Origin of the sequence: Trinickia sp. EG282A (assembly GCF_040965455.1) — a bacterium.
In the GTDB taxonomy this organism is placed as follows: domain Bacteria; phylum Pseudomonadota; class Gammaproteobacteria; order Burkholderiales; family Burkholderiaceae; genus Trinickia; species Trinickia symbiotica.
Window position 1 is genome coordinate 512,795 of sequence record NZ_JBFRCC010000005.1, and the last position, 229,820, is coordinate 742,614.

The following is a 229,820-nucleotide window of genomic DNA, read 5'->3' on the forward strand; positions in this document are numbered from 1 at the left end:
TCTTGCCCGGCTGCTTCGAGGCTTGCCTGCCCCTCGTGGATGAATCGAGAACATATGGTTTAAATCCGCCTGCCCATGAAGCCCCTTTTTGCCGCCGCCCTGTCGATGGCCGCCCTTGCGTGGCCGGCCATCGGATCGTGCACGCCCATACCGCTCGACGATCCGCTCCAATGCAACGTATCGCCGCACGCCTTCATCGGCGGACTCATCAATCAGGGCGATGTCGAGCCGCAGCCCTTCCGCGTGGAAAGCAATTCGATCAACGCGTTCAACCCCGTGCGCGGCGCCGACCTGCGCGCGTTCGGCTTCCATGTCTTCGCGCTCGTCGCCTACGAGGAAGGCGATCCGCTTTTCCGCAAGGGGAGCGGCAAGCGCGTCTCCAGCTCCGCCTATGGGGCCGTGGTCTGGGGCTCAACTGAGAAAGTCAAGGCCGCCGTTTCCGCGGCGCATAGCCCGGCGATCGTGCACCATGCCGGACCGTTGATCACGGCGATCTTCTGCGACCGCGAGCCCTGAGGGTTTTCCCCTATTGTTGGCGTTTCTGCCTGATCGCTGCGGGCAGACCGGTCGCTCTTCGTGCGTTTCGGGGCCAGGGCTAGTTGGCAATCGGCAACGGCCGGAACCGTTTCGTGACGAACCACGATAGACGCCTCGATTCCCTCATGTAACCATCTTCGACACGGCTTGGCGCAGCCGCGATCGTATCCGCCGCTCGCCGTTCGCCGGTAGCGAGACTCGAGCGAGCAAGAAAAAGGAAATTCACCTCATCTGGATCCGAGGGGAAGCAAAATGAAAAAAGCGGCTGTTTCTCTGGTGCTGTCGACCGTATTCGCCGCGCCGGCGTTCGCTCAGAACAGCGTCGCGCTCTACGGTGTCATCGACGAGGGCTTCGATTACACGAATAACGTGCGGGGAAGCCATAACTATGAATTGCAAAGCGGCTTCGCGCAGGGGAGCCGGTGGGGGCTCAAGGGTGCCGAGGAACTGGGCGGCGGCCTGAAGGCGGTATTCCAATTGGAAAACGGCTTCAACGTCAGCAACGGCCGGCTCGCGCAAGGCGGGCTGATGTTCGGCCGGCAGGCGTATGTCGGACTTTCGAGCAATCGCTTCGGCACGCTGACGGTCGGCCGCCAATACGATTCCGTCGTCGATTTCCTCGCGCAGACCACGGCCAACGGGAGTTGGGCCGGCTTGATGTTTTCGCATCCTTTCGATAACGACAACACCGATAACACGTTTCGCGTCAACAACACCGTCAAATACATGAGTCCCGATTGGGCGGGCCTCCAATTCGGCGGCACTTACAGCTTCAGCAACAGCACCAGCTTTGCCAACAATCGCCAATACAGCATAGGCGGCCAGTATGCGGCCGGTGGGCTGCTCTTCGCGGCGGCCTTCCTCGAGGCGACCGATCCGTCGACCACGGCAGGCGGAGCGATCAACAACGGCGGCGATACGAACTTCGTCGCGAGCCGGCTGCGCATTTTCGGCGGCGGCGTCAATTACACGTTCGGGTCCGCGACGGCGGGGCTCGTCTATACCAACACGTTCGTCGCGGATCCGATCGCCAACGGTTATCTGAACCAGACGGTGACGACCGAGACCATCGCGCCGATCTCGGGGCCGCTCGCCGGCGCGACGGTCGGGTCGATCCGCTTCCAGAACTTCGAGGTCAACGGCAAATATCAGCTCACGCCGGCGCTCTTTATCGGCGCGCAGTATGTCTACACGCTCGAGAGCTACAACACGACATTCGGCGGCGTAAAGCCGACGATCCACTCTTTCGGTCTCATGCTCGACTACAACCTTTCCAAGCGAACCGACATCTATATCCAGGGCGCGCTCCAGAGGATCACCGGCGACTCGACGGGATCGAGTCTCGATCAGGCCTACGTGCCGGGCGCGGCGGACTTGTCGGGCAATTCGAAGCAGGTGATGGGGCGCGTCGGCATTCGGCATAAGTTCTGACGTTCTGACGAGCGTTTGCCGCTCGAGCGGCCGTCGTTGCGGCATTGCTGCCGACGGGAGCATGCGGCGCTGTCTTGCAGATTTTCGCTTGCGCCGACGATACGAAGCGGCGATGTGGCCTATAGTTTGCAACGGCCTAAGCCGAAATCGGTCACGGGCGCCATCGGCGTCTCGTGCCGGCCACTCGTCCAGAGGAGAACGAGACCATGACACCCACGCAAGTGCTTGCCACTCGCCTTATCGAGGCCCATCGATCGCATCGGTCGATCGGCGATCTTCAGGCGAACGACCTCAGGCCTGCGAGCATCGACGAAGCCTACGTCGTCCAGCAGATCGTCCTGGCCGAGCTCGGCGGCGCGGGCGGTTACAAGATCGGCGCGGGCTCGCCCGAGACGGAGCCGCAGTGCGCGCCGATCCCGGCCAAGAAGGTGGTCGGCGCCGCGGCGGGGATCCGCCGCGACGACTATAGCCGCATCGGCCTCGAGCTCGAGATCGCGTTCAGCTTTGCCGACGATATCGATCGCACGTTTGCGGACCGCGCCGAGGACGCGCTCGATGCGATCGATACGATGTCGGTCGTCGTGGAAGTCGTCGACAGTCGATTCGAAGCATGGCCGAAAGTCGATCCGTTATTGCAGCTCGCCGATCTTCAGAACAACGGTGCGCTCGTGATCGGCGATACGCGGCCCTACGATCGCAACTTCGATTTCAGCGCCCCACACGTGAGCTTCAAGTTCGGCGAGCATGAAATTTTCAGCGGCAGTGCGCGACATCCCGCCGGCGATCCGCGCCGGCTCGTCGCCTGGCTCGTTGCTCGCACGCTCCAAACCGGGCATTCGATTCCCGCTCGCACGATTCTGACGACCGGTTCTTATACGCCGCTCTACCTGGCGAAAGAGCCCGGGTGCGTGCGCGGGACGATCGAGGGCTTCGGAGGAATCGAGTTCACGATCGCGTGACGCGTAGGATGAGCCGCGACCCTCGGCGGCTTTTGCGCGCTTCTTTCGTGGCGGACGGCTCGGGCGGTTCTTAGCGCGAGCCGAGCCGTCTTTCCAGCAGTGGAATCAGCCGCTCATCGGGCGTCGCGCAGGCGGACAGCGCCGTGACGTCGGGATAGGCGATTCGCGCAATGGAAGTCAGCACCTGGCCCGGCGGCGCTTCGACGAGCACCGTTGCACCGAGCTCGATCGTGACGGTGAGCGCATCGAACCAGCGCACCGTATGGCGCATGTTCGTCGCCAAATCGTCGCGGATCGCTTCGGCCGTGCGCAAGGGGCGGGCGGTACGGTTGCCGACGTAGACGGCCCGCGGTGCTTGCAATGGAATATCGGCTGCATAGGCGAGCAATTCTTCCGAAGCATCGGCGAGCAACTCGCAATGCGACGGCACGCTGACGTCGAGACGTTTCGCCCGGTGCGCGCCAGCGGCGAGCGCACGTGTATTGAAAGCGTCGAGTGCCGCATCCGATCCGGTCACCACGATTTGGCGAGGGGCGTTCACGTTGGCGACATAGATTCGCAGTCCGGCTTCGGCTGCCTCAGCGTCGGCGAGCCGTTCCACTTCATGCTCGGTGAGGCCGTCGATCGCGGAAAGACCGTAGCCGGATGGATAGGCACGCTCCATCAATTCCGCGCGCTTGGCGACGAGGCGCAATGCGTCTGCGAAGGCGATCGCGCCGGCCGTGACCGCAGCGGCATAGGCGCCCACGGACAGGCCCGATGTCAACGCGATATCGAAACCAGCGGCTGCGATCCGGCGGGCAGTCGCCACGCCTGCCACCACGAGGCCGACTTGCACGGCTACGCTCGAGCGCAAGGCGTCCGGCGTATCGATAGTCAAAACGTCGAACGAAAGGGCATCCGACGCTTCGGCAAGCGTGGTCTGGACGATCGGATGCGGTGGCAATCGATGTAGAAAGCCGGCGGATTGCGCGCCTTGGCCAGGGAAGAGGCAAGCGAGCATCACGTCACCTCCGCCGGAACCGCCGGCTCGATGGACCACGGATCGGCAACGAGGCGCGGGCCGTCAGTAGTCCTCACCATCGTGCGCGGTTTGCGCAGGGCCCACTCGGCGAGCGCGACGCCGCCCGCGGGGGCGTCAAGCTGAACGTCGATGCGTAGGCCCGCCCGTGCCGCATGGGCCTGCAATTCGGTCGACAAGCGTTGCGCGTGGTCACGCGAAAGCGGGGCGGGGGCACGGATCAGCACGTCGAGATCGCTCGATGGCGTGATCGTGGGGATACCTGTCGCCAATTCGAAGGCCGCGCTGCCGGCCGGACCCCATTCGAAGGCCGCCAGGCATCCACTGTCGACCAGCGCGCGCAGCAGGACGAACGGCGGGAGTGACGCGCGCGCCGGCGGCGGGTCGGTTCGCACGAGGCATTCGGGCGTCAACGTCGCTTCGATATCGCGTTCGTTGGCATAGGCTGCGTAGCGCTGCGCGCGCGTGGTCCCGCGCAAACCCACCGCAACGATGCCCGGATCGGCATGCGCTCTGCGCACGACGGCGAACGGCGCATGCCTGAACGCATCGAGGACCCACGCCGGTGCGTCGGCGCTTCCGCCTCCAGGCAAGCGCCGCAGACGGAGCAGATCGTGCGGGCGATACCGCGCTTCGCTCAATCGGCGTTCCATTGCGCGGCTAGCCTGCGGCGGACTTCGATCGATGCCGCACGCGTTTTCTTCGCGCTCTCGGAGTCGAGTCGGTGAGAGAGATCGCGCCGGCCCTGGCGGGCGCTTGCCACGGCCTCGATCAATTCGCGGCGCACGAGCGCGATCTGCTCGTCGGTCGGCGAATCCGCATCGACACCTTCGATGAGTCGGTCGAGCAGCCCGAGCTTCCCGAACGCGGTGAGCGAGTACGACATCGGCGTGACCGTCTCGCCCAGTGCATCGAGCGACTCGACGGAGCGCCGCGTCACGCGTGCCGCCGCCTCCTTGCCCATCGCATGCACCATCGTGCCCGGCGCGTCGAGCGCCAGGATCCGGTTTGCTTGATAGCCGTGCGCCAGGAAGGCGCCCGACATCGCGGGACCGACGATCAGCGCGACGACAGGATGCCCGGCCTGGCGCGCGCTCGCATACGCATCCACTGCCGCCGCGCAGGCGAGATGAATGCCGAGCATCTCCTCGCGATAGCCGTATGCCTGGCTTTTCACATCGACGATCGCGATGATCGGACGCCGCTCGCCCGCGCTTGCGTCGTCTTCAATCGCTGCACGGACCGCCTGCGCCAGCAGCCAGCCTTGCTCGAGGCCGACGACATTATCGCGTGCACGTGCAAAGCGATTTCCGGGATCGGGTACGACGGCGATGAACCTGGCGGTGTCCGCGCCGAGCGGCGCATCGGCGTAGCGGACAGGCGCGCTGGCGCTTGCGGGCTTCAGCGCATCGCCCGCGAGCGCGCGCAGCCAGCGCTGGCCTCTTGTCAACGTTGTATCGTTCATCGATTGACTTCCTCAGGAATCCTCACGATCGCTTCCATAGTCGGCGCCCTGAGCGCCGGGCGCGGGGCTGAAGGCGGCACGCATGGAATCGGGCGTCACCGTTTGCGCGTCGATCCCGGCAAGGCGCGCGAGATAAGCCTCGACCTGCTCGCTGCGATGCTCGGCGGGCCTGCCGCGCGCGAATGCGACATGAACGGCGGTCGCAATGGCGCTCGCGTCGTCTTCCACGAGCATATCGGCGAATCCGGTGCCGACGCGCTGCGCGCCGCCGATGAGCTGCCAGACGCGGCGGCGATCGCTCGAATCGAGCTCCTCGATGCCGGCTTCCTGCTCGATGACCTCGGGTCCGTTCATGCCGAGGCGTGCCTGACGTGTCACGACGAGGCATGAGCAAAGCGCCGCCGTGAGCGACATGCCGCCGAAACACCCGACCATGCCCGAGATCACGCCCACCACCGGCACGTGTTTCCTCAACGCGACGATCGCCGATTGGATCTCGGCGATCACGGCGAGACCGAGATTCGCTTCCTGCAGTCGTACGCCGCCGGTTTCAAAGACGATGAGCGGGCGTACGAGCTTCCCGCTTTGGCAATCGGCAAGCGCGAGCTCGAGCGCCGCCGCGATCTTGCTGCCCGATACCTCCCCGATGCTGCCGCCTTGAAAGGCCGGCTCGATCGCGGCGACGACGGCCGGCTCATGGTCGATCGTGCCGCGCGCGATGACGACACCATCGTCGGCTTGGCAGACGATGCCCTGCAGCGGCAGCCACGGTGACGTGAGGCGATCGAACGGACCGACGAGCTCGCGAAACGAGCCTGCATCGAGCAGGGCCCGCGCTCGCTCGCGCGCCGTCATCTCGATGAAGCTTTCGCGCGCGGCGAACGGAGCGGGGGCGGCGACAAAAGACGCGGACGTCATTGATCTCCTCCCTTGTTCGTCGCGCCATCCGCTTGCGCGGCTTGTTGCGCTTCGACTGCCTCGGCGAGCCGCAATGCGACCACGCCGGGCGTCGCGCCGAAATCGTTGATCTCGATCTGCACGGCGCCGTCGTATCGCGTGAAGAAGCGGTCGAGCACGCTTTTCCAGATATGCCCGTAACCGTCGACGCTCGTGTGCACGATGACGTGTGCGGTCATCTTGTCGTTCGGCGTCAAAAGCACTTCGAGATCGCCCGAGCCGACCACGCCGACGTGCGCGCGAGCGTTGACGGCGCGTTGCGCCGAATAATCGAACGTCAGATGTTCCATCCGTTCTGGCTCCCGCCGGTGCCGTACCGCACCAGCTTGTCGATGAAAAGGGTTGCGGCGAGCAGGTCGGCCGCGCCGCCCGGTGAGGCGTTCAATGCGACGAGCGTCCTGTCGAGACGATAGAGCGCGGCCCGGCCCGGCAGACTCGCGCTGCCGCCTTTCGCGAGCACCTCGCGTGCGCCATGCCGCGCGGCATCGAGCGCGGGGGGGCCGGCTCGATGCAGCAAGCATGTGTCGTCGAGCGTCGTCATGATCGAGAGCAGCGCGTCGATACGCGCGGCGTTTTCGCCGTCGCCGCGCCGGCGCGTCGCTTGCAGCGTGGGCAAGCCCGCGCGCAGCACGTGCGGAAACCCATGCTGCGCTTCGCGACGGGCGCCGCCGGCCCCGTAGCGGGCACGCGCACGCGCGCCGTTGCTGTCGGTGGGGACGGCCGCAAAGTCGGGGAAGCAGGCGATTTGTGCCCCGAGCTCACAGATCGCGCGCGGTTGCCAAGTCTCACCGACATCGTGGCAGATCGTTGCGCCCGCAACGAGCAGTCCGATGATCCAGATCGCGCCGCGATGGGCGTTGCTGCCGTCCGTCGCACGCATCATGGCGACCTCGCCGGCTCTTCCGATTGCCGCGAGTTCCGTGCGCAGCATCGCCGACGGCGCCTGGCCACATGTCGCACGCGCGAGCGCCGCGAACGTCGGCTCGAGCGCATGGGCCGAACGCATCATGACGGCGAGATTCAGATCGCGATGCGCGCCACTCCCGCGACGATCGACGAGCGCCGGTTTCGGCGTCAGATGGGCCTCTTCGACGAGCGCGTCGACAGCGAAGCGCGCAAGCCGCGCGGCCATGCCGTCGGCTTCTTCCTGTGACGCCGCGCACGCGGCATGGATCGTCATGGGCGACATCGCTCACCAGCTCCTGAAACGCGCGGGCGGCGAGTAGAGTCCGCCCGACCACTCGACGAGATCGTCGATGCTGCGGGCGGCTAGCAGCGTGCGCTTGGCTTGTCCGCGCCGAATCCCCAGGTCTTCGGGGTAAGCGACGATGCCACGCCTGCGCAGCTCGGCGGTCCGCGCCGGCTCGGCGCGCAGACCGATCGGCGTGACGCCCGCCACGGCCGCGAGCGCCGCGCGGCGCTCCTCGACACCCTGCGCCTTGTGAAGATACGCAATGCCTTCCTCGGTGACGACGTGGCTGACGTCATCGCCGTAGATCATGACGGGCGCGATCGGCATCCCGCTTTTCGCGCCCACGCTGACGGCGTCGAGCTCGTCGACGAACGTTGGCTCGCCGCCTTTCTTGTACGTCTCAGCGAGCTGGACGACGAGCTTGCGTCCGCGCGCCACGCCAGAGCCCGCGGCGGCGGGCCCGCCTTCGGCCTTCAGCAGCTTGAGCCAGGCCTCGCTCGCATGGCGGCGCCCACGCGGATCGTGGCCCATGTTCGGCGCCCCGCCGAACCCGGCGAGACGCCCGCGCGTGACCGTGGACGAGTTCGCATCGGCATCGATCTGCAGCGTCGATCCGATGAAGAGATCGACGCCGTATTGCCCCGCGAGTTGGCAAAGCACGCGATTCGAGCGCAGGCTGCCGTCGCGACCCGTGAAGAAGACGTCGGGACGGGCCGCGATATACGCTTCCATGCCGACCTCGCTGCCGAAGCAGTGAACGCTTTCGACCCACCCCGATTCGATCGCGGGGATCAGCGTGGGATGCGGATTGAGCGTCCAGTTGCGGCAGATCTTTCCTTTGAGGCCGAGCTCGGCGCCGTAGGTTGGCAGGATCAGCTCGATTGCCGCGGTATCGAAGCCGATGCCGTGATTGAGCGACGTCACGCCATACGCTTCATAGATGCCGCGGATCGCCAGCATCGCCGTCAGGACCTGCAAATCGCCGATATGGCGTGGATCGCGCGTGAACAGCGGCTCGATCGCGAACGGACGATCGGCCTCGACGACGACATCGACCCATGAGCCGGGAATGTCGACGCGCGGCAGCTCATCGACTATTTCGTTCACCTGAACGATGACGATGCCATGCCGGAAGGCGGCCGCTTCGGCGATCGTGGGGGTGTCTTCCGTATTGGGACCGGTGTAGAGATTGCCGTGGCGGTCAGCCTTATCGGCGCAGAGCAGCGCTACGCGCGGCGCGAGATCGACGAACATCCGCGCGTAAAGCTCGACATACGTATGGATCGCGCCGACTTCAAGCTGGCCGTCCTCGAGCAGCTGCGCGACGCGTAGGCTTTGCGGCCCCGCGAACGCGAAATCGACTTTGTGCGCGATGCCACGCTCGAAAAGCGTCAGATGTTCCGGGCGGCTGATGCTCGAGATCAGCAGATGGATGCCGCTGACCTTCGTCGGATCAACTTGCGCGAGCGAGCGCGACAGAAAGTCGGCCTGCTTCTGGTTGTCGCCTTCGAGCGCCACGCGATCGCCGGGGCGGATCAGTGCCTCGAGTGCGTCGACGATTCTCGCTCGGGGCAGCACGCCGTCTTCGATCCACGGGGCCACGACGGCGAGACGCCGCGCTTTTTCGTCGCGCAGCGTCGTCCAACTGCGCGAGAAGGAAGTATCGGCTGGAGCATTCATCGATCGATCGGTTCTCGTATCGGGTTCAATGGGAGGCGGCTTCGTCCTAGACCGCGTTCATGTGCTTTGGCGCGGCGGTTTCTTTGCCCCACGCTTGCCGCCGTCTCGCTTCGAAGCAGCGGGCGCATCGACGTTGTTCTCGCTCAGCAGTTTATAGAGCAATTCGCCGGTGCTGAGCAGATGTTCCGCGACCAGCTTCTGGGCCGTCGCAACGTCGCGCCGGCGAACGGCCCGCATCAACGCGGCGTGTTCCCGGTCCGAGACCACCTTGTGCTCGGGCAACCCAAACTTGACGCGCAGAAACCGCTCGCCGCGCCGGTGCAGCGTCTCGATCAGCTCCAGCAATTGCGGCCGCTTCGCGGGCGCATAGAGACTCATATGAAACGCCTCGTTGCGCGAGACGTAAAGCGCGGAATCGGGTTCGAGGCGCGCGGCCTCGCACAGCTCCTGCGCCTCGCGCAACGTCGCTTCGTCATGAGCGGGGATCGCGCATGCGATGGCCAGGCTTTCGAGTGCGGCCCGGATCTCGTAGATCTCTCGCGCCTCATCGGGCAAGAGCGGGGCGACGGTCGCGCCCTTGTTCATCTCCACCTTGGCCCAGCCTTCGCTCTCGAGCTGCCGTAACGCTTCGCGCACGGGAATGGCACTGACCGCGAAGTGACGCGCGACCGCGTCCTGCCTCAGCGGTGCGCCGGGAGCCAGCGTGCCCTTGACGATCGCCTCGCGCAGCGCGTCCGCGACCATTTTCGAGGCGCTTACGCGCGGCGGCGCCGCGACAGCCGCAAGCGGCAGGCCCGCACTTGCAGCACCGTTCGAAGACTCGCCTAAGGGAAAACGATTCGTTGCGTCAGTCATGATGCTCGATATTATATACAAAATATTCGATCAGAAATCGGGCAAACCCTGGTGTCTTCCAGGTTCGAAGCCCGACCGGGCGAGGCGCGGCACCATCGCGCCGGCTCAGTTGACAGAAGTGGGGTCGTGTCCAACCGTATCTCCGGAGGAGTCAAATGGGTTCAAGCACAGACAATGCGCAAGAGGCGCAAGGCGCCCTGGGCGCACGAGCGGCGCGACGCCGAACGCCGCTCAATCGTTCCCAAATCGCGGGTTTTTGGGGGGCTTGGTCGGGATGGACGCTCGACGGGATGGATTCGTTCATCTACGCGCTCGTCCTGACGCCCGCGTTGACCGAGTTACTGCCGCGCTCGGGTTATGCGGCGACACCCGCGAACATCGGTCTGGCGGGTTCGATCCTGTTCGCATTGTTTCTCGTCGGCTGGGGCCTGTCGTTCATCTGGGGGCCGCTTGCCGACCGCTTCGGCCGGACCAAGGTACTCGCCGGCACCATCTTCACGTTCGCGATCTTCACGGGGCTCGCCGCCACCGCGAGCAACGTCTGGGAGCTCGGTATCTACCGGTTCATCGCCGGAGTCGGCATCGGTGGCGAGTGGGCGCTCGCGGGCACCTACGTGGCCGAGGCGTGGCCCGAGGATCGCCGCAAAATGGGCGCGGGCTACCTGCAGACGGGCTACTACGCGGGCTTCTTTCTGGCGGCGGCGCTCAATTACACCGTCGGCGTTCATTTCGGCTGGCGTGCCATGTTCCTGACGGGCGCCGTTCCCGTCGTCGTCGCCATTCTCGTTCTGCTGCGCGTGAAGGAGCCCGAAAAATGGCAGAAGGCCGAGGCGAAAGTCGTGCGCTCGCGTCCGCTGCGCGACATTCTCGGTCCGCACTATCGGCGCCGCACGTGGGTGGCGTGCGCGTTGTTGACGATCGCCATCGTCGGCCTGTGGGCCGGCGCAGTCTACGAGCCGTCAGCTGTCATTCAGCTTTCATTGAAGGCGGGCATGGACAAGAGCGCCGCGATCAAGACGGCATCGCTCGCCACGGGTCTGCTTTCGATCGGCACGATCCTCGGCTGCCTCGCGTTGCCGCCGATGGCGGAGCGCATAGGGCGCAAGAAAACGCTCGCCTTCTATTTCGCCGGCATGGCCGTCTCGATCGCGGGCAGCTTCGGATGGGCGTTCTACCTGCCCAACGGACTCGTGCCGTTCATCGCCTGGCTCTTCGCGCTCGGCTTTTTCGGCGGCAACTTCGCGCTCTTCAGCCTGTGGTTGCCGGAACAGTTCGAAACGCGCGTGCGCGCGACGGCGTTCGCGTTTTGCACGTCGTTCGGCCGTTTCATCGGGGCCGGCGTCAACTTCTTGCTCGGTGCGGCCGTTTTGCAGATGCACACGCTCGGGGTGCCCGTCGCATTGACGGCGATCGCGTTCGTGATCGGTCTTTTCATCGTGCCGCTCGCGCCCGAGACGCGCGGCGACGTGCTGCCGCAGTAGCGCAGCGGCGAGCCGGCCGCCGCTCAGCTCGCGGGATTTTCCTGGTCGGGCGGCGGCTTAGTGCCGCTCGGCGCGCCGATCACGGTGATCTGAAAGATCGGCGTGCCGGCCAGCGACTGCAGCGAGGGATCTTCAGGAATCCTCAGCAACAGCGGGAAGATGACCGAACCGCCGATGACCGAGCGGCGGCTGTTGTCGGCGGGCCGTAAGCCCCAGATGTCCTGGTAGACGAGCGGCACTGCGTGGCCGTCGCGCTCGGTCGGGCCCAGGTAGAGCATGACATGCCCGCCGATGTAGACGATCGTGCGCATCGGCTCGCCGTGCCGCATCAGGTAGTCGAGGCGGTCGGCCGGCTTCGCATCGGAGAGATCGGTGAAGAGGCCCGCGCTCATCTGCGTCGACGAGTGCCGCGGCAGCCACACGCCGAATGCGGCGAAGATGCTTTGCAGTTCCGACGAACAATCGTTATAGAAGTCCATGTTGCCCCATCCGTAGGGCCGGCCGATCAGCGCTTTCATCAGCATGGCCAGATGTCGCGGCGTTGCGGCGAGCGGCATCGGCGTGATTTGCGAGTCGGCGAGCCGCGCACGGCGGATCGTGGCGCGGCCGTCGGTATCTCGGGCGGGTACGAGGACCATTCGTGCGTCGGCCTGCGCGCCGGTGCCGGTCCCGGTCAGGGACGAGCGAGGGGCGAGGGGCAGCAGCGTTCCGGCCGGTGCGGCGAAACGGAACGTTCCCGCTTCGTCGCGCACGGGCGCCGATGCCGCGACGACGGCGCCCCACGACGCGCGGGCGCTTTGCGTCCAGGTATCGACGAAGGCATCGTCGACGGTGCCGACGCCTTGCGCGTGCACCCAGCCCTGGACGTCGGGCGTTTGCACGTAATCCCATGCGCCGTCCGACGTCACGCCCAGTATGTAGAGCGGCGTCCCGGGGCGAATGGCCGAAATCTGCAGATTGTCGAACGGGTAACCTTCGCCGGCGAGCTTGCGGGAATAGAACGAGGGATCCGTCGTCGGGAGCTCGCGCACGAGCAGATTGGCCGTTGCGATGGCACGCGCCGAAGGCCGGAAATGCGGCGCTCGTCCGAACTGCGCGACATCCATGTTCTGCTCGATCGCATCGATCCACTGCTTCGTGTGCGCGCGATAGTTTTGCCCATAGCCGATCAGGTTATCGAGCTTGCCCGCGTTGTCGTATCGTTCGATGCGGCGAAGCTGGAGATCGACGATGTTCTGGCCGTTCTGGCCATAGACGATCGTACGGATGAAAGCCGGGTTCCAGGGCGAAGGGTCGTCGGCTCGCATGCCGAAATAGCGTGCGTAGAGTGCGTCGAGTTGCTCGCGCTGGGTTTGCGCGCTGAGGAACGGCGTGTCGTAACCGGGCGCCGCGGGATCGATCCAGCGATCGACGTTTTGATCGTAGGCCGCCATCGGAAAGACGCCGACCGGATCGACATAAGCATGCGGCTGCGAAGCGGGCGGATTCGACGCACAAGCGGCGAGGGCAAGGCATAGCGCGACAATGGCCAAGCGAGGATTCAAAGCGCGGAATTTGCGGAGCATCGACGAGCAATCCGAGAGAGTATCAAAGCCGTAATCATGCGTTTGCGTCGCGCGGCATCGATACGCGCTCGAGCAGCGTCATCGGTCTCAGCCGACGCACGGTTTCCATCTGCCCGGCGTCGCGGACGAACAACGAGCCTGCGAAGCCCAGCGCGTTGATCGACACGCCGTCGGCGCATTCGGCCCGGCGCGGCACGACCAGCATCCATCGTGGCGTCAGCAGCAGATTGTAAGGGCTGGCTTGGCGCGCGGGCGCGCCAGGGCCGGACTTATCGATGAGCCCGAGGGCTTCCATGAGCCGTAAGTACAGGTCTAGGGCGGCAACCGGCGCGGGGGCGGGGGGGAGTGGCGCGAACGCATGCATGAACGGCAGGCCGTCGAGAGCGGTGACGTCGGCCCCCTTGGCGAGCGCGGCCGAGACGAGCGGTTCGATCGGCAGGGACGGGCTCTGGGCATCGGCTGCCAGCGGCAACGGCACGAGCTGCATATGCTTGTGTCGCTGACTGGCGCCGGCCGCCTCGCCGCCGTTGTAGAACCCGAGCGCCCCTGAGCTGGATGCCGGCGAGCCGGGCGGCCGCACGCCGGGCGGCTCGAACTGCGTAAGGCAAGCCAACCAGGCGGTGAAGTCGTCGATGTTGAGCAAAGCTTCCTGTTCCTCGAAAGCGCGCGTGACGATCAAAAGGTGATGATCGATGACGTTGAACTTATTGAGCAAAGCGACGTGCGTCGGCGTAATGTCAGCGACGAAAAGGTCCGGGTCGTACGGCAGAAATGGGTCGACCCGTGGCGAGGGCGAATTTGTCGCATGGTCGCCACGCTCGCGCGTTTTTCGGGCGAGGCTCGATACTTGGCGTACCAAGAAGCGCACCGCGCCATCGTCGAGTGCGATCGATGCCGTTTCGATCGGCCGAAGCGCGCCGCATTCGAGCGCGTGTGCGGTTCGGCGCACAATCGCCGACAAAAGCGTATTGGGCGTCAGCAGCGAAGACATAATCGAATCGTTCCGCGGTGTCTTTCAACGGCGATATTGTGGCGCAGAAGGCCGGGCCGTACTTCATATCATCGGTTCATGAATACGTTGATCCGGGCCGAGCAGCCCGGATTTGTTTTTGAAGCACGTGGGCATGGGCTTTGCACCAAATAGGTCCGAGTCTAATGGGGGACGGGGCGTCTTCGCGCAGGCGGGGCGATTCCACGGGTTACCGAGCAGATGACAATCGAACTCAATGAACCGTTGCATGTCATCGGGCGTCGCCGTGCGACGTTCCAGTCGCTTTATCCATGCGCGCTTGTTTACCTCGACCCCGGTGCCGGCGCGAGCCCGAACAGCCGAAGCAAGGATCCGTCCGCGTACGTGCGCCAGGCCGTTGGCCTGAACAAGTCGCTGCTCTACGCCGGGCTGCCGCGCCTGACCGTCTACACGAACGAAGTCGAGGCCGTTCGCCGCATGCTTGCCGATATGGCGGACGAGGACGCACGCCCCGTCGTGCAGGCACTCGAGATTGCGCACCGGGATCTGCCGAAAAGCACCCCATTCTATGCCGCCCATTTCAAGTTCGATTTGATGATTCAGGCGGCCAAGAGCCTGCCGAAAGATGCGCTTTTTCTGCTGCTCGATACGGACATGGTCGCCATGCATCCCCTCGACGCGGCACTCATCACGCGCTGTGCATGGCTCGGCGTCGGCGCCTTCGATATTTCCGATCAAGTCTTTCCCGCCTACGGCAGCGCGCGTGTCATTGCCGATCTTGAGAGGGTGGCTGGCCGTCCGCTCGGAAATCCGCGATGGTATGGCGGGGAATTTTTGCTATGTACCACTGAATTTCTTACCCGACTCATCGAGCGGGCTATGCCGTGCTTCACGCGCTACCTTGCGGAAATTCGCCATCTCCATCACCACGGCGATGAAGCGTTCATCTCCGCAGCGCTTTCTCTGCTCGAGCAGGAAGGTCAGGCGATCGTCGACGTCGGCGCTTATCAGGCAGTGGGCCGCCATTGGCCGGGCAACACGCATCGGAATCTTTACTGGTTCAGCCGATGTTCGTTCCTGCATTTGCCGGGCAGTAAGTCCGTCATCGAACGAGAGGCACGGCACCGGGATTTCTGTCCGCCGCGCGTGTGGCGCGTCGTCGCGGCGCAGCATCGAAAGGGGCAGCTGCGCTGGGCCCTCAAGATCATGTTCGACGATAGGTTGAAGCGGCGCCTGCGCGGGATTTTCTCGCGCTTTCGTCGGCAGAAAGTGGACGAAGGGCTCGAAGCGGCGGAACGCGATGCATCGGGTAATGCGTGAGGGCACCGCGCGTTATTCGCCGAAGAGGCTGTGGATGTCCTTTGCGTCGTCGGACTCAGAGACGTTATATTCGGCGCGGGCTGCTCGAAGCACTTCTTCGACGACGCGCTGGTAGCCGACAGCGTTGCCGAAGTGCTTCATTGTCCAGTTGCAGCCCGTCGCGTCGGGCTCCTGTTTTTGAGGGCGCGGCACCTGGATCTTCACGCCGTCTTCGACGATTTCATGCACGCGGTGGATGCGGCGGCTCACTTCCTCTTGCAGCCGCGACGCGTTGAGTGTTTTGCGGATCATGATGGTGTCCTTCCAAATGCGCGTTGGTACGCGTATTTTAGCTGCCTCCACCTGCCATGGTCGGTAGGAGAATCCGGTAGACATGAATCATCGCGGGCCCAAGCAAAACGGTGAGGAGCGCAGGGAAGATGCAAAAGGCAAGTGGCAAAAGCAGCTTGAGCGCGATTTTCGCCGCCTGCTCTTCTGCCCGCATGCGGCGCCGCGTGCGCAGGGTGTCGGAGAGCACTCGCAGAGAATCGGCAATGCTCGTGCCGAAGCGTTCTGCCTGAATCAACATTGTGGTGAACGAATCAATATCCTCGACGCCCGTTCGCAGTGAAAGGTTGCGCAATGCCTTTTCGCGCGAGAAACCGGAACGCTGCTCGAGCAGCAAAAGGTCGAACTCGTTCGCCACGACTTCGCTGCGGAGTTTGATTTCTTCTGCCACACGCATGATGCCGGCGTCGAGGCTTAGCCCGGCTTCGATGCAAACAGTCAGGAGGTCTAGTGCATCAGGAAAGTCTTCGAAAATCGTGCGCTGGCGCGATGTCACGCGGCGGCTCACCACGCCGTTTGGCAGATAGTAGCCGATTCCTCCGAGCCCGATTAGCGCGGCGGAGAGCCACAGCGGTTCTGTGGCGAGCGATGTGCGCAGGAGCCACGCCAGCGCGAAGAGTGGCAAGGCAAGCGCGAGCAGAGTTTTCGCGGCAAAATAGACTGCTGCCGCGTTGGGCGATCGCCAGCCTGCGTTCATCAGTTGCACTCGCAACGCCGAGTTCTCCCAGCCCTCTTTGGGAATCGACAGCTTCGCGATCGGTTGCGAGATCTGCGCGATTTTCTCGAGCCATGCAGCGCTTGCCGAGTCGGTTTCTGTCGGCGTTGCACTGCGGGCCATGCCACCTGCCTGCTCAACGCGCCGTCGCATGTCTCTGGGAGCGAACAATAGCATCGCTCCCAATACACCAGCGAACACGAAGGCAAAAATACCGACCATTAGCAGTACGTTCATGGCATTGGCCGAATCCATAGTGCGTCTCCTTCATGTCTAATACGGCTCCAGTGCGAATGCACTTCGGCGGTCATACCCGGATCCTGATGATCTTGCGCATCGAGATTACGCCGAGCAGCATCAATACAAGCATGACGCCGACCACTCTCGCGCCCAGCTCATCCGTCCAGAGCACCTCGAGGAACTGCGGGTTCAGGGCGAACATGGCGCCTGCAGTGATAAAAGGCAGCAGTCCAAGCACCCATGCCGACAACTTGCCTTCAGCTGACAAGACCCGGACTTTATCGAACAACTTGAAGCGCTCGCGAATGAGCAACGCAATACCGTCCAGCACTTCGGCGAGGTTGCCACCGGTCTCGCGCTGGATAAGCACTGCAATGACGAAGTAGCGTAAGTCGCGAATTGGCACGCGTTTCGCCAGATTCGTCAAGGCGTCGTTGAGCGGCACGCCATAGTTGATTTCGTCGAACATGATGCGGAATTCGCCGGCCATCGGCTCGGGGAACTCGGCGCTTACCATACCGACCGCACTAGGAAAAGAGTGGCCGGCGCGAAGCGCGCGACTGATCGTATCGGCCGCATCAGGCAGTTGACGTTCGAGCTTCAACAGCCGTTTGCTGCGCTTTCGGTTTACGTAGAGATAGGGCAGCGAGCCGGACGAAAGCGCGACGGTGACCGCAATTGCGAACGGCACCGGCGTAAATATGAAGACGGCAAGCACGATGACCGGAATCGCGCAACTTGTGAACACTAGCCGGGAGGCAGACCAGTTAAGACCGGATTGCTGAATCAACAGATCTAGCAAGTGGATGCGCGGCATGCGCATCAACAGCTTCTCGAGGGAGCTCGATTCGCGCAACATGCGGTCCTTGAGGATCGTCAGGCGCTCCCTTTGAAGCTGTCCGCCGGCGGACAAGGCGCGGATGCGCGATTCGATCCGCTTTGCGGCCGGACCATGCCGGCTGTTCCACCACAGGTAGCCACCTTCGATTGCGAGCACGATCGCGACGAAAAGCAAGATGATAAACGCATAGAAGATCGGGTCCATACAGGGTCTCCTTCAGTCCTCGGCGGTTCGCCGAAAGACGCGGTTGGAGGTCACGCGGCTTCGAATCGACGCGCGGGATCGAACATATCGTCGGGCAGCTTGATGCCGAAAGCCTGCAGGCGCTCGACGAATTTGGGCCGCACTCCAGTCGCGCAGAAGTAGCCTCGAACGCCGCCCGTCTGATCGACCCCTGTTCGCTTGAACGCAAACACCTCCTGCATGTTGATGATCTCGCCCTCCATCCCAGTGATCTCCTGAATGCTGACGATCTTGCGTTTGCCGTCGTTAAGCCGCGTTGCCTGGACGACGACCGAGATCGCGGATGCGATCTGCTGGCGCATTGTTTTGGGCGGTAGCGACATGCCGCCAAGGTTGATCATGTTTTCGAGCCGTGTCAGCGCATCGCGCGGCGTATTGGCGTGGATCGTTGCCAACGATCCCTCGTGGCCCGTATTCATCGCGGCCAGCATATCGAGCGCTTCCGCACCACGCACCTCGCCGAGTATGATGCGATCTGGTCGCATGCGCAGCGCATTGCGGACGAGCGTTCGTTGCGTGATCTCGCCGCGACCCTCGATGTTAGGCGGGCGCGTCTCGAGCCTAAGCACGTGGGGTTGGCGCAACTGCAACTCAGCCGCGTCTTCGATGGTGACTATCCGCTCGTCGCCTGGGATATAGCCTGAAAGAATGTTGAGCAGCGTCGTTTTCCCACTGCCGGTGCCGCCGGATATAAGGATGTTCACCTTGGCGCGCGCAAGCGCATCGAGCAGCTCGGCCATCGGCGGCGTAAACGTATGCAGCCGGATCAGGTCCGAGACCTGCAGTGGATTGACCGCAAAGCGCCGGATCGAAACGAGCGGGCCGTCGATCGCGGACGGCGGAATGATTGCGTTGACGCGCGAGCCGTCAGGCAGGCGCGCGTCGACCATCGGGCTTGATTCGTCGATGCGCCGTCCCACGCGAGACACGATCTTTTCGATGACCTTCATCAGATGCGCATCGTCGTAGAACGTCACGTCGGTCAGCTCGAGCTTGCCCTTACGTTCAACGTAAGTTTGCTTTGCCGTGTTGACGAGAATGTCAGAGACCGTCGGGTCGCGAAGGAGAACTTCAAGCGGACCGAAGCCGAACATCTCGTCGTACACGTCAATGACTAGTTGCTTTCTCTCACCGTCGTTGGCAGGCGCTTTATCTTCTTCGAGAATGTGCGCGATGAGCGCACCGATCTCCTGGCGGACTTGGTCGGACGGCATCCGGGAGAGGCGTTCCAGCTCGACATGATCCAGCACGGCCTGATGCACATCGCGCTTCAGCTTCTGATATGCGCCGAGCGCCATGCAGTTCGGTGAGACGGGGCCGCCGCCGCGCTCGCTGAGCGGTTGTTTGAACTGGCCGGATATCTGCTCACGCAGCGACATGATTATCTCCTTACCTACGCTTACATGGCTTTGAGCTTGGGTGCCGCGCTGCGGCCGAAGAGCCGCAGTTTGCCGGACTCACTGCGCATGCGACCACGAGCATGTGCCGGAGCCTCGGAGACGATGTTCGCCGCGAGTTGCTGGAGCGCGCGCGCCACCGGAGAGCTCCGCTTGATTTCGGATATCGGGACTCCCTCGTTCAATGCATCACTGACAACGTCGTCTTCAGGGAGCACTTGGTAGGGCGCCATGGCGAGGACTTCCTCGAGGGTTGCGCGCGCTCGCTCGCCGCGCCGGGTGTAGCGATTCAGCAGGAGCCGGACGCGGTCCGCCGGGTAACCGAGCGACGCGAGGATGTCCTGCAGGCGTCGGCCTGCGCGGACATGCGGCATACTCGCCTGCAGAACGACATGGATTTCATTGCTTCGGTCGAGCGCGAGCATCGAAAGCTGATTGATGGACTGGCCAAGATCGAAGACGACGAACTCGTAGCGCGGAATGGCGACGCCGACAATCCATTCGAGCCGCTCGATACTGATATCGGCCGCTCTCACGGGATCACCCGCGCCAGCGAGCACATGGAACGTGTCGCTAATGTGCATGACGCTCGCGTCAAGGAACGCGGAGTCCATGCGCTCGATGTGTGCGCATGCGGATGGCAGGGTCGAGGTGGGCTTTTCGTTGGTGACAAGAAATGCCGCATCACCGTAAAGTTGATTGAGATCGACAAGCAGGACGCGCTTTTTCCAACCGACGGAAATCGCGTGAGCGACGTTGGTCGCAATCAGGGTCGTTCCCGTGCCGCCTTTACACGACATGAACGACACGATCCGGCTTTTCTTGCCACCGCGCGCGGCCACTTTCCCTGCCGCGCGATCAAGCGCCTCAGCAAGCGAGCGCTGATCGAGCGGCCATGGGAGAGCGTCGCGAAAGCCCGCGCGCATTGCGGCGATCAACGTCTGCGGCGAAGCTTCGGCAGTCACGAGGATACATGTGAGGCGCTCATATCGGTGAGAGAGCTCGCTGACAACAGTCAGTTCCGCGTCGTCGAGTGATGACGCATCGACGATGAGGACATCGAACGATTCGAGACTGTCGCCGCGCTGCGCAAGCTGAGACGGGGCGCCCACGGTTCGCGTCGTCCGATAGCTTCCGCAATCACCGATGAGGCGTACAATTTGCGCAAGCCGCGATGCGTCTTTTGAAATACTTAGGATGTCGATCATGGTCGTTTGGCACCGCTGATGGATTATTGGCACACGGATCCGCCCGTCGAACTCGTCAGACTTTCACGCGGAAGGGCGGTCGAGAACGGCGGCAGCGCCATCGAGATCGGCACGAACGGAATGAGCGTATTGACGGTCAATCCCGTGTAGCCGACGGTTACGAAAGTGCAGTTCGAGGCGTCGCAGCCGCTAGGCGTGTAGGTGACCTGAATATTGCTGTCGGCAAGAAGCGGTAGCAGTCGCTCCATCTTGGTTTTGACGATGGCGGCTCCCACGTCGCAGACCGCTGCCACGCGTGCACCGAGCCGCGCTGCTTCCGTGGCGGTGTTCCAATAAAAAAGGACGCGTGAGAATTCCATGATGCCGATTAGCACGCTGACAAGGACCGCCACGGCGATTGCCATTTCGACGATCGCCGCGCCGCGCTGATTTCGACGACTTCTAACCCTGCGTTGGACGTTCATGACTGCCTCATTACGACCGATATGTCGCCAAACGTCAGTCCGAACAGTCTGAACCACGACTGAATAGGCGAATAGTTGTAGCCCGTGATCTTCACTTCCACAAAATTGACCACTCCCACGGGAGAAGAACTCGTCGAATCGTTGTTGGACTTGTCGTAGACGGGATAGCTTGAAATTTGGGTGCAGGCGACATTCGATGTGCTCAGGCCGGGTGCCACCGGCGTTAACGTTCCGGCGCATTTCGTCTGGGTCGAATCAAGTGTCGCACTTCCATAGGCTGCGAGACACTGCGCTGATTTGACGGATGAGCTGTAATTGCCGTCGTCCGGTGAATACTGCGACAAATAGCGTGCGGCAACACGGGCAGATTTAGTGAGCGTCTCATATTCATATAAAGCGCGACCGAGCTCCACCATGCCGCTAAAAAGCGTAATCAAAAGTGAAAGAACAATTGCGAGCTCGACGAGCGCGGCACCGCCCGCTCGCTTGACCATCCCAGTGACCCGGCAGCGCTTCATGGCTGGCTCCTATTGGATCAGTACAGGGACGAGCGGCGCGTTCGTCGTGGACGTCGTCCCCGGGACCCCGCCGGATCTACAAGGGCTGCCGGGATCGTCGGCGAGACCGCGATACTCGAGATGTACCGCGTTGCTGTTGCCGCCTTGCTGCAAAGGGTCAAGCATGAGGACGCAGGCCCAACGCGTAAGCGTCGCGTGTGAGGACGAGTTCATCGTAGTGCAGTTGACCATCGGCGCGGCCGCCAGCCGCCGGCTCGCCCCGCTTTGATAAACGGTGGAAGAAATCGCTGGAGTACCTTTGTTACCCTCGCTGGTGTTCAATCCGCTCGCGGCATCACCCTGATAACCATCATGATTCGCCATGGCAGTCTTATAATTGTCGACCCCAGCGACCGAGCTGGAGCCGTCGTACGCGTCGAAAGCCGGTTTCCAATTGCTCGACGTATACGCATATCCAGTGAAGTCCGGCGTGCCAAGGTTTTTGTTGTTATACACAATTCCGAAGCGGCTGTTATATGCCTTCCAGGCAGATGCAATGTTTCCGTTTTGGCCGATTTGTGTACCGGTGGCGGGTACACCGCATGCGGAACCGCTCAATTGAGCAGCGAGGCAGCTTGCGCCGTTGGTGCAATTCGGATCCAAGTTGGCCCACCCGAACATGCCCTGCGTGTAAGAATTGGCGCTGATAATGTTCGACGTCAGCCACGTGCCTTTTAGATAAGGGCTCGGGCCACCAGGATCGCATATGAAGACGGGCAGGGCGCATGTTGATTGCGAACTGCCATTCGTCGCTACGGCTCTTGCAGAAACGGAGGCGGGACCAACGTTTGTGCCAGGCAATATGTTGAGTACTTGAATCAACCAATTCGCAATGTTGGGTAGCGAATTCGTGCATTGCACATACTTGGCTTGGCTAGGCGTCATGCCCGTCCAGCTCGAGAACGGACCGCTTGACGTTGTGGCGTAAGTCACACTCGTATTGACGGTCATCGAGACAGGTGCGGACTGGAAGGACGCGAGGTTGATATGGCCTGCGGCGATACCAGCTGCTTCAGACACGGAAAGCGAAGTCACGCCGTCGAGATCGCGCGCAGCCGCGAGCGCGCAGGAGTCGGCGCTGTTTTGCAGCTCGCTCTTTGCGACATACAGCTTGCCGAGATCGAGCGCGAGCCCGACAAAAGCGATCAGCACGATCATCGACAGCGCGACGAGTACCAGCGTGGCGCCACCCTCGCGACAACGACGAGTTGTGCCGCGCATGCGTGGTTGGGTTTTGAGACGCATCATGACCTCCCGGCCGTACGACTGTCACTGTCCGCCGATGAAGAACTGGGTGACGGCCGGCGGTGGCGTTTCGAATGACTTGTTATACGCGTCCACGGCAGAGACGGCGGCCCTGCCATCGACGCCAGGTCTGGAGGGGTTGTGCTCACCCGCATTGGGATCGATGATTTGCGCCTGAGCGACGGCCCGGGCGGCCTCGCCAAAGTGCTTATCCCAGATGGGCGTGCTTGTCATACAGCCGCCGAGAATGCCGCTCGCGAGCGCAAATGCGATAGAGCGAAGCGCGAATGCAGCGCGATCGAGTTTCATGAAAGTTCTCCTTGCATCAGGTCACTGCTTCGCTTGCCCGTTCGCCGCACTTGAAACCGTGAGCGCGCGCGTCGCATCGGTCTGCTTTGCGATTCGCGCAGCGGCTGCCTCGATCCGCGCTATGCGTGTCGCCTGATCCTCGGTATTCGGCGGTGAAGGCACTCGTGGATTCGCATGCTGGGCGGCCGGCTTCGTCGGTTGCATCGGTCGCGGCAACTCGCGCGACGAAATCACGTCGGAACGGACTTCGCTCGTACGGGCCGGCTCACGAGGTACGAGGAGCGACTCTTCCGCTTTGGTCGGCGAAGCTGGCACTGGCGTGGGCGAGGGCACCGTCGTCTGCGAATCCATCTGAGCGGGCGACACCTTTGGCGAATCGTCGGGCGTACTGGTCGAACTGTTTGGCGCGTTGAGCGGAGGCACCGTCGGCTTGACGCGTTCCCCGCCTCTGCCTTCCATGTTGCCGGTTGCAAAAATGTCAGCGGAGTTCGGTTGCACGAAGCTGTCCGTCGGCAAGGGATAGTTGCTGTTCGGCAACGGCTTGACGAGATGCGGCGTTATAACAAAAACGAGTTCAGTGCGGTCCTGCTGGAAATTGGTGCTTCGCATCAGCGCGCCAATGACTGGCAACTCACCCAGACCGGGGAAGGCCTTCAAGGCGCCCGTAATGTTGTTGCTGATGAGTCCTCCGATCGCGAACGACTCGCCGTCGCTCATCTGCACGGTCGTCGATGCTCGACGCGTATTGATGAGTGGCAGAATCGCCGTGGTGCTGGACCCCGTTGCGCTGACGGTCACGCCGGTTGGCGAAAGTTCCGATACCTCAGGGGACACCTTCAGATTGATGCGCCCGTTTCCAAGCACAGTCGGCGTGAACTTCAGCCCCACGCCGAACTCCTCCTCCTGTAGCGTAATGGTGGTCCCGCCGTTGGAATTGCTCTGCGGGACGGGGATGAACACCCGGCCACCGGCGAGGAATGACGCTTCCTGACCGCTGACCGTGACGAGATTCGGCTCGGCAAGAATCTTTGTGAGCTGATCGGTTTTTTGCGCGTCAATGGCTGCCGACAACGGCAGGTGGTTGGACTTGCTCGCGGCAATGACGGATTGTCCCCCGGTTAGCAGCGTTGTCGCCAGCGCCGCAGTCCATGAGCCAAAACCGCCTTGAAGATTGAGCTGCGATCCGAGTTGATCGACGAGCGTCTTGGCGACTTCCGCAACCTTGACTTCCAGCATCACCTGCTGGGGCGAGTCGACTGCCATCATATTGATGACACTTGGTCCGGCCTGCTGGCTCGAGCCTGCGTAGGCGTGGGCGATTTCCATCGCCTGTTGGGCGGCGCTAGCGCTCGATACGCGGCCCGCGAGCACTAGGTTTCCGGCTGCGCCCGACACGCGAATACCACGCTCTTCGGGCATGAGCTGAGAGAGCGATTGTTGCAAGCCGTTTGTGTCGACGCCGACGATCACTTCGAGCATCTGGCATGCGCCGCTTCTGCCCTGAATGATCATATTGGTCGTGCCGACGGCCATGCCGACCACATAGAGCGTGCGCGGCGACACCAGCGTGGCCATCGCGACCGCGGGATTTCCGATCGTGCGGTTGCGGGTCGGCTCGGCAAGCTGCACGAGCGTCGACTTGCCTACTGGCACCACGACGTTTTGCGACTCGTTGATTTCGCCCATGCAGTTGGGCCCGCGCAGTTGCGGTGCGGAGGCCGCCGCATCGGCCGACACGGCTGCGGCCGTGGCGGGAGCGGGGGCAGCGGCAGCAGCAGGGGCCGCGGCGGTCGTCATCGCTCGCATCGGCTTCACAGACTTTGTCACATGCAGCACGGTACCGCCTTCCACCATTACTTGAGCAATGGCAGGCTGAGCAGCCGCGAGGCTCGCCCCAAGCACGGCGGCCGAAATTGCGCTGATATTGCAGCGCCGCCGCGTACGGCCCCGCAGCGCCTTCAGTTTCGTATTCATTTGGTGATGCCCCCCGGTTGTGATGCCTTCACTACATTTGCTTGTGATTCATAGTCGGGCTTGTACTACTGAGTTGGTATGGCGCGCGCCGATCTTCAAGCGCCTTCGCCGCCCGACCTTATAGCGCTAAAAACATTCGAGACTGCCTGCTACGCCTGACAACACGCCCACGCAATCGCGCTTTACCGGCGGCTTCCCCGCGGCGTAATGCACGCGCGCGGGCTTGGCCGGCGCCGGTGGCGGCGCCGGAGGCGCACCGAGCAGCGTGAGCTTCGTCGCGCCGGCCGTTTTTAGCTTGTCGCCGTCGATCTGGTTGCGGAGAACGAGAGAAAGCGTGCCGACGCTGCGGGCGAGATCAAGTTTCTCCGCCTGCTCCGGGCTGACCTGGAGCGTGACGGCGTTGACGACTTTCGGTTGCGTATCGTCGCGGCTCACTTGCTGAGCGACAGCGAGGACGAGGATCCGCTCGAGAACGATCTTTGAGATGCTTTGCTGATCGTTGCCGCCGGGTGCCTGCGTATTGACGATGACGTCGACGTAGTTGCCCGGAAGGGCGAAGCCTGCGACGCCGACGACATCGTTCACGCGCACTGTGATGGCCCGATCGCCCTTGTCGATGACGGCCGAGAGGCCGCCCTTCGTGCCGATGGGGGCAAGCTTAGATTCGAGTACGGGCTCGCCGCGCGCGAGGCTCGTTCTCACCACGCGCCCCTCAAGCGACTTGGTATCAGTGAACGAGCCCGGCGGCACACTGCCCGTCGGCCAATTCACCGTGCGAACGAGGTTCGTATTGAGCGGCTGGCCTAGATTGACGTCGTCGATTGCGACGGCGACAGGTGTTACTGCGCTCGACGAAGTGTGGATGAGCCATTTCGATGCGAACACGACAGCGGCAAGGCCGGCCACCATGGCCATCGCCAGCATGATGAGGGCTCGACTGTTCTTCATTTTAGTACTCCTAACTAGCTAATCCGGTACGCCGGTCGTCTTTGCGTCTAATGTATCGCCGCTAGTGAGCCGGCAGTGTGGCCGTCCGCTCACCCAACTGCGAACTTCTTGCTGTATCTGTTGGCATCGGAGAAGGCGGACAGGTGGCCGTCTGCTCCGATCCGCCGAAGTAACTGTTCCATGCTTCGCGCAATCCGTCGCCGGTCACTTCCCGGGCCGCTGCCCGATAGTCGGCCGATGCGCGGACAAGCTTCAGCAAATCTCGCGGATAGCAGGCGAGCAACGGCTTTCCGCTCGTCATATGCAGTTCGCGCAAGAGGTAATCGAATGCGTCCGTAGCGGTGGTGAGACCGAGGGACGCGCAGCAGTCGTCAAACACGCGCCGATAGTTGTCAAGCGTAAGCGGACCGAAGTGGAGCTTCGATCCTAGCCGGCGCAGGAACGCCTCGTCGCCGATCGCATCGGGGTCGAGATTGCTCGAGAAAACCGGCCATACGTCGAACGGCGCCTGGAAACGGGTGCCCGATTGCAGCGTGAACTGATCGACGCCGCGGTCGAGCGGCATGATCCAGCGATTTAGTAATTCGTGAGCGGCAATGCGCTGACGCCCGAGGTCGTCCACGATATAGAGGCCCATGTTGGCTTTCATGTGGGGGGGGGCCTGATAGAACCCGGCAGCCGCGTCGTAGCGCAGGTCGAGCCCTTCCAGCGTCAGCTCGCCACCCGAGAGGACGACGGGGCGGCGGCAAATGCGCCAACGTTTGTCGCCAGCGACTATGGCTGCCCCGGACGGCGCGTCCTCATGCAGCAGCGGGTCGTATATCTGAACGATTTCACCGCCGACATAGATCGCGTAGGGGATGGGCACATCGCCTTGCAGGAGAAGCCCGAGCCGCTCGGCAAGAAACGTCTTGCCGCTACCGGCCGGCCCATACAGCAGGAGCGGCCGGCCCGCATTGAGGGACGCCGCGGCCGCATCGAGCAGAGCGGGCTGGATAGCGATGCCGCGGAAGGCCGCATGAACGTCGGATTGCGTAATCCGTTGTTTGCTCACGGAATGCTCGCGGACAACCTCGACGTAGGCGTCGTAGGCAATAGGCGCTGGGCCGCAGTAGCTGCATCTCGCGAGCTCTTCGGATGCAACCGTGCGGCCCGCCTCGGTTAGCCGGAAATGCACATCGATATCGGTGGCGCCGCGATGCGTGATCTCAGCGAGATGCTCGTGCACCAGAAATGCGAGCAGATCTTCGAGCACGGCGACGGGGAGACGATGTCGTTGCGACAGGTCGCTGAAGCTCGAGCTGCCGTTTAGAAAGGTCGACTTGAGCACGAGGCGGCCGACGAATACAGCAGGCAGACCGGTATCAGCAATCGTGCGGGGTGCACGTAGCAACCTGCGCGATGCTTCGGAGAGACGCTCACGCGCTGCCGCTACTTGTGAGAGCTGCATGACTTGCGCACCGCTGCCGGTTTCGTTATTGCGTTCGCTCATCTTTCGTCTCCGTCTCGTCGTAGCGAACGGCCTCGATTGGCGCGGTCGTTGCGACGGGCTATCTCACCCAATTGCGGTACTGTTAGGCACTAGGCCGACGCCGACGCAAACAGGACCACTAACGTTCCGGCCGCGATCGCCACGCCGTAAGGGAGCGAGCCGACCGATGCAATGCCGCTGGCTTGCGATGGCATAGCGCTCATACGCCCCTTGCTGCGCACAATGCATTGCAAGTTCGCGATCAACTGTGCGGTGCGTCGCCGGAAGACCACAAAGGCGATCGACCAAATCCCACCTATGACGAAGGTCGCCAGCGCGATGTAGAGAATCATGACCGGACCAACCCATGCGCCGATTGTCAGGAGCAGCTTCACATCACCGGCGGACGTTCCTCGCACGAGGTACAACGGGATCAGCAGAGCGAATCCGGCCATTGCGCCTGAGAGCCACGCGCCGGCTCCAAGAACAAGTCCATGCAGCCAGGCTTGGACGATGAGGGAGACGATCAAGCTCAACCCAAGCACTCGGTTCGGAATGCGGCGCGACGTGATGTCAGTGCTCGCTGTAATGATCGTGAGCAGGGCGACGCAAAGCGGAATCGGTAGCGGCGGCAGTGTGGGGAATTCCATCTCGTGGCCTCGTATTTGTCAGGCCGCCTCAGTGAAGTGCGGCGACGATTTCATCTCGGATGTTTTGGTAAAGGCCCAACACAGCGTTGCCGAAAGTGGCAACGCCCGCGAGCGCGACGAGCGCAATCAGCGAAACCATAAAGGCGTACTCGACCATCGTCGCGCCATCGTCTTCTTTCCATACCTTCGACAGGATTACGCGTAGCGAAAGCATGTCAGCCTCCCCGTAATATCAAACTCGGGGCACCGCGAGAAAATTGGTGCCGGGTGCATCTTTTTTAAAACCGAGAGCCGCTCCCCGTGCCCGGGAAGACGGCTTCCCTGGCCCTCACAGTCAATCACAGGCTGCTCGCGATATCGCTGAAGACGTTATTCAAGTTCGTGCCAATGCTGGTAATTGCAACGATACAGACGATTGCGATGAGCGCGACCATCAACCCATACTCAACCATGGTTGCGCCTTGCTCTTCCCGCTGGAGCGCGTTTGCTCCCTCGATGACGCGCGGGCCATGTGTGAAGGCAAAGCGCTGCAAAGAACGAAATTTTCCTATCACGATCACTCCTTTGTACCCGCATTGATGGGCGATCTACGTCAAAAAGCGGATGCGGACGAAGCGACTGTCACATTCGTCCGCCCCCGGGCGTTAAAGGCTGCTCGCAATGTCGCTGAAAACGTTGTTGAGGCGTGTGCCGATGGTGGTAATCGTAGCGATACAGACGATCGCAATAAGAGCGACCATCAGCCCGTACTCAACCATCGTGGCGCCGTCTTCGTCGCGTACAAAACGTTGTGTTCCAGCGATGAACTTCTTCATTTCGGTTCTCCCTCAGGGTGATTAACAAGATTCCCTCGGCTTTAGGCGTCGGGTTTGCTACTGCAGCTGCTACAAAAGACTACGTTCGTCGGCGCTTAGACGGCGTCAATTCGTCGACAAGGGGGGACGCGCTGTAAGCCTCGCGCCGAATGGGAATGGGCAAGCGCACGAGCGATCTTGCCCCGATGCGCCATGTCGCCTGCGAAGCAGGGACGGTCGCAGCACGGCTCATCGTTCGGAATTTCCGCGGCTAGCCATCGTTTATGCGCGAGGGGCATGGCATCGCTACCGGCAACGCCGCCAGAGAAATGTCGTCTCGATGCACTGTTCGTCATGCCTAAGCCCCCCGGCTTGTGGTTGATTCCTTTGCGCGTCCGGTCGAGACCGGCGCCAAACAGTCAGCCAGCGATGTCACGTTCCGCCACCGTGGTCGTCCCGCCCCTGATGCAAGTCCCTGGCAAGTAGCCACGGCAGCCCTCCCTGGTGATGACAGCGTTCCCGAATCCGTCTGGGATGCCTTCTTCGAGGCGCTCCGCACTGCTGTCTCATCCATCTTTTACATTGCTGGCTTCCGCACCGCAGCGCAACGCAAACGGTATGCCAATGCCCCGCAACACATTGAGATTCAAGGCCGGGGCTTTTTACGCTGCGTTCGGTCGACCCTCTGTCTGTACGAGTTGTCGCAAACTTGCGACGCCGGGAGATCTGTATGGAAATGCGTTATTGCTTCGTCGAAACGCCAGCCGTCCTGCATTTGCTCTGTTTGCATCGAATAGGTGTCGAGCTGCCCATCCGGTCTGGGACGGCCGAGACGACAGGATCGGGGTCCCCAATCAGTCCGAACCGTTTCAATGTTGATACAGGCTCTGCGCTGCCGAAGTTTTCGGTCGTTGTCCAATGTGTTCGATGGCCCACTTATGAAATGATTTCACAGACAGTTCGATGGGCTAAGCGACTTGAAAACATATTGTTTTCTCCCAACAATGCACCATTCGTATTGCGCGTAGTTTTCTCTTCGATCGCATTCGCGAGCCACAGAAAGCGCGAGCGCATACGCCCACAGTGAGCGCAGTCGGAATTGACCAATAAAAGGCTTGGACCATGTATCTTTTGAGTCGGGGGGCAGGCGCAAGCGACGGTGACAGCTCTGCGCTCGATTGGCTAACAGCGCGGCGCCTGGTGTTCTGCAGCTACGCGGCTTTCATCTCGTACGTCGGATTCGTGGCGACATGGGCATGGGTAACGCACGGGTTCACCGGGACCGATGCTGGGCGACCAGGCTTGGATTTTTCGATCTTTTGGACCGCATCACATCTCATGCGCCATGAGTCACCGGCCCTGGTGTACGACCACCAAGCATTCGTGAAGGCGACGGTAACACTCTTTGGCGGCTTCGCGAACGAGTATGGTATGCCGTGGCTCTACCCTCCTGCTTTTCTGGTCGGCATCGCGCCTCTCTCGCTGCTGCCATTCCCAATCTCCTATATTGCATTTGTCAGCGGAAGCGTAGTCCTATTCGTAGTAGCGGCGCTCTCGGTGTCTCGACTCGGCAGAAGCGTTCAAGACCCGCGGCTTGCAGCGTTGTTCGTCGCGGCATTGCCATGCGTGTTCGTGACCGCGATCATCGGCCAGAATTCTCTGTTGACTGCGGCACTCGCTGCCTCTGCAGTGCGCTGGCTCGCCGCCAAGCCCGTGCTGGCGGGAATCTGCATTGGCCTACTGGCAATCAAGCCGCAGATGGCCATCGTATTCCCGTTCGTGCTCATTGCGGCTCAAGCCTGGAGAACTTTCGCCGCCGCGGCGCTAAGTGGACTTGCGTTCACAACGCTTGGCGCTCTGACCTGCGGCGCTCGATCGTTCCACGCTTTTCTCGTGAACGCGAGCGTCATGCGCAGCGCGACGCTCGAGCATGGGCAACATTTCTGGATGTCTTCGCCGTCGCCATTTTCTGCACTGCGCAGCGCCGGAATCCCGGTCACTCTTTCCTATGTGGTGCACGGCATGATCGCGATCGTTGCGATAGCGGCCGCCTGCCAAGTCTGGAGACGGTCGAGCGACATGCGGCTTCGTGCTTCGATGCTCGCTGCATCGACCTTGATTGTCAATCCATACGTGTGGCACTATGAATTGGCGTGGCTCGGTATTGCACTCGCTTGCGTCACGGCGTGCGGGATCAACGGTAGGTGGTATCTCGGCGAGCAGGGCATTTTGGTTGCCGGGTGGTTGCTTCCGGTCTACGAGCATTTCAATCGCGTAGCGAAATTGCCGCAGATCGGGCCAGCGGTGGTGCTGCTAACCATGTTGGTCATATTGCGGCGTGTGCGGATGGTTGCTGGGGTGAAGCTATGAGCTCACGCGGGCGAAGCGGCGTGCTGGAGGCACCAGCACCCGCGCAAAAACGGGGGCTGGGGAGTCGCCTCTCTGGGGCGATACATTGGCTCAACGACGATCGGCTGCGGTTCTACTCAGCGGGTACGCTGCTTTGCTATGTCCTGTGGTTAGCAATCTATTACTACAAGGCAGTCTGGCATCCCCACGAGTACATCAGTCCCCTCGCTATCGATTTCCTGCCATTCTGGAGCTCGTCGTATCTGGCTCTCCATGGTCATGCGATTGACGCTTACTCTCTTGGAATCCTGGAAAGAATTGAGAGCGGTGCGATATCGCATTCGGTCGGTATTTTGCCGTGGCTCTATCCACCCACCTTCCTTCTTTTTGTTTATCCTTTTGCGCTGCTCCCGTGGAAGCTAGCCGCGGTCGCCTTTCTCGGCAGCACGTATGTCTTGTTCGTCAGGATCGTCCACGTGATGATTCCCCGGCGCGAAGCTGTGCTTGTCGCCATGGCGTTCCCCGGCGCTGCTCTCGTGGTGGTCTCTGGGCAAAATGGCCTGTTGACAGCATCGTTCGCTGCGCTTGGTCTTCTTCTGCTCCCGAGGCGTCCACTGGTTGCGGGTATCTTTTTCGGTTTGCTTTCCATGAAGCCGCAACTTGCGGTGCTGTTTCCGCTCGCGTTGCTTTCCTCGCGCTCATGGCGAGCGCTCGCGTCATTTGCGCTGACAGCCGCGTCGATGCTTGCGGTATCTGTGATTGCTTTTGGAACGGATACGCTGGTGGCATTCCTCCATAACATGGGTACGATTACGGGCTATGTCGAGTCCGGGCAAGCGGCGCTGCCTCGTATTCCAACCGTGTTTTCGCTCGGGACGTTGGCGCATTTGCCCAAGACGGTGGCGTATGCCGGCCAAGCCGTGTCCGCCGTCCTGGCCGCTGCGGCGGTCTGTCATGCATGGGGAAGAGAGTCGCCATACGCATTGCGCGCGGCAACGCTTGTCTGCGCGTCCCTCATGGTCAGCCCTTACTTGTTTGACTATGACCTGGCATGGTATGGCGTCATCATCGCCTGGTATGTCAAGTACGCAGTGCAACATGGTTGGAAACGCGGCGAAAGAGAATGGCTCGTATTGCTCTGGCTCGCACCATTTGCCGGAATCTTCGCGGTGGATCGTATCCACATCCAGTTCATGCCGTTCGTCTCCGCGATTACAGTCTGGATGCTGGCGAGGCGCATCGCGACGGAAAGGCGCGATCCTGTGGGGCGCCAAGAAGATACCGTATCGGAAAAAAGGGCGCTAGGAGCCACTCCAGCAGGAGCGGGCGAATCGTGACGGAGCATGCGCAAGAATTCGTCATGCCCGGTGCCGCGCGCCGAGGCCAATGCGGCGGTCGCCGCGATGATAGTAACGGGGGAAATCATGTCCAGGGAAATCGACAGGCCGCTCGTGTCGCTCGTTATTCCTTTTTATAACGAGTCCGTCACTGTTGAACGTTTCTTCGAAAAAATGGAACCGGTGCTCGAGTCGATCGAATCGGTCATTTTCGAGCTCATCTGCGTCAATGACGGAAGCACTGACGGAACGCTCGATAAGCTGTTGATAGCCAGTGATAGGGACTCACGCGTACGTGTCATCGACTTTTCCCGCAACTTCGGCAAGGAGGCTGCGTTGACGGCCGGGCTCGACGAAGCATCCGGCGATGCTGTGATTCCGATCGACGCCGATCTTCAGGATCCCCCGAGCTTGATTGCCGTCATGATCGAACACTGGTTCGACGGCGCGGAGGTAGTCGCGGCCAAGCGGAGCAGCCGGGCCTGCGATACGTTTTTGAAGCGTACGACGGCAGGGCTTTACTATCGCATCCACAACGCACTTTCCGAGGTAAAGCTGCCCGAGAACGTCGGGGACTTTCGCTTGATGGACCGCGCAGTCGTCAATGCGTTGCGGAGCCTTCCCGAACGGAGGAGATTCATGAAAGGGCTCTTCGCGTGGGTCGGCTTTAAAACCGTCATCATCGAATATGAGCGAGAGCCTCGCAGCGCGGGGCACTCGAAATTCTCCGGGTGGCGGCTCTGGAACTTCGCGCTCGAAGGAATTACGAGCTTCAGTACCGTTCCGTTGCGCAGTTGGACATACATCGGCCTCGCTATTGCACTGCTGTCGTTCTTCTACGGGGCTTTTATCATCGGACGCACGCTGGTATTCGGCAATCCCGTTCCAGGATACGCGTCACTCCTTTCTATCATGCTCTTCCTCGGCGGCATTGAATTGATTGGTGTCGGTGTGGTCGGCGAGTACGTGGGCCGGATCTACGATGAGACAAAAGAGCGCCCTGTCTATGTCGTCCGCCGCCGATATCCGGTCGGGCGGAATGTCAATAACTTTGAAGCCGCGCACGCCCGCCGGCGGGCGTCGCATGTCTCTCGCATCGACGCTTCGCGCGGGACTTCGGCGTCACGCATCCGGGCAGTGGGTCGTTAGGGACGCACGGATCTGTGAATCGTGCGCGGCAGTATTTGGTTGCGTGGCCAGGTGGCGGTACAAGACCATTGTCATAAGTGAAATCAGCACCGCGGGTGTAAGTTGCCACGGAAAAAGATCCACCCAACGCGTAAAAGTCCCTTGGAGCGGCATTAGCGAAGCGGCAATCAACGCCATCCATTCGATCGGAGTTGGCTTCTTCGCCTTTGCATCGCGCATGATGAGCAGTGTTGGGATCACAAGCCAGGCCACCTCATAGAACATGACATATGGTGGAACCAGCATTGTGGCAATCACTAAAGCTGATGCCCGCAGTTCGAACCGCGCATGTCGAATCCAAAGATACGCCATCACCATGACAGCGGGAGCGGCAACCAACCCGTGAACCAAATACGATGTGGCGACAGACAGCCCGTTGAGTCTGCAGGCCGCAAATACTGTCAGGGTAGCGGTCCACACCCAGGTGCCTTGCTCGACGTAGGATCCGTTGAACTTTGACAAATGCGTGGCGAATTGAGTCCACGCGTGAATGCCGAACACTGCCGCGCTCGCGACAACGATTGAGAACGTCCAAACGGCAGACCATGCGAGCACCTTCCAATATCTGCCGCAGATCAATGCGAGCGGGAAAAGCAGGCCGAGCTGCGGCTTGACGATAAGACTGGCGATACAAGCGCCGGCCAATACGGCGTTGGACTGGAGGAGGGCGAGCGCGACGCCAGCGGCCGCTGCCGTGAACAGAGAGTTTTGGCCGGCCAGTAACGCGATCGACATGGCTGGGTTTGCACCCAGGAGGAGCAAATGCTTGCGGGCGAATCCGGGGGCGATGGTTGCCTGCATGACTACAAACGCGGATATGCCCAATACGCAAAACGATGCATAGGCAACAGGATAAGGTAGGAGACCAACCGGGGCGATCGCCAGCAAGAAGGTAGGGGGATAGGGCAGCTGAGAAACGGTTCCATGGAGAGCGAGTCGCGCCGCTAACCAGAACTCGTGAAAGTCCCATCCGGGCACCTGCATATTGGGCGCATGCAGTATAAAAGACCGGATGAACCACACAACTGGCAGGAACCACTGCGTGAGCAGGACGAGCCACACGCAGATGAATAAACATCCCGTTGTCTGTCGATGGCTGCCCGATTCCGAGGTGAGCTCCATTCGTCACTCCGCTCTTTCCAGGTTGCGAAGAATCCGTCGAGCGGCATCAGCCGATCGGCAGTCAATGCTATGAACTTCACCTCGAGCAATGTGTGTCCGTCCTCACGTTGAAGCTGAAATGGCCATCATCACAGCATGACTCGGCGATCAGGCCGTTCGATTTTGCGACAGATTGGACGGCGGAAAAGTGACGCGTGTATAGAGGTTTCGGGCGCTCGTCGCCTTGTGGAAAGCGGCTGCAAGCTGTCAGCAACTCGGCATAACCGCGCGCCGACGGGAAATTCCTGTCTCACAGTTGCGACACTCTTGTCGAATGTTGGCTTTGCTCGGATGAAAAAACCCCTATCTGCCTCCTGCATTCCTTTGCCAGCGGGATTGAAAGGGGTGATGGTGTGCAATTTGCTGATTTTTGGCTCGGCGGCACAGGGCGAAGCACCTGTCATTGATCGCTGCCGGTGATTTGCGGAAAAACCTCGTCGAAAGGTGGCGCATGAAAGCCGTAATTCTCGCGGGAGGCCTTGGGACACGCTTGATGGAAGAAACCACGGTGAAGCCGAAGCCGATGGTTGAAATCGGGGGAAAGCCAATCCTTTGGCACATCATGAAGATCTATGCCGCGCATGGCATTCGCGATTTCGTTGTCTGCGCCGGCTACAAGGGATACATGATCAAGGAGTATTTTGCCAACTACCGGCTCCACAACGCGGATGTGACCTTCGACATCGCCAATGGCCGCATGGAGGTTCATCATCAGACGGCGGAACCTTGGCGTGTCACGGTCGTCGATACGGGTGACGCGACGATGACGGGGGGGCGTCTAAAGCGAGTGCGTCGTTACCTGGGCAACGAAGATTTCTGCATGACCTATGGCGATGGGATTGGAGACATCGACGTCTCTGCGCTGATTCGGTTTCATCGGACCCATGGCCGCTACGCGACCGTCACTGCCGCCCAGCCGCCCGGACGTTTTGGGGCGATCAACGTCGAAGGTGACACGGTTGTTTCATTCAAGGAAAAACCGCTCGGCGACGGGAGTTGGGTAAATGCGGGTTTCTTCGTATTGAAACCGCTAGTGCTCGATTACATCGCTGGGGACCACGTTTTCTGGGAGCAGGAACCGATCGAGCGGATCTCGCAGGAAAGACAACTGCGTGTGCATTTTCATCGGGGCTTCTGGCAGCCGATGGACACGTTGCGGGACAAGACACAGCTCGAGGACCTCTGGAGTCGGGGCGCCGCACCGTGGAAAGGCTGGGCATCGTAATGGATGGGGGGGCGAATCGAATGACCGCTAACGCGAAGACGCAAAATGCAAGTCTGGAGGGGGTGCGCGGCGCGGCCGCTTTGCTGGTCGTCCTGTACCACGCAGGGGCGCGGGTGCCGTCTGCGATTGGGAACAGTTACCTCGCCGTCGATCTGTTTTTCGTCTTGAGCGGCTTCGTCATTTGCGGCGCATACGGCGCGCTGTCCAATAGTGCGGGCCTTCGAACTTTCGTCATTCGCCGATTCGGCCGTCTTTGGCCGGTCCATATCGCCGCGGCATTGCTATGGACGGCGACGGTCAATCTCTCGCATATCGTCGAGACCGGAACCAGTCTGGGCGTACCGTCGTTGAACCATACCGTTGCGATCTTAACATTCACGCAAGGCTTGAACCTGTTCCCCTATCTCATCGGAACTAAAGTTGCGTGGTCAGCAGGCGACGAATTCTATGTCTGCGTCGTCTTCGGTCTTCTATGTCTGACGCTGCACGGCAGGGCACGCGTTGCTGGCTTTGCCGCGCTGGCTGCGGCCGGTTACGTTATCGCGGTGTGGGCGTCGGTCGCCGGAGAAGATTGCCTGCACCGTGGTAGTTGCTTGTCACTCACATATAGCTATGGATGGGCGCGTGCGCTCGCCGGTTTTTTTCTCGGGGCGATAGTCGCAGAGTGCAAGGACATGCCGGCATTGCGCGGCGTAACGCGCCGCGTTCCGCAATGCCTAGCCGCTCTGGCCGTCTCGCTGCTCTTATCGCTCGCGGGGTACGCGTACTCGCTGGCGCTCGCTGCGCCGTTGGTGTTCACCGTTTTTGTCGCCTCGCTGCGGACCGACTGCGGGCCTGTCGCACGATTCTTTCACGAGCGCAGCTTTCAATATTTGGGAAAAATTTCTTACTCGCTGTATTTAGGGCATGCAGTCCTTGGGCCTTTTTACATCGTCGAAATGGATACGGCGGGGTTGGGACTGATCGGGAGGGGTGTATGCCTTGCGCTGTTTCTCGCCGCGTCGATTGCGCTAGCGCACCTGCTCAATCGCTTCGTTGAGGTACCGTTCCGCGAGCGGTTCAGGGCTTGGTCGGTGACTGACGTCGACCGCATGTCATACATACACCGTCCCAACTAATGTATTTTTGCATTGCTTAATAAATAGATGAAGTCGTTCATTGCTGGATCCCGGGGGGCAATATGAATTCGGTTTCAAGTGCATTTGGCGCGGGACGATCAATAGCTCGCGCTTTAGTCGAGCTGTTGCAATTGCTTGGCGCGGACGCGAACTTGGTCGCCGTAGTCGCCGCTGATCGGCGAAACAACACGCAACTTGAGCGTCTTCGCAGCCGTGTCGCTCTGCCGTGGAAAGGTTGAGCGCCATGACTTCGTCGAGCTTTTGGCATGGCCGCCGCGTATTCCTCAGCGGGCACACGGGATTCAAGGGATCCTGGCTTGCCTTATGGCTGAGCTATCTGGGCGCGCGTACGACAGGCTATGCGCTCCCTGCACCAACGGTACCGAATCTCTACGAGCTTGCTGCCGTCGGCGATCGTCTGACTTCAGTGCTCGGGGATATCAATGATCTAGACCACCTGAGCGCAGCGATGAAAGCGGCGGAGCCGGAGGTTGTATTTCATCTCGCGGCTCAGGCGCTCGTGCGGGAAGGCTATGCGCACCCGGCTGCAACGTTTGCGACAAATGTGATGGGAACGGTCAACGTCCTCGAGGCGGTGCGCCGCGTTCCATCTGTGAAGTCGGTGATCGTTGTCACGAGCGATAAGTGCTATCGGGATCAACCGTCGGAAGGTGGCTGTCGTGAAACTGATGCGCTGGGCGGCCAAGACCCGTACAGCGCGAGCAAGGCGGCTGCGGAGCTCGTTAGCCTCGCATACCGATCGTCGTTCTTCGAAGACAATGCACGGATTGTGACGGTCCGAGCTGGCAATGTCATCGGCGGCGGCGATTTTGCGCGCGATCGGCTGTTACCTGACATCGTTCGCGCAGTAGAGCATCGAGCAGAACTCGAAATCCGCTATCCGGATGCAATCAGGCCGTGGCAATTCGTTCTGGAGCCGTTGCGCGGGTATCTGGAGCTTGCCGAGCGCGCGTCGTCGAATGAAGCGGGGGTGGCGGGGGCTTGGAACTTCGGACCTGATGAAGCGGGCGCTCAGACAGTGAGGGAGGTCGTTCGTGGATTCGTCGATGCGTGCGCACCTTATCAACCGCCCGAGATCCATTTCGGTGCGAGCAGGCCGCAATACGACGAAGCGATGTTGTTAAAGCTCGATACCGCGAAGGCGCGGGCACAACTCGGATGGCGCCCGCTGGTTGATTTCAACGCCACGCTCGCTATGACTGCGGAGTGGTATCGCGCGTATTTCGAGCGATCGGACATGTGCGCAGTTTCGGAGCGTCAGCTGGAGCGCTACCTTGACAACGTGGGGCAGTGCGGCGCGCTTTCCGGAAGGGGGATCGCATGATCGAACAGATTCGGCTTCGACGCGAAATACTCACTTTGGTCGAACGATACGCCCAACTGAGCTGTGCGCCGGAACCTTTCGCGCCGGGATTGACCGGGATCCCGCCGTCCGGGAAGGTGATCGGCGCAGCTGAATTGAAGAATATGGTTGAAGCGTCGCTCGACGGCTGGCTGACGACGGGACGCTTCAATGACCGATTCGAGGCCGAGCTTGCTGTCGTGCTTGGCGTGCCGTACGTGTCGACCGTTAATTCCGGTTCGTCGGCGAATCTGCTGGCCTTCTCGGCGCTCACTTCCCCGCGACTTGGCGAACGAGCGATTCGACCAGGCGATGAAGTAATTGGTGTCGCCGCCGCATTTCCGACGACGATCAACCCGATTCTCCAATTCGGCGCGGTGCCTGTTTTTGTTGATATCGATATCCCGACTTACAACGTCGACCCGGCGCTTCTTGAAGCTGCGATTTCGCCCAAGACCAGGGCAATTATGCTCGCGCATACCCTTGGCAATCCATATAACCTCGAGATCGTGACAGCGATATGCCGCAAATACGGTTTGTGGCTGATCGAGGATTGTTGCGATGCGCTCGGCGCAACGTTCCAAGGGCAGCGGGTTGGGACGTTTGGCGACATCGGCACGTTGAGCTTCTACCCTGCACATCACATTACGATGGGCGAGGGAGGGGCCGTGTTCACGCGCAACGCCGAATTGAAGGCTATCGTCGACTCGTTTCGCGATTGGGGCCGTGACTGCTATTGTGCGCCGGGTGCTGACAACACCTGCGGAAAGCGCTTTTGCTGGAGGCTCGGCGATCTGCCAGCGGGTTACGATCATAAGTACACCTACGCGCATCTCGGCTACAACTTGAAGATCACCGATATGCAGGCGGCCTGCGCGCTGGCGCAGCTCGACCGGCTCGAAGGGTTCGTAGCCAGGCGCCGTAGGAACTATGCCTTCCTTCGGGAGCGGCTCTCGGCATGTGAATCGGTCTTGATCCTTCCCGAGCCGACGCCGGGCAGTGAGCCTTCCTGGTTTGGTTTCCCTCTGACGCTGCGCGATGACGCGCCCGTCAACCGCGCGGACCTGCTGTCTTATCTCACGCAGCAAAAGATCGGCACGCGTCTGCTATTTGCCGGCAACCTGATCAAGCAGCCATATATGGCGGGACGCACCTATCGTGTGGCGTCCGCGTTGAGCCGAACCGACATCGTGATGCATCGCACGTTCTGGATCGGCGTCTACCCGGGCCTTACCGAAGAAATGCTGGACTATGCTGCGCATGCAATCGAGCAGTTCCTGGGAATCGCATTTTAACCATACGGGGACTGGCCATGGCGAGGACACAATATACGAGCCTAATTGCTGAAGACCTCGCCCCATTGGTCGGAAGCAGCGAATCGCTCTGGGCAGAACTCGATGGCGCACACGTCTTGATCACCGGAGGGACGGGCTTCGTGGGCTGCTGGCTTCTCGAAGCCGTGCTTTGGGCGCGCTCGCACCATCAGGTAGACGTGCGCATCGATGTCCTCGCACGGCGCCCTGAGCGGCTATATATTGTCGCCCCACATATCGCCGCCGATCCATCTGTCCGCCTCGTACGCGGCGACATTCGCACCGGCGACCTGCCGTCGGGGGCGCAAGCCCACGCGATCAATGGAGATCGAAGCGGCCGCGTTGCAAGCGCGTACACGCATGTCATTCATGCAGCGACCGAGACGAATGTCGCGCTCGATAATCCACCACCATTCGATGTCTTCGATGCGAGCTTAACGGGGACCCGTCATGTCCTCGAGCTTTGCCGGCGTGACGCCGTTCGGCGTTTTTTGCTCGTGAGCTCGGGCGCAGTTTACGGGCGCAACCACTCGCTCGGGCGCCCAGTGAATGAAGATGATCCGATTGCAGGTGTGCGAGGCGATATCGCGGGAGCTTATGCACTAGGCAAGGCAACGGCGGAATTCCTCGGGATTTCGTTCGGGGCCGAATACGGTTTCGCCGCTGTCGCGGCGCGTTGCTTTTCCTTCGTCGGGCCGTACCTGCCCCTTGATTCGGGATTCGCCGTCGGCAACTTCATTCGCGATTCGCTCGAAGGTCGATCGATCGTAGTGAATGGGGATGGGACGCCTGTGCGCGCATATCTTTACGGCGCGGACATGGCGCTCTGGCTTTGGACCATGCTGCTGCGCGGCCAGCGCGGCGACATCTATAACGTCGGGTCGGACCGATCGCTTTCGATACGCGAACTGGCGATGCAAGTCGCACGCGTCGTAGCGGACGAACTTGCTTCACGCGAGAAACCTGTCATCGTGAGAGCGCGGCCGACGGGATATTCCGCGGAACTCTTCGTTCCTGACATCCGGCGCGCTCGAGAGCGGCTCGCACTTGAAGTACGCACCCCTCTCGATGAGGCTATCCGCCGAACAGCGCGCTGGGCGCTGGCAGCCTCCCGAAACGCGAGACAGCGCACTCGTGCGTATTCCGCGTTGGCGTGTCCGGCAGATCTTAAGTTGCGAGGCTAGTTCATGAAGGTTTCCGACTACGTCATCGAGTGTCTCGCCCGGCAGGGGGTACGTGCGGTGTTTACTGTAACCGGCGGCGGAATCATGCATCTCGTCGATTCGCTAGGCCGAAGCGATTCGGTGGACTATGTCTGCAACTATCATGAGCAGGCGTGCGCGATCGCCGCGGAATCGTATGCGCGCGCAACGGGTCGCCCGGGTGTCTGCCTCGTTACCACCGGGCCGGGCAGCACGAATGCTTTGTCCGCAATCGCGGGTGCATGGGTCGATTCAGTGCCGGTTGTCGTCATTTCCGGACAAGTCCGGCGAGATCTAATCGCCGACTACCGCACCATGCGGCAGATGGGCCCGCAAGAAATCAACATCATCGATATGGCCCGACCTGTGACGAAATACGCCGTGACGATTACCGATCCGGCTGCAATCGATGCAGAGTTGGAGCGCGCCTTCCACATCGCGACCAGTGGCCGTCCGGGGCCAGTCTGGCTCAATCTTCCTCTCGACGTTCAAGGAGCGCAAATCGATGTCCCATTGCCTTGCAAATTTGCGCGAGCACAGGGCGCCGCCCCCGCCGAAGAGCAAGTGGATCACATACTGCAGGTTCTCGGCCAAGCATCCCGGCCCGTGCTGGTACTTGGCAACGGCGTCCATTTGGCGGGCGCTGAATCCCAAGCGCGCAAGCTAGTGGACCGCCTGGGGATCCCGGTCCTCACGACGCTCGGCGGAATGGATCTCATCGAGGATGATCATCCGCTGTTCGTCGGCCGTTTCGGTCCGAGCGGGCAGCGCCACGCGAACTTCGTCGTCCAGACTTGCAGCTTCATGCTGACAATAGGGGCGAGCATGTCGGTCACGAACATCGGTTTCAACACGGAGTCGTTTTCGCCGCAGTCGGTGAAGGCGGTAGTCAATGCCGACATCGAGGAAATTCGCAAGATGCGCCCGGTCCCGGACCTCGCTATAGCCGCAGATGCCGGGAGCTTCATCGATGCGTTGCTTGTGGCGTGCCCTGATCCGCTCACCCGCTCGGATCCCGAGTGGCTGGCCGCCTGCCGCGAATGGAAGATGCGCTATCCGTTGGTTCCCGTCGAACATCGAGCGGATCGAGAATATGTGAGTAGCTACGTCTTCGTCGATCGTCTGTCGGATTATCTGGCTTCGGACGATCTGGTGGTGACCGGCAACGCGCTCGACGCTGTTTCCGTTATTCAGGCTTTCAAGGTCAAATTGGGCCAGCGCGTCTATACAAACATCAATTTCGGAGCGATGGGCTGGGACTTGCCTGCAGCCGTTGGCGCAGCGGTCGCTCGTCGGCGTTCCGGCGCGCCTACAAGGACGATTCTCGTTACCGGAGATGGCAGTTTCCAATTCAACGTGCAGGAGTTGATGACGATTGGGCTGCATCGCCTCGACGTCAAGATCTTCGTATTGAATAACGACGGCTACCAGTCGATCCGCCACACGCAAGGCAGCCATTTTGCGGGTTTTCTCGTTGGGTCCGACTCGAGCTCGGGTATTGGTAACCCGCGCTTCGAAAAGCTTGCCGAGGCGTACGGACTCGCCTATGCGCAAATCAGGACGCATGCGGACCTCGATGCAGGTATTGAGCAGTGCCTCGCAGTGACGGGGCCGGTAGTGTGCGAACTGAATGTCTCTCCGCTGCAGCCGCGTATTCCGCGCATGATGGCGCGGCGCGGCGAGGATGGGCGGATGGAATCAACAGGGCTCGAAGACATGTACCCTTTTCTGCCGAAGGAAGAGGTTGAATCCAATCTTCGGCGGTTTACAGAGGCTTCGGTCATGGCGGGAGAAAAATGAACGTCGCCATACTCGGCTCAACGGGGCTTCTCGGACAGGCGCTTATGCGGGCTGCGCAATGCCGTGGTGTCGATGCGATCGGACTGGCACGCCACGGCGCCAATGCCGTGGACGCGACGCAGCCAGCCGATTTGCGAAAGATGCTCGACGCCGTTCGTCCTGGACTCATCGTGAATGCGGCCGCGCAGGTGGCTCTTGCTGCCTGCGAACACAACCCAGAGGCTGCCTATCTCGTCAATGCTGGTTTGCCGGCGACCTTGACGGATTACTGCAACGCGAATGGCGTGCGGCTATGCCATATCTCCACCGACCACTATTTCACCGGTGACGGCGATCGATTGCATACAGAGGAGGACGAAGTGCGCATCCTCAACCAATACGCCAGAGGCAAATATGCCGGCGAAGTTTTCGCGCTTAGATGCGCGGGAAGCCTGGTCATCAGGACGAACATCGTCGGCTACCGTGGATGGGCGGGGCGCCCGACATTTGTCGAATGGGCGATCGCGGCACTGAGCTTGGGCGGCGACATCACATTGTTTCGAGACTTCTACACGTCGAGCATTAGCGCATCGCGATTGGCGGAAGTGCTGTTTGATCTGGTCGAGCGCGGCGCGACGGGGTTACTTAATGTCGCAGCACGCGAAGTGTCGAGCAAGGCGGACTTCATTGGTGCCCTTGCGCACGAACTCGCGTTGTCGCTCGATAACTGCCGCGTGGGCAGTGTGCGGACACTCAAAGGCGTCCGCCGTGCCGAGAGCCTTGGCCTTGACGTCACACGGGCCGAGCGCGTACTCGGGTATGAATTGCCCACGGCGTCATCTGTCATTCGATCCTTAGCAGAGGACCACCGGAGCCAATATCATGAAGTATGACAGTTCAGTCATTGTCAATCGAACAGAAATTGCGATCGACAAGCCCTCATATTTTGTGGCCGACATCGCGTCGAATCACGACGGGGATCTCGAGCGTGCTAAAGCCCTGATATGGCTCGCGAAACAGGCCGGTGCGGACGCCGTCAAATTTCAGCATTTCAAGGCCGAGAAAATCGTAAGCGATGTCGGATTCCGGAGCCTCGGTGGTCAGGCGAGTCACCAGGCTGCGTGGAACAAACCGGTGTTCGACATTTTTCGCGAGAACGAGTGCAATCGGGAGTGGAATGGCGAACTCGTGGCGACGGCTGCGGCCGCAGGCATCGCATTCATGACGACACCCTACGACGTCGAAGCAGTCGAGCAGCTTGATCCGCACCTGCCCGCGTACAAGATCGGGTCTGGTGACATAACGTGGACCGAGTTTATCGAATATGTTGCCTCCCGTGGCAAGCCTGTCTTTGTCGCGACCGGTGCCAGCGACATGGGAGACGTCGAACGCGCAGTCGGAGCGGTGTTAAAGCGCAACAGGCAACTCGTGTTAATGCAATGCAATACGAATTACACGGGCTCGCTCGACAACTTCCGTTATATCAATCTGCGAGTGTTGCAAAGCTATGCGACCAAATATCCGGGCATGATTCTTGGGCTATCCGATCACTCGCCGGGTCACGCAACCGTTCTTGGCGCCATCGCACTTGGCGCCAGGGTGATCGAAAAGCACTTCACTGATGACTGTTCGAGAGTCGGCCCCGACCATGGATTTTCGATGAACCCCACTACTTGGCGTGAAATGGTGGACCGGAGTCGCGAGCTCGAGGCATCGCTTGGTGACGGCATTAAGCGGATAGAAGCTAACGAACGAGAGACGGCCGTGCTCCAGCAGAGATGTCTGCGGCTGTTGCGCGACGCCGCAGCGGGCGAGGTATTGAGTGAGCGCGATCTCGAGGTATTGCGCCCGGCGCCGCTTGGCGCGCTGAAGCCGTATGAAACGGGCAGTGCGATCGGAGCGCGCCTAGCCGTTTCCCGAAAGCGCGGCGAGGCGCTGATGCTTTCCGATTTGGAGGCGCAATGATTCAAGGAAGACATACAGGGCTAAGAGCGATCGAGGAATCCGACTTGCTTCAGTTGCTGGCATGGCGCAATCAGCCCGATTTGCGTCGGTACTTTCGCGAGTATCGTGAGCTAAACAGTACGCAACAGCGGATGTGGTTCGACAAAAGCGTCAACTCGGATCCGCATACGCGAATGTTCGCGATCGTCGAATTGTCGACCTACCGTCTCCTTGGCGCGTGCGGTCTTTGCTACATCGATTGGGTCAATCGCACCGCCGATTTCTCGCTCTATATCGGCGAGGGCGGGCTCTATGTCGATGAGACTTTCGCCCCCGACGCAGCGCGCGTCATGATCGACTATGCATTCAGGGAACTCGGTCTACATCGCTTGTGGGCCGAGATCTATTCGTTTGATTCCAAGAAGAAATGGCTGTTCGAAGCACTGCAGTTTCACCTTGATGGAAGACACCGGGAGACTCACTGGACTGGGGGACGCTGGCACGATTCGTTGTTCTTCAGCCTCCTCAGTACCGATCCCCTTGCAAGCTGAATTCCTCCGTACCTTGATGCCCAATACGCTCGCCTAACCGACCACGGAGCGACACAATGAAAAACTCGTCTTACTTGAACAACAAGTCCGTCCTGGTGACCGGTGGCACCGGCACGTTTGGCCGCGCGTTCATCAAGCGTCTGTTTGAGCACTACGAACCACGGGAAGTCGTGGTTTTCAGCCGCGACGAATTCAAACAGTTCGAGATGGGGCAGACCTTCTCGCCGAGCCGTTACCCTGTGCGCTATTTCATCGGCGATATTCGCGACCGGGAGCGACTGCTGCGAGCGTTCAATGGTATCGACGTCGTAGTGCACGCAGCCGCACTCAAACAGGTGCCCGCTCTCGAAGCCAATCCGATGGAAGCGATAAAGACTAACATCATTGGCGCGCAGAACATCATCGAAGCGGCGCTTGATCGAAACGTCAAGCGAGTGATAGGCATCTCGACCGACAAGGCGGTGAGCCCGACGAACCTCTATGGCGCGACGAAGCTGGCGATGGAGAAACTGCTTGTCGCCGCGAACACGTATACGCGCTATCGGGACGTGAGATTCAACGTCGTTCGTTATGGGAACGTCAAGGGGAGTCGTGGGAGCGTCATTCCGTTCTGGTCCGACCTTGTCCGGCGGGGTGAAACGGCTCTTCCAATTACCGACCCGAGAATGACGCGTTTTCTTATCGATCTTGAGGAGGGTATCGATCTTGTGGTGCGCGCGGTGGATCAAGCCGAGCCCGGAGAGATACTGGTCCCCAAGATCCCGAGTATCAGGATGATCGATCTCCTCAAAGCGTTTCCCGGCTCCCCGCAGCCTCGAATTGTGGGGGTTCGACCCGGAGAAAAGGTGCACGAAGTGCTAATCAGCGAGGACGAAGGGCGGCACACTTACGATTTGGGCTCTCATTTCGTGATCTTGCCAGAGTTCGACGAGCGGCGCGCACAGCGACGCGCCGTGAAGATCGGACGCGCCATGCCGGAAGGCTTTACATACAGCAGCGAAAACAACGATACCTGGCTCGAACACGAAGAGCTCTCAGAAATGATTCATGATCTCGGCGACTTCGGAAACGCTGTCGCAACGGTGCCTCGCGCGGTGCAGACAAACCCAAGCCACCTTCATCAGGCAGTCTTGCGCGCGTCGCCAATCAAGGCAATGTCGAGATGATTGGTCGGAGACCGCTGCCGCAGAGCGCGGGCGGCAGCGGAGATATAGTCAGTCAGCAGCGCGATCGCGGACCTGCCGACGGACAATTTTCAACAGCCCATGAACTCGCTTGGGCACGCCGCTCGTCTCAGGTTCCGGTAAAGCGAGCTTCTCTGCTAGCGCTCTTTTTGTCGGTGACGGCGGACAGTTGTACGGCCAATCTTCCTCGATCGAAATTGATCCGCTCTTTCTCCACAACGATAGGCCGCCGGACCGTATGGGTCACGAGGAGCCCGACATACTCGCCGAGAAGCCCGAGCAATAGAAAGAGAATGCCGAGAAAGAAGAACAGCGCGACCGCGAGGGGCGCCACTCCCATTTGAAATTGATCCCAATCGACCAGCTTGCGTGCAAAGTAGTATAAACCGGTGAGGAAGCTCAGTGCACTCATCGCGACGCCCATCACGGTGGCGAGGCGCAGCGGCGCTTTTGAGTGACTCACGATGCCAAGCAGCGCATTGTCGAGATAGACGGGTAACGTTCCTTTCGAGAACCCGTGCTTGCGGACTGGCTTGTCAAACGGGATTTCCGCGCGTGCATAGCCGATCTCGCAGATGAGTCCGCGAAAATACGGGTAGGGGTCCTCGATATCGCGCAGAATGTCCACTACAGCCCTGTCGTAAAGGCCGAAGCCGGTGAAGTTCGGCACTTGCTCCACGTCTGAAATGCATGTGATGAGCGAGTAGTAACCCTTGCGGATCCAAGGCATTAGCCCGCGCTCTTCGTGCTTTTGCCTGACCGCGATCGCGATCCTGAAACCGTCTTCCCACTTGCGTATGAACTCGGGGATGAGCTCCGGCGGGTCTTCGAGGTCCGAGGCCATGCCAATGACCGCGTCGCCTGTTGCCTGAAGGAGCGCGTAGTAGGGAGAGCGGATATGTCCGAAGTTGCGGACGTTGACGATCGCCTTGAGACGCGGATCCCGCGCGGCGATGGCCCGGATTACGTCGATCGTTCCGTCGGTGGACGCATTGTCGATCAGCAGGATTTCGTAGTCATACTGGGGAAACTGAAGCATGGCAGCAGTGATGCGCCCATGCAGCTCGGCAATGTTGTCGCGCTCGTTATAGCATCCCGCGACGATGGTGATCAGCTTTTTGTCGTTCATTTTCCCCCCGTACCTTCTTGAAAGTGAACTGGTCATGGCCAATAAAGGAAACGGCCACGCTTATCGTCAGAACCAACATTTGAGCGAACCAGAAAGGGACGCCCAAGGCATCGACAAGAAGCCATAGGGCGACGGTAGCGACCAGCATCGTGCTGCCATAGACCGCGTAACAACGCAAATACTCGCGCAGCCATGGCTCGCGCGATTTGAACACGAACAGCCGATGCAAAAAAAACGCCTCGGTGATGCAAACTACGTTTGCGAGCAAACAGATGGCAAAGAGCTGTTGCTGCGTATGCAACGCGTAGTACAAGCCGACGTTCACGCAATAGCCGAACGCCGTGTTGACACCGCCCACCAGCAAATAGCGCAGGGTCTTGACGCGTGTCCGCAGGAATGCGCTCAGCAAGGCTGCCACGTTATTTCCCATGTCGTCGATTGCATTACGAGCGAGGATCTGAAGCTTGTATGTCGACCGGCACACGCACCATGTCTGAACGTCGTCCCGATGCATTGCTGATTATGCTTAAGCCCCGCGCCCGCTGACGGTGTTCGATCCAGAGCAGCCATGATCGAGATGGACGCGACAGTCGGTCGACGTTTTACCCTCAGCAGTTCGCTGCCGTCGCTTCATGCGAGCGGCAGCGAACGCGAAGGACCCTCCCCGTAGGTCATGCAGTTCGCCATTTCACCTTGGCCTCGATGGGCTCTTCTAATGGCTGTTGTATGTGTTACGGTCGCCGACTTCCGCCGGGCAAGCTTCGCAAGCCCTATGCCAATCGCTGTGGAAGCCTTCGGTTTCAAGGGAGTGGGTGGCGACAAGGCGGGTGTCGAGCCTCCGGATGTCCGAATTGTCGCAACGTTGCGACAAAACGGGGCGGCTGTCGGACGGTCATCGAGCATCCCTTTCTAGTGTTGGCGGCGCATCCGCCCGAGCAGGAAGCGACAGTTGCGCTGCCGCCGATGTCGCGGAATTGAGTCAGAAACGGGAGGGCTTTCGCGTCTACCTGCGATTAGACGTTTCAATGTTGATACGTTGACGTTTTGCGGCTGCGGGGCAGTCTGCATTTTCTCCCCGAGCTATTACCGGATTTTCGGTCATGCCAATCCGATCTTGATACCGTTATAGCTTTAATGAAATAACGCCGTGGACAAATTCATTGCCTTGTCAAACATCGGGAAGCGCCTTACGTGAGACCCCTTATCCCGGCGGCCGGGGGACGGGAAGACATTGCCTTTCATGCAATGTCTTCTGACACCTAATTGTGCGCTTTTTCCATAGGCGTCACAGCCAGCCGCGAACCACCTCGCCAGCCCAGCCGAGCCCTACCTTGCGGACTTTGCAACTTCGTGACCGCGACTGAAATCAGTATGTTGACCACCGCACGCCCATCGTTTCAAACTGCGCCCGTATCAGGATTTGGCCTAATGCGTTTATTTTCCTATGGCATTTCGTCAGATTGTCGTCTATGTTGCAATGCAAGGGGCTTCAATGCGCGATCGGCCCAGCACCTCCACGGGCGGTGTGCGGGACGAAAGCGCGCAATAAAAATCATTCCGAGGTAAAGAAGCAGGCACGACCGTCGTTCTGGTCCGGCATCCCATCGATGCCGGATGTTCAATTGTCGTGAACCGGGACATCCCGACCTATGCGAGGCGGGATGAAAATGGGGCTAGAGCCGCTCGAGACGGCCGGCCTCGGATTGGGTTTCGATCGATACGGGTAAGTATTAGTGCGATGTCTTATACCGCGATTGATCGAAATCAAAGTTTCGACCGATGCATGCCGTTTTAATACGTCTGAGGAACAACGGTTAGGCATCGATACGGGGGGCAACATGAACAACAAAGCGTCGAATCCGCTGCGCGCCGAGCGGACGGTTCTTTTTCTTTCGCTGAAGCCCGATGTGGTCGGCGAGGACGGACTCGTCTCGGCCGGCTGGCATGTCGTTCACGCCAGAACACCTCAGCAGGTCGACCGCATGCTCGAACGCGGTGTCATTCGCGTCGGCGTCGTCGCGATGCCGCTGGACTGCACCGAGCAGCAGTTGGCCGAGCTCGAAGCGTCTGTGTCCCATACGGACGCAACGTGGGTGGCACAAGTTCGTCACGGACAAGCCGAGCAACCCGCGATTCGGCGCTTCATCCTCGACTACTGTTTCGATTTCGTCACGATGCCCTGCGACGATCAGCGGCTCGCGATCGTGCTCGGCCATGCGCATGGCCTCTCGGTCCTGCGTGACAGCGTCGACGCGGGTCCGCCGATGCCGGGGTGCTGCAAGATGATCGGCAACAGTGAACCGATGCAGCGGCTCTATCGCGGGGTAGAGAAATGCTCCCGTAACGATGCGCCCGTCTTTATCGCCGGCGAATCGGGCACGGGCAAGGAATTGACCGCGCACGCGATCCACGATCGCTCGGCGCGCGCGGCCCAGCCCTTCGTCGCGATCAATTGCGCGGCAATTCCGCCTTCGTTGCTCCAGTCCGAGTTGTTCGGTCACGAGCGCGGCGCGTTTACCGGCGCCTTGCAACGAAAGATCGGGCGCATCGAGGCCGCCGCCGGAGGAACGCTCTTTCTCGACGAAATCGGCGATATGCCGCACGAGTGCCAGGCCGTCCTGTTGCGCTTTTTGCAGGAGGGGACGATCGAGCGCCTCGGCGGCAACGCCTCGACCAAGGTCGACGCGCGCATCATCTCGGCGACCCACGTCGATTTGCAGCAGGCCATCGAGGCGGGGCGTTTCCGGGCCGACCTCTATCATCGGCTTTGCGTGCTGCGCCTCGACGAGCCGCCATTGCGCCAGCGCGGCCACGATATCAAACTGCTCGCCTACCATGCGCTCACGCTGCATAAGCGCGACGGCCGGCGCAAGATTCGCGGCTTTTCGAGCGATGCGATTACGGCGATGTTCAACTACGCGTGGCCCGGCAATGTCCGCGAGCTTATCAACTGCGTGAGGCGTGCCGTCGTGATGGCGGAAGGACGCTTCATCACGGCCGATGATCTCGGTCTGCCCGATGCCGGGCCGAAGCCGGGGCGCACGCTCGCCGAAGTCCGTTGCGAAGCGGAGCGCGCGGCGGTACGCGAGGCGCTGGCGCGTCACGCGTACAGTCTTTCGAGTGCGGCCGCGGAGCTGGGCGTTTCGCGCGCCACGTTGTACCGCCTGCTCAATGCGATCGGGCTGCGCTCGGAGGCGCCGATGATGCGTCAGCTCGACGTGGTTGGCGGAAGCGACCACCGCGAATCGGACGATCCGGGCGAATCGAGGCCGCAGCAGGTCGCATAGGCTCGAGCCGAGCCTAAGAAAGAAGTATCGGCGCGAACCGCCCAAAGTCAGCTCGATTCGCTGCGTTTGCGCTGAGCGGTTCGCCTTTCTTCCAGAGTCGTTCGTTCGATTTGAGGCACGAGGATGTGCGCCGCGCTTGGAAATCCAGGGCGCAGCGCATATCCTGAGCATCGACACGCCGGCCCGCGGCGATCGTCACTGCCTGTCATGATCGACGAAAAAAGGAGGAAAGCATTCATGGCGCGTCCCATCGATTCCGGCATCATCTTCTTCGCCCGCCTTGCGCTTGCCGTGCTCTTTCTCTGGGGCGGTGTCATGAAGCTGCTGGCTTATTCCGGTTTCGTGGGGTATCTGCATTCAAAAGGCGTGCCGTTCCCCGAGATCGGTGCGGGGATCGCGACGGCAATTGAGCTGATCGGCGGCATTTTCCTCGTCGTCGGCTTCTTGATCCGACCGCTCGGCATCATCATGGCAGCCTATACGGTCATCACGGCCGTGCTCGGGCATGATTTCTGGAACGTGGTCGATGCGGCCGTTCAGCGCGACATGGTGATTCATTTCTGGAAAAACATCGGCATAGCAGGCGGTTTCCTTCTGCTCTGCGTGACGGGCGCCGGCGCGCTCAGCATCGACGCGGCGCGTACGCCGAAGCGGCGTCTGCTGTAGATACAGAAATCGCGCCGGACAAATCGAACGTTCGTCGGTATGAATCATCGTCTGCGCACGGAGCTTGCTTCTCTTACCGCTACGAACGCTTCGGCTTCATCACGGAGGGCGCAGCGATGATCGAGAATTTCGAGCAGACCATAAACGGCCGTCCGATGCGGTTTTGCGCGACGCTCGGCGAAGGGGAGTTGGCGCATCGCGTCATCATCAGCCGCGACGATTCGGCTGAGACGCTCGTGGTATTCGATTCGAGCGGATTGCTTGGCGCACTGAAAGCGGACATGGAGCCGCCCGACAAGCTTATCGCCAATGCAATTCGCAAGGCGTGCGAAGAAGGGCTCATCGAGCGTGCGCTCGACACGGGCACGATACAAAACGCCAAGCTGTGACGGCGGCTTCCTCGCGTGCGGGCGGTGTACGTTTTTTCTAACGCCGCCCGTTTTTTTTCGTGTAACGCTCATCTTCCTTGCGGCTCATGCGCGCCGTGGCGCGCCGGCGCGCCTGCGAGTTCCCGCCGCGCGTGCCCTTCCGGGTGGACGAGAATGCTTGCCAACATGCCTGCAATGAGCAACGCGGCGGAAATCGCGGCCGAGGCCTGTAGCCCGGTCACCACCGCTTGCGTGCCCGTGCCGCTCGCGAGGGCGCCGAACGCGGCAACGCCTACAGCGCCGCCCGCCTGACGCGCGGTATTTAGGACGGCCGACGCCGTGCCGGCGCGATGCGGTTCAACCGAGGCGAGGATGGCCGTCGTCATCGCGGGCACCGCGAGCCCCATGCCACCCGGAATCAACAGAAACGGCACGACGAGCGCCGCGTACGAACTGTCCGCTCGCGCTGTATGCAACAAGCCGTAGCCGAGAGCGCCGATCGCGGCGCCCAACATCATGGGGAAGCGCGGCCCGCGGCGCGCGACCACCCAGCCGCTCACGACATTGGAGACCAGGAAGCCCCCCGTCAGCGGAAGGAATGCGAGGCCCGCCGTGAGCGGCGTCTCGCCATGCGCACGTTGCAGGTAGAGGCTCAAGACGAACACGGTCCCGTAGTAGGCCAGGTTCACGCAAACGCCGAATACGACGGCCGCGCTGATCGTTGCGTCGCGCAGCAACGATAGCGGCACCATCGGCGCTTTGCTCCGCATTTCGATCACGACGAATACGATGCAGGCGAGCATCGCGGCCGCCAATGCGCCGACGATCCACGGACTTCCCCCGCCTAGAGGCTGTGACTCGATAACGGCGCCCGTGAACGCGGTCAATGCGACGATTGCGGCGCATTGACCCGGAACGTCGATGCCGACCGTCCCGCTCGTTCGACGGCGTGATGTCTCTTCTCGTTCATTCGGCACCCACGCAAACGTGGCCAGCAGACCCAGCGCGCAGATCGGCAGGTTGACGAGGAAGATGCTGCGCCAGCCGAATGCGGCGATCAACAGCCCGCCGAGGACGGGCCCCGCCGCAATCGAGACTGCGCCCGATGCGGTCCATAGCCCGACGGCGCGAGCGCGCAAGTGAGGGTGGTGGCCGCATGAGCGGTTCAGGAGCGCGAGCGAGTTCGGCAGCATCGCGGCCGCGGCGGCGCCTTGTACCGCGCGAGCGGCGACGAGCGCCGGCGCGTTCGGGGCGAGACCGCATGCGAGCGACGCCAATGCGAACAACGCGAGGCCCGCCGAGAAGAGTCGCCTGGCGCCGTAGCGATCGCCGAGCACGCCGGCCGAAAGCATCAGCACGGCGAACGCGAGCGTGTAGGCGTCGACGATCCATTGAAGACTTGCCACCGGCGCATGCAACTGGTTGCCGATGCTCGGCAAGGCGATGTTGACGATCGTCACGTCCAGTTGCGTGACGACGAATGCAATGCTGACCGTGGCGAGGATGCGCGCGTTCGTTGGTGTGAACCGCGCGGTTGCTTGGAGAGGTGTGAGCGTATTCATTGGACCCATGTTAGCGACGCGGCGTAAGGAATGGTTCGTCATCGAGTGAAACGTCGATGGATGGTCAGCGTCGCCGCGGGCCGTCGAATCCCGGCTGGTCCAGCGGAAGTTCGTTCTCGCTGGCATTGTGCGGCTGCGTACCGATGACCAGGGGCGCCTCTCCCTAGACTCGTTGTGGCTGCGCGTCGTCCTCGAACGGAGAAAACCAATGTCCCAAACCTCGGGCGGGGCAGCATTCAAAGAGTTCATCGCGATGCTGTTCGTTCTGACAGGCGTCGCGAGGGCGACTCGCGCCTTGCTGTGGCGGGACCGCGTGGCGATCCTCCTTTATCACGATCCCGACCCAGCGACGCTGGATGCGCATCTCGGTTATCTGCGCGAAATGTGCGATTTCGTGCCTCTCGAAAAGGCGCGCACGCCGGGGCAGGGGCGTCCACGCGCCGTGATCACGCTCGACGATGGTCACATCGGCAACGCGGATCTGCTGCCCGTGTTCATCAAGCATCGCGTGCGCCCAACGATCTTTCTTTGCAGCGGCATTGTCGGTCGCGCGCGCACGCACTGGTGGTTGCATCCGGGAGCGAAGAAAGCCGGCATCGAGCGCCTCAAGCATATGACGAATGCGGAGCGCCTTGCTGAACTCGATGCATACGGCTATCGCCAGGACGGCGACGATCGAGCGACAGGCCTTACCGTCGAGCAAATCGAAGCGATGCGTCCGTACGTGGACTTTCAGGCGCACACGCAATTCCATCCGGTGCTGACGCGTTGCAACGATGCCGAATGCGAGAACGAGATCGTCGCTTGCAAGCGCGAGATCGAGCAGCTGGTTGGGAACGCATGCTCACATTTTGCGTATCCGAACGGCAACTATGGGGAGCGGGAAGTCGAGTTGGTGAAAGCAGCAGGCTACACGAGCGCTCGAACATGCGACGTCGGCTGGAACGACGGTTCGACCGATCCGTTTCGGCTGCGCACCATCATCGTCGACGATCACGCGTCGGTGAGATGGTTCGCAGCGCAATTGACCGGCATCCCGCTCTCGTTTCGCTATTTGCGCCGCGGCGGGTGGGGAGGGCGCTTCCCGCAGTTTTGATCGTGCTCGATGTTCGCCGTCCGTCAGACAGCCGGCAACGCCGGCCGCGTTTCGATCGCCTTGCGAATCAACGATTCGACGGCCTTGCGCTCGTCACCGGCCAACGGCAGCCGCGGCGGACGCACGTGCTCGGTACCCAGGCCGACGATGGCTTCGGCGAGCTTGATGTTCTGCACGAGCTTGTGCGACACATCGAGTGCGAGCAACGGCGCGAACCATCGATAAATTTTCAGCGCCTCCGCGACGCGGCCTTGCTGAAGCAGGCGATAGATTGCCACCGTTTCCCGTGGAAACGCGCAGACGAGCCCGGCGACCCAGCCATGCGCGCCCATCAGCATCGCCTCCATGGCCAGATTATCGACGCCGCAGAGGATCGAATAGCGTTCGCCCACCGCGTTGATCAGATCGGTCACGCGCCGCACATCGCCGCATGATTCCTTGATCGCCACGATCTTTGGCTCGTCGGCGATCTCGGCGAACATCTCGGGCGTCATATCGACACCGTAGGCGAGGGGATTGTTGTAAATCATGAGCGGCAGGGGGCTCGCCTTCGCAACCATGCGGAAATGATTGAGCGTCTCGCGGCGATCCGACAAATAGCGAAGTCCCGGCAGGACCATGTAGCCGGCCGCGCCGTGCGCGGCGCCGCGCTCGGCCTGACGGCAGCCGTCGAGCGTGCTGTTTTCCGCAATCGTCAGCAGCACGGGGACGCGGCCGCGCGCGGCTTCCACAGCGATGTCGAGCACCTCGAGCTTTTCGTCGAGCGAAAGCGTCGAGGCTTCGCCGAGCGAACCGGAGACGATAATGCCGTCGACGCCCGCGTCGATCTGCGCCTCGATGTTCTTCTTCGTCCAAGCGCGGTCTATGCTGAAATCCTCGTGAAACTTCGTGGTGACCGCGGGCAGTACGCCCTTCCATGTAGTGGCCATTGCTCCTCTCCTTGAGCGAATCCGGTAGACGGGATGTTCGGCAGTGTATGCCCGAGGCACCGAGGCGTCTTGCGGCCTACGCGCATCGGCGATGACGATTTCGGCATAACCGGGAACCCGCATCGATGTGCCGAAATCGTCATTGGCGGCGCGCATCGGCGCCAAGACGGCAAGCCTCGCGCATTCCTACCATTGGCGCAGCAATCGTTCAGGCCGGGGTCCCGGCTCACCGGCCTTGCTGCCGGGGTTTCAAACCGAGGCTAGTTTTACGATGAAGACCATCCCTATTATCGACTCCCATACCGGCGGCGAACCCACGCGCCTCGTCGTGGCCGGCGGCCCCGACCTCGGCAGCGGCCCGCTTTCCGAGCGGCTCAAGCGGCTGCGCGAGCATCACGACGACTGGCGCGCCGGCGTCGTCATCGAGCCGAGAGGCTCAGACGTGATCGTCGGCGCACTGCTTTGCGAGCCGCATGATTCGAGCTGCTCCGCGGGCGTCATCTTTTTCAACAATGTGGGCTATCTCGGCATGTGCGGCCACGGCACGATCGGGCTCGTCGCATCGCTCGCCTATATGGGACGCATCGAGCCGGGGCGTCACCGGATCGAGACGCCCGTCGGCATCGTCGAAGCGACGCTTAACGAAGACGGAAGCGTATCCGTACGCAACGTGGCTGCGTATCGCTATCGTCGCGCCCTGACCGTCGATGTGCCGGGGTACGGGGCCGTCACGGGCGATGTCGCATGGGGCGGCAACTGGTTCTTCCTCGTGTCGGAGCACGGGCGCACGCTCGAGCCGGCCCACATCGGCGAACTGACCACGTTCACGCATGCGATCCGCGAGGCGCTCGAGGCGCAAAGCGTGACCGGAGCGGGCGGTGCGCTCATCGATCATATCGAGCTCTTCGCGCGAAGCCCGCGCGCCGGTATCGACAGTCGAAATTTCGTGCTGTGCCCCGGCAACGCCTACGACCGTTCGCCGTGCGGCACGGGCACGAGCGCGAAGCTCGCGTGCCTTGCCGCGGACGGGAGGCTCGCCCAGGGCGAGGTCTGGCGGCAAGAGAGCATCATCGGCAGCGTCTTCGAAGGGCGCTATGTCTCGCTCGACGATGCTGCCGCGAGCGAAACAGACGATCAATCCGATGCGGTCCGAGCGATCGACGCCGGATCAGGCGATACGCGGGCCATCGTGCCTACCATCACAGGCCGCGCGCACATCATGGCCGAGGGCAAACTCTGCTTCGAGGAGGACGATCCGTTCGCTTCAGGGATTCCCGTTGCGTGAACCGAATGAAAGCTGACGCACTCGTCGTAGGGGCGGGCATCGTCGGTGCCGCCTGTGCTGCCGAACTCGCCGCGCGCGGCATGAAGGTGGAGGTGTTCGAGGCCGGCGGCATCGGCTGCGGCGCCACCGCGGCGGGCATGGGGCACATCGTAGTCATGAACGATACACCGGCCGAGTTCGCGCTCGCGCGCCATTCGCGCGATCTTTGGCTGGCACTCGCTCCGCAACTGCGACGCGACGATGCGTTTCACCGCTGCGGCACGCTATGGGCCGCCGCTGACGAGGAGGAATGGCAGGCAGCGCGCGCGCTGCACGAGACGTTCGCTACGCACAGGCTGAGGGCGCATTTGCTCGATCAGGCGGCGCTGCACCAATGTGAGCCTCAACTCGCTCCGTCGCTCGTGGGCGGGCTGCTCGTCGAAGACGATGCGATCGTCTACGCTCCGCGCGCGGCCCAGTGGCTGCTCGCCGAATCGTCAGGACACCGAAACATCGCGTTGCGGACCGAAAGCGAAGTCGTGGCCGTCGACGCGCGCACCGTGACGCTCGCCAGCGGCGAGCGCGTCGGCGCGGACGTCGTCGTTGTCGCGAACGGCCTCGCCGCGACGCGGCTCATTCCCTCCTTGCCGCTGCGCGCGAAGAAGGGGCATCTCGTCATCACCGATCGCTACCCGGGATTCATTTCTCATCAACTGCTCGAGCTCGGCTACATTAAAAGCGCGCATCGATCGGGCGGAACATCGGTTGCGTTCAATGCGCAGGCGCGGCCGACAGGGCAGTTGTTGCTCGGCTCGTCGCGGCAATTCGATACCACCGATCCCGACGTCGAGGTGCCCGTGCTCGCCCAAATGCTCGCGCGTTGCGAGCAGTATCTGCCGGGGCTCGCGCGGCTCAACGCGTTGCGGGCGTGGACGGGCTTTCGCGCCGCGACGCCTGACGGCCTGCCGCTGATCGGCCCGGCGCCGCCGGGCTCGGGCGTGCCTGGCGTCTGGATGGCCACGGGGCACGAAGGGCTTGGCGTGACGACTTCGCTGGCAACGGCGAAACTGCTTGCGGCGCAACTCTTCTCGACCGATGCACCCATTGACGTCGCACCGTATCTGCCGGGCCGCTTTTGCGCAGCCGTGTCCGCGGGCTGACGCAGGTCGCCGCGCCCCTATAATCGAGGCACATTTCGATTTTCGCGTGCGACGCGCGAGCTCGCGCGACCCCGACGATGCTGCCGATGCTTTCCTTGCCCGATGTGCCCGCGGGCACGACCCTCTCTGACATGTTGCCGCTCTTTGAACAGCTCGAGCCTGTCTTCGATGCGCTGCCGGACGTCGTGTTCTTCGTCAAGGACGCGCAAACACGCTACGCGCTCGTCAATCGCACGCTCGCTTCACGCTGCGGCTGCAAGGAAAAGGACGCGCTCATCGGCAAGACGACGGAGGAGGTCTTTCCGAGCCGCTTCGGCAGCGTCTATATGGCACAGGACAAAGCCATCATCGATGGCAGCCCCGCGATACTGGATCAGCTCGAACTGCACCTGTATCCGGGACGCCAGCCAGGCTGGTGCCTGACGACGAAGGTTCCGCTGCGCAGTGCCGCGGGCGGGATCGTCGGCGTGGCCGGCATTTCGCGCGACCTGAAGGCGAGCGAGAAGACGCATCCCGCCTATTCGCGCCTGGCGGCGATCGTTCAACATATTCAGGAGAACTACAGAGAGCCGTTGAACATGGCGCAATTGGCGCGGAAGGCCGGCATGTCGGTGGCGCAGCTGGAGCGGTACTTTCACAAGGTCTTTCATCTGACGCCGCGTCAGGTATTGCTGAAGACGCGCCTGGACGCGGCGACGGCGCTGCTCGTCTCGAGCGATAAAGTGACGGACGTGGCCGCGCTCTGCGGCTATACCGATCACAGCGCGTTCACGCGGCAGTTCAAGGCGACAGTCGGCATCACGCCGAGCGAATATCGGACGTTGCTGCTCGGTCGGACTCGTTGACCGGGTCGAAGAACGTCGCAATGTGACGGTGCGTAAGCGCGAGTAACGCAATGTATCGAGCGGGAACGGCGCCCGCACCGTCTCGTCTCACGAATAGCGGCGCGTGGCCACGGCAACCGTCGGGCAAAAATGGGCGGCGATCGACTTGCAGCGGATTTCTAGCTTCTGGCCGATCGGCGCTGATGCTAGTTTGCAAGCCGCCTTGACGCATGTCGACCGGTGGCCGATATTGGGCCGCGTGATCGGATTTCGAGTATCGGTAGGAATGTCCACATTTGCAAATTTTACTGTGCGGTCTGCGCGACGCGCTGTTTTGGCGCCGACGCCTGCCTCGCCGACGCGGGGCGTAGGACCGCCGTCGGTTGCGTGGTAAGGGGACGACGATGCGCAACGAACCTCGTGAGGGCCCGCGATTTCCGGCAACGTGCTCACGTTGCGGCGGCCGGATCGACGAGCCCGTTTCTTTTTGCCCACATTGCGGCACTCATGCGCGGTTGGCGCTCGGTGGCGACGAGCCCGCTTCGCGCGAGGAGCCTTCGAAGAACGCAGGCGCCGATTTGCCACTCGGCGAGGCACTCTGGGCCTCGCGCCCGAGGCCGCTTTTCGCGGCCGATTTCGATTCGTCTTACCGCGACATGCATCCGCCCATGTCCGGAGGCGGCCGACATTGGGGATTGAAGGGCGGCACCGCGCTCACGCTTCTCGCATTCGTCGTTCTCTACGGTGGCGCTGTCTTGCTCCATCGTCATGACAATGCGTCGACGCAAACGCAGCAGACCACTCAACGGATGTCGGAAGGCAGCGTGCAAGCCGGCCAGGGCGGGGCTTCAGCGGAGGCGGCGGACCGTCGCGATGCGGAAGCTCGCCGTGCGCAGGCGGGCCCGGCCGTCGCCGCCGCCACCCCCGCTCCATCTCCAGGGACGAAATCCTCAGGGGCGCCGAAGACGGCGGCTAATTCCGCTGCGCCGGTTCCGCGGCCGGCGATCAATGCGCCGAGTGCACCGCAGCCTTCGCCACAGACGCTCGCCAAGCAGGCGGAGGTCGCACCCGCTCCGCAGCAGGCCGCTCCCTCTTCGCCTCAGGTCGCGGAGCAGGTGCCCGCGAAGCCTGCCGCGCCCGCTCCGTCGGTCGCTTCGATCGAGCCGAGCGCATCGGACCTGACAGGTTTTTCCACGACGCAACCCGGTCCGTCCTCCGAGCAGCAGTCCTCGCACCCGTCGGCGGCCGTCGCGCCAGTCGTCGTGCCGCCGTCCGCTCAGTCGGCTCAGTCGGCGGGACGGTCGAAGAGTGCGGCTCCGCGGCAAAGCCGCCAGACACTGGCCGCGGCGCGCGCGCCGTCGGCCGCATCGCCTTCCGCGAAGGACGAAGCGCACAGCGAACGGCGCCAGGCATCGGTTGCCCACTCCATCGCCGCCGCTCAGGAGAATCTCGCGAAGAACAATCTTTCGGGCGCACGTCGCGCGATTGCCGCCGCGCAGGCCGCGCAGCCCGACAACAGCGATGCGTTCATGTTGCAGCGCGACTTGGTTTCGCGTGAACAAGCGCGCGATGCGGCGCTGGTTGCCGCACGCACCTGCTTCGTCGAGCAACGATGGACTTGCGCGTGGCACAACGCGGGGAACGCGCTGTCGATCGATGCGAGCAGCGGCGAAGCGCGCGCGCTCGTGAATCGCGCCATGATCGAATCCAATGCGTCGGCACGGCCTGAACCCGCCCAGCCGGCAGTGCCGATGTTGGTCGAGCCCGGGCGACCGCCCGCGCCGGCGGCGGGCGCGCCGGTTCAGTCCGCGCAGACAAGGCCTGCCGCGCCTGCGACGACCGCGCAAATGCCGCCCATACTGGAAAGATCGTCGGCAGCGCCCACGACAGCCGGTCCGATCGCGCCTACGCAGACCCGACCCGCGAGCCCGGCGTCGACTCAGCCGGATGTGCCGATGCTGACGCAATAGTCACAGGTCTTTATCGTGCCGGCGGTGCGCTCCTGCAGCGCATTGCCGGCTCACCAGCTCGCTGCCGCCCGGCAAGAGGCGATCTTCCTTCCGTTAGCACTCCTGAAGAACAGCGCTGTCCGCTCGCCTTGTCGATCGCCATGGTGAGGCGCTGCTCCATCGTATTCCACCGCGTGTGCCCGTTCTCCACTTCCCGGCAATCGAAGATAATGGCTCGTTTCTAAAAATCGTACGGATCGTGAGCGATGGGTCGTAATCTGCCTTTGAACGCATTGCGCGCGTTCGAAGCCTCGGCGAGGCACCTCAGCTTCACGCGTGCGGCACGCGAGCTCAGCGTCACTCAGGCGGCGGTCAGTCAGCAGGTGCGCGTGCTCGAGGAGCGCCTCGGCGCCGTGCTCTTCAAGCGGCTGCCGCGCGGGCTCGGCATGACCGACGAGGGCCTCGCGCTGCTGCCCGTGCTGACCGACGCTTTCGACCGCATCGACGCGGTACTGAGACAATTCGAGGGCGGCCACTTCCATGAAGTGCTGACCGTCGGCGTCGTCGGCACGTTCGCCGTCGGATGGCTGATGCCGCGACTCAATCGATTCCGGGCCGACCATCCGTTCGTCGAGTTACGACTGCTGACTCATAACAACCTCGTCGATGTCGCCGCCGAAGGGTTCGATTGCGCGATCCGTTTCGGCGACGGCAAATGGCCCGGCATGCAGGCCGAGCGCCTCATCGAGGCGCCGCTCGGCGTGCTGTGCGCGCCCGACGTCGCGGCGCGGCTGTCCACGCCTCGCGACCTTGCCGATGAGACGTTGCTGCGCTCGTATCGCGCCGACGAATGGGTTCGTTGGTTCGAAGCGGCCGGCGTCGAGCCTCGAGCGATCCGGGGGCCCGTCTTCGACTCGTCCCGCCTGATGGTGGAAGCGGCCATGCAAGGGGCCGGCGTGGCGCTCGCGCCGGTGCGGATGTTCGAGCGCGAGTTGCGCTCGGGGCGCCTTGTCTGCGCATTCGACGTCGAAGTCGATACAGGAAGCTACTGGCTTACGTGGCTCAAGTCCAAGCGCGTAACGGCCGCGATGCAATCGTTCATGAACTGGATCGTCGCGCAGGCACAGCCCCTGGGCTGACCCCTCAGGCGAAACCGAGGCGCTTCGACAAATCCGCAACGAGAATGGCCAGTCGGGCGGGCTTCTCGTAGCATGAGACATCGAGCCGGCGAATGACATCGCTGATTTCGGATTCGCTCGCCTTGCCTGTGAGCAGCTCCCCGGTCAGCAGAAAGACAGGGGCGGCCGACTGACGCGAGCGGCGGACGGCTTCGATCGCCGCTGCCGCCGTTTCGTCGCCGAACAGCCAATCCGTGACCACGGCATCAAACGTTTGCGTGCGCAGCGCGTTTTCGAAATCCGAAAGACTTTCGTGCACGACCGGGCTGAAGCCGCTTTGCTCCAGATACGCGCGCAGCGCTTCCGCGGCGGTGCGATCGCTGTCCACCACGGCGACCACGGGCCGGCGATCCTGCGCGCGCTGCGGGTGGATTTCGATTTTGACGACTTCGCACGCATCGGCCGCAAGCGCGCCTTCGGCCCGCACGACTCGCCACTGGTCGCCGCGCGGGTAGGCGACGTACTCGGCATATCGGTGGGCGTTGACCGGATTGCCGATCCAAGCGATGCAGGGCCATTCCGCGGGACCGATGCATAGCAACGCCTCGCGTGCGCTTGCTTCGGCGACCCCAGGTTCGTCATGTGCCATCCCGACAAGCTGCGCCGCCGGCTCGTTGAACGCTTCGGCGACCTTGCGGATCTGCGCGAGCGTCCACGGGCTGCTGCCGCGCAGTTTGCGGTGCCCCTGGGAGAAGCTCAGCTCCAGTATCCGGCACAGCTCGGTCGTCTGTTGCCGCTTGGCGATGCCGCGCTTTGTCATCAGCGCGCGGACGCGTTCGGCGACGGCCAGTGAATCCATTGAGGTTGCATCGTTTGTCATGCTGCTGGGGACGTTTCGTCGTCCGAGAGCGATTATGGAATAACCCCCGCCGCGCCGCGGGAGGGCGGAGCGGCCGGCGAAACATACGAAGGAGCGCGGCGTATTTTAACCGCGCAACCAAGCTGCGCCGTTTTTCAATTGTGTATCCAGCCGTTAAGTTTGCAACTATCGACGACGCTGATCGCTATAACGAATCGACGCCCGCGCGGACGCCGGCGTTGTTGTCCCGAGTCAGTGCGTCACCGAGAGAAAGAGGTAGGCGGCGAACACGGACAGATGCACGGCCCCTTGCAGAATCGTCGTGCGGCCCGTCGCGAGCGTGAGCGTGCTGACGAGCAGCGTCAGCGCGAGCAGAACGGTTTCCATGCCGCCGATGCCGAGCGTGAGCGGGCGGCCCGCCGAGACGAATACCGCGGCGACGGTCGGGATCGTGAGCCCGATGCTGGCAAGCGCGGAGCCGAACGCCAGATTGAGGGCCGTTTGCAGCCGATTGGCGTGGGCCGCGCGCGCGGCGGCCATGCCTTCGGGCAAGAGGACCAGCGCCGCGATGACGATGCCGACGACCGCCTCAGGCGCGCCGGCGCCGACGACCATGCGCTCGACGGCGGGCGAGAGCTTCTTGGCCAGCAGGACGACGGCGATTAGACAAACCGGTAGTGCAATGCTGCTGACGAGCGTGGTGGTGAGGCCGGGGGGCGCCGCATGCGCCGACTCGTCGCCGTTGGCCTCGCCGGCGAGAAAGTAATCGCGGTGCCGCACGGTCTGGATGAAGACGAAGACGCCGTAAAGCACGAGCGACGATACGCCGGCGAAGGCGAGTTGCGACGGCGACAGGACGGGGCCCGGCACGGCGCTCAGATAGTTGGGCATGACGAGCGTCAGCACGGAAAGCGCCGCGAGCACGGAAAGCGCGGCGTTCGCGCCGCGCACGCGGAAATCCTGCTCGCCGTGGCGTAGGCCACCCAGCAGCAGACATAGCCCGACTATGCCGTTGCAGACGATCATGACCGCCGCGAAGACCGTATCGCGCGCAAGCCCCGACTTTTCGGGGCCGGCGGACAGCATCACCGAGACGATCAGCGCGACCTCGATGATGGTCACGGCCACGGCCAGCACGAGTGTCCCGAGCGGCTCCCCGACGCGGTGCGCAACGACCTCGGCGTGGTGCACGGAGGCAAAGACGGCCGCGGCGAGCGCGAGCGCGACCAAGACGAGGAATAGGCCATGCTCGCCCGCATACGGCGACGCAGCAAGGACGGCCCACGCGACGATCGGCGTGGCGAGCGTCCAACGGGGCAGCGGATGAGGCGGTTCTTGCATCGTTCTTGTCCTTCTTTCGGCAGGTCCGGGGCGCCGCTCGCCGGGGAGGCGGCGGGCGAATGCTTTCACGCGTGAAGTAAGATGCCAGACGCCCGCGCATCGAGGCAAACATTCTTCGCGATGAACATGAATGCCGAACCTTACCGTATCGTTCCGCTCGTGCGCGACGAACTGCCCGTGGACACCGTCGAGCTCGCCCGGTTCATGATCGGCAAGTGTCTCGTGCACGATTCGCCTCGCGGGCGCATGAGCGGCAGAATCGTCGAAACCGAAGCGTATCCCATCGGCGATTCCACGAGCTATGCCTTCCGCGGGCTGCGCCCTTACAATGAGCCGCTCTTTCGGGCGCGCGGGCATGCGTACGTGCGGCTAGTGTACGGTGTCTCATACACGATCAATATGTCGAGCGAAGAAGAGGGCGTCGGCGCGGCCGTCCTGTTTCGCGCCATCGAGCCGCTCGACGGGCTCGCCTTGATGCAGGCGCGGCGTCCCGGGGCCCGCGTTCTCGATCTTGCCCGCGGGCCGGGCCGTCTTTGCACGGCGTTCGATATTGGCCCACAGTGGGACGGTGTCGATCTATGCTGCGGCGCAGGCTTATGGATCGGTCGCCTGAACGATCGTTCGGACGCCCCCGGTGCTCCGGAGCGCCAACCGGTCGCCGCGACGAAGCGAATCGGGCTCTCGCGGGAAATGCATGCGCTACTGCGCTTTTATGAGCCCGGCAGTCCGTTCGTCAGTGGTCCTAAGCGATTGCTGACGGCTCCCCTAGCGGGGTGAGCGCATGCGCCGGTGTCGCGCTCACGCGGCTACGGCCACCGATTCGAACAGCGCGCGGCGCGTTTGCGCGCCGAGCATGATCGTGAGAGCCACCGCATGTTCGACGCCGACCCGCATCGGGGGACCGAAACGGTGCGTCTCGACGCCCGCTTTTCTGAGCATGCGTTCGATGGCGATCGTCGTGACCGTCACATAGCTCGTGATACCCATCTGGTCCGCAAACCGGACGACTTCGCGCATCGCCTCGAGTGCGAGCGCCGCGAAGCCGAAGCCGCGTTTTTCCGGTGATTCGATCGCAAACCGGCTCAACTCCCAGACATGCGGCGATCGAGGTGCCTGCCGGCCATGCAGCAGATCGGCAAACGTATCGCGCAGCATGTAAGGTGCGGTGGTGGGCATGAGGCGCCAGCACCCGCACAGCGCGTCGTGCTCATCGTGGACCAGCATGTAGTACGGCGAGAGCGCGTCGTACCCATCGATTTCCATGCCGGAGAGGATGGCTACCTCCCATCCCATTCGCTCGCCGAAAACGCGGGCTCGCAGGCGGTACATACAGGCCAGTACATCGACATCGAAATCTTTTTGAGTGCCGATCGCGATTTTCGCTTTCATCTCGTCCTCCATCGTGGTTGGGCTAGCCGATGCGCATAAACCATATGCAGCCTGCTTGCGATGCGAAACTGGCAAGCAAGATAGGTTCAAATGACCGGCGATAGTTGGGATGATTCGCGTACCGAGTACGGAACGAGGTGAAAACAAATGTCAATCATCGATGCTCGCTCTATCGAATCTACCGCTAACGGCCTCCCCGAGCCGCGCGAAGGAAATATCGACAATGCATTCGTTCAGGCTTATCGAAGGAAGATAAGAGAAAGCCAAAAAGTCTTTTGGGCGCGTTTCGGCGTCACGCAATCTCGCGGTAGCCGCTTCGAGCTCGGCGCCAATATTCCGAAGCCCGTGATGCTGCTGCTGAAGCTGTATTTCGCACACCGAATTACTGATGATGACATTTCGATCGCCTTGGGAAAACGCGCGCCGGCTCATCGGCCGGCATCGTTCAGTAGGGATCTATTAAACCCATTCGGGTCGCTTTGACGGCCGCGGCGCTTCTCGAGCTGACGCCGAACTTGGTGCGGATATTGGCCATATGGAAGTTCACGGTGGCTTCCGAGCAGCCGAAGATCTTGGCGATCTCCCAGGTCGATTTGCCTTGTGCCGTCCACTTCAGGCACTCGTACTCGCGCGGCGTCAATTTCGGTATCAACGTTTCGGCGTGACAGGAGAGGAAGCGCTGGCCGGTGTCGAAAGCCACGTCCCGAAGTAGAGCCAAAAAAGGCAAATGGCGCCGCACGCTCGATTCCAGCTCGCGGCGCGATTGATCGCCGCACGCGAAAGAAAGCATGCCGACTTCCTGTTTCGGCCCATGGATTGGCAGAGAGACGCCGGTCGCGAGGCCGTGCCGGCGCGCCTCTTCGTACATTTCCTTTTGCCGGGTTTCGGTAAAAGCCGCCGAAGACCAAATAAGCGGTGCGGTTTGCCTCAGGCAATGGATCACGGTTGGATCGATACGCACGAACGCTCGCTCGTCATAGGTCTCTCGCCAGGAGGAAGCGTGGTTGCTGTGCAGGTAGACGTCGGCATACCGCATGCCCGGACGAGGGATGACGGCGAAAAGAGTATGGTCGAAGCCACATCGGCGCGCCGTCAGGCATAGCGCGCGAAACCAGGACCTCTCGTCGGCTGCACGCCAAAGCGCCGACATCGGTTCGATAAAATTACGCGGCATAAGTCCTCGCAAGTCGGGATTGCCCGCCCGGGAGGACCGGGGCGATATTTTTTTCAAGGTTGTTTTCCGCAAGGTCTGTTGTTGGACTTTTATCGTTCGGAAATGGCCGCGAACGATGCCTCGGCTACGCGTTCCAATGATGCCATCTATGCCCGATGTCGTCTGTAGTCGAGGGCTATCAATTGCCTATCAAAACTGCCCAATTCGAGTAGACATTCGAAATTGCGACGGGCGGAATCGATTACAGATTCGCGCTACGATAATTGTTTTATCGGATTAAGAATAAGTCATCCGGATTTTTATAAGTCGAACCGATACCATTCGAGGTCACCGACTGAACGCGGCGGGGTGCAGTGCAAGAAGTCCCCGAAGGGGGATTCCCTTCAGGGGCTGAGGGCGGACTCCGAGAGAAGGGGCTTGGGGGCGTCGGTCGCCCCTAACGAGGTCAGGTATGTGCCCCCATGATGTAATGCTCGAGTTGCTGAATCGTGAATTGCTGGTCAGAGATGATTGTCTTCACGAGGTCGCCGATCGATACCATGCCGACGAGCCGGTCCTCGTCGATGACGGGTAAGTGGCGCATCCGATGGGCTGTCATCAGAGCCATGCATTCTTCGACCGTATCCGTCGGGCGCACGTAGCGAACATGGGCAGTCATGATGTCCCGCACGGGCGTCGTTTTGGACGAGCGTTCCATGAGCACGATCTTGCGGGCGTAATCGCGCTCGGTAATGATGCCGGCGATCTTGTTGTCGGGGCCTTCAGTGACGATGAGCGCGCCGATTTGATGCTCGGCCATCAGCTTGACGGCTTCGAACACTGAATCGTCCGCGTCGATGGTAACGACGGGACGGCCATGGTGCATTCGCGGTTCAGACTTCGTCGTGAGGATTTGTGCAACGCTCGGCATGTTTCGTCTCCTTTTTGTCATCTGACGACGGCCCGGATAGCTTGCGGCGCGAGCGAAGCGGTGCGGCGCCGATCCGTTGGATGGAGTATAGGTGGTCGAGCGGCGACGTGCCGTCGCGCAACCGGCGCCAACAAACGCTCAAAAGGGAGGCGCCCGCCGCGATGGGCCGTTTTGGCGCGCTCCAGGTGGGGATTGCTATTTTTGGTGGGCCTCCGCTCGGGGCAAGCGCCAGGGAATACGGGTACACTCCCGACTAGCGCCGGTATTTGGCGCGCGGAGATCGTCCTTTCAACTTGCGAGAGTCATGCCCACGTTTTCCCCATCGTCGTCGACGGACGGCGACCGCGCAGAAGAATGCGTCACGCTCGTCGCTACCGCGACCCTTCCTACCCGGTACGGCACGTTCAAGTCGTACGCGTTTCGCGTGAACTCCGGCGATGCCGAGCACCTTGCGCTCGTCATGGGCGATGTGAGCCACCAGAATTCGGTGTTGACCCGACTGCATTCCGAATGCCTGACCGGCGATGTGCTGGGGTCCTACCGCTGTGATTGCGGCGAACAGCTCGATCTCGCGCTGCGCTACATCGCGGCAGAGGGGCGCGGCGTGCTGCTCTATCTGCGCGGACACGAAGGGCGCGGCATCGGCCTCTCGAACAAAATTCGAGCCTATGCACTGCAGGAGCAAGGGCTCGATACCGTCGAAGCGAACCTCGAGCTTGGCCTGCCGGACGATGCGCGCGAGTACGATTCGGCCGCGGCGATTCTGCGAATACTGAAGGTCACGTCAGTCAAACTGATCAGTAACAACCCGAAGAAGTTCGACACGCTCGCGAAGCACGGAATCCCCGTCTGCGAACGCGTGGCCCTGGCGATTCCCGTGCGCGACGAGAACGAGCGCTATATTCGTACGAAACAAGCCAAGTTCGGGCATTACTTCGAGGAAAACGAGTAGTTTGGGGCTGGGCATCGAAAATGGTGGGCGGGCCGACGTGTAGCGTAACGTATCGCTACACAGATGATCAAGCCCCTCCGAGCTTGGCCACGTGGACTCTTCGCTCTCGCTTCAGTCCCTGTTTAACGGGGAATTCGGCGTAGGGCAGACGTGCGGGAAGGATATGACTCTAGCGCCGCGCAGACGGATCCCCGCCGGGACGGTCCGTCACTTTCCGCCGTGTTTCGCCCGCCATTTCTCCATATAGGCGATTTCATCGTGCTGCGCCTTGATGATGCTCCTAGCCAGCCGCTTCAAGCCAGGGTCCTTCCCGTACTTCACTTCGACCTCGGCCATATCAATTGCGCCTTGATGATGGGGAATCATGTGGGCGACAAAGTCTTTGTCAGTGTCGCCGGTGTACGCGGGCGCGCTCATTTCCTTCATCATTTTCTGGTCCGCTTCTTTGAAGGCCGAGGTCGATGGGGACGACCCGCTGTCGGCCGAGCTGGACATACTCATTCCCGGCATCGACGCGCCTTGCTGCGCGGTGGCAGGAAACGCCGCAATGGCCAGTGACAGACATGCGCAAACAGACACGGTGCGGCGGACAAGAAGCTTTTTCATTTGCAATCTCCTTTTGGGTTATTCGGAATGGCCATGATGCTGAGGGGACGCATGGTTATGCGAGCCCTGATGCCCATGTGCGCGATGGTCATGTTCGCCGCTTTTCATCATTTGCATCATCTCCCGACCACCGGTTCTGAAAAACAGGATGGTCAGCGCGATGAACGCGACGCCAAAGACAATGTTGAGAACGGTCGTGTAGTTGAAGGTGATGGCAGCGTCAACGACTGCCGTATGCCGTTCCTTCGGCACCCACCCCAGAAGCTGAAACAATGCTTCGACGACCAATGCAGCCACGACCATCGACAGATAGAAAGTCACGGCAAGGAAGGTTGTCATTCTGCCGCCGTAATACTTCCGGTAGATGTTGAGGATGGGAAGGATGATGAGGTCGCCAAAGATGAAGGAAGCGACACCGCCGAAGCTGATACCGCCATTCCACAATACCGCGGCGAGCGGCACATTTCCCACGGAACAGGTAAACGACGCAACCGCAATGAGCGGGCCTACAAACGCACCCCAAACCATCGCCGCCGTTGGATGACTGACGAGGAAGAATTTCTGCCAGAAGCTGTCGGGAACCCAGGCTCCGAGCGCGCCTGCGACGAGCAAACCGATCGCGATGTCGCGCCACAGCATTGCCCAGTTCATCACGTAGCTGTGGCTAATTGCTATCCACCCGTCCGTGGATAAAAGGCGTTGCTTCCAGGTCCCATGCTGTTCGGCCATCGACATGGCTGCATGGCCTTCCATACTGCCGGCGATACCCTTGTCCGCCTGCTCGATAGCTTTGCTCTTTAACGACTCACTGAGAAAGAAGCGGAAGATCAATACGAGAACGACAATCATGATTGGGCCGCCGATGAACTCAGCGGCGGCGAACTGCCAGGAAATCAGCACCCACATCAGTACGCCTAGTTCGAGCACCAGGTTCGTGGCCGCGAATTGGAACGCCATCGCGGAGGTAAAGTTGCCGCCCTTGCGCACGATGGAGCGGGCCATGGCAACCGCGGCATAAGAACAAGACGAGGACGCCGCACCAAGCAGGCTGGCAACGGTCAGCGAGCGAGGCGACGCGTCGGGTAGGAGCTTCGACATCTCCGACTTCGACACGATAACTTCAATTACTGCGGAGAATAGGAAGCCGAGACTCAGCCCCCAAAAAATCTGCCACAGCATCGTGAAGGCCATCCAGAGGGCATGGCCGACTGCGGTGACTATCTCCATCGCGACCTCCTTCCGCTAGAGTTCTATGCGAGCAGGGCGCGGCTATAGAAGTAAATACCGCGCGGCGATTGACTAAACTGTATGGTGTTGACCGGCTTCAGCGTTTTCATATCGAAACCGCCGACGTAGCGGGGCAGCACCCCTCATGCCCACCAGGAAATCGCGGCAACTTCGCAGACCCGAATATCCGCCGCATGACATGTCCGTTACATTAAATTCCGTTTTTCCGGCCCCTTGAAAGCCGAAGCGGTGACAGAGCATGGACCTTCACACGGTGGGAATGTCAATGGGGGACGACGTCGCTGGTGCGAACAGAAGTCTTAAGCCCCGTGCTAGACTCTCCACCCATGTCCTACTGGCGCAAAGTCTTTCTTGTCGTGCTGCTTGCACTGAGCCTTCCGGTTCAGTCGTTCGCGGCCGTCTCGATGATTTGCGCCACCCAGGATGCGCTCGGTGATGAAGCGACCGCTGACCATCTCCATCAATCTGAACCGGCGGACGGACATGCTGTTATTGCGGCGGACGATGGCCATCGGAGCCATCACCACAACGGTGGCCACCATGTTCACGCGTGTCTGACGTGTGCGTCATGCTGTGTCGGTGCCGCCCTACCGGTTGTGCCTTCTGTTTCCGCGTCGGCTGAGCAGATTCAATTCTCCGCGCCATTGCCTCCCGATGCCGGTGTCGTATTGTTCCTGACCGGCGGCATTGAACGGCCGCCCCGGTCCATTCTCGTCTAAACCGCGCACGCGCAGCCATTCGCTGCGACCAGCAAGTTTATCCAGCGCCCGTCACGGACGCCGGATGATTCACGACGAGAAAAACTCATGCGAACAATTTCTGCGGCGCTCCTCGGCGCGGGCGCAGCGTTGTCGTCGCTCGCGCACGCTACGACTGCAGTTTCCGACCCAACGGATGCAGCGGCATCGGCTCCGGTCGTTACCATTCACTCTGCCTTCGACGGCTACAAGCCGTGGCAGGACGGCGATGCGCCGAGCTGGCAGCAATTGAACCGTGCCGTTGCGCCAACCCGAAGCACGGCCGCCATCACGCACGGTCAGCAACCCGCTGCGGCAGCGGGGGAAAAAAGCAGCCACGAGCACGGAGGCGAATCGAAATGATTCGAAATATCGCCCCGGACCGCATTGCATGCATCGCCCTCGCGACGATACTTCTGGCCGGCTGCACGACATTCTCGAAGGACGGTGGGTTCAACACCGTATCGACGACTGCGTCCGAGCGGCTTGGGAAGAATGCCGTCTACGTCAAGACCGACGAGGACCGCGACGCTGTCTTCAAGCGTACCCAGGAACTCCTATCGAAGCCGCTCGGGATGGACGAGGCCGTCCAGGTTGCGTTGCTGAACAACCGAGGACTCCAGGCTTCATACGGCGAACTCGGCATTTCCGAAGCCGACGTCGTCCAGGCGGGGCGTCTGCCCAATCCTGGCTTCACGTTCAGCCGGACGCACTGGAGCGATGGCTTCGGCATCAGCCGGGCCTTTTCGATGGGCGTACTGGGCGTGCTCACGCTACCAGTAGCGACGCGCATCGAGAGCCAACGGTTTGACGAGACCAAGCTCGAGACGGCCAACGCGATGCTCGCCGTGGCCACTGATGCCCGCAAAGCCTACGTCAACGCTGTGGCTGCCGAGCAGGCAGCACTATACGCCGCTCAGGTCAAGGACTCGGCCGAAGCGGGTGCAGAGCTCGCGTTGCGCATGCGCCAAGCGGGCAGTTTCAGCAAGCTCGACTACGCGCGCGAGCAGGCCTTTTACGCGGAGTCGGTCGCGCAGTTGGCAAGGGCCCGGCAGCAATCAGTCATGGCCCGCGAAAAGCTCACACGCACGATGGGCCTATGGGGTTCACAAACCGAGTACAAGCTGCCAGAGCGCCTGCCTGACTTGCCAAAGGAGCGACCGCAACTGAACGATCTCGAAGGGTTTGCGATGCGGAGCCGCCTCGACATTCAGGCGGCGAAGCTGAAAACACAAAGCGTCGCGACATCTCTCGGGCTCAGCAAGGCGACCCGATTCATCAATGCGCTCGATGTCGGCTACCTCGACAACTTCGAGACCGACAAAGGACACGAGCACGGGTACGAAATCAGTATCGAGATTCCCATCTTCGACTGGGGCAGCGCAAAGATCGCACGCGCTGAGGCCATCTATATGCAGTCGGCGAACCGGCTCGCCCAGACAGCGATTGATGCGCGTTCTGAAGTACGCGAGTCGTATTCCGCCTATGTCACGAGCTACGACGTCGCGAAGCACTACCGCGACGAAGTCGTGCCAGTACGCAAAACCATCTCGGATGAAATGCTGCTGCGCTACAACGGCATGCTCGCAAGCGTGTTCGAACTGCTTGCCGATTCGCGCGACCAGGTTGCTGCCGTCAACGGATACATCGACGCGCTGAAGGACTACTGGCTCGCGGAGACGGACCTGCAGCAGTCCCTTGGCGGCCGCCTTCCGCCGCTCGCGATGGCACCGGCGCCGGGCGCACCGCAGAGCGACCCAGCGCCGACACCTGCAACGCCAACGCAACCGGCCTCGGTGCAGGACTTGCCGTCGTCTGGTCCCGCGACCCAACCGGCGTCGCCGATGAATTCAGAAGGTAAATGAACATGGTTTCACGTCGAAGTTTTCTCGGCGGCTCGGGAGCTGCGCTCCTCGGCGCAGCGTTGGTCAGCAAGGCTGGTGCGGCGTCGCTTCCAGAAGCGCCGACTATGCAAAAGACGGCTACGCAGCCACCGCTCGTCCCGCCCAACGGTCGACCCTATACGCCCGTGGCGACACTCAATGGCTGGACGCTACCGTGGCGGATGAAGAACGGCTGGAAGGAGTTTCATTTGATTGCCGAGCCGGTGGTGCGCGAAATGGCGCCCGGCATGAAGGCGAATCTTTGGGGATACAACGGCCAGGCGCCCGGCCCGACCATCGAAGCCGTCGAAGGCGACAAGGTCCGCATTTTCGTCACCAACAAATTGCCGGAACACACCACTGTTCACTGGCACGGGATGCTGGTGCCGTCCGGCATGGATGGTGTCGGCGGTCTCACGCAGCCGCACATTCCGCCTGGCAAGACGTTCGTCTATGAGTTTCAGCTCGAGCAGCACGGCACATTCATGTACCACCCGCATGCCGACGAAATGGTGCAGATGGCGATGGGCATGATGGGCACGTTCATCGTCCATCCGAAAGACCGCGGCGTCATGCCGGTGGACCGTGACTTCGTGTTCCTGATGTCCGCCTACGACATCGATCCCGGCACCTTCACGCCGCGCGTCAACGAGATGACGGACTTCAACATGTGGACATGGAATGCACGAGTCTTTCCGGGCATCGACCCGCTGCCCGTACGAGCAGGAGACCGGGTCCGCATCCGCTTCGGCAATCTCACGATGACCAATCATCCCATCCATTTGCATGGGTACAGCTTCGAAGTGGCGGGAACCGACGGCGGATGGATTGCGCCCTCCGCACGCTGGCCCGAGGTGACCGTCGACGTGGCAGTCGGCCAGATGCGCGCCATCGAGTTCACGGCAAACCGGGCTGGCGACTGGGCGTTTCATTGCCATAAGTCGCATCACACGATGAACGCGATGGGGCACCAGGTCCCCAACATGATCGGCGTGCCGCAGAAGGACCTCGCCAAGCGCATCAACAAGCTCGTCCCGGACTACATGGCAATGGGCAGCACGGGCGGTTCCATGGGAGAGATGGAAATGCCGTTGCCAGACAACACGCTGCCGATGATGACCGGTACCGGGCCATTCGGTGCGCTGGAAATGGGCGGCATGTTTAGCGTCGTGAAGGTGCGCGAGGGACTCGGCCGCAACGACTATCGCGACCCGGGCTGGTTCAAGCACCCGAAAGGGACCGTCGCCTTCGAGTACACCGGCGAACTGCCGGATAGCTGATTTCATGTAGGCCGAACGCGACTCGGGCCGGTATCCGCTTCCAGGGACAACCTAGCGTGCGTCAACTATTCGACGATGCTACTTGACCAGGTCGCTTCTCTGCAGTAACTTTACGATCGTAATTCAAAAATATGAACCGTGTACAGAAACTGCGAGGCAACCCATGTCCGAAATGGCCGCCGACGCAGCGCGACCTTGCATAGGGTAGGCCTTGCAGGCACTGTCAAACTGAACCGCGCAGACCATATGGCGTCTTGGAAGCCGCCGCACTTCACCGGCGTCGAGTATCGCGTGGAAGACGAGGTCGCCATCGTCACAATGAGCCATCCGCCGGTCAACGGTCTAGGGCTGCGGGTCCGATGCGGACTCGTCGCTGCATTTGAAGCGGCCCGTCGCGATGCGCGGGTTCGGGCGATCGTGCTCAATGGCGGCGGGCGCGGTTTTTCCGCGGGCGGGGATATTCGAGAATTCGGCACGCCCGCGGCGACGGCTTCGCCAGCGTTGTCGCTGCACGTTCACCCTGTAATCGAGGCGAGCGACAAGCCGGTGATTGCGGCAATCCACGGCTTTGCGATCGGCGGAGGTCTGGAAACCGCGTTGGTTTGCCACTATCGGGTTGTCGCGGGCGATTCGAAAATCGGCCTGCCGGAGTGCAAGCTCGGCGTCATTCCTTTGTCAGGCACGCAGCGCTTGCCGCGCGTGCTGGGGCTCGCACACTCGATCCAATTCATTCTTGATGGCCGGATCGTGCCAGCAAGAACTTTCAGAGACACAAAGTTATTTGACCGCGTTGTCGAAGCCGATGAACGCGAAGTATTATGTGTTGCGTTAGAACTGGCGCGAGAAAAGATGGGTACTACGTCGCTGCCGTTGATACGCCGCCTACCGTTTCCCCCTTGCGACTGGGTTCAGGTTGTCGCTGAAGCGCGCGCACGTCTTGCCAACAGCGATGCAATAGAAAGCGAGTGCCTGAATGCGATCGCTGCAGCGGCCGAGTCTTCCGATTTCGATTCAGGGATGGCGGCAGCCCGTGCAATCTATGATCGACTCGTTGCCTCCGATGAGGTGTCGAGGCAGCGGGATCACTTTTTCCTATCGCGCCAGATCCGTCCGAAATCATGCGAGTAATGCTCGTAACAGGCTCACCAGGGCGAGTGGCTGATCGAGCATCATGTGATGGCCCGCGCATGGCATGGTGATGGGGCCCTTTGCGGTGGGAATGGCTGCGACGATGTCGCGCGCGCGATCGGCGCTGACTACGCTGCTGCATTCGGCGTGAACGTAGCTGACCGGAACCTTGATGCGAGTCAGCAGGTCCGCTTCGCCTTCGACTGGTTGGACATTTCGCAACTTCGGATCGAAGCGCCATACCCAGCCGTCGTGGGTTTGACGAAGCGATGTCCGCGCGAGATGCTCTAGGAGCCACGGCTCGCAATCCTGGTCAGGGATGAGCCGAAAGCGGCTGACTGCGGTTTGCCAGTCCGGATAGGGGCGCGGCGGCGGGCGTCGTTCGACCATCGGCAATGTATCGCCGCGCAGCTTGAAATACGAGTCGAGCACGATCGCATGCGAGAGACGGTCGGGAAAGGTCGCGCATGCCTGGAGCAGACGCGATCCGCCGAAGCTGTGGCCCACCACGACGGATGGTCCGGCGCCGATCGCGTCGACCACGGCGGCGAGGTCGTGGACGAATACATCGGCGCTATATTCCTGCCTGTAGCCGCTATCACCCATGCCGCTGAAATCCAAAGCGAACACGCGAAAGCGATCGGTGAAGAACGGTGCGATAAAGTCCCACCAGTGCGCGTGTCCGAGAAAGCCGTGTGCAAAAACAAGTGGGGGCTTGCCTATGTCGGCGGCATTCCACGAGACGTAATGCACGGTGGCCCCGCTCGTTTCGGTAAAGTGCGATCGACGCGGCTCGAGTATCGCGCGATCGAACCAGGACGGGACACGAGCATTCATCTGGTTTCTTCCATAGGTGAGTCTGGCGCTGATATGGACGCTCGATTTGCCTTGATCCAGTCTGCCATCGGTGTCAGCTGTATACCAAGCTCTGCAAGCGAATCGATATCGACGCGATATCCGACCGCGTTGATCCATTCCTGCGCATTCACCCAGCCGGGAGAGAGGCCTTCGGCTAGCGCTTCGTCGGGGGAAACGCACGAGATTCTGATTTGTACCCCGAAGGCCAGGCTGAGGCGATGCGCGACTTCAAACATCGTGAGCTTTTCCGCAGCCAGAGGCACTGTCTCGCCATGCCAGCGTTGCGGATCACTTAGCGCGCTCGCGGCTAGCGCACCGACGTCGTCGGCGGCAATCCAATCGAGTCGCGTTTCGGCGCGCAAGGCGCTGAGCAGCACGCCCTCGTGCAAATGCGGAAACATCGCGCGGGATTTCGGCTCAGCAAGGTTGTCCATCATGAATGCTGGCTGCAAGACCGTCCACGATTCGAAGCCCGCCGAGCGAACAGCCTCTTCAACCTCCCATTTGTCGGTCCAGTATTTCCTGTTCCAACGCTTTTCATTCCAGCCCGGAAAGGTTTGGTGATTGCCGGATTGCGCGACGGAGGTATGAACGAACTGAGTGACGCCCGCGTTACGCGCTGCGTCGATGAGCGCAAAACCGTGGCGCCGTTCGCTGTCGCTGTGGTCGAAATCGGGAAGCAGTACGGAAAAGACAGAACCGGTGCCCTTCAGCGCTTCTTCGAGCGACTCGCGTTCGTCCAAATCTCCGCGCAGTGCCTTCGCACCTTTTTCGATGAGTGCCCGTGCTGCCGGCGAGTCTGGATCTCGCGTCAGGAAGCGCACTTGGCGCCCGGCGCGAAGCAAGTGGCGAGCGGTGGCTCCCCCTTGCGCGCCGGTTGCGCCGATGACGAGTACCGCGTCGGATGAATCGATCATGACTTATCCCTTCGCCGAGCGAAAGAAGTAGGCGACGCATGTCGTGGCTCGGTGGCTTATGCACTATGACTCTTGACTCGGATCCGGTGAGAGTCATCGCAGATGCGCGGCCTGGTGCTCGGAGAGCGTTCCAATATTAACACGATGTTCGAAAAAGTCGGGCGCGACACACAGCGGCTGGTCGCGCCGCCTTTCTGCTTTCTCATGCGGACATCAGCGATAACCCGAGGTTGCGATTGTCCGCCTTGCGGGGGTACAGTTAATATTAGAAGGCTAGGAAAATAGAAGTGATGTGCCGGTGAAGCAGTGCGAGCTCGATGGCGGCTGAAGTGCTGCACAGAAACAGGCCAAACTTCTTTCACAGAAATTAGAGATCTAATAGAATGGCAACGATCTAACCAGCGGGCGGCAGATGCCGCCGGGAGACGAAACATGTTGACGGTCCAAGAGAACGAGTTGCTGTGCCGGGTTGAAGGCGACGCCCCAATGGGGAAACTCATGCGGCGGCACTGGACCCCTGTCTGTCTGATCGAAGAGGTCAGCGAGCCGGACGGCGCGCCTGTCAAGGCGCGCGTCTTAGGTGAGGATCTGGTCGTATTCCGCGATACGGAACGGCGGGTAGGTGTCATGGACGAGTATTGTCCGCATCGGCGCGCGTCGCTGGTGTACGGCCGCAATGAAGATTGCGGACTTCGGTGCCTGTATCACGGCTGGAAGATGGACGTGGCCGGCAATGTCATTGAGATGGTCTCGGAACCGGCAGCGAGTACCATGAACCAAAAGGTCAAGCACAAGGCGTATCAGACAAAGGAGTGGGGCGGCATGATATGGGCCTATATGGGGCCTCAGGATGCGATTCCCGAGTTTGTTCCGCCGCCGTGGGCGCCGACCGCGGAAACGCGCGTCACGATCGCGAAAGCGCTGCTGCCGTGCAACTGGGCGCAAGTTCTCGAAGGCGCCATCGATTCCGCGCACAGCTCAAGTCTCCACTCGTCCGACTTCGTGCCGGCTCGTGTTGACGGCGCGGAAGCGACGGACAAGAACTGGTTGAGGCCATCTACCGACAAGGCGCCGCGCCTGCAAGTCGAGCGCACGAGCTACGGTTTTCGGTACGCTGCGATCCGACGGCCGATCTTCAATGCAAACACGCACGAGTACGTTCGTTCGACGGTATTCGTCGCGCCCGCAACGGTTCTGATCCCGCCCAACAATCTCTACAACGTGGCGAACGTGAACGTTCCGATGGATGACGAGAATACGGCGTTCTATTTCATCGCTTGGGGCGATCCTAAGACCACGCCCGAGACCGAAACCTGGCGCAAATTCCTCTGCCAGCAGGTGGGGGTGGACCTGGACGAGCGCTACCGTCCCCTGCGCAATCACGAGAACAGGTTTTGGCAGGACCGGGAGGCTATGAAGGCCGGAAACTTCACCGGCATCAAGGGCTTCCCTAATCAGGACATCGCCATGTGGGTGACGATGGGGCCGATCGCCAATCGCTCCGACGAGCGGCTCGGTGCGAGCGATCTCGCGATCGTCGAGTTTCGTAAGCGGATGCTCGAGGCACTGCGCGAGTTCGACAATGGCGCATCGGCAATTGGAACCGCCGAGCTGGCCGCGTCGCAGACAGTCTGTTCGTTCCAGGCAGTAATCCCGAAGGAAGTGGACTGGCGGGCGTACGAGGCGAGGTACGTCTGGGGAGATATGGACCAGCCGGCGCTCGAAACAAACTACCAGGTGACGCGTTAAATGTCCGCGGACGCAGAGGAACCGCGTCGGTTACGCATCGGTGTGGCCGGACTGGGGCGAGCATTTTCGTTGATGCTGCCAACGTTTCTGGCTGACCGACGGGTAGAGCTGATCGCCGCTTGCGACCCACGTGCGGAAGCCCGGCAGCAGTTCGCGAAGGACTTCTCGGCGTCGACGTATGCCGATGTCCGGGAGCTTGCCGCCGACCCGGACGTCGAGGCGATCTATATCGCCAGTCCGCACCAGTTTCACGCGGCGCATACGGAGATCGCGGCAGCGGGAGGGAAGCATGTTCTCGTCGAAAAGCCGATGGCCCTGACTCTCGCGGAATGCGACCGGATGATCGACGCCTGTCGCCAGGCAGGCGTTGCACTTATCGTGGGTCATTGCCACAGCTTTGACACCCCGTATCTTGAGACGCGAAGGCTTGTTGCGAGCGGGGAGTTCGGAGCAATCAAAATGATCCATGCTCTGAATTTTACCGACTACCTCTATCGTCCTCGCCGTCCCGAAGAACTATCGACGGCAGAAGGAGGCGGCGCGGTTTTCAGTCAGGCCGCGCATCAGGTGGACATCGTGCGGTTGTTGGTGGGTTCGCGGGCGAGGCGTCTCAGAGCGACAGTCGGGCGATGGGACGCAGAAAGGCCGACGGAGGGGGCGTATAGCGCCATCATCTGGTTCGAGTGCGGTGCGTTCGCCTCCCTCTCGTACAGCGGATACGGACATTTCGACTCCGACGAATGGATGGGCTGGATCGGTGAGATGGGCGCGGCGAAGAGTCCGGACGCGTATGGAAGCGCAAGACGGCGATTGGCGACGCTGCAGTCTCCTGAGCAAGAGGCGCGGCTCAAGGCTGAGGGAACCTACGGTGGTGCCTCCTACAAGCCGCCGTCCCCAGAACGTTTATCCCTCTGCCATCAGCATTTCGGTCCGATGATCGTGTCCTGCGAACGAGGGGACCTCCGGCCAATGGCCGACAGCATTCTCGTTTATGGCGATAGGTGTTCGGAACAACGACCTCTCGACTTGCCGTCGGTACCGCGAAGTGAAGTGATCGACGAGCTGTACGCCGCGGTCCTGGAGAAGGCGCCACCGATTCACGATGGCGAATGGGCCAGAGGGACGCTGGAGATATGTCTCGCGATGCTGAAGTCGAACGAACAAGAAAGGGACGTCGAACTGTAGGTCCGCCCGCCAGTCGCCTCTAAAGAGAGAAGGCCGCATCTGCGGCCTTCTCGCATTACAGACTATTCAGGATACCGCCAAAAGCCCAAGCCGATGGTTGAATCCACCGCCGATCCGCACGGCGTATTTCTGCGCCGACCTCAGGCAGGGCAGCGTCTTGCGCGTGCGCTCGGCTGTCAAGGGGCTTCTGGCTGGTCCGTGAATTTCACCGAGTCAGCCGTTCTCGTATTCTTCGCCACGCGAAGCAATGAGATTGCCAAACTCCCGTGTGGACGGGATCCGACGAGCAGGATCGTCCGACTCCGCTTCATCCCTCGCCATATTCTCTATGATGGTGAGCAACACCTTCCGGGCGATCTTGATCTCACTTTCTTTCAATCCTCTGACGCTTATCTCGTTCACCTCCTCCGCAAGCGGCACGAGCTTTTTCTTGAGGCTTTTGCCTTTGGGAGTGAGGTAGACATAGGTGTTCTTCCGGTTGTCGGGCGCCTGCCTGCGTTCGACATAGCCCAGCTTCTCCATTGCAGAGACAGCCGTGAACGTAGTCGGCGTCATCACGCCGGCCTCGACGCTCAGCTCTTTTTGCGTGAGACCGTCCTGCTCCCAGAGGATGCGGAGAAACGCCCAGTGTCCAAACGACACCTCATATTGGGCCAGGCGCATGTGCAAGCCTCGCACCATTGCTCGCGCTGCATCCTTGACCAAGTGTGCAAGCCGGTCATTCGGAACCGCTTCCCGCCAGTGGCGGAGCATCGCGTCGGACGTTGAATGTTCCTTCAAATTGCGTTGAGAAGCCATGGGCTTTGCCGTGTCGAGAATTGCATCGCTCACAATGTTATCGCGTTCTCGCGCCGCCTGGCATCAACACCGATTCGGCTATCCCGTCTTCACGCACGCGCGGCCTCGCGGTCGATCCTGAATACGCTTACCAGTTCTTCCAGCTCTTGAGACTGACTGCGCAGACTCTCCGCGGCGGCCGCAGCCTCCTCGACGAGCGCCGCGTTTTGCTGCGTCACCTGGTCCATCTGGGCGACAGCCTGATTGACCTGCTCGATGCCTGTCCCCTGCTCCAGTCCCGCCGAGGCGATTTCGGCGATGATGCGCGCGACCCGACGCACGCTGTCAACGACTTCTTCGATCGTTCCTTCCGCCTGTCCGACCTGCCGGCCGCCGACCTCGACCCGCAAGGCCGAATCCGTTATTAGGCTCTTGACGTCCTTCGCCGCGGTGGCGCTGCGCTGTGCAAGACTGCGCACTTCGGTCGCGACAACGGCGAACCCGCGGCCTTGCTCACCCGCGCGCGCTGCTTCGACCGCGGCGTTCAGGGCGAGGATGTTGGTCTGAAACGCGATGCTCTCGATGACGCCGATGATGTCTGCGACCTTGTTCGACGCTTCACTGATCGCGCTCATCGTGCCTGTCACCTGCGCCATCACATCGCCTCCTTTCGCTGCGATATCCGATGCGGCGGTCGCGAGCTCGTTGGCTTGCGATGCGCTGTCGCAGTTGCGTTTAACCGTCGTCGTAAGCTCCTCCATCGACGCGGCGGTTTGTTGCAGTGAGGCCGCCTGCTCCTCGGTGCGCGCAGACAAATCGAGGTTGCCAGCGGCGATTTGCCGCGAGGCGCTCGCGATTGCCTCGGTTCCGTTGCGCACGCGCCCAACGATGAGAGAGAGGTTGTCGCGCATAGCACCGATGGCGGCGAGCAGGCTCGTGTCGTCGCCCGGCTTGCGATGCACTTGCGTAGCCAGGTCGCCGGCCGCAATACGCTTCGATACTTGCACGGCATACGACGGCTCGCCACCGAGCTCGCCCAACAGGTGGCGCACGATGGCGAAGCCGAGTCCGGATACTATCGCCATCGTCGCTGCAGCCACAATCATGACCAACCACAGCACGCGGCGAACGATGACTGCCGCATCGTCGCTGCCTTGCTGCCCGAGTTGGACGTTGTAACCGCGGTGGTCCACCAGTGCAGCGTTGAGTTTGTCCGCCAAGGGCATCAATTGCGAGTGTGCGAGCGCGAAAGCGGCCGAGGCGTCCGACTTGGACAAATTGAGTGTCTTTTCGAGCAGCCCACCGTAGTTCGCGAGCAATTCGCGATCAGCGGCAAGCATCGCACGATCGCGATCGTCAGAGACCAACGGCTCATAGCGTTTCAGCGCTTCGACGATACGTTGGTGCTCAGCGCTGATGTTATTGGCGATCTCGTTCTTCTCGGCTGCATCCGTGCTCAGCAGATGTTGATATACGAGGACCCGTGTCGTGCTGAAGCCACCTTGTGCGTCGTCAAGGGCCACGAGGCTCGGGACGGTGTTAACGCTCGCGTAGGAAGCTGAATCGTAGACGCGTTGTATTTGGTGGAACGCGAGCCCCGATATAAGCGAGAGGCCAAGCGTGGCGCACGCGATCAGAACAGTCAGCCGCTTCCCGACACTCAATCGATAGAACCACATCATGCCAACCCTCCCCAGGTATCGTTTCAAAAAGCGGCTGGTAATCGGCCGGCTCGAAAGCGGACTGGCCTTGCCGATCTTTACGGCGCTTTTGCGGCGATCTTGAAGCCTGGGGTTTACGCGGCATTACATCGTGATTAGTACTACGGTTTCGATCGGTCAGAGCTTGAAGCTCTCAAGACTGGCTGGATGAAACAACTCTTTCGCCTCCAGCAGGCGCGCCGAGAGACCCTCGTCGAAGTGTTGCTTGAGGAACCGATTGAGGACGCCTTCGTTCGCCGCGAATCCGTATGACCAGAAATCCGAGCCCATCAGCTTGCGTGCGGCACGCAGATGATCTTCCACGAAGGGTAGGGTAACCTTCGTCGCCGAAGTGTCGTTCAGGCGGGAAAGCGCGATAGCCTTCGATTTTTCGAATGCCTTCACCGCGGCTCCGGGCAACCAAGGATGACGCTCGGCGAGTTCCTTGCGGATGCCCAACGTGTGCATGATGGGAAAAATCGATGTCCGACGGTACCATTCCGCGGCGCTCGCGTGAGGGTCTTCAAACAGGTACCTGATCTGCGGATGCCCTCGCTCAAAGCACGACGGCGCTCGAGGCCCGATGAGTGCGTCGATTTCGCCGGTTTCGAGCATGCCAGAGATTGTCTTTCCTTCCGGTGCGTTCTCGAGGTGCACTTCCGGCGGAAGCTTAAGGGCGATCTTTTCTACGCGCGTGGGGTCTTCGTAGCCTCCCCGAACCCAGGTGACGTCAGATGGTTTTACGCCATACTCTTCGTCGAGGAACAGGCGGACCCAGACGTTTGCCGTGAGCTGATATTCCGGAACGCCGATCCGCTTGCCCTTCAAATCTGCGGGACAGCTGATTCCGCGGTCGGCGCGGACGTAGATGGACGTGTGGCGAAAAGCGCGCGAGGGGAAGACTGGCACAGCGATATACGGCGAGATCCCCGCTGCGGTCTTGACAGAGTAGCTGCTCAGTGAGAGTTCGCAGACGTCGTAGTCCGCATGCCGGAACGCCCGGAAGAAAATTTCCTCCGGCTCCTGCAACATGAATACAGGGTCGACGCCATCGATTAGGACGTCACCATCGACGAGCGGGCGGATGCGGTCATAGTTCCCGACGGCAATGGAAAGCTGAAGCTTGCTCATTGATACTCCGGTATCGATTGCAAAATGTTTTGCGTGAAAGGGCGGTCATGCGGGCTTTTTGACGGGCACACCGAGCAGGACGGCGACGCCCCCGAGGAAAACAAGAACGGCGACGAGAACGAGGCCGACCGCGAAGCTCCCCGTGACACTTTTGATCCAACCCAAGACGATCGGACCGAAGAACGCGCCGATCTGCCCGAGGCTACTGATGACGCCGATGCCGCCTGCCGCGGCATCGCCGGTTAGATAGGTTGGCGGGATGGACCAGATGATCGCTGCGGCAGCAAAGTAGCTGATCGACACGAGACTGAGGCACACAATCGCCGCAGACCAGTTATGAGTCAGCAGGGTGAGCGTCGCGGCTCCAATGGCACCCGCGGTCGTCGATGCGACGAAGTGCCATCGGCGCTCGAGCATCAGGTCTGAGCTTCGCGCGATTATCAGCATGCCGACCGCGCCGACGATATAAGGCAATGCCGACAGCAGGCCGATGTGCAGTATGTTGCTGATGCCAGCTAGCTTGATGATCGTCGGTGTCCAGTAGTTCAGGATCGTGCCGCAAAGCGGCACGGTCGCCCAACCGGCGGCCATAACGTAGACCTTTGGGTCGCGAAGGGCAGCGAGCAGCCTGTTCGGCGCATCATTGGGCTTTGCGCGTCGGTCCGCCTCGATGTCATCGATGATGATTTGCTTCTGATCGTTAGTCAGCCAGTGTGCTTCCTCGGGACGGTCGGTAAGATAGAAGAACGCAACGACGCCAGCGATGACCGCGGGAAGGCCTTCGAGAAAGAACAGCCATTGCCAGTTTCGATAGCCCCAGACATCGGCGAAGTTCTGAAGGATGAAACCGGAAAGAGGGCCGCCGATAACGCCTGCAGCCGCAATGGCCAGCAGGAAGCGCGATGTGATTCGCGCCCGACGCACCGCGGGATACCAGTAAGTCAGGTAGAGGATGATGCCAGGCCAAAAACCGGCTTCCGCTGCACCCAGCAATGTGCGGGCAAGGTAAAACTGCCATGGGGCCGTCATGAATGCCATCGCGGTCGAGATGCTGCCCCACAGCAGCATGATGCGCGTGACAGTCCGGCGCGCACCGATGCGTTTGAGTAGCAGAGTGCTCGGCACTTCGAGCAGGATGTAACCGATGAAAAAAAGACTCACACCGAGTCCGTACGCTGCATCACTGAGACCCAGATCCTGCTTCAACTGTAGTTGGGCGAAACTGACGTTGACCCGATCGAGATAGTTGAGCACCCAACACAAGAAGAGAAAAGTCATCAACCGGAGGGTGACCTTCCTGTAAGTTCCCTCGACTTCCTGTGCATCCGCTATGGTGCGCCCGGACGAATGTCCATATCTCATCGCTGAATCTGTCATCTGCGTCTCCGGGTTTCCTTGCTTCATTGCGCGATATGCCCCGGCTGCGGGGCGATCGCTCTCACGCAGTCAGCATGGTAATTAGACATCTAATTGTAGAGGTTAGGGAAGCTGAGAGTTTTTGGCAACCAAGGGTTTGTACCGACGAACACCACCTGCACCCCGCGCCGAATCGCAGTACTATTAGATATCTAATGATGAGCGCGAGCACGATTGCCGCGAATGATTCCATGGAGACCGGTATGAGCACCTTCCAGGACGATGTCCTGTCAAGTTTGAAAATCGTGGGCAAGCAGCGAGTAGCGCGCGACATCTGGCGTTTCGAGCTGCGCAGTCCCGCCGGAGACGACCTGCCACCCTTTGAGGCGGGGGCCAACATCACCGTACAGGTACCAAGCGGCGCTCGGCGCCGCTACTCGCTCTGCAACAGTCCCGAGGAACGCCACCGTTACGTCATTGCGGTAAAGCGGGATGCCAACGGTCGCGGTGGTTCGATCAGTATGATCGACGATACGAGGGAGGGTGATCTGATCTTCGCATCGGCGCCGAGGAACGACTTTCCGCTCGATGCGCGGGCGCATGAGTTCATCTTGATCGCAGGGGGAATCGGTATTACGCCGATGCTCTCGATGATGCATCAATTGCGTTCGGAAGCGCTGCGCAAATTCCGATTGATATACGTCGCTCGGGATCCGGAGGCGACGGCGTTTCTTGACGATCTCTCGAGCGATGAGTGGCGACCGTACGTCAAGGTCCATCATGACTATGGCGACCCTTCTAAGTCGTTCGACTTCTGGTCGGTGTTCGAACGGCCGGGTAAAGCGCACGTGTATTGTTGCGGGCCGCGCCCCTTGATGGATGCGGTCAGGGATATGACGGGACACTGGTCGCCAGGAAGCATTCACTTCGAGAGCTTTGGTGTCGATGGCTCGGTTCTTAGAGAGAACAAACGATTTGTTGTCAGACTGGCAAGATCGGGCGGTAGCTACGAGATCCCGGCTGACAAGACCATTCTCGAGGTACTCCGTGCGGCAGGTATTCGGGTTGCCAGCTCATGCGAGAGCGGGACATGTGGTTCGTGTCGGACTGGGCTTTGCGGCGGTACGCCAGATCATCGTGACCTCGTATTGCTGGAAGAAGAGAAGAAAAGCCAGATCATGGTTTGCGTGTCGCGTGCGACGTCGGAGGAACTCCTGTTGGACCTCTGAAGTGGGTCGGCCCCTCGGGACGAGATGTGAGGATCCCCGCATGTTCGTGGTGGGGACGACAAGGGCAATAGAGGCAAGTTGCCATCCGCCGCCAATGGCGGCGTGATCATTTGGATGTGCGCCTACGTGCGGCCGACTGCTGATGACGCCAAGGCACGAGCCGGCCGATCGCCTAACGCGCTCGTCAAATCTGCTTGGGAATGATGATCGAACTCGGGCATTGCACGGTCGGCCCCGTATCGCTGATCGGCACGACCTGCCCGTTCGTTTTTATCTCGGTGCTCACGGTGCTGTGGTTACCGAGCTGCAGTTCGCCGTACCCAACCGTGAACTTGCTGCCGCCAGTAATGCTTGTGTTGATCATTTGGATGCCCTTATCGGCCGACGTCGGCTCACCCATCAGGTCGTTCGCGAGGCCTACGATCGCGCCTTGCGTCGTCGCCCCTGTTGCGATGACGTTGTTTATCGTCACGTTCGCAATGATGGGCGGCATTCCTCCGGTACCCGATGCATAAGCGTACGTGAACAGGAACGGCTGCACGACACTGCTCATGCATGTGTTCAAGTACTTCACGCCCGTGGTTGCGCCACTGTCCTTCGTGGTTTCATCGGTCTTGATCCGGTAGCCGTAATCTGTCTTGAAAAATTGCACCGTATCCACCGTGACCTGCGAAACGCCGGGCTTGGCGATCGTGTTGCCGGCTGCTTCCTGGCCGCCGATGGATATGCCGTGCCCGCCGCCGACCACGCAATGGTTGATATTGACGTTCGACGTCGCCACGCTGCCTGCATTGGACTTGATCGCGACGTCGTCGTCGCCGGTATCGAGCAGGCAGTTGCGGATATTTGCCGTCTGCGTGCCGATGATGTCGATCGCATCGGTGTTTGGCGCGAGATTTTGCCCGCTGCTGTTCTTGGCCGGATTAGCGTAAATCCACACGCCATCTATCGTCACGTTCGACGAGCCGGACTCGATGACGAGTTGTTCCTTTGGCGAATTGCGGATAATGAGCGCGTTGGTCGGATCATTCGTAGACGTGGGGAATGTCACGATCGATTGCGGCTGGCCCGCGTCGGTGAAGTTCGATCCGACCTTGATATTCGTCCCGGTGATCTTGATCAGCTTCGGTCGCGCGGTGTTGCTCTTGCCTACGGCGCTGGGCCAGTACGCCTGACCATCGCCGTCGATTGCGCCGGTGCCGGTGATCGTTAGATTGTCGACTTTGTCGCCAACCAGCATCGCGCTGTCGGAAGGCTGCGATGGGCTGCCCTTCAGCGTGAATCCTTTCTCGAGCTTCAGCACGAGATTGCTCGCGAGGTTGACAGTCGTGATGACGGCCGTCGAGATGCCGTTATTTGCGGTCAGGTCGACCAGACCAACACTTCCGTTCGCTCCCGCGCACTTGTTGATCGCTGCCTGAAGGTTTGCGGTATTCGTATCCGCCGACGAGGTCCATTGTGGAGTACTACAAGTCGCGGCATGCGCGCTCGGTAGTGAAAATGCACTGGCGAATAGCGCAAAGGAAACGACCGCGCTGAATGGGAATTTCGATTTCATGACATCTCCGTGAGTTGTTAATTAAGTTGCGAGTGCCAAAGCGCGAGTTTAGAGAGAACACGATCGCTCGCGGTTGTACGATATCATGCGACGACGGACGTGAAAGTAGGGTTTACTCTTGAAATAAGCAGGAACTCAGGGCGGAACCGAGGCCACCGAAGTAAGCGCATAATTGAGATAAGACGTCAGATGAAGAGGCGAGATGATTATCGGTGGCGAGTCGCACTCGCGGGCCGACGCTCGATAATGAGAAAAATGCCGTTCACCTTTCCGATTTCTATCGCCGATTAAAACTAAGTCTTGAAGCTAAGTGTTCATGCAAAATGGATTTAAAATTCCGAGCCATAGGGCAAGCGCGAGCGCGTCATCTGTTTGGCGACTGACACCTTTGTTCTAGGAGTCATTGTAGGTAGGGGGCGGTGACAGTTTCTGGCACCATTCAAGTGGCGCTTCTCTTAACGACATCGTCGGGCATCGTCTCAATCAGTCTGCGCGACGGGTCGAACGGGCAATTGCGCGACTAATCCTCCAGGCGTTTCGGCAGTTCGGTGGCGAGTACATCGATAGCCAGACGTGAGCGCAGAGGGAGGTACTGCGCGGCCGGCCAAACGGCGTAGCACTCTATGACGGCTGTGGGCCGATGTCCCCAGATCTCGACCAACTCGCCGCATCGCATCCGGTCGCGAATCAGCCAGTAGGGAAGCCAAGCCAGACCCATGCCGTCGGCGGCGGCATCGGCAATCGCCTCAAGATCGTCGAAACGCAATCGGGAAGTGGGCTGAAAATCGACAAGCGCATCTGTCGCGTCAGGAAGCAGCCAGATCAAACCGTGCTCGTTGCGCCAGTAGGGGAGCAGGTCGTGCTTCGCCAGGTCCGCCAGCGTGTGCGGTTCGCCCCTTGTTGCGAGATAGGCAGGCGACGCACAGAGAACCTTGCGCTGGTTGACCAGACGACGCGCGCGCAGCGTAGCGCCATTACCCGCCACGCCGTTGCGCACGGCCAAGTCGAATCCTTCAGCGATCACGTCGACCTGTCGATCGCTGAAGTTCAATTCCAGTTCGAGCTTGGGATGCTCGCGCGCGTACGCTCGAAGAACTGGGGCGACGCAATAACGACCGAACAGGGTGGGAAGCGTTACACGCAACTTTCCAATCACTTCGCGGCGCCCGTTTTCGAGCATGATTTCCGCAGCGCGCAACTCTTCGATCGCTCGAAGGCAGCGCTCGTAGTATTGCTGTCCGTCTTCGGTAAGGCACTGATTCCTGGTTGTGCGCTGAAACAACTGCACACCCAGCCGCTCCTCCAGACGCGCGATAGCCTTGCCAACCGCCGAGCGCGTCAGCGACAGCCGCTCACCGGCTCTGGCAAAGCCGCCGGCGTCGACGACCTCGACGAACAATTGCACCCCATCGAATCTGTCACGCACCGGTCTGCTCGTACGATTGTAGAAATTTAGGAAGCATATAGGAGAATTATTTCCGCCAACGTTTCTTCAAATTCTACTTTAAAGTAATCCACCGGCAACGAGATTCTCAGCGCGCTTGAGAAGCGCTGCCCATTCAACCAACTCCCGGGAAGCGCAAACCCTCAAGGCAAGGACAAAAGGTGTTGATTTCAATCGTGCATGACAGTGGCTACGGCCACACCGCGCGAGTGGCTAAGGCCGTCGCGGAAGGCGTTGGACAGGTCCACGGGGCCGAGGCGAAGTTGTTTGCGGTCGCCGATGGCGTCGATTGGCCAACGCTCGAAGCGAGCGACGCGATCATCTTCGGCTCGCCGACCTATAACGGCATGATCAGCGCCCGGCTCAAGCAGTTCTTCGAGGATTCCACGAAGGCTGCATGGACCGAGCTCAAGTGGCGTGACAAGATCGCCGCGGGGTTCACCAACTCCGGGGCGCAGCACGGCGACAAGCTGAATTCGCTGGTATCGATGGCCCTATTTGCCGCACAACACGGGATGATCTGGGTCGGCCTCGACCTCATGCCCGGCAACAACAGCAGCACGTCCAGCCCTGATGATTTGAACCGGCTGGGCAGCTGGCTGGGTGTCATGACCCATGCGAACGTGGATCAGGCACCCGATGTAGCACCTCCCGCAAGCGATCTGACGACAGCCCAGTACCTCGGTCGCCGCGTGGCGACGATAGTCGGCCGCTTCCAGCCCGCCTGAACCGATTCGCACCGCTTAAGGAAAACCAACGATGAAACTGCTCTGCCTCGATGTCCCCCAGCCGGGCGCCAGCCTCGAGAAATACCAGCCGCACATGCAGGAAGAAGTCCGCCATTCGTGGCAGATGTACAAAGGGGGCATCATCCGCGACATCTATTTTCGACAGGACCGCCCCGGTGTCGCCATCATCGCGGAAGCCGAGTCTGTCGAGGCCGCAAAGAGGGCGCTTGCCGAGTTCCCACTGGCCAAGGCAGGACTGATCGGCTGGGACGTCATCCCGCTTGGCCCCTTCACGAACTGGGAAGCGCTGTTCACTCCCGGCAATGCCTGAGCTTGGACTACGAATGTCTCACGTCCCGTCGTATCACCGCCTATGACATGAACGGGTCATCCATCCACTGTGGTCGCGCGACGCGCGACGAGGACCGCACTTCATGAATGCAAAGGGCTTCGCAGCTCATTCGGCGACCGATCCGCTCCAACATTTCGCCTTCGAGCGGCGCGCTCCTCGGTCCGACGATGTCGTGATCGATATCCTCTATTGCGGCGTCTGTCATACCGATCTGCACTTAGCGCGCAACCACGGCGGCTTCACCATCTATCCGATCGTGCCGGGTCACGAGATCGTCGGACGCGTGCGCGAAGTCGGCGAGAACGTGACTCGCTTCAAGGTGGGCGACATGGTCGGCGTCGGCTGCATGGTCGATTCCTGCCAGCACTGCCAACCTTGTCTGAAAGGATGGGAGCAAGACTGCGTGGAGGGTTCGACGTTCAGTTACAACAGCGTCGATCGGCAGGACGGCACTATCACGTATGGAGGCTACTCGGACGCCATCGTCGTGCGTGACAAGTTTGTGCTGTCTCTCCCCGACGGCTTGGATCCAGCAGCCGCGGCACCGCTCCTTTGCGCCGGTATCACGACATGGTCGCCGCTGGTTCATTGGAATGTCGGCGCGGGGAGCAAGGTCGCGGTCATCGGGCTCGGCGGGCTCGGTCACATGGCCTTGAAATTGGCCAGGGCGCTCGGTGCCGATGTCACGCTGTTCACGCGTTCGACGGGCAAGGAAGACGACGCGGTTCGCCTCGGTGCCGATCACGTCGTGCTGTCGAACGACCCCGAACAGATGAAGGCCGTTGCCGGCCGCTTCGACGTGATCATCGACACGGTCCCCTATGATCACGACGTCAATGACTACATGCCGACGCTCGCGGTGGAGGGCGTATTGGTGCTCGTGGGCTACATGGGGCCGCTCAGCACCCCTGTGAATGCCGGTTCTGTAGTGCGTGGCCGCAGGGCCATCTCCGGCTCATTCATCGGCGGCTTGCGCGAAACCCAGCAAATGCTCGATTTCTGCGGCGAGCATGGAATCGTCTCGGACGTCGAGATCATTCCTATCCAGAAGATCAATGAAGCCTATGAGCGTATGTTGAAAAGCGACGTGAAATATCGCTTCGTCATCGACATGGCTTCACTCAAAGCTTAAGGACCGTGCGCATGAACAGCACCCGCATCAAGCCAATTCTGTGCGTGGTAACCAGCCATCCGATCCGCGGCGATTCTGGCGAGCCGACCGGCTTTGCGATGGTCGAATTGACGCATCCTCTGGCCGTGTTCAAAGAAGCCGGCATCCCGGTAGAAATCGCTTCGATTCGTGGCGGCCACCCGCCAATCGATTTCTTCGATCTGTCGGACCCGGTCAATGATCGCTACTGGAAGAACAAGCGTTTCCGCGACGAGCTTGCCCATTCGCTGGTGCTCAGCGATCTCGATCCATCGCGCTATTCGGCCGTTTTCTTCGCCGGCGGCCACGGCACGATGTGGGACTTCGCCGATAGCCCGGCCGTGCAAAAAGTCATTCGCGAGATCTGGGAAGCCGGCGGCATCGTCTCGGCGGTCTGTCACGGACCGGCTGCGCTGGTGAACGCGACGCTGTCGGACGGCAGCTACCTTGTGGCCGGCAAGAAGCTTGCTTGTTTCACCGACGAGGAGGAAGCCGAGGTCAACTACACCAAGGTCGTGCCCTATCTGCTGGCAAGCACTTTAAAGCAGCGCGGTGCGCTGCACCGTCCTGCTGCTAACTGGAGCGAGAACGTCGTCGTCGATGGCCGTCTCGTGACCGGCCAGAATCCCCGCCTCGGCACACGGCGTTGGCCAGGCGGTTGTCAGCCAGCTCAACGTTGACCAGGCGACCTGAAGGCGGAGCTGATCATCGATCGCGCTGACGGCACGCGCTGCTGCGATGTGCACCACACCGCGCGACGAAACAGGAGATGCAGCATGATCAAGCGCAAACTCGGCCAAGGGCTGGAAGTGTCGGCCTTGTCTCTCGGGGCTATGGGCTACGGCAAGGCGCGGGAATTGCCTGACCGTGCGGAGATGATCGCTCTCATCCGCACCGCCGTCGAGCGCGGCATGGACTTCTTCGATACCGCGGAAGTCTATGGCCCCTGGACCAATGAAAAGATGGTCGGCGAAGCGCTCGCACCTGTGCGTAACAAGGTCAAGATCGCGACCAAGTTCGGTTGGGACATCGACCAGGACACGGGCGAACACCGGGGCGGAGTCAACAGCAAGCCGGCTCAGATCCGCCGCTCCATCGAGGGCAGCTTGCGCCGCCTGCGCACGGACCATATCGATCTGTATTATCAGCACCGGGTCGATCCCGAAGTGCCGATGGAAGACGTCGCCGGCACAGTGAAAGATTTGATAGCCGAGGGCAAGGTGCTGTGGTTCGGCATGTCGGAGGCGAGTGTCCAGTCGATTCGCCGCGCGCATGCGGTTCAGCCGCTTGCCGCGTTGCAGAGCGAGTATTCGCTGTGGACGCGCGAGCCAGAGGCGGAAGTCATCCCGACGCTCGAAGAGCTGGGCATCGGGCTGGTGCCGTACAGCCCGCTCGGCAAGGGTTTCCTGACGGGGAAGATCGACGTCAACACGACGTTCGAGAGCTCCGATATCCGTGCGCAGACGCCGCGGTTTGCCGAAGAGGCGCGCGCCGCGAACCAAAAGTTGGTGGATCTCATCCGGAGGATCGGGGAGAAACACGGCGCGACACCGGCGCAGATAGCGCTCTCCTGGCTGCTGGCACGAAAGCCGTGGATCGTGCCGCTGTTCGGCACGCGCAAGCTCGAACGCTTCGAGGAGAACATCGGTGCGCTGAACGTCAGGCTCGATCAGGACGACCTCGACGAGATCGAGCAGGCCAACATTGTCATCCAGGGCGCGCGCTACCCGGACGCCATGCTGCGCTTTTCCGGGCTGTAGGGTCAGCGCTATTTCCAACACCGGCAGCCAGGATGCGGCGACATTCGCGCATCCGATAGTCCGATCAAGCAGCGCGTTGAGCCACGGCAGGGTACAGGATCGATAGTTCGTCGACGCGTTTTGCCGAGCCAAACTGGCTTCGCATCCGTTCGAGAATCGATCGAGTTTCGTTGGCGATCATCAAGGGAGCGCCAATTCGGCTGCCGTACAAGCAGCCTTCCTGTAGATGTCCTGCGGCTTCGTCGATAGACGCTGTACCGGGGCGCTGTCCTTCGATCAGTTCGTGAAAGATGTTCCGTGACGCTGTACTCCAACCCGAACTGCTATACAGGACCTCAGCCATATCTTCCAGTCGGAGGCCATAATTTAAACCGGTTGCGATGCATTCGTAAGACACTGCGCGGCATTGCGAAGAAACAATGCTGACGATCATTGTCAGGAGTTCGTCCTGGTTTTTTTCTTCTGGAACTGCCACGGAAGTATTCGAGCTGGCAGTGATGGTCGTTGCGGCCATCGACGCGATGACGTTGACCATGTCCTCAAGACGCGCTCCCGGACCGTGCAAGTTAGCCCCTATCTGTAGAAGACCCTGCACGATGCTGGTTATCGGCATAGGACTGCTATGTTTCATGCCGAGCGACAGCGCCTGATAAACATCTTTCAACATCAGCGACAGCGCGAAATCAGTCGATGCCTTGCCTTGCATCAGCGCCGGCAGCATACGCTCGGTAATTTGACATTGCGCTTCGCTATGTGCGAGACGATCAGACATCTGCCCGAGCGTTAAGCCTGCTTTTCTACCGAAGGCCAAAACCTCGAGCGTGCCAAGCCGACAACCCGCGTTCATCGCGTTGTTGACGGTTTTCATGGCTTGGCCGTCCCCAACTCTAGACCCGCAGCGGAAGATCTTTTCGGTGATAGCCCGCAGGGCCTGCTCGGCCTTGGAGAGAACGTCATCGGGCCCCGACACCATGAGATTCGCGTTGCCGCTGGGAACGATTTGAGGACTTGCCGATACGGCTGCATCCATCATTAGCACACCAACTTGTGAGAGCGTGGTCGCAATTTCCCGGGTTTCATCCGGCACGCCGCTTGTCTGGTCAACGACAATTTTGCCAGGTGTCAGCCCTGCCGCGAGTCCGTCCGGAGCGAACACTACTTTCTTAACATCGGCGCTGCGCGGCAGGCATAGGAAGACAACGTCGGAACGTTTCGCGAGCTCCATGGCGGTTGGCGCCACGCTCGCTCCCTCATCGGCCAGTTTTCTTGCCGCCACCGCATTGATGTCCCATACCGTCAGTTGGTGGTCTTGTAGAAACCGGCGTGCAAGCTGTCCGCCAAGCGCTCCAAGCCCTATGTATCCTATGTTCATTGTCGCCTCACATGGTGGTTTGGTGGTATCTATCCGGTCGGGGTATCTTCGGCCGAGATCCCGCGATGGACGCTCGCGCGTCAGCAGTGTGATCGTAGCATGTGTGCCGATGCTAAATACGCGTTTCGGTTAGTGGAACTGACGAGTCATTGACCGATATGCAGATCGAACCGCGTTGCCGCATGGAAGTCGGCCCATTTCCTCGTATCTCGAGCCACATAGTCCTGGACTGATTGCGGCGTGCTGATGCCGGGCTCGTACCCGAGCTTGTGCATGTAGGCGACGGTCTCGGGCATGCGGGAGACAGCATTGATTGCGTCGTTGAGCTGTCGGGTGATGTCCACGGGAAGACCCTTAGGACCGACCAGCACGTAATAGGTATAGGGGTCGACGTTTTCCAAACCGGGGATTCTCGCCTCTCCAAGCGTTGGAACATTCGGCAAGGAATCGATACGTCTTTTTCCAGTGACGGCCAGGGCCCGCACCATCCCGCTCTGAATGGCGGGCAGCGCTCCCTGGACTGGCGTCATCCCGATCTGCACCGAGCCGGACAGCAGTGCCGTGACGATCTCGGCATCTGCTTTGAAGGGGATGTGTGTCATGCGGATCCCGGCGAGGTTCGAGAGATATTCCATCTGGATGTGGCTGGCTGAGCCGATGCCGGAGGATCCAAAGTTCAGCAATCCGGGGCGGGCCTTGCAGTACCTCACGAGATCAGCAATGTCAGAAACCGGCAGAGAGCGGCTCGCGACGATCACGCCCGGCGCTTCTCCCACCAGCCCAATGAACGAGAAGTCCTTCTGTGGGTCATAGGGGAGGTCGTTCTGCAGCGCAGGATACTGCGATGCCGCGCTGCCGGTGATGAGGAACAACGTATAACCGTCGGCGGAGGCGGCCTTGAGAGTTCGGATCGCAATCATCTGATATGCCCCGGGGCGGTTCTCAACATAAACGTTCGTTCGTAGGACGTCGCCGAGCTTCGACGCGTAATAGCGGGCAATCGTATCCGTGGCGCCGGCGGCATTAAAACCGACAAGTAGTCTGATAGGCCGGGACGGGTAGCTACTCTCTGCGCGAGCGGGCGCTGGGCATACCACGACTGCGCAGAGCCACATAAACGTTGCAAGTAGTGGCTTGATAACCGACACAATCGGGTTCCTCCGCACGTCATCCTCCGGTCTTGAATTGCCAACAAAGGCGTATGATTCGCACTGTACATCGACTATAATGGTACTCGTTCCAATAGATGGAACTGGACCACTGGGCGAGAGAATTCGTGGCTCCATAGAGAACCCGGCGTTCCGATTGGCTGATCCAAGGCTTGCGGTGCTGAGATAGGGGCGGACGTTCTCACGCGAATCGCAACCTCAAGGCGGAAGAATTGGAAATTCGACAGCTTCGGTATTTTGTGCAGGTCGTCCAGAGCGGCAGCATGGGACGAGCTGCCATTGAGCTCGATGTCGTCACTTCCGCTTTGAGCCAGCAGATCAGCCGTCTGGAAGGCGAGCTCTCCGTACGACTCTTGAAGCGCAGCAAGAATGGTGTGCAGCCGACCAACGCAGGGCTGGCCTTGTGGCACAAAGCGCAGTTGATTTTGCGAATGACCGACGATGCTGCCAAGGCAGCGCAATCGGGGCGTCTGTCGGGCGAGGCGTCGGTAGGGCTTGCGCCGAGCACTTCCGGAGTGCTCGCACTGCCGTTCCTACGGGAGATGAAGTCGAGGTATCCGGAGATCGCGGTTCGAATCATCGAAAGCCTGTCGGGAAACCTTGAATCGTTATTGTCATCGCGGCAAATCGACGTGGCGATCATCTTCGGGGCTGCGAAGACGAGGCGCGTGCAGGCCGCGCCATTGCTGGCGGAGCAGCTTTACTCGATATCGGCCCAAGCCTTGCCGATGCCAGCGGACCCTTGCGGCTATGACATTTCCGAGCTGGCCCAATTTCCTTTGATTCTTCCCAGCAGCCCTCACGGGTTGCGTTCGCTCGTTGATGCCGCTTTTGCAAGGGAGGGACGGGTCGCGAACGTGGAAACGGAGATAGATGGTCTCGGAACACTCATGCAAGCGGTCAGCAGCGGGATGGGAGTGACGATACAGCCGGCGGCTGCGCTTGAACGGTGTAAGGGATCGAAGTTGTACACCGTGCCGATACTCGCAGCAACGCTAAGCCGCACCAATCTCGTCGGATCGCTTGCGGATGACGAGCTGACCCCATCGGGTCTCGCCGCGCGTCTCGTGCTGAGGGAGGTCGCGTTGAAACTGATCGGGGAAGGAAGTTGGCTAGGCGTCACAGCCTTGACCTAGTCCAACGCCCATGAAAGAGAGGCCGAAAGCATGCGGGCAAACTTTTCGACCGAGCCGGGTGCAACAAGGAGCTCGCTATGCGCAGCGGGCAACAAATGCGGGAGGTGACCACATGAAAGAGACGATGCGCTCCGTTCAACGCATACTTGCAGTGTTCGAGAGCTTCACCGTTGACAGAACAAGCCTCAAGCTGCAGGAGATCGCCGATAACATAGCGCTTCCCAAGTCAACTGTGTTCCGGATCGTTCAAAGCCTCGAGAAAGCGGGATATCTGGTGCGGCTCGAGGATCAGCAGTACTGCCTGTCATTTCAATTTACGCGCTTGGCGGGCAACGTCCGGAGCACACTGGGCATTCGTGAGATATCCCGGCCGATCCTGCTGCAACTGGCCGATCAGACACGAGAAACGGCCTCGCTACACGCGCTCTCAGGCAGCTATCGGATCTGCATTGACGCGGTCGCGACGGTTTCCGCACCTCTCAGGATGGTCGCCCAGCCCGGAGAGCAGGTGCCGCTAATTGCTGGGGCTGCATCAAAGGTTTTGATGGCACATCTGCCGCCAGACAAGCTCTCGGCACTGATCGTTGACGTTGCGCGAGCGACAAAGCGATCGAGGGGCGAACTTGAGGACGAGTTGAAGCGGATTCGCAGCCAGGGGTTTGCCGTATCCCACGGGGAGCGTCTTCTCGGCATCTCAGCGATTTCGGCTCCGATTTACGATGCGGGCGATCAGGTCAGGTATTGCATTTCCGTGGGCGCGCCGACGATTCGCATGCGAGTCAACGAGGCGTGCGTCGTCACTAGCCTTCTCACGGCTGCGGCTGATATTTCGCGCCAGTTTGGCGCGGCAGCGATCGACTTGCAGGACGATACGCAATTCCTTACGAAAAGTACGGGTGTAACGACCCATCGCCTCGCCGGCTGAACTGGGTGAGCTGCGCGTCTATCAGTTTCGTTCAATGGAATCGATGCTGTTGATCGGAACGCGTGCTAAGATCGGCCCTGTTCTTCAATGGGCGGAGCGTGCACGAATCGAGGTTACCGAACCGTCGAAATGCGCTTCGGGGAGGTCTTGGCCAGGCACCGCTCGCTACGTGGAAAATCTGGTGACGGGAGGTAGGCGATGTCTGAACAAGCTTCAGTTGAATACAGCGTAATTGAGGGCGTAGCAGTCGTAACACTGAGCAATCCTCCGGTGAATGCTTTGGCACCTGGAATGCGTGAAGGCCTGATTGAGTCCCTTGATCGGGCCAACGCAGACATTGCGGTCAAGGGAATCGTGGTCACCGGAGCAGGTCGCAACTTCGTCGCAGGGGCCGATATCCGGCAGTTTGGGAAGGAACGGAAAGTTTCTTCGTCAGTGAGCACAGCGGTCCTTGATGCGAGCCGAAAGCCAGTCGTCGCGGTGATCCGCGGGTATGCATTGGGGGCCGGCCTCGAACATGCACTTGCATGCCACTACCGATTCGCCACCGCGGACGCAAAGCTTGGGCTCCCGGAGGTGAAAATCGGAATTATCCCGGCTGGAGGAGGGACGCAACGCCTCACCCGACTCGTGGGCCCGAAAGCTGCGATCGATATCATCACGAGCGGCCGGCATGTTTCTGCCAGAAATGCGTTAGAACTTGGCCTCATTGATCGTATCGTCCCCGACGATGGTGCGCTTGCGGAAGCTATCGATTTCGTGAAATCTCTGCCGGAAGGACAGGGCATCCGTCGGGTTCGCGACATGAACGGGCAGATCGAGTACGCGAAGGCCAACCCGGATGATTGGACAAGTGCTCGTGACGAAGCCGCATCGAAGGCGCGGTTCGTACAGGCGCCACACAGCGCGTTGGCGTGTATTGAAATGGCGGTGAATGGCTCATTCGAAGAGGGCCTTGCGCTCGAGCAGTCGCTATTTGCGGAACTCGAAAGCTCGGAGGAAGCGAAGGCGCTGCGGTATGCGTTCTTTGCCGAGCGAGAGGCTGCCAGGATCCCGGGCAAACCTGATCACTACAAGGGCGAAGCGGTTCGGAGCGCGGCGGTGATTGGCGCCGGAACAATGGGCGGAGGGATCGCCATCTGTTTCGCCGACGCCCGAATTCCCGTGAAGGTTCTCGAGGCGAGTCAGGAGGCCCTTGATCGTGGCATGCAGAAGATCCGGGACACCTACGCGGCCAAGGTGAGGCGCGGCAGTCTGACGCAAGGCGAGATGGACGAAAGCCTGGCGTACATCCAACCCGTGACCGACTATGAGCAGATCGGTGACGCCGATGTCGTGATCGAGGCGGTCTTCGAGCGCATCGACCTCAAAAAGGAAGTCTTCGAAAAGATCGATAGCGTCATGAAAGAAGGTGCGCTGTTGTTGACCAATTCCTCTGCTATCGATATCGACACGATGGCGAACGCGACGCGCCGGCCAGCCGATGTAGCCGGAGCTCACTTCTTTGCACCCGCGAATGTGATGAAGCTGTGCGAGGTCGTGCGGGGCACCCTTAGCTCCGTCGAGACTATCCTGCGTACTACAAAGCTCGGTCGCGACCTTAACAAGATCAGTGTGGTAGCAGGGTCCTGCGATGGCTTCGCCGCGAATCGCAGTCGTGCGCCACTCGTCACGGAAGCCATGTTGCTACTGGAAGAAGGCGCCCGGCCGGATCAGATTGATCGCGTCATGAAGGCTTTCGGCTATCCGATGGGTCCGTTTGCGGTCAGTGACCTTTCGGGTCTCGACGTCAGTTACGACACGCGGAAACGGCGCGCTGCCGCAGATCCGGCCTATCGCAAACTGCATGTCCCTGACCGGATGGTTGAACTCGGCCGCAAGGGGCAGAAAAACGGCGCCGGCTGGTACCGATACAACCCCGGAGACCGGAAGCCGATCGTCGACCCCGAGGTCGATGCGATCATTGCAGACGTCGCTCGGGAGCTCGGCGTGGAGCAACGCGAGTTCTCGGACGACGAGATTCTTCACCGCCTGCTTTTCGCTTCGGTCAACGAGGTCTGCAAGATCCTCGAGGATGGAAAAGCATACCGTGCCAGCGACGTCGACGTGATGTGGTTGTATGGGTTCGGATTCCCGCGTCACCGCGGCGGCCTGATGTATTGGGCGGATACCGTCGGGGCACGCAAGGTCGCCGCGCAGGTTGAGGCGTGGCACGAGCAGTTCGGCAAGCGGTGGAGGCCGGCCCGCCTGTTGCTGGAAGCTGCGGCGGCGGGATTCCCGTTGCGTGAGCTGCGAGCGCCGGGCGTCTGATGCTTACCCGCCAATGACCTTCGGTTCGTGAGCAGAGGATCGAAGGTCGTGTCGTTAGAAACAATCCCCGAAGACAGCTTACGTGTCTCCGGGGTCCGGCTTCATGCCTGATTGTTGCGTTAATCGTTGCGTTCCTCGCGCGGGTACTGCAGGACCAATGCCTCGAGTCCTTTTTCGCCGGAGCGGATGGTAAATTTTTCTTCATTCGGCTCGACGACAACCATGGACCAGAGGGGCAGTTCTTCGTCGTTATGCACGAGCGTACCGTTGCCGACAAACACGTAATAGCCAGCAGCGGCTCCAGGATTCGGGCCTTCGACGCTCTGGCCCGCTCCGAGTCGAACGATCTGCGCATGCATGCCGTCCGAGTCGTCCTTCAGAAGCGTCTCCCAAACGGGCTCGGCCCGTTCCTTCAGCACTGGCTCGATCGAGAAGCGCACGCGTTCCGAAGTCAGATGACGACGTTTGCTCGGCTTAAGCCGGTCACGGTATCCCTCCTTGTTCAGATACACCGGTTCCGAGTTGCCGGTGTACATCCGCATCGCGACGAATGACAGGCCTTGTGGACCCGCGACGATCGGGCCGTACGCGGTGTGGTGGTCCTTGAACTGCACCGTCAGCGGCTCGAGCGGCTGTTGCTTGTTCCCGAGCGTGCCGGAGCCCGCGATAAACAGCTGGAACATCGTCACACCATGAAAGTGCGGAACAACCGCCTCGTGCGGCTGCAGTTCTGACATGGTGGCCTGCGGTCCCTCGCCGGCGGCGCTCGAGCTGCGAGGGCCGAAAAACACCGTTCCCCAATGCTGGTTTCCGGTGCCCGGAGAAACCACGATGTCTCTCCTGGAAAGAGCGTCAGCGCCGCTTCGTGTGTAGATCATTGAAAGTCTCCTTGAAACTGCCATCCGTCCGCAGACCGCATCTGCGATGCCTATGCGTTCGCCGGCATCTGGCGAATCACGCGTGGATCGTAGCACGAGTTCTGAAGAACAGCATCGATTCCATTCAATGGAACGAGCAAGGCGAATGAAAAGCATAGGAGCGGTGTTGCCGGGCAGCCTTTCTTGGTTCCGAGGAATGAAACGAATTTCATTGTCGTTGACGTCTTCGGTTGTGAGGTCTACAGTCAGGCTCATCGAGTCACTCGTTGGCGTCGAGGGCCGCGAATGAATCGCCCTGTGCGATAGCAGACTATTTCAGGCAAAACCAGTTGGCAGACGGATCAGAAAATGAACGATTTCAAGCATTTGCTCGAGCCGCGGTCCATCGCGGTGGTCGGGGTTTCGGACGAAGCGGGCCGCCCCGGTTCGCAGGCTGTCCGGGCACTTATCAGCAACGGTTACAAGGGACAGATCTATCCGGTCAACCCGAAATACACGGAGTTCGACGGTCTAAAGTGCTACGGTGCTGTAAGCGACATCGACGCGCAGATAGACTTGGTCGTGATCGGTGTACCGGCTAAGGGTGTTATTCCGGTCCTCAAAGCGTGCGCAGAAAAGTCGGTCCCTTACGTCGTTGTTCTAAGCGGGGGCTTCCGCGAGAGTGGCCCCGAGGGTGTCAAGCGCGAGCGCGAAATGCTGGAAATCGCGAGAGCGGCTGGAATCCGCATCATCGGTCCGAACTGTCTGGGCTTTGCAAACATCCACTCACAAGTGTTCGCCGCGTTCGGAAGCATCACGCGGGAACCTAAGCTGAAGAAGGGGGGAGTGTCCCTCGTCACTCAGAGCGGGGGCTTTGGCTACAGTCTCGCGCTCGCATGTGCTGACGCGGACATCGGATTTCGGCATGTCATCGCCACCGGCAATGAGACGGACGTCGACACGGTGCAGCTAATCGACGCGTTGCTGGGCGATAACGAAACCGAGATCATCCTCGCGTACATCGAAGGTACGAAGGATGGCCGAGCGTTGCTCGATGTCGGCAAGCGCGCGCTCGCGGTCGGCAAGCCGATTCTTCTCTGGAAAGGTGGCGTCACAGAAGAGGGCGCGCGCGCAGCCGCTTCGCATACGGCAAGTATGACTGGCAGCTACGACTTCTATCGTGCGCTCTTCAAGCAGACCGGTATCGTCGAAATCAGGGAGATCCATGAGGCCGTCGACTTCCTGAAGGCTTTCGCTGCAAAGAAATATCCAGCCAACGGCGCAATGGCTGTCATGGGAGTATCGGGCGGCTCGGCCATCGTTTTTGCGGATGCAGGTGAACCGGAAGGGCTTCACCTCGCGAATCTTGCGGAACAAACGGAAAGGCTGCTCGCGGAGGTCGTGCCGAATATCGGGGCGGTGCACAACCCGATCGACCTGACAGCGGGCTATTTTTCCGCGAGCAACCGCGACAAACTCCGCACGGCGATCGAGGTGACACTTGCTGATCCAGGGGTGGATGCTCTATGCGTGAACCTGGCGACGACCGGTAGCGCTGGGAGCACCGCTGCTGCAGAAGTGATTGCTCATGTTGCAAAGGATTCGGCCAAGCCTGTCTGCGTATTCTCGTCCGCTCCTCGCGATCAGATTGCAGATGCCAGCAGACTGCTGGCTGCAGCGGCAGTGCCTCTCTTCCCGTCGCCGTCGCGCGCGGCCAAAGCGCTGGCAGTGCTGACCCGCTATGGCGCCGCACGACGCGAAGCTAAAACGTCTGAATATGGAGAATCAAGCGCTGCGCCGTCGTCGAAAGACGACCTGCGGGGCTGGGCCGGCAAACTGTCCGAAGCGCAATCCAAGGACATCCTTTCGCGAGCTGGTATCCCTGTCACTCGCGACGTGCTGTTGAACGATGCCGACGACAGCTTGCCGGAGCAGTTGTCATGGCCCGTCGTGGTGAAGATCGTGTCTCCCGATATCGCTCACAAAACCGAAATCGGCGGAGTCAAGGTCGGAGTTCGTGACCAGAAAGAACTCGAGTCGGCAATCGCCGAGGTTCGCGCGAACGCGCAGTTTCATGCTCCCGAAGCGCGAATCGAAGGCGTCATCGTGTCCCAGATGGTCAAGGACGGCTTCGAGCTCATCGCAGGTGTAGTGAACGACGAAGTATTCGGGCCAGTCGTGGTGGTCGGAGCGGGTGGGATTTACGCAGAGCTGATGCGTGACTCTTCCTGCCGCCTCGCGCCATTCGATGAAAATATCGCGCGGCAGATGCTCGACGAACTGCGGTGCCGCCCGATCCTGGATGGAGCGAGGGGCAAACCGGCGCTCGACGTCGATGCGACGTCCAAAGCGCTGGCAGCGCTTTCCCGGTTTGCATGGGAGCACCGGGATGCTGTGTCGGAGATAGACGTCAACCCGCTGTTCGTGCTGCCGCAAGGCGTGCTGGCGGCCGACGCGCTGATCGTGCCTATGCCATTCCCGGGCCATTGAAGGGGCAGTCATCGTGAACCTACCGGTAGATTCTTTCATGAGCGACGAAACCGTTCACGCTGAGCGCCACACGGTGACCTTCCAGCCGCTCGATCGCGCACTCGAAGTGCGCCGTGGAGAGAAGATTCTGGCGGCGGCGCTGGCGGCGAATTTTCCTCTGCCGTATAGCTGTCAAAGCGGCGTTTGCGGCTCCTGCAAGGCGAAAGTAATGGCTGGGGTGTGCGAGCATGGCGATGCACAGCTCGCCGGTCTTTCGACCTCGGAGGCGGAGCGGGGCTATGTACTGCTCTGTCAGGCAACGCCAGCATCCGATGTGACGGTCGAATGCCGCACGGTTCCCTCAGTCGAGGGTTATCCGGTCAGGAAGACCGCGTGCCGCGTCGCAGCGCTCGAGCGCCTCGCCGACGACGTCATGCGGATCCGGCTCAAGCTGCCAGCGAACGTGCAATTCAAGTTTCTTCCTGGCCAATACGTGGACCTCCTGATTCCCGGCGGAGTCAGGCGCAGTCTGTCGATAGCGAACTCGCCAGAAGATGAAGGCTTCATCGAACTGCATCTTCGTAACTATGGCGGACCGCTCAGTACCTTCGTATTCGGCAAGATGAAGGAGAACGACCTCCTTCGACTGGAGGGGCCGTTTGGCACGTTCTTCGTGCGCGACGATTCTGACAAGCCAATGATTCTTCTGGCAAGCGGCACCGGGTTCGCTCCCATCAAGTCCATCATCGAGCACGAACTGAAAAAGCAGAGCGGACGCCAGATGACCTTGTACTGGGGCGGCCGGCGACCGCATGACCTTTATTTCGATTCACTCGCGCGATCCTGGTCCCGCCATGGAATCAACTACGTTCCAGTCGTTTCCGATGCCCTATCGGAAGACGGGTGGGCAGGCCGCGCGGGATTCGTTCACGAAGCGGTGATGAAGGACTTTGCGGATCTCTCGTCGTATCAGGTCTACGCATGTGGGGCGCCGGTGGTCGTGCTCTCAGCCAAACGAGATTTTACCGAGCGATGCGCCTTGCCTGAACACGAGTTTTTCGCTGACATTTTCGTGTCGGGCGCAGCCCCGTCCGCCTGATCACGCAAAAACACATTAGGAGTTGGCATGTCGTTCGATGGGCTGCAAATCGGAAAACGGAATTCGCAATTGTGGATTGAGATCGATCGCGCCGAGAAGGCTAATGCCATGACGGTCGACATGATGGAAGCGATGACTTCGGCGATCGTCCACGTCGGTGCTGACGACAGCACGCAGGCGATCGTATTGACAGGGAAGGGCGAGAAGCTTTTCTGTGCGGGCGTGGACGTGCGCGAAAAGTCTCCTGATGGCGACGCTGCACGTCAGCGGGAGAGACGTTCTCGTGCGCTGGCGGCACTGCAGGATTCGGTGATGGTGACGCCGGTTCCAGTCGTCGTTGCGCTGAATGGGCTGGCTGTCGGCGCGGGCGCCATGCTCGCACTGATGGCCGATGGATGTGTCGCTGTTGAGGGGGCGGCGCTCTCTCTTCCGGAAATCGACATTGGGATTGCCACGTTTTCTGGCGCAAACATCCTCACCGTGCTCGGCGGTCGCGCGCTCGCGGCGGACCTCGTCCAGACGGGGCGACGGCTTCCCGCCGCGGACGCGCTCGATCGCGGCCTGATCAGCGCAGTGGTCGACAGAGAAGTACTGGAACAGGCGGCCACGACAATCGCAGAGACCCTGGGCTCCAAAAACCGCGCGGCCTTCGCCGACAACAAACGCTGGATCAATCGGGGCCTGCGTTCCGCGCTCGAGGAGGCGCGCGTGGAGCACGCGCGGCATCGGGGCAAGCTGCAGGAGGCTGGCAAGTGACCTGGCTGGCGAGAGGCAGAAGGTGATCACGAATCTATTCGGAGAGGGATGTGGCAGATCTTGAAATCAGCAGGGTAGGTCGAGTAGTGATTGCTACGCTGAATCGGCCGGAAAAAAAGAATGCGTTGAGCGAAGACATGCTCGAGTTGCTGCGCAATGAGCTGAAGCAAGCCAACGACAACGATGACGTGGGATGTTTCGTCCTGACAGGAGCAGGGGATGCCTTCTGCTCGGGTGGTGACCTTGGGCGTCGCGCGGCTGAAGGCAGTGATCCCACGCCGCTCGAGCGGAAACACAGGCTGCAACGCGTGACGCACAAGGTTGCGTTGGCGATAGAGGAATTCGAAAAGCCGTTGATCGCCGCAGTGAACGGTGCGGCGGTCGGCGCGGGCATGGATCTGTCGCTCATGTGTGACATCCGTTTCGCCGCGCGATCCGCTCGGTTCGCAGAAGCGTACATTCGCGTCGGACTGATCCCCGGTAACGGCGGCTGTTACTTCCTCCCGAGACTGGTGGGTCCCGCCAAAGCGCTGGAACTTTTGTGGACTGGCGACTTCGTCGACGCAGAAGAGGCGCACAAGCTTGGCATCGTCAACCGCGTGACGCCGGATGAAAGTCTCCAGGATGAAACTTTGGCATTCGCGGCCCGTCTGGCGGAGGGACCGCCGGTTCAGACACGCGACATCAAGCGGCTGATGTACCAGTCAATGCGCACTGATCTTCGGACGAGCCTTGAGACGACCTCCGCTCTGATGGCGGTAGTCCAGTCGACCACGGACTACCGGGAAGCCATCACGGCGTACAAGGAAAAGCGCAAAGCCGAATTCAAGGGACGATAGCGGCCCAACGGCGGCTCGCAGCATTGCCGGAAACGGACATCGACTTGACCAGGGCAGATCATGCAACACGTCGTGCGCTCATTGAGATGGAACATCGATAAGTGGTTCGGTCCCGCCTGCCGGGATCGAGTCATTGTGACGAGGGCCCAGAGTGCGAGGCTAGGCGTGAGGTGTGTCTGTGTTCGTGAAAAGGACTCGGAGAGAGAGGTGGCGCTGTTCTTGTTCCGGCATAGGGACGGCTCCTGGAGCGTTGCGCCCCCTTCCCAGCGTCGACCGTCATTCGCATACGGGATGCAGGCGACATGCAGTATCGACTGAACGCGCCATGAAATGCGGACGCACGAAGACCGCTGTCGGTCTTCAGAAATAGTGAACACGTATTGACTGAAAGCCGATAGCGATGACCTTAGCGCCGCCGTAGCATGGTGTGACAGACTAGGACAACCAATATGTTAGATGTTCTTGTGATTGGAGGAGGCAACGCCGCATTGTGCGCCGCAATCATGGCACGTGAAGCGGGTGCAAGCGTACTTCTGCTGGAAGCGGCTCCGCGGGAGTGGCGTGGTGGGAATTCGCAGCATACGCGCAACCTCCGCTGTATGCATGATGCACCCCAGGACGTCCTCGTCGACACCTATCCCGAAGAAGAGTTCTGGCAGGGCCTTCTGAAGGTAACCGGCGGCAATACGAACGAGGAACTGGCTCGTATCGCCATTCGCGCGTCGTCGACTTGCCGCGACTGGATGAGAAAGCACGGCGTGCATTTCCAGCCTCCGCTGTCGGGCGCCCTTCATGTAGCGCGTACCAACGCATTCTTCATGGGGGGCGGTAAGGCGCTCGTCAACGCCTACTATCGGAGCGCCGAAGCACTCGGCGTCGGCATCCGGTACAACGCCCCCGTCGATTCCATTGAACTCGATGGAACGCGCTTTGTTGCCGCAAGAGTGGGCAACGAGCGCATCGAAGCGAAGAGCTGTGTGCTTGCAGCCGGCGGTTTCGAATCGAATCGCGAATGGCTGCGCGAGGCGTGGGGGCAGGTGGACGGAGTCTGGGTGGCTGACAATTTTCTGATCCGCGGCACACGCTTCAATCAGGGCAGCTTGCTGAAGTTCATGATCGACGCGGGCGCGGATGCCATCGGTGATCCGTCCCAGTCGCATTGCGTGGCCATCGATGCTCGAGCGCCGCTCTACGATGGGGGAATCTGCACGCGCGTGGACTGCGTTTCGCTCGGTGTGGTGCTCAACCGTGAAGGCAAACGGTTTTACGACGAGGGCGAAGACTTCTGGCCCAAGCGGTACGCAATCTGGGGCCGCCTTGTCGCGCAGCAACCAGGTCAGATAGCGTATTCGATCATCGACTCCAAAGCGATCGGTCGCTTCATGCCTCCCGTATTTCCGGGTACCAAAGCCAATTCATTGCGCGAGCTGGCACTCGCGCTGGGTTTCAACGAGGACGAATTCCTGGAGACGATCCATACGTACAACAGAGCTTGCCAGCCCGGTACGTTCAATCATGCGGTGCTCGACGACTGCCATACGGTTGGACTGAACCCGCCTAAGACGCACTGGGCTCAGCCGTTGGACAGGCCTCCTTTCTACGCCTACGCATTGCGTCCGGGCATCACCTTCACTTATCTGGGGCTGAAGGTTAACTCGGAGGCCGCCGTTCATTTCGGTGGTGAGCCATCGCGAAACCTGTTCGTTGCGGGAGAGATGATGGCGGGAAACATTCTCGGCAAGGGCTATACCGCGGGCGTCGGTATGTCGATCGGTACAGCCTTTGGCCGGATCGCTGGCACTCAGGCCGCGGCAGCGGCGCAGCAATATAGGGAAGCTACCCATCATGCAGTCGCTTGAAGCATTGACCCGCGAGGCGGCGGCCCTCGCAGAAAACCAAGCGGTCGCCTGCACGGATATGACGCATGCGGAGAAGGAAGTCAGCCGCATCATGCAGATCTGTAATGCGTGCCGGTATTGCGAAGGATTCTGCGCGGTCTTTCCGGCAATGACGCGCCGGCTCGAATTCGGCAGGGCCGATGTGCACTTCCTCTCGAATCTGTGCCACAACTGTGGTGCATGTCTGCATGCGTGCCAGTACGCGCCACCGCACGAGTTCGCCGTCAACGTGCCGCAGGCGATGGCAAAGGTGCGCGTGAACACTTACACAGAGTATGCGTGGCCCGCCTCGTTCGGTGCACTGTATCGGAACAACGGTACGACGGTCGCTCTGGCACTGGCTGCAGGCCTCGCGCTGTTCCTCGCTCTTGCCGCGGTGGCAGGCAAACCGCAACCCGGCAGTGCGAATTTCTACAGCGTGTTTCCACACAATGTTCTCGTCCTCATCTTCGGGACGGTATTCGTTCTGGCGGGCATTGCGTTGTCGGCCGGTGTACGCAAATTCTGGAAAAACGAAAGTCCCGGTGCGGTGTCGATCGATGCGACTGCGGAAGCTGCGGTATCTGCGCTTACGCTCAGGTATCTTGGCGGCGGACACGGCGAAGGCTGCAACAACGACAGCGATAGCTATTCACTTTCCAGGCGACGGTTTCATCATCTGACGTTCTACGGTTTTATGCTGTGTTTTGCCTCGACTTGCGTCGCCACGCTCTATCACTATCTCTTCGCTCTCGAAGCGCCTTACAGTTGGACCAGTCTTCCCGTGTTTCTCGGATCCCTCGGCGGTATGTGCCTGGTCGTCGGCTGCAGCGGTCTGTTCGTCCTCAATCTCAAGCGACATCCACTTCATGGTGACTCGTCACAGAAGGGCATGGATCGCGGGTTTATCGCGCTACTCTGGTTGGCCGGTCTCTCGGGTCTGGCACTCCTGGGTGCCCGCGACACGCTCGCCATGCCTGTCTTGCTTGCCGTGCATCTGGGCGTCGTATTGGCTCTTTTCCTGACACTGCCCTACGGCAAGTTTGCGCACGGCATCTATCGGTCCGCGGCGTTGCTGAAGTGGGCCGTCGAGAAGCGCAAGCCGTCTTCGTTGATGGTCGAGGAGTGATTGCACATTAGAGCGAGCTGCCGTGAAGGCACCGTCCTTCGCGCGAGGCAGCCAAGCAGAGCGCCGCATCCGGCTGGGACTGAAAGTATTTCAAACATAAATCGTCGCCACCGGCATTGCAGTGATGTGATGGGAGCGTATCAACTCCCGTCGGAGCGAGAGGTAGGTGTTATCGACGTTCATAGGAGGAGACACCATGAACAGAACGCTGTTGCATAAGGACCTGATCGGCGGCGCATTGCTGATTGTCGTCGGAATCGCAGTACTCATGCATTCCGTTACGTACCACATCGGCACGCTGGTTCAGATGGGGCCGGGTTTCTTTCCATTCTTTCTGGGTCTCATTCTCGGCCTGGTCGGCTGCGGGATCGCCGTTCAAGGCTATCTCGCGGTGCGTGACGCGGCGAAGCCTGATACGGCCACTGGGCGTGGCGCGGCGAAGCCTGTCACGCCCCCGGCAAAAAAGAAGCTGCGGCCTGAGTGGAAGGCGTGGATTCTGATTTGCCTTGGGATGGTTGCGTTTGTCGTTCTGACAAAGTACCTGGGACTCGTTGCAGGTACGTTCGCAGTGGTCTTCATTTCGGCGCTCGGCGATCGGGACAACAACGTCAAATCGGCGGCTCTTCTGGCATTGGCGATGGTTGTAGTCGCCGTGGTCGTCTTCTGGTGGGCGCTGCAGATTCAGTTGCCGTTGTTCAAGTGGGGTGCCGTATGATTGCGCAAACGCTGCATGATCTCATCTATGGTTTTAGCATCGCAGCGATGCCGCAAAACCTGTTGTGGTCGTTTGTCGGTGTGCTGGTTGGCAATCTGATCGGCGTGCTTCCCGGCATGGGAGCACTTTCGGCGATCGCCATGCTGTTGCCGCTGACCTATTCGATGCACGCCGTCCCGGCGCTTCTGATGCTGGCCGGGATATTCTACGGATCGCAGTACGGAGGCGCACTCGGTGCGATTTTGCTGAACCTGCCGTCGCATCCGCCGCATGCCGTAACCTGCATCGACGGATACCCGATGACGAAACAGGGGCGTGGGGGAGCTGCGCTGGGCATCACAATGGTGTCGTCATTTTTCGCGGCATCGGTCGGCATCGTCGTGATGATTTTTCTGTCGCCCTGGCTCGTCAAGATCGCTTTCGATTTCGGTCCGACCGAGATCGTCTCCATCATGCTGCTCGGTCTGATCGCCGGGGCGACCATGTCCCGAGGGTCGCGCCTGAAAGGGATCGCGATGACCGTCTTCGGTCTGTTGCTAGGGATCGTCGGCACCGACGTCAACAGCGGTGTCGAGCGATTCACCTTTGGCTTCGCCGAACTGTCGGACAAAGTCGAACTCGTTGCGCTCTCAATGGGCCTTTTCGGCGTTGCCGATTTCCTGATCAACGTGAATCGGATCAGTTTCGTCGGAACGCAGACAAAGGTGCGTCTGCGCGATATGCGGCCTTCACGCGGCGAGCTGAAGCAGGCCTTCTGGCCGATGGTGCGGGGCACTTTCGTGGGGACCCTTTTCGGAGCCATGCCGGGAACCGGGCCGACTATCACCACTTTTCTTGCGTATGCGCTCGAAAAGAAGATTGCGAAGCGACCTGAGCGCTTCGGCCATGGCGCCATTGAAGGCGTGGCCAGTCCTGAGGCGTCCACCCATGCGAAAACCCAAGTCGACTTCATTCCAACCATGACGCTCGGTATCCCGGGAGATGCGGTCATGGCGCTGCTGCTGGGCGCTTTGCTGATTCAGGGATTTCAGCCCGGTCCTCAACTCATTACGCAGCATGCCGATCTCTTCTGGGGGCTGATTGCCAGCTTCTGGATTGGCAATGTACTCCTCGTGCTGCTGAACGTGCCTCTCATAGGAGTCTGGGTAAAGCTTTTGCAGGTGCCCTATCGCCTGATGTACCCCTCTGCGCTCTTCTTCATAGCGGTGGGTGTCTTCAGCACGAACAACAGTCTTTTCGAAGTCGGTGAAGTACTGGTGTTCGGGATCATCGGGGCGGTTCTTCTTGCACTGGATTTTCCTGTGGCGACCATTCTGCTTGGATACGTTCTGGGACCTATGGTCGAGGAGAATTTTCGGCGAGCACTTCTGCTGTCACGAGGCGACCTCGCAATCTTCGTGCAACGGCCGATCAGCGCAGCGTTCGTAACGATTTGCGCGTTGATGGTCATCGGGCAATGCTTTTTCGCCTGGCGTGAGCACCGGCGCAAGCATTCGTCGGCCGCGTCGCCAGGGGCTGCGGTGCCTCCCTTGTCTCACGCTCCGCTGACCGAGGAGTGATGTCGAAGTGCCGCCGCGAGGCGGCTGCCCCGTCGTGCCGGCAAGGTTCACCGCCGGTGCAGGGCGGGTGATTGGCGAGCCCCATGTCGCCGGCGCCGCTGTGCAGACACGGACACCGAGCGCCGTGACGCTGCATACGTCAAAGTAAGCCGGTTTTGACTGCAGCTGATGTACCATACGAGTGTCTTTGACCCTCGTACGGAACGTTGCAAATGATGCGCTCGGTTGAACGTATTCTGGCTGTTTTCGAAAGTTTTAGCGTTGAGCGGAGCAGCCTGTCTCTTCAGGAAATCTCCGAACGCATCGAATTACCGAAGTCCACTACCTTCCGTATAGTGCAGAGCCTCGAGCGAGCCGGATATCTGGTCCGACTGGAGGATCAGCAGTACTGCCTGTCGTTTCGCTTTACGCGGCTCGCCGGTCTCGTGCGAGGCACGCTGGGTATTCGAGAGATTGCCCGTCCATTCATGACGGAACTCGCCGAGACAACCAAGGAGACGGTGTCCCTCCACACGATCAACGGTCCCTACCGCGTGTGCATCGATTCAATATCCACGGTCACAGCGCCTCTGAGAGCAGTGGTGCAGGCGGGCGAGCAGATACCGTTGCAGGCGGGCTCCGGCTCAAAGGTCCTGATGGCTTATATGTCAAAGGCGGACCTGACGCCACTGCTGCCGGCCGCAACGAAAGCCACCAAGCAGACCAAGGCGGCATTTCTCGAAGAACTGCAGCGCGTTCGTGAAAACGGCTACGCCGTTTCGCACGGTGAACGACTGATGGGCATCTCGGCAATCTCGGCACCGATCATGGGAGTCGACGGCCAAGTCCACTATTGCCTGTCCGTTGGCGCCCCCACCGTACGGATGCAGATGCATGAGAAGAACTTCATTAAACTCGTAGTCGCGGCAGCTGCGAATATCTCGCGTCAGTTCGGCGGCAAAAATCAGTAGAGCTGGCAGGAGCGTATGGGGGTTCAGAAGAGCGATCCCACCATTCCTCCTTCAACCGGGATCGTCGCGCCGGTGACGAATCCGGCCTGTACCGACGCCAGAAAGGTGACCACACCCGCAAGTTCGCTTTGGGTGCCCATCCGGCCAAGAGGCGTTAACTTCTTGCGCGCCTCCGCCTGGGCAGGAGAGTAGGCAGCTGATCCGGCTCGATGCGGGGTCTCGATGAGGGCGGGCGCGACACAGTTGACCGTGACGCCGCTCGCGCCAACCTCATTCGCTAGGTGCTTCATATAAGCGGTCACACCGGCCCGAAAGACCGTCGACAGGCTATGGTGAGCCATGGGGGCTTTCACCGAAGCTGAAGTGATCGCGATCACACGGCCCCATCCGCGTGCGGTGATCAGCGGCACGGTCTGACTAACTACCTGCACTACACCCGCGAGCTGGTTCTGATAGGCCTCGTCCCAGCGCGCCATATCCACCTCTTCCGTCGTCTCACGAATCGGATTTGGCGGGCGGGGCGTGTTGAGTACCAGAATATCCAGTCCTCCAAATTCAGCTTTCACCAATTCGATCAGCGCAGTGACGTCATTGCCAACGCGCATGTCTCCTGCCTTTGCAACAGCCCGCACGCCATGCTGCTGAGTGATCTCGCCCGCGACCGCCTTCAGCTTGTCCTCTGAGCGCGCAAACAGCACCACGTTTGCACCCTCCGCTGCAAGCGAGTGTGCAATGTTTCGACCCATGCCGCCACTCGACGCGGTGACCAGAGCGGTCTTCCCTTTGATGCCCAAATCCATGATTAACGCCTTCACTCTGATGGTTGAACGCTTGGTGCGGCTCCGCACTACTGAGCGGTGACTACGACTTCATCTCCTTCGACGTCGAATTGATGAGGCATGTCTTCCGAGGCCCATTCCATGTAATCGACGACTTCCTTGAATCGCGGATCGCCCGCGCGAAGTACCTCAGGGCGATAGCGGCGGTCGAATTTGACGGGAAGGAATGAGACTTTTGCGACTCCCTGAGCGGAGACGTAGGCTTTTGCGAGCAGCGCGAGCGTGCAATCCTTGCCGTAAGGCATTAGCGGATATTGTGGATCAAGGTCCATGAAGTTGCGCACGGCGCCGTGTGCCCACGCGGGCTCATTTGTCCAGGCGGGTGCTGCAAACGACTTCGTCATGGCGAAGACACCCAGGCTGTAGAAGATGACCTTGCCCTTGTAGACCTCGATGGCCTTGGGGATATGCGGAGCATGTCCGACAACAAGATCGGCGCCGGCGTCGATCGCTGCATGAGCGACCTCAACCTGATAGTCGGACACGATTCGCGGCAGCCGTATTGCACCGGCGTGGTACGCAAGAATTACCACGTCTACCTGTTTGCGCAGCGCAGAGATGTCCTCGGTAAGGCTGGCAAGGTCCTGCGGGTTGGGAGAGGTCCATACCCGAACCGGCTGGTGCGGGCCACGGGGTTCGTACGCCGTCATGACACGGATGTTGACGACCCCGGGTTTTCCCTTGGCGGCCTCGGTTCCGGCAGTGGCGACCGACGTGTATCCGATGTAGCCGACGCGCACACCCGATTTTTCGATAATTGCCGGCTGGCGGGCCTCGTCCAGGTCCCGACCCGCACCGGTAACCTGCAGGCCGTTTTCGAGGAAGAGCTTGCGCGTGTCGAGCATGGCGTCCGGGCCCGCATCGAGACTGTGATTGTTTGCCATCGTTACTGCGTCGAACAGTCCGCTCGTGAAAAGCGTAGACATTTCGATTGGCTGGCAGACCTGCGGCGCATGGTCTGACTTCACACCACGATTGGAGTACGTTCGCATGCAGTTCACAAAGCGGAAATCGGCTTCTCGGAGCACAGGCGCTACGAGCTCTGTATAGCCTTCGATGGGAAAGCCTTGTTCAGGCCCATGCGTGGGGCCACAATCGCCACCGATCAGAATTGAAGCAAGCTTTGTCATTCCGTCTCCTTATGTTTTGCCGGCCGTTTTCGCTGAGCCCGGGGCGCTGTTGAAAGCCTAGCGCAACTAGCCATCCGGGGAAACCTGCAGAAAACGCGCAAAAAGTTTCGCCGTTACAAGTTCCGGTGATCGAAACGCGTCTTGGTCAAAGAAACCCATGATAGCATTTCACGACGCTGCGATGCATGCTAAAACCCGTTTATGAGTCTGGTTTCGCACGCGACGCGCTTCAATGTGGTTCACACAAGGAGACAGCGGTGACTGAGACTGAAGGATGGACTTCGCGTGCCCGCCTTGCCGGCAAAGTGGCGGTGGTGATAGGGGCAGGGCAGAGCCCGGGCGAAGGCCTGGGCAATGGACGAGCCGTGGCGATGCGTTTTGCGCGGGAAGGTGCGCGCGTGCTCGCTGTCGATAGGTCGATCGAATCAGCGCAAGAGACCGCGGGAATCATCAGAAGCGAGGGTTTCGAAGCTGATGCCATTGCCGCTGACGTCGCGCACGAGGATCAGCTCGCGAGTGCAATTTATGGCGCGCGGCAGAGGTGGGGGACTGTCGACATCTTGCACAACAATGTGGGCGTCAGCCTCGGCGGCGGTGATGCCGATCTCATGGACATCACAGAGGATCGCTTCGACAACATCTGCCGCATCAATCTGCGCGGCACGGTGTTCGCGTGCAAGCATGCAGTCGCCATCATGCGCGAGCAGCGTTCGGGGGTCGTTGTCAATGTTTCGTCGGCGGCCGGCCCAGGCAAGTATCCGTATGTGGCCTATAAGGCCACGAAAGCGGGCGTGATCGCGTTCACGGAGCAGCTCGCTTTGCAAAATGCGCCGCATGGCATCCGTGCGAACTGCATTCTGCCCGGGCTGATTGCAACCCCAATGGCGGTGGATACACGAGTTCGCGAGTGGAACCAGAGCCGCGAACAGGTCCTGGCTGAACGGAATGCAAAAGTGCCACTCGGCCGGCAAGGCACAGCGTGGGATGTAGCGAACGCTGCCCTGTATCTGGCATCCGACGAGGCGTCATTTGTTACGGGCGTCTCTTTGCTCGTCGACGGTGGTCGAATCCTGAACCGGATTTAGAGGCAGGCGGAAGCGGGACGCGATGCCTCCGCTTCATGCTGCCGTCAGCTAGCCGCGGCGATACCCATCCAGTACTGCAACTGCCCGTCCCGTGTCTCCACCGGATATTGACGGACGTATTCGAGCGATCCGTCGTCGCAGACGCGAAACACAGTCAGCGCTGCCGGGATGGTACGGATCGCGCCCTCGACTCTCGCGGCCAACGGCTTGATACTCGCCGTCACGAGCAACTGTCCCGTGGGATCGCAGGCGAAAGTCCGAACGTGGAAGCTTCTCGTGGAAGCGTGCTCGACGGGCGTTGGCTCGCCCGTCGACGAATTGATCCTGAAGACGGCGATGCTGTTCTCGCCGCCCGCGAAGACCTTCTCGCCGTTGACTTCCTCAACCCGGTCGGCTCGATTCGCAACGTAGACATAGCGGCCGGAGGGATGCACGTGGATAGGGCCGCCAAGTTGCCGCGCATCGACGCGATCAGTGGCTTCGAGCAGAGTGCAACGATAGGCCGGTCCACTCTCGATAACGCTGTCTGTAATGCGGAACATATAGAGTTGGTTCGTACGCTCGTCCGAGACATACATCCACGGCTGCGTCGGATGAAAATCGACGTGTCTCGGGCCGAAGCCGTAGCCTTGATTCGGTGCGATCACGTCGCCCGGCGAGAGGCCACCATCGCAAAGCGGGAACAGCCTCAACGCACCCGGATCTTCCTGCTTGTCCGGCCGGGCGTGATTGCCGCGATCGACTATCAACGCTGCCCGCGCCGACGGGAGAACCCGCACCTGATGGGGATAGGCGCCGCAGTCGAGCGCATCGCTTTGGGGGATTGGCTGGCCAATGGTGCCGTCCGTCAGAAGCGGATGAACGGTCAGACCGCTCCGAGGGAAGTTGTGCGCGCTCAAAAGGTACTGTCCTGTCGGATCGACGCAGGTGTGGACGGCCCGGCGATCGAGGGTTCGCGAGGGGCCGTGCGCTGTCAGCCTCCCATCGCGGTCAATGAGGTACGCGCTCACGTGATTGAAGTCGGACTGCACGCGCGGCCCGGCGGCGCTTGTCGTCACATAGAGATACGGGCCGTTCGGATGGGGCCAGGCATACTGGACTTTTGCCGCGGTCCGAATGCTTTCGCGCCGGGTCAGGGTTGCGGCGGCGACGTCGACATCGTACCGCGTCAGAATGTCGTCGACGGCACTGTAAAGCGAAATCCGACTCATGGGATGAGTGCTCCTCAGATTACCGACCAACGGGCGAAGCCGGTGTGAACATCGGGATCGCGACGCCACTCTCGGACCTTTTGAAAACCACACGAACGCGCTGGCCAATTGCGACAGTATCGAGATCGGTGTCCACAATGTTGGTCAGCATTTTGGGACCTTCATCCAGCGTCACGTAGGCGATGCAGTATGGCGCGCCAGGGCCTCGACGCATCACGCTGTAAGCGTAGATTTCCCCGGTGCCGGCAGCTTGCTTCCAAGACAGATCGGAGCTCCAGCAAAAAGGGCAAAGGGAGCGAGGATAGTGATGGGGCCGGCCGCAACTCGAGCAGAACTTGAGCAGCAACTGTCCTCGATCAGTAGCCTCGAAATATGGCTCATCACCCGGATTGATAGCGGGATCCTTGATTACGCGCTCTGCAACGGTAGAAGTCATGCAATTACTCCCTTTCAAGGATGACTGTTGCGCCGCCATGGCGAATTCCAATCGCACCGCCGATCCCGGTGGCGAGGGCAAGCGTGCAGTCTGGAACCTGTACCGAAGGATGTGCCTCGCCGCGCAACTGTCTGACCGCTTCGATGATTTTCGTCATCCCGCCGCGATTCGATGGATGGTTGTTGCATAGACCGCCGCCGTCGGTGTTGAACGGAAGCTTCCCATGACCGGAGATGAGGTTGCCGTCGGCGACGAACCGGCCACCTTCGCCCTTTGGGCAGAAACCGAGATCCTCGAGTTGCAGAATCACCGTTATCGTGAAGCTGTCGTAGATCGACGCATAGTGGATGTCCGTCGGCGTCACGCCGGCCTCTTCAAAGGCGCGCGGTCCGGTCCATGCGGCTGTGGTGTAGGTGAGGTCGATGTCCCCGCCTGTCAGGTGTTTTGCCGATTCCCCGCATCCCAGCACGCGTACGCGCGGACGCGAAAGCGACTTGGCGATCTCTGGTCTCGCCACTACGATTGCACCGCCGCCGTCGGTCACGACGCATGAATCGAGCCGGTGCAGTGGGTCCGCAATCATCGGCGAAGCCAGAACCTCCTCGACGGACACTACGGAGCGCAGCATTGCGTGCTCGTTGTATTGCGCGTGGTGAGACGCCGCGACCTTGACCCATGCGAGTTGCTCGTTCGTTGTTCCGAACTCGTGCATGTGGCGTTTTGCCGCCATTGCATAGAGGTTGAGCGGTACAGGGCTGTATGGAATCTCAAACGGAGCATCGGGAAGATTGGTGCCCCTGTTGCGCACCTGCGTACCAGCGCTTCCTTCCGAATTGGGCCGGCCCGCAAGGGTCACCAGCGCGACATTGCATTTGCCGGCCGCAATGGCTTGGGCGGCGTGCGCCACGTGGATCAAATACGAACAACCGCCCATGTCTGTGGAATCGATGTGGCGGAGCTTCGTCAGGTTCAGATAGTCCGACATCGACCAGGGGTTTGCGCCAGGTGCATCACCTGCGCAGAAAAAACCGTCGATGTCGTCACGTGTCAGGCCAGCGTCCTCGATCGCGCCCTTCGCGACTTCGGCGTGAAGCTGCGCGACCGAATGGTGGGGAGCCTTGCGCAACGGGTGTTCGTAGGCACCGACAATATAAGCCTTGCCTTTGATTGTCATACGGTACGTCTCCTGTCTCATTGGTGCATCGGCAGCGTCAAATCGCCGTATCACGCGAGCTGATCAATAACGGCATTTGTCGGCTTCTGGTTCCAGTGAATGGAATCGATGCTGTCAGCCAGAACCATGATACCATCACCTCATGCTTGGAGGCGCTTCTTCGACGGACGGAAAAAATCGTGGAAGGGCGCGCTGTCATGGAGGCGAAAATGAGTGAAGAGGTGAGAGAAGTGACCACGGACACAACTCCATCGGAGCCGCAAGCCGGATTCAGGATCTGGCAATGTGCATTGTGCGGCTTCATTTACGATGAGGCAGAGGGCTTGCCGTCGGAAGGTATTGCGCCCGGAACCCGTTGGGAAGATGTGCCGGACGATTGGGTCTGCCCCGAGTGCTCGGTCGGCAAAGCTGACTTCGACATGGTAGAAGTCTAGGCTTCCAGGGGCCGAGCCCCGCGTTTTGCGGCAGTTGCTGACCCGTTCGGCAAGCGACACCCCGGAGCGCAACGTTTGGCCAAGCCGCAGGCATCGAAGATGCACGCAGAACGGGGTTGAATGACGCCCCTTATAGGCCACTGAGGCTGGTGGCTGATCGTTTTTCTATAAAAAAAGGACTCAGCCGCGAAGGCGGTTGAAGGAGACATCCATGAACCCGTCAATGGACCCGCCCATCGAGAAGTGGGGCGAAGGCGTCGGAAACAGTTCGACCGCGACCGACCAGCAGATACAGCACACGTATCGCAAAGTTGCGTTGAGACTGGTGCCGTTCCTTTTTCTGTGCTGGGTCGTGAATTACCTCGACCGCGTCAATCTCGGCTTCGCCAAGATGTCGCTGTCTCAGGATCTTGCACTTTCGGATGCGGCCTATGGCCTGGGCGTCGGGCTCTTTTCGATCGGCTACGTCCTCTTCGAGGTGCCTAGCAACCTGATGCTGGAAAAGATCGGGGCGAGGCTGACCATGACGCGCATCATGGTCCTCTGGGGTGCCGTAACGTGTTCGATGATGTTCATACATAACACGACCCAGTTCTACCTTGCGCGCATTCTTCTTGGTGCTGCCGAAGCCGGATTCTACCCAGGGCTTCTTCTTTACCTGACCTACTGGTTCCCGTCCGCCCGGCGGGCACGCATTACTTCGCGCTTTCTGCTTTCGATCGCTGTCTCGGGAATCATCGGAGGCCCAATCGCGGGATGGATCCTACACAGTTTCCACGACGTAGCCGGTCTGCGCGACTGGCAGTGGCTTTTCATGCTCGAAGGACTGCCTGCGGTCCTGCTCGGCGTCATCGCATACTTCTATCTCGACGATAGGCCGAAGGACGCAAAGTGGCTGAGCGAGACCGAAAAGCAGATCCTGATCGACAACATCCAGGCAGATAGGAAGTTCAAGGGTTCGGCTGACCATCAGGGGCTGGTCGCGGTTCTCAGGGATCCCCGGGTCTATGTAGTCGTCCTTGCTTCTCTTGTAACGCCCATGCTCGGCATCGTGATGAATTACTGGATCCCCACGATCATCCACCGTGCAGGGGTACGAGATATTCTGCACGTGGCGATGCTTTCCGCCATACCGTCGATTTTCGGTGCGATCGGGATGATCCTGATCGCGCGTCATTCCGATAAGCACGTGGAACGACGCTGGCACTACTTCTTCTCTATTGCGATAGGAGCAGTTGGCCTTGTGGCGCTTCCTGAGGTGGGCAGCAATCCAGCGCTGACGATTGGATGCCTGTCGCTCCTCGGCATCGCCTACTACGCAGGCAGCACAATGTTCTGGACAATACCGCCGGCGTATTTCTCAGCCGGATCCGTTGCAGCCGGCATAGCGCTCATGAGCAGCCTCGGGCAGGCTGGGTCGCTGCTGACGCCAACCTGGCTTGGATGGCTCATGACGAATACGCACAGCATTGCAATTGGTCTGTACACCATTGCGGCAATCGCGCTCGCCGGAGGCGTGATCATCCTGGTCGGCGTGCCGCCGGCCGCGCTGCGTGAGCGTCAGGACACGTCCATTTGATCTTCATCCCGGCCCCGGGCATCAATCAACCACGGTAAGCATGTGCATGGACACGGCAGAATTGAAAGCTGAATTCGATATCAGTACGTCGATTGGGTTCATTGGACTTGGCGCAATGGGAGCACCCATGGCGCGCCACCTTGCTCGGCAGGGCTACAGGCTATTCGTCCACGACTTCAACCGGTCCGCGGTCGATTCCGTCGTGCAGTGTGGCGCGCAGGCCGTGCAATCGGCGAGGGAGGTGGCGGATCGATGCAGCATTGTGCTGCTGTGTCTGCCGTCTCTCCCAGCGATCCGGGATGTCGTATTCGGCGAGGCCGGCGTTGCCGGTGGTGCCGCCGTTCGCGTCGTGGTGGACTTCTCGACGACCGGAGCGGATTTCGCCCGGGAAACAGCAGAACGACTGAGTGCCCGCAATATTGCGCTGCTCGATTCACCCATTACTGGCAACGTCACGACTGCAGGTAACGGAAAATTGGGAATCATGTGTTCCGGGCCTCGGGCGGCATACGAAAACGTGGCTGCAGTCATGGCGACGCTCGCCAGTGCCATGGTGCTCTATCTCGGTGAGGAATCGGGCAAGGCGCAGACGCTGAAGTTGCTGAACAACCTGCTGTCCGCGACGGGAATGGCCTCAACATGCGAGGCGTTCATCCTGGGCGTCAAAGCCGGCCTTGCGCCGCGACGGATGCTCGAGATCATCAATTCCGGAGACGCGAGTTCGAGCGCCTCGCGGAACAAATTTGCGCGTTCAGTGCTGCCCCGTCGCTTCGATTTCGGGGCACGTATGGCGATCACGGCGAAGGACATCAGTCTTTCCGTCGAGGAAGCGCAGGGTCGCGGAGTTCCAATGTGGGTAGGACAAGCCGTTCAGCAGATCTGGAAATTCGCTTCCACGCAGGGAGGATACGATCGTGATGGCACCTCTCTCATCACTTACCTCGAACCGTGGGCTGGCATCGAAGTGTTCAGCCCCGATGAGGAGCCGTCGTGCCGCATTTCATTTCCTGAACCTGCTCACCGGCCGCTCGTGCTGATCTGCGCTGAAGCGGACATGCGCGTGCTGGCGGACAGGTTGGTCGCCTGCGGATACAGTGGCCGCGAGGACGAGGAAGCACGGCACAACATCCGGCTCCGACTGCCGTACGCCTCCCGGGTCACGGTGACGCTTTTGAGCGTGGCGGAGGACGAATCCGGCGAGTCGATTTCTGTCCGCATTGCAGAGGCAGCTCGTGCGGAGGCTGCAGTGGTCAACATGTGTCCGATGGCCAGGAAAAAAGCCATCGACATCAGGGCGCTGCTTGGCGCGGAGACAGGCTATTGCGACGCCTTGCACACCGGCACGCATCGCGACATTGCGGCAGGCGATGGCGTGATGATTGTCGGAGGAGAGGAGTCAGCCATTCAGGCCGCAGGTCACGCGCTTGTGAATCTGTGCCGTGACGCCTTTCGCATTGGGTCGACAGCCGGCGCTGCGCATCTGATGCTCGATATCCACACTTCGTTGTTCGCAACGCTTCTGGCTGTCACGAGCGAAGCATACGTTGCCGGCGTCAAAGCAGGACTGACACCCGAGCAGATGGCGAAGATCATGGGTATCGAGACCGGGCGCAATGCGGCAAGTTCGCGAATTCTGCCGCTCGAAGTGGCAACACGAAAATTCAACTACGGCTTCAGTCTCGGCGACACGTCGGCCCGGCTGACTGCTGCGACGAACGAGGCTCGGCAATTCGGCGTGACTACCTGGATCTTCGACAAGGTGCGAGGCCTATACGGTCTCGTGCAGGCGTGCACCGACGCCGCTCATGACGTCACAACGGTGGCGCAGCAGTACGAAGGGTGGGCTGGCGTCGAAGTGAGGAGTGCCGGATCGACCCATGCTTAGCCGGGTCAGTTGAGGTGCGCGCCAGACGTGGTCGCTTTGCCTCCCCGTATTCACTCGAAGTCAACGCAAAGGTCAGCTCAGTATGAACAGCAACGATGTAAGCAAGCCCGCCGGGACGACGCACGTTCCATTCAGAGGGACCACGCACCGCAAGATCGACGAACTGGCGATATGGACCGGCTTGCTGAGCGAAGAGGCGCTCGAACCGGCGCTTCCGATCATCGATCCTCATCACCATATCTGGGATGACGAGCGTGGACGGTACATGTCTTCGGAGTTGATGCAAGACATCTCGAGCGGTCACCGTGTAGAGGCGACGGTGTTCGTGCAGTTCAACACCGGGTACCGGAAAGATGGCCCGGCGTCGATGCAGCCAGTCGGCGAGGTCGAGTTCGCACGTTCGTTCGCGGACGATTGGGCAATGCGAAAGCCAAATGGGCCGCGACTATGCGAAGGAATTATTGGGCATGCCGATCTGACTCTCGGAGACGACGTGCAAGCCGTGCTCGATGCGATGGCAGAGGCTGGCGGCGAACGGCTCAAGGGCATCCGGCATGGCGCCACCTGGGACAGCGGCAGCGCCGGCTATGGGCGGACCTTCGCGAAGCCACATCTTCTTTCCGACCCGGCGTTCCGACGCGGATTCGCCAAGCTCTCTCCGATGGGCCTTACGTTTGATGCATGGCTTTTCTATCCTCAACTGCCTGACCTTGTTTCGCTTCTGCGCGACTTTCCCGAAGCATCGGTGGTCATGGATCATGCAGGAGGCCTCCTTGGCGTTGATCCGCACACCGATCGCACGGCGGTCTTTGACGCTTGGCGCGAGAATTTGCAGCAGGTCGCAAGGTGCCCGAACGTGTCGGCCAAGATTGGCGGGCTGGGCATGCTTTACACAGGATGGGATTTTCACCTTCGCGACACGCCGCCGTCATCCGAAGATCTCGCCGCGTGCTGGAGGCCGTACGTCGAAACTTGCATCGATCTGTTTGGCCCCGAACGATGCATGTTCGAAAGCAACTTCCCGGTCGACAAGCAGACATGCGGCTACGGCGTTCTCTGGAATGCGTTCAAGCGAATCACCGAGCGCTTCTCGCCGTCAGAGAAGCGTGCGCTTTACAGTGGCACGGCCGCGCGGGTCTACAGGCTGGAACAGCCCATTGGGTGACGCGTTGTAAGCGTCTAGTCTTCTGTATCAACTCCTCGTTTCAGACGCCGGAATTGGCCGTTGCGGTGCGGGCGAGGGCCAGCTCGAGCCCCGTCCCGTATCGTTTCCGGATCCCGCCGATAGGGCGATTCAGTCCTTTCCAGTCTTCCAGCTCCACCTGCCCAACGCGCAGAATCGCATCCGTTTAAACGTCTCTACGGTTTCATTCATCGAAACCAGTTTCTTTTATGTTGACGCTGATCCTGTGCCGGTCGTAAAGTGAACGCAACGGGTTGCGTCCGCAAGAAGAGTGGGTTGACAGCTGAGCACGCGAGTTGCCGAGCTCGGCAGGCGCACCGTGATAAAAGATCAACAGGAGACGGATTTGTCTTATCGTACTGAGACTGTCGCTCAGCGCTACGGTCAGTTCATCGCGAATGCGAGCCTGGAAAGCTTTCCGGGCGACGTCGTACAGCACGGGAAAATGCTGGTGGCCAGCACCTTTGCGAGCGCGGCTTTGGGATCGACGCTGCGATCGAGCAAGCTTATCCGCCAGCTCGAAAAAGAACGCGGCGGAATTCCTGTCAGTACTGTCTGGTTCGGTGGCTGGGATAAGTTGCCACCTGTAGCCGCGGCGCGCCTCAATGGACTCATGAGCGACGCGGCTGCGTCCGACGACAGCGATCTCCGAAACATCGTTCACAGTGGCACGCAAGCTTGCGCGTCCGCTATCGCCGTTGGTGAAGCGCGCAAGGCAAGCGGAACTGAGGTACTGGAAGCCGTCATCGTGGGCTATGAAATTGCGGGGAATATCAACACCGCGATGATTGGCGGCCTGCAACGCAAGGGCTTCCATGGTTGCGTCGTGGCGACTTTCGCTGCGGCCGCTGCTGCAGCGCGTCTTCTGAAACTCACTGCTGATCAGGCAGCACATGCACTGGTTCTCGCGGCAACGTCGTTAGGAGGATTGCACGCTGTCGCGGCAACGAGCCTCGCGCGCGAATACCACGCGGGCAATGCAGCGATGATGGGCGTGTCGGCAGCCGAAGCGGCTAAGCATGGGTACACAGCGGATCTGTCCGGATTCGAGATGCCGAGAGGCTTCTTCGACACGCTCGGCACGGGGTGTCACGGACAGGACGCGGTGGACCAGCTAGGAACAACGTGGAGCCTCAGGACAGAACTGGGCATCAAACTGGTACCCGGCGGCTCTCCATTCCATGCTGTTGCGGAAGCCGCGGCGATCGCGGCAAAAAAAGGTAATCTCGATGTGGCCGACATCAAGGAGATCGAATTCACACTGCCGGACTACCCGTTCCCTGGGCCTAAGCATCCGACGGATCTGATTGGGATCGCCCACAGCCCTTTCTACTTCGCGGCCGCGGGAGCAGCAGACCGCGAGTACGGGTGGCAGCATGCGCTTCCTGAAAAGATCGCAGATGCACGCATCCGGTCGCTATTCGACCGTGTGACGCGGCTCGATTATGACGTTCCGAACAAGACCGACTTCAAGAGCGGAGCGATCGTGCGGATAACAACGGTTGATGGCGCGGTTCACGAGGCTTGTGTGCTGGCGCCGAAGGGCGCGGCGGTCCGAGGGATTCACTGGGCCGAACTCAGGCAGAAGTATGAGGCGCTGATGCCATACGGTGGAGTGAGCGCAAAGCATGTGGCCGCGAGCTTCAGCCTGATACAGGACATGAACGTCCTGCCGTCCATCCATGATCTGATCGACACGATAAGAGCAGATATGCCGTCGTGAGAGGAGACATGCGCAGTATTGGCGCATATGAGTTAACCATCGCGCGAAAAGCCTTCTTTTTCTGGGGCGGCGCGAACCTGAAGCGAGGAGACGTAAGTGAAAACGTTGAACAGATTTGCAATCGGCATGCTCGTCGCGGCGACCTGCGCATATTCGAACATCGCGTCGTCGGCCGAATTCCCCTCCCGGACGATAAGGATCATTGTCCCTGTTTCGGCGGGAGGCTGGGGAGACGTGACGACCCGTGTCGTTGCGCAAAAGCTCGGCGATGTACTTGGCCAGTCGGTCCTCGTGGACAATCGGACTGGCGCCGGTGGGCTGGTCGGCATTCGATACACGAAGGAGCAGCCGGCGGACGGATACACGCTGATGTCTACTGGGAGCACTATTTCCATCCAGGAGGCGGTCAACAAGGAGCCTGGGTATGACGCGGTCAAAGACTTCACCCTGGTTGGAACCTTCGCACGCTCTCCCGCCCTCGTCATTGCGGGTGCAAAATCCACCTACAAGAGCTTGAGCGATCTTGTCGCCGATGCTAAAGCGCATCCTGGGCAAATCAGCTTTGGCTCGGCCGGGATCGGGACGACGACGCATATCGCTGCGGCGATGATGCTCAAGCAGGCCAATCTACAGATGCAGCATGTGCCGTACAAAGGCAACGGCGCTGCGATGCCGGATGTCATTGCAGGACGGGTGAGCTTCATGGTCGACGCTTATGGCAGCAGCGCCGCCGGCCTTCACGGAGGGCTTCTCAAGGCTCTAGCTGTCACTAGCGATTCGCGGCTTTCCGTGCTCCCAGATGTTCCGACCACCGCTCAACAAGGTCTGCCGGGCTTCACGTATTACTACTGGCTCGGACTTTTTGCGCCCGCAGGAACGCCCAAAGAAGTTGTCAAAAAGATAAACGACGCTCTGGAGAAAGTGCTCAGTGATCCGGCCTTGAAGGCAAAGCTGGAAGCGCAGGGCACCGAACCGTTCTACAAGACGACTGCGGATTCCACCGCGTTCCTGAAGAAGGATCTGACCGATAACCAGGAGATGATCAGGACCATGGGCGTTCCCAAGCAATAAACCCGCTAAAAGGTGAGGAGTGTGATGCGATCAATTGCCTGCGTTGGCAACCCATCTGAAAGGTGGCTGTCTTCGTTGCGAAAACTGGGAGCCGTGCTGTGGGTGAGCGCGGGCGAAGAAGAGAACGCGGAGTTCTTCAACCGCGGTTGCATGTGCGTCCTGATCGCGTCTGACGTCAGTGCTGCGGTTAGTAGACGCATCGTCACCGGGCTGACGCCAGGATCGAACGCTATTGTCGTTGCGCTCATTGATGAACATTCGCGCGAAGGGGACCTGGGCTACCAGACGGCAGGGCATGTAGCGTTCGTATCGGCCGCATTGTCGCTGGACGACGAGGCCGGAGGTCGAGTGTTTCTGTCGGGGGACGCTGCGGCAAGCGAAGGGGCCGCATCCATCTTCACGCGAATGTCCTTGCGCTCGGTGTATTGCGGTATTAGTACGGAACACGCCTGGCTGATTTCATTACTCCAGCACGCAATCTGCGGAATCAGCCGGATGGTGACCATAGAGGCTGTCGGGATGGCGTTGCGAGCGCGTTTGCCCGTTGACCTTGCAGCATCGGTGATAGGTCGCAGTAGTGGCCGCAGTAGGCAGGCAGAAAAGTTCTTCGATGAACTGCTTCAAAGGGAAGGCGGTGATATCCCTATGCCAGAGGCGGTCGCGAGAATGCTATGCAACCTGGTCGATGCGGCACTGCCGCTCGGTCTACCGCTTCCGCTCACTTCCTCTGCGACAAGCCTGCTAAGCCTGGAGCCGCCGCGCAGTGCCGACGACGAGCAGCCTGCCACCGATTCGCTGGGCAATTATGAGCGCCTGGTTGGATTGCGAAGAGACATGGTCGTCACCGGTGCCGCACATGAATATGCTCGAGGCGATGCGCCGCGTTCACCCGTTATAGGCTACGTTGGGCTGGGGGCCATGGGCAGCGCTCTGGCAACGCAGGCCCTACAGGTCGCTCGCGAACTTCATGTCTACGATCCCGATCCGGCGAAAGTCGAGTGCCTGACGCGAAAAGGCGCACGCGCCGCTGCGGACGTTGCTTCTCTCGCTGCAGTATGTGACCTCGTTTTCCTTTGCGTTCCGAGCTCGAAAGAGGTTGAACAGGTCCTGTTCGGCCCCGGCGGGATGTATGCGGCTTTGGCCCACGGAACGATCGTAATCGACCAGACAACGTGCGGCCCGGCCGAGACAGTTCGCTTTGGCGAGCGGCTCGCGGCCGCGGGAGTAGCAATGATCGACGCTCCGGTGACAGGTGGGCCGGAGGGAGCACGGAACGGCAGCCTCGTTACGATGTGCGGCGGAACGGGCACGGCGTTTTCGCGTGTACGGCCGGTACTCGAGGCGATGGGAGGGGAAGTCGTCTATTTCGGAGCCCCCGGCTCTGGTCAGGCAATCAAGCTTGTGAAAAATGCGCTCGCGGCTGGAAACCGGCTGATCGTCTACGAGATGCTGTCTCTTGCAGCAGCGTTTGGCATTCGGATTGACGCATTGCGCGCAGCGCTCTCAACGGGAGCGAGCGCCTCGGGAGCGCTGGACCGTGTCCTGAAATCCATTGAGACAGGTACTCCCACCGCTGATGCCAGTCTCAGAACTGTGGTGAAAGATCAACAGTTGATCGCTTCCATGGGGCGTCTGACGGGGGCTCCTCTCCCTCTGCTCAATATCGCAAGGACGGTGCTCGAGGCAGGATCGCGAATTTTAGGACCGCAGGCACAGGTCGATGAACTCGGCCGCCTTTATGGAATTGACTCTTTGAAGGAATCGAGAAATCATGAAAAAGCTTGACCGGTTTTACATCGACGGTAAATGGACGGTGCCTGTAGGCACGGAACGCTTCGAACTGATCAACCCCGCAACCGAAGAAGTGTACGGACACGTTACGCTCGGGAGCGCGGAAGATGTCGACACGGCAGTTATTGCAGCGCGGCGGGCATTCCCCTCGTTCTCGCAATCGAAGAAAGAATGGCGGATGGAACTCCTCAGCAGCATTGTCGAGTCACTGCTGAAGCGGGAGCCGGACCTGATGGACGCCGTAACCGAAGAGATGGGCGCTCCAAGCAATTTGAAAGGACAGACGGGCACTGCGGTTCAGGCGTTCCGTCAGGCGATCGTCACGCTGCGTGACTACTCGTTCGAGCATATGCTCGGCGACAACGTGATTCGCCGGGAGCCCATTGGTGTCTGCGGCCTCATCTCTGCTTGGAATTGGCCATTGCAGCTGATGTGTCAGAAGCTTGCATCGGCATTCGCCGCTGGTTGCACGGTCGTTGCAAAGCCAAGCGAATTTACTCCGCTCAGTGCTGTCGTGCTCGCAGACGCGCTCGACGCCGCGGGCGTGCCACCGGGAGTGTTCAATCTAGTGAACGGGAATGGACCGACTGTCGGCGAGGCGATCTCGCGTCACGCCGACATCGATATGGTCTCTTTTACCGGGTCAACACGTGCTGGCGTGATGGTGGCGCAGGCTGCGGCCGGCACGGTGAAGCGGGTGTGCCAGGAGCTGGGTGGAAAATCCGCCAACATCATTCTGCCTGACGCGGACCTTGCGGCGGCTGCGCGGTTCAATGTCTCGCGGGGCTTTTCGAACACGGGGCAGTCCTGCCATTCGCCAACGCGCATCCTTGTTTCGGAAAACCAGGCAGACAAACTGATCGCGCTGATCCGGGATGAAGCGGAATCGGTCAAGGTAGGCGACCCGCGGAACCCTGAAACCACTATTGGGCCTGTTGTCAATCGAGCGCAGTTCGAACGGGTTCAGCACTTCATCGAGCGTGGCATTGAAGAAGGCGCGAAAGTCGTCACCGGCGGCCCGGGCCGCCCCGAAGGCATCGATAGAGGGTTCTTCATTCGGCCCACAGTGTTCTCGGACGTCAGCCGTGACATGACGATTGCGCAGGAGGAGATCTTCGGTCCGGTACTATCCGTCATCACCTATCGTGATATCGATGACGCCGTCGACATCGCCAATGGAACCCGCTACGGCCTAGGCGGATATATCTTCTCCTCAAATGTGGAGAAGGCTCGCCAGGTCGCTGAGCGCATGCAGGCGGGCCGCATTTTCCTCAACGGCGCTCCATCGAATAATGTCGCGCCGATGGGCGGCTACAAACAGTCGGGTAATGGCCGGGAGATGGGAGTCTTCGGACTTGAAGAATATCTCGAGGTGAAGGCAATGATCGGCTTCGCGAACTCGGCAGCCTAAGGCACCCCGACTGCGCCGAGATACTGAATAGATCAGACCTCGGCGCGTCGGCAATTCATGACTTTTGAGGTGGCATCGTCGCTTTATGCCATCCAGAAAACGGGGCATGTCAGAGCGACGACTTAACCTGCTGATTTCGGGACGTCGACGCCTCGACTTTGCCCACCAGCGAGTGGTGCGGTTTGCTAGCCATGATAGCGATCAGACTGACTACGCCAATGAGCAGGGTGTAACCGAAAAACACGCGGATACCCCCGTTCTGGTAAGCGATCAACGCGGTTGCAATAATCGGCAGCGGGCCTCCGAAGATCGCACCAGACATCTGGTAGCCGGCCGAGATGCCCGTGTAGCGTACCGATGTCGGGAACATGTCGGAAAACAATGACGCCTGTGAACTGTGGCATGCGGCATGACCGATCCCAAGAACCCAGATATAACCGGCGACCATGCCTGCATACGAGCGTGCCTCCACTGCCAGGCAGAAGGGGATAGCACCTGCCAGAAGCGCAACGATGCCCCATACGAAGACCTTACGGCGACCGATCGCGTCGGCCAACATGCCGTAGATCGGGATCATCACCATTTCGACCGCAGCCCCGATCGAGACCGCAATGAGCATGTCGGCCTGCGCCATCTTGAGCTTCGATACCGCGTACGCGACCATCGCTACGGCACAGGTGTAGAAGAACGTATTCGGCGCTGCTTGCGCAAACAGGACGCCGAGCAGCTGACGCGGGTATTCGCGCAGTACGGTCATCACCGGAAGTTTTTCGATGTTGCCGGAGGCTTTCGCCTTCACAAATGCGGGAGACTCGGCCACCCGGTTACGGATGTAGATGCCTACCATCAGCATGGCGGCACTCAGAACGAACGGGACGCGCCAGCCCCACGCCATCAGCGCCTGCTTGTCGAGTGCCGTCATGGCAAGAAACGTGAGATTGCCGAGCAGCAAACCAAAAAACGCCGCGCTCTGCGGGACACTGCCGAATAGCCCGCGCCGCTTTTCGTCAGCATGCTCGACGACGGCTACGATCGCACCTCCGTATTCGGCACCGGCCGACAGGCCCTGTACGATCCGCAGAAGCACGAGCAGGACCGCGCCGATGTATCCGGCGCTATCGTATGTCGGCAACAGTCCGATCAGGGTGGTTGCCGCACCCATGATCACAAAGCTCCACAGGAGTGTTGTCTTGCGGCCTACCTTGTCGCCCAGGTGCCCGGCAATCACACCTCCGATTGGGCGGACCAGCCAGGCCGTCGCGAATGTCATGAAGCCGAACATCGCGCCCATTGTCGGATCGACAGCCGGGAAGAACAGTTTGTTCAGGAATAGGGCCGAAACTGTGCCGAAGATGAAAAAGTCATACCACTCGATCGTCGACCCGATGAAGGTGGATGCGATGATCAGGCGCTTTTGCCGCGTCGTTGCCGATGCTGGACTTGCCATCGTTTGTCTCCGTGAACTTGATATCTATTCTCGTGGTCGGGGTGGCTTCACCTCCCTCGACCACCTGAACGAATCTATTCCGGTTTTTTCGCAGGGTCAACGTTTCCAGAATGCGTTTCGGTCAATGGAACTTTCGTTGCGTCGAGTTTGATGTTCATAATGAGCAGCCAGGAGCAGCGCAAGAAGAAGCGATGCGCTCATATCCGGTTGAGACACTCATGAGGAACGGATTTTGAAGATTCTTGTTACTGGTGGTGCAGGCTTTCTCGGCGCATACATTTTCGAGGCCCTGACGCAAGCGGGAAGCGAGGTCTATGCGTATGACCGGGCGCAGGTTGCATCCGACCTCGCGTGGGTCGCCAAGGGTTTGCCCGACGCGCTGATTTCTGGCGAGATCGCAGACGCCGCCTCGCTGTTTTCCGCGTGCAAGAGCGTCAGGCCGGACGTCATTGTGCACGCGGCGGCGCGCGTGGGGTTTGAGCCGTCGCTCGAAGACCCATCCGGTTTCTACCAGACCAACGTGATGGGTTTCGTCAATGTGTGTGAAGTGGCGCGTGCGCTCGAGGTCCGGAAATTGGTTCTGATTTCAAGCAACACGGCATGTCATGCCGGAGTCGGGCCCGTGCAGAAAGAAGCCGATCCTGCGTTTTCGATAGTGCGCGCAAACCCCTCCGCTCACTACGGCACGTCGAAAATGATTGCCGAGGCAATCGGGATGTCTTACGGTCAATTTCACGGCATCGAGTTCCTCGCGCTTCGTGTTGCTGCCGTATACGGTTTCGGAATGCGAACACCGCTCTACATCAAACCGATGATCGAGAATGCAGTCGACGGCATCAGGACGACATTCTCGACGGGGGGACGAATGAAGCGCGATCTGACACATGTGCGGGACGTAGCTCGGGCAGTCGCGGCAGCGGTTCACTTCGACGGCACACAGCCCGGCCAGTCGCACGTCATCAATATTGCAGCAGGGAGCCTCGTGTCGCCGACGGAGATTGCACGCATTGTGCGGAGTAGGGTGCCTGGCGCCGAGATAGAGATCGGTGATGCCTTGACGCCGCTAGAGGAAGAAAACCTGAAGTCGCGCGTTCCGCTCGACATCAAGCTGGCCAAGGATTTATTGGGCTGGACACCGCAGTTCCAGATCGAACGCGGAATCGCTGAATACTTGCAGACCTACCGGAAATACCGGGAATCCTGACGCGCCGTTAAAGCCGGCTTTGCCGGCATGTCGCCGTCATCTGTCTGTTTGGCGAACTGCACTTCAGCACGAGACGGCGCCGGGGCTCACCGGCGCTGCGATGGTGACAGTTAGAACTTGTGGCGAATGCCGATGCGGATCGCCAACTGACGGTCCGACGTCGATGGCGTCAACTGGTTGATCGAGGCGACAGCCGTTTTGCCGGTGGAGTCTTTGCCATGCGCGTGCTGAAATGTTGCGACAGTGTAAAGATCCGTCCGCTTCGACAGAAAATAGTCAATGCCGGCCGACCCCTGATGATAGGTTGCTGAGCTTTGACCCGCGGCGCCGCTGTTGTGGGTGTAGTCGTACGCGACGCCGGCCACGAGAGCAGGGTTGATCTGGTACCTGAAGTTCACTTCTACGTTGTTGAAGGTCGCGGTTCCGGAGATGCCGCCAGTTGGTACGGGACCGCTGGTCCTGTCGCCGAGACTCATGAACTTGGTGTTCGAGTATGTCGCCCCCACTGTGGCAGCCCCGAACGTATAAGCGGCACCTGCACCGATCACCTGTAATGTATGAGCCGATGCGTATCCAGAGATGACCGGTGACGAACCCAGGTTGGATCCGGGCACGCCGCCAGTCGTGGCCGCCTGCGTACCTCCGCTCCCATAGAAGGAGGTGTTGGGATTGCGGACATTCAGGTATCCAATGCCCGCCAGAAGTGGGCCGTTGTCATAACTGGCGCCAAGAGACCAGATTTGATTGCGGCTGACGTTGCCCGCGACACCGCCGAGAGAGTAGGTACCCCCGAATGTGAGTCCGGCGATCGGTTGGCTCGTGTATTTGATTTCGTTGTTGACGCGGTACGTGTTGTTGAAGTTGTCGAGATCGGCTGGATGCGCGGCCATGTAGCCGCCCCATTGATCGCCGACTATAAACCGGCCCAGATTGTCGACGACCATGTCGTACTGACGGCCGAGCGTCAAAGTCCCATATGGGCTACCGAGGCCGACATACGCCTGGCGACCGAATAGCAGGCCGCCCTGGCCCATCTTGCCGTTATTAACGTCGAAGCCGCTTTCAAGTACAAAAAGGGCGCTCAGTCCACCGCCGAGGTCTTCACGTCCTTTGAGTCCCCACCGGCTCCCTTGCAGGACTCCGCTCGAAAGATTGTAAAGACGATGTCCATCTGCGTTGCTGTTGTAGTTGATACCTTCGTCAATGATCCCGTACAGGGTCACACTGTTCTGGGCATAGACGGACAAACTGGACATGCCAAGCGCGGCAAGCGCAAACAACTGCTTTCGCATCATCTGTCTCCAATGTCTTGTAGTAGGTGCATAAACGCGATGCCATTCCAGAATGGACATGCGCACGGTCTCACTGTCGCAGGCGTGGCAAGGTAGGGCGTCCACGACCACCGCTATCTAGCCGAACAGGAGCACGCGTTTCCGAATCTATCCACCGAGCGCGGGTGAGTCAATTAATCGGAATCAGTGCCGTACAATGGAACTAGAGCTCCATCCGAAGTGTGATCCTGAGCCGAGGAACGACGGCGCGTCACCCTTCGATAGCGTCTTCGTCCAGCCACGAGAGGGCACGACCGACCTCGCTTGCAACAAGGGTCACGCCGAGCCCTGCCATCAGCAGCGCGCGTAGCGCGTCTTTGGTCAGACCTTGTGCCATTGCGCGACGCGCGTGAATCTTGAAGGGGAACTCATGTCCCAAGACGGCAAACTGCATGGTGAGCACGACCTCACGAAGGCCGCCGTCGACAGCGGTGGACGCCGAAACCGCGACGCGCATCCTCTCGTAGTGGCGCATGGCTTCTGGATTCGCGTCCGCCAATCGCTGAGATGATGGGATTCGAGGTTTCGTCTTCATGAAAAGGATTCTGTAGGCAGCGTTCACCGACTTGCGGCGGCATGACGTATCGCTGACCGCTAGATACGGCGATGTGCTGCCTCGAGCAGGCGGGGATTTTCGCGCGGCGGGTTAACTGGTGTGAGGCGGCTTCCCTGACAAGGCGAGACCGAGACCAGCGGGCTTGAGTAGACTCAGGTTATGCGTGTTTCGGAATGCGATGCAAGCCAGTGAATCGAGTTTCATTGTATGGAACAAAAAAGGGACTTCAAGTGATGCAAACGAATCGAACCGACGTAGCGGATCTGATCTACTTTCTTGCTATCGCACGCCACAGGAGCTTCAGTCGCGCGGCGATCGAGCTGGGCGTCAGCGCTTCGGCGCTCAGTCATGCGTTAAAGGGGCTCGAGAACCGCCTCGGGGTTCGTCTCCTGAACCGTACGACTAAAAGCGTGACGTTGACGGCTGCCGGTGACGCGCTCGCGACATCGATCGGGCAGCCGTTTGAAGCGATCGATAACGCAGTCGAGATGTTGAATCGTTTCCGGGACGCGCCGGCGGGTCGCATCCGCATCAATGTTGCCGTCGAGGCAGCAACGCTGCTCGTGGCCCCCGTACTGCCCACGTTCGTCGAGCGGTTTCCCGGCGTGGAGCTCGACATCGTTGCGAACAATCGAATGGTCGACGTGACAGAAGGCGGGTTCGATGCAGGCATTCGCTACGGCGGTACTGTGCCGGAAGACATGATTGCCCAGCGGCTTTCCGCCGATATTCGTTGGGTCGTGGCAGGAGCGCCGAGTTATGTCGATCGATTCGGCGCCCCTATCCATCCCAACGACCTTCTGCATCATCGCTGCGTGAGCAATCGGCTTGGCGATGACCGGATATATCGCTGGGAGTTTGAACGGGCCGGTGAGAAGCTGTCTATAACAGTTCCATCGTCCATCATCGTCGATCATGCCGAGACGGGTCTCGTTGCGGTGCTGGGCGGGGCAGGGCTGATGTACTTTCCCGAACCACTGGTCGCGCCATACGTCAACGAAGGCCGGTGCGTATCGTTTTGTCGGACTGGGCCCCTTGCGAGCCCGGCTTCCATATTTATTATTCGGGCCGGCGCCAGGTACCTACGGGCCTTCGTCTCTTGATCGAGCTGGTGCGGGAGCTTCGACCGCTTGGCCTATGACGATGACAGCGGCAATCGGCTTCAGTGGGCTGTAAAGCCACCATCGACCGGCAAGCCGACGCCCACGACGAAGCTCGCCCCCGGACTGCATAGCCACAGCACTGCGGCGGCAACTTCATCGGCTCGTCCAAGGCGACCGATGGACTGTTCTTTCAGTATCACCTTCATTGCATCGGCCTGCCCCTGGAGCATGTCTTGCACCATGGGAGTATCGATGGTCCCGGGACAAACGGCGTTGATGCGTATGCCGCGGGACGCGTATTCGACGCCAGCGCTCTTCGTCATCCCGAGTACGGCATGCTTAGTTCCATGGTAGGCCGCGCGCTGGGGAAGTCCAACCAAGCCACCGAGCGAGGAGTTGTTGACGATCGCGCCCGATCCCTGGGCGCGCATCACGCGCAGTTCGTGCTTCATGCTTGCCCAAACGCCGAACTGGTTGACCGCCACCACGCGCTGAAAGTTTTCGACCGGTTCGTCCGCCGCATCGCTAGGGGGCACCTGGATGCCGGCGTTGTTGAATGCCATATCGAGCCGCCCGTACTCCGCTACAGCCCGATCAACGGCGGCAGCGATCTGGGCTTCGTCGGTGACGTCGCAGGCGACGCCTATCGCAATGCCGCCTTCGTCGACAATGTTTTGTGCTTCCCGGGAGGCGAGGTCCCCGTCACGATCGGCCAGGACCACGGAGGCCCCGCTTTGCGCAAATGCACGTGCTGTAGCGAGACCCATGCCCATCGCAGCCCCCGTGACGAAGGCCACTTGGCCTTTGAAGTTATAGATCGGATTCATGTTTCATTTCCCTGGTGGAACACGGTTGAAATCGATAGCGTTCGCTGTCAGTTGCGCGGCGGCGTAATAGTCGGTGGGTCATCGGGAAGCGGCGGAATGATTCCGTCGACTGGATGAGGGACATAAGGTGCCTCTAACGCCTTGACTTCACCGTCGGTCAAGGAAAAGTCGAGCGCCTCGATCGCCGTCGCAAGATGCTCAGGCTTGGTCGCCCCGATGATTGGCGCGGTTACTGCGGGTTTCGCCAGCAGCCAGGCGAGCGCAACATACGCTCGTGGTACGCCATGATCGTCGGCAATCCGCGCTACGACATCGACTACTTTCCGGTCCTGTGCCTCTGTGTTGAGATACATCTGTATGGCGAACGCATCGTTCTTCGTGCGATGGGTGCTTTCGCTCCAGTCGCGCGTCAGCCTGCCCCGGGCCATCGGCTCCATGGGATGACGCCTACTCCCTGGTCGATGCAAAGCGGCAGCATCTCGCGCTCCTCCTCACGATAGAGCAGGTTGTACTGAGGTTGCATGGAGACGAAACGCGTCCAGCCGTTGCGCTCGGCAACGTGCTGCATCTTGGCGAAACGCCATGCCTCCATAGACGAGGCGCCGAGGTAGCGCGCTTTTCCAGCTTTGACGATGTCATGAAGCGCCTCCATCGTCTCCTCGATCGGCGTGCCGTGGTCAAAGCGATGGATTTGATACAGATCGACGTAGTCCATGCCAAGTCGCTGCAGGCTGTCGTCGATCGACTGGAATAGCGCCTTGCGCGAAAGAAAGCCGGTATTGGGCGAATTTCTCCAAGGAAAGAATGCCTTCGTCGCGACTACGATCTCTTCACGTCGCGCCATGTCGTTAAGCGCACGCCCGGTAATTTCCTCAGAACTGCCGCCGGAATAGATGTTCGCCGTATCGAAGAAGTTGATTCCTGCTTCGAGTGCCTGACGAAAGAACGGCCGGGACGTTTGTTCATCCAGCGACCAGGGTTGGGGCAAACGGGCCGGTTCCCCGTAGCTCATGCAACCCAGACAAAGGCGTGAAACCTTGAGGCCGGTCCGGCCAAGATTGACGTATTGCATTTGCATCTCCGGATGATCGAGACTCTGGGCGACGACTATCCGCGTTCACGAAGTCGTGATGTTTGCCCAGAAAGGAAACAGGCCAAACGCACTTGTCGAGCAGGTAACGCGGAGCTCTCCTGTCAAATGAGATGCGCTTCTCGAGAGGGTTCAGCAGACGAATGAAGTCTCATTGCGATTGGCAGGGCACAAAGGGCGAGAATCGCACTAATTAGAAAGATGGGCCCCAGCCCCGTTACATGGGCGACGAGGCCGAGCAGAGGCGCAAAGACGCCGAGCGCGAGATCGATGAACGCAGTATAGATACCCATGGCCAAGCCTCTGGCGTTCGTTGGCGCCCTCGCTACAGCCTCCATGCCGAAGCCGGGATAGATGAGCGCATAGCCGAATCCCGCCAGCGCAGTCCCCGCGAAGGCGAGCCATGCGGCAGGTGCGGCCCAGACGAGCGCCATACCGAAGCTGTAGATCGTGACGAAGACGACGGCGGTGCGCGCGCCGCCTAGGCGATCGGGCAATGCGCCGAAAAAGACCCGTGCAACCATCAGCGCTGCGGCGAACGCGGTGAAGGAGAGCCACGCGGGCTGCCAACCGCGTTGAACGAACAGCAGGACGGAGAACGCGGTCATGATGCCGTAGCCAAGACCGGGAAATGCCATACCCAGCCCCGCCAGCCAGACGGCTTTCAGTACTTTCCCGACGATTTCTCCGTTTTCGGATCGGGTTCTGGCATCCGGAACCGGACTGATGAGAAGCATTGTCACGACTGCGCCGGCCGAGGTGGCGAGCCCGATCGAAGCAAAGCCAAATTTTTCGAACAGAAAACTGCCGAGCGGTGCACCAGCGGCCAGTGCCCCGAACATCGATGTTCCGATCCACGCGATCATTTTGCCGACTTTGCCCGGACCGGCGAGTGCGAGGCACCAGCTTTGCGAGCCAGTCATGATGAAACTCTCGGCGCCGCCGAGCAGCGCGCGACCCATGAACAAAATCGCGACGGACAGCGACGGGTTGCCGGAGAACATCAGGGACAACAGGTACAGAAGTCCGGCCAGCGCGGCCAACGCAAGGCCTGTGGAAACGGCGAACTTCGGCCCCCGCCGGTCTGCAATCGCGCCGGACCACAGTCGGGAGATCAGCGACGATGCGAATTGGGCGCCGGAGACCAAACCGACAGTGAATGTTCCGAAGCCAAGATTGCGATGGATGTGCAGCGGCAAAGCGGGCAGCGCGGCACCCGTGACCAGAAACACGGTGAAGACGCACGTCATCAGCGAGAGCAAAGAGCGGTCGGCCGCTGCCGAATGGTATTGCGGTGGGGTCAGGGGCATTTCCATCGAGCGGTGAGCTCGTCAGCGTCGAGCGGTTCAGCATCGTCTCAGCGCATCGTGCGCGCTAGTTAGCGTCGAATTTAGCGCGATGGTCCGGATTTGTTTAGCCGGCGTTGGGTTGACGGACCAATGAGCTCCATTCACAAAGCGGCGGCGACCGCGGTGGTGTCTTTGACGTCGACGCCTTAATTGACCGCTAACTGTTCAACGATAGATTGACGCTCACGCTCCGCTTCAGTCGTGCGCTCGCCGATGGCGGCGTCCGCGCTTCGCCGCGCTTGACCCATCCAAATGTGAAACATGAATATACCGATCATCGATGTGAGCCCGTTGCTGAGCAAAAAACCGGCCGGCTGGCGGCACGTCATGCAGCAGTTGCTGGACGCGCATACAGGCGTCGGCTTTTCGATTCTCGTCAATCACGGCGTCCCGACCGACGTCGTCGACGCACTGTTCGACGCGTCGCGAAGCTTTCACGCGTGGCCGCTCGAGCGCAAGATGGCGATGCGCTATCGCGCGACGCTGCGCGGCTATCTTCCGCTCAACACGTCTGTGCTCAAGGCGTCGACGCTGGGTGCCGCGAAGCGGCCGAATTGCAGTGATTCGTTCGTCGTTCTAGAGGACTTGCCGAAATCGTTGAGATCCGACTGGGAAAATTCAGCGATGGGCGGCACGCAACAGTGGCCGGAAATTGCCGGCTTCGAACAGGCCGCGCGACAGTACCGGCACGCGATGATCGGTCTGGGCGAGGCCATCCTGCCTTGCTTTGCCGTCATGCTGGGGTTGCCGCGCGACGGATTGCGCGACTACTTCCGCATGCCGAACCCGATTTTGCGCCTGCTTCACTATCCGGCGGTGCCGCGTCATGACCCCGACATTTTTGGTTCGGCTCCGCACACCGATTACGGATGCCTGACGTTCGTGGCACAGGATGACGTCGGCGGGCTCCAGGTTCAGTCGGACCGCGGGGAATGGTTCGACGTGCCCGTCGTTAAGAATTCACTCGTGCTCAACACCGGTCAGGTGATCGCACGGTGGAGCGGAGGTCGGATCAAGCCAACGCCGCATCGTGTGTTGACTCCCGCAGCGACCGACCGCTATTCGATCGCCTTCTTTTACGACTGCGGGCTCGAGACGCCGCTCGATCTCGATTCGGCGCCAATGTCGAATTCAACACCGACATACGGGCGGCACCTCGAAGCAATCTTGCGCAGCAACTACGCGTTCGTCGGCAATGAGCCGGCACGCGCGTTGCCGGACGAGGCGGGCCGATAGACGGCCGCCAAGTCGGCCGAAGCGCTTTCGTATCGGTAAGGCCGAAGACGATTGCCGCGCCCGCGACATCGAGCGATGAGCGGGCATCAGCGGCTTTCGCTGCTCGAAACAAAGCCGACGATCATGCGGACGAGCGCGTCTTCGACCTCCGCCGCCGGCGGTGCATCTTTACTGGCAGCCGATGTGCGCAGCACGCCAGCGATCGCATGAACCGTCACGAACGCGTCGGCGCGCGAGAGCCGGCGGCGGCCGTCGCCTGGGGCCGCGATGCCTTCGTCCGTCCACATCTTGATCAATTCGGCGAATAGCGGCATGAGGCGGCCGGCAGACTGCGTGGCCGACGCATGTTCAATCAGCAGGCGGTGCACGCGATTGCGTCCGCCATACGTCGAGTTTACGGCCCGCACGATGCGCCGTATTCGGTCGCCGGGCGACGCAGGCGCGTCCATGCGCAACGAAGCGACGACCTTCGCCGACATCGCGCTCAACTCGCGCGTCACCAGCGCATCCAGCAACGCATGTTTGCTGCCGAAATACTGGTACAGCGTGCCGATGCTCACGCCTGCCTTCGCGGCTACCGCGTTCGTGGTGAGCTTTTCCATGCCGCCACTTTCGAGCAGCTGAATCGCTGCTTCCAATATGAGTTCAACCTTGTGCTGTGAGCGCGCCTGCCGGGGATTTCTGCGATTACGTGTTTGATTTTCCATTGTTTTTTTCCGCCTGCCAGATGCGCGCGAACGCGAGTTTCCAAACGTGAGCTTCGCTCATATTATCTCTTCATCATGAACACGCACCGGCCGGATACGCAGCATAGGCGCATCGGCCGGGACACGGGAGCTAATGTGGGTACGACACAATCGATTCAGGGGGGCAACGACGACGCGCCGCGCGGCGAAGCGGGCGCGCGCCCCGATCAAAGGCTGTCTCGTAGGTATCGCTTCGGCGACGCCGACATGGATCTGTTTTTCATGTCCGCGCTGAGCTGGGGGCCGACAGGCGGGCTCGATATTGGTCAGGCGTTTCACGTCGCGTCGACGATTGTGGATGGCGACGCCGACAGCTGGGTGAGCGCGTTTGCCGCTTACGGCCATCTGCAAACCGCGCAAGCCGACGCATGGGCGCGGCGCGGCTGGCGTCGCGCTGCGGGCGAAGCGAGGTTGAAGGCGTTTGCCAGCTACCGTTCGGCATGGCAGTTCGCTGCTGCGGGCGGTGACACGTTCTCGCGATTGTATCGCCAGCATCAGACGGCGTTTGCGCAGGCAATGGGCGAGCTCGCGATTCCGACCACTTTTTTCAATGTGCCGTTCGGGGCGGGCGAGCTGCCCGGGTTATTCGTTTGCGCCGAAACGCCGGATGCGCCGGTGGTGCTCGTCATCGGCGGCGCGGACACGAGCCTCGAGGACTTGTTCCTGTCGGTCGGCCGCAGCATCCGGGAGCGCGGATACGCGGTAGCGATCGTCGATTTGCCCGGGCAGGGCAATACGGCCGCGAAAGGCCTGCATTGGCAGACGGAGCCGGAACACGCGATCCGTGCGGTCGTCGACCATCTTGTGCAGCAATTCGACGTGCAGCCGGGCCGCATCTTACTGCTGGGGCTAAGCCTCGGCGGCTATTTCGTGACGCGTGCGGCCGGCTACGAGAGTCGGTTCGCAGCAGTGATCGCGAGTACGCCGTTTCCCGAGCCGGGCGCCCTTTTCGGCGCCAGCGTCCGAGCCGCGCAGGACGGCAACGCGAGCGAGGGCGCGAGTTCGGCTGCATTGCGAAGCAGGCAGATGATGCTATGGAAGGCGGGTGCGGCTTCACCGCAGGGGTTCATCGAGCGCTGGCGCGCAGCGCGTGCCGACCCTGCCCGTGTGACGTTGCCGTTTCTATCGATTGTTGGTCTCGGCGATTCGCCGATGTTCATCGCGCAAGCACGGGACTGGCACGAGCGGATCGCATCGACGAAGAAGGACCTCGTCGAACTGGACGCGGCCACCGGCGCCGACGGTCACTGCCAGGTCAATGCCCGACTGAGGCTCGTGCAGGAAGTCTGCGGCTGGATCGACGAGCTGTTTCAGTCACGCGAGCCGGTGCAGGCGCAGGGCTCCGGAAGAAGGGAGTGATGCCGAAACCTGGCAGACGGATCGCGGTCAGTGCGTGCCGTGTCGGCCGCCCGGCCGACGCATGACCGGAACGTCGCTCACCTGACGCATCGCTCAGCATCGCCAATGCGATGGACGACCCGCGGCTTGTGGTGGTCGCCGAATCATCGGGCCGTGCTCGACGGGTCCATGCTCCCCCGACGGGGCAGAAACTTTCAATCGTTTTTTTCCCATGTGGCGAACCGACGCAGTCGGCTCGCCTCGTAAAGGCTATGAGAACACTCTTGATTGATAACGACATCGAACGCGGCGAAAGCCTGCGGCGTGCGCTGACCGGTCACGGTTTCAGCGTGGACTGGGTTCGCGATGCAGAGGCAGGAAAGCTCGCTTTCACCGGCGCCTATTACGCACTGGTCCTGATCGCAGTCGGCTTGCCGGGAATCGGCGGAATGGCGGTCTTAAAAACGATTCGCGGTCGCGGCAATACCGTTCCGGTGATGACGCTTGCCGGGCGTGAGGACGACGCATGTGTCCGCAGCCTGGACAACGGCGCGGACGATTGCCTTCACAGCACGCTCGAGATGGCGGAGGTCCTCGCGCGAATTCGCGCCGTATTGCGGCGGAGGGCAGGGCATGCGACTTCGCGAATCGGCAGCAAGACGCTGGGCCTCGATCTCGACACGCGGACGCTTTGCTTCATGGGTACGGCATCGCCGTTGTCGGTGCGTGAGTTCGCGCTCATGCACGCACTGCTGGAGAGGCCGGGATTGCTGCTGTCGCGGGCGCAGCTCGAGGATCGGATCTACGGTTGGGGCAAGGAAGTGGAAAGCAACGCGCTCGACGTGCTGATTCACCAGATTCGCAAACGATTCGGACGCTCGGTGATCGTCAACGTCAGAGGAGGCGGATGGATGTCGGGCGGAGAGAACGCGGGTTTGACGGGCGCGTCGGGGGGGCGCAATCGTGCGTCGGCGGGTAAGCGATCCGAGCGGGACGCGCGGCCGACGGCAGCGTTCCTTCATGCCATGCCGATATTCGGTCAATCACGGACCTCGACATGATGCTTCACGAATTCATCAAAACCGTTCTGCTGATCGTCGCCGCGCTCTTTCCCGTTATCAATCCTCCAGCCGCCGGGCTGATGGTATTGAGCATGGTCCCCGAGGCGACGTCCGAGGACAGCGAAGAACTGGCGCGGCGAATCGCTTTCAACAGCCTCGCGATCCTCGCGGTTTCGCTGTCGATCGGCGCGTACGTCCTGTCGTTCTTCGGCATATCGATGCCCGTATTACGCGTGGCGGCCGGAATCGTAATCGGCATGGCAGGGTGGAACCTGCTGCATAAGGAACGCGAGCTCTCCGGCGAGCAGGAGAAACATGCGCAGCGCGAGTCGCTGCGAGCCAAGGCGTTTTATCCGCTGACGCTTCCGCTTACTGTCGGGCCGGGTTCGATCGCGGTCGCGATCGCATTGGGCACCGGTTCTCCGCGGGAGGGGCTGGCTCCCGTCCACATCGTTGGCGTCGTCGTCGCGCTGGCCCTTTTGTGCGCAAGCATCTATGCGTGCGTACGCTGCTCCGCGTCGATCGAGAAACTGCTTGGCAAGACCGGAACGCAAGCAGCGATGCGACTCTTCGCGTTCGTGCTGTTTTGCATCGGTGTTCAAATTTTCTGGCTCGGCCTCGCGGAACTGCTCGCGTCATTGCGGTTCCGTTGAGCTGCACCGGACTCCCGCGTACGAGCCAGTATGCAGCTGATTCTCGCGTCGAGCGTGAATCGTAAAAGTGCAAGGATGCGGGGACGCGACGGTTTCATGGGCGAATCTGGGTGGAGTGCAGGCGCTGGCAGATGTGTTGGTCTGCCGTCATCGCAATGCGTTCCATTCCTCTCCGTATGAAGGGCCGGTGCCAACGACTTCATTGTCGAGCCGGAGAATGAGCGTCCCATGAGGGAAGGGCGACGAGCGGACACGTTCGCTTCGACGCTTCATTTGCCGGAGCCAATGACATCCGTTCGTGCGATAAAGGCGTCGATGGCAGCGGCGAGGTCGCGGGGATATTCATACATCATTGCGTGCCCTGCGGCGCGGACCACCAGCAGTTGTGAGCCGGCGATCGTATCGGCGAGCGTTTCGGCGTTGCGCTGGGGCAATACATGATCGTCTTCGCCCGCGAGCACCAGCGCCGGCAGCGACAGCCGCCGCAGCGACCTTGCCGCGTCGGTGTCGTTCGACCAGTTGCGCAGCAGCGCGGATTGGCCAGCGGTCACATTCGTGGAGATGTCGGGAACCTCATAGTCGGGCGGCACGAACATCGCATTGCGGAAGCATTGTTCGGCCACGGGCAGCGCGGACTTGGGGAAGAGCACGGCCATTACGTCGTCGAACGTCGTGCCCGGTTTTCCGGACAGCGTGGCGGCGACCTCGGGCACAATGCGTGCCGCGCTCGATGCCGGCGCGGGCGCAGCCATCAGCACGATTCGCTGCGCCGCGTGCGGATGCTCGATCGCAAACTGCGCGGCAATCGCACCGCCCATCGACCATCCGACGACCGTCACGTCCTTCAACCCGAGCGTATCGATCAGCGCGTTCAGATCGGACGCCATGTCGTGCACGGTGAAGCGACTGGCGCCGGGAATCGAACGCCCGATACCGCGATTGTCGAAGACGATCACTTCGTGATGCTGCGCGAGACTGCGAAGGAAAGCGCGATTCCATTCACCCATGGTCGCGCGAAATCCCGTTTGCAGCACGATCGGACTGCCGCTTCCGAAGCGGTAGTACGCGATGTCGCCGTTTGCCGTATGTGCAATCTGTTCGCGAAGCGAAGCGCGTGAGATCGGATCCCCGGCGACGGCCGCACAATCGTCAGGCGCAGGATAGTCGACCGTGCGCGCGGAAATCGGGGTGTTCAGCAGGCCGGCCATCAAGAGCGCGAGCGTGGCATGGCGCAGTGACGGAGTCCTTGCGTTGCGGAATGATCGTGCGCTGCCTGCGCCACGAATGTTGTGCGACATCACCAGCCTCCTGAGTCGTTGTTTCAGCGTTGTTGACATGGCGATCAGCCCATGCCACACGAGTTCGACGCGTGCTTCGGTACCGCGGACAGGGTGTATAGGGCCGCTTCAAGCGCGGACGGGAGAAACGAATCGGTGAAATTGTGATTGATCGCAACGACGATGGTCTTGGACATATTCGGGCTCGGCTGAATGGACTTGTCGATGGAGAAAATCCTAAGCGCCCAGAATGAGCGCTACATGAGTCGGCTGCGCGGCGCGGGTCTCAGCCCGATTAACAGGACCGGTGTTGTGCGATGCGCGAACGGTGTGCAGGACAATACGCAGGATGGCAAAAACCTCGGCACAAACCTGATCTGTGTATGCAACGGCCTGAAGGTCGGCTATGGTTTCAACAACTCCCACTACTACATCGACGGCGCGATGACGAGCCTGAAGGCGGTGCGGAAGGCTTCTTCAAGGAAATCGGGGAGCTGATCTCTGATTCTGCACCCGGGAAACCGTCGCCAGACGCGGTTAGCGCGTTGCAGCAGAAATACAAGCTGACTTACATCTAAGCATTCCAGAAATGCTTGTTTGGTCGGGCCAGTTCGGGACACTAGAGTGAAATACCCCCTGCTGGAGGTATTCTCCATGTCCAATGCGACGATTTCGCTGCTACAGCGATTGTTCAAGGGCCAAGCGCGCGTGCCCGAATATGCAAACATCAACCGTGGGGCTAGCGCTGAACGCCTCGCACAAGTCGAGGTTTGCGCGCGGCATGGCTATTTCAACATGACCTATACGCCGATCATGTTCCCATTCGTAGCGGAAGTGCAGTTCGATTGAACGCTGAAATTCCGGCAGATCGCCAAGTCTGGGGCCAAGCAGAACCTAGTAAGATTCGTTTTCGGAGGAAGCGATAGGGGGCCGCCGTGAGCCAGCTGGACTTGCGCACCATCTACCGGAACTACATCGATCGCCTGAACAAGCGGGATTGGGCCTCACTCGGCCAGTTCGTCGACGCCGACGTTAGTCACAACGGTCGACCGATCGGCCTCTCGGGCTACTGCAAAATGCTGGAACAGGACGTCCGCGATATACCCGACTTGCACTTCGACATCGAACTGCTGGTGATCGAGCCACCTGTTGTCGCGAGCCGTCTGCGGTTCGATTGCACACCTAGGCACACCTTCCTCGGATTGGACATCGGCGGCAAGCGGATCGCCTTCACGGAAAACGTGTTCTACGCGTTTCGTGGCGACAAAATCGTCAACGTATGGTCGGTCATCGACAAGAGTGCGATCGAAGCGCAATTGCGATCCGAGTCACCCGGTCGTTCCTGAGCGGCCGGAAGCCATCGGTTCGCGCTGCTCGCCGTTCAATTCTCACGGCACAGGCAGCGCCGCCTACCGTACCGCCGCGTGCCATAAATCCTTAACGATCGGCGTTAACAATGACGGTCGTTTTTGGCCGCCCAGGCTACAATCCGCGATGCACACGTGTGCAACGTCGTCGCGCCTATCGTGAGAGAGACCATGACTCTGCTTAACCGCCTGCGCGCGCTGTCCGCCGCCCTTGCTGTTTCCATTGCCGCGTCGCATGCCGTCGCCGCGGATCTCGTCATCGCCGGGCGCGACGACATTTACGGAAAGGGCATCGCCGAAGCCGTCGCCGGCTTCACGAAGCTGCATCCAGGCACCGAGATCGAGGTGCTGAAGCTGCCGAACGCGAATCTCTATCAGAAGCTCAAGCTGTCGATGCGCGAGGGCACCGGTGCATATGATCTCGTGATGATGGACGACATCTGGTCGCCCGAATTCATCGGTAATGGCTGGCTGAAGCCGCTGCCGGCGTCGCTCGCGGACCCGGATCTGATCCCATCCACGGTCGCGCTCGGACGCAACGCATCGGGCGAGCTGTTCGCGCTGCCGATCGTCGGCAACGTCGAGATGTTCGCGTACCGGAAGGACCTGCTCGCCAAATTCAACCTGCAGCCGCCGCGCAACTGGGACGACGTGGTAAAGATCGCGAGAACCGTCGGGGGCGCGGACAAGAGCGTGTCGGGCGTGGTCTTCCGCGGCACGAAGGGCAATCCGATCGTGACGGGCTTTTTGCCGATTCTCTGGGCGTACGGTGGCGACGTGCTCGACCGCTCGGGCAACGTGACGATCGATTCGCGCGAAGCGCAGGCGGCGCTCAAGACGTTCCTCGCGCTGAAGACGTCCGCGCCGCAGGATGTCGATGTCTACGGCGCGGCCGAGGTGCGCGACGCATTACAGCGCGGCGCCGCCGCGCAGGCAATCGAAGTTTGGCCGGCGTGGATTCCCGCGCTCGACGATCCGAAGCAATCGCGCGTGGCTGGCCAGATCGCGCTGCAGGCGCCGCCCGGGCAGACCGCCGGCCCCGCGCCGATGCTCGGCATCTGGCAAATGGCGATTCCGAAGGACGCGCCGCACGCAAAGCTTGCACAGGACTTCCTCGCGTACCTGAGCACGCGCGAGACGCAGACGCGCCTGGCCGCGCTCGGCATTCCGCCGACTCGCAAGAGTGTGTACGAGGATGCCGCGCTCGTGCGCCAGTATCGTTGGTATCCCGATCAGTTGAAGGCGCTCGAAGCGGGTCGTGCGCGGCCGCGCGTGAAGGACTGGCAGCAGATCGAGAGTATCCTTGGCGATCAATTGCAGCTCGCGCTGACCGGCCAAGCCGCACCGGACGACGCACTGCGGCAGGCGCAGCAAAAGATTACGCAAGCGATGGCCACGGCGGGCAAGTGACCGCCGCCGCACACTCGATGGGCCGCCACCGATGAAGGCCTTCGGTCGCGGCCTGCCGTTCGTCGCACTGCTCGGGCCATCGATCGTCCTGCTTGCCGTACTCGCGCTCTATCCGGTCGCGCAGGTCCTGATCGACTCGTTTTGCCGCGTCGATTACGCGGCGGGCCGGCGCGTTTTCGTCGGCCTTTCGAACTACCGCGCCGTGCTTGCCGACGATGCGTTCACGATCGGCTTCGGCAACACCCTGCGCTTCAGCATCGTGGCGTCGCTCGCCGAGGTTGCGCTCGGCGCCGGCCTCGCGCTACTGTTCGTGCGCGCCTTCCCGGGGCGTAAGCTCGCGCTGCCGCTCGCCATCCTGCCGATGATGCTGTCGACACTCGTCTGCTCGGCGATCTGGCGCAACTGGCTCAACTTTCACGGGTTCCTGAACGCGCTGCTCGCGATAGCGGGTCTTGCCGGCGTGCAGTGGCTCTCGGATCCCCATCTGGCGCTGTGGTCGCTGATGCTCGTCGACGTATGGCAATGGACGCCGATGGCGTTCCTGATCGTACTCGCCGGCTTGCAGTCGATTCCGGAGGAGCTTCACGAAGCCGCGCGCACGGATGGCGCAAGCGAATGGCAGTGCCTGCGCGACATTACGCTGCCACTCGCCGCGCCGCAGATCGGGCTCGCGCTGCTGCTGCGCTCGATCGATACGTTCAAGCTGTTCGACAAGGTCTATGCGTTGACGGGCGGCGGCCCCGGCAACGCGACGCAGACGCTGTCGACGTACATCTACGACACCGGGTTCCGCTTCTTCAACGTCGGGCCGGCGAGCGCCGCGTCGGTGCTGATGCTTGCGGCGTGCGCGGCGCTGGTCTCCGGATACGTATGGCAAACAGTCCGAAAACGGCGCAACTGACGCGCAACGGCGCGGCGGCCCAGCATCGCGCGCGGGCCGGCCGCGCCGTGCTCGGTCGGGCGACGATCTGGTTGCTCCGCGGCGCGGCGCTGGCCTTGCTGTTGCTGCCTTGCGTGTGGATGGCAGGCGCCGCGTTCATGCCGACGCTGGAGCGTCTCGATCATCCGCTGCGATTGTGGCCAGCCGCGCCGACATTCGAACATTTTGCGTCGGTGTGGGGAAGCGGCATCGGCGCGCAGGTGTTCAACTCGCTGCTGGTTGGCGCCGGCACGACGCTGCTCGCGCTGTCGCTCGCGTTTCCGGCCGCCTATGCGCTCGTGCGATTGCGTTTCCCCGCGCGTCTGGACGTGCTCTTTCTCATGTTCGTGCTTGCGTTGAAGTTAATGCCTCCGATCACGATCGCAGTGCCGCTGTTCACGCTCGCCAAGCGTCTGCACCTGCTCGATTCGTTGGTCGGCCTGATGCTCGGCTATCAGATCTACGCATTGCCGATGGCGATCTGGATGCTGCTCGCGTTCGTGCGCGAGGTGCCCCTCGAATACGAGGAAGCCGCATGCATCGACGGCGCCGGGCTGGCCCGGCGCCTCGCGCAGATCGTGCTGCCGCTCTGCGGGCCGGGGTTGATCGCGACCGCCGTCTTCGTGTTCATCGCAGCGTGGAACGAGTTCCTGTTGGCGCTTTTGTTCGTCTCCACGCCGAGTCGCTTCACGCTGCCGCTCGCGATCGCGGGCTACGTGACCGAGAACGGCATCGACTGGGGCGACCTGATGAGCGCGGGCTTGATCGCGTCGCTGCCGACGCTGGCAGTGGCTGGGTACGTGCAGCGCTATCTGCTGCGCGGCTTCGCGGGCGGACTCAAATGACGCGCGCGGGCCCGGCACCGGATTTCAGCCGCAACTGTGACGCAACACGCTTTCGACTGGCACGACGCGCACGCGCGATGCGCCGGCGGGTGTCTGCATCCGTTCCGTCAGCATCTCGACGGCCGCGTTCGCGAGCCCCTGCGTGTCCTGCCTGAGCGTCGTCAATCGGTAGGCGTCGTAGGCGGCGGCCGGAATGTCGTCGAAGCCGACGACACGCAGCTCGCCCGGCACGCGCAGCCCGAACCGCTCGCGCGCGATGTCGATCACGCCGAGCGCGAGCAGATCGGACGAGCAGAACACGCCGTCCGGGCGAGCGTTGCCGGCGAGCAATTGGCGGGCGGCCTCGACACCGCATTCGTAGGTGTCCACCTGCGTCTCGTGAACGCATACTGTCGCTGTCGCGCCGATGGCTTCGGCGAAGGCATCGCCGCGCGACTTCGCGCTGTAGCTCGTCTTGGACGGTCCGACGAACGCGAGCCGGCGCGCGCCGGCCTGCGTGAGCCTTCGCGCGGCGAACGCCGCGCCGACGGCGTTGTCGCTGATGACGACGTCCGCGCCCGGCAGGGTCGGCGCCCGGTTGATCATCACGACGGGAACGCGGTGGTCCAGGTATCGGCGCGCGACCGATAGAGGCGGCGAGGCCGACATCATGACGAGACCGGCAATCCGGTAGCTGAGCAGCATCTCGAGCGATTGCCTGACCTGGCGCGGATCCTCGGCGTTCGTTATGAGCGGCGTGAGCGCGTGGCGTCCGAGCGCGGCCATCAGATCCGACAGGAGTCGCGCCCGAAACGGATTCTCGAAGCCGGCGATGACGACGCCGACCATGCTGCTGCGCTGCATGGTCATGTCGCGCGCGATTCGGTTGACTTGATAGCCGAGCGTGCGCGCCGCTTCCATGACGCGTTCGCGCGTCTCGGGCGCGATGCTGGCCGTCGACGAGAACGCGCGCGATACCGCCGAGCGGGAGACGCCTGCTCGTTCGGCAACGTCGGACGCGGTTATCCAATTCTTTTTCTGTGCCTCAGTCATCGACTCATGATCCACCAACCAAACGATGCCGACGCGCGGCTCGCCGACCGGATGTCGGCGCTCGACGACGCGCGGCCGCTGCATACCCTCACGGTACCGGGCAGTCATGACGCTTATGCGTATCCCGTCGACGATTGTTTGGCCCATACGCAGCGGGCATCGCTCGGCGCGCAGCTCGCGCAGGGCGTGCGGATCCAGTTCGAACGGCCGGTGACGAAGCCGAAATTTCAGGGGAAGCTACTGGCTACGGTGGCGCCAACGATCCCATGCCGTCGCAATGCGTCGGCAACGAAACCCGATGCTTTCATTTCCTCGACGAACCGAGAGAGCACGACCGCCGCCGCCTCACCGCGGCTCTTGGGTGTACCCATTGCCTGTCGAATGACCATGAACCGCTCGTCGAGCAGACGAAGCCCGCCGGTCTCCCGTGCGTCGGCTTCGAGCTGCTGCTTGACGCCCGCGGCCACGTCCAAACCTTGTTCCAGGAACGTTTGTACGACCGCTGGCGACGTGGGCGCCCGCACGATTTGCGCCGCCTTCAGTTCGCGCGTGAGGAAAAGGTCATAAGCGCTTCCCTTGCCGACGGCGACCCTGATATCCGGTTGATCGACGTCCTGATTGGTTTTAATGGGGGAACCGTCGCGGACGAGATAGAAGCCTTCGATCAATACGTAGGGCGCCGTGAACGCAATCGTTTCGCCGCGCAGCGGATCAATTGCAAAGAATCCGAAATCGGCGTGCTCCTCGCTCACGGCTTGCACCGATTTGCCCGCCGCATCGAACACGACCAGTTCCAGCTCGACGCCCAGCCGTCTCGCGAACTCGCGCGCAAGGTCGACGGAGACGCCGAACGGCTCGCCCGTCTCAGCGTTCTTGTTTGCAAGAATCGGATTGCCGAGGTTGATCGAGGCGCGCAGCTTGCCCGTCGGCGTGAAAGCGGAGATAACTGATCGATCGATTTTCATGGGCATAGTGATTCGACTGCGATCGGCTCGCAGTCCTAAGGTTCAAGGAGCTCTCTGATTCGCGAGAGGGCGTCGAGCGTATGCAGCAAGTATTCTCGCATTCATGCTACGCTGATAACGCCAGTCGCCTGTTCGGCTTTATCGACGGCGCGGTGTAATTCCATTGGGAGTATGGCATTGAGCAGACCACTACTCGGCTGTATTGCCGATGATTTCACGGGTGGCACCGATCTGGCCAGCACGCTGGTGCGCGGCGGCATGCGCACCGTGCAGACGATCGGTGTCCCCGCGCCGGCAGAGGTACCCGATGCGGACGCGATCGTCATCGCATTGAAAACGCGAACAGTCGAACCGCAGGATGCGGTACGTGAGTCGCTCTCGGCGCTGGAGTGGCTCAGAAATGCCGGCTGCGAGCAGTTCTTCTTCAAGTATTGCTCTACTTTCGACTCGACGCCGAAGGGCAATATCGGCCCGGTCGCCGATGCGCTGGCCGATGCGCTCGGCGTCGACCTCACAGTTGCCTGTCCAGCGTTTCCAGAGAACGGCAGGACGATCTACAGGAGCCACCTCTTCGTTGGGGATGTGTTGCTCAGCGAATCAGGCATGCGGAACCACCCGCTCACCCCGATGACGGATTCCAACCTGGTGCGTGTATTGCAATCGCAAACCAGGCGCAACGTGGGGGCGGTCAAGCTCGATGCCGTTTCTCGTGGCCCTGATGCGATCGCGGCGGCGTTCGATTCGCTGCGCAGCGAAGGCGCGCGATATGCCATCGTCGATGCGGTAGCCGATCGCGATCTGATTAGCATCGGCGCCGCGTTGTCGGGCCATCGACTCGTGACGGGAGGATCGGGCATCGCCATGGGCCTGCCGGAGAATTTCCGGCGAGCCGGCAAATTGAAGGCGGCCGTATCGGCAGCGGCGGATCTTCCGAACGTCGTCGGGGCGGGCCTGATTCTCTCGGGAAGCTGCTCGGTGGCGACAAATGCCCAGGTGGAACACTGGAAGCGTTCACGCCCGGCATTTCGGCTCGACGCGCTGCAGCTTGCCGAGGGGGACAAGCAAATCGAAGACGCTGTCGCCTGGTGTGCCGAGCGGCTCTCCGGCGGGCCCGTGCTGATCTACGGAAGCGCGGCGCCCGACGTTGTAAGAGCCGCACAGGAGAAGCTCGGTGCGGATGTTGCCGGCGCGCTGATGGAACGCGCATTGGCCACGCTTGCGAGCGAGCTGGTTGTACGCCATGGCGTGCGCAAGCTGGTGGTTGCGGGTGGAGAGACATCAGGTTCCGTCGTCAAGGCGCTCGGCGTCCGCGCCTTGCGCATCGGCGCACCCATTGACCCGGGCGTGCCCTGGACGACAAGCAGCGGCAGTGAGCCGCTGGCGCTCGCGCTGAAGTCCGGCAATTTCGGCACTGTCGATTTCTTCGAAAAGGCGCTGTCGACAGCGCCTTGATGCAATGCCCGCCGAAGCGGCGTTGTTCCGCTTCGGTGTTTTTTGGGAGACGATGCGCAGTTCACGCGCGCGTTACCAACGGGCGCCAAATGTATCGCGCAGCTCGCCGATGGCGTCCGTCGACAGCGGCGTGGCAGAGCGCGCGAGCGACATCCACAGCAACGCCGTTTCCTCGAGCTCTTCCAAAGCGAACGATGCTGCCGAGACGGTCTTTTCCCAAACCACCGGACCGAGTCGTTCGAGCAACACCGCGCGCACTTTCGGCGCGAGTGCGGCGATCTGATCGGCAACCTCCGGTGCACCTGGCCGATGATATTTGATGAGCGGCACGTGACCGACCTTCATCACGTAGTACGGCGTGATCGGCGGGATGATGTCGTCGGTGCTCCAAACGCCGGACAACGTGAGCGCGACCAGATTCGTCGAGTGCGTGTGTACGACTCCGCGCGTTTCCGGTGAATTCTCGTAAATCCTGCGGTGAAGCGCGAGCGTTTTGGACGGACGCCCGCCTGATAGGTGCTGCCCGTCACAGCCCACTTTGGCGATATCGTTCGGATCGAGTCGGCCAAGGCATGCGTCGGTCGGGGTGATCAGCCAGCCATCGTCAAGGCGCGCGCTGATGTTGCCGGCGCTCCCCACTGTGTATCGGCGCGAGTAAAGACTCGCGCCTACCGTGCAGATCTCCTCGCGGATTTTGGATTCAGCAACTCCCACAGTTCCTCCAGCAGAGCATAGGTAGCCAAGACCGCGCGCATCGAGCATTCGGCCCTTCGCCGGCGGTAGCCCGGCGCCGATCGATGAATTGCACTATTTTGCAATGAATACATCGTCGCTCAGAATGCCGTCCAACGCGCGGATGTCTCAAAGGCCGCCGGGTTGTTCGCCTAGCCGTCGATTGGATGAGCGGGCGTATCCAACAGCAGCTGATAGAGCGCCATGTCGAGCCAGCGGCCGAACTTGAAGCCGATCTGGGGTAGCGTGCCCACATGCATGAAGCCAAGTCGTTCATGCAGCGCGATGCTTCCGGCATTCGTCGAATCGATTCCGCCCATCAACGCATGCAAGTCCTTGCGTCGCGCCGCGGCGATAATTTCTTCCATCACCACGCGCCCCAATCCTCGACCACGATGATCCTTGTGCACGTAGACGGAATGTTCCACGGTGTACTTGTTGGCCGGGAATGGCCGAAACGGGCCGTAACTGCCGAAGGCCAACAGTGTTCCATCACTGTCCTCTACGCCAATCACCGGGAAGTCGCCGGCTTCCTTCGCATCGAACCAGCTGATCATGGTCTGCATGGTCCGAGGCTTGTACTCGTAGAGTGCGGTTGAATTCAGGATGGCATCGTTGAAGATCTCCAGGATCACATCGGCATGCCGATCGAAAGTGCAGCGAGCGATGGAGTATTCACCCATTACGTTTTCCTTTCAGTACATTCCCCGGTCTCGGCTCAACGGGAAAGATGGGCGCCTTTGCCTGTCGTCTCGGTATGAAAGACCTCGGGCGATCGAGCAAAGTGAGAGCCGACGAGTTGGCGCCACGTCTGAAAATCCTGGGATTGGCGAAAACCGATCATGTGGTCGTCGACGGTTTCCCAGCGAACGAGAAGGACATATCGGTTCTCGGTTTCTATCACGCGATGAAGCTCAGCGCCGCTGCAACCTTTGGCGCGGGCGAAGAGGGGAAGAGCTTGCGCGACACCCGCCTCGAAATCCGCCGCATGGCCGGGTAGGACTTCGATGTGCGCCATTTCAAAGATCATGTGGTACTCCTGGACGGAAAATGCTGATCGACGCCGGCAAGACGCCGTGGCATCGGCTCTCGCGAGACTTTGATGGATTTACTCTTTGCGCGCAAGTATGGGAGCGCGGCGGCCAGCGCAGCGGAGACGTGTCAGGGAATGCCAGCGTTGAGCTCGGTCAAAACAACTTCGCCGGGCGCCAGGTACCGGTAAATGCATAAAGCATCGCGCTTTGCGACTTCATTTCGCCGCTATCGAATACATTTATCGGCAAGAGTCGCCGCGTGGCGCGAACGACGCGCGTGCCGAAGAATGCGCCCAGTGCCACCGCGGCGCGGGTTGGCGGGCGATTGGGAGCCTTGCCGGGGCGACAAAACACTCACGCCGAAGCGGCTTCGCCCGATCGAATCTCGTTAACCCGCACGTTCAATCAGGAGGATGTGGCGTGTAATCTTGGGACCCATGATTCGCCGGCATGGGCGGGTAACCAAGGATCACTGAAATGGCACGAATTGTCGGAGGCATCGCGGCGTCGCATACGCCCACGATCGGATTTGCGTTGGACAAGAACAAGCACGACGATCCCGTCTGGGCGCCGATTTTCGCGAGCTTCGCACCCGTAGCCGCATGGCTCGCCGAGAAACAGCCGGATGTCTTGCTGTTGATCTACAACGATCACGTGACCTCGTTCTTCTTCGATCACTATTCGGCCTTCACGCTCGGCGTCGGGGCGCAGTGGAAGGTGGCCGACGAAGGCGGCGGGGCGCGCGAGCTGCCGCCGATCGAAGGCCATCCTGCGCTGGCGGCGCACATCGGCAGGTCACTGATGGCGGATGAATTCGACATGTCGTTCTTCCAGAACAAGGCGCTGGATCATGGTTGCTTTTCGCCGCTGTCGATGCTGTGTCCGCACGAACACGCGTGGCCGACCAAACTGATCCCGCTGCAGATGGGTGTCCTGCAGCTCCCGATTCCGACGGCACGGCGTTTCCACAAGCTCGGGCAGGCGCTGCGGCGCGCAATCGAAAGCTATCCGGAAGATTTGGGCGTCGCCATCGTCGCGACGGGCGGGTTATCGCACCAGGTGCACGGCGAGCGCGCCGGCTTCAACAACAGCGAGTGGGACCATCGCTTTCTCGACCTGTTCGAACGTGACCCGGAGCAGCTCGCTGAGATGACGATCGCCGAATACGCGATGCTCGGCGGCTTCGAAGGCGCTGAAGTCGTCATGTGGCTCACGATGCGCGGTGCGTTGCCGGCCAACGTCGTATGCAAACACCGCAGCTATTACTTACCGTCGATGACGGGTATCGCCACCGCGATCTACGAAGGGGCGGAAGACGAGGTCTGGCCGGCTGCCGTCGAGCGTCATCGCGACCGGATCGCGCAGCAACTGCAAGGCGTCGACAAGCTCGACGGCACGTATCCGTTCTCCATCGATGTGGCGGTCAAGGCATTTCGGATCAACAGCTACTTGCACCGAATGGTGGAGCCCAGTCATCGGGAAGCGTTCGTGCGCGATCCGGAGGCCAGCTTCGAAGCCGCTGGATTGACGCAGCAAGAGCGCGACTTGATTCGCCGACGCGATTGGCGTGGGCTGCTGCACTACGGTGCCATTTTCTTCGTGCTCGAAAAACTCGGCGCCGTAACGGGCGTTTCAAACCTTCATATCTACGCGGCGATGCGCGGGGAGACGTTGGAAGCGTTCCAACAGACACGCAATGCGCCGGGCGCTCTGTACTCGGTGGCGGGCAAGGCCACCGGCGACCTCGATTGGGATCGAAGCGACTCGCATTAGCAGCGCCGAGAGGCACTTCACCGCACCGGCTTACCAGTCGCGTTTCGACGCGGCGGGGAGGAGTTCGACGTTGCAAAAATCGATAACGGCCAACCGGTGCGCCGACAGACCAGGAGAAGAGACAGGAGACAGACGATGACCAGTGGGAAAGCAATCGACATTAAATCTTTTATCGACGAGCGGCCCATATCGCCGTACCAATGGCTCCTCGTGGTGCTCTGTTGCCTCGTAGTCATTGCCGACGGCATGGACGTCGCCATTATGGGTTTCATCGCGCCGTCGATCATCCGCGAATGGGCAATTTCGCGGCCCGAGTTCGGCTTGGTGATGAGCGCTGCACCCATTGGATTAGTGATCGGTTCGCTCGTTGCGGGGCCGAGCGCCGATCGCTTCGGCCGCAAAAACGTACTGATCGCATCGGTGTTCTTATTCGGCGTGTTCACGATCGCGACGGCGCAAGTGCACTCGCCGGTCGCCATGGCCGCGTTGCGCTTGCTGACCGGTATCGGTCTCGGCGCGGCGATGCCCAACACGACGACGCTGTTGTCGGAGTACGCCCCGCAGCGTAAGCGTTCGCTGATGATCACGCTGATGTTTACCGGCTTCAATCTGGGCTCGGCACTGATTGGATTCGTCGCGGGCTGGCTGATTCCCTTGCATGGCTGGCGCTCGGTATTGCTGTTCGGCGGTGCGCTGCCGCTGGCGTTGATTCCGCTGCAGTGGTGGCTCCTGCCGGAATCGGCGCGTCTGCTGGCGGTGCGCGGTGCATCGCCCCAGCGCATCGGCGCGCTTCTGGGCAAGGTGTGCGGCGCGCGTTTTTCGGACGATGACTCCTTCGTCTCGACGGAACCTCCATTGCCCACGCGCAAACCGATCGGCGTGCTTTTTTCGCAAGGCTATGGCTTTACGACCGTCGCGCTATGGGTGACGTATTTCATGGGTCTGCTCGTCATCTATCTGCTGACCGGTTGGCTGCCGACGCTCATCAAGGATGCGGGGCTCTCGGTTACGACGGCGGCAAATGTCACGGCGATGTTCCAGATTGGCGGCACCATCGGCGCAATCGCCGTGGGTTGGCTGATGGACAAGGTGCGGCCAGCGCCCGTCATCAGCGCGGCGTATTTGGGCGGAGGCGTCTGTGTCCTGGGCTTGGCGTGGATCGGCGCGCTTTCGTCGTCCTTGGCGCTGCTCGTGTTCGCCGCGGGCTTTTGCATGAGCGGCGCGCAGACCGGCCTCAACGCCTACGCGCCGGGCCGCTATCCTACGGCGGCGCGGGCGACGGGTGTGAGCTGGATGCTGGGAATGGGGCGGTTCGGCAGCATTTTCGGATCCGCGATCGGCGGGGCGCTGCTCGGGCTCGGATGGGAGTTCGTCGGGATCCTCTCGATGCTGGCTGTGCCTGCGGTCCTCGCCGCCACCGCGATCCTGATGGCGCAACGTTCGAGCGAGGATGCGGCGACAGTTCAGCCCAATGCCGCGCATTGAACGGGCCCGGCAGGACGCCTCGGTTCATGCTTTTCGATTCATTCCGTGCGGTATGTATGAGCCGCGCGCCGCGGAGTGACGAAAGGCAATTGACTTTCTGTTAGGGGAAACAATGATCATCGATATCCATGGCCACTACACGACCGCGCCGAAAGCGTTAGAGGCGTGGCGCAACCGGCAGATCGCGGGGATCGCGAATCCGTCCGAGATGCCAAGGGTGTCCGACCTGAAAATCGACGACGATGCGCTGCGCGAATCGATCGAATCTAATCAACTACGCTTGATGCGAGAGCGCGGCATCGATCTGACGGTCTTCAGCCCCCGGGCCAGTTTCATGGCACATCACATCGGTGATTTTCAAATTTCTAGCACATGGGCGGCGATCTGCAACGAGCTCTGTTATCGCGTGAACCAGCTGTTCCCCGAGCAATTCGTGCCGGCGGCCATGCTGCCCCAAAGTCCGGGCGTGGACATCGCCACCTGCATCCCCGAACTCGTCAAATGCGTGGAGCAGTACGGCAGCGTGGCCGTGAACCTGAATCCCGACCCATCGGGGGGACATTGGAGGAGCCCGCCGTTGTCGGACCGCTACTGGTATCCGATCTACGAGAAGATGGTCGAGTACGACGTACCGGCGATGATCCATGTCAGCACGAGCTGTAACGCGTGCTTCCATACGACGGGCGCGCACTATCTGAACGCGGATACCACGGCATTCATGCAGTGCCTGACCTCGGACTTGTTCCGCGATTTTCCGACGTTGCGCTTCGTCATACCGCACGGCGGCGGCGCGGTGCCTTATCACTGGGGACGGTTCCGCGGGCTCGCGCAGGAACTGAAAAAGCCGCTGCTCGAGGAACACGTCCTACGCAACGTGTTTTTCGACACGTGCGTCTATCACCAGCCCGGAATCGATCTACTCACGCGCGTCATTCCGGTGGACAACATCCTGTTTGCGAGCGAAATGATCGGTGCAGTGCGGGGGATCGATCCGCGGACGGGACACTATTTCGACGATACGAAACGCTATATCGAGGCGGCGCACATCGGTGCCCAGGATCGCGACAAGATTTACGAGGGCAACGCGCGACGCGTCTATCCGCGTCTCGACGCAGCCCTCAACCGGAGAGAACATTGATGATGTACGAATTGGGCGTGGTCTACCGCAATATCGCGCGGGCTGACAAAAATATCGCCGAGCAACTGGGCGCTTTCGGATCGGCGACGGTGCACGAAGCCATGGGGCGCACGGGGCTGCTCAAACCCTATATGCGGCCGACCTATCGGCACGCACAAGCGTGCGGGACTGCCGTCACCGTGCTGTTGCAGCCTGGCGACAATTGGATGATGCACGTCGCCGCGGAGCAGATTCAGCCGGGCGACATCGTTGTTGCGGCGGTCACGGCTGAATGCACGGATGGCTACTTCGGCGATCTGCTGGCGACCAGCTTTCAAGCACGGGGCGCAAGAGCGCTCATCATCGACGCGGGTGTGCGCGACGTTCGCGTGCTCGAAGAAATGAAATTCCCCGTCTGGAGCAAAGCGATCTCGGCGAAAGGGACGATCAAGGCGACGCTCGGTTCGGTCAACGTTCCGGTCATCTGCGCAGGGGCGCTCGTCAATCCAGGCGACGTCGTCGTTGCGGACGGTGACGGCGTGGCCGTGGTGCCCTCGCGCATGGCAGGACAGATTTTGGAAAAGGCCGCTGCCCGCGAGGCCAATGAGGCGGCGAAACGCGCGAAGCTCGCCTCCGGCGTGCTCGGACTCGATATGTACGGCATGCGGGAGCCGTTGCGCCACGCTGGCCTGCGCTACGTCGATTGAACATGAAGGCGGCAGTGGATATGAGTATCGATGCATCCGCAACGGTGCCGATCAGCGGCATTTCGTCGATGGCGACGAGTCAGTTGTTGGCCGAACTCGCGAGCGAATACGAGCGGCGTTCAGGCCTGCGCGTGTGGATCGAATCGGTCGGGGGCGTGGATGCGGCGCGACGTGCGAACGACGGCGAGCCGTTCGACGTCGTCGTGCTCGCGGCCGATGCGATCGATCGTCTATCGGCCAACGGACGCATCGAACCGGACGGGCGCATCGACTTGGCGCGTTCAGGAATCGCGATGGCGGTGCGTGCGGGGGCGCGGTGCCCCGAGATCGGGACCGCGGCGGCGCTTCGCGAGGCGCTCCTCGCTGCCCACCGCATCGGGTATTCGACGGGGCCAAGCGGTAGGCATGTCCTCGCCTTGTTCGAACGGCTCGGCGTTGCGGAAGCGATGTTTGCGCGTCTCGTGCAGGCGCCGCCCGGCGTACCCGTGGGCACGCTCATCGCGCGGGGGGAAGTCGAACTGGGCTTTCAGCAACTGAGCGAACTGATTCGCCTGCCCGGCATCACTGTCGTCGGGCCGCTTCCTCCGGGCGCGCAACATATGACGATCTTTTCGGCCGCGGTGTGCTCGGCATCGACGCGAAAAGTGGACGCGAAAGGACTGCTCGCCTTTTTCGCATCGCCCGCGGCCGCGCCGGTGATCCGGCATCACGGTATGGAGCCCATCAAGTCATGAGTTCGATCGAGCGGATTGCGTTCATCGGTTTTGGGGAAGCCGGCGGTATCCTCGGCGCCGCGCTCAGCATGAAGGGCGTCGCGGTCGCGATGTTCGACCAATTGCTCGACGATCCGGCCGCCGCGCCAGCCATGCGGGGGAAAGCCGAGCGCCTCGGCGTGCGTCCTGCCATGACAGTGGCCGATGCAATCTCGGGCGCGCGACTGATCGTCTCGGCCGTCACGGCCGCCTCGGACGAGCAAGTTGCGCAGGCGGTCGCCACATGCATGACGGGCGGCCAAGTCTATGTCGACATCAACTCTGTCTCGCCCGCGATGAAGCGGCGCGCGCAACGGCTGATCGAGGATGCCGGCGGCGATTACATCGAATCGGCCGTGATGGCGCCTGTTCCTCCGTACGGCTTGTCGGTACCGATGCTGCTCGGTGGCCGGCGCGCCGCGGAGGTCGCCGCTCAGTTGTCGGCGCTTGGTCTCAACGCTCGCGCGGTGTCCGATAAGGTCGGCGTGGCATCGGCCGCCAAGATGTGCCGCAGCGTGATGATCAAGGGCATCGAAGCGCTGACGGTCGAGTGCTTGAGCGCTGCGCGAGCCTATGGCGCCGAGGAGATCGTGCTTGCTTCGCTACGCGAGACCTTCGACAAGATGCGCGAGACGCCGGATTTGCCCGGGTATCTGATCAGCCGTGTCGCAGAGCACGGCCGGCGGCGCGCCGAGGAAATGCGCGAAGTCGGCAAAACGCTCAGCGACACGGGTATCAAGCCCTGGATGAGCGAGGCATGCGCGCAGCTTCAGGATCGGTTCGTCGATGATATGGACGCGCGCCACATGCACTATCCGGCATTGTTGCCTTTTGTTTGGCGGGACGTGATCGACCGGCTTTTGCCTGGCCTGGACGACGACGAATAAGCCAGTCGGCAAGCGATAGCGCCGTTCGATGCGATAGTGCGGGACGGGGCACTAGCGACGTACCACGCGCGTCGTTCGCGCGACATCCCCGATCGACAGCCGTATCGCGTCAATGAGCGCACGAGCCGCCGGGGATGGAGCGCCGCCCGCGCGAAGCGTCAGCCCGATGTCGCGGCTCGTCTGACGGGTCGGCGCATCGAGCGCCACGATCTCGCCGGATTGCCGCTCGTAGTGCAGCTGTTGTGCCGAGGTCACGGCGAGCATATCGGTGCGAAGCAGCAGGCCGCGAATCACGGCCAGGTCGGCCGTTTCGACTGTTGGCGTCGGCGGCCTGATCTTGGCGCGCTTGAACATCGATTCGAACAGACCGCGCGCGGGCGACTGCCTGCGCGGTAAGACCCATTGCATGTCGGCCAATTGCTTGACCGTCAGCTCGCGCTGCGCCGCCAGCGGGTGTTCGCGACGCGCCAAGACGACGAGCTCCTCCGTCATCAGCTTTTCGTTCTGGAGTCCGCTTTCGGCATCGTATGGCCTCAGCGCACCGAGAATAAAGTCGACGTCGCCCGCTCTAAGGCCCCCCACGAGCGACTCGTAAGCGCTTTCGTCCGTCACCACGCGCACGCCCGGATATCGTTCGATGACGCGGGCGATGGCCTCGGGCAGGATGACCGTACGCCCGAGCGGCAACGCGCCCACGGTCACGCTGCCTTGAATGTGACCACGCAAAGCGGCGACGTCATCCGAGAGGTGACGTAACTCATTCAATGCGCGACGCACGTGCAACAGGAACGTCTCGCCCTCGCTCGTCAACAGCAGCCCGCGCGGATTCCGATGAAACAGGGGCATGCCCGCGCCGCTTTCGAGAATCTTGATGGCGCTGCTGACGGCCGGTTGCGTGATGCCGAGGGCGCGTGCCGCGCTAGGCATGTGCTTGTGCCGAGCGAGCGTAACGAATAGCTGCAGCCGCCGCGTGTTGAGCAAATACGCCGGCAAGGTCCGCTCCGCCGCCGCATGCCGGCTCCCGCGGCGTGCGCGCGTCCAGCGCGCGACTTCCTCCAATTCCCCGAACACGCGGGCACTGCGCTGAAGCACGGCTCGGCATACGCCGGTCGGCAACATGCCGGAGGGCTTGCGGTCGAACAAGCGCTCGCCGAGCGCCGCTTCGGTTTCCTGTACGGCCCTCGTGACGGCCGATTGCGCGCGAAACAGCGCGACCGCCGCCCGGCTGACACTGCCGGTTTCAGCAATCACATGCACTGCGTGCAGGTGGGAGAGGTTCAAAGCATCGTTTTCGTTCATCGGTGACGAGAGTCGGTGCGATCGTCGGTGCTGTACCGGGCGGCCTGTCGCGTGAGCGCAGTGTTTCAACCATCCGCCTGCGTAGGGGAGTATAGCCACATGGAGGCTGCAGATCGACCGGACGCGTATGCTTGCGACTTGATTTTCGGTCTATCTGTTTCGTTTATCGAGCAGTCGTGGATAGAGAGGCAGCCGATGTCTTTTCGCCGATCGCGCGCCTCGCGCGGAGCTTTGCGCGACAGGTCTTTGCGCGATCGACGGATCGCGCGCACTCGCCATTTCGTAGTCCGCTGAGCAAGGCATAGCCGATCCGCTCACGTTTACCCTCGCTGTCCTGCGATCGCCTCTCTTTTCTATTGTTTCGACGCGCCAGGACCGCAGGCTTGTGCGACCGGCGACTGGAAATCAAACATGAGAGGAGAACGACGATGGGTGGCAACTATGGCGCGAGCAACATGGGCAATGAAAGGCGCTCCGGCGCGCCGATGCAATCGAGTATTCGGCAGACGGTTCGTGCCGGGCTGGCCGGCGGACTGACCGGGGCAATGTTGATTTGGGTCTACGAGGCGCTCGTCTGGGTGGGGGCGCAGCATCTGATGCCGCTCGGCGGCATTCCACGCAATGCGACGGGACTCGTCTTCGGCAAGGACGTACAAGAGGCGCTCGGCGTCTGGGCTTATCTGCTGGGTACCGCAATTCACTTCGTCTTCGCGCTCGCGTGGGGCGTGCTCTTTGCAGTCATTTGGCCGTACTTCCGCCGGCGCGGTTATGAAGCGACGTTTGTCGCGTTGTTCTACGCGATCTTCGCTTGGATCGTCATGCATACGCTGATCAGCATTGCATCCAGCAACCACCCGAACTATTTCGATCCGAACATCGTGATCGGCGGATTTATGTCGCATTTCGTCTTCACCGTTCCACTCGCGCTCGTCGTCAAACGCATGCTGGCGGGGCGGTAATCGCCGCCACGTAGCAGGGATTCGGTCGTTCGTCACGGCCCAAGGTGTCCGTCCACGGTCCAGAGACAGTGGACAATTTTTTCTTTTCCAGCCTCTCGATCGTAGGTGGAAATCTCGCATCCGGAACGGAACAAGGCGCGTATAACATCGTGTAGCGGAAGCATGCAGAAGCCGCGTGTATCGCGCCGCTCAAGTCAGCTTGGAAGCCGGAACGGCCCAGTGACCATGTCTCCTCCCGCCTGCCAAGGGGCGCTTTCCGCCAAAACCGGTCTGCCGACATACCGTTGAACCATCCGATTGGGGGCCACACCATGGCAACCTCGCAAGCACGTGAAGGGCCGCACCGGGCGCCCGTACGACGCCCCGCGCTCGTGCATCCGCTTTGGGTCCGCATCACGCATTGGCTGAATGCGATCGCGGCGATCGTCATGATGCTCTCGGGATGGCAAATCTACGATGCGTCGCCGATCTTTTCGGGGTTCGCGTTCCCGATGTCGATAACGCTCGGCGGCTGGCTGGCCGGAGCGTTGCAGTGGCACTTCGCGGCGATGTGGCTGCTGGTGGCGAACGGCATCATCTACCTTATGCTCGGGATTGCGACGGGGCGTCTCTTCTCCAAGTTCTTCCCGCTGTCGCCCCGCGCCGTCTGGCGTGACGTTGCACTGGCATTGAAGGGCGCACTCTCGCATGCCGACCTCTCGCAATACAACGCCGTGCAGCGGGTCGCCTATGTTGCCGCCATTGCGGACCTGATCGTGCTCGTGCTTTCAGGCCTCGCGATCTGGAAGTCGGTGCAGTTCCCATTGTTGCGCGACATGATGGGCGGCTACGACTCCGCACGCATCGTGCATTTTTGCGCGATGTCCTTCCTGGCTGTCTTTCTCATCGTTCATATCGTGATGGCCGCATTGGTGCCACGCTCGCTGATAGCAATGCTGCGCGGCCGATAAAGCGTGTTCCGTCCCGAGGCGCCGAACGGAGGCATCAGTGAAACGGTCCCGAATTCCTGTTCATCCCGAGCATCGAGCGTTGTCGCTCGATCCGAAGACGATACTTGCCGACGCGCGTCGTGAGTTGGCCCTGCCTTCGCGGCGCGAATTTGGTAAACGCGTCCTTTCGCTCGGCGGCCTGCTGATGCTGACTGGATGCTCGCTCACAGACGACAAATCGGTCAACGCATTCCTCATGAGCGTCTCGCGCATGAACGATCGCGTTCAGGCATGGCTATTCGACGCAAAGCGGCTTGCGCCAACCTATAGCGAACCAGAGCTGACACGTCCGTTCCCGTTCAACGCGTATTACGGTATCGAGGATGTACCCGAGGTCGACGCCAACAGCTTCCAGCTCAAATTGAGCGGGCTTGTCAGCGGAAAGCGCATATGGAGCCTGCCGGAGCTTTACGCGTTGCCCCATGCCGAGCAAATCACGCGGCACGTCTGCGTCGAGGGATGGAGCGCAATCGGGCACTGGGGCGGCACGCCATTCGCGGACTTCCTACGCCGCGTGGGTGCGGACACGAGCGCAAAATATGTCGGTTTCAAGTGCGCCGACGACTACTACGAGAGCATCGATATGCCGACGGCGCTCCATCCACAAACGCTGCTTGCATTTCAATATGACGGCGAGACCCTGCCGCCGAAGTATGGCTTCCCAATGAAGCTGCGCATACCGACGAAGCTCGGCTACAAGAATCCAAAGCACATCATGGAAATCTTCGTGACGAATACGTTCCCCGGCGGCTATTGGAGCGACCAGGGGTACAACTGGTTCGGGGGATCCTGATTGGAGGCAATCATGAGCAAGAAGGCAATCGCGGCGGTCGGCATTGTGCTCACCCTCGGGATCTCGTATGCATTCGCCCAAGAGGCGAGCGGCACGATGTCCGACTCGGAGATGGCGAGTGGCACCATGGCAAAACACCCGATGAAGAAGGGCAACATGAAGCACACGCCTCAGAAGAAGGGCGGGGCAATGGGCATGAAGCACGAAGCGTCGGGTGCGACGGGGCAACAATGACCGTCAGTTCGAATGACGTCCCGGCTGCCACGCGCTCGGCACGGAGCGTAGACGCCCGTCCGGCAGCGCCACGTCCTTCTGCTCGTTGAGGAGCTCATACCTGGAGCAAACGCCGAAACACTGCTCCGCTTCTTGCGCGATTCGTGCGCAAAGCTCATCGGTCGCCCGGTGCACTGAATCGCAACTGTATCGATAGGTGAACGCCACATTGACTGTCGCGTCTGTCCGTCGCCGGTCGAGTTCCAGTAAATTGGACGGCGACGCCATGGCTCGTGCATGCGCGGCCAGTTCGGCAAAGTGAAATTCGAGCCACTCGGAAAAGAAAAGTGCTTCATTGGCGGTCGGCAGCTTGAACGCCGCGTGGCTGCATGTCCCGACGCTGGCGGACTCGGCTGAGCTGATTTCCCGCTGCGTCAAACGCCATGCTTCGCCGGATCGGTTCGGCCGATCGTCGGCCTGGTGCCCACGCGCCGGCACATCCGGATAAAGATGCCGGCGTGCGTAGAGGGCTTGCCAAAACGACAGGTCATCGTCGATGCGCGAGGGCTGCATCGTCAATTCGAGCGACGGTCCGCCTGCACGCACGAGCGCGCGAGGAACGAGCCGCAGCTCGCACAACGTTTCGCCGGCGCAGAGCACGCGGGCCGCTCGCGGCAGCCGGAGCTGCGGCAAAGCGGCATCGTCGGCAATGTTCGCGGTGAGACCGTGGCGATCGAGCCGAACGACGGTCATTCGTTGCGCAATATCCGCATACTCGACCGCGATGCGCATACAAGCGGAAAAACTGAATTCAGAGGCTACTGCAAGGGGAGTGCAAAGGGGCTGCACGATATTTCTCCTTCTCGACGCGGGGTTACCGCGCCGTTTACTTCTCATCCGCAGAAGCCATCGGTTTTGCCTTATGCGATAAACCGCAGCTCGAGATGGTCGAGCTGTCGGGTGCCGTCGGAACGTGTATGCCACGAGGCACTTCTCTTCTTCGCTTCGATTTCGATCGGCATGCAAAGCAACGCGCGCAGCACGGCGACCCCTTGCGCTTTTGCGAGTTGGCGCCCGACGAACTCGAACGCGAGCCCGCTATCCGCGGTTTCGCGAGGGGCGTTGCGGCGCTGCGTGAAGTTGGCTTGTTTCTCTTCGACGAACGCCGCGACGCGAGACGGGTTGGCGCGCAGCTGCGCAAGCAGCTTCGGCCGCTGCATGGCCATGTCGACGAGCGGACCAATCAGGGATGCGCTCGGCTCGCTCCCTATGACGAGCAACTGCATCGCCGCGAACACGATCTCGTCTTCGATCGTGCCCAGCTCGGGCTCCCAGCGCGTTTCGAGCGCGGCGAAGAGGTTCGGAACGGCGCGCGTATAACGCGGATAACGATAGACGTCGGCGAAGATTCTGCGAAGTTCATCGAGTGCCGATATCAGGTCCGCCAGCCGCCGCGGCGTCAATTGGCCGGGATCGCGTACGACTTCGAGCGTGCGGCGCAGGTGATGGAGCCGGCGACGCTGCTGATCGGCGAGTCCGGCCCACGCCGCCAACATCTCGGGCCACAGCGGCGCCGCAATCTCCTGCACGATGTCGAATTGCGATCGTCCCCGCAAGGCAATCAGCTCGAGGCGAGCGCCCACGGTGGCTTGCGCAAGGGCGCCGAGGCGCGCGGTCGCGTCGGGCGGCATCGATCTCATGAGCCAGCGATCGAACAGTGCATACGCCGAATGCCGTCGCGGGGCGATCAAGCGCGCAGCGGAGACTGCCGGCCGTGGCGGCAGGTCGATTTGCCAGGCCGCGGCCAACGCGCCGAGCGACGACAAGACGTCCCCCTCGGGGGCCGACTCATGGCCGAGCCCGCATGCGGCAATCGTTGCACGAAGAGTGGGCGGCTTGGCCGGCCACGGGACATTGGGCGTCATGAATTGTCCGACGAACGGTACGATTCCATGCCAATTGTCAGACGTTCCGGCTCGCAAGTCCAGCGCGAAGTCCCAACGCGTCCAAGGTTTGGCCGTCGATATCGATCCAGCACGCGACGACCATACGGCCGTCGATCCGCTGCGCCGGGCCGGCTCGGTGCGCATGGACGCCGATCCGCCGAAACAGGCGTTCCATGCTCGCGAACGTCACGCCGATCAGTTGCCGGGCGCCGAGTTGCGCGGCGCATTCGACGACCGAAGCGAGCATGGGCCGCACCGCCCACGAGGCGCTTTCGTCGCCCGCTGTCTCGGGACTCGCGGCGAAACGAGACAATTCCCAAACATCGGGTGCCTCGGGTGCCGGCATATCGGGGGCCAACAGAAAAGGGAAGACGTCTTTCAACAAATACGGACGGGTAGTGGGCAGGAGTCGAGCACAGCCGCAAATGGTGTCGGATTCGTCGCGCGCCACGACATAAACCGTATCGTCCCGGTCGTACTGATCGCGCTCGGAGCGGCTGTCGGCGAGCGGCAGATCCCAGCCCAACTGCTCGACGAATACTTGGTGCCGATATTGCGCAAGAGCGGCATCGACGTCGTCGGACAGGCGGCCGTTGCCGTGAACGGAAGTAAGCAGCATGGGGTCCTCGTATGGCATTTCTTTGATGAGCGCATTACAGCGCGCACCCCGAGGACCGGTAACTGTCAACGTTGACAGGGCATCGAGGGCGAACAACACCCCCGCGCCAGGAGCCGACAATCGCTCCTACGCAAGTGACAACATTTCGTATTGAGATTGAAAAGCGGCGTCTATTTGCTTATAAATGAATCCTGTAACGAAACAGTTGATAGAAGACTGAGGATTGGGCTGAACCGAAATTGGTGTCGCATCGCGTCACTGCAGCGTGCGATGCACGACGTCGAACTCGCCCGCCAGGATGCGCGCCGTGCGCGCCACGCAGTTGGGCCAATTGAGCCGAGCGAGCCGACGAAGGAGCAGACGGGCCGTGCACGTCATACCGACGTCGGCCCCGTTTCGATCGACACACATAATGTTGCTTCGCACATCGCCCCAGGCGATCAGCAGGGCGCAAGATGCGCGATCGAGATACCAGTCCCAGCCTACCGTCACGTAGGCGCTTCCGGGAAAGTGTGGCCGATGCCATTCGGTGTACCCGGCACTGGCGGCATCGATGCCGTCGGCCCGCAACTCCTCGAGCAATTCGTCGTCGATAGCCGACTGGACGTGGCGAAGTTGCAAGGATTCGACCGCCCCTTCGGGGAGGCGGACGTAACCGTCGCGAGACGGGCTGTCTAGCCAGGCGGAAGTTTGTCTCATGCTGCGACTGTAGCAGTCGAACGCCGCCGTGAGACCTGCTAACTATGACAGCTTTGTGTTGTAAGTACGTGTTGTGTGTTGCGCGGGGAAATGATGGAGCCGTCAGGCTGGAATGAGAGCTATGAGCAGTTGCGCGAAGCGAAAGACGAGCGCCAACTCTTCGAGAGAATCGCGGGCGTCGCCAGGAAACTGGGCTTCGAGTACTGCTGCTACGGAATCCGGGTCCCGCTGCCCGTGTCGAACCCTGCCGTGGCGATATTCGATACCTACCCGGCCGGGTGGATGAAGCACTATCAGGATAGTCATTTCATCGAGGTGGACCCGACCGTGCGCGAAGGGATGAATAGCGCAGGACTCATCCTATGGCCAGAGGCCACCTCGAACGCACCGCGACTGTGGACGGACGCGCGCGACTTCGGTTTGCGTGTCGGGGTCGCACATTCGAGCTGGGCCGCGCACGGCGTCTACGGGCTGCTGACGATGGCGCGCTCCGCCGAACCGCTCAAGGGCCCTGAGATAGACCAGCTGACGTTGAGAGCGAACTGGCTCGCCAATCTTTCGCATGCGCTGATGAGCGAGTTTCTCGTGCCGAAGCTCGCGCCCGAGGCGCTCGTCGAGCTCACCCCTCGCGAATCGGAAGTGCTGCGTTGGACGGGCGAAGGCAAAACGGCGTGCGAAATCGGGAAAATCCTCAGCATCTCCGAGCGCACGGTGAACTTTCACGTCAACAACGTGCTGCTGAAGCTCAATGCGACCAACAAGGTGCAAGCCGTCGTCAAGGCGATCGCGATGGGGCTGATCGCGTCCGCCTGACGAAGGTTCGGGTCACTCAGCGACGTTCCGGAAAGTCTTCGTCCCAGTACTCGCCGGGCAGACGCACCGGTGCATCGCCGCGCTCGGCCTCTCGACGACGCAGCTCGACGCGGCGAATCTTGCCGGAAATCGTCTTCGGCAATTCATAAAGCTCGATGCGGCGGATTCGCTTGTACGGTGCGAGCCGCTCGCGCGAGAAACGAAAGACGCTTTCCACGAGCTCCGGGCCGTAAGTGAAGCCGTGCCGCAGCATAACGTAGGCTTTCGGCACCGATAGTCTCACTGGATCGGGGCTCGGCACGACGGCCGCTTCGGCGATTGCCTCATGTTCGATGAGGACGCTTTCGAGCTCGAATGGGCTCAACCGGTAGTCAGACGACTTGAAAACATCGTCGGCCCGGCCGACATAGACGTAATAGCCATCGTCGCGCCGCATGCCGATATCGGAGGTTCGGTAGAGCGCGTCGCGCATGACGTGACGCGTGGCGTCGGCGTTGTTTGCATAGCCCGCCATCAGGCCGAGCGGCGCGCCTGCGTCGCGCCCGCCGGACGCGTCGAGCATCAGCGCGATCTCTCCTTCGTCCGCGGGCTTGCCGTCGGGATCGATGAGCGTGACGCGATAGCCGGGCATCGGTTTTCCCATCGAGCCGGGCACGATCGGCTGGCCGGGCGGGTTGCCGATCACGCAGGTCGTCTCTGTCTGGCCATAACCGTCGCGGATCGCGACTTGCCAGGCGTTCTTGACGCGCTCGATGATCTCGGGATTGAGCGGCTCGCCCGCGCTGGCGATTTCGCGCAACTCGACGTCGTAGCTCGCAAGCGGCTCCTGTACCAGCATGCGCCAGACGGTGGGCGGCGCGCACATCGTCGTGACACGGTGGCTCACGACGGCCTCGAGTGCCTGCCGAGCGTCGAATCGCGCGAAGTTGAGCACGAAGATGCAGGCCCCGGCGTTCCACGGCGCGAAAAAGCAGCTCCATGCGTGCTTCGCCCAGCCCGACGAGCTGATGTTCCAATGGATGTCGCCGGGCTGCAGGCCGAGCCAGTACATCGTCGAGAGGTGTCCGACCGGATAGCTTTGATGCGTATGCGCAACGAGTTTCGGTTTCGACGTCGTCCCGGACGTGAAGTAGAGCAACAACGGATCTTTAGCGTTGGTCGTGCCGTCCGGCTCGAATTCGGCCGGCGCATCGTAGCCGTCGCTGAAATCGAGCCAGCCTTTGGGGCAGCCTGCCGCAGCGGAGTCGCCGGAGCCGACCGCGATCTTCACGAGTGCGGCGTCGAGTCCATCGAACTTGGCCTGCTCGCCGGCATCGGCGATCGCGAATCGCGGCTCGGCCGTCCGCACGCGTTCGCGCACGTCGCCAGCCGTCAACTGCATCGCCGCCGGCAACAGGACGGCGCCGAGCTTCATCGCGGCGAGCATGGTGTCCCACAGTTCGACGCGGTTGGGCAACATCAGGAAGACGCGGTCGCCGCGACGCACGCCGAGGCCGCGCAGGTAGTTGGCGATTCGCGACGAACGCTCGGACATCTGAGCGAACGAAAACTTCTGATTCTGGCCGCTGCCGGCAACGATCCATAGCGCGGGCGCGTCGTTGCCGCGCGCCATGACGTCGAAGTAGTCGAGCGCCCAATTGAACGCGTCGAGTTCCGGCCATGCGAACTCCCGATAAGCGCGCTCGTAGTCCATGCGGTACCGCAGCAAAAGGTCGCGTGCGGCCAGAAAGCGTGCCGAGCCTGTCATCCTCGTCTCCTATTTGTCTCTGTCTTCGTCAGTCGCGCGTGGCTGCGCTTCTTAGTTATAGCTGTCGACGAGAAAGACGAGGGGGTCGTCGGATCAGCTCACGCCGAGTCCGCGCAGGACGGCGGTGCCGTCCGGAGTCAGTTGGAAGCGGGCCGCGCCGTCGGCCGTGCCGACCTGCTCGATCAATCCGGCTTCCTGCAGCATCGGAATTTCAGGCTTCGCCGACACATCGATCGGCGAGTGCAGCAACAGCAAGAGCGTCGCGATCTCGTGATGGCTGAGAATGCGGCGCAAGATGGTGCGCGGCTTCACAGAGACGGTCGTCGACATGGCTTGTTCGTTCGTGTTCGGCATGAGGGCGGCTCTCCATCCTCGGAATGAGTCTCGGAATTCGTCCGACGATGGTGCGCAAGCTGACTTAAGCGATTCTTAAAACGTTCGGCGTATAAGCAGGGTCCATCGTGTACGTCTTTCCGCTTAACCCCATGAAATACAAGGCGTTTCATCGGTCTTCGCTTGCCTTGGCGTAACACGCTGTTGCATCTTTTTTGGGTCGCTGGACAGTAGCAACTGTATTGCGGCAGTTCCGTGTCGCAGAGCTGGGAGCTATCTCGGGGCCTTTCGCATGTACTCGCGACGCCGTCACTTCACTGCAACGGCCTGGACGTTTCCGGCCCGGCATATCGGTGCGGCAAGCGCGAGTTGGCTCGAGCGCCGCGTGCCATAACGCAGGCCGTCCATGAACGCATCGATACCTGCTTTTGCGGTGGAGAACATCTTGGAGACGCCCGAGATGAAGGCCGTCGTCGGCGTGACGATTTCGACGTTCTGCATCATCCCCGCGTCCTCGTGATCAAGGATATGGCAATGCATGACGAATTCGCCAGTGAAGTCCTCGTAGTGCGTGCGCATGACGACCGTATACCCAGCCTTCACAAAGATCGTGTCCAGGAAGACATTGCGCAGGGCGCAATATTGCTGATCACCGGTGGCAAGTTCCTCGGTCGTGCAATTGCCGCTCGCGTCGAAGATCGTGACGCCACGCGGATTGAGGATGTCGACGATCTCAAACGGATTGACGTGGATGTGAAACACATGGCCGCCCGCGCCGGCCTTCAGACGCCATTCGTCCGTCGTGCCGAGCGTCGCTGTGTAGTCGATGCGTGCGGGGTCATAGGTCTGCCCGTTCATCATGAAGCGCAACGCACCGTTCGAGAAGCCGACGTCGAGCAGTATCGATACCTGCTTGTTGACCGGCCCGATCAGCGGTTTTTCCGGTGCGAAGACGTGCGTGTCGAGCGAGCGCAGGTCCGCAAGAACGTCGGGGGGCAGATCGCGATTGGCGTCGACGAGGCGGTTTCGGACATATTGCCAGTACTTCGAATGCCCGAGGCCGTCGGGCGCGTACGCCGGGACGTTCGTGCCGGGGCCGACGCGCACGAAGGCAAGCAAGCGCCGGTCTTTCACGTTCCCCGCGCCAGGCCGGAAGTCGATTGTCGTAGCGGCGTCGGCTCCTTCGTCGAGCACGCAGTAGAGGCCGGGCGCAGGAAATGCCATGAGCACGTCCCTGCGATAGCCCGGGTTCAGCGTCTCGACGTCTTTCTCGACCATGGCGTTGCGCGTCAAGCCGTCATCGGCGATTTCGACTTGCTTTACCACTTCGCCACTGCAGAGTTGATCGAGCGTGGTCACTCTTTCTGCACGGCTGCGTCGGCTGGCCAAAAGCGCGCTGGCGGCATCCGCTGCCGCGTCGACGTCTTGCGCGCTCAGGGCGATGCTGTCTGCGCGGCCGAGCGCCGCGAAATTCGCCCGCACGACTTTCAAGTTGATCGTGTCGCGATTGCCCCCATGCACGAGGCGCCAACGCTGGATCTCACCCGCCGGCAAAAAGCCGCGTACGGAGGGAAAGTACGGCTGCACTACGCCGTTGATCTGTGTGTAGCGTCCGGAAATAGCCCAGCTGGAATTGAATTGTCCGGTGTGACCCGGGCGCGGATCGGCGAGATTGGTCAACTGGTGCGTGTAGTTTCGCAACTCACCGACGGTGCCGCGCGGGCAGACCCATTCGTAGGTGACGGGATCGGCGAGCGGCGCCTCGGCGTTCGCGTCGGCAAAGCAGCCGTATTCGATCTGTTGGAACAGAAAGACGTGTTCGGGAAATGGCTTCCCAGAACGGGCATCGTGAAGGATCGTATCGATATCGGCGATTCCGCCGTTAGCCTCTCGACGAGCGGCGGTACGGTGACCGCGGACGATCAGCACGCCTTCCATGCCGCTTGCGACGTCGATGGCCGTCGAGCCATGGCGGTGCGAGTGGTACCAGAACGTGCCTGCCGGATGATTGCGCGGGATCGGATAGGTGTAGTTGGCCGAATCGCCCGGCGGCACACTGACGAATACGTTGTCGCTGCTCCCCGATGGCGATACGTGCATGCCGTGCATGTGAACGTTCACCGTGTTGAAGCAATGCGGCGTGTCGTGCGCGGCATCGGGCGGACACGTGTCGGCCGATTCGGGCGGCAACGCGTTGTTGAGCCGCAGCTTGAGCGTCTGCCCCGGCCCGACGCTGATTGTGGGCCCCATTGGGCAACCATTGTAGGCCCGCAGCTTGACCTGATCGTAGGCGTCCGTCGATGGGTTATAGATGCGATATGACGAGTAGCCGACGTCAAGCGTGACTGGACGTGAACTGTCGAAGACGTAGGCGGCGCCGCCGCATGGCCCGCGCGTGCCGAGTTGCTGGGCACCGCGCTGGAACGCGTGCGCGACACCTGGCGAGTCGACGGCGGTGGTGTCGTCCAGATCGATGAACGAACGTGCTGAGTCGGGCGCCCCGGATGACAGCGTGCTAAAAGATAACGCCGCGCAAGCTGCGACCGCGGCAATCAACCGAACGAACCGCATGATTAGACCTGCTTAGCCATTGACTGTTTTAGCTTTGCTCGACCGGCGCACCGCAGTTGCCGCCGATTGCTCGACGGAAAGCATACTGATTAAACGGTCGAAAACAACTAAAACGATCGGCTTGTCCGAAACTGGCGGTTCTACTGTTTGCGTAAGGCGTTGTGATAGATCTCTCGTGCCTTTCGAGAGATGTCGGTCTAGCGTGGCGAATGAGAAGCGAACCTTGCGTGGGCTCCCGCTTTCATCCGCGCGTTACATGACTCGGAGCCGGCCGCGCCGAGCGCGACGTCGATTCGGCGGCGAGCAGCGACCGGGCGCGCTCCTCGAGCTCGAGCAGCGAGCAATAGCCGTCTCGGGCCACGCCGGCGGGCGGTGCGGCACGATACCCATCATTGAAGATCTCGAGCGAGAGCGGGCCCGAATAGCCCGATTCGATCACACGGGCCGTAAAGCCGACCATGTCGAAATCGCCCTGCCCAGGAAAGCACCGGTGATGCCGGCTCCATTCGAGCACGTCGAGCGCGAGGTTCGGGGCGTCGGCGAGCTGGACGAAAGCGATTCGATCGCCGGGAATCGAAGCGATGTCGTCGGCGGAGTCGCCGCGCGAAAAGGTGTGGAAACTATCGAGGGCGAGCCCCAAGTTCGCGTCACCGACGGCTTGCACGATGCGCCAGGCATGGCCGTGACGGTTGACGTGGCGGCCCCAGGCGAGCGCTTCATAGCCCACCACGATACCGGAGGCCCGTGCCGCGCGCGCGAGGGTGCCGAGTTGATCGACGATGAGCGAATCGTCGCCTATCGCATCGCTCGACACATTGCTGCAAAGGAGCAAGCGGTCGATGCCCAGCTCATGCATGACGTCGAACGTACGCTGCGCACGCTCGAGATTGTGAGCGAGGCGCTCGGCGCTGACGCCCTCGAAATCGCGAAACGGCTGATAAAGCACGAGCTCGAGGCCGAGATCCGCCGCGATGCGCCGGACGTCGGCCGGGGACTCCTTCGCTGAGCGCAGATCGTCGTCGAATATTTCGGCGCCGTCAAACCCGGCTTGCCGGATCGCATTCAGCTTCTCGACGAGCGTGCCGCTGACGGACACCGTGGCGATCGAACGTTTCATGAAGATACTCCGAGAGGGGCGGTCACGTCGCTCGTCACCAAGTGGCGAGCCAAGCAAGAATGTACGAGTTGATTACATGACAACGGGGCGCCGATCCCAATGTCGGCTGGAAGATTGTAGCCGATTCTACGGACTAACTAGATGGTACAAATTCGTATAAACCCCAAACGACAAACGAGCGGGAATGCGCGAAACTCAGTCCCGATCGCTGCACGCCGTGTGCCTCGATGTCGCCGTCGGGGTGACGCGTGCGATCAGCGAACGATGATCATGGCTTCTGGAGCTTCATGTGCATAAAACATTCGAGCGCTCGTTTCTAGTTGGGTTGATCGGTGGGGGCATCGGCGGATCGTTGTCCCCCGCGATGCATGAAGAGGAGGCACGGCAACTGGGCATCGGGTATGTGTATCGCCGCGTCGACCTCGAAACGCTTTGGCGCGATGCGCCGACGCTGCCCAAGCTGCTGGCCGCGGCGGAGTGGATGGGCTTCGACGGCCTCAATATCACGCATCCGTGCAAGCAAGCCGTCATCCCGCTGCTCGACGAGTTGTCCGACGACGCGCGTGCGCTCGGTGCCGTCAATACGGTGCAGCTCAAGGATGGGCGGCGGATCGGACATAACACGGACTGGTCAGGATTCAAGCGCGCGTTCGAGCGCGGCTTGCCGGACGCCGAGCTCGGGCGGGTCGTCCAGCTTGGCGCGGGCGGTGCCGGCGCCGCAGTCGCCCACGCCGCGTTGACGATGGGTGCCCGCGAACTGACGCTTTTCGATGTCGACCCCGCACGAGCACAATCGCTGGCCGCTGCGTTGCAGGCACGCTTTGCGTCGGCCCGTGTCAGCGCGGGCGACGGTTCCCCGCAGGCGTTGTCCGACGCGCTCGCCGCGGCGGACGGCCTCATTCATGCAACGCCGACTGGAATGGCCAAGCACCCGGGCCTGCCGCTGCCGGCCGAGTTGTTGCACCAGCGCCTTTGGGTGGCCGACGTCGTCTATTTTCCGATCGAGACGGAGTTGCTGAAAGCGGCCCGGGCGCGCGGTTGCCGCACGCTCGACGGCGGCGGCATGGCCGTCTATCAGGCAGCCGGGGCATTCGAGTTGTTTACGGGGATCGCGCCCGACGCCGAGCGCATGTACACGCACTTTCAGACGCTCGTGCGTTGAGCATGCGCTTTCGACTTTCGACGATAAGAGAAGAGTGGACAGATTAGGAGACAAGTGATGCAAAAGCCCATTTCGTCAGGACTGCCAAACGAGGGGTACGCCTCGGCGGGCGCCGCTGCCGGCGCGATGCGCCGATCGTCGGCGCGCTATCGGATTCTCGCGCTGCTCGCGATCGGCACGATGATCAACTATCTGGACCGGACGGTTCTCGGCATCGCCGCGCCGCAGCTGACGAAAGAGCTCGGCATCGGCGCGGCCGTGATGGGCATCGTCTTCTCGGCGTTTTCGTGGACCTATGCCGCTGCCCAGATTCCAGGCGGTCTGTTTCTCGACCGCTTCGGCAGCAAGCTGACCTACTACCTCGCGATGACGTTCTGGTCGCTTTGCACGCTGGCTCAAGGGCTCGTGCATGGCGTCGGCGCGCTGCTCGCGTTCCGGTTCGGGCTCGGCGTATCCGAATCCCCGTGTTTCCCGACGAACAGCCGTGTCGTCGCGACCTGGTTCCCGCAGCGCGAGCGCGCGCTCGCAACGGGCACTTATACCGTCGGCGAATACATCGGGCTCGCGTTTTTCAGCCCCGTGCTGTTCGCCCTGATGGGGGCGTATGGGTGGCGCACGTTGTTTTTCGTCGTCGGCATCGCGGGTGTCGTGTTCGCCGCCGTCTGGTGGTGGCTCTATCGTGAGCCGCATGAGCATCCGCGCGCCAACCAGGCGGAACTCGAATACATCGAGGCGGGCGGCGGCCTGACGCGCCACGATAGCGGTGCGGCGGCCAAGGGTGCCAATCGCTTTTCGTGGCGAACGGTCGGGCGGTTGCTCAAGCAACGTCAACTGGCGGGCATCTGTCTCGGCCAGTTCGCCGGCAACTCGACGCTCGTGTTCTTTCTGACCTGGTTCCCGACCTACCTGGCTACCGAGCGGCACATGGGCTGGCTCAAGATCGGATTTTTCGCGATCCTACCGTTTATCGCGGCGTCGGTCGGTGTGATGTTCGGCGGCTGGCTTTCCGATTCGCTGCTTCGCCGCGGCAAATCGGCCAACGTTGCGCGCAAGCTGCCGATCATCGCGGGGCTGCTGCTCGCGTCGACGATCGTGCTCGCGAACTACGTGAAGAGCGATACGGTCGTGATCGCAATCATGTCGCTCGCCTTCTTTGCGCAGGGCATGGCCGCGCTCGGGTGGACGCTCGTTTCCGATATCGCACCGGAAGGTCTGCTCGGACTGACGGGCGGCATCTTCAACTTCGCGGCGAATCTCGCGGGCATCGTGACGCCGCTCGTGGTCGGCTTCGTCGTCGCCGCGACCGGATCGTTCGTCGGCGCGCTGATCTTCATCGGCGTCGTTGCGCTGATTGGCGCGCTCGCCTACATATTCGTCGTGGGTGACATCAAGCGCATCAGGCTCGAGTCATGAAGATCCGAAACTGACGGGAGAACACAAAACGGCGCCATTTTGAACTGGCGCCGTTTTTGTTTCTAAGGCTTGGAAACGAAGCGCAACACGGCGTCCACGATCATCTCGCGATGGCGGCTGCGCAGACGCGCATGCGACGGGTCACGGCCGAACGCCGCGCCGAACGTGTAGCGGTTCGAGATGCGGTGAAAGCAAAAAGAGCTGATCAGCAGATGCAGATCGATCGCATCGATATCGGTGCGAAACGCGCCTGCTGCGACGCCGCGCGCAAGCAAGTCTTCGATCGTGGTGACGATGCTGACATTGCGGCTCTTGAAAGCCTTCAGCTGTGCAATGTACTTCGCGCTGTGAACGTTCTCGATCGCGATGAGGCGTACGAAGTCGCGGTGCTTGTCGTGGTAGTCGAACGTGAACTCGACGAGCCGGCGCATCCCTTCGACTGGCTCGAGCTCCTCGATATTGAGCGCCTGCTCGAGCGTCCGAATATCGCCGTACACCTTTTCGAGCACGGCCTCGTAAAGCCCCTCCTTGCTCTCGAAGTAGTAGTAGAGCATCCGCTTCGTCGTGTTCGTGCGCTCGGCGATTGCATCGACGCGCGCGCCGGCGAGTCCCATCGCCGAGAACTCCTGCGTCGCGACGTCGAGGATGTTGCGCTTCGTTTCTTCGGGATCGTATTTGCGCCGGGCTTCAGAGGGGAGGTCGTTGCCGTCGGGCAGGGCTGCCTTTGGTGATGCCTTCTTCATTTCAGGGCGTGTGCGGCTATGACGGGGCATTCTAGCATGGGGTTCTATCACGCCGATGTTGAACGCCAGCTTTGGCGTGCGTCGCGCCGCACTGCCTCTCATCGCGGCAAGCGCGCATGCTCGAGCGCCTGCAGATTTCCTTCGCCGAACCCGTGGTGCCCGCGCCGCTCGACGATTTCGAAGAAGGTTTCCGTCGGCGCGCGCTTCACGAATGTCTGCAGAAACAAGCGCGGCGTACCGTCAGCCTCGATCTCTCCGTCGACGAGGATGTTGCGGCGTCGCAGCGCTTCGATATCGAGCCCATGCCCCGGCAAACGCTCGTCGATCTCGTCGTAATAGCGCGCCGGGGGGCTCAGGAACTCCAGTCCGTTCGCTCTTAGCGCGTCGACACACGCGATGATGTCGCGACTCGCGAGCGCGATATGCTGGACGCCCTCGCCGGGATGGTCGGGCAGATATTCGTGAAGCAGCCGCGTGCGCGGCGTGCCCTCTTCGTAGAGCGGAATTGTGATGCCGCCGCAAGGCGATTGAACGACGCGGGAATCGGCTGACAGGTGCCAGTCCGCATGCAACGTGCGAATTTCGCGAAAGCCCAGCAGCTCTTGGTAGAAATCGAGCCATTCGCCGATGCGGCCGGCACCGACCATTTGCGTGAAGTGGTCGACTTCCGTCAAGCCGACGCCGCCCCTCGTCTCGGCGCCGGTTGGCGGCGCTCCGATGGGGCGGAAGTCGACATCGAAGATCGTCTCGTCTCCCGTCGCGCCGCCGCGACCACGCCAGCGATCGACGAAATAGATGTGCGAGTTGCCAATGCCTTGGATGGCCGGTATGACGAGCTCCGATTGACCGACTCGTTCGCCCTCGAACGCCCAGGCACCGAGCTCCGTCGTTCGTTCGAACGCGCGTTGCGCATTGTCGACGCGAATGCCGATCGCGCAGATTCCGACGCCGTATTCCTCGGCGTAGCGCGACGCGAACGAATCGGGTTCCGCGTTGATGAGGAAGTTCATGTTCCCCTGGCGGTAGAGGGTGACGGCCTTGCTGACGTGACGTGCCGCCGCGTGAAAGCCGAGCTGCTCGAAGCGGCGCGCGAGGGCGTCGGGGGAGGGTGCGGCGAACTCCACGAATTCGAGTCCGGCGGTGCCGAGCGGATTGGCGTTCGCATCGGCGTCGGCGCTGGACGATGCTGCATTCGAAAAGTCGTCGATCATCATGCCTCCCATCGCCTTGGGCGAGCGGTCAGCGAACAAACGTGAGCATGCGGGCCGTTCATGAGTCTCTCTCCCGGAGCGGGCGGGCGGTCATACACCGCGTCGCCCGGCGTGTCGATTTACCTTACCGATGCGCATTCGAAGCGCTTGGGCGCGATTTTAACCGTTCAGTACATCGTTGCGAGCCACGGTGTTGCGCATACGTCAGTCCTTGAAGCTTCCCATCCGTTAGTGCTAACCCCGAGAGCGTTCGATTAACGCACGTGGATGTGCGATCTTCGGTCCAGGTGGTCGAGCGATTCATTGTGCTAAAGTCGCGGGCCGCTTATTCTCCGAGCAACCGTCGCGGGGCGAACCAATCGTAACCGATCCGCTCCGAAAGACCAGGGATGCGGACCGCGCTTTTCGCCGTCGCCGCTTTCAACGACGGCCACTCGAACAATCCGGAGACGCCTCATGATTCCAGCTGCACCAACCGCCGGCAAGTCCGGCGCCGTCGCGCCGAGTCGCGCCCGCAAGGCCGCGCTCGGTAGCTTTATCGGTGCGGTCGTCGATTGGTACGACTTTCTCTTGTACGGCATCGTCGCCGCGCTAGTCTTCAACTCCGCGTTCTTCCCGAGCGTCGGCCCGGCGATGGGCGTTCTCGCGGCTTTCGCGACGTTCGGCGTGGGCTTCCTTTTCCGGCCGCTCGGCGGCATTGTCTTCGGGCACTTCGGCGATCGCCTCGGCCGCAAGCGGATGCTCGTCTTGACGGTCATGCTGATGGGGCTCTCGACGGCATTGATCGGCGCGTTGCCGACGTTCGCCAGCATCGGCTGGTGGGCGCCCGTCATGCTCGTCACGCTGCGCGCGATTCAGGGCTTCGCGGTCGGCGGGGAGTGGGGCGGCGCGGCGCTGATGGCGTGCGAGAGCGCCCCGAGCGGGAAAAAGGCCTTCTACAGCAGCGGCGTGCAGGTCGGCTACGGCGTCGGGCTCGTTTTGTCGACGGGTATTGTCTCGCTCATCAGCCAATCGATGGACAACGCCGCGTTCAAGGCGTGGGGCTGGCGTCTGCCGTTCCTCTTCAGTGTCGTGCTCGTCGCCATTGGGCTCTGGATTCGCTCGAGTATGCAGGAGTCCGAAGAATTCGTGCAAAAGGTGGAGCGTGAGCACAAGAAGGTGCGCCTGCCTGTGCTTGAAGCGCTGCGCAGCCATCCCGGCGCGTTCGTGCTGATCATCGCGTTGCGCCTTGCCGAGTTGTTTACGATGTACATCGTGACGACGTTTGCGCTCAGCTATTCGACGACCAAGCTTGGATTGCCGCGTGAGCTGTTTCTTCATATCGGCTTCATCGTCGGTGCGGTCAGTTGCTTGACGATTCCCTGCTTCGCCTGGCTCGCCGATCGACTCGGGCGTCGCCGCGTCTATCTGACGGGCGCGCTGATCGGGGTGCTTGCGGCGGTGCCGTTTTTCCTCGCGCTCGAATCGCGCGCGACGCTGCCGATCATCGTCTTTGCCGTGCTGCTCGCGAATTTTTCGCACGACATGGTCGTGAGCGTCCAGCAGCCGATGTTCACCGAATTCTTCGGCGCGTCGTACCGTTATAGCGGCGCAGGCGTCGGCTACCAGGTCGCGAGCGTCGTCGGCGGCGGGTTCACGCCGTTCATCGCGGCTGCGCTGGCTACCTTCGCGGGCGGCTCGTGGCATCCGGTTGCCGCGTACTTGATGGGGGGCTGCCTGATTTCGCTGCTGGTCGCCTGGTTCATGAAGAGGGGCGTGGAGTAAGGTTTCCCGCATGAAGCGGAACGAGACGCTCGACCGGCGCGATTGGATCGCCGGACTGGAAAAGGGCCTCGCCATTCTGGAGGCATTCGACGATAAGCATCCGCGCATGACGGCGACTGAAGCGGGTGCGCGGACAGGCTTGTCGCGAACGGCCGCGCGTCGCTATCTGCTGACGCTCGAGCACCTTGGCTACGTTTATACCGACGGCAAGCTCTATGGGTTGACGCCGCGCGTGCTGAGAGTCGGCTGGTCCTACTTCGATTCCGCGAGGCTGCCGCGCCTCGTGCAGCCTTACCTGCAGCAATTGAGCGCGACGCTCAAAGAATCGGTCTATGTCAGCGTGCTCGACGAGTGGGAGCTCGTCTTCATCGCGCGAAACGGCGCATCGCGCGTGATGACGACCGGATTCGTACTCGGCGCGCGCGTGCCGGCGCCGCTCGCGTCGCCCGGCGTCGTCCTGCTCGCGCACAAGCCCGATCAGGATGCGGTACTCGCTTGGCTGAACGCCACCGAGCTCGCGCAGTTCACCCCCTATACGTTGACGAACAGGTCGCATTTGCGAGAGACGATTCGCCGCGCGCGGCTCGATGGGTTTGCCGTCCTCGAGCAGCAACTGCAAGTCGGCGTGCGCGGGATCGCGGTGCCGCTCAAGAATAGGCAAGGGGAAGTCGTCGCCGCGCTCAGCACTAACATGCCAATCGGGAAAGAGACGACGGAAGCGGCCTCGCAGCGCGTCCTCCCGTACTTGCAGGAGACCGCGCTGGCGATGATGAATGTGTTGTAGTCGCCGCCGAGCACCGCTAACGGATTCGGAGCCGTCTGATAGACCTCGACTTGGAGGTTTGTTGTACTCACGCCGGTCTACGGCATTTCGTCCATGGGGGTCTGGGCCGGGTGCCGCGACCTTTCCCTAGGAGGCCGGCCATGCAAACCCCATCCACGATCTTTCCCGACGTTCCAGCTCGATCGTTACCCGTCCGCTCCATCTTGAGACAGCGGCGCCGCGGTCGACGATCGCGGCCTGCTCGATGGCTTTGCAGAAACCTACCAGCCGTGATAAATTCCGTCACGTCTGAGGTGAAGATCCGGGATGAGCGCCACGTCATTGCCAGGCGACGCGGAAACGGCGAATTGCGGCGCGAGGTCTGGGCCGACGAAAGCGGCTGTATAACCCGTTACAACCTCGCTTACATTAACCACGAACTTTATCAAGGTGACAATGGTCGCGTGATCGGCTACGACAACGCGCATGGCTACCACCACCGACACTATTACGGCCGAATTGAACCTGTCGACTTCGTCAGCTTCGAGGATGTCGAGGCTCAGTTCGCGCGCGACTGGACTGCATTGCGGAGTAAACGATGAGCAAAACACAGATTGGAACCGGCACCGAGGCGGAGTTCTTCGCGCGGGGTAAGCGTCTCGCACGGCAGGCTGATCGCGGCGAGCGGCTCGTCGAAACGCACATCGTCACATTCGAGGACCCGGCCGAGGTGGCTCAGTTGCTCACACAGGCGCGCATCGGCGTCTTTCGCGCGATAAAGTCGGAGCCAGCCTCGATTACCGGCCTCGCGGCGCGCCTGCATCGCGATCGCAGCGCGGTGAAGCGCGACATCGACGCGCTGCAGGCTGCAGGGCTCGTGTTGGTCGAGACTGCGGCGAATCCCGGTCACGGGACGCAAAAAGTCGTACGTGCCGTTGCTTCACGCGTCGATCTCCATGTGCTGATTGACTGATCGTTTGGAACTGTTGCCGTCGTCGATCAAAGCGCTTCGCGCACGGCACGCAGAAACTGCTGGGTTCTTTCGTGCTTGGGCGCCGAGAAAAATTCCTGCGGCGGCCCTTGCTCGATGATCTTCCCTTGCGAGAAAAAGCAGACGCGATCGGCGAAATCCCTCGCAAAGCCCATCTGGTGGGTGACCATCAGCATCGTCAAATTGTGTTCCTCGCCGAGCCGCCGAATCACGTTGAGCACTTCGCCGCACAATTCAGGATCGAGCGCGGACGTCACTTCGTCGAAAAGCATGACCTTCGGACGCATCGCCAGCGCGCGCGCAATCGCCACGCGCTGCTGCTGTCCGCCGGATAGCTGCGAAGGGTAGTGGCCACATTTATCGGCCAGACCGACGAGCGAAAGCAAATCCTTCGCGCGCTCGGTCGCTTCCTTGCGCGACATGCCGAGCACGTGCATCGGCGCCTCGATCGTATTATCGAGCGCCGTCATATGCGGAAAGAGGTTGAAGCTCTGGAACACCATGCCGATCTTGCTGCGCACTTCGCGCAAGTGCTTCGGTGACGCGGGCACGAGCGCGCCGTTGCGCCGCATGTGCGTGAGCGGTTCGCCGTCGACCTCGATCATCCCGCTCGTCAGCGGGTCGAGCGTCATCAGCACGCGCAGCAATGTGGACTTCCCCGAGCCGCTTGGCCCGATGATCGCGACTTTCTCGTTGCGGGCGACTTCGAAGTCGAGCTCGTCGAGGACCGTTAGTGAGCCGTATCGCTTGGTCACATGTGAAAAGCGAACCATCGGCGTCGAAGCGCCATCGACACCCCGCGGTTCGGTCTTTTCAGTTGCGCCGCTTTCGTCACGCCGGGCGAGGGCCCGCTCGTCGTCTCGCTTCATCTCTTGCTCCGTCACTGGGGTGGCTAAAGTTGCGGGGGCCGCGCGTTCCGCGTCGACCGGCGCATTTGCGGATGTTTTCATGGCAGTCTCACCGCGTGCTCGACGCGCCGCACGAGTGCCGCGAAGCTCACGCTGATGATGAGGAAGAAGATTCCGGCGAGCGTGATGGGCTCCAAGTATCGGAAGGTCTCCGAGCCGATGTTCTTCGCCTGCTGCATCAGTTCGACGACGGTGATCGCCGATAGCACCGGCGTGTCCTTGAACATGGCGACGAGATAATTCCCGAGCGCTGGAATGACCGGGCGGATGGCCTGCGGCAGCACGACGTCGCGATAGGTGCGCCAGGGCGAGAGCGACAGCGCGCAGGCCGCCTCCCATTGCCCGCGATGAACGCCGTTGAGCCCGGCCCGATAGACTTCCGACGTATAACACGCGTAGTGGAGCGCAATGCCGACCGTGCCGGCCGTGAGCGCCGACATCGTCAGCCCGTAGACGGGCAGCACGTAAAACAACACGTAGACCTGAATCAAGAGCGGCGTGCTGCGAATGAACTCGACGACAAACCCCACGGTGTGCGAGATCGCCTTGATATGGCTGCGACGCAGGATGGCGAAGACGAGGCCCAGCACGAGCGCGATGGCGAAGCCGACGACCGTGATCAGTATCGTATAGATCGACGCGTGCAACAGCGCCGGCAGGATGCGCTCGGCATAGCCGAGATCGAAAAGGCGACTCGAGCCGTTCATTTTGTTGCTCCGCGGGCGACCCCGTAACCATGGCTGACGCGCCGCTCGAAATGGCGCATGACTGTGGCGAGCAGTTGCGCCAACACGAAGTAGATGACGAGCGTCAGCGCGAAGATTTTCGCTGTTTCGAACGTGGCTTCGTCGAGCTGACGCGCGCGAAACGATAGATCGGACAATGTGATCAGCGAGACGAGCGACGTCCCCTTCAGCAGCTCGATCATCAGGTTCGTGGCCGGCGGCAGCGCGTTGATCATCGCCTGCGGCAGGATGATGCGCCGCAGTCGCGTAAGCGGCGAGATGTTGAGCGCGACGGCGGCTTCGAACTGCCCGCCGGGCACCGACCGCAACGCGCCGCGCAGAATCTCGGAGCCGTAGGCACCGTAATGGAGGCCGAGGCCGACGATGGCCACGGTAAACGGCGTCATGCTGAGGTTGAACGGCGGCAGCGGCAGCACGAAGAAGAACCAGAACAATTGCACGAGCAGCGACGTACCGCGAAAAACTTCGACGTAGACGTTGCCGATCCAGCGTAACGGCCGCCACGGCGCGGCTTTCAACGCGGTCGCGATGAAGGCCATCGCGATGGCGAGCAGTGTGCTCAGCGCGGCGATCTCGACGGTGACGAGTGTGCCGCGCATCAACAGAGGAAGCAGTTCGGTCATAGCCTTTCCTGAAATCCAGAGGCTCGCGCCGCGGGCCGGTCCCGGCCCGCGGCGGCGATTACTTGCCGCTACAGATCTCGGCCGCGGTCTTGTTGGTCAGATTCGACTTGTCGAAGCCGAACGGCGCGACCGTTTGCAGATGATCGGGCGTCCCGAGCCACGAATGCAGCACCTTGTCGACCGCCTCGCGCAGATCGGTGTCTTCCTGGCGGAAAGCGAGCGCGCCATAGCCTGTGTGCTTCGGATCATCCTTGAAGGCTTCGACCGCTTCCACTTGCGCCGGATCCTTCTTTGCCAGCGCTTTCATCGTCAGTGCAGTACCCACGGCCGCATCGACACGCCGTGCGCGGACTGCCTGCAATTGCGCCGTGGTGTCCGGCACCTGCTGCAACTGATCCATTTTTACGCCCTCTTGCTGCGAATAACCGACTTCGGCCGTTCCCGACATGACGGCCAGCTTGGCATCGGCTTTGGCCACGTCAGAGTAACTATGAAGATTCTTGGGGTTGCCCTTTTGCACGAGCAGTGTGTCCTGGATCTGATATTGCGGATCGGCGAACGCAACCTGCTGGCAGCGCTCAGGCGTGATGTACATGCCGGCCGCGATGACATCGAAACGGCCTGCTTTCAGACCCGGAATCAGCGAACCCCACTCGGTCAGCACGGCATCGACCTTCTTGACGCCGAGCTTCGCGAAGACTTTCTTCGCGATCTCCGGTGACTCGCCGGTGACCTTGCCGTCGGGCGTCGTATAGGCAAACGGCGCCTCGTTGGCATAGCCGATCCGGACTTCGCCCGTGCGCTGAATGCGCTGCAGCGTCGTTTCGGCCGATGCGCCGGGCGTGAGCGCGAAGAACCCGGCTGCCGCGACCGCGCAGGCGATGAGGAATCCTGACAATTGGCTGAACTGAGCATTGAACTGAGAGGCTTTCATGACATTCCCGTAGGTGATGGGGTAAGTCCGTTCGGCGAATTGCGTGCGCCGGCGCTGTACGACACGGGTTCGGGCCGTGCATGTGGCCCGTTCCGGTTGGTGAACCTCCATGTCTTGAGCGCAGCATACAAAGCCATTTTTTTGATCACGATTGCTCTAGGACAATAATTCACATTGGTAATTGTGCGGACGATGGTCGGCAATGCAACGAGGAGACGAACGGTGATCGATGATTGGCGCACTGCAGTACGGGCCGTGCATGGCGTGGAATCGAAGTACAAGCGGCTCGTGAAGGCGATCGCGGGCGATATCGAAGCAGCGGTTCTGCGGCCCGGCACGCGTCTTCCGCCGCAGCGCGACGTGGCCGCCGAGCTCGAAATCAGCGTGCAGACGGTGACGAACGCGTACAAGGAACTTGAGCGTCAGGGTCTGATCCGCTGTGAGGTGGGGCGCGGAAGCTTCGTTGCACCTCGCGTCACCGAGAAAATGGCCAATTACATGCTCGATACGGCCGAGCGTTCGGTGATCGACTTCTCGATCGCGCGGATCATCCATACGCCCGAGCACGACGCCATGTGGCGCAAAGTCTGCGCCACGCTGGCTAAGATCGAGGACCAGCCGTGGATTCGCGCGTTTCGTCCCATCGCCGGCTTCGAGCATCACCGGCGCGCGGCCGTCGATTGGCTCGCACGCCTGGGGATGCCGGCGTCGGCCGATACGCTGCTCGTCACGAACGGCGCGGCGCACGGGATCTTTCTCGCGCTTGCCTCGCTCGTGCGGCCGGGCGATACGGTCGTCTGCGAAAGTCTCACGGACCATGGCGTCATCGGATCGGCGAACGTCCTCGGGTTTACGCTGAAGGGCCTCGAGATCGACGAGTTCGGCATTCATCCGGAGCACTTCGAAGAGCTTTGCGACAGCGAGCGCGTGACGGCGCTCGTCTGTACGCCGACGCTCAACAATCCGACGGTCGCGTTGATGCCGGAGTCGCGCAGGAGGGCGATCGCGCGCATCGCCGAGCGATACGGCGTGTACGTTATCGAAGACGACGTCTATGGTCCGTTGCCCGCGAAGCCGCTGCCGCCGATATCGAGCATGATTCCTGAGCTATCGTTCTATTGCACGAGCATGACGAAGTCCGTGCTCGCGGGCTTGCGCATCGGCTATCTGACGACGCCGAGGCGCCTTGCGCTGCGCACCGAGAGCACGCTGCGCGTGTCGAGCTGGATGGCGACTTCGCCGATGGCCGAGATCGCGACGCGCTGGATCGACGACGGCACGGCGGCGCGGCTCGTGCAACTGCAGCGGGAGCACCTCGCGCGGCGGCAAACGCTCGTCAAGCAGATTCTCGGGCCGTACATCGAGGGCAGTCATCCGCATGCGCTCTCCGCCTGGCTGCGTGTGCCCGAGCATTGGCAAGCCGATCATCTCGTGCGCGCGTTGCGCAAACGCGATATCGCCGTGACGTCGCCCGATCCGTTTCTCGTGCGCGGAGTCGAAAGCAGGCCGAATGCCGTACGCCTTTGCGTCGGGGCGGAAGTTAGCGACGAGGTGTTCGCGCAAGCGGTGAAGACCGTGCTCGAGGTATTCGAGCAGTACCCGCAGATTCATCCCGTCGATTGACTCCGCATGCGTGCGATTCGTTCGGATTATTCGGCAGTGCGAAGGAAATGAACTAGGACAATCGGATTCGTTTTTCAGGACATTAGACTGGGCAGCACTGAAACGCAGCAATGCCCAAACCGATTGCGCCTGACTATGTCCGCCCTTTCGCTTGCCGATGTCTATCGAGCCCGCCGCCGTCTGTACGGACGCGTCGTGCGTACGCCGCTCGTCGAATCGCCGACGCTCTCGAAGATTGCGGGGACTCGCGTTCTGCTGAAACTCGAGGCCGTACAGCCGACGGGCAGCTTCAAGATTCGCGGCGCGACGAACGCAGTGGGCGAGCTCGCCGAACGCGGTGTCGAGCGTGTCGTCACGGCGTCAACGGGTAATCACGGCCGCGCGGTTGCCTATGCCGCGCGAGCGTCCGGCATGGAGGCACTCGTCTGTCTCTCGGCGCTCGTTCCCACGAACAAGGTCGAAGCCGTGCGCGCGCTCGGTGCGCAGGTGCGCATCGTCGGCAACAGTCAGGACGATGCGGAACGTGAGGCGTTGCGTCTCGCGAGCGAAGAGGGCTACTCGTACGTGCCGCCGTTCGACGACTTGCAGGTCATCGCCGGGCAGGCCACGATCGGTCTCGAGATCGTCGAGGTGTTGCCCGACGTGGCGCAAATCATCGTGCCACTCTCAGGCGGCGGCCTTTTCTCCGGTGTCGCTTTTGCCGCAAAGCAGAGCACGCCGCGCGTGCGCATGACCGGCGTCACGATGCGGCGCGGCGCCGCCATGCACGCAAGCCTTGCGGCCGGCGAGCCGGTGCTCGTCGACGAAGTCGATACGCTGGCCGATTCGCTCGGCGGCGGCATCGGGCTCACGAACCGGTATACGTTCGCCTTGACGCGCGCGCTGATCGACGACGCATTGCTCGTCGAAGAAGACGCGATCGCGCGCGCGATCCTTCACGCCTATCGATGCGAGCGGCTCGTTATCGAAGGCGCTGCCGCAGTGGGTATCGCCGCCATGCTCGAAGGCATGGTGCCGCATGCGCGAGCGACGGGCGGTGAGGATGGGCCGATCGTGCTCGTCGTGAGCGGCGCCAACATCGACATGAACCTGCACCGGCGTCTCGCATTGCAGGCGCCGTCTTCCGATTCGCTGCTGAGAGGCGCGCCATGAATCCGATTTCCATCGTCGGCGAGGCAACGCTTCGCGAACTCGTGCCGCTCGATCTGGCGGCCATCGAATGCGTGGAAGCGGCCTTCGCCGCGCTTGCCACGGAGCCTGTCGCCATGCCGCCGATTCTGCGGCTGGACCTGCCCGGGCGTCATGGCGAGGTTGACGTGAAAACGGCTTGGCTGCCGAGGCTCGACAGCTTCGCGATCAAAGTGAGTCCCGGGTTTTTCGACAACCCCTCGCTCGGGCTGCCCAGTTTGAATGGACTCATGCTCGTGCTCTCGGCCAAGACCGGGCTGACGGAAGCGGTATTGCTCGACAACGGCTATCTGACCGCGGTGCGTACCGCGGCGGCCGGTGCGGTCGCCGCGCGCTGGCTCGGCAGACGCGACGCGCGACGCGCCGCCGTCGTCGGGGCCGGCGAGCAGGCGCGATTGCAATTGCGTGCACTTGCGCTCGTGCGCGATATCGAGGAGGTCGCGGTCTGGGCGCGCGATCGTCGGGACGCCGAAAAATTCGCTGCCGAAATGGGAGAGGTGCTGGGCGTTCGCTGCGAAGTGGCGGCGGATGTGCATCGAGCGCTCGAGCGTGCCGACATTGCCATCACGGCAACGCCTAGTCGCGAGCCGCTCGTCGACGTGGCCAATCTCCATCCGGGGCTCCACGTGACCGCGATGGGCTCGGATGCCGAACACAAGAACGAGATCGCGCCCGCCGCGATTGCCGCGGCGCGTTATGTCTGCGACCGGTTGCAGCAGACGCGCGTGCTCGGCGAGCTGCATCACGCGATTGAAGCGGGTGTCGTGACGCGCGATGCCGCGTTCGCCGAACTCGGACAAGTGATTGCGGGCCGTGCGCCGGGACGCACGAGCGCCGCCGACGTGACGATTTGCGACTTGACCGGAACAGGGGCGCAGGACACGGCGATTGCGGTGCTCGCGCTCGAGCGCGTACGCGCGGCCGGCGCTGGCGCGACGTTTCGCGAGGAATGACCTTCTGAAGTTGATCCGCGAGGAAGAGATGTCGGAACAAACCATGCAACCCCCCCCCCTGGCGCAGACCGCGGTATCGCCCGTCCGTCTGCCGTTCGAACGTGCCGAATACGATGCACGCATCGCCAAAACGCGTCGAGCGATGCAGTCGCAGGGAATCGATCTGCTGATCGTTTCGGATCCGACCAATATGGCGTGGCTCACCGGTTACGACGGATGGTCGTTTTACGTCCATCAGTGCGTGCTGCTCGCCTTGGAAGGGGAGCCAATCTGGTTCGGTCGCGGCCAGGACGCCAACGGAGCAAAGCGCACCGTCTTCATGGACCATGCACGGATCGTGGGCTATCCCGATCACTACGTCCAGTCTCGCGAGCGGCATCCGATGGACTATCTCGCGCGCGAAGTTATCGAAGGGCACAACTGGGGCAAGCTCCGGATCGGTGTCGAGCTCGACAATTACTACTTCAGCGCCGCGGCCTACGCGTCGCTCATCCGTCATCTTCCCGCCGCGACGTGGGTCGATGCGACAGGGCTCGTCAATTGGCAGCGCGCCATCAAATCGCCGCGCGAAATCGAATACATGCGGATCGCGGCGCGCATCGTCGAGAACATGCATCGGCATATCGTCGAGCGGATCGAGCCGGGCATGCGCAAAAACGATCTGGTCGCCGAAATCTACGCGGCCGGCATCGGCGGAGTGAACGAGTACGGCGGCGACTATCCGGCGATCGTGCCGCTGCTGCCGACGGGCGCCGATGCCGCCGCGCCGCATCTGACCTGGGACGATACGCCGTTCGCCGCGAACGCCGGCACGTTCTTCGAAATCGCCGGGTGCTACCGGCGCTATCACTGCCCGCAGTCGCGCACGGTTTATCTCGGCAAGCCGCCCAAGCATTTCATCGACGGCGAAAAGGCTGTCGTCGAAGGCATCGAAGCGGGACTCGCCGCCGCGAAGCCGGGAAACACCTGCGAGGACATCGCCAAGGCATTCTTCGCAGTCCTCAGCAAATTCGGCATCGAGAAGAACAGCCGTTGCGGCTACCCGATCGGCGCCAGCTATCCGCCCGACTGGGGCGAGCGCACGATGAGCCTGCGTCCCGGGGACAAAACCGTCCTCGAGCCCGGCATGACGTTCCATTTCATGCCGGGGCTCTGGCTCGACGACTGGGGGCTCGAGATCACGGAGAGCATCCTCGTCACGGAGTCGGGCGTGGAGACGTTCTGCAATACGCCGCGCCGGCTTTTCGTGAAGGAGTAAGCCGATGTTGCCATCCCCGATTCAACCGACGCTCGATTTCGAAGCTGAGGGCGAACAGCACGGTTTTCTGCGGCTCCCGCATTCGCACGACGCTTCGGCGTGGGGCGCGATCATGATTCCGATCACCGTGGTGAAACGCGGTGACGGGCCGACCGCGCTGCTCACGGGCGGCAATCACGGCGACGAGTACGAAGGGCCGATTGCTTTGTCGAAACTCGCTTCGACGCTCAAAGCGAGCGATGTGACGGGCCGCGTGATCGTCGTTCCGTTCATGAACTACCCCGCATTCCGCGCGGGCCGTCGTACGTCGCCGATCGACCAGGGCAACCTCAACCGCAGCTTTCCGGGGCGGCCCGACGGTACGGTGACTCAGAAGATCGCCGACTATTTTCAGCGCAACCTGCTGCCGCTCGCGGACTTCGTGCTCGACATCCACGCGGGAGGGCGCACGCTCGATTTCGTGCCGTTCGCCGCGATTCACAAGCTGCCCGACGTCGAGCAGCAGGCGCGCGCCGAGGCCGCGATGCGCGCATTCGGCGCGCCCTATTCGATGCGCATGCTCGAGCTCGACAGCGTTGGGCTTTTCGACACGGCGGCGGAAGAGGCCGGCAAGGTGTTCGTCACGACAGAGCTCGGCGGCGGTGGGACGGCGACGGCCGCAAGCGTTCGCATTGCCGAGCGAGGCGTGCGCGGCTTTCTCGCCAATGCGGGAATCTGGCCGGTGACGAGCGAGCGAAACGGAGCGACCGATGGCACGGCGAATTGCGCCCGGAGCGCCTCGCGCACGACGACGCTGCTCGACATGCCCGGTTCCGATTGCTACACGACGAGCGAGCACGACGGGCTGCTCGAGGTCTGCAAAGACCTCGGCGATACCGTCGAAAGCGGCGAGCTGATCGCGCGCATCCATGACGCGACACGAACGGGCGCAAGGCCCCGTGAATACCGCGCGCGCACGGCAGGCCTGCTCGCGGCGCGCCACTTCCCCGGCCTCGTGCACGTTGGCGACACGATCGCCGTTGTCGCCGAAGTCGTCGAGCGGGGGATCGCGGCGGGATACGCCGGCGTTTGATATCGGTGGACTGATGAAGGAGTTTTCCATGTTGCTGGGTCATCCGGTTCTCATGAAATCGCTTTGCTATGTGGACGGGCGATGGATCGACAGCGACGACGGTACGACCGTCGATGTCGTCAACCCGGCCGATCAAAGGGTGCTGGGCCACGTGCCAATGCTCTCGCGCGCGCAAATCGAAGGCGCGGTTGCGGCCGCTCACCAAGCGTTCGAGGCGTGGCGCTGGACGCCCGTCAACCGACGCGCGGCGGCGCTCGCTCGGTGGCACGAGCTCGTGCTGCGGCATCGCGACGACCTGGCGGCGATTCTCTCGTTCGAGCAGGGCAAGCCGCTTGCCGAAGCGCGCGGCGAAGTCGCCTACGCGGCGAGCTTTATCGATTGGTTCGCGCATGAGGTGAAGCGGCTTGCCGGACGCAACATTCCGACGCATATCGACGGTGCGCATCTGGCGACGGTGATCGAACCCGTGGGCGTCGCCGCACTGATCACGCCATGGAACTTCCCTGTCGCGATGATCACGCGCAAGGCCGCGGCGGCGCTCGGCGCCGGCTGCACGGTTGTCGTCAAGCCGGCGCACGAGACGCCGTTCTCCGCCCTCGCGCTGGCGCAGCTCGCCGAGGAGGCCGGTTTCCCGCGCGGCGTTTTCAACGTCGTCCTCGGCACACCGCAGATGGCGATGGAAACGTTGGTCGGCGATCCGCGCGTGCGCGCGGTCAGCTTCACCGGGTCGACGCGCGTCGGCGCGCTCGTGACGCGCGCGGCGGCCGAGGCCGGCATCAAGAAGGTCGCGCTCGAGTTGGGGGGCAATGCGCCTTTCATCGTCGCGGCCGATGCCGATCTCGATCAAGCCGTGACAGTGGCCGTCGCCGCCAAGTTCCAGACCTCGGGTCAGGATTGCTGTGCCGCGAACCGGATCTTCGTCGCGCGGCCCCTCTACGAGGCGTTCGTCGAGCGGTACAGCAATGCCGTGCGCGCGTTGAAGGTCGGTTCCGCTTTCGAAAGTGGCGTCGATGTCGGTCCGCTCATGCACCAGGCGGCCTTCGATGCGACCGTGGAGCGAGTTGCGCAAGCGCGTGCGGCGGGTGCGCGCATCACGGTGGGCGGCTCGCCGCACTCGCGCGGCGGCTGGTTTTTCGAGCCGACCGTCATCGCCGACGCCGCCCCGGGTATGCGCGTCTACGACGAGGAGAATTTCGCGCCGATCTCAGCCGTGGCGCCGTTCGATACGGTCGACGAAGTCGTACGGAGTGCTAACGATACCGAGTATGGCCTCGCGGCCTACGTTTGCTCGACGAATATCAACACGATATTCCAGCTCGTTCGCCGGCTCGATTTCGCGATGGTGTCGGTCAACGGCGCCAAGTTTACGGGCGCACCGATTCCGTTCGGCGGCATGAAGGCGTCGGGCCTCGGACGCGAAGGCGGCACGGAGGGTTTCGAGCCGTTCGTCGAGACCAAATACTTTTGCCTCGGTCAACTCGGCCTGCCGTTGACGAAAGACGAGCCGCGCGAAAGAGTCGCGGGTGCGACGGCCTGATTTGATTTGATCGAATTTGATGGAGACACAACCATGACCACACTCGAAAACCTCTTTGCCGCGGACCGCGCCCATTTCATGCATCCGTCCACGCACGCTCACGATCATGCGTCCGGCATGCTGGCGGGTCGCATCGTCACCGGCGCGAAGGGCATCCGCATCGAAGACCACGAAGGCCGCTCCTATATCGACGCATTCGCGGGCCTTTATTGCGTGAACATCGGATACGGGCGCACGGAAGTGGCCGAGGCGATCTACGAGCAGGCGAAAAAGCTCGCCTACTATCACACCTACGTCGGTCACTCCACCGATACGATCATCGAACTGTCGTCGCGCATCATCCAATGGGCGCCGGCCGGCATGAAGAAGGTCTATTACGGCATGTCGGGCTCGGACGCGAACGAGACGCAGATCAAGCTCGTCTGGTACTACAACAATGTGCTGGGCCGACCGAACAAGAAGAAGATCATCTCGCGCGAGCGCGGCTATCACGGCTCGGGCATCGTGACAGGCAGCCTTACGGGCCTGCCGAGCTTTCACCAATATTTCGATTTGCCGATCGAGCGCGTCAAGCACACCATCTGCCCGCATTGGTATCGCAAGGCGCCGGCCGGCATGAACGAAGCGCAGTTCGTCGCGTACTGCGTCGACGAGCTCGAGAAGCTGATCGCTCGCGAGGGCGCCGACACGATCGCCGCTTTCATCGGCGAGCCCGTCATGGGAACGGGCGGCATCGTTCCGCCGCCGGCCGGCTACTGGCCGGCCATTCAGCAGGTCCTGAGGAAGCACGACATTCTGCTGATCGCGGACGAGGTCGTCTGCGGGTTCGGGCGAGTCGGCTCGAAGATGGGCTCGCAGCATTACGGCATCGAGCCTGATCTGATCACTGTCGCCAAGGGGCTGACGAGCGCCTACGCACCGCTGTCGGGCGTGATCGTCGGCGAGCGTGTCTGGAATGTGATCGACGAGGCTTCCGAGCAGTTCGGCGCGATGGGACACGGCTGGACCTATTCCGGTCATCCGCTGTGCGCGGCGGCCGCGCTCGTAAACCTGGAGATTCTCGAGCGGGAATCGATCGTAAGCAATGCGGCGGAGACGGGCGCTTATCTGCTCGCCAGGCTGCATGCCACGTTCGACGACCATCCGCTCGTCGGCGAAGTGCGCGGCGTGGGGATGCTCGCGGCGCTCGAGTTCATGGCCGACAAGGACGAGCGGCGTCCCTTCGATGCAGCGTTGAAAGTCGGGCCGCGCGTGTCGGCAGCGGCGTTGCGCCGTGGCCTCATTGCGCGTGCTATGCCGCACGGCGACATTCTCGGCTTCGCGCCGCCCCTCGTCGCGACGCGAGCGGACGTCGACGAAATCGTGCGCTTGACGCGCGAAGCAGTCGACGAGGTGGCCGCGGAACTGGCCGGGGCGACGGTCGCTTCGGCTTGAGGCGAGGCGGCGGCCGACGTCGGCCGCCGCAGGTTTCATGACGGGAATCGTCGGCCACGCAAACGTGCTCGCGCGGCGGCGCCTCACCTTGCTGGGCACAGCCGTTGCTCGCGCAGGACGAGCGGTGCTTTGGGCGCCGGAAAAGGCCGAAAACTGTAGGTAAGTCGGAAAAAATTTCGAACTTTCACACAGTTGTTGCGAGCGCCGTTAGAATCCGTTGCGTTCACAGCAGACGAAACTGGAGGAACCTGTCCGTGGCGACTTACAAGGAACTATTGGCAAAAAAGCAAGAACTGGACATTGAAATCGAAAATGCACGGCGAGCCGAGGCAGAAGCCGCACTCGAAGATATCCGTGCAACGGTTGCGGCGTTCGGATTCACGCCCGAAGACATTTTCGGTCCCCGCCGCAAATCAAAATCGTCGAGCGGCGCGCCGCGATTCCGCAATCCGGAAACCGGCGAAACGTGGGGCGGGCGCGGCCCGCGTCCGCGCTGGCTCAAAGGCAAGGATCCCGAGCAATTCCGCGTCGCGAACTGAACGAATTCAGCACGGTGCCCGCTTTCGAATTGTCGGGCACCCCTTTGCGAGGCCTCTCTCCCATCACACAATGCTTCCCGGCAGGAACGCCTCGATCTTGTCGAGAAGCGTGGCCCGGTGAAGCGGCTTGAGCATGAAGCCTGCCGCGCCTGCTTTCAGGCTTTCCATGACGACGGCACGCCGGGCGTACGCTGCCATGAGCACCACCGGGATGCTGGCAAGCGGCTCGACCGACTTTAGACGGCGCGTGATTTCCATGCCGTTGAGGTCGGGCAAATCGATATCCATGAGAACGAGATCGGGGCGCCGCGTCCAGATCGAGTCGAATGCCTGCGCGCCCGTCGATGCGTGGATCAACTCGACTTTAGTATTTTCGAGCAGATGCGAAAGCAGCCTTCGCTCGAACGCATCGTCTTCGACGGCGAGCACCGTCGGGCGAACGCGCTCCGCGAGCGCGCCCATGACACGCGTAGCCTGCAACTGCGGTCCGAGCGCGCCGGCAAGCGCCTGCGCCGCCGTGCACAAGGCATCGACCGATTCCCCGACCTGACGAAAGCATCGCTGGAACACGGGGCCCGCGGATCGAGCGGCGGCGTCCGCGGCGGCATGCGTCCTGCCGACTTCGTGCGCGAACCGATGGGCATGCTCGGCCAGATTCGGCGTGAGACGAGCGATGTGCCGTGCGTGCGCGGCCAATTGATCGACGCCGACCGCGTCGCACGACGCTTTCGAAAGCAGACTGAGGGCGTGATGGATCGCCATATCGAGGCGCCGAACGTCGAACGGCTGCGGCCAGAACAGGACGTAGTCATCGAAGAGGCCTGCCTCACACGCTTCATAGGCACGCTGCAGCTCGCCGACGCTGCAAAGCACGATCGTTTTGTGCGGCGTGACGTGCGCGAGCCGGCTCGAACGGAAGAGACGGTTCCGGTAGTCCTGGGCCGCTGCGAGGGTGTCGAAGGCGAGCACCAGCACCGCGGGCCGCGATGCTTCGAAGTCCGAAACAATTTGCATCGGTTCGATCGAGATACGGATGCTGCACGCTTCGGCAATGAAGCGCGTCACGCGTCGGGCGCAAGTCTCGCTATCGGCGGCAACCAGAATCGAACGATTTACTTTCAACGGATTCACCTACGGACGCGCCGCCCGCCGCGCACATCGCCGGCTTCGCATCGGGTCGATACCGCGTACTCATCGTCGTCGCGACGCGGCGCACGGGCTTCACGATCGCATTATGGAAGTCGCGGGTTTTCGATCCGTTCGGTAAAGGACATTTCGACGCGTCAGGCGGAACCTCTACAATCGCGGAATCTTTTGTGATAGAGGGTGGAATCGATGTCGATGCAGGCGCGGCTTGCGCGGGCGAAGGCCCATCATCTGGCGGGCGAGTTTGCCGAGGCGCGCGAGCTGTACGAGGCGATGCTCGCGGAGTCGCCAGGGCATCACGACGCGATGTTCCGGCTCGGCGTGCTCGCGCTTCAAACCGGCGATCCCGAGCGGGCGCTCGCGTGGGTCGCTAGGGCGCGAGCGCACGTGCCTGGCGAGCCGCGTTATCGGCTCGGCGAAGGCCAGATCCTTGCTGCGTTGGGCCGCCTCGACGAGGCCATCGATGCTTATCTCAACTTGTTGTCGGAGCAGCCGGCTTACGTCGATGCCCGGTTCGCATTGGCCGGGTTGCTCGAAGCCAAAGGCGATTGGCGCGCCGCCATCGCGGCCTACGAGGCGTTGCTTAAGCTCGATCCGGCGAATCTCGACGCGCTGAACAATCTCGGCAACTGCCATCGGCAGTGCGGCGAGTCAGAGGCCGCCGAAGCTGCGTACCGGCGCGCTCTTGCGGCGCATCCGCGCTATGCGAGCGCGCTGACGAACCTGGCGACATTGATGCTGGCGCGAGGCAGGCTCGACGAAGCGATTGCGCTTGCCGACGACGCGGTGAGAGCCGAGCCGAGCGCGCCTGACCATTGGGTCAATCTGGGCGCGGCGCTCTCCGCCCGCAGGCGGTTCACGGAGGCTGAAACGGCGCTGAGACGAGCGCTCGCGCTCGACGCTCGTTTTCCGAACGCGGCCTACAACCTCGGTACCGTCCTTCATGCGCTCGGCCGCTATACCGAAGCTGCCCACCAATACGAAGCGGCGCTCGCGCTCATTCCCGATCATGCCGACGCGTGCAACAACCTTGGCGTGACACGGGAGGCGCTGGGGGAGTTTGCCGCGGCAGGCGCTGCGTATGCGCGCGCGTTGCAGGCGCGGCCCGGCTTCGTCGCCGCGCACAACAACGCCGGGAGCCTCGCGCGCAGGCTCGGACGCATGGATGAAGCCGATGCGCATTATCGCGCGGCGCTGGCGTCGCGCGAAAGCGCAACGGACGCGCCGGCTCGGTCGACGACCTACAACAATCTGGGCAACTTGCTGAAGGACACGGGCGCGCTCGACGAAGCGATTGCCGCTTATCGAGAGGCGCTCGCTCACGACCCCGACAATCTTGTCGCGCACTGCAATCTGGCTTACTCGCTCGCGTTTCATGTCGACGATGGCTACGCAATTCTCGACGAATGCCGGCGGCTCGCGGAGCGCCACGAGAACCGTGTTGTCCCGGCAAGCGGTGCTTACGGCAATGAACGGGTGGGCGAGAAGCGTTTGAAGATCGGCTACGTATCGGCTGATTTTCGCGATCATTGCCAATCGCTTTTCATGACGCCGCTGCTCGCGCATCACGATCATCGGCAGTACGAAATATTTTGCTATTCGAGCGTGCAGCGGCCCGATGCGGTGACGGCCCGACTCGCGCGGTATGCCGACGTCTGGCGCGAGGTGCGCCACATCGACGACGAAACGCTTGCGCGCATGGTTCGAGAGGACGGCATCGACGTGCTCGTCGATCTGACCATGCACATGGCGGATGGCCGGCCGCTTCTGTTCGCGCGCGGTCCCGCGCCTGTGCAAGTGGCTTGGCTCGCGTATCCGGGAACCACGGGCAGTCGCTCGATCGGCTACCGGCTAACGGACCCGTGGCTCGATCCGCCGTCCGATCGTGGCGACGACCGCTACAGCGAGCGCTCGATCCGCTTGCCCGAGACGTTCTGGTGCTACGATCCGCTCAGCGATGGACCCGCTGTCAACGCGCTGCCGGCGCTAACCGAAGGCCGCCTTACCTTCGGCTGTCTCAACAACCCCTGCAAACTCAACGAGCACACATTGCGAATGTGGGCTCCGGTGCTCGCCGCGCTGGACGATGCACGGCTCCTTTTGATGGCCGCGCCGGGCCGTGCGCGAGAAAGGCTTGCCGAGCGCGCTCGCGCCTGCGGAATCGATCCGGCCTGCATCGAGTTCGTCGCCTTCCGGCCGCGCGCGGCCTACCTCGAGACCTATCGACGGATCGATCTCGCGCTCGACACGTTTCCGTACAACGGTCACACGACGAGTCTCGACGCGTTGTGGATGGGCGTGCCCGTCGTTTCGCGCGCGGGCACGACCGCAGTGGCCCGCGGCGGATTGAGTCAGCTCGGCAACCTCGGCCTGACCGAGCTCGTGGCATTCACGGACGATGAGTTCGCGCGCAAGGCGATCGGGCTTGCATGCGATTTGCCGCGTCTTGCCGGCTTGCGCGCGGGGTTGCGGGCACGGATGCAGAGTTCGCCGCTGATGGACGGGGCCCGCTTTGCCCACAACGTCGAGCAGGCATTCAGACAAATGTGGCTGCAGTGGTGCCAGTGAGTCATTGCTCGCGCAGCGGTCCGAGCCGCTCGCTTGCCGCCTTTCGGCCGTGCGCGAATTCGTCCAGGGAGACGGCTCAACTGTCCTGCGGGTCGCCCACCAGATCGAGCCGATAGCCGTGTCCGTAGACGGGCGTGAGCCGCAAGCCATTTTCGGGCCGCAGTTGAAGCTTCGCGCGCACCCTGGAGACGTGCGTATCGAGCGTGCGGGAAATCGCGCTCGGCGGCTGTCCCCAGACTGTTCCACCGATATGCTCGCGTGAAAGTATTCGCCCGACATGCTGAAACATCAGCAAGGCAAGATCGAATTCGCGGCTAGTCAGCTCGATCGGCGCGCCGCCGACGTAGCAGGTGCGCGTTCCCGGGTCGATCCGATAGCGGCCGAGTTCGATCGACTCGGCATTGCGCGGCGAATGCTGATTCGTACGACGCGCGAGCGCATCGATGCGCGCCATCAGCTCGGCTTTTCGAATCGGCTTGATCATGTAATCGTCCGCGCCCGCGCTGAGCGCCGCGACGATATCCTCTTCGAGCGAGCGGCTCGTCATGAAGATGATGGGCACATGCTCGCCGAGATTTGCCCGCGCCCAAAGCGTAACCTGGTGTCCGCTTACGCCGGGGACCTGCCAATCGAGCAGTAACATGTCGAAACCTTCGCGCTTCAACCTGCGGATCAGCTGGCTGCCATCGGTGAAGGGATAGCATTCGTGTCCGCGGCTCGCCAACAATTTGTTGACGTGTTCGACTTGGCCCTCATCGTCTTCCAGATACGCAATCTTCACTGGGTTCTCCCGCCGGTCACGAGGCAATGCGCCGAACCACGTTTTTTTGCGGTCGCATGGTGGAACTGCGAATTCTAGCGCTATCCGCTCATCGGGTTTTGGACTCGATCGCGGACCCGGTCGCCAATCAGTGCCGTTGCGCCTGAAGGCCAGGCCCCAACAGGAGGGAGTTGACAATTGTTTGCATTCGTCGATCGAGGCATTTGCGGCACTGCGGCGAGCATGACATTTTGTCGTCACGCTCCGTCCTGATTGACCGATGATCGATATTCTGCTGCCGCGATACGGGTGGCAAGCGTGGCGGCGTCGCGGCACTGTTATCGCAAGCCGTTGAAAAAATGATAAGGGGTGCGTAATATCTGGTGACTTTTTCTCGTTTGGGCGCAATGTCACAACGATATTTTTTGTTTTTTCTGCGTGAGATGCGCCGATTGCCGAGTAGCGTTGTACGGCAGCGCCGCGCATTCGCGATCCTTACGGCAGGCTTTACGTTCTTTATTATGTCGCCCGTCGTTCGGGCGGAGGCCGCCAAGGTCAATAGGGCCGCCAAGCCGGAGACCGTTTCCTACGCCGCGCAACCGGGCGACACGATTTACGAAGTCGCTGACCACTATTTGAGCGATCCGCACGATTGGCGTGTGCTCGCGCGATTGAACCACGTCGATGCGCCTCGCAGGCTCAAGCCCGGCACATTGCTGAAGCTTCCTGTCGCGCTGCTGAAGCGGGATCCGCTCATGGTGCGGGTTCTCGCGGCGAGCGGGGACGCCGAGCGCATCTCGAAGACAGTCCCGTCTTTGCCGCTCGCCGAGGGCGCGTCGCTTGGGGAAGGCGATGCGATCAGCACGGGTTCCGACGGTTTCGTGACCATCGAGCTCGAGGACGGAACGCACTTGACGCTGACGCCACGAAGCACGCTGGCACTCGGCACATTGCGGCGAACGGTGCTGACGGGACGGACCGAACGCGATTTCTCGCTGATTCGCGGTGAAGTGGAAAGCGAGGTCGAACACTTGACCAAGCCGGACGATCGTTTCGAGATCCATGCGCCTTCGATCGTCGCCGGCGTGCGCGGCACGCATTTTCGCGTCAATTTCGACCCGGTCGCGACGACGGTCGAAGTGCTCGACGGAAAGGTAGCGGTCGGCAACGCCGAGACGCGCGCGCGGGCCACGAAGGTCAAACTCGACGAACAAGCGCCGGCGCCGGAGTCCCAACTCGTGCCCGCCGGCTATGGCAGCGTGACGCGAGGCGGCGCGGTGGGTGCGCCTGTCGCGTTGTTGCAGGCGCCCATGCTCGCGCATCCGGCCAGAATACAGGACGGCCCTCAGGTCGAGTTCGATCTGCAGCCTGTGGCGGGTGCGACGCACTATCGCCTCGATATCGCGCGGGACGCGGGCACGCTCGACCTCATTCGAGAGACGCGCACCGAAACGCCCCACGCGTCGTTCGCGGATGTCGCCGACGGGACCTATTTCGTTCGTGTCTCGGCGATCGACGGCGCAGGTCTCGAAGGCGTGCCGCGCGTCTACGCGTTCGAGCGGCGCCGCAATGGAGTCGACGCGTCGGCTGGTCGCGCCGCCGGTGCACGCAGCTACGAGTTCCGCTGGCTCGCAAGCCGCCCCGGCGTCGACACGCATTTTCGTTTCGTTCTTTCGCGCAACGAGGATTTGGGCGATCCGCTCGTCGATGCAGTGGATATCTCGGGGCATCGATTCGTGGTGACAGGCCTGCCCGCGGGCGTCTACTACTGGACCGTCATCGCCGAGCAGTTCGAAAATGGCCGCTTCTATGAAACCGCCGCCGGCGTGCGTTCGTTTACGCTCGCGTATTGAACGATCGCACCGATGAGCCTTCGCGCCGTACGTTCGCTGCTGCGATATTGGGTCCGCGTGGCTCGGCGCCGTTTGCGCCCGGAACGGCGTTATTTGCTCGAATGGATTTTCGTGGGCGCGGTCGGCGTGGCGATCGTGATGGTCGGGGCGACGACTCACGCGATGACGAACCTCGACCGGATTGCGTATGACAGGCTGCTGCGAGTCGACTCACGACCGCTTCTGCCCGATATCGCAATGGTCGCGATCGACGACGCGAGCATCGCGGCATTCGGGCGCTGGCCGTGGCCGCGCGACCTGCAGGCGCAGGTCGTTCGTGCCGCGGCGCAAGCCGGCGCGGCGGCGATCGTCTACGACGTGTTGCTCACGGAGTCGTCGCCTGACGATCAAGTGCTTGCCGGCGCGATGCGTGCGGTGCCGACCTTTCTCCCACTGCTGCTCATGCGCGCCCCGACTGGCGATGCGGGCACCGTCGTGCCGCCCGTCGCCCCATTCATGGATGCGGCGGCGGGGCTGGGTCATGTGAATCTCGAAGCCGATGGCGACGGCATCGTGCGCAGCGTCGCACTCATCGAGGGCGACGGCGATGCACGCGAGCCCTATATCGACGTCCCCGTCTACACGGCGATCCGCGACGGCTCGCTATCGTTCGCCGGAGGACGCTACGTCATCGATAGGCTGAAGGATCCGCGGCACGGCACGCACGGCGATGTCCGAGTGCTCATTCCTTTCACGACTGCATCGGCGATGCAGGTATCCTGCGCGCAACTGCTCAAGGGCGACGTGCCCCGCGACGCGTTGCGAGGCAAGATCGTGTTCGTCGGAGTCACTGCGGCGGGCGTCGATGGTCATCTCTCGACGCCGGTCTCCGGGCATGTCGGTCCCATGACCGATCTCGCCGTGCACGCGCAGGTACTGAGTGCGCTGCTGTCAGGCCGCATCATTCACGCGGTGCCGGCCGGTGTCACGTTCGCCGCCTCGCTCGTGCCGGTTGCTTTTTTGCTCGCCGGCTTTTTCTTTCTCTCGCCGTGGCGCTCACTCGTACTGACGAGCGTGCTAGGCATCGCCGTCGTCGCGGCGAGCGCGATTGCATTGCGCGGCGCCGATATCTGGTTTTCGCCGGTTCCCGCGGCGGTCGCTGTCATCGTGCTTTATCCGATCTGGAGCTGGCGGCGGCTCGAAATGACGATGTCGCGCCTGCGTCACGAATTGAAGCAGCTCGACGACGACGTCGATCTATTGCCCGTACGGTTCGTCGCCCGGCGCGAGTTCGGAGGTGACGTACTGGAGCGCCAGATCGCGCTTGTCGAGCGTGCCGCTCACCGCTTGCAGGACATGAAGCGATTCGTATGGGATAGCCTCAACAGCGTGCCGGAGCCGGTGCTCGTTGCCGATGGGCAAGGTATCGTGCTGCTTGCGAACCAGGCCGCGCGCGCGCATTTTGCGAGACTGGGCGCCCCCGAGCCTGCCGGGCGCACGCTGACTCAAGCGCTCGGCGGCTTTTCGCTGACCAAGTCGATCGAGACCTCTCCGGAGCTCGAAGCCGAAGTGCGTGCGAGTTGGCCGGCCGTTCTCGATCCGACCGGAAGGCATGTGGGTATCGTCAGGCGAGGGATCGAAGTGCGCGATCGCATGGGCCATGAGTACCTGTTGCGCTACGAGCGATGCAGGAATCAGCGCGGCGAAGAGTCGGGCAGCTGGGTTGCGGGCATGGTCGAAGTCACGGCGCTGCACGCGGCCGAGCGCGGCCGCGAGGATGCGTTGAGACTCCTCTCGCATGACATGCGCTCACGCCATGCTTCGATTCTCGCGCTGATCGAGCTGGAACGCTCGAACACCGAATCGGAACGAACCCGGGTGCTGCTCGAGCGCATCGAGCGGCACGCGCAGCGTGCGCTGAAGCTCGCCGACGACTTCGTCCAGCTCGCGCGGGCGGAGTCACAAAACTACTCGCTCGAGCCCGTCAATCTCGTCGACGCCGTGATCGATGCAAGCGACGAGATCTGGCCGCAGGCACGTGCGAAAGACATCCGCGTGGAAATGAAGCTGGACGGCAACGAGTACTGGATTGCGGCGGATCGCTCGCTGTTGACGCGGGCGATCGCGAACGTCCTCAACAATGCGGTGAAGTACAGTCCGAGCAGCACGGTCATCGCGGTAGGCGTCAGCTCGGACGCTTCGCGGCGCGTGCGGTGCACGATTCGCGATGAAGGCTATGGCATTCCCAAGGATATGCAGGCGCACCTATTCGAGCCTTTCCGGCGTTTCCATTCGCCGGGCCAGCCGCCCACCAACGGCGCGGGCCTCGGCATGGCTTTCATCAAAGCGGTCGTGGTGAGGCACGGCGGAGAAGTTCAAGTCGACAGCGCGCAGGGGCAGGGAACCGCCGTGACGATACGGCTACCGGTGCTCGACCCGGCGGCCATGGAAGCGATGACCGGTTAATAGCAATCTTTGGGGGAGCCAAGGGCGAATGCATTTTTCAAGCGAGGAAACGGTGAAATCGGTATGCATCATGATGTGCCTCGTTGCGGCGGCGCTAACGGGCTGCGCGGTGAAATCCGACGTCCGTGCATCGCTGTCGTCGTCCGCGGATTTGACGGCGAATCCGCGGACTTATGTGCTGGCACACGCACTTTATCCGGCCGCGGACGGCGTGCGGGCACAATACGAGTCGGTCGTTGCCGAATCGCTACATCGGCACGGCTTTGTTGCCGCAGGCGCAGACGAAGCGCGCTACCGTCTATCGGTCTCGTATGAGACACATGAGCAATCGATCGCAGCCGGGGGCGGCGTTTGCTCGGCGGGCGGCGATTGCGGCGATGCACGCAAGCGAAGCAACGAAGACGGCGAAAGCCACGAAGGGCCCGCGCTCCTTTCATGGCCCTGGCAGCATACGTTCGTCCACTCCCTGACCCTCCGGTTTTTCGAGCGCGCAAGCGGCCGGGAAATATACAAGGTAAGCGCGACGAATCGCGATCACGAGGCTTCGCCCCTCGTTTCCCTGCGTTATCTGGTGGAAAGCGCGTTGGCGCGCTTGCCGTACCCGACGGACGGCCTTTGGCAAGTGAAGCTGGGCGGCGGCAAGGCAGGCACGCCGCCTACCATCTCAAAAATCCGTTGACAAACAGGGCGCACGCAGGGAAACTCGTCCGCATGCATACGCCAATCTACATCGCCTGGATTAACCACCCAATGAACGCCCGCTGGGGCGGCTCATTGGGGGCGTACGCATTGTCTCTGCCACGAATTCCGCATTAGTTGGCAGTACGAATGGATGCAAAGCCCCCGGCAAACGGGGGCTTTTTCGTTTTGGTGGTGCCCTCCGTCTGCCGGTTCAATCGACGGAGAGGAAAATGACCGAAAGAAGTCCGCAGTTCGATTGTCGTGAGGTGTCCGGCCGGCGTTCGCTCGATGATGACAGGTTATTCAAAATCATCGTTCACGTACCGCTTGCACCGCATCGTATCGCCGGCTGGCGCATGCGGGCCGATGCGCAACTGCGTGCGCACGGCAACGAGATCTGGTTGACGCGCGAAGGGCGACTGGACGACTACTGGCTGCGCATGGGCGACGTCGTCAACTTGAAACGCGGGGAACGGGTGTGGTTGAGCGTCGATGGCGGCGCCGAGGCCCACGTCACATTCACGATCCAATGCGTCGATCGCCGGGCCGGCTTGCGCAGGTGGCTCACCCGTATACAGACCAGGTTATTCGGTGGCTTACCGATCGGTGTGTGAATTGAATCCGGATTGCGCGGCACCGTGCGGGCCAGCTCCGCGCGGCGATGTCGCTCCTTTCCGGCCGTCTTGTAGGAAAGCGCTGACACGACCGCAAAGACGACTACGCGAACTTGAGCCCGCCGCTGATTTGTTTTGCATAAGCCCTGATCGATACTTTCGTCACAACAAAGATGCTGGTTTGAAGGATAGGGGGGCGTTAGTCGTTAATCGACATTACCTTTTGGGGGAAGATCGTGAACGATCGCGAAACGCTCGATTCGATTAGGGAAATCAATGTGTCGTACCTGATTCTCGCGCAGCGCATGCTGCGCGAGGACCGTGCGGAAGGTATGTTTCGACTGGGACTGTCGGCCGAGCTGGCCGACGTCTTGTCGGGGCTTTCGCTTACGCAAACGCTCAAGCTTGCGGCCGGCGATCACTTGCTGTGCCGCTTCCGTTTCAAGGATCACGGCATGCTGCGCGCGCTCACGGCACCGGAAAAGCATGCCGATCTCGCGCTCACGCATACGGCCCTTCTGTTGGCGGGCGCGCCGGCGGAACAGTTTTGCTGAGCACCGGAGCGCACCATGCCAAGAACGACGCTCGCTCAAGACGCCCAGGAAGTGGTACGTGCGATCGCGCTGATCAAGCTCGGCGCGCGCATGCAAGTGCTCGAAACGGAGCTCGCGCTGCCGCGTGACCGGCTGATTCGCCTCTACCGCGAGGTAACGGGCGTGTCGCCGCCGAAAGGCCTCCTGCCTTCGTCAGCCGACTGGTACATGACATGGATGGCGAACATCCATTCGTCGCTCTTCTACAACACGTACCTGTTCATGAAGAACGAAGCGCAGTGCACGCATCTCGATGCGCTCACCAAGGCATATCGCCTCTACCGCGAGCACTGCACGAACACCGGTGCCGAGGCGCTGCTCGATCTGACGCGAGCCTGGACGCTCGTGCGTTTCTTCTGCGGCGGCATACTGCAGATGACGCAGTGCTGCCGATGCTCGGGCAAGTTCGTGGCCTACAAGTACGATCGGCCGACGAGCAAAGCATGCGCGCTCTGTCAGCCGCCGTCGCGCGCCGGCAAGGGCGCGAAGAAAAGCGGTTCGGCTCCGTACCGTGAGGTCGCCGCGCCGGCTGAAGCGCTCAGCCTCGCTCTCGCCGCGTAGGCCACCCTGAGCCGCGTTTTCGTGCTGTCATCGGCTTGGCTCGGCGCTCGTCGTCGAACTCGCCGAGCCTGTCTCGACGTCCATATCGCGTGCGATAGCGCCGCCGGGCTCCTTCGTCAGCATTCGAACGACGCGGGCGACGTCCGGATCCGTGACGAAGCTTGCCGACGACTGCGCGAGCAGGATGGCATCCGCTTCTTGCGGCCTGGCGATGGCATATCCCTGTACGTAGTCGACGCCGATCTCATGCAAGGCCGCCAGCGTATCGGCATCTTCGACCCACTCCGCGACGCTGCGCATGCCGAGGTCGCGTGCCAGCGAGACGAGCGCCTCCACGATCGCCATATCGGCCGGATGCGAGCACATCGATTTCACATACTCGCCGTCGATCTTCAACGCGTCGACGGAGAGCGACTTCAGATAGCGGAATGAGGTATAGCCGGCGCCAAAATCGTCGAGTGCGATCGTCGCCCCCATGTCGTGAACGCGTGCGATGAACCGCTGCGTGTTGAGCAGATCGTGCAGCGCGACGCTTTCCGTGATCTCCAGGCAGAGATAGTCGAGGGCAGGCCGGTGGCTCTGAAGGAGCGCGAAGATTTCCTCCGTGAAGCGCTCGTCGTTCAACGAGCCGCCGCTCAAGTTCACGCAGATGAAGCGAGTGTTCGCGAGCGAGGCACGATGTTCGTCGATCCATGCGAGCGTCGAGGCCACCACCCATTTGTCGATCGCGGCCACGTTGCCGGACTCCTCCGCGGCGGCCATGATCTTGCCTGGCGGGACGATCGTTCCATCGGGGGCGCGCATGCGCAACAACACTTCGAAATTGAGCGACTCGCTCGGCGCGGCCATCGACATGATCGGCTGCATCATGAGGAACAAGCCTGGCGGCAAATGGTTGAGCCGGAACGATTCGACGAGACGCAGCTCCGCCGCGCGCGCCTCGAACCATGCCGCGCCATTCTGGTAGACGACGAGCCTCCTGTGCGCGCTTTCCTTCGCCTCACGGCAGGCGCGATCGGCCTGAGAGAGCGCATCCTCGCCGCGTATCGCCGGCGAGCAGGCAACGAGACCGATCGAGGCATAGACCTGAAACGCGCGCTTGCCGACCTGATAGGGCGCATTGTTGAGCGTATCGAGCAATGCCTCGCAGCGACGCGAGGCCTCGTCGATCGAGAGGCCCCCGAACACGCAGACGAACTCGTCTCCGCCCATTCGGCCGAACGCACACCGCTCGCCGAGCACGGTTTGCGCTCTCGACGCGACTTGCTTCAATACTTCGTCACCGCAATGGTGGCCGAAGAGGTCGTTGATCAGCTTGAAGCGATCGAGATCGACATACGCAAGGGCCCAGGCAAGCGCGTTTTCGTCCTGATGGCTGATGGCTGCCTCGATGCCGCGGCGATTGAGCGAGCCCGTGAGGGGGTCGTGTTCCGCGAGGAAGCGCAAGCGCTCGACGGCCTTCGATCGCTCGGTCACGTCCTGCACCGAGCCTTCGATGACATTCTTCGAGACGATCGCCTTTAACAAATAGCGGCGATCGGCGGTGCCGCGCTCCTTGTTGCCGCCGATCTCGATTTCACTGTCGCGTCCTTGCATCAGCAGCGCTTGAAGCGAGCCCCACGCGCCCGGCTGGAAGTAGTCGTTCCAGTGTCGGTAGCGATAGTCGCTTGCGAGCATGTTCAACATCGACCGCAGTGCGGGGTTCGTTTGGATGAAGCGGCCGCTGGTATTGAGCGTGAAAAGCCCAACCGGCATCACCTCGTAGGTGTTGCGAAGCTCGATTTGCGCTTGCCGCCGATGCTCGCGCTCGGCACGCATTTGCTCCGCGATCGCAAACGCCGCCATCATGCTCGACGACAAGGCGGCCGCGACAGGGCTCACGCCCGCCGCGAGTGCGGGAATGCCGAAGGCAGCGCCGAGCAACTCCGAGAACGTTGCGGCGAGGACGGTGGCTAGCGAAGCGACATACCACATCACGGTGCGCGATCGAGCTTTCCAGACCAGGCGGCCAAGCAGAAAAATCAACACGCAGATGCCAAAACCGCCGAGACTCCAAAGCATCGGAATGAACTGCGCGTAGGGCAGGAGGAATGCAAGGACGAGCAATACGAGGCCGACATATTGCCCACTCCGCAAGAGCCATAGAAAACCAACTTGTCTCAACTCGCGGCGGAAGAGGCGGCTGAAAAGCGCACCCGTCAACAGATAATAGACGGCGAATGTCACTTTTCGTAGAAGCGAAATATCCGCGATAGGAATGACGCGATCGAGCCATTGGGTGTCCCAGCCCATCGCATTTGCGCAAAGGCGTAGGTTTCCGACGAGCCAGACCGCAAAAATCACGTAGGTCCATTCGCGATTGATGAGCGCGGTGACAAAAACGAACACCGCCAGCGTGAGCAGGCCGCCCGCAATGAGGCCGGCGCTTTCGGAAAAATCGAGTTCGGAATTGCGCAATTGCCCCGAGTCCCAATCGAGCACCGTGAGCTGCGCAGGGCCCGAAAAAGTGCCGCGGCACAGTATGGCTTGGGGGCTCGCCGGCATCCCGGTCGAGAGCACGAATCCCGCTTTCGCCGCGCGAATGATACCCGACGTATTGGAGCGGTCCGCGCTGCCGAGCGGCGCGAGGTCGAAAGCGCGCCAACAGGCAAGCGTTTGCGCATGGCGCGAAGGAAATTCGACGCTGCGCCGACGGGAAGAACCCTGCGCAGTGAAGGAAAACCAGATCGGCGCTTCCGAGAGTTTCGTGCCGAAGCGCATTACCGACCGGCTGCCGGAGAGCTTCTCCAATGCCTCGGCGGGCTGCAGCGCGCCAACATCGTCGCGCAATGCCTTGAATGGCAACGTCGTCGGGTCGGCCGCCCGGAATTGATGCGGCAAAAAGGCGAGCGCTACCAGCGCGGCAAGCGCCAGCAACGCCGGCACGACATAGACGGACAAGAGGAAGAGCGCTTGATCGAGCCGCCATCCGGTATGCTTGAGTCTGAAACGGGTAACCGCACCCCATGTCATACCGCTCTTCCCCCAATGTACTGCGCGAATCGAATCGACGAGAGCGGGGCCTGCTGTACCCCGCTCGGAACGTTTAGTAGAGCTGCGGATCGCAGCGGTCATCTATAGTTGTTGCTCCGCCGCTCTTTCTACCAAGAGCATGCTCGTCGAATCGTACCGTGTCAGGCGTCAAAGTTGAACCTTTTACCCCCAAATCGATATCGGGGTGTCGTGTCTCGAATACGAAGCGGTAAAGCGGATGCCGAGCCTCCTTCCAGCGCTGCCTGGCTATGCCGACTTGCCCCGCCATGACGCGATGAGGCAATCCGCCGACGTGCGCCATCGGTATAAATTGCCGACCCTCAAAGATATCAGCGAACTGCATGGCTTCGTATTCGCGATCGATCGGTGAGCGCGCGGTAATGATGAGCCAATCGACGCCTTGCTGCTCGCATAGCAGAAACAGCGCTTTGAACAGCATTGTCTTTACCATTCGCCCTGCGCCGCCATTCGCGACGCTCAACCGCGTGGCTTCGGCGAGACGTCCCGACCTGCACCAATCGGGCAGCGTGACGGAATACTCGACGGCGAGCGGCGCATGGTCGTTGGTCTGCAAGCGGATGGTGCCGAGCGGCGCGCGATCGAGCCTGGCCTCCGCGAGCAGAACGGTCGCGCCCATCGCGCGATCGCTGTCCTCCGCGATCATCTTCGTGCCGAGCTCGGGAATATGTCGGCCATAGGCCGCCTTTCGCAGGCCGACGGCCTTTTCAAGATCGCTTTCATCATGCACGATCCGAATAGTGAACGGCAATCGCTCGACATTCGGCCGCAATTCGCCGATAGCGGATACCGGCTTGTCATCGAGGAGGCTGGAGAGTTTGACGACTTCGTGAGTGTTGTCCAGGCGTTCCATAGGTAGGCCCCTTTTTCGGTGGTTGAAAAAAATGCCGTTCTTGTTCGCGGCGGAAGTTGGCGAAAAAAAACGACGGCCTCAGCGTGTCATGAAGAGAGCCCCTGGTGTGTGGCTTATCCGTACTAACCAGTACGTTTTTCTCTAAGAACGCCCCTTGCAAGACGAAAACGACGCCAATGGCAGGTCCAGTTGTCGCCTAACCACGATTTCCACAATTGGCGTTGGGGTACGTGCATCACATCAGTGCGCCGCGTAGGCCTGCCACCGGTGACCAACGCTCAACACCATCCAGGTGTCAATGGTTTCGTCGCCCGGCGTGTAGCGTGTGGTCCGGCTTGCGGCCGTATATGACAGAACGGTGTCAGCTGCGAGGAAAGGGGCGGCGTTCGACTCCGTAGGGTTTCGATTCGCAACGGCCGTTCGCCGTCCCAGCCGCGGTTCGTGATCCCGAATACAGCCATCGGCCCATTTGAAGCCGCGCTGGCACTTGACAGGGCATTGAAAGAACATTGATAGCTAATAGGCAACTCTAAATAATTGTGAAGTAAGTTTGACTCGCCCTTGACACCTGCCATCTGTAAAGATAGATTCCTTATGCAACTTTTACTGCGATAGAAATGGTTTGGCCAAAAACGGTGTCATTTCGACTGGTGTTTCAATCGGAGGTCACCGACGATAATGGATTAACCACGGCCAGGGGTTGCGCGGGCGCGGCTCGATCTTCCTTTTTGGAGTCGCTGGGTTCGCGCAACAAAAAAACGAGGGGATACGCGACGGCAGGCCGTGTCGGCTTTTCGAGGGAGCCGTACGAACCGCCGATTTGCGAGGGGGCTTGAGATGAAAACGCTAAATGATTTTGCTCGCTGTCACGATCCGTGAGTCCAGGATTCCGGCTTTACCTCATGGACGAACCAGAGATCTCGATTCTCAATTGTTGATTTCCCGACCGCACTGCGGCGACCCTGCAGGTTAGTGGCAAGTCCGTTCATGCGTTGCATCAATGCTCACCGCCAAAATCTGAGTTGCGGGTGAGGGGACGCTTATCGTCGGTGCGCCTAACCGGCCCAACGGCGATTTGATAGTTGTCGCAAGAGGGGATCATGGACGTGCTGTATTCGCTCGACGATAAAGTCGGCGGACCGAGCGCTTACGAAGGTGGCGCGGTTCGCTATGGTGATTTGTTTTGTTTCGGAAGCTGCGCGAGCGAGGCGCCCGCTTTGCTCGCAATCGTTCGTCGTCCGTTTGCAAAGAGACGTCCGTCTTTGCTGCCGATCGATATCGTTCCGCCAGGCCGCTATCCTGACCAAGACTATATGTGGACGTTCGTTCCCGCTGCAGGAGCCAAGAAAAGATGCGGCGATCCCGTGTCGTTCGCGGATCGTCTCCGCATACAAGCATTCGATTACACGGGGAATCATCGCTATATTGTTACGAGCCAGCCCGAACTGAGAGTCTTCCAGTCGGAGCGGAGCGTCGTGCAGGCGGAAAAGGCGCCATGTAGCCGCGGCGATAGGGATTGGTTCATCGCCATCGCGTCTGGCCTGCGCACCACGCCGGATGGCTGCGTCCTGCCGGACGGCGATCGAAAATCGCACATCGAATTCGGGACAGGAAATTATGTCACTCTTATCAACAATGGGTATTATTTGAGCGCAAGCCCGAATCCTTATGGTGGACTTTATGGCGGCGTCAGCACATCGCGCGATTTACCGCCAACCGGAAAGACGGTATGGTGGTGCCTTTACCGCAGCCCTGCCGATGTTCCATTGCGATAAATTGCTTTAGCCGCGGCCCAGCTCCTGGGCCGGCCCCTGGTCGGGCACGGTCTCGAGGTCGGCGAGCCAGACGCGTGCGGTCGCGTCGCTCGGCGCGCGATAATCGCCGCGCGGTGAAAGCGACCCTCCGGAGCCCACTTTGGGCCCGTTGGGCAGGCAACTGCGCTTGAATTGCTGCTCCGCGAAGAAGCGCCGCAAGAAAACCGCAAGCCACCGCTTGATGTCGGCGATGCGGTACTCGTGCCGCTTCTCCTCGGGCAGATCGGGCCATGCGCCTTTGCGCACGTCGTGCCATGCCGTCCACGCGAGAAACGCGACCTTCGATGGCCGGTAGCCGAACCGCAGGAGGTAATAGAGATTGAAATCCTGCAGCTCATAAGGACCGACCGTCGCCTCCGTCGACTGTATGGCGCCGCCCTCGTCAGCCGGGATCAGCTCGGGGCTGATCTCCGTTTCGAGCACATCGCGCAGCACGGCCGACGCGCGCTTGCCGAGCGATCCCTCGTCGGCGGCCCAGCGGATCAGGTATTGAATGAGCGTCTTGGGCACGCTCGAATTGACGCCGTAATGCGACATTTGATCGCCGACGCCATAAGTGCACCAGCCGAGCGCGAGTTCGCTGAGGTCGCCCGTGCCCACGACGAGGGCGCCATGCAGATTGGCCATGCGGAAAAGATGACTCGTGCGTTCCCCCGCCTGCACATTTTCGAACGTAACATCGTGCACCGGTTCGCCGCGTGCAAAGGGGTGGCCGATGTCCTGGAACATCTGCATGCAACTCGGGCGAATGTCGATTTCATAGCTGCGGCAGCCCAGCGAGCTCACAAGCCGGCGCGCCTGATCGAGGGTGCGCTGGCCTGTGCCGAACCCGGGCAGGATGCAGGCGACGATCGCCTCGCGCGGCAATTGCTGCATGTCGACGGCGCGCGCGCAGACGAGCAGTGCCTGCGTTGAATCGAGGCCGCCCGACACGCCGATCACGACCTTGCCGGTTTTCGCCGCCCGCATGCGCGTCACGAGCCCTTGCACCTGGATATCGTAGATTTCGCGGCAACGCTCGCCGCGTCGCGCCGGGTCGGCCGGCACGTAGGGGAAGCGCTCGTAGGTTCGCGCAAGCGGCAGCTCGATCGAGCGAGGGACGACCGCCGGAACGTCCACGGTGCGAAATCGAGAGCAGGCCTCGCGATGCGACTGCGCCGTGTCGCCGAAAGTCGTCTGCCGCATGCGCTCGTCGCTCAGCCGATCCAGATCAATATCTGCGCAAATCAATTGCGGCTCGTCGGCGAAGCGCCGCGTTTCGGCGAGCGCGTTGCCGTTTTCGTAGATCATGCCGTGCCCATCCCACGCGAGATCGGTCGTCGATTCGCCATATCCGGCCGCGCTGTAGGCGTAGGCCGCGAGGCATCGCGCGGATTGGCTGCTTGCCAGCAGCCGCCGGAAATCGGCCTTGCCGACGGTGACGTTCGAAGCGGACAGGTTGAGCAGCACGGTCGCGCCTGCAAGCGCGGCGAACGAGGAGGGCGGAACCGGCACCCATACGTCCTCGCAAATCTCGATGTGGAAAGTGAAGAGCGGCTGACCTTCGACGCGAAAAACGAGCGCATCGGAACAGGGGATCGCGTGCTGGCCCAGCAAATCGATCTGGCCGCGCCGCAGATAGGAGGCCGGCGAGAACTGCCGTGCCTCGTAGAATTCCCGGTAATTGGGCAAATAGCTTTTCGGCACGAGCCCGAAGAGACGGCCCCGATGGATGACGGCGGCACAGTTGAAGAGCATGCCGTCGATCGATAGCGGCAGGCCGACGACCGCGATCGTCGATACGGTCTTCGACGCCTCGAGTACGTCGTTCAACGCGGCGAGGCAGGCATCGAGCAGCGCGCGCTGCTGGAAAAGGTCGTCGCACGCGTAAGCGGACAGCCCCAGTTCGGGAAACAGCGCGAGCAGTGCGTGCCGCGAATCGGCCTCGCGCATCAACGAGATCGTTTCCCGCGCGTTGAAAGCCGGATCGGCCACCCGGACGCGCGGTACGCCGACGGCAATGCGGGCGAAGTCGTGACGGTAGAGGTTGAAAAAGGCCGGTGCGTCTGTCATGGCAAAGCGTTTCCTCGGTCCATCGGGACCCATATTAACCGCAGTCGATCACCACGTTTTCCCTACTGCATTCTCCACTGTTTTCGCCGATATCCGCATTTAAAGGACATTACAAAAAGAGGGCAAGATGGGCGAGTGCGAAAAAGCGGTGGAACGATCGATGCCGACGATAGGCTTAGGGGCAAGCGAGGTCAGCGAAATCCAGCCCGGTTTTCTCGAGGAACGGGAAACTCTCAAGCCGGAGCCGGTGATTCTGCTCGTCGATGACGAGCCGGCGATTCTCTCGTCGCTGCGGCGATTGCTGCGCGCGACGAAGTACAAGGTTCTGACGGCCGAGGGCGGCGCGGCCGCGCTGGAGACACTGGCTTCCAACGCAGTGGACCTGATCATCTCCGATATGCGGATGCCCTATATGAACGGGGCGGAGTTTCTTTCCCGAGCTCGCACGCTTTACCCCGATTCGATGCGAATTCTGTTGACCGGTTATTCGGAAATCGATTCAGCCGTGCGCGCCATCAACGAGGGCGGGGTCTATCGATATCTCACCAAGCCGTGGGACGACAACGATCTACTGCTGACTGTGAATCAGGCAATCGAGCAACAGAGCCTGCGCCGAGAGACGGCACGGCTTACGGAGCTGACGCGGAGTCAGAACGAGCAACTGCGCGCTTTCAATATCGGTCTCGAATCTCAAGTACGGTCTCGGACCGAGGAAATCAGACAAACGGTTCTCTTCCTCGAAGACGCGCAGCGCGAGCTCAAGCGCAACTTCACAGCGATGGTGCAGGTGTGCGCGAATATGATCGAGCTGCGCTGCGGGGCGCTCGGCGGCGAATCGTCGCGCGTCGGCGAGGTCGCGCGAAGCCTCGCGGTCGCGCTCGACCTGAGTGGCCTGCATGTGCAGGAGGTTTTCAGCGCGGGCCTCTTGCACGGCATCGGCAAGCTTTCGCTGCCCGACGATCTGCTCGAAAAATCGCTCGATCGAATGACGACGGATGAAACCCGGCTCTTCTATCAGCATCCGCAGCGAGCGCAGATGGTGCTCACGCCAGTCCACGAGCTGAACCACGTCGCGCAGATTATCCGCCATCAGTACGAGCGGTTCAACGGCCGAGGCACTCCCGACGGTCTGATCGGCGATCAAATCCCGCTGGGTTCGCGCATTCTCGCCGTGGCGCGCGATTTCCAGGCGCTGCTGAGCGGCAGCATCGTCAAGCGACCGGTCACGCGCCAGCAGGCTCTGCAGGCGATCGTCTCGCAGTCGGGCGTTCGATACGATCCGTTGGTCATCGATCGCTTCGTCGCGCTGTCGAAAGACCCGGCCGCGCTCGGACGAGGCGAAGTCGCGCAAATCAACGGTCAGCAGCTGAAGGAAGGCATGCGACTCGCCGATGATCTGCACAACAGTCGCGGCGTTTTGCTGATGACGAAGGGCAGTGTCGTCACCGCGCATCAGGTCGCGCAAATCCAGCGGTTCGAAGCGCTGGAGCCGACGCCTTTCGCCGTACTCGTTCACGCCGGAGCTCCGTCATGATGGCAGCGTCATCCTCGTCGCAGATTCTCGTTGCCCATTCCGTCCATGATGAAGCGCGGGCCGCGGTAAGGGAGATTCACGCCGTGCTCGGGCCTTGCGAGGCCGAACTCGTGTTGTTCTTCTGCTCGAGCCGGTTCGATCTCGACGCGTTGGCGGACGAGATGCGCACACTGTTTGGCTCAACGCGCGTTATCGGATGTACGACCGCCGGGGAGATCGGGCCGGCCGGCTATCGCGAGCGCAGCCTCGCGGCGGTGGCGTTGCCGTGCGCTTCGTTCGCGGCGGGGACGGCGCTGATCGAGAACTTGCACGACTTTTCGATCACGCGCGGGCAGGCGAGCACGCTCGACGCGTTGCATGATCTCGACAAACGGGCGATGCTCGAGCCCGGCGCCGATTCGGGCCGATTCGCGTTGCTATTGATCGACGGTTTATCGGTGCGCGAAGAGGCGGTCACGCGCACGTTGCAGAGCACGCTTGGCGATATTCCGCTCGTCGGCGGCTCCGCGGCCGACGATTTGCGCTTCGAGAACACTTCGATTTTTTACGACGGGCAATTTCGCAGCGACTGCGCGGTCCTCATCACCGCTTCCACTCCACTCCCGTTCAGAACGTTCAAAACGCAGCATTTCCGTTCCGGCGACGAGCGACTCGTCGTCACCGAGGCCGATGCCGAGCGGCGCACCGTGAGTGAGATCAACGGCCTGCCCGCGGCTCAGGAGTATGCGCGGCTCATCGGCGCGCGCGTCGAGGACCTGAGCCCAGGGCTCTTCGCGGCCTCGCCGGTCGTCGTGTTGATCGACGGGACCGATTACGTGCGCTCGATCCAGAAGCTGAACCGCGACGGCAGCCTCACGTTTTACTGCGCCATCGAGGAAGGGCTCGTGCTTCGCGTCGCGCGCGGCCTCGATCTCGTCGAAAACTTGCGCCTGACGTTCGCCGAGCTTCGGCATACCGTCGGCGAGCCGCAGCTGATACTGGCCTGGGACTGCATCCTGCGCCACCTCGAAATGGTGCAGAAGGGCACACGCGACAGGGCCGGCGAGCTGTTCAACGCCAATCGCGCAGTGGGCTTCAGCACGTACGGTGAGCAATATCAGGGGGTGCACGTGAACCAGACGCTGACCGGCATCGTCTTCGGCGGCGCGCCGGAGGTCGCTCGTGGCTGATGTCCGCTTGGCCGACGATGCGTCGCTCGACGCCACCGCTCTCAGAAAGGAGATCGTCAGGCTCAACAAAATGGTGCGCTCGCTGATGGATCGTGCCGAGCGCAGCACGATCGTCTGCGGCTCGGACTTCAGCTTGTTCCAGATGGCCGTCACGCTCGAAGACCAGGTCCGGCACCGGACGCGTGAGCTCGAGGCGGCGTTGCACGAAAACCGCAAAATCACCCATGCGCTGCAGCGCGCGCAGGAGTTGATGAAAGAGGAGATCGAAGAGCGCAGGCGCACGCAGGCGGAGCTCGAAAGCGAACGCGAGGCGCAGCGCCGATTGATCGACGAGCTCGCTCAGGCGCATGGTCAGCTGCTGCAATCGGAGAAGCTCGCCTCGATCGGTCAGCTTGCCGCGGGCGTCGCGCATGAGATCAACAACCCGATCGGATTCGTCGATTCGAATCTGAGAACTTTGAAGGCGTGGGTCAAGCAACTGCTCGACGTCATGTCCCTGGAAGAATCGATGCTGGCGGGCCTGGGGCCCGAGGCACGGACTCGTATCGACGCGGCGCGCAAGGATGCCGATCTCGACTACCTGCAGAGCGACATCAATACGCTGATCGACGAATCGATCGAAGGGACCTCGCGCGTGCGACGGATCGTGCAGGACTTGCGCGACTTTTCGCGGGCAGGCGGTGACGAGTGGAACATCGTCGATCTCCATTGCGGAATCGAGGCAACGCTGAACGTCCTTCGCAACGAGCTCAAGTACAAGGCCGATGTCGTCAAGGACTATGGCGAGCTTCCCCACGTCGAGTGCATGCCGTCGCAACTGAATCAAGTCGTCATGAACCTCCTGATGAACGCCGCGCAGGCGATTCCCGATCGAGGCACGATCACCATCCGGACGCGGCTCGACGGCGACCATGTCACGATCGGCGTCGACGATACGGGCGCCGGCATGACGGCGGACGTGCAGGCCAAAATCTTCGATCCGTTCTTCACGACAAAGCCGGTCGGCAAGGGGACGGGGCTCGGACTGTCCGTGTCGTACGGCATCATCGAAAAGCACGGAGGGAAAATCACCGTCGAAAGCGAGCCTGGCGTTGGCTCACGCTTCACGGTGCGGCTGCCGATTGCGAGGCCGGAGCGCAGAAACAAGCCGCAGGCAACCGAACACAGGAACCGATAGTGCATCTATTTCATTACGTCACGCTCGTCTGCTTGCTGCTGGCCAGCGTGGCGCTGATCGCGTACGCGGCCCGTACCCGGTCTCTGCGCGATCTTACGCAAACGCTCGAAGCGCAGGTGAAACGTCGAACGAGCGAACTCGAGGGCACGTTACGGAACTACGAGCGAACCACTGAGATGCTCGAGCTCGTGCGCGAAAAGATGGAGCTTGAAATCGAGGAGCGCAAGGAGACGCAGGCGCGTCTGGAACGTGAAAGGGAAGAACAGCGCAGACTGATTCATGAACTCGAGGAGGCGCATGTCCAGCTATTGCAGTCGGAAAAGCTCGCCTCGATCGGTCAGCTCGCCGCGGGTGTCGCGCATGAAATCAACAACCCGATCGGGTTCGTGAGCGCCAACCTCAACACCCTCAAGCCGTGGATTCGTGGGCTGCTCCAGGTCGCGGCGGCGCAAGAGGCCATCGTCGGCCAGCTCGATGCGACGACGCGCGCGGAATTACTGCAGGCATGGCAAGACGCCGATCTCGACTTCGTGCGCGAGGAAATCATGGCGCTCATCGACGAATCGATCGATGGCGCCCGGCGCGTGCACCGCATCGTGCAGGACTTGCGCGACTTCTCACGGCCAGGCAGTGAGGACTGGGCGCATGCCGATCTGCATGCGGGGCTCGAAAGCACGCTGAACGTCGTCAAGAACGAGCTCAAGTACAAGGCGACGATCGTGCGCGAATTCGGCGAGTTGCCTCACGTCGAATGCATTCCTTCGCAGATCAATCAGGTGTTCATGAACCTGCTCGTCAATGCGGCGCAGGCGATTCCTCAGCGCGGCACGATCACGATTCGGACCTACGCAGCGGACGACAACGTCTCGATCGAGATCGCCGACGACGGCGTGGGCATACCGACCGAGGTCGTCGGCAGGATCTTCGACCCGTTCTTTACGACAAAGCCCGTCGGGCAGGGCACGGGTCTCGGGCTTTCGGTATCGCTCAGCATCGTCAAGCGCCACGGCGGCCGCATCGAAGTGGCGACCGCCCCCGGACAGGGGGCGGTCTTCATCGTCAGACTGCCAGTGCGACGGGAGCCGGTCGAGCAGCCGGACGTGCTCGCCACGAGCAGTCCGGCCTGAGCGGGGGGATCCCGCCGGGAGGGATCACCGCGCGCGCCGAGTGCGCCGCACGTGGTCGAACAGCACGGCCAGCAATAGGATGCCGCCGCGGATCAGATATTGGTAGAACGTCGGCACGTTCATGAGGCTCATGGCGTCCTGCACGGATCCCATGATCAGCACGCCGACGAGCACGCCTGAAATGGTCGCGACGCCGCCCGTCAACGATACGCCTCCGAGCACACAGGCCGAGATGACGCCGAGCTCGAGGCCTACCGAGGTTTTCGGGTCGCCGAGGCTCATGCGCGAGGCCAGCATCACGCCGGCAAAGCCCGTCACGAGGCCTTGCAGAACGAACACGGCGATCTTGATTCGCGTCACGGGCAAGCCCGCGAGCAGCGCGGCTTCGCTATTGCCGCCGACGGCGAGCACGTTCTTGCCGAACACCGTCTTGCGCAGCACGAAACCGAACACGATGAAACCGACGATGTTGCTCCAGATCGGATACGAAATGCCGAGGAAGGAGCCGCCGCCGAGATCGAAGAAGCGCTCTTCGGAAATCATGACCGCATCGCCGTTCGACACGATATAGGCCAGGCCGCGCACGACCTCCATCATGGCGAGCGTGACGATCAGCGAGTTGATCTTGTAGCGGGCGACGAGCACCCCATTGACGAGACCCACGGCGCCGCCCGCGAGTACGCCGACGGTCACGCCGAAAAGCACACTGTGCGTCGCCGTGATCAACATGGAAGCGACGACGCCCGAAAACGCAACGATCGAGGCCACCGACAAATCGACCTCGCCTAGCGCGAGCACGAACATCATCGTGACCGCGATCGAGCCGATCAGCGTGACCGACAGCAGCAGGCCCTGTATGTTGCGGCTCGTGAGAAAGTCGGGCACGACGAGCGACAGCACGACGAAGAGGATCACGAAGACCATCACGATGCCGGACTTGTTCACGAGCCGCCAGAGCTTCGCGGCGTTGCTCGGGGCAGGGGCGGCATCGCGCGTCGCGCCATGCGAGGCTTGCGAGGTCTGCGCGGATGAAAGAGCTGGCTCGGCAGCGGGGCGTATGCTCGGAGGTTGTTGCATGATTTCTCTCAATCGTTGGCGCGCGGGCTTGGACTTCTCGTCAGCCGTGGCCGCGCGTCGGGTCGAAGCGTTATTGCGGCAAAGCGAGTTTGATCAATTGGTCGGGCGTGGCGTCGGCTTTTGGCAGATCGCCGACGATGCGGCCTTCCTTCATGACGATCACGCGATCGGCGACGCCGATGACTTCGGCGAGATCGCTCGAAACCATCAGGACGGTGCGGCCCGTTTCGGCAAGGCCGTAGAGCAGCTCGTAGATCTGTGCGCGCGCGCCCACGTCGATGCCGCGCGTCGGCTCGTCCATCACGAAGACGTCGATTTGCTCGGCGAGCCAGCGCGACAGAATCACTTTTTGCTGATTGCCGCCCGAAAGCGTGCCGATCGGCGTTTCGCCGTCGCGCGTCTTGATCGACAGCTTCTCGATGTAATCGTCGGTCAGTTCGCGTTCGCGCCGCTCGTTGAGCAGAAACCGCGCAATGCTGAAGTGACGCCGCGCACTGATGGTGAGGTTGTCGGCCACCGATGCGATGGCGACGATACCTTCCTGCTTGCGGTCTTCAGGGCAAAGCGCGATGCCCGCTCGAACGGCGTCGCGCGGCGTCGAGAAAACGACGGGCCGCCCGTTCAGCTCGACGTGCCCGCTCGTAGGACGCTGAGCGCCGCAAATCAGCTTCATCAGCTCGGTGCGGCCCGCGCCGACGAGTCCAAAGAAGCCGACGATCTCGCCGCGCCGCGCCGAGAACGAAGCGGGCTCGGAGAGCCCCGGCCCCATGAGCGCCTTCGCCTCGATACGCGTTTCTCCCGCCGCGCGCGGGCGATAGCCGTAGACATCGCGAATCGAGCGGCCGACCATGCAGCTGATCAGGCGGTCCCGCTCGAGGCCATCGACGGTCTCGAACGTCTCGATCGAGTGGCCGTCGCGGAATACCGTGACGCGGTCGCAGAGCTCATAGACTTCGTCCATGCGGTGCGTCACATAGATGATCGCGTGACCTTCCGCTCGCAGCCCGTTGATGATCTTGAAGAGCTGCGTCGTCTCGCGCGACGAGAGTGAGCTCGTCGGCTCGTCGAAGGCGATCACACGCGCGTCGCGCATGAGCGCCTTGCCGATCTCGATCATCTGCCGCTGTCCGATCGACAGCTCCTTGACCGGCGTATCGGGATCGATATGCTCGCCGAGCCGCGCGAGCGTATCGGCCGCGCGTGCTCTGAGCGAGCGTTCGTCGACGATCCCAAGCCGGCTCGGCAATGCCCCGAGCATCAGATTCTCGGCAACCGTCAGCTCGGGCACCAGGTGCAGCTCCTGGTAGATGATCGCGATCCCGGCGTCGATGGCGGCCTTCGTGCTCGAGAAGCGGCGCTCGACGCCGTCGAGGCGCAACGTTCCGGCTTGCGGAATGTTGACGCCCGACAGTACCTTGAGCAGCGTCGACTTGCCTGCGCCGTTCTCGCCCATGAGGCCGTGCACTTCACCGGCCCGCACGCTCAACGACACGCTATCGAGCGCGCGCACGCCGGGGAAGCTGACCGTGATCCCGTCGAGCTCGAGGTACGCCGGGCGCACGGACTGCGTCGATGCGCCGCCCGGCGCGGCGGCTTCGATCATGTCGTTCGCGTTTTGCATGCGTTTAAATCCCGAGGTCCTTGCGGACTTGTTGCCAGTTCTCGCGCGTCATCAGCACGCCCGTCGTCTGCGTATCGGCAGGCGGCTGCTTGCCCGCCTTGATCCAGTCGACGAGGTTTTGCGTGCTTTGCTTACCGTGATTCGTCGAGCTCACGGCGATCGTGCCGTAAAAGCCCGTCGGCTCCTTCTTCTGGAACTCGGCAAACGCTTCGCCCGCCCCGTTGATGCCGACGCCGATCACGTCGCTCGAAGGAATATGAAGCTGCTCCGTCGCGCGCACGCCGCCCAGGACCGTCTCTTCGTTGAGCGCGTAGATGACCCACTTCTTGATGTTCGGGTGCTTCGACAGCACCGGCGAAGCCGCGTTGAAACCGCCTTCGTCGTCGGTCGTCTTTTGCGGCGCATCGAAGATGTTCTCTTTCTTGAAGCCGTTGGCGAGCAGCGTCTGCGTGGCGCCGTCCGTGCGCAGCTTCGCCGTCGGCAGCTCGTAGTCGCTGATGCGAATGGCGCCCACTTCCTCAGGCTTCCAGCCGCGGCGCTTCATCTCCTCGGAGATGGCCTGGCCGACTTGATTGCCGATCTTGAAAGCCGACATGCCGAGGTGCGGGACGTCCGCGAGCGGCTTGCCCGACGTGTCGACGAGCTGATCGTCGACGGTCACGAACTTCATGCCGTAGCGCTTGGCGCGAGCGGCGATCGCCGGTCCGAGGCGTACGTCGGGCGCGCAGATGACGAAGCCTTTCGCGCCTTGCGCGCCGAGGTTGTCGATCGCGGCCAGCACCTTCTCGCCGTCGGGCGTGCCGATCTTGACGACGCTGAAGCCTTCCTGCTTGCCGAGCGCCGTGGCGGCGTTCTGCTCGTTGATGAACCATGCCTGCTCGGGCATCTTCACGAGAAAGCCGATTTTGAGCGGCTCGTCGGCTTGAACAGTCGAATGCAGGGCGAACGGCGCGGCGAAGGTCATCGCCAACGCGGCGCGCAACGTGAAGCGGCGAAGCTTGCTGGTCATACTTCAGTCTCCTTGGAGTGGCCCCGACGGGCCGGTTTTTGCATGAGGCCGGTGCAAGTCACTGAGTGCTTGCTCCGGCCTGCGCGTGGTAAAAAAACGGCGCAGCATGAGCCGAGGAGCCGGACGCTGGCGCGCTCGCTCCGATGCTTTTGCTGCGGTAATTCGGGAATCAGTCCACGAACGCCTCGATCTCGCGGCGTGCGCCGAGCAGGAATGCATCGGCGACATGGCGCAGCGGACGGACATCGACATCCTCTTCGCCGCGCTCGATCAGCTCGCGCCAATGCGCATAAAGCGACGGGTACTCGCATTCCGGACCGACATCGACGAGCTCGCCGGCAATCGAGAGGCGTTTGCCGCCCTGTTCGATGAGCAGCGTGCCGTCGCTCGTTTGCACTTCGATTTCCCATTGCTCGCGCGGGCCGTGCCGCCAGTCGAATTCGGCGCGCACGGCGGCACCGTTCAGATCGACGAAGCCCAGGTTGGCGGCGATCGGGGTATGCGTATTCGATGGGACGAGCAGCGTTGCCGTCTGCAGGACGATTTCATGCGGCAGGATGCGCGTGACGATCGACAGTGCATTGATGCCCGGGTCGAAGACGCCGAGCCCGCCCGGTTCCCAGATCCATTTCTGTCCCGGGTGCCACTTGCGCACGTCTTCTTTCCAGCGAACGTCGACCGAGCGCACCGCGCGCTGCGCGAGCCATTCGCGTGCCGCCTCGACGGCCGGCGCATGGCGCGAATGCCAGCTCGCAAATAGCGTGAGGCCGGCGTTGCGCGCCATCTCGCGCAGCACTTCGATTTCGTGCAGGCTCGCGCCGGGCGGCTTTTCGAGCATCACGTGCTTGCCGGCCGCGAGCGCCGCGCGCGCCTGCGCGAAGCGAACCTGCGGCGGAGCGGATAGTGAAACGGCATCGAGATCGCGCTCGGCGGCGAGCAGCGCCTCGATGGTCGGATAGTTGCGCACGCCTTGAACTTCCGCATGGCGACTGGCGCACGCGGTCAATTCGAGGCCCGGGTCCGCGGCGATGGCGGGCAAGTGCTGATCGCGCGCGATCTTGCCGATGCCGACGAGTCCTACCGTCAGTTTCTTCGTCATGTTCACTCCGAGACTTACAGGCCCCAGCGCAACGCGAGCGGATTGGCTTCGCGCGCGAGCTCGAGCAGCTCACTGCGCGTGGCGCCGGTGAGCGGCTCGAGCGGATGACGGACCATGTCGCTCTTGATCACGCCGCCTTCCTTCATCACGGTCTTCGTTGCACGCAGCCCGCACTGGCGGTTTTCATAGTTGATGAGCGGCAGAATCCGCGCGTAGCCCGCGCGCGCTTCATCGCGCCGTCCCGCGCGGAACGCATCGAAGACGGGGCGGATCAGGTCGGGCAGCAATGCGCTCGACATCGTGCCGGTCGCACCCGCGTCGAGATCGGGCATCAGCGTGATCGCTTCCTCGCCGTCGAACGGACCCTCTATCACATCGCCACCCGCCGCAATCAGCGCGCGGAGCTTGGCCGCGGCCTGCGGCACTTCGATCTTGAAGTAGCGCACGAGCGGAATCTCGCGCGCGAGGCGAGCGAGAAACGAAACGCTCAACGGCACGCCCGAAAGCGGCGCGTCCTGGATCATGATGGGCACGCCCGCGGCGTCGGCGACACGCTTGAAATGATCGAACATCGATGCTTCGTCGGCGCGCAGCGTCGCGCCATGATAGGGCGGCATCAACATGATGATGCTCGCGCCCGCCGCGACGGCGAGCTTCGCGCGCGCACTCGCGATGTCCGTGCTGAAGTGACTGCATGTGACCATGACGGGGACGCGGCCCGCCGTGTGCCCGAGGCACAGGTCCACGAGCGTATCGCGCTCGGCATCGGTCAACAGGAACTGCTCGGAGTAGTTCGCGAGTATGCAGATACCGTCTACTTGCTGATCGACCATGCAGTCGATCACGCGCCGTTGTCCGTCGAGATCCAGCTCGCCCGTTTCGGTGAACGGCGTGGGCGCAACCGGAAAGAGCCCTGAGAACGGGCGGGAAACATTGACCACTGTACGACTCCTCGTTAAATCCGTTTGATGATCATCGAATCAGGTCTTAAGGGGCGGCTCGTTCAGCCCGAGCGGGATCGCGCGCTCGTGCGGTCCGTCGCCGGCGAGGCTCGCTTCGCGTGCGGGCTTCGCCCGCCCCCCGAGCCCCGTGCCGTTCGATTTGCGACGCGCCGCCTGCTGCTCGATCACGCGTTGCAGCAGGCAGAAGATACACAAGAGCGCGCCGATGACGATGCGCGTCCACCAGGAGCTCAGCGTGCCGTCGAACGTGATCAGCGTCTGGATCGTGCCGAGCACGCCGACACCGAACACCGAGCCGATGATGTAGCCGATGCCGCCCGTGAGCAGCGTGCCGCCGATGACGGATGCCGCGATCGCATCGAGCTCCATGCCTTGGCCTTGCAGCCCATAACCCGACAACACGTAGAGCGTAAATACGAGGCCGCCGAGCGAAGAACACAACCCGCCGAGCGCATAGACGCCGATCTTCGTGCGCGCGACCGGCAGACCCATCAGCAGCGCCGAGCGTTCGTTGCCGCCGATCGCATAGACATTACGTCCGAAACGTGTGAAATGTGCGAGAAAGATGGCAGCAGCGAGCGTAACGAGCGCAATGAGCGCGCCCGCGTTGAGCTCGCCGCTGCCTAGAGGCACATGAAAACCGGACACTGCGTGAAACGACGCTTCGTGAATCTCGATCGACTGCGTGGTGATCAGAAAGCAGGCACCACGCGCGAGGAACATCCCGGCCAGCGTCACGATGAAAGGTTGCAGGCGGAAGAAATGGATGATCGCGCCCATCGCCGCGCCGTATGCGGCGCCGATCGCAAGCACGAGCGGGGCGATGATCCAGATCGGCCAATGCAGGCGCTCGGCACAGATCGCGCAGACGATCGTCGTGAATGCGACGACGGCGCCGACCGACAGGTCGATGCCGCCGGAAATGATGACAAACGTCGTTCCGATCGCGACGATGAGCAGAAACGCGTTGTCTTCGAGCAGGCCGAGCAGGACCCGCAGCGATCCAAAACCCGTGTACATCGCGGAGCCGAAGCCGAACAGCGCCGCGAAGAGGATGATCGTGACCGCGATCGGCAGGACGCGCGGATCGACGAAGCGTAGGAAGAATGCTTTCATTTCACGGCCTCGCCGACCGAGTCGACCGATTTGACGCGTCCCGCCGCAATGCCGCGCCGGATCAGATGCAAGAACAGGTCTCGCGCCGCCGCGGACTGGATGACAGTGACGACGAGCACCACGACGGCTTTGACGACGAGCGTCGCCTCGGGCGGCACGCCGATCGAATAGGTCGTGTAAGTGAGCGTCTGGATAATGAGTGCGCCGAGGACCGTGCCGCCGAGTGAGAAGCGTCCGCCCGCAAGCGACGTGCCGCCGAGCGTGACCGCGAGGATGGCGTCGAGCTCGAGCAGCAGGCCGGCGTTGTTGCCATCCGCGCTGCGCACGTTCGAACTGATCAACACGCCAGCCAGCGCGGCGCAAACGCCGCAAAAGACATAGACACCAAAGACGACGGCCGCGGAACGGAGCCCGACCAGGCGCGTGGCGACGGGGTTGATGCCGATCGAGCGGATGAAAAGGCCGAGCGCGGTCCCGTTGACGAGCAAGGCGGTGAGCGCGGTTGCCGCGATTGCGATCCACACGGAGCAGGGCACCGTGGCGAGGTAGCCGTCGCCGAGCCTCAGATACCAGGTACCTGAGATCGGGATGATTTGCCCATCGGTCAAGAGCTGCGCGACACCGCGTCCGGCCACCATGAGAATCAGCGTCGCGATGATGGGTTGCATCCCGACGAATGCGACGAGCAGTCCGTTCCAGGCTCCGGCGAGGAGGCCTACGGCGAGACAGGCGGCGAGCGCGGTCGGCACGCGCGCCGGATCGTCGGCGAGCAACATCGCCGCCGACGCGCCGGCAATCGCGACGACCGTGCCGACCGAGATGTCGACGCCGCGCGTCGCGATGACGAGTGTCATGCCGAGCGAAACGATGATGAGCGGCGACGCATGAATCAGGATGTCGATGGGCGCGCCGAACAGATGGCCGTTCATCACGGTCACTTTCAGAAAATCGGAGCGGTGTGCGACATCGAGCGCCAACAGCAGCACGAGCGTGAGCGCGGGCCAGAACAACGCATGGCGCGTCACGGCTCGCACGAAACGAAACGGATCCCCGGTGCCTTCCGTCATGGGGCGTTGCCTCCGGCTATCAGTCGATACACCTGGTCTTCGTCGAGCCCATCGTCGTCGAGCTCGGCGATCTTGCGGCGGTCGCGCAACACCGCGACTCGATGGCTGATTCGCAGCACTTCACTCAACTCGGATGAGATCAGCAGAATGCCCAGGCCTTTTGCGCAAAGCGCCAGCACGCGGTCCATGATCTCGAACTTCGCGGCGACGTCGATACCGCGCGTGGGCTCGTCCAGAATCAACATGCGCGGCTCCGTTGCGAGCCAGCGCGCGAGCAGCGCCTTTTGCTGATTGCCGCCCGAAAGCAGCTCGATCGGTTGCTCCGCGTCGCGCGCCTTGATGCCCAGCGAGGCGATGTACTCGTCCGCGATGCGCTTCTCGCGCTTGCGGCCGAGCGGTCGCCACCAGCCGCGCCGCGCTTGCAGCGCAAGAACGATGTTCTCGCGCAGCGAGAGCGATGCGATGATGCCTTCTTTCTTGCGATCTTCCGCGCAGTAGCCGATGCCTTGGCGCACGGCATGGCGAGGGGAGCCCATTTTCACGGTCTTGCCGTCGACGCTGACTGTCCCCGTATCGGCGCGCTCGGCGCCGAAGAGCAGTTGTGCCGTTTCGGTGCGACCCGATCCGAGCAAGCCCGCGAGGCCGACGATGCGTCCCGGCTCGATCGAAAGATCGACGGGATGCAGCACGCCGCGCCGGCCGACGCCGCGCATCCGGAAGCCCGCCGCGGTCTGGCCGGCGGACGTCGGTGCCTTGGCCTGCCGCGCCGCGGCATTCGCCTGGCGTTCGGCCACGCGTGCGTCTCCGACCATCTTTTCGACGAGCACCGCGACCGGCAGATCCTTCGCCAAATATTCCCCTTCGCGTTCGCCGTTGCGCATGACGGTGATGCGATCGGAGATCGCGTACGTTTGCTCGAGAAAATGCGTGACGAACAGAATCGCGATGCCGTTGCGCTTCAGTCGCCTGAGCACTTCGAAGAGTCGCGCGACTTCGTTGTCGTCGAGGCTCGAGGTCGGCTCGTCGAGAATCAGCACGCGTGCGTCGACCGATACGGCGCGCGCGATGGCCACCATTTGCTGTACGGCGATCGGATACGTATCGAGCGACTTCGTCACGTCGAGCGACACGTCGAGCTCCGCGAGCGCCGCTTCGGCGCCGATACGGATGGCCTTCCAATCGATCGCGCCGCCGCGCGTCGGCTGGCGACCCGCGAAGATGTTCTCCGCCACCGAGAGATTGGGGCAGAGGTTGACTTCCTGGTAGAGCGTGCGGATCCCGGCCGCTTCGGCTTCGAGTGGAGCAGCGAAGCCGACCGGTTTTCCGTCGATTCGGATCTCGCCGGCGTCGTGCGAATGAACGCCGGTCAGGACGTTGATCAAAGTCGACTTGCCCGCGCCGTTCTGCCCCATCAGCGTGTGCACTTCGCCGGGGAAGAGGCGGAAGTCGACGTTGCGAAGCGCCTGCACGCCGGGAAACGACTTCGTCAGGCCGACGGTCTCGAGTACGGGGGCAACCGTCGTCGGAGCGCTCATCAAGGCGTAGTTCTCGGTCGATTCGTCGGCGTGCATGGGTCGCGTTCGCTCGTTGCGGGTTTAGTACTTGCGCGTGGGCAGCACCTGCGCCGCGACGTTCATCGGGAACACCGTCTCGTTCGTCACGATGCGATGCGGCACTTGCTCACCGGCGACGATCTTCTTGACCGTGTCCATCAATTGCGGCCCGAGCAGCGGGCTGCACTCGACGTCGACGTTGATCTTGCCCGCGGCGGCAGCCTGCAAGCCGCCCTTCGTCGCATCGAACGACACGACGGTCACGT

The 229,820-nt window shown here is 61.5% G+C and carries 208 protein-coding genes and 6 pseudogenes (1 of these 214 cut by a window edge); 116 read left to right on the forward strand and 98 right to left on the reverse strand.

Features of this window, described 5'->3' with window-relative positions:
• The first annotated feature begins 75 nt into the window (after positions 1-75).
• The 3 genes from AB4Y31_RS25200 (at position 76) to AB4Y31_RS25210 (ending at position 2,927) form a co-directional block, all read left to right on the forward strand.
• Positions 76-516: a hypothetical protein gene (locus AB4Y31_RS25200; RefSeq protein WP_368676367.1), complete on the forward strand. Its 441-nt coding sequence runs from the start codon at positions 76-78 to the stop codon at positions 514-516.
• 273 nt (positions 517-789) lie between these two features.
• Positions 790-1,968 carry a porin gene (locus tag AB4Y31_RS25205; RefSeq protein WP_368676368.1) on the forward strand — a complete coding sequence of 393 codons (1,179 nt, stop codon included), beginning with the start codon at positions 790-792 and terminating at the stop codon, positions 1,966-1,968.
• Positions 1,969-2,174: 206 nt separating this feature from the next.
• Positions 2,175-2,927: a 2-keto-4-pentenoate hydratase gene (locus AB4Y31_RS25210; protein ID WP_368676369.1), complete on the forward strand. Its 753-nt coding sequence runs from the start codon at positions 2,175-2,177 to the stop codon at positions 2,925-2,927.
• A gap of 70 nt (positions 2,928-2,997) precedes the next feature.
• Here AB4Y31_RS25210 and mdcH read toward each other — a convergent pair whose 3' ends face one another.
• From mdcH to AB4Y31_RS25250, 8 genes are read right to left on the reverse strand one after another with little or no spacing between them, the layout of a single operon-like run.
• A complete protein-coding gene (gene mdcH, locus AB4Y31_RS25215; RefSeq protein WP_368676590.1) occupies positions 2,998-3,930 on the reverse strand; it encodes a malonate decarboxylase subunit epsilon in 933 nt (310 codons plus the stop codon).
• On the reverse strand, positions 3,930-4,601 hold the full coding sequence (locus tag AB4Y31_RS25220) for a malonate decarboxylase holo-ACP synthase (RefSeq protein WP_368676370.1): 672 nt from the start codon (positions 4,599-4,601) through the stop codon (positions 3,930-3,932). The genes mdcH and AB4Y31_RS25220 overlap by 1 nt, the downstream gene beginning before the upstream one ends.
• On the reverse strand, positions 4,586-5,413 hold the full coding sequence (mdcE, locus tag AB4Y31_RS25225) for a biotin-independent malonate decarboxylase subunit gamma (RefSeq protein ID WP_368676371.1): 828 nt from the start codon (positions 5,411-5,413) through the stop codon (positions 4,586-4,588). Before mdcE ends, AB4Y31_RS25220 begins: the two co-directional genes overlap by 16 nt.
• 12 nt (positions 5,414-5,425) lie before the next feature.
• Positions 5,426-6,331 (reverse strand): biotin-independent malonate decarboxylase subunit beta, encoded by a 906-nt coding sequence (locus tag AB4Y31_RS25230; protein ID WP_368676372.1) that lies wholly within the window; start codon positions 6,329-6,331, stop codon positions 5,426-5,428.
• Positions 6,328-6,660, reverse strand: coding sequence for a malonate decarboxylase subunit delta (locus tag AB4Y31_RS25235; protein WP_018439355.1), 333 nt, complete (start codon positions 6,658-6,660; stop codon positions 6,328-6,330). The genes AB4Y31_RS25230 and AB4Y31_RS25235 overlap by 4 nt, the downstream gene beginning before the upstream one ends.
• Positions 6,648-7,550 (reverse strand): triphosphoribosyl-dephospho-CoA synthase, encoded by a 903-nt coding sequence (locus AB4Y31_RS25240; protein ID WP_368676591.1) that lies wholly within the window; start codon positions 7,548-7,550, stop codon positions 6,648-6,650. Before AB4Y31_RS25240 ends, AB4Y31_RS25235 begins: the two co-directional genes overlap by 13 nt.
• 12 nt (positions 7,551-7,562) lie before the next feature.
• Positions 7,563-9,242 (reverse strand): malonate decarboxylase subunit alpha, encoded by a 1,680-nt coding sequence (mdcA, locus tag AB4Y31_RS25245; RefSeq protein ID WP_368676373.1) that lies wholly within the window; start codon positions 9,240-9,242, stop codon positions 7,563-7,565.
• Positions 9,243-9,299: 57 nt separating this feature from the next.
• Complete coding sequence (locus tag AB4Y31_RS25250; protein WP_368676374.1) at positions 9,300-10,097, reverse strand: GntR family transcriptional regulator; 798 nt, start codon at positions 10,095-10,097, stop codon at positions 9,300-9,302.
• 155 nt (positions 10,098-10,252) lie between these two features.
• Here AB4Y31_RS25250 and AB4Y31_RS25255 point away from each other — a divergent pair, with 155 nt between their 5' ends.
• A complete protein-coding gene (locus tag AB4Y31_RS25255) occupies positions 10,253-11,578 on the forward strand; it encodes an MFS transporter (RefSeq protein ID WP_051089974.1) in 1,326 nt (441 codons plus the stop codon).
• 23 nt (positions 11,579-11,601) lie between these two features.
• On the opposite strand, the gene AB4Y31_RS25260 is transcribed toward AB4Y31_RS25255, so the two are convergent.
• The gene (locus AB4Y31_RS25260; protein WP_368676375.1) at positions 11,602-13,143 is read right to left on the reverse strand and encodes an SH3 domain-containing protein; all 1,542 of its coding nucleotides are present in this window, start codon (positions 13,141-13,143) and stop codon (positions 11,602-11,604) included.
• Positions 13,144-13,177: 34 nt separating this feature from the next.
• Positions 13,178-14,134, reverse strand: a complete 957-nt coding sequence (locus AB4Y31_RS25265) for a phosphorylase (protein ID WP_368676376.1) — start codon at positions 14,132-14,134, stop codon at positions 13,178-13,180.
• Positions 14,135-14,353: 219 nt separating this feature from the next.
• On the opposite strand from AB4Y31_RS25265, the gene AB4Y31_RS25270 reads away from it, so the two are divergent.
• Positions 14,354-15,433, forward strand: coding sequence for a hypothetical protein (locus AB4Y31_RS25270; RefSeq protein ID WP_368676377.1), 1,080 nt, complete (start codon positions 14,354-14,356; stop codon positions 15,431-15,433).
• A 12-nt stretch (positions 15,434-15,445) separates the two neighbouring features.
• Here the strand turns inward: AB4Y31_RS25270 and AB4Y31_RS25275 are convergent, their stop codons facing one another.
• The 16 genes from AB4Y31_RS25275 to AB4Y31_RS25350 all read right to left on the reverse strand — a co-directional run bounded on the left by AB4Y31_RS25275 (position 15,446) and on the right by AB4Y31_RS25350 (position 28,837).
• Positions 15,446-15,724: a hypothetical protein gene (locus AB4Y31_RS25275; RefSeq protein WP_368676378.1), complete on the reverse strand. Its 279-nt coding sequence runs from the start codon at positions 15,722-15,724 to the stop codon at positions 15,446-15,448.
• A 37-nt stretch (positions 15,725-15,761) separates the two neighbouring features.
• Entirely contained in the window at positions 15,762-16,730 is a 969-nt protein-coding gene (locus AB4Y31_RS25280) for a type II secretion system F family protein (protein ID WP_368676379.1), read from the reverse strand.
• 52 nt (positions 16,731-16,782) lie between these two features.
• Positions 16,783-17,760 (reverse strand): type II secretion system F family protein, encoded by a 978-nt coding sequence (locus tag AB4Y31_RS25285; protein WP_368676380.1) that lies wholly within the window; start codon positions 17,758-17,760, stop codon positions 16,783-16,785.
• A gap of 50 nt (positions 17,761-17,810) precedes the next feature.
• The gene (locus AB4Y31_RS25290; RefSeq protein WP_368676381.1) at positions 17,811-19,178 is read right to left on the reverse strand and encodes a CpaF family protein; all 1,368 of its coding nucleotides are present in this window, start codon (positions 19,176-19,178) and stop codon (positions 17,811-17,813) included.
• Positions 19,179-19,198: 20 nt separating this feature from the next.
• Entirely contained in the window at positions 19,199-20,404 is a 1,206-nt protein-coding gene (locus AB4Y31_RS25295) for a CpaE family protein (protein ID WP_368676382.1), read from the reverse strand.
• Between the two features lie 23 nt (positions 20,405-20,427).
• A complete protein-coding gene (locus AB4Y31_RS25300; RefSeq protein WP_368676383.1) occupies positions 20,428-20,868 on the reverse strand; it encodes a TadE family protein in 441 nt (146 codons plus the stop codon).
• Complete coding sequence (locus AB4Y31_RS25305) at positions 20,865-21,386, reverse strand: TadE/TadG family type IV pilus assembly protein (protein WP_368676384.1); 522 nt, start codon at positions 21,384-21,386, stop codon at positions 20,865-20,867. The genes AB4Y31_RS25300 and AB4Y31_RS25305 overlap by 4 nt, the downstream gene beginning before the upstream one ends.
• Positions 21,387-21,395: 9 nt before the next feature.
• Entirely contained in the window at positions 21,396-22,673 is a 1,278-nt protein-coding gene (locus AB4Y31_RS25310) for a pilus assembly protein TadG-related protein (protein ID WP_368676385.1), read from the reverse strand.
• A 21-nt stretch (positions 22,674-22,694) separates the two neighbouring features.
• Positions 22,695-22,979, reverse strand: a complete 285-nt coding sequence (locus AB4Y31_RS25315; RefSeq protein ID WP_368676386.1) for a hypothetical protein — start codon at positions 22,977-22,979, stop codon at positions 22,695-22,697.
• A gap of 21 nt (positions 22,980-23,000) precedes the next feature.
• Positions 23,001-24,953, reverse strand: a complete 1,953-nt coding sequence (locus AB4Y31_RS25320) for a pilus assembly protein N-terminal domain-containing protein (RefSeq protein ID WP_368676387.1) — start codon at positions 24,951-24,953, stop codon at positions 23,001-23,003.
• 126 nt (positions 24,954-25,079) lie between these two features.
• Positions 25,080-25,901 (reverse strand): Flp pilus assembly protein CpaB, encoded by an 822-nt coding sequence (gene cpaB, locus AB4Y31_RS25325; RefSeq protein WP_368676388.1) that lies wholly within the window; start codon positions 25,899-25,901, stop codon positions 25,080-25,082.
• Between the two features lie 61 nt (positions 25,902-25,962).
• Positions 25,963-27,351 carry an ATP-binding protein gene (locus AB4Y31_RS25330; protein WP_368676592.1) on the reverse strand — a complete coding sequence of 463 codons (1,389 nt, stop codon included), beginning with the start codon at positions 27,349-27,351 and terminating at the stop codon, positions 25,963-25,965.
• A gap of 131 nt (positions 27,352-27,482) precedes the next feature.
• The gene (locus AB4Y31_RS25335) at positions 27,483-28,022 is read right to left on the reverse strand and encodes a prepilin peptidase (RefSeq protein WP_368676389.1); all 540 of its coding nucleotides are present in this window, start codon (positions 28,020-28,022) and stop codon (positions 27,483-27,485) included.
• A 28-nt stretch (positions 28,023-28,050) separates the two neighbouring features.
• A complete protein-coding gene (locus tag AB4Y31_RS25340) occupies positions 28,051-28,236 on the reverse strand; it encodes a Flp family type IVb pilin (protein ID WP_368676390.1) in 186 nt (61 codons plus the stop codon).
• A 124-nt stretch (positions 28,237-28,360) separates the two neighbouring features.
• Entirely contained in the window at positions 28,361-28,519 is a 159-nt protein-coding gene (locus AB4Y31_RS25345) for a Flp family type IVb pilin (RefSeq protein WP_368676593.1), read from the reverse strand.
• A gap of 147 nt (positions 28,520-28,666) precedes the next feature.
• Positions 28,667-28,837, reverse strand: coding sequence for a Flp family type IVb pilin (locus tag AB4Y31_RS25350; RefSeq protein WP_368676391.1), 171 nt, complete (start codon positions 28,835-28,837; stop codon positions 28,667-28,669).
• A 1,101-nt stretch (positions 28,838-29,938) separates the two neighbouring features.
• Between AB4Y31_RS25350 and AB4Y31_RS25355 the strand changes: the two genes are divergently transcribed.
• From AB4Y31_RS25355 to AB4Y31_RS25365, 3 genes are all read left to right on the forward strand, one after another.
• Complete coding sequence (locus AB4Y31_RS25355) at positions 29,939-31,186, forward strand: glycosyltransferase family 87 protein (RefSeq protein ID WP_368676392.1); 1,248 nt, start codon at positions 29,939-29,941, stop codon at positions 31,184-31,186.
• Positions 31,183-32,502, forward strand: a complete 1,320-nt coding sequence (locus tag AB4Y31_RS25360) for a glycosyltransferase family 87 protein (RefSeq protein WP_368676393.1) — start codon at positions 31,183-31,185, stop codon at positions 32,500-32,502. The genes AB4Y31_RS25355 and AB4Y31_RS25360 overlap by 4 nt, the downstream gene beginning before the upstream one ends.
• Before the next feature lie 87 nt (positions 32,503-32,589).
• A complete protein-coding gene (locus tag AB4Y31_RS25365) occupies positions 32,590-33,651 on the forward strand; it encodes a glycosyltransferase family 2 protein (protein WP_368676394.1) in 1,062 nt (353 codons plus the stop codon).
• Here the strand turns inward: AB4Y31_RS25365 and AB4Y31_RS25370 are convergent.
• Positions 33,625-34,812, reverse strand: a complete 1,188-nt coding sequence (locus AB4Y31_RS25370; protein ID WP_368676395.1) for a glycosyltransferase family 87 protein — start codon at positions 34,810-34,812, stop codon at positions 33,625-33,627. The two genes, AB4Y31_RS25365 and AB4Y31_RS25370, sit on opposite strands and share 27 nt — an antisense overlap.
• Before the next feature lie 490 nt (positions 34,813-35,302).
• Between AB4Y31_RS25370 and rfbF the strand changes: the two genes are divergently transcribed.
• The 10 genes from rfbF (at position 35,303) to pseB (ending at position 46,512) form a co-directional block, all read left to right on the forward strand.
• Positions 35,303-36,076: a glucose-1-phosphate cytidylyltransferase gene (gene rfbF / locus AB4Y31_RS25375; protein WP_368676396.1), complete on the forward strand. Its 774-nt coding sequence runs from the start codon at positions 35,303-35,305 to the stop codon at positions 36,074-36,076.
• A gap of 20 nt (positions 36,077-36,096) precedes the next feature.
• Entirely contained in the window at positions 36,097-37,194 is a 1,098-nt protein-coding gene (locus AB4Y31_RS25380) for an acyltransferase family protein (protein WP_368676397.1), read from the forward strand.
• Positions 37,195-37,438: 244 nt separating this feature from the next.
• Positions 37,439-38,539 carry a CDP-glucose 4,6-dehydratase gene (gene rfbG / locus AB4Y31_RS25385; RefSeq protein ID WP_368676398.1) on the forward strand — a complete coding sequence of 367 codons (1,101 nt, stop codon included), beginning with the start codon at positions 37,439-37,441 and terminating at the stop codon, positions 38,537-38,539.
• Positions 38,536-39,852, forward strand: coding sequence for a lipopolysaccharide biosynthesis protein RfbH (gene rfbH, locus AB4Y31_RS25390; RefSeq protein ID WP_368676399.1), 1,317 nt, complete (start codon positions 38,536-38,538; stop codon positions 39,850-39,852). The genes rfbG and rfbH overlap by 4 nt, the downstream gene beginning before the upstream one ends.
• Positions 39,853-39,869: 17 nt before the next feature.
• Positions 39,870-41,054 (forward strand): NAD-dependent epimerase/dehydratase family protein, encoded by a 1,185-nt coding sequence (locus tag AB4Y31_RS25395; protein ID WP_368676400.1) that lies wholly within the window; start codon positions 39,870-39,872, stop codon positions 41,052-41,054.
• Between the two features lie 3 nt (positions 41,055-41,057).
• Positions 41,058-42,872 carry a thiamine pyrophosphate-binding protein gene (locus AB4Y31_RS25400; protein ID WP_368676401.1) on the forward strand — a complete coding sequence of 605 codons (1,815 nt, stop codon included), beginning with the start codon at positions 41,058-41,060 and terminating at the stop codon, positions 42,870-42,872.
• The gene (locus tag AB4Y31_RS25405) at positions 42,869-43,744 is read left to right on the forward strand and encodes an NAD(P)-dependent oxidoreductase (RefSeq protein ID WP_368676402.1); all 876 of its coding nucleotides are present in this window, start codon (positions 42,869-42,871) and stop codon (positions 43,742-43,744) included. Before AB4Y31_RS25400 ends, AB4Y31_RS25405 begins: the two co-directional genes overlap by 4 nt.
• Positions 43,734-44,816, forward strand: coding sequence for an N-acetylneuraminate synthase family protein (locus tag AB4Y31_RS25410; RefSeq protein WP_368676403.1), 1,083 nt, complete (start codon positions 43,734-43,736; stop codon positions 44,814-44,816). The genes AB4Y31_RS25405 and AB4Y31_RS25410 overlap by 11 nt, the downstream gene beginning before the upstream one ends.
• Positions 44,813-45,346, forward strand: a complete 534-nt coding sequence (locus tag AB4Y31_RS25415; RefSeq protein WP_368676404.1) for a GNAT family N-acetyltransferase — start codon at positions 44,813-44,815, stop codon at positions 45,344-45,346. Before AB4Y31_RS25410 ends, AB4Y31_RS25415 begins: the two co-directional genes overlap by 4 nt.
• A gap of 56 nt (positions 45,347-45,402) precedes the next feature.
• Positions 45,403-46,512, forward strand: coding sequence for a UDP-N-acetylglucosamine 4,6-dehydratase (inverting) (gene pseB / locus AB4Y31_RS25420; protein ID WP_368676405.1), 1,110 nt, complete (start codon positions 45,403-45,405; stop codon positions 46,510-46,512).
• Between the two features lie 127 nt (positions 46,513-46,639).
• On the opposite strand, the gene AB4Y31_RS25425 is transcribed toward pseB, so the two are convergent.
• Entirely contained in the window at positions 46,640-47,659 is a 1,020-nt protein-coding gene (locus AB4Y31_RS25425; RefSeq protein ID WP_368676406.1) for a glycosyltransferase family 2 protein, read from the reverse strand.
• On the reverse strand, positions 47,616-48,077 hold the full coding sequence (locus tag AB4Y31_RS25430) for a GtrA family protein (protein WP_368676407.1): 462 nt from the start codon (positions 48,075-48,077) through the stop codon (positions 47,616-47,618). The genes AB4Y31_RS25425 and AB4Y31_RS25430 overlap by 44 nt, the downstream gene beginning before the upstream one ends.
• A 1,420-nt stretch (positions 48,078-49,497) precedes the next feature.
• Here AB4Y31_RS25430 and AB4Y31_RS25435 point away from each other — a divergent pair.
• The 3 genes from AB4Y31_RS25435 (at position 49,498) to AB4Y31_RS25445 (ending at position 52,001) form a co-directional block, all read left to right on the forward strand.
• Positions 49,498-50,946, forward strand: a complete 1,449-nt coding sequence (locus AB4Y31_RS25435; protein ID WP_368676408.1) for a sigma 54-interacting transcriptional regulator — start codon at positions 49,498-49,500, stop codon at positions 50,944-50,946.
• Between the two features lie 237 nt (positions 50,947-51,183).
• Positions 51,184-51,612 (forward strand): DoxX family protein, encoded by a 429-nt coding sequence (locus AB4Y31_RS25440; protein WP_026229430.1) that lies wholly within the window; start codon positions 51,184-51,186, stop codon positions 51,610-51,612.
• A 116-nt stretch (positions 51,613-51,728) separates the two neighbouring features.
• Positions 51,729-52,001 carry a hypothetical protein gene (locus tag AB4Y31_RS25445; protein ID WP_018439384.1) on the forward strand — a complete coding sequence of 91 codons (273 nt, stop codon included), beginning with the start codon at positions 51,729-51,731 and terminating at the stop codon, positions 51,999-52,001.
• A gap of 68 nt (positions 52,002-52,069) precedes the next feature.
• On the opposite strand, the gene AB4Y31_RS25450 is transcribed toward AB4Y31_RS25445, so the two are convergent.
• Complete coding sequence (locus AB4Y31_RS25450) at positions 52,070-53,542, reverse strand: MFS transporter (RefSeq protein ID WP_368676409.1); 1,473 nt, start codon at positions 53,540-53,542, stop codon at positions 52,070-52,072.
• A gap of 253 nt (positions 53,543-53,795) precedes the next feature.
• Between AB4Y31_RS25450 and AB4Y31_RS25455 the strand changes: the two genes are divergently transcribed.
• Positions 53,796-54,638, forward strand: coding sequence for a polysaccharide deacetylase family protein (locus AB4Y31_RS25455; RefSeq protein ID WP_223258557.1), 843 nt, complete (start codon positions 53,796-53,798; stop codon positions 54,636-54,638).
• 23 nt (positions 54,639-54,661) lie between these two features.
• Here the strand turns inward: AB4Y31_RS25455 and AB4Y31_RS25460 are convergent, their stop codons facing one another.
• Positions 54,662-55,567 (reverse strand): dihydrodipicolinate synthase family protein, encoded by a 906-nt coding sequence (locus tag AB4Y31_RS25460; RefSeq protein WP_368676410.1) that lies wholly within the window; start codon positions 55,565-55,567, stop codon positions 54,662-54,664.
• A gap of 271 nt (positions 55,568-55,838) precedes the next feature.
• Here AB4Y31_RS25460 and AB4Y31_RS25465 point away from each other — a divergent pair, with 271 nt between their 5' ends.
• The 5 genes from AB4Y31_RS25465 to AB4Y31_RS25485 all read left to right on the forward strand — a co-directional run bounded on the left by AB4Y31_RS25465 (position 55,839) and on the right by AB4Y31_RS25485 (position 61,903).
• Positions 55,839-56,852 (forward strand): proline racemase family protein, encoded by a 1,014-nt coding sequence (locus AB4Y31_RS25465; protein ID WP_368676411.1) that lies wholly within the window; start codon positions 55,839-55,841, stop codon positions 56,850-56,852.
• Between the two features lie 5 nt (positions 56,853-56,857).
• A complete protein-coding gene (locus AB4Y31_RS25470) occupies positions 56,858-57,991 on the forward strand; it encodes an NAD(P)/FAD-dependent oxidoreductase (protein WP_368676412.1) in 1,134 nt (377 codons plus the stop codon).
• Positions 57,992-58,068: 77 nt separating this feature from the next.
• Complete coding sequence (locus AB4Y31_RS25475) at positions 58,069-58,836, forward strand: helix-turn-helix domain-containing protein (protein WP_368676413.1); 768 nt, start codon at positions 58,069-58,071, stop codon at positions 58,834-58,836.
• 383 nt (positions 58,837-59,219) lie between these two features.
• Positions 59,220-60,785 carry a hypothetical protein gene (locus AB4Y31_RS25480; protein ID WP_368676414.1) on the forward strand — a complete coding sequence of 522 codons (1,566 nt, stop codon included), beginning with the start codon at positions 59,220-59,222 and terminating at the stop codon, positions 60,783-60,785.
• A 245-nt stretch (positions 60,786-61,030) separates the two neighbouring features.
• Positions 61,031-61,903, forward strand: coding sequence for a LysR family transcriptional regulator (locus tag AB4Y31_RS25485; RefSeq protein WP_368676415.1), 873 nt, complete (start codon positions 61,031-61,033; stop codon positions 61,901-61,903).
• 4 nt (positions 61,904-61,907) lie between these two features.
• Here the strand turns inward: AB4Y31_RS25485 and AB4Y31_RS25490 are convergent, their stop codons facing one another.
• Together AB4Y31_RS25490 and AB4Y31_RS25495 are read right to left on the reverse strand one after the other, a co-directional pair.
• Complete coding sequence (locus tag AB4Y31_RS25490; RefSeq protein ID WP_026229433.1) at positions 61,908-62,762, reverse strand: helix-turn-helix domain-containing protein; 855 nt, start codon at positions 62,760-62,762, stop codon at positions 61,908-61,910.
• A 231-nt stretch (positions 62,763-62,993) separates the two neighbouring features.
• On the reverse strand, positions 62,994-64,082 hold the full coding sequence (locus AB4Y31_RS25495; RefSeq protein ID WP_368676416.1) for a calcium:proton antiporter: 1,089 nt from the start codon (positions 64,080-64,082) through the stop codon (positions 62,994-62,996).
• A gap of 120 nt (positions 64,083-64,202) precedes the next feature.
• Between AB4Y31_RS25495 and AB4Y31_RS25500 the strand changes: the two genes are divergently transcribed.
• Positions 64,203-64,859 (forward strand): DNA-3-methyladenine glycosylase, encoded by a 657-nt coding sequence (locus AB4Y31_RS25500; RefSeq protein ID WP_368676594.1) that lies wholly within the window; start codon positions 64,203-64,205, stop codon positions 64,857-64,859.
• Between the two features lie 21 nt (positions 64,860-64,880).
• On the opposite strand, the gene AB4Y31_RS25505 is transcribed toward AB4Y31_RS25500, so the two are convergent.
• Positions 64,881-65,471: an acyl-homoserine-lactone synthase gene (locus tag AB4Y31_RS25505; RefSeq protein ID WP_368676417.1), complete on the reverse strand. Its 591-nt coding sequence runs from the start codon at positions 65,469-65,471 to the stop codon at positions 64,881-64,883.
• Positions 65,472-65,618: 147 nt separating this feature from the next.
• Between AB4Y31_RS25505 and AB4Y31_RS25510 the strand changes: the two genes are divergently transcribed.
• Positions 65,619-65,954: an XRE family transcriptional regulator gene (locus AB4Y31_RS25510; protein ID WP_189595301.1), complete on the forward strand. Its 336-nt coding sequence runs from the start codon at positions 65,619-65,621 to the stop codon at positions 65,952-65,954.
• On the opposite strand, the gene AB4Y31_RS25515 is transcribed toward AB4Y31_RS25510, so the two are convergent.
• Both AB4Y31_RS25515 and AB4Y31_RS25520 read right to left on the reverse strand, forming a co-directional pair.
• Positions 65,917-66,645 (reverse strand): autoinducer binding domain-containing protein, encoded by a 729-nt coding sequence (locus AB4Y31_RS25515; protein ID WP_368676418.1) that lies wholly within the window; start codon positions 66,643-66,645, stop codon positions 65,917-65,919. The two genes, AB4Y31_RS25510 and AB4Y31_RS25515, sit on opposite strands and share 38 nt — an antisense overlap.
• Before the next feature lie 445 nt (positions 66,646-67,090).
• Positions 67,091-67,555 carry a CBS domain-containing protein gene (locus tag AB4Y31_RS25520; RefSeq protein ID WP_018439399.1) on the reverse strand — a complete coding sequence of 155 codons (465 nt, stop codon included), beginning with the start codon at positions 67,553-67,555 and terminating at the stop codon, positions 67,091-67,093.
• 304 nt (positions 67,556-67,859) lie between these two features.
• On the opposite strand from AB4Y31_RS25520, the gene ribA reads away from it, so the two are divergent.
• The gene (ribA, locus tag AB4Y31_RS25525; protein WP_018439400.1) at positions 67,860-68,507 is read left to right on the forward strand and encodes a GTP cyclohydrolase II; all 648 of its coding nucleotides are present in this window, start codon (positions 67,860-67,862) and stop codon (positions 68,505-68,507) included.
• A 207-nt stretch (positions 68,508-68,714) separates the two neighbouring features.
• On the opposite strand, the gene AB4Y31_RS25530 is transcribed toward ribA, so the two are convergent.
• Together AB4Y31_RS25530 and AB4Y31_RS25535 are read right to left on the reverse strand one after the other, a co-directional pair.
• Positions 68,715-69,113, reverse strand: coding sequence for a DUF305 domain-containing protein (locus AB4Y31_RS25530; RefSeq protein ID WP_368676419.1), 399 nt, complete (start codon positions 69,111-69,113; stop codon positions 68,715-68,717).
• A gap of 18 nt (positions 69,114-69,131) precedes the next feature.
• Positions 69,132-70,340: a permease gene (locus tag AB4Y31_RS25535; RefSeq protein WP_368676420.1), complete on the reverse strand. Its 1,209-nt coding sequence runs from the start codon at positions 70,338-70,340 to the stop codon at positions 69,132-69,134.
• Positions 70,341-70,687: 347 nt separating this feature from the next.
• Between AB4Y31_RS25535 and AB4Y31_RS25540 the strand changes: the two genes are divergently transcribed.
• From AB4Y31_RS25540 to AB4Y31_RS25560, 5 genes are all read left to right on the forward strand, one after another.
• Positions 70,688-71,080: a hypothetical protein gene (locus AB4Y31_RS25540; protein WP_368676421.1), complete on the forward strand. Its 393-nt coding sequence runs from the start codon at positions 70,688-70,690 to the stop codon at positions 71,078-71,080.
• An 87-nt stretch (positions 71,081-71,167) separates the two neighbouring features.
• Positions 71,168-71,461 carry a hypothetical protein gene (locus AB4Y31_RS25545; protein WP_368676422.1) on the forward strand — a complete coding sequence of 98 codons (294 nt, stop codon included), beginning with the start codon at positions 71,168-71,170 and terminating at the stop codon, positions 71,459-71,461.
• Positions 71,458-72,963 (forward strand): TolC family protein, encoded by a 1,506-nt coding sequence (locus AB4Y31_RS25550; protein ID WP_368676423.1) that lies wholly within the window; start codon positions 71,458-71,460, stop codon positions 72,961-72,963. The genes AB4Y31_RS25545 and AB4Y31_RS25550 overlap by 4 nt, the downstream gene beginning before the upstream one ends.
• Entirely contained in the window at positions 72,960-74,261 is a 1,302-nt protein-coding gene (locus tag AB4Y31_RS25555) for a multicopper oxidase domain-containing protein (RefSeq protein ID WP_368676424.1), read from the forward strand. Before AB4Y31_RS25550 ends, AB4Y31_RS25555 begins: the two co-directional genes overlap by 4 nt.
• A 291-nt stretch (positions 74,262-74,552) precedes the next feature.
• Positions 74,553-75,389, forward strand: coding sequence for an enoyl-CoA hydratase-related protein (locus tag AB4Y31_RS25560; RefSeq protein WP_368676425.1), 837 nt, complete (start codon positions 74,553-74,555; stop codon positions 75,387-75,389).
• Here the strand turns inward: AB4Y31_RS25560 and AB4Y31_RS25565 are convergent.
• Entirely contained in the window at positions 75,378-76,226 is an 849-nt protein-coding gene (locus AB4Y31_RS25565) for an alpha/beta fold hydrolase (protein WP_368676426.1), read from the reverse strand. The genes AB4Y31_RS25560 and AB4Y31_RS25565 overlap by 12 nt on opposite strands.
• Entirely contained in the window at positions 76,223-77,164 is a 942-nt protein-coding gene (locus tag AB4Y31_RS25570) for an NmrA/HSCARG family protein (RefSeq protein ID WP_368676427.1), read from the reverse strand. Before AB4Y31_RS25570 ends, AB4Y31_RS25565 begins: the two co-directional genes overlap by 4 nt.
• Before the next feature lie 432 nt (positions 77,165-77,596).
• Here AB4Y31_RS25570 and AB4Y31_RS25575 point away from each other — a divergent pair, with 432 nt between their 5' ends.
• Entirely contained in the window at positions 77,597-78,913 is a 1,317-nt protein-coding gene (locus tag AB4Y31_RS25575; protein ID WP_368676428.1) for a Rieske 2Fe-2S domain-containing protein, read from the forward strand.
• Positions 78,914-80,098, forward strand: a complete 1,185-nt coding sequence (locus AB4Y31_RS25580; RefSeq protein WP_368676429.1) for a Gfo/Idh/MocA family oxidoreductase — start codon at positions 78,914-78,916, stop codon at positions 80,096-80,098. It begins immediately after the preceding gene.
• A gap of 81 nt (positions 80,099-80,179) precedes the next feature.
• Here the strand turns inward: AB4Y31_RS25580 and AB4Y31_RS25585 are convergent.
• The 5 genes and pseudogenes from AB4Y31_RS25585 to AB4Y31_RS25605 all read right to left on the reverse strand — a co-directional run.
• Positions 80,180-80,263: pseudogene (locus tag AB4Y31_RS25585) on the reverse strand (nicotinate-nucleotide diphosphorylase (carboxylating)); the annotation flags it as partial.
• A 48-nt stretch (positions 80,264-80,311) separates the two neighbouring features.
• Complete coding sequence (locus AB4Y31_RS25590) at positions 80,312-80,896, reverse strand: MarR family winged helix-turn-helix transcriptional regulator (RefSeq protein ID WP_368676595.1); 585 nt, start codon at positions 80,894-80,896, stop codon at positions 80,312-80,314.
• Between the two features lie 89 nt (positions 80,897-80,985).
• Positions 80,986-82,557, reverse strand: a complete 1,572-nt coding sequence (locus AB4Y31_RS25595; protein ID WP_368676430.1) for a methyl-accepting chemotaxis protein — start codon at positions 82,555-82,557, stop codon at positions 80,986-80,988.
• Positions 82,558-82,713: 156 nt separating this feature from the next.
• Positions 82,714-83,706, reverse strand: coding sequence for an ABC transporter substrate-binding protein (locus AB4Y31_RS25600; protein WP_368676431.1), 993 nt, complete (start codon positions 83,704-83,706; stop codon positions 82,714-82,716).
• Positions 83,707-83,751: 45 nt separating this feature from the next.
• Positions 83,752-85,068, reverse strand: coding sequence for an MFS transporter (locus AB4Y31_RS25605; protein ID WP_368676596.1), 1,317 nt, complete (start codon positions 85,066-85,068; stop codon positions 83,752-83,754).
• Between the two features lie 257 nt (positions 85,069-85,325).
• Between AB4Y31_RS25605 and AB4Y31_RS25610 the strand changes: the two genes are divergently transcribed.
• Complete coding sequence (locus AB4Y31_RS25610; protein ID WP_368676432.1) at positions 85,326-86,291, forward strand: 2Fe-2S iron-sulfur cluster-binding protein; 966 nt, start codon at positions 85,326-85,328, stop codon at positions 86,289-86,291.
• 184 nt (positions 86,292-86,475) lie between these two features.
• Here AB4Y31_RS25610 and AB4Y31_RS25615 read toward each other — a convergent pair whose 3' ends face one another.
• Together AB4Y31_RS25615 and AB4Y31_RS25620 are read right to left on the reverse strand one after the other, a co-directional pair.
• Positions 86,476-87,849 (reverse strand): glycoside hydrolase family 28 protein, encoded by a 1,374-nt coding sequence (locus AB4Y31_RS25615; RefSeq protein ID WP_368676433.1) that lies wholly within the window; start codon positions 87,847-87,849, stop codon positions 86,476-86,478.
• Positions 87,850-88,369: 520 nt separating this feature from the next.
• Complete coding sequence (locus tag AB4Y31_RS25620) at positions 88,370-89,275, reverse strand: LysR family transcriptional regulator (protein WP_368676434.1); 906 nt, start codon at positions 89,273-89,275, stop codon at positions 88,370-88,372.
• Between the two features lie 179 nt (positions 89,276-89,454).
• On the opposite strand from AB4Y31_RS25620, the gene AB4Y31_RS25625 reads away from it, so the two are divergent.
• The 5 genes and pseudogenes from AB4Y31_RS25625 (at position 89,455) to AB4Y31_RS25645 (ending at position 93,283) form a co-directional block, all read left to right on the forward strand.
• Complete coding sequence (locus tag AB4Y31_RS25625) at positions 89,455-90,021, forward strand: flavodoxin family protein (RefSeq protein WP_368676435.1); 567 nt, start codon at positions 89,455-89,457, stop codon at positions 90,019-90,021.
• Positions 90,022-90,052: 31 nt separating this feature from the next.
• Positions 90,053-90,352, forward strand: coding sequence for a superoxide dismutase (locus AB4Y31_RS25630; protein ID WP_368676436.1), 300 nt, complete (start codon positions 90,053-90,055; stop codon positions 90,350-90,352).
• A 103-nt stretch (positions 90,353-90,455) separates the two neighbouring features.
• Positions 90,456-91,505, forward strand: a complete 1,050-nt coding sequence (locus AB4Y31_RS25635) for an NAD(P)-dependent alcohol dehydrogenase (RefSeq protein WP_368676437.1) — start codon at positions 90,456-90,458, stop codon at positions 91,503-91,505.
• Between the two features lie 11 nt (positions 91,506-91,516).
• A pseudogene (locus AB4Y31_RS25640) lies at positions 91,517-92,216 on the forward strand (type 1 glutamine amidotransferase domain-containing protein).
• A gap of 83 nt (positions 92,217-92,299) precedes the next feature.
• Entirely contained in the window at positions 92,300-93,283 is a 984-nt protein-coding gene (locus AB4Y31_RS25645) for an aldo/keto reductase (protein WP_368676438.1), read from the forward strand.
• A 64-nt stretch (positions 93,284-93,347) separates the two neighbouring features.
• Here AB4Y31_RS25645 and AB4Y31_RS25650 read toward each other — a convergent pair whose 3' ends face one another.
• Positions 93,348-94,655 (reverse strand): NAD(P)-dependent oxidoreductase, encoded by a 1,308-nt coding sequence (locus tag AB4Y31_RS25650; RefSeq protein WP_368676439.1) that lies wholly within the window; start codon positions 94,653-94,655, stop codon positions 93,348-93,350.
• A gap of 146 nt (positions 94,656-94,801) precedes the next feature.
• Positions 94,802-95,941: a Bug family tripartite tricarboxylate transporter substrate binding protein gene (locus tag AB4Y31_RS25655; RefSeq protein WP_368676440.1), complete on the reverse strand. Its 1,140-nt coding sequence runs from the start codon at positions 95,939-95,941 to the stop codon at positions 94,802-94,804.
• 95 nt (positions 95,942-96,036) lie between these two features.
• Between AB4Y31_RS25655 and AB4Y31_RS25660 the strand changes: the two genes are divergently transcribed.
• The 3 genes from AB4Y31_RS25660 (at position 96,037) to AB4Y31_RS25670 (ending at position 100,195) form a co-directional block, all read left to right on the forward strand.
• Positions 96,037-96,960 (forward strand): LysR substrate-binding domain-containing protein, encoded by a 924-nt coding sequence (locus AB4Y31_RS25660; protein ID WP_368676441.1) that lies wholly within the window; start codon positions 96,037-96,039, stop codon positions 96,958-96,960.
• A 112-nt stretch (positions 96,961-97,072) separates the two neighbouring features.
• Entirely contained in the window at positions 97,073-97,885 is an 813-nt protein-coding gene (locus AB4Y31_RS25665; RefSeq protein ID WP_368676442.1) for an IclR family transcriptional regulator, read from the forward strand.
• A 198-nt stretch (positions 97,886-98,083) separates the two neighbouring features.
• Positions 98,084-100,195: a 3-hydroxyacyl-CoA dehydrogenase NAD-binding domain-containing protein gene (locus AB4Y31_RS25670; RefSeq protein ID WP_368676443.1), complete on the forward strand. Its 2,112-nt coding sequence runs from the start codon at positions 98,084-98,086 to the stop codon at positions 100,193-100,195.
• Between the two features lie 119 nt (positions 100,196-100,314).
• Here the strand turns inward: AB4Y31_RS25670 and AB4Y31_RS25675 are convergent, their stop codons facing one another.
• The gene (locus AB4Y31_RS25675) at positions 100,315-101,328 is read right to left on the reverse strand and encodes a hypothetical protein (RefSeq protein WP_368676444.1); all 1,014 of its coding nucleotides are present in this window, start codon (positions 101,326-101,328) and stop codon (positions 100,315-100,317) included.
• A gap of 93 nt (positions 101,329-101,421) precedes the next feature.
• Here AB4Y31_RS25675 and AB4Y31_RS25680 point away from each other — a divergent pair, with 93 nt between their 5' ends.
• The 9 genes from AB4Y31_RS25680 to AB4Y31_RS25720 all read left to right on the forward strand — a co-directional run bounded on the left by AB4Y31_RS25680 (position 101,422) and on the right by AB4Y31_RS25720 (position 112,445).
• Complete coding sequence (locus AB4Y31_RS25680; RefSeq protein WP_368676445.1) at positions 101,422-103,542, forward strand: acetate--CoA ligase family protein; 2,121 nt, start codon at positions 101,422-101,424, stop codon at positions 103,540-103,542.
• 37 nt (positions 103,543-103,579) lie between these two features.
• Positions 103,580-104,620 (forward strand): CDP-6-deoxy-delta-3,4-glucoseen reductase, encoded by a 1,041-nt coding sequence (locus AB4Y31_RS25685; RefSeq protein ID WP_368676446.1) that lies wholly within the window; start codon positions 103,580-103,582, stop codon positions 104,618-104,620.
• A 27-nt stretch (positions 104,621-104,647) separates the two neighbouring features.
• A complete protein-coding gene (locus AB4Y31_RS25690) occupies positions 104,648-105,376 on the forward strand; it encodes an enoyl-CoA hydratase/isomerase family protein (RefSeq protein ID WP_368676447.1) in 729 nt (242 codons plus the stop codon).
• A gap of 50 nt (positions 105,377-105,426) precedes the next feature.
• Complete coding sequence (locus tag AB4Y31_RS25695) at positions 105,427-106,215, forward strand: enoyl-CoA hydratase/isomerase family protein (protein ID WP_026229442.1); 789 nt, start codon at positions 105,427-105,429, stop codon at positions 106,213-106,215.
• A gap of 449 nt (positions 106,216-106,664) precedes the next feature.
• Positions 106,665-108,074, forward strand: a complete 1,410-nt coding sequence (tcuA, locus tag AB4Y31_RS25700) for an FAD-dependent tricarballylate dehydrogenase TcuA (protein WP_368676448.1) — start codon at positions 106,665-106,667, stop codon at positions 108,072-108,074.
• On the forward strand, positions 108,061-109,221 hold the full coding sequence (tcuB, locus tag AB4Y31_RS25705) for a tricarballylate utilization 4Fe-4S protein TcuB (RefSeq protein ID WP_368676449.1): 1,161 nt from the start codon (positions 108,061-108,063) through the stop codon (positions 109,219-109,221). The genes tcuA and tcuB overlap by 14 nt, the downstream gene beginning before the upstream one ends.
• A 196-nt stretch (positions 109,222-109,417) precedes the next feature.
• Positions 109,418-109,936: a tripartite tricarboxylate transporter TctB family protein gene (locus AB4Y31_RS25710; protein WP_018439435.1), complete on the forward strand. Its 519-nt coding sequence runs from the start codon at positions 109,418-109,420 to the stop codon at positions 109,934-109,936.
• The gene (locus tag AB4Y31_RS25715; protein WP_018439436.1) at positions 109,933-111,495 is read left to right on the forward strand and encodes a tripartite tricarboxylate transporter permease; all 1,563 of its coding nucleotides are present in this window, start codon (positions 109,933-109,935) and stop codon (positions 111,493-111,495) included. The genes AB4Y31_RS25710 and AB4Y31_RS25715 overlap by 4 nt, the downstream gene beginning before the upstream one ends.
• A gap of 212 nt (positions 111,496-111,707) precedes the next feature.
• Positions 111,708-112,445, forward strand: coding sequence for an IclR family transcriptional regulator (locus tag AB4Y31_RS25720; protein WP_368676450.1), 738 nt, complete (start codon positions 111,708-111,710; stop codon positions 112,443-112,445).
• Between the two features lie 23 nt (positions 112,446-112,468).
• On the opposite strand, the gene AB4Y31_RS25725 is transcribed toward AB4Y31_RS25720, so the two are convergent.
• Both AB4Y31_RS25725 and AB4Y31_RS25730 read right to left on the reverse strand, forming a co-directional pair.
• Entirely contained in the window at positions 112,469-113,245 is a 777-nt protein-coding gene (locus AB4Y31_RS25725; protein ID WP_368676451.1) for an SDR family oxidoreductase, read from the reverse strand.
• Positions 113,246-113,292: 47 nt separating this feature from the next.
• Positions 113,293-114,414 carry a CapA family protein gene (locus tag AB4Y31_RS25730; protein WP_368676452.1) on the reverse strand — a complete coding sequence of 374 codons (1,122 nt, stop codon included), beginning with the start codon at positions 114,412-114,414 and terminating at the stop codon, positions 113,293-113,295.
• Between the two features lie 257 nt (positions 114,415-114,671).
• Between AB4Y31_RS25730 and AB4Y31_RS25735 the strand changes: the two genes are divergently transcribed.
• A complete protein-coding gene (locus tag AB4Y31_RS25735) occupies positions 114,672-115,499 on the forward strand; it encodes an SDR family NAD(P)-dependent oxidoreductase (RefSeq protein WP_368676453.1) in 828 nt (275 codons plus the stop codon).
• Positions 115,500-115,543: 44 nt separating this feature from the next.
• On the opposite strand, the gene AB4Y31_RS25740 is transcribed toward AB4Y31_RS25735, so the two are convergent.
• Genes AB4Y31_RS25740 through AB4Y31_RS25750 form a run of 3 tightly spaced genes read right to left on the reverse strand, consistent with a single transcriptional unit; the run spans position 115,544 to position 118,320 of the window.
• On the reverse strand, positions 115,544-116,710 hold the full coding sequence (locus tag AB4Y31_RS25740) for a lactonase family protein (RefSeq protein ID WP_368676454.1): 1,167 nt from the start codon (positions 116,708-116,710) through the stop codon (positions 115,544-115,546).
• A gap of 19 nt (positions 116,711-116,729) precedes the next feature.
• Positions 116,730-117,146, reverse strand: coding sequence for a Zn-ribbon domain-containing OB-fold protein (locus tag AB4Y31_RS25745; protein WP_368676455.1), 417 nt, complete (start codon positions 117,144-117,146; stop codon positions 116,730-116,732).
• 4 nt (positions 117,147-117,150) lie between these two features.
• Positions 117,151-118,320, reverse strand: a complete 1,170-nt coding sequence (locus AB4Y31_RS25750) for a thiolase domain-containing protein (protein WP_368676456.1) — start codon at positions 118,318-118,320, stop codon at positions 117,151-117,153.
• Positions 118,321-118,550: 230 nt separating this feature from the next.
• On the opposite strand from AB4Y31_RS25750, the gene AB4Y31_RS25755 reads away from it, so the two are divergent.
• The 8 genes from AB4Y31_RS25755 (at position 118,551) to AB4Y31_RS25790 (ending at position 129,397) form a co-directional block, all read left to right on the forward strand.
• On the forward strand, positions 118,551-118,754 hold the full coding sequence (locus tag AB4Y31_RS25755) for a rubredoxin (protein ID WP_368676597.1): 204 nt from the start codon (positions 118,551-118,553) through the stop codon (positions 118,752-118,754).
• A 211-nt stretch (positions 118,755-118,965) separates the two neighbouring features.
• The gene (locus tag AB4Y31_RS25760; protein WP_368676457.1) at positions 118,966-120,333 is read left to right on the forward strand and encodes an MFS transporter; all 1,368 of its coding nucleotides are present in this window, start codon (positions 118,966-118,968) and stop codon (positions 120,331-120,333) included.
• A gap of 46 nt (positions 120,334-120,379) precedes the next feature.
• Entirely contained in the window at positions 120,380-122,218 is a 1,839-nt protein-coding gene (locus AB4Y31_RS25765; protein WP_368676458.1) for an NAD-binding protein, read from the forward strand.
• A gap of 82 nt (positions 122,219-122,300) precedes the next feature.
• Complete coding sequence (locus AB4Y31_RS25770; protein ID WP_368676459.1) at positions 122,301-123,383, forward strand: amidohydrolase; 1,083 nt, start codon at positions 122,301-122,303, stop codon at positions 123,381-123,383.
• Between the two features lie 337 nt (positions 123,384-123,720).
• Complete coding sequence (locus AB4Y31_RS25775; RefSeq protein ID WP_368676460.1) at positions 123,721-125,124, forward strand: MmgE/PrpD family protein; 1,404 nt, start codon at positions 123,721-123,723, stop codon at positions 125,122-125,124.
• 96 nt (positions 125,125-125,220) lie between these two features.
• Complete coding sequence (locus AB4Y31_RS25780) at positions 125,221-126,195, forward strand: Bug family tripartite tricarboxylate transporter substrate binding protein (protein WP_368676461.1); 975 nt, start codon at positions 125,221-125,223, stop codon at positions 126,193-126,195.
• Between the two features lie 75 nt (positions 126,196-126,270).
• Positions 126,271-127,980, forward strand: a complete 1,710-nt coding sequence (locus tag AB4Y31_RS25785; RefSeq protein ID WP_368676462.1) for an NAD(P)-binding domain-containing protein — start codon at positions 126,271-126,273, stop codon at positions 127,978-127,980.
• Positions 127,967-129,397: an aldehyde dehydrogenase family protein gene (locus AB4Y31_RS25790; protein WP_368676463.1), complete on the forward strand. Its 1,431-nt coding sequence runs from the start codon at positions 127,967-127,969 to the stop codon at positions 129,395-129,397. Before AB4Y31_RS25785 ends, AB4Y31_RS25790 begins: the two co-directional genes overlap by 14 nt.
• Before the next feature lie 109 nt (positions 129,398-129,506).
• Here AB4Y31_RS25790 and AB4Y31_RS25795 read toward each other — a convergent pair whose 3' ends face one another.
• Positions 129,507-130,844: an MFS transporter gene (locus AB4Y31_RS25795; protein ID WP_368676464.1), complete on the reverse strand. Its 1,338-nt coding sequence runs from the start codon at positions 130,842-130,844 to the stop codon at positions 129,507-129,509.
• Positions 130,845-131,076: 232 nt separating this feature from the next.
• Here AB4Y31_RS25795 and AB4Y31_RS25800 point away from each other — a divergent pair, with 232 nt between their 5' ends.
• A complete protein-coding gene (locus AB4Y31_RS25800; RefSeq protein WP_368676465.1) occupies positions 131,077-132,048 on the forward strand; it encodes an NAD-dependent epimerase/dehydratase family protein in 972 nt (323 codons plus the stop codon).
• A gap of 110 nt (positions 132,049-132,158) precedes the next feature.
• On the opposite strand, the gene AB4Y31_RS25805 is transcribed toward AB4Y31_RS25800, so the two are convergent.
• Positions 132,159-133,340 carry a porin gene (locus tag AB4Y31_RS25805; protein ID WP_368676598.1) on the reverse strand — a complete coding sequence of 394 codons (1,182 nt, stop codon included), beginning with the start codon at positions 133,338-133,340 and terminating at the stop codon, positions 132,159-132,161.
• A 250-nt stretch (positions 133,341-133,590) separates the two neighbouring features.
• Positions 133,591-133,914 (reverse strand): carboxymuconolactone decarboxylase family protein, encoded by a 324-nt coding sequence (locus tag AB4Y31_RS25810; RefSeq protein WP_146013312.1) that lies wholly within the window; start codon positions 133,912-133,914, stop codon positions 133,591-133,593.
• A 254-nt stretch (positions 133,915-134,168) separates the two neighbouring features.
• Here AB4Y31_RS25810 and AB4Y31_RS25815 point away from each other — a divergent pair, with 254 nt between their 5' ends.
• Complete coding sequence (locus AB4Y31_RS25815) at positions 134,169-135,038, forward strand: LysR family transcriptional regulator (protein ID WP_368676466.1); 870 nt, start codon at positions 134,169-134,171, stop codon at positions 135,036-135,038.
• Positions 135,039-135,097: 59 nt separating this feature from the next.
• Here AB4Y31_RS25815 and AB4Y31_RS25820 read toward each other — a convergent pair whose 3' ends face one another.
• The 3 genes and pseudogenes from AB4Y31_RS25820 to AB4Y31_RS25830 all read right to left on the reverse strand — a co-directional run bounded on the left by AB4Y31_RS25820 (position 135,098) and on the right by AB4Y31_RS25830 (position 138,271).
• Complete coding sequence (locus AB4Y31_RS25820) at positions 135,098-135,865, reverse strand: glucose 1-dehydrogenase (protein WP_368676467.1); 768 nt, start codon at positions 135,863-135,865, stop codon at positions 135,098-135,100.
• A 47-nt stretch (positions 135,866-135,912) separates the two neighbouring features.
• Positions 135,913-136,937, reverse strand: a pseudogene (locus tag AB4Y31_RS25825) (aldo/keto reductase).
• Between the two features lie 122 nt (positions 136,938-137,059).
• On the reverse strand, positions 137,060-138,271 hold the full coding sequence (locus AB4Y31_RS25830; protein ID WP_368676468.1) for an arabinose transporter: 1,212 nt from the start codon (positions 138,269-138,271) through the stop codon (positions 137,060-137,062).
• A 294-nt stretch (positions 138,272-138,565) separates the two neighbouring features.
• On the opposite strand from AB4Y31_RS25830, the gene AB4Y31_RS25835 reads away from it, so the two are divergent.
• A complete protein-coding gene (locus tag AB4Y31_RS25835; protein WP_368676469.1) occupies positions 138,566-139,540 on the forward strand; it encodes an isopenicillin N synthase family dioxygenase in 975 nt (324 codons plus the stop codon).
• 86 nt (positions 139,541-139,626) lie between these two features.
• Here the strand turns inward: AB4Y31_RS25835 and AB4Y31_RS25840 are convergent, their stop codons facing one another.
• Positions 139,627-140,247, reverse strand: a complete 621-nt coding sequence (locus AB4Y31_RS25840; protein WP_368676470.1) for a TetR/AcrR family transcriptional regulator — start codon at positions 140,245-140,247, stop codon at positions 139,627-139,629.
• A 135-nt stretch (positions 140,248-140,382) separates the two neighbouring features.
• Between AB4Y31_RS25840 and AB4Y31_RS25845 the strand changes: the two genes are divergently transcribed.
• From AB4Y31_RS25845 to AB4Y31_RS25855, 3 genes are all read left to right on the forward strand, one after another.
• Positions 140,383-141,645 carry an alpha/beta hydrolase family protein gene (locus AB4Y31_RS25845; RefSeq protein WP_368676471.1) on the forward strand — a complete coding sequence of 421 codons (1,263 nt, stop codon included), beginning with the start codon at positions 140,383-140,385 and terminating at the stop codon, positions 141,643-141,645.
• Positions 141,646-141,908: 263 nt separating this feature from the next.
• Entirely contained in the window at positions 141,909-142,685 is a 777-nt protein-coding gene (locus tag AB4Y31_RS25850; RefSeq protein WP_368676472.1) for a response regulator transcription factor, read from the forward strand.
• Complete coding sequence (locus AB4Y31_RS25855) at positions 142,682-143,338, forward strand: MarC family protein (protein ID WP_368676473.1); 657 nt, start codon at positions 142,682-142,684, stop codon at positions 143,336-143,338. Before AB4Y31_RS25850 ends, AB4Y31_RS25855 begins: the two co-directional genes overlap by 4 nt.
• Before the next feature lie 269 nt (positions 143,339-143,607).
• Here the strand turns inward: AB4Y31_RS25855 and AB4Y31_RS25860 are convergent, their stop codons facing one another.
• Both AB4Y31_RS25860 and AB4Y31_RS25865 read right to left on the reverse strand, forming a co-directional pair.
• On the reverse strand, positions 143,608-144,636 hold the full coding sequence (locus AB4Y31_RS25860; RefSeq protein WP_368676474.1) for an alpha/beta fold hydrolase: 1,029 nt from the start codon (positions 144,634-144,636) through the stop codon (positions 143,608-143,610).
• Positions 144,637-144,680: 44 nt separating this feature from the next.
• Positions 144,681-144,812 (reverse strand): hypothetical protein, encoded by a 132-nt coding sequence (locus AB4Y31_RS25865; protein WP_368676475.1) that lies wholly within the window; start codon positions 144,810-144,812, stop codon positions 144,681-144,683.
• A gap of 28 nt (positions 144,813-144,840) precedes the next feature.
• Between AB4Y31_RS25865 and AB4Y31_RS25870 the strand changes: the two genes are divergently transcribed.
• The 6 genes from AB4Y31_RS25870 (at position 144,841) to AB4Y31_RS25895 (ending at position 149,156) form a co-directional block, all read left to right on the forward strand.
• Entirely contained in the window at positions 144,841-145,113 is a 273-nt protein-coding gene (locus AB4Y31_RS25870; RefSeq protein WP_368676476.1) for a hypothetical protein, read from the forward strand.
• Between the two features lie 156 nt (positions 145,114-145,269).
• Positions 145,270-145,464, forward strand: coding sequence for a hypothetical protein (locus AB4Y31_RS25875; RefSeq protein WP_368676477.1), 195 nt, complete (start codon positions 145,270-145,272; stop codon positions 145,462-145,464).
• Positions 145,465-145,550: 86 nt separating this feature from the next.
• Positions 145,551-145,961, forward strand: a complete 411-nt coding sequence (locus tag AB4Y31_RS25880; protein WP_368676478.1) for an ester cyclase — start codon at positions 145,551-145,553, stop codon at positions 145,959-145,961.
• Between the two features lie 192 nt (positions 145,962-146,153).
• A complete protein-coding gene (locus tag AB4Y31_RS25885; protein ID WP_368676479.1) occupies positions 146,154-147,392 on the forward strand; it encodes an ABC transporter substrate-binding protein in 1,239 nt (412 codons plus the stop codon).
• 31 nt (positions 147,393-147,423) lie between these two features.
• Positions 147,424-148,293, forward strand: a complete 870-nt coding sequence (locus AB4Y31_RS25890; RefSeq protein WP_368676480.1) for a carbohydrate ABC transporter permease — start codon at positions 147,424-147,426, stop codon at positions 148,291-148,293.
• Entirely contained in the window at positions 148,263-149,156 is an 894-nt protein-coding gene (locus tag AB4Y31_RS25895) for a carbohydrate ABC transporter permease (RefSeq protein ID WP_368676481.1), read from the forward strand. The genes AB4Y31_RS25890 and AB4Y31_RS25895 overlap by 31 nt, the downstream gene beginning before the upstream one ends.
• A gap of 24 nt (positions 149,157-149,180) precedes the next feature.
• Here the strand turns inward: AB4Y31_RS25895 and AB4Y31_RS25900 are convergent, their stop codons facing one another.
• Positions 149,181-150,188, reverse strand: a complete 1,008-nt coding sequence (locus tag AB4Y31_RS25900; RefSeq protein ID WP_368676599.1) for a LacI family DNA-binding transcriptional regulator — start codon at positions 150,186-150,188, stop codon at positions 149,181-149,183.
• A 6-nt stretch (positions 150,189-150,194) separates the two neighbouring features.
• Here AB4Y31_RS25900 and AB4Y31_RS25905 point away from each other — a divergent pair.
• Positions 150,195-150,383, forward strand: a pseudogene (locus tag AB4Y31_RS25905) (phosphatidylinositol diacylglycerol-lyase); the annotation flags it as partial.
• A 32-nt stretch (positions 150,384-150,415) separates the two neighbouring features.
• On the opposite strand, the gene AB4Y31_RS25910 reads toward AB4Y31_RS25905, so the two are convergent.
• A complete protein-coding gene (locus AB4Y31_RS25910; RefSeq protein WP_368676482.1) occupies positions 150,416-151,153 on the reverse strand; it encodes an ABC transporter substrate-binding protein in 738 nt (245 codons plus the stop codon).
• A 171-nt stretch (positions 151,154-151,324) separates the two neighbouring features.
• On the opposite strand from AB4Y31_RS25910, the gene otnK reads away from it, so the two are divergent.
• Positions 151,325-152,605 (forward strand): 3-oxo-tetronate kinase, encoded by a 1,281-nt coding sequence (gene otnK, locus AB4Y31_RS25915; RefSeq protein WP_368676483.1) that lies wholly within the window; start codon positions 151,325-151,327, stop codon positions 152,603-152,605.
• 72 nt (positions 152,606-152,677) lie between these two features.
• Here the strand turns inward: otnK and AB4Y31_RS25920 are convergent, their stop codons facing one another.
• The 3 genes from AB4Y31_RS25920 to AB4Y31_RS25930 form a co-directional block, all read right to left on the reverse strand.
• A complete protein-coding gene (locus AB4Y31_RS25920; protein ID WP_368676484.1) occupies positions 152,678-153,367 on the reverse strand; it encodes an aldolase in 690 nt (229 codons plus the stop codon).
• A gap of 122 nt (positions 153,368-153,489) precedes the next feature.
• Positions 153,490-154,020, reverse strand: coding sequence for an N-acetyltransferase family protein (locus AB4Y31_RS25925; RefSeq protein WP_368676485.1), 531 nt, complete (start codon positions 154,018-154,020; stop codon positions 153,490-153,492).
• A 35-nt stretch (positions 154,021-154,055) separates the two neighbouring features.
• Positions 154,056-154,367, reverse strand: coding sequence for an antibiotic biosynthesis monooxygenase (locus AB4Y31_RS25930; protein ID WP_368676486.1), 312 nt, complete (start codon positions 154,365-154,367; stop codon positions 154,056-154,058).
• Positions 154,368-154,387: 20 nt separating this feature from the next.
• On the opposite strand from AB4Y31_RS25930, the gene AB4Y31_RS25935 reads away from it, so the two are divergent.
• The 7 genes from AB4Y31_RS25935 (at position 154,388) to AB4Y31_RS25965 (ending at position 161,092) form a co-directional block, all read left to right on the forward strand.
• Entirely contained in the window at positions 154,388-154,567 is a 180-nt protein-coding gene (locus AB4Y31_RS25935) for a hypothetical protein (RefSeq protein ID WP_368676487.1), read from the forward strand.
• A gap of 281 nt (positions 154,568-154,848) precedes the next feature.
• Entirely contained in the window at positions 154,849-156,144 is a 1,296-nt protein-coding gene (locus AB4Y31_RS25940) for a gallate dioxygenase (protein ID WP_368676488.1), read from the forward strand.
• Positions 156,145-156,279: 135 nt separating this feature from the next.
• On the forward strand, positions 156,280-157,629 hold the full coding sequence (locus AB4Y31_RS25945; protein ID WP_368676489.1) for an MFS transporter: 1,350 nt from the start codon (positions 156,280-156,282) through the stop codon (positions 157,627-157,629).
• A 112-nt stretch (positions 157,630-157,741) separates the two neighbouring features.
• Positions 157,742-158,767 (forward strand): amidohydrolase family protein, encoded by a 1,026-nt coding sequence (locus AB4Y31_RS25950; protein WP_368676490.1) that lies wholly within the window; start codon positions 157,742-157,744, stop codon positions 158,765-158,767.
• 2 nt (positions 158,768-158,769) lie between these two features.
• Complete coding sequence (gene ligK / locus AB4Y31_RS25955; RefSeq protein WP_368676600.1) at positions 158,770-159,453, forward strand: 4-carboxy-4-hydroxy-2-oxoadipate aldolase/oxaloacetate decarboxylase; 684 nt, start codon at positions 158,770-158,772, stop codon at positions 159,451-159,453.
• A gap of 20 nt (positions 159,454-159,473) precedes the next feature.
• The gene (locus AB4Y31_RS25960) at positions 159,474-160,187 is read left to right on the forward strand and encodes a substrate-binding domain-containing protein (protein WP_368676491.1); all 714 of its coding nucleotides are present in this window, start codon (positions 159,474-159,476) and stop codon (positions 160,185-160,187) included.
• Positions 160,184-161,092, forward strand: coding sequence for a DUF1932 domain-containing protein (locus AB4Y31_RS25965; protein WP_368676492.1), 909 nt, complete (start codon positions 160,184-160,186; stop codon positions 161,090-161,092). The genes AB4Y31_RS25960 and AB4Y31_RS25965 overlap by 4 nt, the downstream gene beginning before the upstream one ends.
• 51 nt (positions 161,093-161,143) lie before the next feature.
• Here AB4Y31_RS25965 and AB4Y31_RS25970 read toward each other — a convergent pair whose 3' ends face one another.
• Positions 161,144-162,391 carry a LysR family transcriptional regulator gene (locus tag AB4Y31_RS25970; protein ID WP_368676493.1) on the reverse strand — a complete coding sequence of 416 codons (1,248 nt, stop codon included), beginning with the start codon at positions 162,389-162,391 and terminating at the stop codon, positions 161,144-161,146.
• A gap of 455 nt (positions 162,392-162,846) precedes the next feature.
• On the opposite strand from AB4Y31_RS25970, the gene AB4Y31_RS25975 reads away from it, so the two are divergent.
• The 4 genes from AB4Y31_RS25975 to AB4Y31_RS25990 all read left to right on the forward strand — a co-directional run bounded on the left by AB4Y31_RS25975 (position 162,847) and on the right by AB4Y31_RS25990 (position 165,366).
• A complete protein-coding gene (locus tag AB4Y31_RS25975) occupies positions 162,847-163,350 on the forward strand; it encodes a hypothetical protein (RefSeq protein WP_035468347.1) in 504 nt (167 codons plus the stop codon).
• Positions 163,351-163,661: 311 nt separating this feature from the next.
• Positions 163,662-164,300 carry a cytochrome b/b6 domain-containing protein gene (locus AB4Y31_RS25980; protein WP_368676494.1) on the forward strand — a complete coding sequence of 213 codons (639 nt, stop codon included), beginning with the start codon at positions 163,662-163,664 and terminating at the stop codon, positions 164,298-164,300.
• Positions 164,301-164,337: 37 nt separating this feature from the next.
• Positions 164,338-165,132: a molybdopterin-dependent oxidoreductase gene (locus tag AB4Y31_RS25985; protein WP_368676495.1), complete on the forward strand. Its 795-nt coding sequence runs from the start codon at positions 164,338-164,340 to the stop codon at positions 165,130-165,132.
• Between the two features lie 12 nt (positions 165,133-165,144).
• Positions 165,145-165,366: a pentapeptide MXKDX repeat protein gene (locus AB4Y31_RS25990; RefSeq protein ID WP_368676496.1), complete on the forward strand. Its 222-nt coding sequence runs from the start codon at positions 165,145-165,147 to the stop codon at positions 165,364-165,366.
• Between the two features lie 3 nt (positions 165,367-165,369).
• On the opposite strand, the gene AB4Y31_RS25995 is transcribed toward AB4Y31_RS25990, so the two are convergent.
• The 4 genes from AB4Y31_RS25995 to AB4Y31_RS26010 form a co-directional block, all read right to left on the reverse strand.
• Positions 165,370-166,098 carry a hypothetical protein gene (locus AB4Y31_RS25995; RefSeq protein WP_368676497.1) on the reverse strand — a complete coding sequence of 243 codons (729 nt, stop codon included), beginning with the start codon at positions 166,096-166,098 and terminating at the stop codon, positions 165,370-165,372.
• 167 nt (positions 166,099-166,265) lie between these two features.
• Complete coding sequence (locus AB4Y31_RS26000) at positions 166,266-167,270, reverse strand: hypothetical protein (RefSeq protein WP_368676498.1); 1,005 nt, start codon at positions 167,268-167,270, stop codon at positions 166,266-166,268.
• 37 nt (positions 167,271-167,307) lie between these two features.
• Positions 167,308-167,907 (reverse strand): acyl-homoserine-lactone synthase, encoded by a 600-nt coding sequence (locus tag AB4Y31_RS26005; protein ID WP_368676601.1) that lies wholly within the window; start codon positions 167,905-167,907, stop codon positions 167,308-167,310.
• Positions 167,908-168,165: 258 nt separating this feature from the next.
• Entirely contained in the window at positions 168,166-168,609 is a 444-nt protein-coding gene (locus AB4Y31_RS26010) for a DUF4902 domain-containing protein (protein ID WP_368676499.1), read from the reverse strand.
• 93 nt (positions 168,610-168,702) lie between these two features.
• Between AB4Y31_RS26010 and AB4Y31_RS26015 the strand changes: the two genes are divergently transcribed.
• Positions 168,703-169,422, forward strand: coding sequence for an autoinducer binding domain-containing protein (locus tag AB4Y31_RS26015; RefSeq protein ID WP_368676602.1), 720 nt, complete (start codon positions 168,703-168,705; stop codon positions 169,420-169,422).
• 16 nt (positions 169,423-169,438) lie between these two features.
• Here the strand turns inward: AB4Y31_RS26015 and AB4Y31_RS26020 are convergent, their stop codons facing one another.
• From AB4Y31_RS26020 to AB4Y31_RS26035, 4 genes and pseudogenes are all read right to left on the reverse strand, one after another.
• Positions 169,439-171,169: an AMP-binding protein gene (locus AB4Y31_RS26020; RefSeq protein ID WP_368676500.1), complete on the reverse strand. Its 1,731-nt coding sequence runs from the start codon at positions 171,167-171,169 to the stop codon at positions 169,439-169,441.
• A gap of 93 nt (positions 171,170-171,262) precedes the next feature.
• Entirely contained in the window at positions 171,263-171,523 is a 261-nt protein-coding gene (locus AB4Y31_RS26025; RefSeq protein ID WP_018439512.1) for a hypothetical protein, read from the reverse strand.
• Between the two features lie 288 nt (positions 171,524-171,811).
• Positions 171,812-174,073 (reverse strand): multicopper oxidase family protein, encoded by a 2,262-nt coding sequence (locus tag AB4Y31_RS26030; protein ID WP_368676501.1) that lies wholly within the window; start codon positions 174,071-174,073, stop codon positions 171,812-171,814.
• Between the two features lie 244 nt (positions 174,074-174,317).
• Positions 174,318-175,190 (reverse strand): annotated as a pseudogene (locus tag AB4Y31_RS26035) (sugar phosphate isomerase/epimerase family protein); the annotation flags it as partial.
• Between the two features lie 289 nt (positions 175,191-175,479).
• Here AB4Y31_RS26035 and AB4Y31_RS26040 point away from each other — a divergent pair.
• Positions 175,480-176,352 (forward strand): shikimate dehydrogenase, encoded by an 873-nt coding sequence (locus AB4Y31_RS26040; RefSeq protein WP_368676502.1) that lies wholly within the window; start codon positions 175,480-175,482, stop codon positions 176,350-176,352.
• A 57-nt stretch (positions 176,353-176,409) separates the two neighbouring features.
• Positions 176,410-177,765: an MFS transporter gene (locus tag AB4Y31_RS26045; RefSeq protein ID WP_368676503.1), complete on the forward strand. Its 1,356-nt coding sequence runs from the start codon at positions 176,410-176,412 to the stop codon at positions 177,763-177,765.
• A 62-nt stretch (positions 177,766-177,827) separates the two neighbouring features.
• Here AB4Y31_RS26045 and AB4Y31_RS26050 read toward each other — a convergent pair whose 3' ends face one another.
• Together AB4Y31_RS26050 and AB4Y31_RS26055 are read right to left on the reverse strand one after the other, a co-directional pair.
• Positions 177,828-178,508, reverse strand: coding sequence for a TetR family transcriptional regulator (locus AB4Y31_RS26050; RefSeq protein ID WP_368676504.1), 681 nt, complete (start codon positions 178,506-178,508; stop codon positions 177,828-177,830).
• 98 nt (positions 178,509-178,606) lie between these two features.
• Positions 178,607-179,719, reverse strand: a complete 1,113-nt coding sequence (locus tag AB4Y31_RS26055; RefSeq protein ID WP_368676603.1) for a 4-hydroxyphenylpyruvate dioxygenase family protein — start codon at positions 179,717-179,719, stop codon at positions 178,607-178,609.
• Positions 179,720-180,175: 456 nt separating this feature from the next.
• On the opposite strand from AB4Y31_RS26055, the gene shiA reads away from it, so the two are divergent.
• From shiA to AB4Y31_RS26075, 4 genes are all read left to right on the forward strand, one after another.
• The gene (gene shiA / locus AB4Y31_RS26060) at positions 180,176-181,483 is read left to right on the forward strand and encodes a shikimate transporter (protein WP_368676505.1); all 1,308 of its coding nucleotides are present in this window, start codon (positions 180,176-180,178) and stop codon (positions 181,481-181,483) included.
• Between the two features lie 10 nt (positions 181,484-181,493).
• Entirely contained in the window at positions 181,494-182,267 is a 774-nt protein-coding gene (locus tag AB4Y31_RS26065; protein ID WP_368676506.1) for an IclR family transcriptional regulator C-terminal domain-containing protein, read from the forward strand.
• 269 nt (positions 182,268-182,536) lie between these two features.
• Positions 182,537-182,848: a DUF6516 family protein gene (locus AB4Y31_RS26070; RefSeq protein WP_368676507.1), complete on the forward strand. Its 312-nt coding sequence runs from the start codon at positions 182,537-182,539 to the stop codon at positions 182,846-182,848.
• On the forward strand, positions 182,845-183,219 hold the full coding sequence (locus tag AB4Y31_RS26075; RefSeq protein WP_368676508.1) for an HTH domain-containing protein: 375 nt from the start codon (positions 182,845-182,847) through the stop codon (positions 183,217-183,219). The genes AB4Y31_RS26070 and AB4Y31_RS26075 overlap by 4 nt, the downstream gene beginning before the upstream one ends.
• A gap of 26 nt (positions 183,220-183,245) precedes the next feature.
• Here AB4Y31_RS26075 and ehuA read toward each other — a convergent pair whose 3' ends face one another.
• From ehuA to ehuB, 4 genes are all read right to left on the reverse strand, one after another.
• Positions 183,246-184,106: an ectoine/hydroxyectoine ABC transporter ATP-binding protein EhuA gene (gene ehuA / locus AB4Y31_RS26080; RefSeq protein ID WP_368676509.1), complete on the reverse strand. Its 861-nt coding sequence runs from the start codon at positions 184,104-184,106 to the stop codon at positions 183,246-183,248.
• A 77-nt stretch (positions 184,107-184,183) separates the two neighbouring features.
• Positions 184,184-184,852 (reverse strand): ectoine/hydroxyectoine ABC transporter permease subunit EhuD, encoded by a 669-nt coding sequence (ehuD, locus tag AB4Y31_RS26085; RefSeq protein WP_368676510.1) that lies wholly within the window; start codon positions 184,850-184,852, stop codon positions 184,184-184,186.
• Positions 184,849-185,514 carry an ectoine/hydroxyectoine ABC transporter permease subunit EhuC gene (gene ehuC / locus AB4Y31_RS26090; RefSeq protein WP_368676511.1) on the reverse strand — a complete coding sequence of 222 codons (666 nt, stop codon included), beginning with the start codon at positions 185,512-185,514 and terminating at the stop codon, positions 184,849-184,851. Before ehuC ends, ehuD begins: the two co-directional genes overlap by 4 nt.
• Before the next feature lie 58 nt (positions 185,515-185,572).
• Positions 185,573-186,448: an ectoine/hydroxyectoine ABC transporter substrate-binding protein EhuB gene (gene ehuB / locus AB4Y31_RS26095; protein ID WP_368676512.1), complete on the reverse strand. Its 876-nt coding sequence runs from the start codon at positions 186,446-186,448 to the stop codon at positions 185,573-185,575.
• Between the two features lie 192 nt (positions 186,449-186,640).
• Between ehuB and AB4Y31_RS26100 the strand changes: the two genes are divergently transcribed.
• The 8 genes from AB4Y31_RS26100 (at position 186,641) to AB4Y31_RS26135 (ending at position 196,052) form a co-directional block, all read left to right on the forward strand.
• Positions 186,641-188,071, forward strand: coding sequence for a PLP-dependent aminotransferase family protein (locus AB4Y31_RS26100; protein WP_368676513.1), 1,431 nt, complete (start codon positions 186,641-186,643; stop codon positions 188,069-188,071).
• 135 nt (positions 188,072-188,206) lie between these two features.
• Positions 188,207-189,223, forward strand: a complete 1,017-nt coding sequence (eutB, locus tag AB4Y31_RS26105; RefSeq protein WP_368676514.1) for a hydroxyectoine utilization dehydratase EutB — start codon at positions 188,207-188,209, stop codon at positions 189,221-189,223.
• A complete protein-coding gene (locus tag AB4Y31_RS26110) occupies positions 189,220-190,212 on the forward strand; it encodes a cyclodeaminase (RefSeq protein ID WP_368676515.1) in 993 nt (330 codons plus the stop codon). Before eutB ends, AB4Y31_RS26110 begins: the two co-directional genes overlap by 4 nt.
• Before the next feature lie 28 nt (positions 190,213-190,240).
• Complete coding sequence (doeA, locus tag AB4Y31_RS26115) at positions 190,241-191,470, forward strand: ectoine hydrolase DoeA (RefSeq protein ID WP_368676516.1); 1,230 nt, start codon at positions 190,241-190,243, stop codon at positions 191,468-191,470.
• Between the two features lie 4 nt (positions 191,471-191,474).
• Positions 191,475-192,542, forward strand: coding sequence for a N(2)-acetyl-L-2,4-diaminobutanoate deacetylase DoeB (gene doeB, locus AB4Y31_RS26120; protein WP_368676517.1), 1,068 nt, complete (start codon positions 191,475-191,477; stop codon positions 192,540-192,542).
• Between the two features lie 28 nt (positions 192,543-192,570).
• The gene (locus AB4Y31_RS26125; protein ID WP_368676518.1) at positions 192,571-194,079 is read left to right on the forward strand and encodes an NAD-dependent succinate-semialdehyde dehydrogenase; all 1,509 of its coding nucleotides are present in this window, start codon (positions 192,571-192,573) and stop codon (positions 194,077-194,079) included.
• A 33-nt stretch (positions 194,080-194,112) separates the two neighbouring features.
• Complete coding sequence (locus tag AB4Y31_RS26130) at positions 194,113-195,513, forward strand: aspartate aminotransferase family protein (protein WP_368676519.1); 1,401 nt, start codon at positions 194,113-194,115, stop codon at positions 195,511-195,513.
• Positions 195,514-195,617: 104 nt separating this feature from the next.
• Positions 195,618-196,052, forward strand: coding sequence for an H-NS family nucleoid-associated regulatory protein (locus AB4Y31_RS26135; RefSeq protein WP_368676520.1), 435 nt, complete (start codon positions 195,618-195,620; stop codon positions 196,050-196,052).
• A 63-nt stretch (positions 196,053-196,115) separates the two neighbouring features.
• On the opposite strand, the gene AB4Y31_RS26140 is transcribed toward AB4Y31_RS26135, so the two are convergent.
• Entirely contained in the window at positions 196,116-197,174 is a 1,059-nt protein-coding gene (locus AB4Y31_RS26140) for a response regulator (RefSeq protein WP_368676521.1), read from the reverse strand.
• A gap of 213 nt (positions 197,175-197,387) precedes the next feature.
• On the opposite strand from AB4Y31_RS26140, the gene AB4Y31_RS26145 reads away from it, so the two are divergent.
• Complete coding sequence (locus AB4Y31_RS26145) at positions 197,388-199,766, forward strand: tetratricopeptide repeat protein (protein ID WP_368676522.1); 2,379 nt, start codon at positions 197,388-197,390, stop codon at positions 199,764-199,766.
• A 76-nt stretch (positions 199,767-199,842) separates the two neighbouring features.
• Here the strand turns inward: AB4Y31_RS26145 and AB4Y31_RS26150 are convergent, their stop codons facing one another.
• A complete protein-coding gene (locus AB4Y31_RS26150; RefSeq protein ID WP_018439526.1) occupies positions 199,843-200,547 on the reverse strand; it encodes a response regulator transcription factor in 705 nt (234 codons plus the stop codon).
• Between the two features lie 500 nt (positions 200,548-201,047).
• On the opposite strand from AB4Y31_RS26150, the gene AB4Y31_RS26155 reads away from it, so the two are divergent.
• The 6 genes from AB4Y31_RS26155 to flhC all read left to right on the forward strand — a co-directional run bounded on the left by AB4Y31_RS26155 (position 201,048) and on the right by flhC (position 207,273).
• A complete protein-coding gene (locus tag AB4Y31_RS26155) occupies positions 201,048-202,379 on the forward strand; it encodes a FecR domain-containing protein (RefSeq protein WP_368676523.1) in 1,332 nt (443 codons plus the stop codon).
• 12 nt (positions 202,380-202,391) lie between these two features.
• Positions 202,392-204,824 (forward strand): CHASE2 domain-containing protein, encoded by a 2,433-nt coding sequence (locus AB4Y31_RS26160; RefSeq protein WP_368676524.1) that lies wholly within the window; start codon positions 202,392-202,394, stop codon positions 204,822-204,824.
• A 28-nt stretch (positions 204,825-204,852) separates the two neighbouring features.
• The gene (locus AB4Y31_RS26165; RefSeq protein ID WP_368676525.1) at positions 204,853-205,503 is read left to right on the forward strand and encodes a hypothetical protein; all 651 of its coding nucleotides are present in this window, start codon (positions 204,853-204,855) and stop codon (positions 205,501-205,503) included.
• A 232-nt stretch (positions 205,504-205,735) separates the two neighbouring features.
• Positions 205,736-206,119, forward strand: coding sequence for a DUF2917 domain-containing protein (locus AB4Y31_RS26170; protein WP_368676526.1), 384 nt, complete (start codon positions 205,736-205,738; stop codon positions 206,117-206,119).
• 236 nt (positions 206,120-206,355) lie between these two features.
• Entirely contained in the window at positions 206,356-206,673 is a 318-nt protein-coding gene (flhD, locus tag AB4Y31_RS26175; RefSeq protein ID WP_368676527.1) for a flagellar transcriptional regulator FlhD, read from the forward strand.
• 15 nt (positions 206,674-206,688) lie between these two features.
• Positions 206,689-207,273: a flagellar transcriptional regulator FlhC gene (gene flhC, locus AB4Y31_RS26180; protein ID WP_368676528.1), complete on the forward strand. Its 585-nt coding sequence runs from the start codon at positions 206,689-206,691 to the stop codon at positions 207,271-207,273.
• 27 nt (positions 207,274-207,300) lie between these two features.
• Here the strand turns inward: flhC and AB4Y31_RS26185 are convergent, their stop codons facing one another.
• Both AB4Y31_RS26185 and AB4Y31_RS26190 read right to left on the reverse strand, forming a co-directional pair.
• Complete coding sequence (locus AB4Y31_RS26185) at positions 207,301-210,285, reverse strand: putative bifunctional diguanylate cyclase/phosphodiesterase (protein WP_368676529.1); 2,985 nt, start codon at positions 210,283-210,285, stop codon at positions 207,301-207,303.
• Between the two features lie 73 nt (positions 210,286-210,358).
• Positions 210,359-211,177, reverse strand: a complete 819-nt coding sequence (locus tag AB4Y31_RS26190) for a hypothetical protein (protein ID WP_368676530.1) — start codon at positions 211,175-211,177, stop codon at positions 210,359-210,361.
• 1,100 nt (positions 211,178-212,277) lie between these two features.
• Here AB4Y31_RS26190 and AB4Y31_RS26195 point away from each other — a divergent pair.
• Positions 212,278-212,952 (forward strand): hypothetical protein, encoded by a 675-nt coding sequence (locus AB4Y31_RS26195; protein ID WP_368676531.1) that lies wholly within the window; start codon positions 212,278-212,280, stop codon positions 212,950-212,952.
• A 6-nt stretch (positions 212,953-212,958) separates the two neighbouring features.
• Here the strand turns inward: AB4Y31_RS26195 and AB4Y31_RS26200 are convergent, their stop codons facing one another.
• On the reverse strand, positions 212,959-215,043 hold the full coding sequence (locus AB4Y31_RS26200; protein ID WP_368676532.1) for an NAD(+) synthase: 2,085 nt from the start codon (positions 215,041-215,043) through the stop codon (positions 212,959-212,961).
• Between the two features lie 160 nt (positions 215,044-215,203).
• Here AB4Y31_RS26200 and AB4Y31_RS26205 point away from each other — a divergent pair, with 160 nt between their 5' ends.
• The 4 genes and pseudogenes from AB4Y31_RS26205 to AB4Y31_RS26220 form a co-directional block, all read left to right on the forward strand.
• Positions 215,204-216,577 carry an HD domain-containing phosphohydrolase gene (locus AB4Y31_RS26205; RefSeq protein ID WP_368676533.1) on the forward strand — a complete coding sequence of 458 codons (1,374 nt, stop codon included), beginning with the start codon at positions 215,204-215,206 and terminating at the stop codon, positions 216,575-216,577.
• A complete protein-coding gene (gene nosP, locus AB4Y31_RS26210) occupies positions 216,577-217,746 on the forward strand; it encodes a nitric oxide-sensing protein NosP (RefSeq protein ID WP_368676604.1) in 1,170 nt (389 codons plus the stop codon). Before AB4Y31_RS26205 ends, nosP begins: the two co-directional genes overlap by 1 nt.
• Before the next feature lie 85 nt (positions 217,747-217,831).
• Positions 217,832-218,923 carry a histidine kinase gene (locus AB4Y31_RS26215; protein WP_368676605.1) on the forward strand — a complete coding sequence of 364 codons (1,092 nt, stop codon included), beginning with the start codon at positions 217,832-217,834 and terminating at the stop codon, positions 218,921-218,923.
• Positions 218,924-218,955: 32 nt separating this feature from the next.
• Positions 218,956-220,050 (forward strand): annotated as a pseudogene (locus AB4Y31_RS26220) (histidine kinase); the annotation flags it as partial.
• A 24-nt stretch (positions 220,051-220,074) separates the two neighbouring features.
• On the opposite strand, the gene araH reads toward AB4Y31_RS26220, so the two are convergent.
• From araH to AB4Y31_RS26265, 9 genes are all read right to left on the reverse strand, one after another.
• The gene (gene araH, locus AB4Y31_RS26225; protein ID WP_368676534.1) at positions 220,075-221,127 is read right to left on the reverse strand and encodes an L-arabinose ABC transporter permease AraH; all 1,053 of its coding nucleotides are present in this window, start codon (positions 221,125-221,127) and stop codon (positions 220,075-220,077) included.
• 70 nt (positions 221,128-221,197) lie between these two features.
• Positions 221,198-222,730, reverse strand: a complete 1,533-nt coding sequence (gene araG, locus AB4Y31_RS26230; RefSeq protein ID WP_368676606.1) for an L-arabinose ABC transporter ATP-binding protein AraG — start codon at positions 222,728-222,730, stop codon at positions 221,198-221,200.
• 22 nt (positions 222,731-222,752) lie between these two features.
• Positions 222,753-223,757 (reverse strand): arabinose ABC transporter substrate-binding protein, encoded by a 1,005-nt coding sequence (locus AB4Y31_RS26235; RefSeq protein ID WP_368676535.1) that lies wholly within the window; start codon positions 223,755-223,757, stop codon positions 222,753-222,755.
• Between the two features lie 169 nt (positions 223,758-223,926).
• Entirely contained in the window at positions 223,927-224,856 is a 930-nt protein-coding gene (locus AB4Y31_RS26240; protein ID WP_368676536.1) for a Gfo/Idh/MocA family protein, read from the reverse strand.
• 14 nt (positions 224,857-224,870) lie between these two features.
• Positions 224,871-225,797, reverse strand: a complete 927-nt coding sequence (locus tag AB4Y31_RS26245; RefSeq protein WP_368676537.1) for a dihydrodipicolinate synthase family protein — start codon at positions 225,795-225,797, stop codon at positions 224,871-224,873.
• 39 nt (positions 225,798-225,836) lie between these two features.
• A complete protein-coding gene (gene yjfF / locus AB4Y31_RS26250) occupies positions 225,837-226,934 on the reverse strand; it encodes a galactofuranose ABC transporter, permease protein YjfF (protein WP_368676538.1) in 1,098 nt (365 codons plus the stop codon).
• The gene (locus AB4Y31_RS26255) at positions 226,931-228,001 is read right to left on the reverse strand and encodes an ABC transporter permease (protein WP_368676539.1); all 1,071 of its coding nucleotides are present in this window, start codon (positions 227,999-228,001) and stop codon (positions 226,931-226,933) included. Before AB4Y31_RS26255 ends, yjfF begins: the two co-directional genes overlap by 4 nt.
• A complete protein-coding gene (locus AB4Y31_RS26260; protein WP_368676607.1) occupies positions 227,998-229,536 on the reverse strand; it encodes a sugar ABC transporter ATP-binding protein in 1,539 nt (512 codons plus the stop codon). Before AB4Y31_RS26260 ends, AB4Y31_RS26255 begins: the two co-directional genes overlap by 4 nt.
• A gap of 60 nt (positions 229,537-229,596) precedes the next feature.
• Positions 229,597-229,820: the 3' end of an ABC transporter substrate-binding protein gene (locus AB4Y31_RS26265; RefSeq protein ID WP_018439548.1), read on the reverse strand. It continues 742 nt past the right edge of the window; only the last 224 of its 966 coding nucleotides appear in the window; its start codon lies off the right edge, out of view; it ends in the stop codon at positions 229,597-229,599.

Coding starts and splice junctions, on each gene's coding strand:
- AB4Y31_RS25200 (WP_368676367.1), top strand. CDS start 76: ATGAAGCCCCTTTTTGCCGCCGCCCTGTCGATGGCCGCCCTTGCGTGG.
- AB4Y31_RS25205 (WP_368676368.1), top strand. CDS start 790: ATGAAAAAAGCGGCTGTTTCTCTGGTGCTGTCGACCGTATTCGCCGCG.
- AB4Y31_RS25210 (WP_368676369.1), top strand. CDS start 2,175: ATGACACCCACGCAAGTGCTTGCCACTCGCCTTATCGAGGCCCATCGA.
- mdcH (WP_368676590.1), bottom strand. CDS start 3,930: ATGCTCGCTTGCCTCTTCCCTGGCCAAGGCGCGCAATCCGCCGGCTTT.
- AB4Y31_RS25220 (WP_368676370.1), bottom strand. CDS start 4,601: ATGGAACGCCGATTGAGCGAAGCGCGGTATCGCCCGCACGATCTGCTC.
- mdcE (WP_368676371.1), bottom strand. CDS start 5,413: ATGAACGATACAACGTTGACAAGAGGCCAGCGCTGGCTGCGCGCGCTC.
- AB4Y31_RS25230 (WP_368676372.1), bottom strand. CDS start 6,331: ATGACGTCCGCGTCTTTTGTCGCCGCCCCCGCTCCGTTCGCCGCGCGC.
- AB4Y31_RS25235 (WP_018439355.1), bottom strand. CDS start 6,660: ATGGAACATCTGACGTTCGATTATTCGGCGCAACGCGCCGTCAACGCT.
- AB4Y31_RS25240 (WP_368676591.1), bottom strand. CDS start 7,550: ATGACGATCCATGCCGCGTGCGCGGCGTCACAGGAAGAAGCCGACGGC.
- mdcA (WP_368676373.1), bottom strand. CDS start 9,242: ATGAATGCTCCAGCCGATACTTCCTTCTCGCGCAGTTGGACGACGCTG.
- AB4Y31_RS25250 (WP_368676374.1), bottom strand. CDS start 10,097: ATGACTGACGCAACGAATCGTTTTCCCTTAGGCGAGTCTTCGAACGGT.
- AB4Y31_RS25255 (WP_051089974.1), top strand. CDS start 10,253: ATGGGTTCAAGCACAGACAATGCGCAAGAGGCGCAAGGCGCCCTGGGC.
- AB4Y31_RS25260 (WP_368676375.1), bottom strand. CDS start 13,143: ATGCTCCGCAAATTCCGCGCTTTGAATCCTCGCTTGGCCATTGTCGCG.
- AB4Y31_RS25265 (WP_368676376.1), bottom strand. CDS start 14,134: ATGTCTTCGCTGCTGACGCCCAATACGCTTTTGTCGGCGATTGTGCGC.
- AB4Y31_RS25270 (WP_368676377.1), top strand. CDS start 14,354: ATGACAATCGAACTCAATGAACCGTTGCATGTCATCGGGCGTCGCCGT.
- AB4Y31_RS25275 (WP_368676378.1), bottom strand. CDS start 15,724: ATGATCCGCAAAACACTCAACGCGTCGCGGCTGCAAGAGGAAGTGAGC.
- AB4Y31_RS25280 (WP_368676379.1), bottom strand. CDS start 16,730: ATGGATTCGGCCAATGCCATGAACGTACTGCTAATGGTCGGTATTTTT.
- AB4Y31_RS25285 (WP_368676380.1), bottom strand. CDS start 17,760: ATGGACCCGATCTTCTATGCGTTTATCATCTTGCTTTTCGTCGCGATC.
- AB4Y31_RS25290 (WP_368676381.1), bottom strand. CDS start 19,178: ATGTCGCTGCGTGAGCAGATATCCGGCCAGTTCAAACAACCGCTCAGC.
- AB4Y31_RS25295 (WP_368676382.1), bottom strand. CDS start 20,404: ATGATCGACATCCTAAGTATTTCAAAAGACGCATCGCGGCTTGCGCAA.
- AB4Y31_RS25300 (WP_368676383.1), bottom strand. CDS start 20,868: ATGAACGTCCAACGCAGGGTTAGAAGTCGTCGAAATCAGCGCGGCGCG.
- AB4Y31_RS25305 (WP_368676384.1), bottom strand. CDS start 21,386: ATGAAGCGCTGCCGGGTCACTGGGATGGTCAAGCGAGCGGGCGGTGCC.
- AB4Y31_RS25310 (WP_368676385.1), bottom strand. CDS start 22,673: ATGATGCGTCTCAAAACCCAACCACGCATGCGCGGCACAACTCGTCGT.
- AB4Y31_RS25315 (WP_368676386.1), bottom strand. CDS start 22,979: ATGAAACTCGATCGCGCTGCATTCGCGCTTCGCTCTATCGCATTTGCG.
- AB4Y31_RS25320 (WP_368676387.1), bottom strand. CDS start 24,953: ATGAATACGAAACTGAAGGCGCTGCGGGGCCGTACGCGGCGGCGCTGC.
- cpaB (WP_368676388.1), bottom strand. CDS start 25,901: ATGAAGAACAGTCGAGCCCTCATCATGCTGGCGATGGCCATGGTGGCC.
- AB4Y31_RS25330 (WP_368676592.1), bottom strand. CDS start 27,351: ATGCAGCTCTCACAAGTAGCGGCAGCGCGTGAGCGTCTCTCCGAAGCA.
- AB4Y31_RS25335 (WP_368676389.1), bottom strand. CDS start 28,022: ATGGAATTCCCCACACTGCCGCCGCTACCGATTCCGCTTTGCGTCGCC.
- AB4Y31_RS25340 (WP_368676390.1), bottom strand. CDS start 28,236: ATGCTTTCGCTACGCGTAATCCTGTCGAAGGTATGGAAAGAAGACGAT.
- AB4Y31_RS25350 (WP_368676391.1), bottom strand. CDS start 28,837: ATGAAGAAGTTCATCGCTGGAACACAACGTTTTGTACGCGACGAAGAC.
- AB4Y31_RS25355 (WP_368676392.1), top strand. CDS start 29,939: ATGTATCTTTTGAGTCGGGGGGCAGGCGCAAGCGACGGTGACAGCTCT.
- AB4Y31_RS25360 (WP_368676393.1), top strand. CDS start 31,183: ATGAGCTCACGCGGGCGAAGCGGCGTGCTGGAGGCACCAGCACCCGCG.
- AB4Y31_RS25365 (WP_368676394.1), top strand. CDS start 32,590: ATGTCCAGGGAAATCGACAGGCCGCTCGTGTCGCTCGTTATTCCTTTT.
- AB4Y31_RS25370 (WP_368676395.1), bottom strand. CDS start 34,812: ATGGAGCTCACCTCGGAATCGGGCAGCCATCGACAGACAACGGGATGT.
- rfbF (WP_368676396.1), top strand. CDS start 35,303: ATGAAAGCCGTAATTCTCGCGGGAGGCCTTGGGACACGCTTGATGGAA.
- AB4Y31_RS25380 (WP_368676397.1), top strand. CDS start 36,097: ATGACCGCTAACGCGAAGACGCAAAATGCAAGTCTGGAGGGGGTGCGC.
- rfbG (WP_368676398.1), top strand. CDS start 37,439: ATGACTTCGTCGAGCTTTTGGCATGGCCGCCGCGTATTCCTCAGCGGG.
- rfbH (WP_368676399.1), top strand. CDS start 38,536: ATGATCGAACAGATTCGGCTTCGACGCGAAATACTCACTTTGGTCGAA.
- AB4Y31_RS25395 (WP_368676400.1), top strand. CDS start 39,870: ATGGCGAGGACACAATATACGAGCCTAATTGCTGAAGACCTCGCCCCA.
- AB4Y31_RS25400 (WP_368676401.1), top strand. CDS start 41,058: ATGAAGGTTTCCGACTACGTCATCGAGTGTCTCGCCCGGCAGGGGGTA.
- AB4Y31_RS25405 (WP_368676402.1), top strand. CDS start 42,869: ATGAACGTCGCCATACTCGGCTCAACGGGGCTTCTCGGACAGGCGCTT.
- AB4Y31_RS25410 (WP_368676403.1), top strand. CDS start 43,734: ATGAAGTATGACAGTTCAGTCATTGTCAATCGAACAGAAATTGCGATC.
- AB4Y31_RS25415 (WP_368676404.1), top strand. CDS start 44,813: ATGATTCAAGGAAGACATACAGGGCTAAGAGCGATCGAGGAATCCGAC.
- pseB (WP_368676405.1), top strand. CDS start 45,403: ATGAAAAACTCGTCTTACTTGAACAACAAGTCCGTCCTGGTGACCGGT.
- AB4Y31_RS25425 (WP_368676406.1), bottom strand. CDS start 47,659: ATGAACGACAAAAAGCTGATCACCATCGTCGCGGGATGCTATAACGAG.
- AB4Y31_RS25435 (WP_368676408.1), top strand. CDS start 49,498: ATGAACAACAAAGCGTCGAATCCGCTGCGCGCCGAGCGGACGGTTCTT.
- AB4Y31_RS25440 (WP_026229430.1), top strand. CDS start 51,184: ATGGCGCGTCCCATCGATTCCGGCATCATCTTCTTCGCCCGCCTTGCG.
- AB4Y31_RS25445 (WP_018439384.1), top strand. CDS start 51,729: ATGATCGAGAATTTCGAGCAGACCATAAACGGCCGTCCGATGCGGTTT.
- AB4Y31_RS25450 (WP_368676409.1), bottom strand. CDS start 53,542: ATGAATACGCTCACACCTCTCCAAGCAACCGCGCGGTTCACACCAACG.
- AB4Y31_RS25455 (WP_223258557.1), top strand. CDS start 53,796: ATGCTGTTCGTTCTGACAGGCGTCGCGAGGGCGACTCGCGCCTTGCTG.
- AB4Y31_RS25460 (WP_368676410.1), bottom strand. CDS start 55,567: ATGGCCACTACATGGAAGGGCGTACTGCCCGCGGTCACCACGAAGTTT.
- AB4Y31_RS25465 (WP_368676411.1), top strand. CDS start 55,839: ATGAAGACCATCCCTATTATCGACTCCCATACCGGCGGCGAACCCACG.
- AB4Y31_RS25470 (WP_368676412.1), top strand. CDS start 56,858: ATGAAAGCTGACGCACTCGTCGTAGGGGCGGGCATCGTCGGTGCCGCC.
- AB4Y31_RS25475 (WP_368676413.1), top strand. CDS start 58,069: ATGCTGCCGATGCTTTCCTTGCCCGATGTGCCCGCGGGCACGACCCTC.
- AB4Y31_RS25480 (WP_368676414.1), top strand. CDS start 59,220: ATGCGCAACGAACCTCGTGAGGGCCCGCGATTTCCGGCAACGTGCTCA.
- AB4Y31_RS25485 (WP_368676415.1), top strand. CDS start 61,031: ATGGGTCGTAATCTGCCTTTGAACGCATTGCGCGCGTTCGAAGCCTCG.
- AB4Y31_RS25490 (WP_026229433.1), bottom strand. CDS start 62,762: ATGACAAACGATGCAACCTCAATGGATTCACTGGCCGTCGCCGAACGC.
- AB4Y31_RS25495 (WP_368676416.1), bottom strand. CDS start 64,082: ATGCAAGAACCGCCTCATCCGCTGCCCCGTTGGACGCTCGCCACGCCG.
- AB4Y31_RS25500 (WP_368676594.1), top strand. CDS start 64,203: ATGAACATGAATGCCGAACCTTACCGTATCGTTCCGCTCGTGCGCGAC.
- AB4Y31_RS25505 (WP_368676417.1), bottom strand. CDS start 65,471: ATGAAAGCGAAAATCGCGATCGGCACTCAAAAAGATTTCGATGTCGAT.
- AB4Y31_RS25510 (WP_189595301.1), top strand. CDS start 65,619: ATGTCAATCATCGATGCTCGCTCTATCGAATCTACCGCTAACGGCCTC.
- AB4Y31_RS25515 (WP_368676418.1), bottom strand. CDS start 66,645: ATGCCGCGTAATTTTATCGAACCGATGTCGGCGCTTTGGCGTGCAGCC.
- AB4Y31_RS25520 (WP_018439399.1), bottom strand. CDS start 67,555: ATGCCGAGCGTTGCACAAATCCTCACGACGAAGTCTGAACCGCGAATG.
- ribA (WP_018439400.1), top strand. CDS start 67,860: ATGCCCACGTTTTCCCCATCGTCGTCGACGGACGGCGACCGCGCAGAA.
- AB4Y31_RS25530 (WP_368676419.1), bottom strand. CDS start 69,113: ATGAAAAAGCTTCTTGTCCGCCGCACCGTGTCTGTTTGCGCATGTCTG.
- AB4Y31_RS25535 (WP_368676420.1), bottom strand. CDS start 70,340: ATGGAGATAGTCACCGCAGTCGGCCATGCCCTCTGGATGGCCTTCACG.
- AB4Y31_RS25540 (WP_368676421.1), top strand. CDS start 70,688: ATGTCCTACTGGCGCAAAGTCTTTCTTGTCGTGCTGCTTGCACTGAGC.
- AB4Y31_RS25545 (WP_368676422.1), top strand. CDS start 71,168: ATGCGAACAATTTCTGCGGCGCTCCTCGGCGCGGGCGCAGCGTTGTCG.
- AB4Y31_RS25550 (WP_368676423.1), top strand. CDS start 71,458: ATGATTCGAAATATCGCCCCGGACCGCATTGCATGCATCGCCCTCGCG.
- AB4Y31_RS25555 (WP_368676424.1), top strand. CDS start 72,960: ATGAACATGGTTTCACGTCGAAGTTTTCTCGGCGGCTCGGGAGCTGCG.
- AB4Y31_RS25565 (WP_368676426.1), bottom strand. CDS start 76,226: ATGAATGCTCGTGTCCCGTCCTGGTTCGATCGCGCGATACTCGAGCCG.
- AB4Y31_RS25570 (WP_368676427.1), bottom strand. CDS start 77,164: ATGATCGATTCATCCGACGCGGTACTCGTCATCGGCGCAACCGGCGCG.
- AB4Y31_RS25575 (WP_368676428.1), top strand. CDS start 77,597: ATGTTGACGGTCCAAGAGAACGAGTTGCTGTGCCGGGTTGAAGGCGAC.
- AB4Y31_RS25580 (WP_368676429.1), top strand. CDS start 78,914: ATGTCCGCGGACGCAGAGGAACCGCGTCGGTTACGCATCGGTGTGGCC.
- AB4Y31_RS25590 (WP_368676595.1), bottom strand. CDS start 80,896: ATGGCTTCTCAACGCAATTTGAAGGAACATTCAACGTCCGACGCGATG.
- AB4Y31_RS25595 (WP_368676430.1), bottom strand. CDS start 82,557: ATGATGTGGTTCTATCGATTGAGTGTCGGGAAGCGGCTGACTGTTCTG.
- AB4Y31_RS25600 (WP_368676431.1), bottom strand. CDS start 83,706: ATGAGCAAGCTTCAGCTTTCCATTGCCGTCGGGAACTATGACCGCATC.
- AB4Y31_RS25605 (WP_368676596.1), bottom strand. CDS start 85,068: ATGAGATATGGACATTCGTCCGGGCGCACCATAGCGGATGCACAGGAA.
- AB4Y31_RS25610 (WP_368676432.1), top strand. CDS start 85,326: ATGAGCACCTTCCAGGACGATGTCCTGTCAAGTTTGAAAATCGTGGGC.
- AB4Y31_RS25615 (WP_368676433.1), bottom strand. CDS start 87,849: ATGAAATCGAAATTCCCATTCAGCGCGGTCGTTTCCTTTGCGCTATTC.
- AB4Y31_RS25630 (WP_368676436.1), top strand. CDS start 90,053: ATGAAACTGCTCTGCCTCGATGTCCCCCAGCCGGGCGCCAGCCTCGAG.
- AB4Y31_RS25635 (WP_368676437.1), top strand. CDS start 90,456: ATGAATGCAAAGGGCTTCGCAGCTCATTCGGCGACCGATCCGCTCCAA.
- AB4Y31_RS25645 (WP_368676438.1), top strand. CDS start 92,300: ATGATCAAGCGCAAACTCGGCCAAGGGCTGGAAGTGTCGGCCTTGTCT.
- AB4Y31_RS25650 (WP_368676439.1), bottom strand. CDS start 94,655: ATGAACATAGGATACATAGGGCTTGGAGCGCTTGGCGGACAGCTTGCA.
- AB4Y31_RS25655 (WP_368676440.1), bottom strand. CDS start 95,941: ATGGAGCCACGAATTCTCTCGCCCAGTGGTCCAGTTCCATCTATTGGA.
- AB4Y31_RS25665 (WP_368676442.1), top strand. CDS start 97,073: ATGAAAGAGACGATGCGCTCCGTTCAACGCATACTTGCAGTGTTCGAG.
- AB4Y31_RS25670 (WP_368676443.1), top strand. CDS start 98,084: ATGTCTGAACAAGCTTCAGTTGAATACAGCGTAATTGAGGGCGTAGCA.
- AB4Y31_RS25675 (WP_368676444.1), bottom strand. CDS start 101,328: ATGAGCCTGACTGTAGACCTCACAACCGAAGACGTCAACGACAATGAA.
- AB4Y31_RS25680 (WP_368676445.1), top strand. CDS start 101,422: ATGAACGATTTCAAGCATTTGCTCGAGCCGCGGTCCATCGCGGTGGTC.
- AB4Y31_RS25685 (WP_368676446.1), top strand. CDS start 103,580: ATGAGCGACGAAACCGTTCACGCTGAGCGCCACACGGTGACCTTCCAG.
- AB4Y31_RS25690 (WP_368676447.1), top strand. CDS start 104,648: ATGTCGTTCGATGGGCTGCAAATCGGAAAACGGAATTCGCAATTGTGG.
- tcuA (WP_368676448.1), top strand. CDS start 106,665: ATGTTAGATGTTCTTGTGATTGGAGGAGGCAACGCCGCATTGTGCGCC.
- tcuB (WP_368676449.1), top strand. CDS start 108,061: ATGCAGTCGCTTGAAGCATTGACCCGCGAGGCGGCGGCCCTCGCAGAA.
- AB4Y31_RS25710 (WP_018439435.1), top strand. CDS start 109,418: ATGAACAGAACGCTGTTGCATAAGGACCTGATCGGCGGCGCATTGCTG.
- AB4Y31_RS25715 (WP_018439436.1), top strand. CDS start 109,933: ATGATTGCGCAAACGCTGCATGATCTCATCTATGGTTTTAGCATCGCA.
- AB4Y31_RS25720 (WP_368676450.1), top strand. CDS start 111,708: ATGATGCGCTCGGTTGAACGTATTCTGGCTGTTTTCGAAAGTTTTAGC.
- AB4Y31_RS25725 (WP_368676451.1), bottom strand. CDS start 113,245: ATGGATTTGGGCATCAAAGGGAAGACCGCTCTGGTCACCGCGTCGAGT.
- AB4Y31_RS25730 (WP_368676452.1), bottom strand. CDS start 114,414: ATGACAAAGCTTGCTTCAATTCTGATCGGTGGCGATTGTGGCCCCACG.
- AB4Y31_RS25740 (WP_368676454.1), bottom strand. CDS start 116,710: ATGAGTCGGATTTCGCTTTACAGTGCCGTCGACGACATTCTGACGCGG.
- AB4Y31_RS25745 (WP_368676455.1), bottom strand. CDS start 117,146: ATGACTTCTACCGTTGCAGAGCGCGTAATCAAGGATCCCGCTATCAAT.
- AB4Y31_RS25750 (WP_368676456.1), bottom strand. CDS start 118,320: ATGACAATCAAAGGCAAGGCTTATATTGTCGGTGCCTACGAACACCCG.
- AB4Y31_RS25760 (WP_368676457.1), top strand. CDS start 118,966: ATGAACCCGTCAATGGACCCGCCCATCGAGAAGTGGGGCGAAGGCGTC.
- AB4Y31_RS25765 (WP_368676458.1), top strand. CDS start 120,380: ATGGACACGGCAGAATTGAAAGCTGAATTCGATATCAGTACGTCGATT.
- AB4Y31_RS25770 (WP_368676459.1), top strand. CDS start 122,301: ATGAACAGCAACGATGTAAGCAAGCCCGCCGGGACGACGCACGTTCCA.
- AB4Y31_RS25790 (WP_368676463.1), top strand. CDS start 127,967: ATGAAAAAGCTTGACCGGTTTTACATCGACGGTAAATGGACGGTGCCT.
- AB4Y31_RS25795 (WP_368676464.1), bottom strand. CDS start 130,844: ATGGCAAGTCCAGCATCGGCAACGACGCGGCAAAAGCGCCTGATCATC.
- AB4Y31_RS25805 (WP_368676598.1), bottom strand. CDS start 133,340: ATGCGAAAGCAGTTGTTTGCGCTTGCCGCGCTTGGCATGTCCAGTTTG.
- AB4Y31_RS25810 (WP_146013312.1), bottom strand. CDS start 133,914: ATGAAGACGAAACCTCGAATCCCATCATCTCAGCGATTGGCGGACGCG.
- AB4Y31_RS25815 (WP_368676466.1), top strand. CDS start 134,169: ATGCAAACGAATCGAACCGACGTAGCGGATCTGATCTACTTTCTTGCT.
- AB4Y31_RS25820 (WP_368676467.1), bottom strand. CDS start 135,865: ATGAATCCGATCTATAACTTCAAAGGCCAAGTGGCCTTCGTCACGGGG.
- AB4Y31_RS25830 (WP_368676468.1), bottom strand. CDS start 138,271: ATGGAAATGCCCCTGACCCCACCGCAATACCATTCGGCAGCGGCCGAC.
- AB4Y31_RS25835 (WP_368676469.1), top strand. CDS start 138,566: ATGAATATACCGATCATCGATGTGAGCCCGTTGCTGAGCAAAAAACCG.
- AB4Y31_RS25840 (WP_368676470.1), bottom strand. CDS start 140,247: ATGGAAAATCAAACACGTAATCGCAGAAATCCCCGGCAGGCGCGCTCA.
- AB4Y31_RS25855 (WP_368676473.1), top strand. CDS start 142,682: ATGATGCTTCACGAATTCATCAAAACCGTTCTGCTGATCGTCGCCGCG.
- AB4Y31_RS25860 (WP_368676474.1), bottom strand. CDS start 144,636: ATGTCGCACAACATTCGTGGCGCAGGCAGCGCACGATCATTCCGCAAC.
- AB4Y31_RS25865 (WP_368676475.1), bottom strand. CDS start 144,812: ATGTCCAAGACCATCGTCGTTGCGATCAATCACAATTTCACCGATTCG.
- AB4Y31_RS25870 (WP_368676476.1), top strand. CDS start 144,841: ATGGAGAAAATCCTAAGCGCCCAGAATGAGCGCTACATGAGTCGGCTG.
- AB4Y31_RS25875 (WP_368676477.1), top strand. CDS start 145,270: ATGTCCAATGCGACGATTTCGCTGCTACAGCGATTGTTCAAGGGCCAA.
- AB4Y31_RS25885 (WP_368676479.1), top strand. CDS start 146,154: ATGACTCTGCTTAACCGCCTGCGCGCGCTGTCCGCCGCCCTTGCTGTT.
- AB4Y31_RS25890 (WP_368676480.1), top strand. CDS start 147,424: ATGAAGGCCTTCGGTCGCGGCCTGCCGTTCGTCGCACTGCTCGGGCCA.
- AB4Y31_RS25895 (WP_368676481.1), top strand. CDS start 148,263: ATGGCAAACAGTCCGAAAACGGCGCAACTGACGCGCAACGGCGCGGCG.
- AB4Y31_RS25900 (WP_368676599.1), bottom strand. CDS start 150,188: ATGACTGAGGCACAGAAAAAGAATTGGATAACCGCGTCCGACGTTGCC.
- AB4Y31_RS25910 (WP_368676482.1), bottom strand. CDS start 151,153: ATGAAAATCGATCGATCAGTTATCTCCGCTTTCACGCCGACGGGCAAG.
- otnK (WP_368676483.1), top strand. CDS start 151,325: ATGGCATTGAGCAGACCACTACTCGGCTGTATTGCCGATGATTTCACG.
- AB4Y31_RS25920 (WP_368676484.1), bottom strand. CDS start 153,367: ATGCTCGATGCGCGCGGTCTTGGCTACCTATGCTCTGCTGGAGGAACT.
- AB4Y31_RS25925 (WP_368676485.1), bottom strand. CDS start 154,020: ATGGGTGAATACTCCATCGCTCGCTGCACTTTCGATCGGCATGCCGAT.
- AB4Y31_RS25930 (WP_368676486.1), bottom strand. CDS start 154,367: ATGATCTTTGAAATGGCGCACATCGAAGTCCTACCCGGCCATGCGGCG.
- AB4Y31_RS25935 (WP_368676487.1), top strand. CDS start 154,388: ATGCTGATCGACGCCGGCAAGACGCCGTGGCATCGGCTCTCGCGAGAC.
- AB4Y31_RS25940 (WP_368676488.1), top strand. CDS start 154,849: ATGGCACGAATTGTCGGAGGCATCGCGGCGTCGCATACGCCCACGATC.
- AB4Y31_RS25945 (WP_368676489.1), top strand. CDS start 156,280: ATGACCAGTGGGAAAGCAATCGACATTAAATCTTTTATCGACGAGCGG.
- AB4Y31_RS25950 (WP_368676490.1), top strand. CDS start 157,742: ATGATCATCGATATCCATGGCCACTACACGACCGCGCCGAAAGCGTTA.
- ligK (WP_368676600.1), top strand. CDS start 158,770: ATGTACGAATTGGGCGTGGTCTACCGCAATATCGCGCGGGCTGACAAA.
- AB4Y31_RS25960 (WP_368676491.1), top strand. CDS start 159,474: ATGAGTATCGATGCATCCGCAACGGTGCCGATCAGCGGCATTTCGTCG.
- AB4Y31_RS25965 (WP_368676492.1), top strand. CDS start 160,184: ATGAGTTCGATCGAGCGGATTGCGTTCATCGGTTTTGGGGAAGCCGGC.
- AB4Y31_RS25970 (WP_368676493.1), bottom strand. CDS start 162,391: ATGAACGAAAACGATGCTTTGAACCTCTCCCACCTGCACGCAGTGCAT.
- AB4Y31_RS25975 (WP_035468347.1), top strand. CDS start 162,847: ATGGGCAATGAAAGGCGCTCCGGCGCGCCGATGCAATCGAGTATTCGG.
- AB4Y31_RS25980 (WP_368676494.1), top strand. CDS start 163,662: ATGGCAACCTCGCAAGCACGTGAAGGGCCGCACCGGGCGCCCGTACGA.
- AB4Y31_RS25990 (WP_368676496.1), top strand. CDS start 165,145: ATGAGCAAGAAGGCAATCGCGGCGGTCGGCATTGTGCTCACCCTCGGG.
- AB4Y31_RS25995 (WP_368676497.1), bottom strand. CDS start 166,098: ATGACCGTCGTTCGGCTCGATCGCCACGGTCTCACCGCGAACATTGCC.
- AB4Y31_RS26000 (WP_368676498.1), bottom strand. CDS start 167,270: ATGACGCCCAATGTCCCGTGGCCGGCCAAGCCGCCCACTCTTCGTGCA.
- AB4Y31_RS26010 (WP_368676499.1), bottom strand. CDS start 168,609: ATGAGACAAACTTCCGCCTGGCTAGACAGCCCGTCTCGCGACGGTTAC.
- AB4Y31_RS26015 (WP_368676602.1), top strand. CDS start 168,703: ATGGAGCCGTCAGGCTGGAATGAGAGCTATGAGCAGTTGCGCGAAGCG.
- AB4Y31_RS26020 (WP_368676500.1), bottom strand. CDS start 171,169: ATGACAGGCTCGGCACGCTTTCTGGCCGCACGCGACCTTTTGCTGCGG.
- AB4Y31_RS26025 (WP_018439512.1), bottom strand. CDS start 171,523: ATGCCGAACACGAACGAACAAGCCATGTCGACGACCGTCTCTGTGAAG.
- AB4Y31_RS26030 (WP_368676501.1), bottom strand. CDS start 174,073: ATGCGGTTCGTTCGGTTGATTGCCGCGGTCGCAGCTTGCGCGGCGTTA.
- AB4Y31_RS26045 (WP_368676503.1), top strand. CDS start 176,410: ATGCAAAAGCCCATTTCGTCAGGACTGCCAAACGAGGGGTACGCCTCG.
- AB4Y31_RS26050 (WP_368676504.1), bottom strand. CDS start 178,508: ATGAAGAAGGCATCACCAAAGGCAGCCCTGCCCGACGGCAACGACCTC.
- AB4Y31_RS26055 (WP_368676603.1), bottom strand. CDS start 179,719: ATGATCGACGACTTTTCGAATGCAGCATCGTCCAGCGCCGACGCCGAT.
- shiA (WP_368676505.1), top strand. CDS start 180,176: ATGATTCCAGCTGCACCAACCGCCGGCAAGTCCGGCGCCGTCGCGCCG.
- AB4Y31_RS26065 (WP_368676506.1), top strand. CDS start 181,494: ATGAAGCGGAACGAGACGCTCGACCGGCGCGATTGGATCGCCGGACTG.
- AB4Y31_RS26075 (WP_368676508.1), top strand. CDS start 182,845: ATGAGCAAAACACAGATTGGAACCGGCACCGAGGCGGAGTTCTTCGCG.
- ehuA (WP_368676509.1), bottom strand. CDS start 184,106: ATGAAGCGAGACGACGAGCGGGCCCTCGCCCGGCGTGACGAAAGCGGC.
- ehuD (WP_368676510.1), bottom strand. CDS start 184,852: ATGAACGGCTCGAGTCGCCTTTTCGATCTCGGCTATGCCGAGCGCATC.
- ehuC (WP_368676511.1), bottom strand. CDS start 185,514: ATGACCGAACTGCTTCCTCTGTTGATGCGCGGCACACTCGTCACCGTC.
- ehuB (WP_368676512.1), bottom strand. CDS start 186,448: ATGAAAGCCTCTCAGTTCAATGCTCAGTTCAGCCAATTGTCAGGATTC.
- AB4Y31_RS26100 (WP_368676513.1), top strand. CDS start 186,641: ATGGTCGGCAATGCAACGAGGAGACGAACGGTGATCGATGATTGGCGC.
- eutB (WP_368676514.1), top strand. CDS start 188,207: ATGTCCGCCCTTTCGCTTGCCGATGTCTATCGAGCCCGCCGCCGTCTG.
- AB4Y31_RS26110 (WP_368676515.1), top strand. CDS start 189,220: ATGAATCCGATTTCCATCGTCGGCGAGGCAACGCTTCGCGAACTCGTG.
- doeA (WP_368676516.1), top strand. CDS start 190,241: ATGTCGGAACAAACCATGCAACCCCCCCCCCTGGCGCAGACCGCGGTA.
- doeB (WP_368676517.1), top strand. CDS start 191,475: ATGTTGCCATCCCCGATTCAACCGACGCTCGATTTCGAAGCTGAGGGC.
- AB4Y31_RS26125 (WP_368676518.1), top strand. CDS start 192,571: ATGTTGCTGGGTCATCCGGTTCTCATGAAATCGCTTTGCTATGTGGAC.
- AB4Y31_RS26130 (WP_368676519.1), top strand. CDS start 194,113: ATGACCACACTCGAAAACCTCTTTGCCGCGGACCGCGCCCATTTCATG.
- AB4Y31_RS26145 (WP_368676522.1), top strand. CDS start 197,388: ATGTCGATGCAGGCGCGGCTTGCGCGGGCGAAGGCCCATCATCTGGCG.
- AB4Y31_RS26155 (WP_368676523.1), top strand. CDS start 201,048: ATGTCGCCCGTCGTTCGGGCGGAGGCCGCCAAGGTCAATAGGGCCGCC.
- AB4Y31_RS26160 (WP_368676524.1), top strand. CDS start 202,392: ATGAGCCTTCGCGCCGTACGTTCGCTGCTGCGATATTGGGTCCGCGTG.
- AB4Y31_RS26165 (WP_368676525.1), top strand. CDS start 204,853: ATGCATTTTTCAAGCGAGGAAACGGTGAAATCGGTATGCATCATGATG.
- AB4Y31_RS26170 (WP_368676526.1), top strand. CDS start 205,736: ATGACCGAAAGAAGTCCGCAGTTCGATTGTCGTGAGGTGTCCGGCCGG.
- flhC (WP_368676528.1), top strand. CDS start 206,689: ATGCCAAGAACGACGCTCGCTCAAGACGCCCAGGAAGTGGTACGTGCG.
- AB4Y31_RS26185 (WP_368676529.1), bottom strand. CDS start 210,285: ATGACATGGGGTGCGGTTACCCGTTTCAGACTCAAGCATACCGGATGG.
- AB4Y31_RS26190 (WP_368676530.1), bottom strand. CDS start 211,177: ATGGAACGCCTGGACAACACTCACGAAGTCGTCAAACTCTCCAGCCTC.
- AB4Y31_RS26195 (WP_368676531.1), top strand. CDS start 212,278: ATGGACGTGCTGTATTCGCTCGACGATAAAGTCGGCGGACCGAGCGCT.
- AB4Y31_RS26200 (WP_368676532.1), bottom strand. CDS start 215,043: ATGACAGACGCACCGGCCTTTTTCAACCTCTACCGTCACGACTTCGCC.
- AB4Y31_RS26205 (WP_368676533.1), top strand. CDS start 215,204: ATGCCGACGATAGGCTTAGGGGCAAGCGAGGTCAGCGAAATCCAGCCC.
- nosP (WP_368676604.1), top strand. CDS start 216,577: ATGGCAGCGTCATCCTCGTCGCAGATTCTCGTTGCCCATTCCGTCCAT.
- AB4Y31_RS26215 (WP_368676605.1), top strand. CDS start 217,832: ATGGATCGTGCCGAGCGCAGCACGATCGTCTGCGGCTCGGACTTCAGC.
- araH (WP_368676534.1), bottom strand. CDS start 221,127: ATGCAACAACCTCCGAGCATACGCCCCGCTGCCGAGCCAGCTCTTTCA.
- araG (WP_368676606.1), bottom strand. CDS start 222,730: ATGATCGAAGCCGCCGCGCCGGGCGGCGCATCGACGCAGTCCGTGCGC.
- AB4Y31_RS26235 (WP_368676535.1), bottom strand. CDS start 223,757: ATGACCAGCAAGCTTCGCCGCTTCACGTTGCGCGCCGCGTTGGCGATG.
- AB4Y31_RS26240 (WP_368676536.1), bottom strand. CDS start 224,856: ATGACGAAGAAACTGACGGTAGGACTCGTCGGCATCGGCAAGATCGCG.
- yjfF (WP_368676538.1), bottom strand. CDS start 226,934: ATGAAAGCATTCTTCCTACGCTTCGTCGATCCGCGCGTCCTGCCGATC.
- AB4Y31_RS26255 (WP_368676539.1), bottom strand. CDS start 228,001: ATGACGGAAGGCACCGGGGATCCGTTTCGTTTCGTGCGAGCCGTGACG.
- AB4Y31_RS26260 (WP_368676607.1), bottom strand. CDS start 229,536: ATGAGCGCTCCGACGACGGTTGCCCCCGTACTCGAGACCGTCGGCCTG.